This is a genomic window from Microbacterium sp. MPKO10 (assembly GCF_026107415.2).
Taxonomy (GTDB): domain Bacteria; phylum Actinomycetota; class Actinomycetes; order Actinomycetales; family Microbacteriaceae; genus Paramicrobacterium.
Window position 1 is genome coordinate 1 of record NZ_JAPCHX010000005.1, and the last position, 230686, is coordinate 230686.

Genomic DNA, 230686 nt, shown 5'->3' on the forward strand with positions numbered 1-230686 from the left:
GTTGTCGTTTCTAGATGTCCAGCTTCGGAAGTTGGTGAGCCGATGAGCACGCCTGACGAACAGCGCACGCACCAGCCCGACATCCGTGTGATCGCAGCTGGGCGGCGGCACTCCGTCGGCGTTCGCCACGACGGCAGGGTGCTCGCCGCCGGGAGGCTTGACGCACCGGAATGCGCTGTGAGCGATTGGAGCAACCTCGTCGCTGTGGCGGCCGGCAACGTTCACGTCGCACGGAACACTGGGCGCTCACACACTGTCGGGCTGCGCGCCGATGGAACAGTTGTGGCGACCGGATGGAACGGCGACGGGCAGTGCGACGTAACCGATTGGAACACCGTGGTGACCATCGCTGCCGGGTGGCGTCGCAGCCTCGGGGTGCTGGCAGACGGGACCGTGAACGCCGTCGGGCGGCGCAGCGAAGGAGCAGGCGAGATCGGCCAGTGGCGCGACATCATCGCCGTGGCTGCCGGGGACTGGCACTCCGTCGGCCTTCATGACGACGGAACCGTGGTGGCGACGGGGAACAACCGTCGCGGTCAATGCGATGTCGCGCACTGGCGACACGTCCGAGGCATCGCCGCAGGCTACCTGCACACCGCCGCCGTTACTCACGACGGAGAGGTGCTCACCGCTGGCGACGCCCGTGGCGGGCTCGCCGAAGCATCCCAATGGCAGGACATCCTCGCTATTGCCGCTGGTAGCCGACACACCCTCGGCGTCGACGCGCGCGGCCGAGTCTGGGCTGCGGGAGATAACAGCCAAGGACAATGCGACGTTTCGTCCTGGTACGAGGTAGTCGCTGTTGCCGCCGGAGCTGAACACAGCCTTGGCCTACGAGCAGATGGAACGGTTCTGTCGACGGGCAGCAACAACGATGGCCAGTGTTCGGTTGAGGAATGGCAACTCGAGACCAGCGGTGTCGCCTGATGCACCCGAACGCAGCACTTACGCCACGTCTTCGCCTCAAAGTCGCTCGCTTGGTCGTAGACGACGGCTGGGCGATCAGCGAGGTCGCTGCTCGCTTCCAGGTTTCCTTGCCCACAGTGAAGCGGTGGGTAGACCGCTACGCCAATGGCGAGTCGATGCACAATCGGTCTTCGCGGCTCAAGACCTCACCGAACAGGACGATTAAGGCGACGACGAAGCGGTGCGTGAGCCTGCGCCTACGACTTCGCGAAGGACCGGTTCGGCTCGCGAGCAGGCCCGGCTGCACCAGTACAACCAGCATTGTCTGCACACGGCCTTCGGTAATCAGCCGCCCTTCTCGCAATTGATCAACGTCCCCGGTCAGTACACCTAGATAACGGTGAATCAGGCAATGATCATCACACCGGACAAGGGTGAGCGCATCAGGTCTTGTATCCCGGGTGCACGTTCGGTGTGAGACCAAGATCAGCCGCGATCTTGCCGAGCAGGCGCCCCAGCTCGTGGTGTTCATCAGGAGTCAGTGCTGCGGTAACCTCGGCTTCGTGGGCGGAGCCGATCTCTCGCATCTCACGCATGACCCCTCGGCCCTCATTGGTCAGCCGGAGCACATAGGTGCGGCGATCACGAGCGCTGCGCTCTCGTGCCACGAGCCCCTTCTTCTCCAGGGCGTCGATGAGGACGACGACGCGGCTCGGAACGACGCCGAGCTTCCCAGCGAGCCCCTGTTGACTCAGGGTCTTCTCAGTGGCAATCAGTCTGAGGATGCCGACATCGCTCGGCTGCAGGGCCAGAGGCTCGAGACGCTGCGCGAACCGCGCTCCCGCGAGGGTACCGACCTGGGCAAGGAGGAACGCGGCACGAGGGAAGGGGTCGTGGCGCTCTGGCTGTTTCGAGTCGTCAATCACGAACCTTATGGTAGCGCAAGTGAATCATTCTCTGCTATGAATGATTCATGGCAATTACTTCAAATCTCGCCGAGCAGGTGGCTCTCGTCACTGGCGCGTCCGGCTCCATCGGCGCCGAAGTGAGTCGGAAACTAGCTCACCTTGGGGCTGCCGTAGCCGTCCATGGAAGGACCCAGAGTGTCCTCAACAAGCTCTCTGCGGAGATCCACCGCAATGGAGGCAACAGCGAGGTGTACGTCGGTGATGCTCGCGACCCGGAGCACATGATCACCGTGGCCACCGATGTCACGCGAGCGCTCGGACCTATCAACGTTCTGGTCGCTCTGGCCGGTGGGGAGGGTGCCCCGAGCCCCACCGATTCTTTCGATCCCGAGCGCTGGTTGGACGTCATCGACACCGACCTCAACTCCGTGTTCTACGCACTCCGCGCCGTCCTGCCGAGCATGATCGAACATGGCGGCGGCCGGATCGTCACCATCGCCTCCAGTGCCGGACGGCGACCGTCCAAGGCAAACGCGGCCTACGCCGCGGCGAAAGCCGGCGTCGTCATGCTCACCGAGCACATCGCCAAGGAATACGCCCACGCCCACATCCGCGCCAACTGCGTCGCCCCTTCCATTGCCGAAACTACCAAGCTCCGCGACCGGCTGAGCGCCCAGACCCGAGACGCGATCGCCACCAGCATCCCGCTAGGCCGGATCGGGCAACCCTCCGACATCGCAGAGGCGATCGCCTTTCTAGCCACCGACCGATCCTCATGGATCACCGGCACCACCGTCGACATCACTGGAGGAATGACACTATGACCACCATCAGCGCCGCACGGCATCTCCCGGCCGGTCCGCCGCTTCCACCCATCGCGATCGCGACCGTCGCGCTCTTCATGGCCTCACTGATCCTGCCGATCATCCTCACCTCCGGTGATACGTTCCCCTCGCCCTACTCTGACGAGGCTCCGATCATCGGGTATTTCCGGGACCACCCTGGCCCGGTGCTCCTCACAGCGCTCCTGCAGTTCGCCGCGTCGCTACCTCTGGGCATCTTCGCCGCAACCGCTTCAGTCCGGCTCAACCACCTCGGTGTCCGAGCACCCGGACCGACCATCGGCCTCGTCGGCGGCATCCTCGCCTCAGCGTCGATGGCTCTGTCCGGGTTGCTGACTTGGACTCTCACCCGGCCCGAGATCCTCGACCACGCCGAACTGATCCGGCTCATACACGATCTTGCATTCATTACAGGTGGACCCGGATTCGCCGTGCCCACCGGTCTGCTCCTTGCCGGCATCGCCGTCCCAGGACTACTTGCCCGGCTCCTGCCGCGCTGGCTCGCCTGGCCAGGACTCGCCATCGCAGCACTCGGCATCATTGCCACTCTCACCGTTGCGATCCCCGCTCTGGCGATCCTTCTACCCATCGTCCGCTTCCCCGCCCTGGCCTGGATCGTTATCACTGCGTTCCTGCTGCCCAGACAGCGCTCCTCCATCCGAAAGGAAAACCGATGACGAATCAGATACTCGAGAAACTCGTCCGCTCCCAACGCCTCGAGAATTCCCTACCGTTCGCACGGAATCTCGACATACAGACTCTGGCCGGCGTCTTCGGCGCCGAGGAAACCGAGTACCGCTCCGTCATCGAGGACCTCGACCGTCGGCGCGTCGAGGCTGCAGCTCGGATCGCTGACGCACCAGCAACTCAGGCATACCTCCAGGCTTTGCCCTTCGAAGAGAACGCTCACCTGATCGCGATCGGCGAAAGTACCACCGCTGATCGGCTCTCCTGGTTCGAGACCCTACGCACCCTCCTCAACACGCACCGCCCCGATCTTCGCCTGCGCATGACTAACCTCGCTATCTCCGGTGCCACCACGACCCAGACCCTCGCGATACTGCCGGCAATCCGACGCCTGGCACCCAACCTGGTGTTCTGCATGCTCGGCACCAACGACTCACAACGACTCGCTGCCCCCGACGGGCCGCTCCTCGTCAGTCCCGAGGAAACCAAGCGCAACCTCACGGAACTGCGTACACGAGCAGTCCCGAACGGCGACGCCAGATGGGTGTGGCTGACGCCAACTCCGGTCGATGAAGAGCGCATCGCCCGGTTCCCATTCTTCGCTGGCTCCGGCATCAGCTGGAACAACGACGACCTGAACGAACTCACCCGCACACTGCCCACAGTCGACGATTTGGTCATCGACAGCTCGATGGTCGTGGATACGGCCGATCCAGACGCTCTCGCCGACGACGGGCTGCATCCCAGCGCCACGGCACACGAGGCCCTTGCGGCGACGGTCCTGGAAGCACTAGCTGGGGGGAAGCAATGAAACTCCTCATGCTCGGAGCTACGGGCGGCACCGGAGCAGCATTGCTAGATCAAGCCGTTGCTGCCGGATATGACGTTACGGTGATCGCTCGCACACCAGCGAACGTTCACGCCTCGGACGATGCCGTGACTCTCGTCCAAGGCGACGTCCTCGAACCCGGCCCCTGGCAGGACATCGCAGCCGAACACGACACTCTGCTGTCCTGCCTCGGAAGCACGGACAGGCGCCACCCCACCACGGTCTATTCCCGAGGAACCGTCAACGCTCTCACCGCAATGGGCACCAAACCCGAACGCAGACTAGTGTGCCTGTCATCAGCCGGCCTCGACGCCCCGGCAGACATGCCGTTGCCGCAGAAGCTCGTCACCCGCCTGATCATTCAGAGGCTCTACCGGCATGGTTACGCCGACATGAGACGCATGGAAGCTGCGTTGCGTGATGAAGAGGCCCGTTGGACGATCGTACGACCGCCCATGCTGACCAATGCGCCCGGCACGGGCCGATATCGAACGGCGATCGACGGTTCCCTGCCGAACATGAGGTCCGTCCCTCGAGCCGACCTCGCCCACTACATGCTCACTGCCATCGACAACCCGTCCACATGGAGGGCGATTGTCGAGATTACTGGAGAGGGTGAAGCGAACTAGCGTGGAGGTCAAGGGAGCGTGACTATGAAATGATAATCGCGGTGACTAGAGGCGCCGAAATAGTCGGCAGACATGCTCTTGATGCTTCCCGAAAGGCTGACCACTATACGGTCATCCTGAGCCGTTAACGAGGGTCCGACGGCGCCATCACCTGAGGCCTGGATAACGCCCTCAACGGCGCCAGTGCTGTCATTGACCTGACCAACGTATCGCCACTCACAGCGAAGACGGCCATCTCCTTCCTCATGCAATCAAGCTCGAATTTCGTCGCCGCCACACAACGTAGAGGACCCGCACCACTCGTGACCCTCTCGATCGTCGGCCGACCGACATTCGATGATTGGTGTGGATACGGCTTTCGCATGAGGACTCAGCGCGATTCGTCCGCAAGGCCTTCGAACGCGATGAGTCTCTGACTTGTATGTTCGTCCACCGTGACATGAGCTTCGAGCGCCGAGCCGCTTGTCGCCGGAATCCAGATGCGCTTGTCCCGGCCGTCGTGAACCTGTTGGGCGTCCCAAGCTCGGCGGAACTCGGAGCTTCGTTCAAAAAGGTCTTCCACGAACCTGCGACCTCGGGCGTCACCGGCAAGCTGCCGTCGCGCGATGGCCACGCGAAGCTCACCCGCCTGAGCCTCTGAGTATGCGGCTCGGTGTCCCTCGGGAAACTCGGCACGCACCTCCTCGTGGCAGAACCAGTGCTCGTAAACATTCGCGCGCTGTAGCCCATGCTCCACGACCCATGGGAAAATGGCATCGGCAGCATCGTTTTGCGCAAGTACAGCACCGAGGTCGCTCATGACCTGCGCGGGCGTGTCCTCTAGGCGCTCCAAGAAGAACAAGAGCGCAGAGGAAGCATCTTCGCTTCCGGTCGGTTCAGGTGCGGCGCGTCCGGTGAGCCGGTGCAGGTGGGCGCGCTCCGTCTCGTTGAGTTCGAGCGTCTGGGCGAGAGAATCGACGACGCCGGCGGAGGGCATGGATGCTGCTCTGCCCTGTTCGAGGCGGGTGTAGTAGTCGACAGAGATGTTGCTCGCCACCGCGACATCTTCTCTGCGAAGACCCGGCGTCCTGATTTGGGTTCTCACGGTTCCGGGGAGACGCTCACGATACGCGCGCAAGAAGGTACCTAGCTGGTCAGCTCGGCCCGATCCCCCTGTTCTCATGAAACCAGCCTATCCGCGTTGCCCTCTCCCACTGCAGTCGTCGGCGCGAGAGCTGGATCGGGCCTGCAGAGGACGCAGCGTCCCGGAGTTTTGTATGAAGGATCTCGACAATTGCGAATGGGCCGGGCTCACGGTCTTTTCTCGTCCGCGGCTCTACCCTCACGAGATCAGTTCGGGTTGCTGAGCGACAGCTCTGACCGGGTGTATGCATTTGCGGGGGCCGCGATATAAGCTTCCAATCTTAAGAGTTGCTCAAGCTGCATTGTCGCAAAGACCGCACCGATCCGCACGCAAATCCGGTCTAGTTCGTGCTCCAATCCCGTGGGAAGCGCACCTGTGTGCTCGATGAGCGCGCGAGTAAGAGTCCGATTAGCGTGAGCGAAAGATTGACCCACATTACCCCGCGCCAGCCTCTGAGGTCAGTCACGGCACCAATGAGCTGCGTCCCCGCGATCAGTCCGCCTGAGCCAGCAGCCCAGATCGAAAGCACACGGCGCTTCTCGACACTTCCCGGATGCATCTGAGGCAGAAGCTCCAAGACCGAAGGGAGGAGCGCGTCAACGCTGAGGCCTTGCCTCACGCGACTAGCTAAGAGCACAGCTAGTAGATGGCGTAATGATTTTGAATGCGGAACTTGCGCCTACCAGCCTACGATGAAATAGCGACGCGGCCCCGATAAGCAGATAGCTTCCATACGCGACAGCGTGAGTTGTGGCCCCTTTGCGTATCGGCGAGCGTGGAGCCGAAGGCAGTTTGGACCCAGAGGAAGGTAGATGATCGTGAAGTTGAGCGTCGCGATCGCTGATGACAGCGTAAGGACAACGATCGGCGGCACCCGACGATCGCTCACCTCGGGTCAGACCGCCCCGATGTGAACCTCGTGACGAGGCGCGCAAACTCCTGGGGCCTCTCGAACGTCATCACGTGCCCGCTGTCGAGCGTTTCCAAGCAGCTGCCGTCGATGGCATCTGCCAGCCGCTCGACAGCATGACGAGGAATAGTGGCGTCGTGCGAACCGACGATGGCGAGCGTCGGTGAAGAGACGACGGCCGCGTACGAAGAGACATCGATTCGGGCACCGAGAGCGATCTGGCGCATCAAGTCCGGATTCGGCGCGAGGTTCGGGACCAGCACCTCAACCTCCTTGGGAGAGAGCGAGGCGAGGTGAGACGGGCTGAAACCGGTCAGCGTCGAGAATCTACCGAATGTGTCCGGGTCGGACGCTGTCTGTTGCCACACATCGTAAAGCAGCGACAAATAGGGATCGTCAGCGGTCCGCAACCAGCCGGCAGCAGCGACCAGGGCGCTGACGCGTTCTGGCGTACGCGCCGCGGTCGCCACAGCCACGGGCCCACCCAACGAGAATCCGACCACAGTGAACTCGGCGAGACCCGCCGCGTCCGCCACGCTTACCACTTGGTCCGACAGCAGCTCGACTGTCAACGCGACGCCACTATCGTCAACCGTCGGTGAACCCGACAAATCTGGCACCACCACCCGAAAGGACTCGGCGAACACGTCGAGCAAATGACCGAAAACCATGCCACCACCCGGCCCGGTACCGTGTACCAGGATCAAACCCGGACCAGCCCCAGCTATTTCGTAAGGGATCCGGACGCCGTCAATTTCTGCAAAATCAGTCATCTGGTCTATTGCCTCCTCATAAGTGTCTTCCGACAGATTGCGGGAGTGAACGAGTTCTACCCAGGGCAGAACGAGCCACGGACAGGTTGGACCTGGTTACGTCACGACAAGAAGCGCGGTGAGTGGTTCAGCGCAATAGTCAATCGCACTTATGCCAACGAACGTGGCGCTCGCTCCCGTGATCGCAGCTGCGCAGACGCGAACTTCACAGTCGTACGACGGTTACTCGGACACGCGTCAGCAAACATGACCCTCGACGTCTGCGCCGAACCGTTCGACGAGGTCCTCGACGCCGTCGGGCAGGCCCTCGATCAAGCATGCGCCAATTCACTTATGTGCACCTCGCTAGCGCAAGGCCAACCCGGGCAAAAGTGAAACCCCCACGATTCCGGTAACGAGAAGGGATCGCGGGGGCTTTCGATTTGGCGGTGACGGTGGGATTTGAACCCACATCGTGCGCGAGGCCAGCATTGGGCAGAGCCCGGAATTCCGCGTAATCACGCCGACCTGGGCACATCTGCTCACACCTGGAAACAGCCCCTCGCAGGTATTCCGTTACCGCTGCGTTACCGCTGGAGCTGCTCAGTCCGAGCGGCGTCGAGCGCGTCGGCCACCGTGTCGAGGTCGTCGTCGAACAGGTCGGTGTAGGTGTCGAGGGTCATCGCAGCGGAGGCATGCCCGAGCATCCGTTGCACTGCCTTGACGTTGGCCCCGGCGCTGATCGCAAGCGACGCCGCGGTGTGGCGGAGGTCGTGGGGCGTGACCTTCGGCATGACGGGCGGCTCGGGCTGCTTCTTGGCCTTCGCCTCGGCGACTGCCTTCGCGTCCTCAGCCCTCACTCGCTTGACCGCGCCAGTGAACCATCCCGACTGAGCGTTGCCGGGCCGGAGATAGCCGCCCTCGTCCGCGGGCCAGAGGATCGCGTCGCCGCTCTTGCCCTTGGTCGCGCTCTTGATGGCGTCATCGAGGAAGGCCGGGTAGGGCACCGCGCGCCGCTCGTGCGTCTTCGGCGTGCCGACCTGGAACCGCCCATTGACGATGACGGCGTTCTCCTCGACCTGGACGCGGCGGCGCTTGACGTCCACGTGCTTCACTCGCAATCCCGCGGCCTCGCCCCATCGCAGACCCGTATAGGAGAGGAACCGGATGAAGTCGGGGTATCGAGAAGCCAGCGCCAGGCGCTCGACCTGCCGGTGCGTCAGGTAGGCCCTCGGCTTCGAGGTCTTCCGTGGGGTTTTCACGTCGCGAGCCGGATTCGCCGAGATGCGCCGGTCGCGCACCGCGCCGTCAAGAATGGACGCGAGCACGCCATGTACGCGCTTGACCGTAGTGGGAGACTTCGAATCGCTCAGCTCAGCGACCCAGGCGCTGATCTCGGTGTGCCGGATCGACCCTACCCGGCGCTCTCCCCACTTCGGCTCGACGTGAATGCGCCATGCGCTCTCGTCCGAGTGGTAGGTCGAGGGCTTAACCGCCGTCTTGTGCGCAGCGAGCCAGTCAGCCCCGAGCGCGCCGATGGTCGCCTGGGCATCGCTCGGCGCGATGTAGGACCCCTGGAGCTTTGAGACCTCGACGCTGGCGATGTAAGCCTCGGCGTCGCGTTTGCGTGCGAACCCTCCCTTGCGAGCCGTCTTGCCGTCGGGCTTGCGGTAACGGGCCTCCCAGCGCTTCCCGCTCTTGGTGTCGTAGCTGTACGCGCTGCCCATGATGCTCCGCTTCCGCTCGTATACGAGTCGAATCTGTGGGTCGATTCAACCGTGTGCAAATGTGAGTTTACCGTGGTACGCTGGTCACAGACAACTGGACGCCCCGAAGACAATGACAAGGGGAAGTGGTGGAACCTCCACCGCGACGAGGATGATGTGAGCCGCTGGTCGGCGGCTCGTGGCGTCACGTGCTGAGATGCACAAGGCGACGGTCTCCCCGCAGAGATGGACGGCTCATGCCGTCTGGACTGCGAGGAGGTATCGCACATGTCCGCCAAGACCACCGCCCCCGTCAGCTCGTCGCTGCTCGACTCGCTCATCACCGCCGACACCCTCGCTGAGCGCCTCGGCACCAAGCGTCGCACCGTCGATGAATGGCGGATCACGGGTAAGGGCCCGAAGTTCATTCGTGTCGGTCGTTCGGTTCGCTACCGCCCCGAGGCCGTCGAGGCCTGGCTGCTGAGCCAGGAGCGCCGCAGCACCTCCGAGGAGGTGCGCTGATGGATGCTCTTCACGATCCCCCGACTTCCCTCCCCCTGACCCCAAGCGGGCGAAGCCCGCGCGGAGCCTTCGACGTGTGCACCTGTGCGCATTGCGGCGTGTCGCACCCGGTTCAGAGTTCCTCCACTTCTGCCACCAAATGGCGCGCAGCATGTATTCCAACGCGCGGGGGGCTCAAGCTTGCCGATAGCCCCCCGCGCTACAACATGCCTGGTCAGCAGTGGTTTCAGAGCCGTTCCGCGAGGCGTTCTGACGCCCGTCTCAGCGGCCTCAGCAGGGCTTCCGACGCGCGCCATTACGCGCGCCATTTGATGCGCCGCCCTCGTAATGGCGCGCACTCCGAGCGGTGGTCGCGATGAACGCCGCAACGAAGAAGACGAGCGGCCCCAGTGGTCGGAAGCCTCCCGCCTACGTGACGTTCACGCAGCAGCTGAAGCCGGAGTTCTGGCCGGGCTGGGACGTGGCACTGATTCTCCTCGGCGACGTGCGAGCGATCGGCGAGGAGGCCTTGCGCCGGTACGAGGCTGCTGGCGGTGACTGCCAAGGGCTCTGGATCGTCAAGCACGGCAAGGACGTCCTGGCGGACGGGTGCCCGAAGGACGATCACGTGCACGGGGTGCTCCAGCAGAGCGCCGGGCGCAAGGTCGAGGGCAAGCTGCAGTGCGCCGCGATGGATCAGGTCTTCGGCTGGGACAAGAGCGTCGTGAAGGGCCCGCCTCGTGGCGGCCGGATCGAGAACGCGCAGGCGTACCTGATCCACGCGAAGGACCCGGACAAGTACCAGTACGGCGTCGAGGAGGTCGTCACGCTTCGCGGGAAGGCATACGCCGAGATCGAGGCCGAGCACCGCGACGCCTGGGCTCGCCGTGCCGTGATTGGTCGCAAGGCTGCGATCCCGATGAAGGAGTGGGCCGAGCTGGGCGACGCGCTCGTGCAGAAGGTGCTTGACGGCGAGGTCGACGAACTGGACCTCCTGCGGGACAAGACGCTCATGGACGTGTACACGCGGAACGAGACGAAGGTCAATCTGGCGTTCAAGGTCCGCGCGAAGCGGGACATGATGCTGGAGGTTGAGAAGCTCCGGGCCGGGGTCTTTCAGAAGACGGTCATCTGGGCGATGGGCGCGAGCGATCAGGGTAAGAGCTACCTGGTCGAGTCGGTTGCTGCCGAGCTGTCGGCTCGTCTCGGGTGGGCGGTGTTCCGCGCCACTGCGAAGAACGGGCCGGACGCATACAACGGCGAGCCGATCTTCATGATGAACGAGCCCAGCTCGCGGGTCATGGAGTGGTCTGACTTCCTCCAGCTGCTCGACCCTCGGCAGGGTGGGCCGATCTCGGCCCGCTACTACAACAAGCCGGATGCGGCCCCGCGGCTGATCCTCATCGCCGTGGCCGTCGATCCGGTCGAGTTCGGCTTCTTCATCCCAGGGAAGCGCTCGACGGATGACTCCCTCGATCAGCTCGTGCGCCGGATCACTCTCATGATCGAGGCGCGGAAGATCGACGGCGAGCCGCACTACTCGATCAGCAATGTCGGGGAGGTCGCGCCCTATCAGCGCTGCATCCGCGTTCCTGGTCGCGACGGCACCGTGTCGCGGCCCGAATGGATGATGCTCGGCTACGACAAGACCGAGACCGAGGTCGAGCTGACGCACGCCGAGGCACTCGACACGGTGCTCGATGTCGTCGCGGTGCGGTCGCCGGACGCCGGGCTCGTGACCTCGGCGCAGCGTCATCTCGACGACAGCACCGCGGCCCTGGCCGCGCGCGGCATCGTCTTCAACGAGCCGCCGATGCTGGTCGCAGGAGGTGCGGCATGAGCGTGCCTGATCTGAGCAGGTTGAACCAAGGGGGCGGGGCCCACGGAGCGAGCGTAGCGAGTGGAGTGGGTGCCCCCGTCCCTGACGGCAACGGGAACGAGCGGAGCGAGTTTCCGGGGCCGGAAGGGTTGGTTCGTTACGTTGCTGACCGGGACCATACAGCTGCGAGGCAGACCCCTACGGCGAAGCCGTTGGGGCGGCCGAAGCAGTTCTCCGGGAAGCTCCGCGTGCCGATGACCGACGAGCAGCGCGAGAAGGTCGAGGCGCTGCGGGAGGCCTCCGGCTGCTCTGCTGCCGAGGCCGTGCGACGGCTGATCGACGGTGCGCCGGTGCCTGCGCCGGTCGTCCACGCAGCGGTCGATCCGGACGCCTACCGGGCGCTGCTCGCCGCCCTCGGTGGCATCCGCGCGGAGCTGAATCGAGGTGTCGGGAACCTGTACCGGCTGACCCGCGACGCCTACCAGTCCTGGCAGGTGCCGGAGCCCGATCAGCTCGACGAGCTGCGCGCCGATCTGGCTCGCGGGCTCGACGACCTCGGGGCGCTCGCGGAGCGCGTGCGGGAGGTGTCGCCGTGGTAGCCGCGCCACCGCCTCGCAGCTCGCGGAACGCCTCCGGCGGCATCCGCTACCTCACCACGGGGACGGCGCACGACGGCTCCGACAAGCCGCGCTCGTGGTACTTGGATGGCATCGACTGCGCGCCCGAAACCGCCGCCGCGGAGTGGCGGTCCGTGCGCCAGCGCTTCGGCAAGGACGGCACGCGGTCACGGCTCGACGAGAGCGGCCGAGAGGCTACCGAGGGCGCGTATGTGCAGGCCGTGCACATCGTGCTCTCGTACGACCCGAACGATCCCGAGGCGATCCGCAGGGCGCACGAGCAGTCCCGGGAGGTTGCCGAGCTGATCCGCGACGGCCATCAGGTCGTCATGGCGACGCAGAACGACGGCTTGGGTTCCGATGGGGTCGGCAAGGTGCACACGCACATCTACATCAACGCCGTGCACCCGGAGACCGGGCGCAGCGCGAACGGGCGGCACACAGCGCGAAGAACATCAACACGCTGCGCCGCACGGTCGATGCGGTCTCGCTGGAGCACGGCCGCGACAACGCGGCGCTCATGGCCGAGCGGGACCGCTCGATCCGGCGCACGCCGGAGGAGATCAGGCAGAGGGCCGGCGGCGAGTACGTCTGGAAGGACGACCTCGCCGAGCGTCTGGACCGCTCTCTGAGCGACTCGACCAGCCGCGAGGACTGGAAGGCCCGGGCCGACGCCGAGGGCGTCGAGATCGTCTACCGCGGTCGCACTGGTGTGTCGTACCGATTCACCGACGAGCAGGGCGAGGAGCGCAAGGCCAGGGCTCGCGACCTGGGCTCCCGGTGGACGGCGAAGAGCATCGACGCCGATCTCGCGGCGAACCTCCAACGCGTCCAGGCGCAGCAGCTCCCGGTCGCGGAAGCCGAGGACGAGTGGGATTTCGAGGTCATCGAGCCCACGTACAACACGACGATAGAGAGTCAGGAGACTGAGCATGTCGAGCACGAAGAGCCCCGCCGAGGCCATGCTGGAGCTGAGCGGGAGGGTCGCGACCCTGATCGCCGAGCAGCAGAGCACGAGGCAGGCAGTCAGGGACGCGCTGGAGCGGATCGAGCGGGTATCGACCTCGCGGCCGTCCGAGAGCACGTCGCCGCAGACCGCGAGCGTCGAGAGCAGACTGAGCGAGATCGAGAGCACGCTCAGCGAGTTCGCGCAGAGTCTCGACGGGAAGCGCTTGAACGCCGCGTCGCAGAGCTTGGTCGCGGAGGCGCAGAGGAATCACGCGGCTACGGCCTCGGCGATTGAGGGGCTCAAGGCGCAGGCCGCGGCGAACCAGAAGCTCGTGAGCCAGGTCGGCGGCGCGGTGCAGCGGATCGGGAAGCGCACCGAGGAACGGGTCGAGAAGGCCGTCGAGCAGGTCGCCGGGGAGGCCTCGGCCACGATGACCGCGAACCTCGATGCGTCGAACGAACGGGCCGAGCGGATCATCGCGGCGACGGCGAAGCTGGAAGCGCGTCAGCTCTGGTCGGCGGCCGCGGCGATGTGCCTCGCCCTCCTGCCGGTGGTCGTGGTCGTCGCCGGGCTTTGGATGGGTATCGCTGGGCTCATCGTGGGCGCTCAGTGGGCGCTGGACGTGGACGGGAGCGTGTGGCTCGGCGTCGGGCGCTGGCTCGTGGTCGCCGTGGGCCTCGCCGGGGCGGGCTACGGGCTCTTCGCGTCCGTCCGCTGGGTCGCTGGCCTTGTGGGGACGTGGAGGGTCTCTGGGATGCCGAAGTGGCCGAGCTGGCGCAAGCGGTGACCACGCCTCCCGAGGGCAAGGGCGCGGAGCGCGTGCGGCAGCCCGCACCACTGGACGATTGGTCAGCTGACACTGTATAGTCATCGTATGCTGACTATTGCTTCACGCCTCGACGTCATGAACCGGCTCGGCCGCGCCATGGCCGACCCGACGCGCTCCAAGATCCTCATGACCCTGCTCGACGGCCCGAGCTACCCGGCCGTGCTCTCGCGCGAGCTGGAGCTCACCCGCTCGAACGTGTCCAACCACCTGACCTGCCTGCGCGACTGCGGGATCGTCGTCGCCGAGCCCGAGGGCCGCCAGACGCGCTACGAGATCGCCGACCCGCACCTCGCGGCGGCACTGACGGCCCTGATCGACGTCACGCTCGCGGTGGACGAGGACGCGCCGTGCATCGACCCTGCGTGCTCGGTGCCAGGCTGCTGCGGAACGGAGGTGGAGGCGTGAACGAGGCTCCGACCACCGCGCGCCGCGCGACCCTGCACCGACGCGTCCGCTTCATCGTCGGCTTCACGATCACCTACAACGTCATCGAGGCCATCGTCGCCGTCTGGGCGGGCGTCCTCGCCTCGTCCGCGGCGCTCATCGGCTTCGGGCTCGACTCGGTGGTCGAGGTGCTCTCGGCCGCGGCCATCGCCTGGCAGTTCACGAGGAAGGACCCAGAGCGTTGGGAGAAGGTCACTGTCAAGGCCATCGGCATCGCCTTCTTCGCTCTGGCGGCCTATGTCTCGGTCGATGCGGTGCTGGCCTTGATCGGCCAAGAAGGCCCTGACCGTAGCCCTCTGGGCCTCGGCATCACCGGGCTGAGCCTGGTCGTCATGCCGCTGCTGGCCTGGTTCGAGGTCCGCACCGGGCGAGAGTTGAGCTCCAAGAGCGTGATGGCCGACGCCAAGCAGCTCATCCTGTGCATCTACCTCTCCGGTGCGGTGTTCGTCGGTCTGGTCCTCAATAGCCTGTTCGGCTGGTGGTGGGCGGACTCGGTCGCGGCGCTGGTCGTGGCGGTGCTCGCCGTGCGCGAGGGCCTGGAGGCCTGGCGTGGCGACGTCGAGTCGCCGTTCGAGGTGCTGGAGGACCTCGAAAACGAGGACGACGACTGACGGCTTGCGTGGCTTCTGTTACCGCTGCGTTACTGCTGGACCTGGCGGAAACATGACAAAGGCCCCGAAATCCTTGATTTCTCAGGAATCTCGGGGCCTTCTATCTGGCGGTGACGGTGGGATTTGAACCCACGGTGGAGGGTCACTCCACACGACTTTTCGAGAGTCGCACCTTCGGCCGCTCGGACACGTCACCGCGGACAAGTGTAGATGATTCCCACGCCACAGCGTTAATCGACGCATCTTCGCCATCCTGCACACGACGGCGTGCAGAGGCGGGACGCCAGCTCTACCAGCATCCCGCCTCTCTCCATCGACAAACCGCGCTATGACACAGCCGCGTCTCGCCGTGCATCCAAGGTCTCATCGACACGCCGCACGTCACGTGGATACGTCACATACAACGCCGTAATCACGATGCCGTTCACAATCATCAGAATCACGAGAACCCACAGAAACACCGTCTGGATGCTGAATGCGTCGGCCAGAACGCCCGCCGAGAGCGTGAAGATCGCCCACCCGATCGCTTCAAAGATCGTGATGAAGATGGCAAACGCCTGGCCACGCAGCTCCGGAAGCGTGACAGACATGACGATAGGCCGGTTGACGCCCGGATTGAGCCCCTGCGCCAGCCCCATCAGGCCCCAGAAGACCCCATAGATGCCGATGTTGCCGTAGTCGAACTGTGTGCCGAAGAACGCGATGACCGCAAACAGGATCTGCGCGACCTGCAGAAACGCTACACGTCCGCGCGCCGGAAACACCCGATCGAGCCAACTCGTCGCGAACCCACCACCGAACGTGCCCAGAAAGTACCCGACTCCGAAGGGGAACAGCACGAGCGACGCGACGGCGTTCGAGAAACCGCGCTCGGTGACCAGGAACTGCAGGCCGAACACCACGATCAGCAGGTGGCCGGAAAGCAGCCGAGATACCAGCATGATCGCAAAGCTCGGCACCGTGAAAAGAGCGAGAACCGACCGGATGCTGGGACGCGCTTTGTCCCGCTCAGCGGCACTCATGTCCACGAGCTGCGTCTCAGATGCTCCCACGCCAGGATCCCTGAAGAACACCAAGACGCCGACGGCTGCCAGCATGCAGATGCCGCCGAGCGACCACATCCCCCACCGCCAGCCGTCGGAGAAGTTCGACAGTTGCGCGATCAGTGGCCCGAGCACCGCGGTCAGAAGCGACATTGAGCCGTAGAACATCCCGACGGCCTTGCCCCGGCTGCGATCGTCGAATGAGTCGGAGATGACAGCGTTCGAGATGGGCTGCCCGCCGATGAGCGCTGCAGCCATGAGCGTGTTGAAGATCAGCAGAACGGTGAAGTTCTGCGCGAACCCAGCGGCGATCCCGAAGGCACCGGCGAACACAGTTGTCAGCACGAGTGCGAAGCGGCGCGATGTCTTCGATGCCACCCACACCCACGCGGGCCCGAACGGGACCGAAACAAGGCGGCCGACGGCGGCGAGGATGCCGAGGTGCCCGTTGTCGAGGCCGAGTGCTCGAGCAATAGTGGGAAACAGCGTTGAGGTGAGTCCTGCTTCGGCGTTGTCCACCACGGTGACACCGGTCAGCGTCGCCAGATTTCTCCAGCGGTGCGGAACGCGGGCCGCCAACTGGGAGCGGTCCGCCGTCGTCTGTGCGTCGCTCGGCGCTGGCGTGGGTGAGTGTGACATGGGTTCTCCAGTAATCGACGGTGATTGGGAGCCCGGAGATCGGTGGTATCGACCGGACGGGAAATGACGTATGCGTAGCGGGATGGATGGGGTGAGGATGCTGCCGGGGCGCTGCCCGGCAGCATCCGGGCGTCAGAGCCGGGCGAGATGCTCGGCGATCTGACGAAGGACGGGCGCGGGCAAAGCGGTGGTGGCCGCGAGCTCGTAAAGCGTCGTCGACCCGAGCATGCCGAGCAGCTCGCTCTGGGTGAGCGCGGGGACATACGTGTCGAGGATCGTGCGCGCCCGCTGGTCGGCCAGCAGTTCGGCGACCGGGGTGGCCAGGCTCCGCTCACCGGCGGGGAACGATGCCAGCGGCGGCAGGGGTGCGGCGGCTGCGGCGGCGAGAGCGCTCTGCTCTGCGACGAGGAGGTGTTCCGGCCCAGGCTCGCCGTCGATCGGGACGCCGAGGCGCTCGAACTGACTCGCCGGCGCATCGTTCTCGCGCAAGAGCCGAGCGAGCAGTCGCAGCATCCTCAGCTCTTCGTCCGGGTCGTCGAGCGGATGCTCCTGCGCCGGGTCGTCCTGCAGGTCGAAGAGCAGTGTGCCAAAGATGTATGGATTGAGCTGCGAGCGCCCGGTGAGCCGGAGTGTGCGGATGCCCTTGGTGAAGCTGAAGGGCTCCGCGAGTTCCATATCGGCGAACTCGTTCGGGGCGAATCTGCCGCGCATGTGCGTCGGCATCAGCGTGAACTCCTCAAGCGGTTCGTTCGCGGGGGTGGCACACGCGCGCATGTAGACGAAGCGACCATCCGTGACGTTGACGTGGCCGCCGTGAATCCCGAAGAGCGCGCCCTCGCGAACGTTTGGACGCGGTGTCCGATCTCGATCGGGGTCAGGCTCAGAGGCAGCCGTGCGACCCGCAGCATCCGCATTGCCTGCAGCATCCGTGCTGTTCACAGCATCCGTGGGGTTCGGGATGCTGGTGCCCGACGTGGGGTTTGGGATGCTGGCACGCGACGTGCTGATCGGAGTGCCGAGCATGTCGGGAGTGCGGTCGACCGCGAAGAACTCGAGAAGCGTCGGTGCGATGTCGATCGTCTGCACGAGCGCGTCGTCGCGGGTGCCGGCAGCGCGCGTGCGCGGATCCCAGATGAACGCGGGCAGGTGCACGAGCTCGTTGAACCAGGGCTGCACCGACTTCGCCCACCAGCCGTGTTCGCCGAGCAGGAAGCCGTGATCGGTGTTGACGATCAGCAGGGTGTCGTCCCAGAGATTGTTCTCATCCATCATGTCGAGAACACGCCCGAGGGAGCGGTCGCACATCGACACGAGCGCCTTGTACTCGGCACGTGCGTGCTCCTGCTGCGCCTCAGACTCCGTAACCTTCGCGTACGGCGGCCAGTCAAACTCCGGGCCGTCATACGTGTGCGGATACAGCTTCTTGTATTCGTCGTAGCTGAAGAACGGCTCGTGCGGGTCGAAGCACTCGATCTGCACGAACCACTGGTCGGCGTCGAGATTCGACTCGATGAAGTGCAGGCCCGCGTCGAACGTCTGCGTCTGCGGATGGTGGGCCTCGCGCTGAAGGTAGCCACGGTTGATCGCATCCTGACGCATGATGGCGCCCTTGAACCCGTCAACCGGTGCCGCATCGACGACGCCCTTCCACGGGTCGCCCTCTTGACCACGGAAGAACTCCCACGTGGAATACCGCGGGTGGTAGGTGGCGCCGCCGTCCTCCCAGTAGTGCGGATGGTCGCTGGCGAGATGCGTATGCACACCGGCCTGCTTCAGAAGCTCAGGCATCGAGTCATCGAAGGGTTCGAGCGGGCCCCAGCTGCGGTGCAGAAAGTTGTAGCGCCCGGTGTGGATCTCACGCCGCGCCGGCATGCAGGGCATCGAGCCTGCATAGAAGTTCTCGAGGGCGACGGTGCGCTCGGCGAGCCGGGTGAAGTTGGGAGCGATGATCTCGTCTGAGCCGTACGGCGGCAGCATGTGCCGATTGAGGCTGTCGAACATCACCATGATGGCGCGCATTATCGGTTCGCCTCCTCGAGGCTCGTCCCGCTGACAGCATCCGGCGTAATGATCTTGTCGTCGAGAATGTCGGCGCGCAGGGCATCAAGCGTCTCGATGTAGTCGTCAATCTGGCGCGCTCCCCACTGGTGCAGGCGCTCTCCAAGTGCAGACGCGAACTCCCTGTCGAAGTCGACGGCCGGGTCGACGTTGAGCGTGCGGTCGCGGAATCGGTAGCGGGCGACCTGGTCGCGGCGCGCGGTGATCTCGACGTCGATGAGGTCGATGAGCTGCTCGCGCGTCATGAACCCGGCGAAGCTGAGGCGCGCCGTGAACTCGGGTTCCTGAAACCGCGACGGCGGCACGTAGGGTCCGGTAAGCCAGTCGAGGAAGACGGTCATGCCCTCGGGCGTCGCCCGATAGATCTTCGCGTCTTGCGCCCCGGGGCGCGTGTCGACGGTAAACGCGACCCAACCGCGCTCGGTCATGGTGGACAGGCTGCGGTACACCTGGCTCATCGTGGTGTTCGAGCGCAGAAAGCGCCCGTGCACATCAAGAAACTTCTTGATGTCGTACCCGGTTGCCGGATGCTCCCCGATGAGGCCCAGCAGAAGATGCTCCAGTTTCATCACTGTCTCCCGTCGTCTCCTCTTGTGGCCTCATGGGTTCGAGCCCAGTTATGACACAAGTGGAATGGTTGAACGGAAATATCATGACACAAGTGGAATACATCCGTCAATAACAGGACGCGCATAGCCCTCCGCCACGGCGGTCGGGACGTGAACGGTCCCGCTCACGGCAGGCGGCACAGAACGCTGGCCGACCGCACGATGACAGTGCGATCGGCCAGCGTTTCTTCGTGGACGATTTCGGGCGCGCGATCTCAGACGCGCGCCCTCAGATGTGCAGTATCAGCCCTGCTTGGGACCGACCCAGACCTGCTGGGCGTTCACGAATTCATGGATGCCGTGAGGGCCCAGCTCCCGGCCGTACCCCGAACGCTTGATCCCGCCGCTGGGCAGGCGAGGATCCGTCTTCACGATTCCGTTGACGGAGACCTGTCCCGCATGGATGCGCGCGGCCAGCTCTTCCCCCCGCTCGCGCGTCGACCACACACTCGCGGCGAGCCCGTACTCGGTGTCATTCGCCTTCGCGAGGGCATCCTCAGCATCCGTCGCCGTCATCGTGACCATGATGGGCCCGAATGTCTCTTCGCACCCGGCGACCATGTCGTTGGTGACATCCGCCAGCAGCGTGACCGGGTAGAAGAAGCCGTCTCCCTCCGGCATCTCGCCGCCGAGGAGGCACCGGGCACCCGCAGCCACGGTCTCCGTCACCTGACGGTGCAGGTTCTGCCTGAGGTCATCGCGGGCGATCGGCCCCACATCGGTACTCAGCTCACGCGGATCGCCGACTGTCAGCGCGGCAAGACGTTCACGCAGCTTCTCGACGAACGTGTCGTAGACAGCATCCTCAATGATGATGCGCTTCGCCGCGATGCACGACTGCCCCGCGTTGATAATGCGGGAGAGCGTAATTGTGTCGGCCGCTGCATCGAGGTCGGCGTCGGCGAGGACGATGCTCGGGTCGGATCCGCCAAGCTCCAGGACGGCCGGCTTGATCTCGCTCGCGGCGATGCTTGCGACCGCCGATCCACCCCTGTCCGAGCCGGTGAATGACACGGCGTGAACGCGGCGGTCGCGGATCACGGCGGCGACATCGGGAGTCTCGACGTAAAGACATTGGAAGACCCCGCGCGGGGCTCCAGCCTGCACGAAGACCTCCTCGATCGCCTGCGCACAGCCGGGCACGTGCGGGTCGGGCTTCATGATCGCCGTATTGCCCGCCATGAGCGCCGGGGCGGCAAACCGCAGCGCCAGCCAGAACGGTGCGTTCCAGGGCAGGATGCCGAGGACGGTGCCGAGCGGCAAATGCTGCACGTAGCTCTGCGTGGCATCCGAGGCGATGGTCTGCGGCGCAAGGTAGCTTTCCGCGTTGTCGGCGTAGTGCTCCGCACACCACGCCGCTTTCTCGACCTCCCCGAGAGCTTCCTTCTTGGGCTTGCCCATCTCTTCGGTCATGAGCGGCGCCAGCTCGTCGACGTGCTCGCGCAAGTACGCCGCGACAGCGTGCAGCACCCGTGCCCGCCCGTCATAGCCGAGCGCCTGCCAGTCGGGCTGCGCCTCGGCAGCAGCCGAGAGGATGCCGTCGATCTGCGCGGCATCGTTGGTCGGAACCTCGCGGACAGTGCTGCCCGTCCGTGGATCGATCACTGCAAGCATCTCTTCTCCTCTCAGGCGACGCCGGGTCGGATGGGCGTCGGGGCGGGCTCGTCATCGGCGAGCTGAACAGCCGTCTCATCCGGCTTGACGACAAAGTCCTTGTCGAGCGTGAAGAACGACTGGCATCCACGCTCGGTGACCATGATGGTGTCGGAGATCCCCATCGTCTTGTCGCCGTCGACGCCCCACATCCACGGAATGATGTGGAAGGTCATTCCCTCGCGCAGTACCGTGGGATCGCCCTGGTTGAGGCTCGCGATGTAGCCCTCATCCCAGCTGGGCGGGAACGCGATGCCGATGGAGTATCCCGACCGCGTGACGAGCCGTCCACCAACGGCGTTGTCCGTGATGATGCTGCGCACGATGTTGTCGGCGTCAGACACCGTGAGCCCCGGCCGGATCGCGTCTTCCACCTCGGCGAGCGCGAGCTTCATGCGCTCTTGCGCGCGGAACAGCGACTTCGACAGGTCGCCCAGCACGACGGTGCGCATCATCGCCGTGTGGTAGCGGCGGAAGCATCCGGCCACCTCGAGGAAGACGTGCTCCCCGGGCTGCACGACGCGCCCTTCCCACGTTGCGTGCCCGATCATTGTGCGCGGACCGGAGGTGACGTACGGCATGACGGCGGGAAACTCACCACCCGCGCGGAACATCGCTGAACTGATCTCGGCGGCGATGTCATTTTCGCTCACGCCCGCTGCGACAGCATCCATTCCCGCTTGCATTCCTACCTCGGTGGCGTGCGCGGCCTTACGCATCACCTCGATCTCAACCGCAGACTTCGTGATGCGCCCCTGCTCGACGATGCCGAAGCAGTCGAGCAGCCGCCCCTCGGTGATGGCGGAATGGATGTAGTCCTGGTGATAGGCGGGGAAGTAGTAGCTGTTGCGCTCATACCCCACGTCTTTCGTGTGCAGCCCGAACTCGCGCAGCGCCTGCACGAGACTCTGGATCGCGTCTCCCGTGTCAGGATACGGCCGTGTCAGCTCGACCCAGGTGCGCGCGTGCACGTTGGACTCCTCCATGCTGCGCGTGATCATGAACGGCTCGCCATCCAACGGCACCACCAGCGCCTGGAAGAACGAATACCCGGTCGTCTGATAGTCGGTGAGGTACATCAGATTCTCGGGGTCACTGATGACCACCGCATCGAGAAGTCGTTCCGCCATACGCGCGCGCAACTCACTGAGACGGCGCTCGTATTCGTCAAAGGGGAACGTCATGTCATCGCGCTGCCTCATGTCAGGCTCCTTCTGTTAGTCAGACCACCTCATGTCTGGTTCGTATCGGGTGCATTTCTCGTGTGTTCAGTTGTCGTGTGTGAATCAGGTCAGACGGATGCTCGTACGGCGCTCGCGAGCGTGTCGAGACCTTCTGCCAGATCATCGTCTGGTGTCGTGAGCGGCGGAATGAGCTTCAGCACGCGTCCCCCGCTGCCGCAGGCGCCGATCAGCATGTTGTTCTCGAAGCAATGGGCGACGGCCTTCTTCGCGATCGCGCCGTCTCCGACGTCGAGGCCCTGGATCATGCCGCGTCCGCGGACGTCGAAGTCGCGGTCGGGGAACTCATCGGCGAGGCCCTGGAGGGCAACGCGCATGATGTCGCCCTTGCGTGCCACCTCGTTCATGAGCTCGTCATCGTCGAAGTAGCTGAGCGCCACCGTTCCTGCGACGAACGAGAGACCCTGCCCGCGGAACGTGCCGGTGTGCTCCCCCGGTGCCCAGTGCGCGTCGTGCTCCGGCTTGACGAGGTTCATCGCCAGCGGCGTCCCGTATCCACCGATGCCCTTAGCCAGACACACGATGTCGGGGTCGAGCCCCAGCCCGTCGAAGCCGAAGTAACTGCCAGTTCGACCGCATCCGACCTGGATGTCGTCGATGATGAACAGCGCTCCGACATCGTGCGCGAGCTGCTGCACGGCCTGCAGCCATTCGGCGCTCGCGACGTGGACTCCGCCTTCGGCTTGGATCACCTCGACGATGAAAGCGGCGGGCGGGATGCGTCCGCTCGACGGGTCCTCCAGCTGGGCACGGTAGTCGGCGATCGCCTGGATGCCGCCACCGGGCGCTGTGTCGAACGGTTCGCGCTCCACGTAGTCGAGCGGCACTCCCGCGGCCTGACGGAAGAAGTCGTTAGCCGTGCAGGCGAGCGACCCAAGCGTCATGCCGTGGAACCCGTGCGAGAACGCCACCACATTGCGGCGGCCGGTCACACGTCGTGCGAGCTTGAGCGCTGCCTCGACCGCGTTCGACCCCGTCGGGCCCATGAACTGCATCTTGTGCGTCATGCCGCGCGGCTCGAGGATCGTGCGCCCGAACCTCTCGAGGAAGTCGCGCTTGGTCGTGGTCGCCATGTCGAGGCTGTGGGCGACGCCATCAGCTTCGAGGAACTCGATCATCGCGCGCTTCATGCGCTCGTTGTTATGGCCAAAATTGAGGACGCCAGCGCCCCCGAAGAAGTCAACGTAGCTGCGACCAGCCTCGTCGACCTGCCGCGCGTTCGATGCCGAAGCAAAGACCGTCGGATACGTGCGGCTATAGCCGCGGATCTCAGATTCCCACTTCTCGAATGCCTCCATGACTAAGCTCTACCTCCTTTGAGATGGGGGTGTCAAGGATTCCGATGTCCCCCGTTTGGCCGCACCGTTTGGCGGGTCGATGTCCGGAGGTTCCCACGGGTGGTCACGGGGGCGTCTTTCGCCCGTGATTCCGGGGGAAGACGCGGTGCTTGATAGCATCCTGAACCGGCGTTGTCTGACCCTCCGGGTACGCTCATTTCATGGCGAAAACCGTATCGGCGTACACGTGCACAGAGTGCGGCTGGCAGACCGCGAAATGGGTCGGACGCTGCGGCGAATGCCAACAGTGGGGCACGGTCGTCGAGGCCGGTCAATCGAGCGGCATCCAGAAGCGCGTGACAGCCGCATCCGTTGCGACGGACAGAGTGGCGCGCCCGATCACCGACGTCGCCACCTCATCGATCTCGCACTGGCCGAGCGGCATCGCCGAATTCGACCGCGTGCTGGGCGGAGGGCTCGTGCCGGGTGCCGCGATTCTGGTGTCGGGTGAGCCCGGCGTCGGCAAATCAACGCTGCTGCTCGAGGTCGCCGCCCGTACGGCGCGGGCCAAGTCGCGTGTGCTGTACGTCAGCGCAGAAGAGTCCGTCAGCCAGGTGCGACTGAGGGCCGAGCGCACGGGCGCGCTCGACGAGAATCTGTTCCTCGCGGCCGAGACCGATTTGGCGACCGTGCTGGGGCAGATCGAATCGGTTGACCCCGACCTGCTGATCGTCGATTCGGTGCAGACGGTGGCGAGCAGTTCGGTCGACGGGCTCCCGGGCCAGCCCAGCCAGGTTCGCGAAGTCGCCGCCGCACTCATTCGGGTGGCGAAAGAACGCTCGTTGCCGCTGCTGCTTGTCGGGCACGTCACGAAAGACGGCACGATCGCCGGGCCTCGGCTTCTCGAGCACCTCGTCGACGTCGTCTGCCAGTTCGAGGGTGACCGCCAGACGGCTCTGCGGTTCATTCGCGCGCTCAAGAACAGGTTCGGCCCGACGGACGAAGTGGGCTGCTTCGAGATGACCGGTGCCGGCATCGCCGAGGTGCCCGACCCATCGAAACTCTTCCTCAGCCGTGGAGCCTCCGTCTCTGGCACCTGTGTCACCGTCGCGATGGAGGGCAGGCGCGCTCTTCCCGTCGAAGTCCAGGCTCTCGTCGTGCCGACACCGGCGCCGAACGCGCGGCGTGTCACCAGCGGTGTCGACGGCAGCCGGGTCTCCATGCTTCTGGCCGTGCTCGAAAAGCGGGCGGGGGTGAAGCTCTCCGACTTTGACGTGTATGTGTCGACAGTGGGCGGCGTCCGGCTGACCGAACCGTCGGCAGACCTGGCAATCGCCATCGCGATCGCTTCCGCCCGCAAAGACTGGCCGGTGTCGCACACGCTTGCCGCTTTCGGCGAGATCAGTCTCGCCGGTGAGATCCGCCCGGTCGTCGCGGGCAAGCAGCGTCGCTCTGAGGCGCGCCGTCTCGGCTACACCACGCTCGTCGATTCGGAAGCGGGCGGCATCCAGAATGCTCTCGCCCTCGCAAAGCGCTCGGGCGGATCGCAGCGCGACCACGAGATCGATACGGCGTTCTGAGCAGACACAGTTCACGGCATCGCGAAGCGTTCACACGTGAGTGCCGAGAGCACCTGCCCTCGTGGGCCTGCGGCACTCCCCCATACCCGGCACCACCCTCTCCCGGGGCGGCCCATGAAGACTGATCAGGATCAGCGGCCGGCTCACTCGATTTCGAGGTCGAGCACCTTCATGATCTCGTCCGGCGCGGCCTGCATCGGGTGCGGTCCGGCGATATCGAAGAACACGGTCTCGATCGCCTCGCCGTGCGTGCGCAAGAAGGTATGCAGCCAGAGTCCGTTTTGCAGCCCGACGAACGGCGGAAGCGATGCCGGCTTGTTCTTCGCGTCGGAGAACAGCAGCAGCGCCAGTCTTCCGGTCTCCGGCTGCCGGAACGTCCACACCTCGCCAGCATCCGTTGGCTTGTCTGGCTGACCGGGCTTCATGAGCGGAACGACCATGTGATCGTTGCGCAGCGCAAAGGCGACAGCAGCCATGTCCTGCTTCTCGAGGGCATCGGCGAGCACCTGGGAACGGAACGCCGGCTGATTCTTCTTCGGGGGCTTCTTGGCCATGCTTCTAGTGTCTCAGGTCGGTCAGCGTCGCAGGTTGGTCAGCGTCGCAGGTCGGTCAGCGTCTCAGATGGGCGCCTGCCTCACAGGAGTAAGCGCCACAGTTGGGAACGCACGTCAGACCCAAGGTTCCCACCGATCAATAGAGTGCGAACTGCGCGGTCTTGTCAGATTCGATGCCGGCGACGGATGTCGTCAGGTGATACGAGGCACCGTCTGCGGGAACCGGATCGCGCTTCTCCGCATCACACGTGTCGGGGTTGCTGCGCGTGCGGTCCCACTCGATCGCCGGCTCCGAAGTCAGCGACTTTCCGGCCTCGATCGTGGTCTCGGCGTTGGTCGGCTCAACCTGGCAATCGGTTGAGGTCCAGTAGGTGTCTTTGCCGCTCGTGATGGTGAACACCTGTTGCGAGGTTCCGACGTCGATGGTGCAGGGCACATCGCCCACGTTCGTGATGGTCAGGCTTAGCTTCGGCAGCTCCCCAGAGGCGTAAGACTTTTTGTCCGTCTCTGCGGTGACCTCGACGTTGTCTTCCGTGCATTCGACGGGCTCGTCCGATTTCTTGGAGTCATCCGCCGCTTCCGTCGCCTTCGGCTTCGTCGTCTCTGACTGTGATGTGCCTGACTTCTGTTCATCGGCACCAGACGAAGAGCCGGGGCGCCAGACCAAAAGCACAATGATGGCAATGACCGCGATCAGCCCGGCGAGCACCCACAGGCGCCGCTTGATGTAGACGCTGCGGGGCAGACGACCGTGAGGACCCTGATTCGTCGACATGCCCTCATGGTAGGTGCGATAATCCCGGATGCTGTCGCGCCACGCGCGCGTCGAGAAGCCTTTCAGGCACCAGATCAGCCGTTCTGCGCGCACTGACGCGCGGAGGGAGCGCGTCTCCCTCCGCGCATCAGTGTTTGGCGACCCGTTACGAGCGGTCGGCCGTTCTGCGTGCGCGGTTCTGCCTGCGCCCGAGCGATCTCACACATCGGCGCTCAGCGCGCCGCCTGATTCCGTTCCGTGGAGACTTCCCGTTCAATTTTGACAAGGACACTTGACAACCCTGTTAGCTGTTTCCATACTTAGAGAGACAAGGAAACTTGACAGATACGCAGACGCACACAAGACGGAGAAGACTCGGACGTGACCAGATGCTGACCAAAGCGACGGCTTCCCGTAGACGGCAACGAAGACGGTCAGCGTTTGTAGCTTTGTCCGTAATCAGCGCACGAGACCTTATTCGGAATCCGCAGACGGGATTCGCGCTGCTCTTCATGTTCGGCTTCTATCTCCTAGTCATCGTCGCAATCGAAGCGAGCTTCACGATGAACAGGCCGGAACCTGTCGTAGCCGTCGTTGCGGTGCCCGGAGCCGAGGCGTCGTCTTTCCTCGATATCCTTGAAAACAACGGGATCGACGCGTCGATGAGCGAGTCAGAAAGACCGCTGACCGGTGGCGTGAACGCTGTCGTGACCATGAACGCAGACAAGGCATCAGTGATTCTTGAGGCCGAAAAGTCGCCAGGGTGGCAAGACATCTGGCACAGCTTGCGCGTTTCGGGCTACATGGGGTCCGAGATCACAGTTGTGGACACTGTCGGCGACCATAAGACAGATTTCCTTCGCCATAACCTCGGCACTGCCCTCGCTCTAGGATTCATGGCAATCGCTTTTATTGGCACCGCCGTTCCCCTGGTGTCGATGCGAGAGCGAGGGATCCTTCGCCTCTTTGGCACCACCCCATTGCCGCGCGCAAGTCTGCTCGCTTCTCAGCTGCCCATTAAAATGGTACTCGGGCTGGCCGAGGCGGCACTTGTCATTGGAATCGCACTTTCGCTCAATTACGTCGACGCCATTCATACGGGCCGGTTGTTCCTGACGATGCTGCTGAGCCTCACGATGTTGCTCGCGTTCGGCTTGCTCTTTGCAACGCGCTCGCGAAGTGCTGAGGCAACACAGCAGACAATGGCTATGCTCCCGATCTTGCTGATCGCACCCGCGGGCGGAGTATTCCCCCTCGATGATCTCCCGACCTTCCTCATCGTCATCTGCAATATGTTTCCAACGACGTGGGTCGTCGCTGCGATCAGCGCTGACATTGCAGATATTGAGGCCTTCACGAGCCTCCCGATTCTCTGGCTGCTCATGCTCGCCGTTTCGGCAGTCGTATTCTTCGTCGCGAGTCGACGATTCCAGTGGGACCAAGGCGATATCAGATGATCACAATTCAGTTTTCCGAGACAGTATCCGTTCCCCTCGCAATCACGACTGGAGAAGAAAATGGGTAAGGCTCATCAACGAGAACAGGCTCAGGGAGATCGCGCGGTTACGCGCCGTTACCTGCTTGAACTCGCGCCTGGAATCGTCGGATTTCTCGCTCTCTTCCTGGCGATCACAACCTGGGGGGACCTCGAGAGCGGAAAACCGTGGAACTTCATCTTGGCGGTGTCCCCGATCGTTCCCATTCTCTGGATGATCGTCGCAGTCGTCAGGCATGTGCGCAGAATTGACGAATTCCAACAGATTCTCATACTGCAGAGTTTTGCACTCGGATTCGGCGTGGCAATGCTCACAGCGCTGGCAATCGCGTTGATCGGAATGACCGGCATCGTTGTCATCGGCACCGAGTGGTACGTCTTCATCCTCGGGATGACGGCGTGGCTTACGGGCAGCATATGGGCCAACAGACGATGAAGAACCACCTCCGCCAAATTCGAGAGTCACGGGGATGGACTCAGGGGGCGCTCGCGGATCTCCTCGGAGTGTCCCGGCAGACGGTCAATGCTCTGGAGACGGGAAAGTACGATCCCTCCCTTCCGCTTGCATTTCGTATTTCACACGTCTTCGAGCAGCCCATTGAGTCGATCTTCCTTCCGTCCCCGGAGGATCTGCCGCCGAATGGAGGACGTCGATGATCGACAATGGCAAAGACCAGGGGAACGTCGAAGATCACGTGGCGGGCGCTCACGCGGACACCACCGTCATCACAGTTGACAAGCTCGTCAAGAGTTACAACGGTACGGATGTGCTCTCAGGAATAGACCTCAATGTTCAACGCGGCGAGATCTTTGGGCTTCTTGGTCCCAACGGAGCGGGCAAGACTACCACTCTGGAATGCGTCGTTGGCCTACGGGCGCCGACTTCAGGCACTGTCAGAGTTTTCGGGCTCAATCCGGCGAAGGCCCGCGCCGAAATAACGTCCCGAGTGTCCGTTCAGCCACAATCAGCAAGTCTGTTTGAGACTCTCACTGTGGGTGAGACTCTTCGCCTTTTCGCCTCTTTTTACGCGAACCCGCGCGACTGGAGAGAGGTCATCGATGAAGTCGGCCTTAGCCATCAAGGTGCAGTCCGGACGAAACACCTCTCCGGCGGCCAGAATCGACGTCTCCTCATCGGAATCGCGCTCATGTCCCAACCCGAGGTCGTTGTGTTAGATGAACCGTCAGCTGGACTCGACCCCGCCGCGCGCCAAAACCTTTGGGGGACAATCACTGGTCTCAGTGCCGCAGGAACAACCATCGTTCTTTCCACGCATCATATGGATGAAGCGACATCGCTGTGTCACCGCGTGGGGATTCTTGTATCGGGAAAGATCGTTGCCCTCGGCACCCCGGAGGAACTCATCCGGCAGCGCAACGCAGACACGACAGTCTCTTTCACAGTTCCGGCAAGGACAGATCAAAAGATCTTAAAGGGCCTCGGCCCTGATGGAGCCGTTCGCATTGACGAGACCAGCGGTGAGTGGCGGGTCCATGTCCGAACTGAAACTCCCGATGACCTGGTGCGATCGATAGCCTTCAACCTCGCAATCGAGGCCAGTGATTACGACATTCGGAGGGGGAGCCTCGAGGATCTCTTCATCGAGCTCGCAGATGAAGGCTCGCCGACCAACGCAGACTCTGATTCTCCTGAACCAGTATGAACGCGATCGATCGGCTTTTGGGGCGACAGCGGCGCTTACTCTCTACCCGAGGTCAGTTTTACGAAGTGAGCGCCGCGAGCGCGAAGGAATTGCTTCGAAGCAGTCGGTCCGTGTTCACCATGATTGTCATGTTTGCCGTCATTCTCGTCATCACTCTGAGTCTGACTGGCCTTGTGAGCAGCACTTCATCAGGTCCAGGACCCGCTCTGAACGGTGGTCTGAGTCTGTCACTCACGATGGGGTTTATGGCGATAGCTTTCGTCGGCACGACTGTGCCACTCGTGTCGTACCGTGGCCGAGGCACCTTGCGGCTCTTAGGCACGACGCCATTGCGACGTCTCCTGTTCGTCCTCGCCCAAGCGCCTGTCAGGTTCGGCATTGCCGCGGGAGAGTTCTTTATCGTCGCCGCTTGCGCAGTCGCATTCGGTCACGTCGGGGCCCCGGCTTTCGCGCGTCTCGCGGTCACCGCGACGATTGGATTCGCGATGTTGATGAGCTTCGCGTTCCTTCTTGCGTCACGGATGAGCGATTCAGATTTCGTCTCTATCGTCAGCAGCCTTCTCCCGCTGATCGCCATCCTCAGTTCTGGGTCTTTCATTCACGACATTGTGCCCAGAGCCGTACAAATTCTTGTGAACTATGTACCGACAACGTGGTTCATTCGCGCGCTTGATGCCGATTTGAATGGCACCCATTCGCCACTGAGTGTTCCGGTTCTGTGGAGTCTGATGGCAGGAACCGCCGCCCTCACGATCGTGCTCACGTCGGTGATCTTCAACTGGGATCAAGGAGACCGCGACTGACAGACACCTCAGCTTCGCCACGCCGACAGCTCGACTGCTCAGACTGTGAGCCGACAGAAATCAAAAAGTGTGGCGCGGAGAGAATTCAATCCGCTCCGCGCCACACATCCTGACCTACGAGCGGTCGGCCGTTCTGCGTGCGCGATAGCGGCTGACGCCGAACGCCGCGCCACCTAGCGTCATCAGGCCAAGCGCGATCAGCGCGAACGGCAGCAGCTCTGACGCTTCTGCTCCCGTGCGCGGCAGATCATCCGACGCGTTGGCCGCGCCGTCACCACCGCCCGCACCTTCTGCCGCGGTGATCGTGATGTCCTGCCACCCGATCACGTCGCCGTTCGCGTCGAGCACCACGATGCGGTGCTCGCCCGCAGGAACGTCATCGGGGATCGTGACCTCAACATTCCCGTCTGCATCGACCTGCACCCAGCCGTCGGACAGCTGGATCGGCGTCGAGTACAGCCACACCGAGACCCACTCGCCCGCGCGGTCGGCGCCGACGTTGATCGTGATGGTGTCACCCGCTTGCGCCTCGTCGACGGTCTCGATGCCACCTGCGGCAGCATCCGGTATGTCGGTCTCATCGACCGGAGCGGGCTCCTCGCCCGGCTTCTCGGTGCCTGGGCCCTCTCCGCCGCTGCCGGCGGCCACGGTCACCGGAATCGTGACGACGGTCCCGGTCTCCGTCCCCGTCAGTGTGAGCGTGTAGTCGCCCTCAGCATCGGACGGAACATCCACCTGCACAGCAGCAGCACCATCGGACACCGTTGCTGTGCCGATCTCGTCACCGTCGAGCGCAATCGTCAGCTCAGTCTCCGTGGGGACGCCGCGGGACGTGAGGTTGAGCTTCGACAGCTGCAGCTCGAATGACGAGCCCGCTTCGACCGGCTCGGTCGGGAAACCCTCCACGGCAACAGCACGGCGGTCGTAGCTCGGCGAGACCGGGCTGTTCGCCTCGATGTAATCCATCCATGCGTCGCGGTCGACGAGGCCGGAGTCCTTCGTGTCCGTGCCCTCGGTGAAGACGTGGAAGTTGTCTCCGCCGTCGAGCAGGAAGCTGAAGGAGCCGATGCGGTAGTCGCGGTCCATGTCGAGCGGTTCACCGTTGACCGTCACCGATGTGATGTGGTTGTCCATCTCGGCTGTCGGGTCGTAGGTGTAGGTCACGTTGTTCGACAGGCCGAGCTGCAGATACGGGCGGCTTGGGATGTCGCCGTTCTCATCACGCTGCCACTGCTGTTCGAGCATCGTCCTGACCTGTTCACCCGTGAGGGTTGTGGTCCAGAGGTTGTTGACGAACGGCAGAATCGCGTTCGCCTCGGCGACCGTGACCTCGCCCGCGAACATCTCGGCGCGCAGACCGCCGGGGTTCACGACGCCGATCTCGGCCCCACCCAGCTCGTCCGACTTCAGTGTGTCGAGCATCGCGTCAGCGACGAAATTGCCGAGTGTTGACTCGCTGGAACGGTCATCGCGCACGCTCTCGCCCTTGTCGTCTTCGTAGTACGCGGTGGTGATGTCGGCTGTGGCTTCGCCAAGCACGACGCTGCCGGTCTTCTCAGCCTGAGCGAGCGCCGCCTTGGTTGTGGCGTCGACTGCCTTGACACGGTCGTAGGTATTGATCAGCTCATCGCGCAGCGCCTTCTTGTTCGCAGCCGTCTCTTCATCAGTCGCACCCTCTTCGGCTTCTTTACGCGGCGTGTTCCCGTATTTTTCAACTGTCACATCATGCGTCGCATGGTCGTAGGTGAGCACGATCTGGCCGATATTCTCGCCGTAGCTTCCAGTCTGCACGATGGGCCGGCCTTCATACGACCACGCGTACTCCTTGTGCGTGTGCCCCGTGAAGATCGCGTCGACCGCGGCATCCGTCTTCTCCACGATGTCGGCAAACGCACCGCCTGCGTCGATCTCCTCTTGCAGAGTCGCGCCCTCCGGCGTTCCCGCCGACGCGCCCTCGTGGTACTCGGCCACGATCACATCGGCTTCACCGTTCGCCTCGTCACCGTCACTCAGCTGCTCCGCCACGCGGTTCACCGCTTTGACGGGATCACCGAACTCGAGTCCCTCGATGCCGGACTTCGACACCAGCGACGGAACTTCCTGCGTGACAGCACCGATGATGCCGACGGAGATCCCGTCAACCTCGATGATCGTGTACTCGTCGAGCACAGGGTTCTCGGTGCCCTCCTCGTACACATTCGCACCGAGGTACGGGAAGTTGGCCTCGTCGCTGACGCGCCCCGTGAGGTCGTCGATTCCTTTGTCGAGCTCGTGGTTTCCGACAGCGGATGCGGCGAGCTCCAGATTGTTCAGTACGTCGATCGTGGGTTGGTCGTCGGCAGACGACGACGCATAGTTCGACGCACCGATGTTGTCACCGGCCGAGAGGAAGATCGGGTTGGCGGCGCTCTCGCGCAACTCCTCGATCGTTCCCGCGAACGTGACGGTGTTGTCGTCGATGCGACCGTGGAAATCGTTGATGTTGATGAGGTTGATCGTCGTCGATCCTTCATCTGCTGCGGTGGCCGAGATCGCGGTGAGTGGGGCCAAGGCAAGCCCCATCAACGCACCGACCGCGGTCAGACGCCTTGTTCGGCGTGTGAGTGGCATCTTTACTCTCCTGGTTTCTTGATGGTGTGCCCGGGGCGGGCGGGGCAGCGGCGGGCATGCGCAGCACGCCCGCCGCAACGGGTCAGAGGTGTCGGCGTCGGCGTGCGATAAGCGCGGCCCCTCCCAACGCCATCAGCAGCAGAGCGACAACGAGCGCGGGCAGAGCCTCGGTGCCGGTCCACGGCAAGTCACCGGATGCTGCATCAGAAGCGTCAGTGACGGTCACGGCCTGCCAGCCGATGACGTCGCCGGATTCCGTGACGACAGCCACCTGGTGTTCGCCGAGCGGCGCGTCAGCAGGGACGCTGATGGAAACCGTTCCGTCGTCGGCCACCACGACGTAGCCGTCGCTCAGCAGCACCGGGTCGGAGTGCAGCCACACGGCGACAGGCCCCGAGACCTCCCCCTCGACCGTCACGGAATACGTCTCGCCGCGCGCGAGGGTGCTGGGGAGGTTGATCCCGCCCTCAAGCTCGGCTGTGAGATCGGAATCATCAACGGGCGTCGGCTCACCAGCATCCTGATCGCCACCGGGGTTGTCACCGTCGCCCGGTTCTTCGCCCTCACCGTCACCGGCGCTCGTGGCGATGCCGACGAGCATCGGGTCGTGGTCGCTCGCGCGGTACACGTCGTCGGCGTAAAGGTTTGTGACGTTGTAGTTGTACCGCGAGTATTCCAGTGCCACCGACTCGACCGAGTTGATGTTCCAGATGTCCTGACCGGTCACCGCGGCGTCGGCGGCAGGCGAAGCGAAGATGTAGTCGAGCGAACCGACGGCACCTCCGTAGTTGTAGGTGTATTCGCCCGTCTTCGCACCCTGGTCGACGTAGCCGGCGTTCAGGATCGTCGTGATCGGGTCCTCGGCCGCATACGAGTTGAAGTCACCGACGAGGAACACCTTGTCGGTGTCGTGGCTCGCGGCGAATTCGTCGGCGAAGTCCACGAGCGCCTCGGCCTGGCGCGTACGGTCGCCGTTGAAGCCGCCGATGCCGTCGCCCGCGTCGCAGTTGTCATCCCCCGGCTCGGCCTTCTCACACTCGTCGGCGCTTCCCTTGGACTTCAGGTGGTTCGAGATCACGACGAACGTGTCGTCGGCATCCCCACCCACGGGTGTGAATGCCTGCGCGTCTGGCTCGCGAGCGTTGTCGAAGGCGTCCGAGCCGATGAGGATCTGCGCCTCGCCCACGAGTTCGACGGTCGCCGGCTTGTAAATGAACGCTGTGCGGATGACGTCTTCGTTCTCTGGCAGCTCGGCGGGCGAGGGCACAAACGCCCACACATCGCTTCCCGCCGCCTCGTTCAGGGCGTCGACAAGCACGCTCAGCGCGTAGTCACGGTCGTCCTTGCCCGCCGCGAGCGAGTTCTCGATCTCCTCGAGCGAGACCACGTCGGCGTCGAGAGCGTTGATCGCCGCGACGATCTTCGCCTGCTGGCGTTCGAGGTTCTCGGCATCCGCGGCCCCGCGCACCTGGCAGTCCGCGGGGCTCGAATCGCGCACCGTGATGGGGTTGCCGTCGCGGTCTGTGTAGAAGGAGGTGCATCCGGGCCGCTGGTCACCCGTGGTCGCGAAGTAATTCAGAACGTTGAACGTGCCAAGCTTCACATCCCCACCCACGTCCTGCGGCGCGGCCTCGCGGGTGTTCTCGAAGGTGACCGGCTGGTCAGTGTCGCCGGTCACCACGTGCGTGGGCTGGAATTTCCACGTGCTGAACCGGTAGTCGAGCACGACCGGGTCGGTGAACGTCACAGCGGCGCCGACACGCACCGGGTTCTCGAGCGAGAGGTACGGCAGCGGTGTGTCGGAGTTCGCGGGATTCGTGTAGTCGGCGGTCGACGCGTCATCGAGCGTTACGCCCTCTGCCTCGGCACGATCGACCTCCGCCTGGTAGGCCGGGGTTCCCGGCAGGCCGCTGACTGTCGGGTTCACAAGGGGTGAATCGGATGCTGCCAGGGCGATCTCGCCGTAGCGGTTCGCCTCGTAGACCTCCGTCACCGTGTAGTCACCCTGCGGGGCCACGAGCATCCCCTCGAAGAGCTCGCGCTCAGCGTCGGTTGCGGGGAATGCCACCTGCGCGGGCTCCGGCGCGACAGCATCCGCGTTCTCGTCGACGGTGATGTCGCTCGCGTCGGTGATGCTGATCTGCGTCAACCCGTAGAACTCGTCGGCGATGCCGTTGATGGTCACCGCATCTCCCACTTCGACGGTGAGGGGGATGTCGTCGGTGTAGACGAAGATGCCATCACTCGCGGTGTGCGTTGCGGCATCGATCTCTCCCCCGGTGCCTGCCGTCTGCAGGCAGAAGCCGTCGAATCCGCCCTCGGGATACGCGGCGGTGACCATGCCGGTCGTGGTGACGGGCTCGCCCTTGTATTCGGTGCTCCACCCCGTACCCTGGATCTCCGCGATCGTGAGCTTCTGGCTCGGTCCGATGGGCCCGGGCGGCTCTTCTTCTTCATCGTCGTCGCCCACCGTCATGCTGCCGGTGCCCTGAGGCGTAATGTCGGCGGTCAGCGTGAAGTCGTCGGCGTTATTGTCGGTGTCGGCCCCATCGGTGCGGGCGTTCGAGCGAACGTCCTGGTTGCTTTCGGGAGACACGGCAGCTGCGCCCTCGAAGGTGTTCGATGTGCCGTATCCCAGGGCGTCGACGATGCCGTCAGTCCCCGCGATGTCGCCGACCGCGGGCGAGATCTTCTCTGTGCCGTCAACGAGTAGGATCGTGCCGTTCGTTCCGCTCGGGTTGAGGGATCCGTCTGCCTTGACGTTGACGTTTGTCAGGGCGTCGCCGTCGTCTCCGTTGCTCCCGCCCGAGATCAGGTAGTAGCCCCCGGCACCGATCTCGCCGGTCAGCTCAACCACGTTGCTCGTTGAGCCCACGTTGGCCGCTGGTCGATACTGCAGTGTCATGCCGTCGAGCGCGATGGCAGCATCCGTCGGGTTGTAAAGCTCGACGAATTTGTTCTCAAACGCCGCTCCCGCGCTGCCGCCCGACAGATATGCCTCGTTGATCACCACCCCAGTCGCATCGGGTGCTGCCGCGGCTGGGAGCGCGGCAAGTGGAGCACAAGCAAGCCCGAGAAGGGCGGATGCTGTCACGATCACACGTGGCCGCACGGTGGTTGTTGTCACAGAGGTGTCTCCTCGCCAAATGTCGTGGCGCACCTCGCTCGGGCGCGCCGATGCGCCATGGTGCCCGCACTGCCGGGTGACGCCGTCGTCACGCTAGGAGGTACGGGTGTCGTTCACACAGCAGGCTGGTAAACAACTGACTACAAGCTACGGGTCGGCACCGACATTGCGGCAGGTTCAGGCACATGCGCAAAGCTTTGCGGTGCTCGTGCTCACATGAGCACCGCTACCCACGAACGTCTGGCCGCACGGGTGAATGGGACGGCTCAGTGACGGTGCGATCGACGGCGATCCTGCTCTGACAGAGCCGGTGTGATGCCCTGAAGACACGGCGCAGGAAGACGAACCGGGCCCTCGGCCGCGCGGCGTGCCCGGCGCGCGTCAGAGTATGCGCAGCATCCGGGTGTTGCCGAGTGTGTTGGGCTTCACCCGTGCGAGGTCGAGGAACTCCGCGACACCTTCATCAGATGAGCGAACGAGCTCGGCATAGACATCCGGATTGACGATGTCTTCGCCGATCGGGGCGTACCCGTGGCGCGTGAAGAAGTCCACTTCGAACGTCAGGCAGAACAGCCGTTTGAGGCCGAGCGTCCGTGCGTCTTCCTGAAGCGTGTCGAGCAGTGCGTGGCCAACGCCTGTGCCCAGCCATGGTTCGGCCACGGCGAGTGTGCGGACTTCGCCGAGGTCTTCCCACATCACGTGCAGCGCGCCGCAGCCGATGACCTCGCCGTCGCTGGTCTCGGCGATGCGGAACTCCTGAACGGCCTCATAGAAGACGACGCGATCTTTGCCGAGCAGAATGCGCTCTTGCACGAGGGGCTCGATGAGCTGCTGGATGCGCGGCACATCGGCCGTACGCGCCCACCGCACGTTGATCTGGGCCATCAGCTGCGCTCTCCACTCCCCGGGAGCCACACACCCGGTCGGCCAAAAGCATAGCCCCGGCTCTCTGCGAGGCGCATGAGCGGCACGCCTTGGCGACCAAGTCACGCTATCGTTCTTGTATGCGCCTCGGGGTTCTCGACGTCGGTTCCAACACCGTTCACCTGCTGATCGTCGACGCCCATCCCGGTGCGCACCCGCAGCCGATGGCGAGTCACAAATCCGTGCTGCGTCTCATGCGCTATCTCGCGCCCGACGGGGCGATCACAGACGAGGGGGTCGACGCGATCGTCTCGGCAGTGTCGGGGGCGGTCGAGCTGGCCGAGCGAAGCACCCTCGACGGGTTCCTCCCGATGGCAACGTCGGCGATCCGCGAGGCGAAGAACGGCCCCGAGGTGCTGAGCCTTGTCACCGAGCGGACCGGCGTCGAACTGCAGGTGCTGTCGGGCGAAGACGAGGCGAAGCTCACGTTCCTTGCGGTGCGCCGCTGGTACGGGTGGTCGGCGGGCAACATCCTCCTTTTCGATATCGGGGGCGGCTCGCTCGAGATCTCCATGGGTGAAGACGAGTACCCCACGGTCGGTCTCAGTGTTCCGCTCGGTGCGGGCCGGTCGACTATCGCCTTCCTTCCCGACGATCCGCCTCTGCCCGAGCAGCAGGACGAACTGCGCCAGCACGCCCGCGGCATCCTGGAACATGCGCGCGAGGACTTCGCCGAGCTGCCTCCCCCGTCACACATCGTCGGATCGTCGAAGACCATCCGGTCCCTCGCCCGCCTGGCGGGATCCGTGCGCGATGGGGTCGGCGACAGCGACCGGATGCTGCTGCGTCGCAGCCAGCTCGACGACTGGGTTCCCCGGCTCGCACGTCTGCCCGCAGCATCCCGGCCCGAGCTTCCGGGCATCACACTCGATCGCACGTTCCAGATCGTGGCGGGCGGCATCGTTCTCTCTGAGACGATGCGAGCTTTCAACGTGAAGGAGCTCGATGTCTCGCCGTGGGCGATGCGCGAGGGTGTGCTGTTGCGCTATCTCGACCACCTGGACTGAGCTGCGTCCACACGCACGCACGTCGTGGAGAGCCCGGCCACGCCTGCGCAACACACACGTCGAGGATGCCGGTTTCCGCGGCATCCTCGACGTCCCCGTGTGAGCGGGGCTGAACAGTGCTGCGATCTCAGCGGCACGACACTCAGCTCGCCCGCGTCGCCGCTGTCACCGCCTTGACAATCGTTGCCTCGACGGTCGGCGTCCAGTCGGGGATCGCCCACGAGACCGGCCAGATCTCACCATCGTCGAGCTGCGCGGCGTCCTGAAACTCGAGCGTCGCGTAACGGGTCTTGAACTTACCCGCGTGCTTGAACGTGACGACGACCTTGCCCGCATCGTTCGCATACGCGGGCATTCCGTACCAGGTCTTCGGCGAAAGCCCGGGCGTAGTCTCGATGATCGTCGCGTGCACGCGTTCGGCGAGCTCGCGATCGTGCTGCGGCATCGCCGCAATCGCGTCGAGCACCGCCTGCAGGTCGTCTGCCTTCTTCGCACCCTTCTTGCCTTCGGCGCGCAGCTCCGCAGCTCGTGTCTTCATCGCTGCTCGCTCGGCTGCGGTGAATCCCCCGGCGGACGCCGCTGTGTTCGTTGCCATGATGTCTCTCCAGTTTTTCTGTGTTGGGTTATGAGTGTTGTCGGTGGTGCGGCGACTCTGTGCTTCGGTGAGCGCCTGCTGCCAGAGTGGATGGCACATGAGAGCTGCGCACTATACCCAGTGGAAGCCGTCGGGATCGGTGAAAGATCCGCCGTCGCCTTCGAGAATAATCCGGTGTGAGCCGCTGCCCGAGGCCGCAACACCGGCATCCTTAGCCAACGCCTGGCGCTTGTAGAGAGCGAGCTTGATCGAACCGGGGCGCGTGTCGAACTCGACATAGCTTCCGAAGCTCTTCCCCGGGGCAAAGCCGTGCTCGATATAGAAGCGCTTGCTTGCACGAACATCGGATGCTGCAAGCAGCACGACAATATCGTCGATGCGTCGACTCGCCGGCTCGGTGTTCTTCTTCTGTGAAGTCGCCACTTTGATGATGCTTCCATCGGGAGCCTGCAGCGTTCCGCCGAAGCCCCACAAGCTCTTCGCCGCGGGTTTGATCACCGTGGCGCCCGCGGCGATCGCGGCGTCAAGAATCAGTTCGGCGTTGGCAGGCTGCGAGACGATGAGCGAGATCGTGAAGCCGCGGAAGCCGTCACTGGGTTCCGTCGCCTGCTGCAGTGTGACGCGGTCACCGAGCCCGAGTGCGGTGTAGAAGGCATCGGATGCCGCTCTGTCGGCGGTCTCGATTGTGAGGGACGTGAGTGCTCTCGTTGTCGTTGTTGTGTTCATGGTTCCAATTTAGGAACACGGCGAACGCGGTACTTCTTGATTCCTGATCGATCGTCAGCGGGCACCGCGGCGACCAGTAGTGCGACCATCCGCCACGATGGGCACGCAGACCCCAGCAACGCACGACGCAGGGCCGCTGACGGTGTCAGCGGCCCCGCGTGGTGAGGAGATGCTGTTACTCTCCCGGGTTTTCGGTGATCGCCAGGTCCGGCGTCACCCCGCCCGTTCCGAGTGAGGCACCGGAGTTGATTCCGGCTCCGACGGACTCCTCGCGCTGCGTCGTCGTGATGACGAACGCGCCGTCAGCGAAGTCGACGTGCACGTGGTCGCCGGGGTTGAGCTCGCCATGAAGGATCTTCTCGCTGAGCTCGTCCTCGACCTCGCTCTGCATCGCCCGACGCAGCGGCCGCGCACCGAGTGCCGGGTCGAACCCGACGTCGATGAGACGCTCCTTCGCCGGAACGGTGAGCTCGACGGTCATGTCGCGATCCAGCATCCGCTCGGCCAGGCGCTTCGTGAACAGATCGACGATCTGCAGAAGCTCCGGCTTCGACAGCTGCGGGAACACGATCGTGTCATCGACACGGTTGAGGAACTCAGGCTTGAAGTGCTTCTTGAGCTCTTCGTTGACCTTGGCCTTCATGGTCTCGTAGTTGGTGGCGGTGTCGCCCTCCACCTGGAAGCCGACGGGACCACCCGCGATGCCCTTCGAGCCGAGGTTGGTCGTCATGATGATGACCGTGTTCTTGAAGTCGACGATGCGCCCCTGGCCATCCGTCAGACGTCCCTCCTCCAGCACCTGGAGCAGTGAGTTGAAGATGTCCGGGTGCGCCTTCTCGATCTCGTCGAAAAGAACAACGCTGAACGGCTTGCGACGCACCTTCTCGGTGAGCTGGCCGCCCTCTTCGAACCCGACGAACCCGGGAGGGGCACCGAACAGCCGTGAGACCGTGTGCTTCTCGCCGTACTCACTCATGTCGAGCGAGATCAGGGCGTCTTCGTCGTCGAACAAGAACTCGGCGAGCGCCTTGGCGAGCTCGGTCTTGCCGACACCGGTTGGCCCGGCGAAGATGAACGAACCGCTGGGGCGCTTCGGGTCCTTGAGGCCGGCGCGGGTGCGCCGGATCGTGCGGGACAGCGCCGAGATGGCTTCGTCTTGCCCGATGACGCGCTCGTGCAGTGCCTTCTCCATGAAGACGAGCCGGCTCGACTCCTCCTCGGTGAGCTTGAAGACCGGGATGCCGGTGGCCTGAGCAAGCACCTCGGCGATGAGTCCTTCATCGACCGTGGCTGTTGCCTTGACCTCGCCGCTTCTCCACTGCTTCTCCAGGCGCAGGCGCTCGGCGAGCAGGTTCTTCTCTTCGTCGCGCAGGCTCGCTGCCTTCTCGAAGTCCTGGTCGTCGATCGCGGCTTCCTTGTTGTGGCGAACCGTCGAGATCTTCTCGTCGAATTCGCGCAGCTCGGGCGGGCTCGACAGGATCGAGAGGCGCAGGCGTGCACCGGCCTCGTCAATAAGGTCGATCGCCTTGTCCGGCAGGAACCGGTCAGAGACGTAGCGGTCAGAGAGGTTGGCCGCCGCGACGAGTGCGCCGTCGGTGATGGACACCTTGTGGTGTGCCTCGTAGCGGTCGCGCAATCCCTTGAGGATGTTGATCGTGTGCGGCAACGACGGCTGGTCAACCTGAATCGGCTGGAAGCGACGTTCGAGCGCAGCATCCTTCTCGAAGTGCTTGCGGTACTCGTCGATCGTGGTGGCGCCGATGGTCTGCAGCTCGCCGCGTGCAAGCAGAGGCTTCAGGATGCTGGCGGCGTCGATCGCGCCTTCAGCGGCTCCGGCTCCGACGAGCGTGTGGATCTCGTCGATGAAGACGATGATGTCACCGCGCGTGCGGATCTCTTTCGTTACCTTCTTGAGGCGCTCTTCGAAGTCACCGCGGTAGCGGCTTCCGGCGATGAGCGACCCGAGGTCGAGCGAGTAGACCTGCTTGTCCTTGAGCGTCTCGGGCACCTCGCCCTTGACGATCGACTGCGCGAGGCCTTCGACGACCGCGGTCTTGCCGACGCCGGGCTCGCCGATCAGCACGGGGTTGTTCTTCGAGCGGCGCGACAGGATCTGCATGACCCGCTCGATTTCCTTCTCGCGCCCGATCACCGGGTCAAGCTTGTTGTCGCGCGCAGCCTGGGTGAGGTTGCGACCGAACTGGTCGAGCACCTGCGAGCCGCCCTGCGGAGCCGCCTCGTTGGCACCGGCTCCAACGGATGCAGCTTCTTTACCCTGGTAGCCCGAAAGCAGCTGGATGACCTGCTGGCGAACACGGTTGAGGTCGGCGCCGAGCTTCACGAGCACCTGTGCGGCAACGCCCTCACCTTCGCGGATGAGACCGAGCAGAATGTGCTCGGTTCCGATGTAGTTGTGGCCGAGCTGCAGCGCTTCGCGCAGGCTCAGCTCAAGAACCTTTTTGGCACGGGGCGTGAACGGGATGTGTCCCGTGGGCGGCTGCTGGCCGGTTCCGATGATGTCGGTCACCTGCTCGCGCACGGCGTCGAGCGAGATTCCCATAGACTCAAGCGCCTTTGCGGCGACGCCCTCGCCCTCGTGGATGAGACCGAGCAGAATGTGCTCGGTTCCGATGTAGTTGTGGTTCAGCATCTTGGCCTCTTCTTGGGCCAGGACGACGACGCGGCGGGCGCGGTCGGTGAATCTCTCGAACATCTTCACTCCTTTCGACACCTCGGGCTTAAGTGGTGTCGATAAAGACAGCGTAACGAGCATTTGCCGTGTCTCAGCCCCCTGTTCGCCCACGGCGTGACAGTCACTGCCCTGCGCACATCGGACTCACTCCGGGCCATCAAACGCTTGACACGCATAACGACAAACGATAACTTATCGTTTATCGCTAATAACGACTATCGATAAGGAATGATCATGACGGATGCTGCGTCGCAGCCCACTGCGAAGACATCGCGCTCCCGAATCGAACGCGTCGAGCGCTACCTCCTGCAGGTGATCGCCACCGGTGCCGTGATGTTCAGCGTCATCGGCGTCTGGGCAGCTGTCACCCGCGCTCGCTACCTCCTCACCTTCCCGTCGGTGCGCGTTGACGGCATGGCGACAGCCGCAGACCGCAGCGACCTCGTCGCCGACTTCGAAGCGGTGACGGGAGCGTCATCCACAACTGCAGATGTGACGGTCTCGGGGCTCCCGTCGGGGACACGCTGGTGGCTTGTCGCCGCGGATTCCCTTCCCACGCTGGCCGGTGTCGGCATCGCCGCGGTCATCGTGATCATCGTCGTCGCCGTGCTGCGCGGCAAGCCGTTCGGGCGTATGACGTTGTGGGGCCTTGTCGCGTACGCCGCGCTGACGCTGGTGGGTGACTGGGGGCACGGCGTGCTCACGGCGATCGCGCACGACGAGGTAGCCACGTATCTGGGTGGCTCAGCAGCATCCGGAATCTCTGCCGACTCGGTCTTCAACCTGTCGCTCGAGATCAGCCTCACGCCGTTCGTCTGGGCGATCGCTCTCGCGGTCATTGCTGCGGCGTTCGAGCTCGGGCGGCGAATGCAGCGCGACACAGAAGGGCTTGTCTGATGGCGCCACGAGAACCTGAAGACGGGCCGAGCGGCATCCACTGCCGGCTCGATGAGCTGCTCGCTGATCGCGGCATGACGCTCACGCAGCTGAGCGAGACTGTGGGTGTCAGCATCGTGAACCTTTCGGTGCTGAAGAACGACCGTGCGAAGGCGATTCGCTTTACGACACTCGTTGCCATCTGCGATGCCCTGCAGTGCTCCCCCGGCGACCTGCTCGTGCGTGCGTGACTCGCCCTGACGCGGTTTCCTGTCCTTTGCGGATTTGCTGTAACTCCGCGGAGTTACAGCAAATCCGCAACTGACAGATTTTCTGGTCAGCCACGGCGAAGCAGAGCGCAACGTGAGCGGAGGTCTCCTAAGTCCCCAGGTTGCCCCGGCAACATCAGCCGCCAGAAGTCGGGCAGGTGCTTGTTCAGCCATTCAGCCGGACGGAGCGAAAGGTGTCATAGTACGGACGAGTTGTCTTGGCACGGACGAATGGTATGGACATGGCAGGGACGAGTTGTGATGGTGTGCGCCCAGATCATGTCCGCTGCTCCACACCATTGCACCCTGCATATGTAACCCCTACACGCAGAACTCTCGCGGAATCCTCTCTGACGACCGCCGTGTGCTCGAAACGACTCATCTCTCGTTTGCGACGGTTCCCACAGCGTTCAGAGACAGTTCTCACACCTGCGACCGATCACTGCAGCGCCGGGAAACGGGAAGCGGGGCACCGCAGCATCCTGCGACAGGCGTCGGGTCACTGCAACGGCGGGCGACAAGCGCAGGGACGCTGCGGCAACGGGAAACGAGTCACTGCAGCGCTGAACTGAGACGCGCAAGATTGTCGAGCACCGTCGAGCGCAGCGGCTGCTTCATCCACTCGTCGAGCGTCAGCTCGCGACTGCGCCTGCGGTAGTGGTCTTCGATCGCCCGCATGTCCCTCACGAACGACTCCCCGCGCACCAGCATCGAGATCTCGAGGTTCAGACCGAACGAGCGCATATCCATGTTGCTCGAGCCGAGCACCGCCACGTCATCGTCGATCGTGAAGTGCTTGGAGTGCAGAATGTACGGCTTGGGGTAGAGAAAGATCCGCACACCGGCGCGAAGCAGAGCCTCATAGTACGAACGCTGCGCGTGGTAGACCATCGCCTGGTCGCCGATCTCTGAGACGAACAAGTCGACGGGAACGCCGCGCTGCACCGCCGTGGTCACCGCGAACAGCAGCGATTCGTCTGGCACGAAGTACGGGCTCGTGATCACAATGCGCTTCTGCGCCGCCCACAGGAGGCCGAGGAAGAGTCGCAGGTTGTTCTCGCCCTCGAAGCCCGGCCCCGAGGGGACCACCTGACAGGCCAGTTCGCCAGGACGCTCGTCTTGCGTCACATCGCCCTCGCCACGCGGATCCGTGCCATCCGACAGCAGATCGTCGGTCTCGCTGTACCAGTCGGTGAGGAAGATCGCGTTGATGGCGCCGACGACCGGTCCCTGAACCCGCGCCTGCAGCTCCTGCCACTGCAGACCGCGCTCGATGTTCTTGCGCTTGTTGTAACTGCGATCGATGATGTTCTGCGAGCCAATCCACGCGGTTTCGCCATCGACGACGAGCAGCTTGCGGTGGTTGCGCAGATCGGGGCGCTGCCACTTCCATTTCAGCGGGTCGAGCGGCAGCATCCGGTGCCAGTCGACACCAATGTCGGTGAGTCGTCGCGTCATCTCCCGATAGCCGGGCGTGCGCAGCGACGCCACGTGGTCGAAGAGAACGCGAACCGGGACGCCGCGGGCCACCGCGCGTTCCAGGGCGTCGAAGAATGGGCGCGTCGTGTCGTCTTGGCACAGAATGTAGAACTCGACGTGCACCCATGACGTCGCTGCTTCAATGTCGTCGATCATCCCGTGCAGGCTCGAGGTGTAGCCATGGTCGAGCTCAGCCGTGTTGCCGCCCAGCATCGGAAAGCCACCGAGGTTCTGATTGAGATACGCGAGTGACGGAAGCCACGGCGGCTGCGCCACAAGGCTCTCATCGTGCGGAAGCTCGGCGACGACCGTTGCGATGTACGAGTTGATATCGTCTTGGCGCTTGCGGCGCTGGCGGGGCAGCTTTGGGTTTCCGATGAGGAGGAAGAGCAGGATCCCAAGGAATGGGATAAAGAAGATGGCGAGCAGCCACGCCATACCGGCCGTGGGCAGGCGATTGCGCGGCACGTAGATCACGGCGAAGATGCGCACCATGAGGTCGATGACGAAGACGACGATCGCCCATAGCCCGACGGCGATGCCGAAGACTTCGAATATCGGCTCGTCGATCATGCGACCCGCTCGCAAGGCGCACTGCAGCGCTCACCCATGTCAGCGATGATATCGGTCAGTCACTCTCCGCCGGGAGCGGCGTGCCGTCAGTGACCGGAGGGAGAGTGCGGCTTCGGCGGCAGCCCACGACGCAGGCGCTCTTCCGACTCGATGTCGGCATACACACGGCGCTCGTTGCGGTCGGCACGGAAAATCGCCCGCAGAACGAAGTAGAACAGCCCGAACAAGATCAGCGTCGGTGTGATCGACCAGATCGCGTTCAGCCAGAAGTCCTCAATCATGATGCCTCCATGATACCCCGCAGAAGGCTGTGACTGAGCCCGACGTCACTCACCCGCCCGTGATGATGCCCCAGATGCCGCTGCCGAGTAGATAGACGCCAACAGCCGCCCCGACGATCCACAACACGATGCGGTTGCGCGACGGCCCGCCAGACTTCTTCGGATCGAGCTCGTCGTTCGGCAGGTTGTCGTTCACGGCAGCTACTTCACCAGCGGGAACAGGATCGTCTCGCGGATGCCGAGCCCCGTGATCGCCATGAGCAGACGGTCGATGCCCATTCCCATGCCGCCCGTCGGCGGCATCCCGAATTCCAGAGCACGCAGGAACTCCTCATCAAGCTGCATCGCCTCGAGGTCGCCGCCCGCCGCGAGCTTCGCCTGCTCGACGAACCTCTCGCGCTGGATGACCGGGTCGACGAGCTCGGAGTAGCCGGTCGCCAGCTCGAAGCCGCGCACGTAAAGGTCCCACTTCTCGACGACGCCCGCGATGCTGCGGTGGTGACGCACAAGAGGGCTCGTGTCGACGGGGAAGTCCATGACGAACGTGGGCCGCTCGAGGCCGCCCTTGACGAAGTGCTCCCACAGCTCTTCCACGTACTTTCCGTGGATGGGGTGCGGCACTTCGATGCCTTCAGCATCCGCGAGCTGCTTGAGCTCGGCAAGCGGCGTCTCAGGCGTGATGGTGCGGCCAGCAGCATCCGAGAGGCTCTCGAACATCGAGATGCGGTCCCAGTCGCCGCCCAGGTCGTACTCGGTGCCGTCCGCCCAGGTGACGACGTGCGACCCGGCGATGTCGTGCGCGGCGTTCTGAATGAGCTTCTGCGTGAGGTCGGCGATGGTGTTGTAGTCGCCATACGCCTGATATGCCTCGAGCATCGCGAATTCGGGGCTGTGCGTGGAGTCGGCACCCTCGTTGCGGAAGTTGCGGTTGATCTCGAACACGTGGTCGATGCCGCCGACGATCGCGCGCTTGAGGTAGAGCTCGGGAGCGATGCGCAGGAAGAGCTCGGTGTCGAACGCGTTCGAGTGCGTGACGAACGGCCGGGCCGAAGCTCCGCCGTGCATCACCTGCAGCATCGGAGTCTCGATCTCAATGAAGCCGTCGTCGGTGAAGGTGCGGCGCAGGCTCGCGACTGCCGTGGCCCGCTTGACAACGTTCTCGCGTGCCTGCTCGCGCACAATGAGATCGAGGTAGCGGTTGCGCACTCGCGTCTCTTCACCCAACTCGTTGTGCAGGTTCGGCAGGGGCAGGACCGCCTTTGAGGCGATCTGCCACGACTCGGTCATGATCGACAGCTCGCCGCGGCGACTCGAGATGACCTCGCCCGAGACGAACACGTGGTCGCCGAGGTCGACGAGTTCCTTCCACTGCGCGAGACTGTCTTCGCCGACGGAGGCGAGGCTCACCATCGCCTGCACACGAGTGCCGTCACCAGACTGCAGGCTGGCAAAGCACAGCTTGCCGGTGTTGCGCAGGTGGACGACGCGACCCGCGACACCGACCGTGACGCCGGTCGCCGAGTCGATTTCGATGTCGCCCCACGTGGCGCGCACCTCGGGGATCGTGTGCGTGATGGGAACGCTGACCGGGTAGGCGCCCGCGCCGGGGTTGTCGGCCTCGGCGATCAGCCGCTCGCGCTTTTCGAGTCGCACCTGCTTCTGCTGGGAGATCTCCTCGGCGGTGGGCTCGTCAGTGCGGTTCTCGGTCATGCATCAACCTTTGCGGATCGTGGGCTTTCGTGCTGCGGCTGTCGGCCGAGTCAAGTTTACCCGGCGGATGCTGGTGCCCCACCGTACCGCCAATGCGCCGTCAGCGCTCGGCAGAAAGCGCGTCGTCGACGGCACTGCGCACAAGTGACGACAGGTATGCTCCCGGCTGCTCGACGCCGATGCCGTTCAGGATCCCCGACGCCTGTTCAACGATGGAGCGCGAGAACACCCGTGCCGTTTCGATGGCCTCACCGTACGCCTCGCGATCGTCCTCGGCGATCACGACGGGCTCGCCGCCCATCTCGACAACCAACGCCTGCCCGATCGGCAGCACCGGTGCCGGCCCGGTCACCGCGAAGAACGTTTCGGCAAGCCGCGCGAGGTCAAGCGAGGTGCCGGTGAACGACATCGCCGGATGGATGGCGAGAGGGATGCTGCCCGCGCGCTGCACCGGCTCAAGCACGCCGATGCCGAGCCCTGGTGCCGTGTGCACGACGATCTGCCCCGGACGCCAGGTGCCTGTCGCGGCGAGGCCCGCCACGAGTGCCTCGAGCTCAGCATCCGGAATCGCGATCAGCACGAGCTCGCTGCGTTCGACGATCGTCGGAATTTCGAGAATGGGAACGCCGGGGAGCATCGCCTCCGCGCGTTCTCGGCTGGCCTCCGACACAGCCGAGACACCGACGAGGGCATGCCCGGCCCCGGCGAGCGCCGAGGCGAGCACGGGCCCGACGTGGCCCGCCCCGATCACGCCGATGCCGAGCCGTCCGGCACGCTGATCATTCATTCGGGTGCCGCCGCCCAACGCTGTGTGGCATCGGCTCGTGCTGCGTTCGTCGCCGCGTCGTTTACCCGAGAGAAAAATCCGAGGGCGTTGTTCCGTGACAGCTGGCTGACCGACGCCGTCACGGGCCCGGCAACGGTGTGCACCTGTCCGGAGGCGAGGAGTCGCCGCCGCTGCCACGGCCCCTGCGAGATCTTGACAGACTGGATGCGCGCAAGCGGAACAATCACGAGTCGCCGATGGGCGAAGCCCTGTCGCGTGATGAGTACGTCGCCGAGCAGCGCGTAGCCAACGCGCCTCCAGGTGAGCGGGTTGAAGATCCACGAAGCTCGCGGGGCCGTGATGAAGTCGTCGTCAGGACCGGTACCGAGCAACCCGCGCGCCACCAGATCAGCAGACTCCTCGGGTGTGATGCCGGGCAGGACAAGGGCGAGCACTCGCTCAACGTCGTCGATCGTACCGACCGGCATGAGGATCGCCCGCTGCTGCGCCTGGTTCTGGTTAGACCCGGCGGCATCCTGCACCGCCGTATTAATGCGGATTTCCCACCATCCGAACGGCCGCCACAGCAGCGGCTGACGCACCTCGATGCCGTGCAGGCGCCCCGGCGGGATCGTTTCGTTCGACGTCGACAGCAGCCCATAGCCCACACGGATGCCGTGCTGCGTTGCCGCGATCGAGTACTGCATCGATTTCGTGATGCGCGACCAGTAGTAGGTGAGAAAACCGAAGATGGCCGGAATGATGCTGAACAAGACCCACGGTGTGCCGTAGACCGCCGCAAAGATGAGCCCGACGATCATCAGAATGAGAAACACCGTCGTATTGCTGATGACGACGCTGCCGGCGATGCGCAACGGCGGAATGCGCACGACCGATTCGGGTTCGGCGAGGTCCGGGTCAAGTTCAGGCGAGAGAAACTCGTTCACACGATCGGTGACGACGCCTTCGAGGCCCGGAGCACGCGTCGGTTGGGCGGATGCTGCAGGGGCCTCCCCCTTCGCTCCCGACGCGAGCCGCAGAATATCGCGCCGAAGGTTGTCTGTGCGGGCTGACCCGAGGTAGGCGAGTTCGACGCTCGCTCCCTGGCCAGCGACAGAGACCTGCAGCTTCGCGGCACCCACGAGTCGCGGAATGAACGAGCGCGTGATGTTGATGCCCTGGATGCGGTCAAGAGCCGCGCGCCTGTGCCGACGAAACAGGATGCCGCTGCGCACCTCGACGGCCTCGTGGGTGACACGAAATGTGTGCATGCGCCACGAGAAGTAGAAGCCGAGGATCAGCACGATGAGTACTCCGGCGAGCGCGAGCAGCGCCCACCCCACAAGGTTCTCGCGGAATATCCAGTCGAGAGGGTCACCGTTGTACTCGCGCATCTCGTCGCTGCCGACGAACAGCGACACGAGGCGCTCACGCATGTTCGCGACCACGTATCCGAGCACCACGAGGAGGATGATTCCGCCGCGGAGCAAGGGCGTGGCCGGATGCAGTCGATGCCACTCACCATCGGCAAGCGTGTCATTCGCAAGCGTCTCAGCGACGGCGGCAACGGCAGATCCCGGATGCTGCGAGGCAGCGGTTCCGCTCGAATCCGCGTCGCCCACCGCACCATCGGCGATCGGTGTCCCGCCGTCGTGAGCCTGTGCCCCGCCGGCATGAGTCGGGGACTCGGGCGTGACGGAATCTGGATGCTGCGGGGCAGCCTCGCGCGGCAGCTCGCCGTCGCGCGTACCCTCCGACGGCGGCAACGCGTTAGGACCCGGAGCGCCCGCCGGGTGCTCCTCGCCGCTCATAGGCCCGCCCTGCGGGTCTCGGCCACCTCAACGAGGTGGTCGCGGAGCTTCTCGGCCTCGTCGTTCGGGATGCCGGGGATCGACACTCCCGTCGCTGCCGCCGCCGTCACGAGCTTGACCTCGGCGAGTCCGAGCCCGCGGGCCAGAGGACCACGCGTGATGTCGACGAGCTGCATGCGGCCGTAGGGCACCGCGACGATGCGCTGCCACATGATGCCGCGGCGGAACACGAGGTCGTCGTCGCGCAGCTGGTAGCCGATGGCCTTCGCCTGGCGCGGCGTGATCACGAGTTCGATGATCGCCCCGATCACAGCGACGCCGAAGACGATCCAGGCCCACGTCTGTCCGGTGAAACCGAGCCAGCCGAAGACGACGAGTGCAATGACGAAGAAGATGATGGTTCCGATGATCTGCACCACGATGTACTTGGGTGAAACGCGCCGCCACTCGCGGAACTCCAGTTGCAGCCGCTGATCGCTGCGCGGTTCCTTGAGGTTCGACGCGTGCGCGTTGAGCGGTGCGTCGGAGTCTCCTCCGGCACCAGCATCCGGTTCCGCGCGAGCATCCAGAGGCACGCCAGCGTCGTGGGCTGGACCAGCATTCGGTGTTGCACGCTGAGGCGCGGCAGGCCTCTCTGCGGCACCCGCGCCCTGTGCCGCTTCTGCGTCCTGGTGCCCATCGGGGGTCTCTGCCCCGCTCGCGTTCTGTGGAGCGCCCTCGTTCTGAGGCACGCCGGCGTTCTCGGGAAAGTCAGGATTCGGCGGAGTCTGGGTCATCGTCCTCATCTTTCGGCAGTCGGCAGAGGTGCTCAGCGATGAGGCCCGCTGCGACGAGCAACGCCGAGCCCAATGCCATGGCGGCGGTGAGCCACACCGATGTTACCCCGGGCCACACCGTTCGCGTGATCATGAATGTCACAGCCCCGATCGCGAGCCCGAACAGCAGCGATCCGGACCAGCTCGATGCCCGCGCAAGCGAGACGATGCGCATCGACTGAAATGGGTCGATGCGACGCTTCGACGCGCCCGTCACCGAGCGACGGATCGGGATCGCGAACCCCACGACGATACCGCCGACAACGACGAGTGTGAACGGCAGCGTGATCGAGGGCACAACGACGGCCATTCCGGACGACGTGAGTGCCATCTCGATGAGGAATCCCGCGACGAGCCCAAGTGCGCCCAAACTGACGAGCGGTGTGGCTGTGGTGCGCTTCATCCGGCACCGCCCACAAGGACGCGGCGAAGCTCAGCGACGGGCCCGCGGCCGGGCAGAACCGCTGCCGGATCAACCTCGAGCCACGGGTCGAGCACGAACAGCCGTTCGGCGGCCCGAGGGTGTGGAAGCGTGAGGTGCGGGTCGTCGCTCTGCGTGTCGCCGAAGGCGATGATGTCGATGTCGAGCGTGCGACTCCCCCAGCGTTCAGCGCGCACTCGACCGTGCGCGTCTTCGATGCGCTGGGTGGCCGCGAGAAGGGACTTCGCATCGAGCACGGTGCGCGCGAGGACGACGCCGTTCAGGTAGCGCGGTGCCGTCTCGTCAGCGCCGTCGAGGGTCACGGCAACGGACTCGATCAGCGTCGAGACAGCATCCACGATCGTTCCCGGTGTGCGCCGCAGATCGTCGACTGCTGCCTCAAGCGTCGCCCGGCGGTCGCCCAGATTGGCGCCGATCGCCAGCACAACAGACGTCGAGCGGAGCGGCCTGACCGGGTCACGAACGATCATGAGGCTGTCCTCGACCGCGTGATGGTCACGGAGACATCGTCGAAGGGCACCGGAATGGGCGCCTGCGGTTTGTGCAGCGTCACCCTCGTGGTGTGCACTCCGGTGAAACCAAGAGCGGTTCTGGCGACGCGTTCGGCCACGGTCTCGATGAGGTCGACGGGCGCCGTGGCGACAGCATCCGCGACGGCCTGCGCCAGATCGCCATAGTGCACGGTCTGCCCGAGATCGTCGCTGGTTCCCGCCCCACGCAGGTCGGTGAATACCGTGACGTCGACGATGAACTCCTGCCCGTTCTCGCGCTCGAAGTCGAAGACGCCATGGTTGGCGTGCACGCGTATACCGGTGACGGTGATGGCGTCGCCGGCGAGGCTGCCGCTCTCGGTGTCTTTCACGAGTACCACTCTGCCACGGCCGGATGTGCTCACTCGACCCCGCGCGCAGCGAGCGCGTCGGCCGTGTCGTCTGCGTGCCGCAGAGATTGCACCAGGAGCGGCACGACGAACGCCTTGACGCTCAATCGGCCCGTGCGCGCTCGCTGCGCATCGCGCAGTTCGCCGGCCAGCCCCGCGATGACCGGCACCGTCCTGATCGTGAGTGCGAGCATGAGGCCGATGCGATCGGGGTTGACGCCGAACCGACGCAGCGGCCGCAGGGCACGCTCGACGGCGTCGAGGATCTCCGTCGTACGGGTGGTGAGTGTGACGATCGCGGCCAGAAGGAGGACGATCACGACGCGGGCGGCCGTCGCCAAGACGGTCGGGATCGGCAGGAAGATCAGCGGAACCACCACGATGAAGACGATGAGCCAGCGCACGGCGAGAATCTGCCGCCAGAGTTCTGCCAGGCCGAGCCTGCCCACCAGATACCCCGCGATCACGACAACGGCCCCGGCTCCCAGGCCCCACCAGGTAGGCGGCGGCACGACGACGGCGACGATGACCACGACGAGGCCGATCAGCTTCGCCCCGGCGGGCAGCCGGTGCAGGATGCTGTCACGCGCGCGGTACTGCCCGAGCATCGTCATGGGCGGGCCACGATCTCGCTGAGGTACCGGTCGATCACGTCGCGCGGGTTCCCCTGCGTGATCAATCGGGCGTTGTCGAAGAGGAGTGCCTCATCGCAGCGCGCCGCCAGCTCGAGGTCGTGCGTGACGATGACGCACTGCTGCGGCAGGCCGAGCAGGAGGTCGGCGATACGCCGCGCATTGCGGGCATCGAGCAGCGTCGTCGGTTCGTCAGCGACGATCAGCGACGGCTCCGCGACCAGAACGGATTGGATCGCGAGCATCTGCTTCTGGCCGCCCGACAGATCGTGAGCGGGCAGATCCGCGTGCCCCGCCAGACCGTTCTCGGCCAGCACCGCCGCCACGCGCTCGGCGATCTGCCCGGTGCTCAGCCCCCGGCCGCGCAGTGAGAACGCGAGGTCTTCGGCAACTGTGGGCATCACAATCTGTGCGTCGGGATTCGTGAACACGAAGCCGACCTTTCGGCGCAGCATCCTCACGTCTGTCACCGTGTCGAGTCCGCCGACCGACACGCTCCCCTGGGTGGGCGTCCGCAACCCGTTCAGCAGTCGGGCAAACGTCGATTTTCCCGAACCGTTGAGCCCGATGACGGCGAGATTGTGGGCGCAGGTCTCGAGCGAGATGTCGTCGAGCGCGGTCACCTCGCCCGCCGCAGTTGGGTGCCGAACCGTGACGCGGGTGAGCGCGATGTCGCTGTCGCGGGCGCTGTCGTGCTGGCCTGACAGCATCCGCTTATCGCACCGAGACGGGCGTCGGTTCGACGCGGGGCTGCCGTGGCGTGACGAACGCGCGCGGGTAGGCCTTCCACACCGCCATCGTGAGGGCAACGGTGAGCGCTGCCTTGATGGCATCGCCGGGCACGAAGGCAAAGTTCGCAATGGTGGCCTCACCGAGCGACAAACCGAGCATCGCTGCCATGACGGGGATGCCGACGGCGTAGATCGCGAGCATGCCGCCGACGACAGTGCCGAGGGCGACGCGCCACCAGACGGGACGCGTTGCTCCCGCGTGAACGATTACCCCGACGACGGCGGCTCCGAGCACCCAGCCGATGAGGTAGCCGGACGACGGGACGAAGAAGACGCCGATGCCGCCGCGACCGCCCGAGAGAAGCGGAAGACCCGCCGCCGTGAGAACGAGAAGAACCAGAACGGATGCTGCTCCGCGCCACCAGCCGAGGATCGCTCCGGCCAGCATCACCCCGAGCGTCTGCAGGGTGATGGGCACGGCCATCCCGAACGGGCTGACGGCGCCGGGGATGCCGAGGACGGCGATGATCGCGGCGAATGTGGCAATGCGGGTGATGTCGTTGAGTGTTGTCTTCACGATTACCTAGCGTGTCAGGCGGAGCGTCACTGTCATTGTGGAGTATCGCACATGGTTTCCCGAAAAGTGTTGTTGAAGTTCGCCAACGACAGCGGCGGCCGGGGCGATCGACCGCCGGGGCGAACGGTCGGGGAAGCGACCTGAGTAGGTGGTCAGGACAATCGGCGTGAGCGGGCGGTCACGGTGTGTCGCGGTGCGCGTCGACGGCGTCGAGCACGTTGAGGGCGATGCGGGTGCCCCGAACGTTGTGCACCCGCACAGCCCAGATGCCGGACTGCGCGCACAACAGGCTGATCGCGGCGGTCGCAGGGTCTCGCTCGGGCGGTTGCGCGCCAACCGGTGACACGGTTGACAGGAATCGTTTGCGGCTCGCTCCCACAAGCATCCGGTCCGCCAGTGCCGCGAAGCGGTCGAGGTGGGCGATGATGGCCCAGTTGTGCTCGGGGTTCTTCGAGAATCCGAGGCCCGGGTCCACGATGAGGCGCTCGGGGGCGATGCCCGCCAGCGTCAGGGCGTCGAGGCGTCGCGCGAGCTCACCGTGCACGTCGGAGAGTACGTCGTCGTAGTGCACGCGCTCGTGGGGATCGGTGAGGTAGCCGCGCCAGTGCATCGCGACAAAGTCACGGCCGCTCTCGGCGGCGACGCGGGGCATGTCGGGGTCCACCAGGCCGCCGGAGACATCGTTGATGATCTCGGCACCCACCTCAACACTCGCGGCGGCGGTCGCCGCGTGCATGGTGTCGACGCTCACCGGCACACCTTCGGCGGCAAGGGTCTCGATGACGGGCAGAACGCGTCGTTGCTCTTCGGCGGGATCGACAAGTTCGGCTCCGGGGCGCGTCGACTCTCCCCCGACGTCAATGAGGTCAGCGCCCTCGCGGCGCAGCTCAAGCGCATGCTCGATCGCCGTGTCGTGACTGAAGTAGCGTCCGCCGTCGCTGAATGAATCCGGTGTGACGTTCACGACACCCATGATGAGCGTCATGTGGCATCACCGCGCGCAATCAGGGCGACGGTCTCTGCCCGCTCGACGGGGTCAGCGAGCGTCCCCCGGCTGGCGAGAGTCACCGTCGTCGAGCGGTTCTGCTGCGTACCGCGCGCCGTCACGCACGAGTGGGCTGCATCGATGATGACCAGCACGCCCGCAGCATCCAACCCCGTACCGATGGCGTCGGCGATCTGCTCGCCGAGGCGCTCCTGCACCTGCGGTCGCGCCGCGAGCACCTCAATAACACGAGGGATGCGGCCGAGGCCGACGACCCGCTCGCGCGGAACGTAGGCGACGTGCGCCGTGCCGAGAAACGGGAGCAGGTGATGCTCGCACATGGAGCGGAACGCGATGTCACGCACGATCACGACTTCACCCGACTCGCTCTTCTCGAGGGGGATGCCCTCGCCCAGAAGCGTGAGCGGGTCGGCGCCGACACCGTGGAAGAACTCGGCGTACGACTCCGCCACGCGCTGCGGTGTGCTCACGAGTCCCGCGCGATCGACGTCCTCGCCGATCGCCGCGAGAAGCTCTCGCGTCGCCGCCTCGATGCGCTCCCGGTCAACGCCCGTCATGGTCTATGCGTTTGCCGTGCTGGTGCCCGGGTTGGGGTCGGAATCGGTCGCGTCAGCAGATGCCTCATCGGCAGCATCCGTCGGCTGAGACTCCTGAGACGTCACGTTGCCATCGGTCACGTCCGGCTCGATGGGCGAGGAAGCGGGGATCTCAACGGGCGGCAGATCGCTCACCGGGCGACCCTCGCTCGAGAGCCACACCGGGCGCTCATCCAGCTTGCGGACGGGAGCGAAGATGTCGGCCAGCTGGTTGTGGTCGAGGGTCTCTTTCTCGAGCAGCTCGCGGGCGAGGGAATCGAGAACGTCACGGTTGTTGTTGATCACCGACCACGCCTCGTTGTGCGCCTGTTCGATGAGCTCTCGCACCTGCTTGTCGACCTGCTGCGCCAGTTCTTCCGAGTAGTCGCGCTGGTGGCCCATGTCGCGGCCGAGGAACATCTCCCCCGACGCCTGACCGAGCTTCACGGGGCCGACATCGATGGTCATGCCGTACTCGGTGACCATCTTGCGGGCGATTCCCGTCGCCTTCTCAATGTCATTCGACGCACCGGTCGTGGGGTCGTGGAACACGATCTCCTCGGCGACGCGGCCGCCCATCGCGTAGGTGAGCTGGTCGAGGAGCTCATTGCGGGTGACTGAGTACTTGTCTTCGAGGGGGAGCACCATCGTGTACCCGAGGGCGCGACCGCGAGGAAGGATCGTGATCTTCGTCACCGGGTCGGTGTGGTTCATCGCCGCGGCGGCGAGCGCGTGGCCGCCCTCGTGGTAGGCGGTGATGAGCTTCTCTTTCTCATTCATCACGCGTGTGCGGCGCTGCGGGCCGGCAATGACGCGGTCGATGGCTTCGTCGAGCGCCCGGTTGTCGATCAGCTGCGCGTTGGAGCGCGCGGTGAGCAGCGCTGCCTCGTTGAGAACGTTCGCGAGGTCCGCGCCGGTGAAACCGGGGGTCTTGCGGGCGACGACCTCGAGGTCGACGCCTTCAGCGAGCGGCTTGCCGCGGCCGTGCACCTCGAGGATTTGCAGGCGCCCCTGCATGTCGGGTGCGTCGACGCCGATCTGACGGTCGAAACGGCCGGGCCGCAGGAGGGCGGGGTCGAGGATGTCGGGACGGTTCGTCGCCGCGATCAGGATGACGTTCGTCTTGGGGTCGAAGCCGTCCATCTCGACGAGCAGCTGGTTCAGCGTCTGCTCGCGCTCGTCGTGGCCGCCTCCCATGCCGGCGCCACGGTGCCGACCGACGGCGTCGATCTCGTCGACGAAGATGATCGCCGGTGAGTTCTCTTTCGCCTGCTGGAACAGGTCGCGCACACGGCTTGCGCCGACACCGACGAACATCTCGACGAAGTCGGAACCCGAGATCGAGTAGAACGGCACGGCGGCTTCGCCCGCAACGGCACGGGCGAGCAGCGTCTTACCCGTTCCGGGTGGGCCATACAGCAGCACACCCTTCGGAATGCGCGCACCGACGGCCTGGAACTTGGCCGGATCCTTGAGGAAGTCCTTGATCTCCTCGAGCTCTTCGATGGCCTCCTCGGCTCCGGCGACGTCGGTGAAGGTGACCTTTGGCGACTCCTTCGACACCATCTTCGCCTTGGACTTGCCGAACTGCATCACCTTGCTGCCGCCGCCCTGCATGCTCGAGAGCATGAACCAGAAGAACAATCCGATGAGCAGAAGAGGCAGAAGGATGCTGGCCATGGACAGCCACCAGTTGCCCTGCGGGACCTCGTCGTTGAACCCGTTCTTCGGAGCTGCGGAGTCGACTGTCTTCACGACGGTGTCGGCACGAGCGTCGATGAAGTAGAACTGCACCATCTTCCCGTTGTCGCCCGCATCTTTGCTGAGGGTGAGGTCGACGCGGTTGTCGCCCTGGGTGATCACGGCCTCAGTGACTGTGTCGCCCTTCAGGAGCTCGAGGCCCTGCTGGGTTGAGATCTCTTTGTATCCACCGAGGTTCAGCAGGCTCGACCCGATCCAGAAGGCCAGAATGGCGATGAGGATGTAGGGAATGGGGCCTTTGAAGATGCGCTTCAGGTTCATGGGAGTGGGAGCGAGAGGCTCAGCACCTTTCCGGTGAGTTCGACGGGGCAGACCAGCCCCGTGGCATTAGCGTAACGTGCGGCTGCTGTGCGCGTCCTCGGTGTTCCCCGAGGGCGTACAGGGTGTTCAGGTCGTTCAATCCTCCCGGTAGATGTGCGGCGCGAGCACCGCCACATCCCTCAGGTTGCGGTAGCGTTCGGCGAAGTCGAGACCGTAGCCCACGACGAAATCACTGGGGATGTCGAAGCCCACGTACTGGCAGTCGATCGTCACCTTCGCAGCATCCGGCTTGCGCAGCAGTGCGCATACGTTGACGGAGGCGGCACCGCGTGAGGCGAAGTTATCGAGCAGCCACGAGAGGGTGAGCCCGGAATCGATGATGTCCTCGACAATGAGCACGTGCCGCCCGGCCATGTCGGTGTCGAGGTCTTTGCGGATCTGCACGACACCGCTCGATTTCGTGCCGGCACCGTAGCTCGACACCGCCATCCAGTCCATCTGAACGTTGTGGCTGAGGTGCCGTGACAGGTCGGCCATGACCATCACAGCGCCCTTCAGAACTCCGACAAGTAGCAAGTCTTTCCCGGCGTAATCTGTGTCGATCTGCGCGGCGAGTTCCGCCAGCTTTGCGTCGATCTGCTCTTCCGTGACGAGGATCTTCGTGAGGTCGCTCTCAATTTCACTCGCGTGCATGGATCGAGTCTACGTGCCCTGCCGAGGTGGCGTCTTTCCGGCGGCTGTGAAGACGATTCGCCCGCCCGTACGGCTGACCGCGATGCCAGGCACATCGATCGGGCCCTGGCCGCGCCAGTCGGTGACGAGCGCGGCGATCGCGAGCGTGTGGCTCCGCGAGAGCGAGGCCCCGAACTCGGCGTGCGCGATGTACCGGATCAGGCGATGGCGCAGCGCCGCCGGGTTGTGCTCGAGTGCGCTCACTTCGACGGCGATGCCAGCCTCCGCCGGCTCGCAGACCTCCTCGATGAACTCCTCGATCATCTGCTCGAAGGCATCCTCGTCTTCACGCGACTGCTCGGCAGTGCGGGCCAGCGCCTCGGCGATGCCGGGCCCGAGTTCCTGCTCAAGCACCGGCAGCACACGGTTTCTGACACGCACGCGAGTGAAGACAGCATCCCCGTTCTGTGGGTCATCCCACACCTCGATCCCCCGCGCCACACACGACGCACGCGTCTGCTCACGCCGCACGCCCAGCAGCGGCCGAGCGTAGCGGCCGGTTAGCGGTGCCATTCCCTTCAGGCTTCCCGCGCCCGAACCGCGTGCGAGCCCGAGAAGCACGGTCTCCGCCTGGTCATCGAGCGTGTGCCCGAGCAGCACGAGGTCCGCGCCAATGCGCTCCGCTTCCTCGTCGATCGCCCGGTAGCGCGCGTCGCGAGCTGCGGCTTCCGGCCCGCCGCCCTCCGTCACGTGAACGCGCGTGATCTGCGCGTCGATGCCCCAGCTCGTGAGCGTGTCGGCAGTGCGGTGGGCGACAGCATCCGAGCCTGTCTGCAATCCGTGATCGACAGTGATCGAGTGCACCCGGATGCTGAGCGGCGACGCCTCGAAGGCGAGCGCCGCCGCGAGCGCCATCGAATCAGCGCCACCGCTCACGCAGGCGAGCACCGCGCTGCCGTCTGCACAGTTCTCGAGGCTGCGCCGCACGCCGAGCCGCACCGCGGCGGTCGCCGCGTCGAGCCGCGGGCGCCGGGCAGAGTGCAAGTGGGAAGTCATGGAGGGCATCAAGTAACGTTAGTTCAGGTTTTTCGATCAACACGATCATAAGGAGAAAGCACATGGCCGCGTACGACGTCGTCGTAGAGATCCCCAAGGGCAGCCGCAACAAATACGAAGTCGATCATGAGACCGGACGCGTCTACCTTGACCGGGTTCTCTTCACGAACTTCGTGTATCCGGTCGACTACGGCTACTTCGAGAACACGCTCGGTCTTGACGGCGACCCCGTTGACGCGCTCGTGCTGCTGGAGTACCCACTGTTCCCCGGTGTCGGCGTGAAGGTGCGCCCGATCGGCGTGCTCAATATGAGCGACGAGGCCGGCTCGGATGCCAAGGTCGTGTGCGTGCAGCACAAAGACCCACGTTGGCAGCACATTCAGGACATCACCGATGTGCCCGAGCAGCAGCGTGCCGAGATCGAGCACTTCTTCATGCGCTATAAGGACCTCGAGCCGAACAAGTGGGTGAAAGTCGAGGGCTGGGGCGACGTGGCGGAAGCCGAGCGCATCGTTCAGGACGGCCTGGCGAAGCTTGCCGCGGAGGGCAGCCACTGAGCTAACCTCCCAGACAGAGAAGTGCCCCCGCAGAGTATTCTGCGGGGGCACTTCTCTGTCGGATGCTGTCCGGCTTAGACGTAGTTGAGCGGATTAACCGGGTTCCACCGCCCGTTGCGCACTTCGAAGTGAACGTGGACGCCCGTGGAGCTCCCTGTGCTCCCCATCGCCCCAATAGCGGTGCCAGCGTTCACCCAGCCACTCCAGCGGTAGATCGAACTCATGTGGCCATATCCGGTAAACATTCCCCCGCCGTGATCAATGAGAACGTAGTTGCCGTAGCCCCCGTACCAGCCGGCATAGCTGATCGTGCCGCCCCTCGCAGCCCAAATCGCCTCACCGAAGCTTCCAGAGATGTCGATTCCTTCGTGGAACTTGCGTGTGCCCGAGATCGGGTGGGTCCGCCACCCAAATGGAGACGTGATGTACCCGCCGCTGCACGGCCAGCGCCATCCCGTGGAGGAGCCTCCTCCTCCACCGCCGCCGCCTCCGCCGCCACCGCCGCTGGAGCTGCCGCCACCGCCGCCGTTATTTTTGGCTGCCTCTTTTGCAGCCTTTGCCGCGGCAGCCTCGCGAGCTTTGCGGGCAGCTTCGGCCGCCTTACGCCGCGCTTCGACGCCCTTTTTGTACTCTTCAATCGTTTTAGACGTTTTATCCTGCAGAGCCTCAAGCTGTGCTTCGAGCGTTTCTTCCTTGGACTCTTGCTCAGCCAACGCGTTCCTGGCTGCTTCGGCAGCTGCCTGTGCTGCCTCGTAGGCCTCTTCGGCTTCCTTCTTCAGGCGATCACGCTCGTCGCGTGCAACGACCGCCTGGTCGCTGAGCGATTGCGCCGTGTTCTTTGCGGTCAGCGCACTCTGGTAAATCGACTGGTTGTGCTCGACGAGCTTGGTCATGCTGCCCAGCGCGGCGAGAAGATCGTCGGTTCCGGATGCTGTCGCGTCGAAGATCAGGCCGAGACTAGCGTTGTCGCCTCCTGAACGGTAGAGCTCCGCAGCGAGCTGACCGGCTTTCGTGACGGCCTCGTCTGCTTCAGCTTCTTTGTCGTCTGCTTGCTGCTGCAGCTGCTCTGCGCGAGCTGTTGCCTCAGTGAGTGCGATTCCGGCATCGTAAAGCTTTTGGCCCGCGGCTTCTTCTGCCGCTTTCGTATCCGCGACGCGCTGCTCAAGCGACGCGATCAAGTTCTTGATCTTCTTGATCTCTTCGGCTTTCGCCGACTGATTCTGCTTGGCCTTCTTAACGTCGTCCCAGCTCGGGTACTTATCGGCCCAGGCCGGCGCCACACCAGCAACACCGGCGACGGCGCTGACAAAACCGAAAACTCCGATTGAGATCACTTGGCGCCGCGTCGTCCCTGATCGACTATCGCCGTTCAGGGAGCGCGAAAAAATGCCCACGCGGGGCTCGCGCTCTCGCTTCGACATCTCAGTGCACCGGCCTTTTCACATTTATAACAATCGTCACAGTGTTAACACTATTCTCAAGAATCCATCACACCGCGCGGGAAATCAAGCGTCTAGCCGCACGACACAGACGAAATCTAACCGTCGCCGGCCCCATTTCGGGAGACATTCTGGGCTCGTCGCAAGATCGGCGCGCCCGGGCACACGTGAAATTTGTGTATCTGCGAGGTTCCTCATATGCTTTTACGTCGGTAGTCAAAGCAACTCTTCGGGGTAGTTTTGGGCCCCATCGTTTAGCGGCCTAGGACGCCGCCCTTTCACGGCGGTAGCACGGGTTCGAATCCCGTTGGGGTCACGAGCACTGCTGAACGTGCTCTACAATTGAAAAGCGAGAAACAAGTTTGGCCCTGTGGCGCAGTTGGTTAGCGCGCCGCCCTGTCACGGCGGAGGTCGCCGGTTCAAGTCCGGTCAGGGTCGCTGGTGGAAAACCCCTTCGAAAGGAGGGGTTTTTCTCCCTAAATGCGACATTTTTGTCGCATTGGCTCTGTAGCTCAGTTGGTAGAGCGTTCGACTGAAAATCGAAAGGTCACCGGATCGACGCCGGTCGGAGCCACAAGATCAAACCCCTGGGCCGCCGGGGGTTTTCTTGTTTCTGATCCGCGATCGCTCACGGCGCTCACACTTCGTGTGCCGGACGCTGCACGATATTGGGCTACCTGACCTGACGGGGGCCGGATCAGACCGACCCAAACGGGTCATCAGCGACAATCACGAGCCAGCGGCCGCCCCGACGGCGGACGGATCGACAATCTGATGGGCGCCGCGTTCCAGCACATCGAAAATGGCGTCGAGCGCGGCCCGCGGATCGTCTTCGTCACTCACGATCTCCGGGATCTCCAACACAAACCTCGCCAGCGCACGGATAGCCGGATCACGGGGCGCACGGCCCAGTTCTGCCGCGATCGCCTCGGCCAGCGGAGCCTCGCATCGCACCCAGAGAATGCGTGTGAAGTCGCGCAGGGCGGGTGTGGCCAAGATCAGTTCTGTACGCCGCCGAAATCCTGGGGATGGGTTTGTCATGAAAGGACCCCGACTCCCCATGAAGTCTCGCAGTGCACCCATGACGGACTGGCCAGCGGGGCGGTCGTGAACAGCCGCAAGCAGACCTTCGAGACGCTCAACTCCGTCATCGAACATCAACGCTTCCTTCCCATCAGGAACGTGCGAGAACACCGTCGGCACAGAGATATCCACCGCATCCGCGATCTCTTTGACGCTGACCTGGTCGTAACCCTTCTCCAGAAACAGGCTCAACGCTGCCTCGGCGAGCGCACGCCGAGTCTGCAGTTTTTTGCGTTCGCGGCGCCCCAGTGGCTCATCAGTCATGAACCCAGCATATCAATATCCTAAGTCATTCATTTTCTTTATTGACTTGTGTTTTTTAGTGACTTGTGTTTTTGTGAGAAGCATGCACCCTGAACTCGTACATGGAGGATTCTGATGACGACAACCGACAGAACGCCGGTGTTGATCGTGGGCGGCAGCCTCGTCGGCCTCTCTGCCGCCGTCTTTCTCGCCTGGCACGGCGTGCACGTCGTGGTCGTTGACAAGCACAGGGCCAGCTCGCCCCACCCGCGCGCCATTGGCTTCACCACTCGCACAATCGAACACTTCCGCCAAGTTGGAATAGAGGTACCACCCTCGCTACAGCTCTCTAAGCCTCCGCGCCGAGCGCGGGTGACAAGTCTGGCCGGCGAGTGGCTCGAGGAATACCCGTGGTCGCCCGGCGGCGGTGGCTCATACGGCGCAGAGTCATCGCCCGTCAGCGCAAAAGCCATCACTCAGGATCACCTCGAACCGGTCCTGCGCGCCCGGGCCGTTGCGCTGGGAGCGGACCTGCGGCTCGGCACAGAGCTGCTCGGTCTCGACCAAGATGCCGACGGCGTGACGGCAACACTGCGTCGCCGCGACGATGGACACGACTATCAACTGAGCGCCCAATACGTCGTGGCTGCAGACGGGGCAGACAGCCCCATCAGGGAAGCATCGGGGATCGGCAGACACGGTCACGGTCAGCTCTCCGTTCAGCGCAGCATCCTGTTTCGTGCACCGCTCGACGAGTACCTCGATCAGGGTGTCGTCCAGTTCGAAATCGAACAGCCCGACTTCCAAGCGTTCCTCACGACTTACTCCGATGGCAGATGGGTGCTCATGCTCAGCGATGACATCGAGCGTGATGAAGACGAGCAGATTGCCGCGGTTCAGCGCGCGATCGGCCGCACTGATGTTCCGATCGAATTGATCACAACGGGCCGGTGGGAGCTCGCCGCCGCGATTGCTGACGGCTTCTCATCGGGCAGGGTGTTCCTTGCGGGAGATGCGGCGCACCAGCTCCCACCCAACCGCGGTGGATTCGGTGCGAACACGGGCATTGACGACGCACACAATGTGGCGTGGAAGCTGGCTGAGGTTCTCGCGGGTCGATCGAGGCCGCAACTTTTGGACACATATGACGCTGAGCGGCGCCCCATTGCCGACCTTCGGCATGACCAGCTCTTTGCGCGCGCCGACTATAAGGCATACCTGACGACGCCGAAGTCCGACGTTGCTGTACTTGACGACTCTGCGATCGAGCTCGGTCAGCTCTACCGATCGGCGGCGAGCACCGCGGCGACCGTTGGGGCTCATGCAGCGGACCGAGCCGATACGCAAGACGATTTGCCAGACGCGCAGCTTCCCGCTCAATGGGCGGGCCAGCCTGGCACTCGTGCGCCACACCTGTGGCTTCGAGCGAATGGAGCGGACATCTCCACGCTTGATCTGTTCGGAAGGGGGTGGACGCTCCTGGCCGACGATGATGCCTGGGACGACGCCGCCTCAGAGGTCGCGGACGCTCTCGCGACCCCGATCGCGTTCGTCCACGTTGGCACTGCGGTAGTACCCCACGAGCCCGAATCGTTCCGCTCCGCGTATGGTCTCGAGCAAGGCGGTGCGTCGCTGGTTCGGCCTGACGGCTATATCGCCTGGCGTTCCGTATCCACCCCGGCAAACCGGACTACGGCGCTCTCCGAGGCAATCAGGGCAACGGCCCTGCCCGTCCATGAGACTCGTCTCGCCGTGCCTTAAGCGCGCCACACCGTGAACGTCCTTTGACGTCCCGCGAACGATCAGCGTGCTCCCACAGTTCGGCCGCGACGACCGCCGAACCGTCAGCCGGTGAGCCCCCGCTCATCGCACGAGAACCAGATCGACGCTGTCGCCAAGCTCGACACCCAGCCGGCGTCGGAACGGCGCGCGGAGCGGAAGCATATGGACTCCGCCGCCAATCGGCAGCATGGTTGCCTCGTACGGCTGATCATTCACACGCGCAGCCACGCGAACCGCCTTTCCTGTTCCGAGGAGCGCGGCGGAGTCGGGCACCTGCACGCAGGCCCAGCCGCTGTTTGGGTCCGCGACGATTGTCAGGGCAAACTCTCCAATGATCGTCTCGGACTCCTCGGGCGTCTTCCCGTCACGCGTCATCAGCAGATCCCTTCGCGTCAAGGCCGCGAGCGCCCTGCAGCATCCGTTGGGCACCTGGCCCGCCCAGAAGATCTGGATTAACGCGGCGGCCAGAAACCACGAGAAGCAGATCCACTGCCCTGCCTGTCACCTCCGGCCCGTCGCCCCAGCTCACTCCGCTGTCGGTATCAGTCAGACGAAACTGGTCGGCTCGTTCGCGGCCCCCATCGAATTTGACAGACGTGCGGATCTGATAGGCGAGAGCGTCATGCACCCCGATCCGAGGATAGCTGCCTGTCAGACCCAACGGTCGGCGGATATCTTCGCCATGCACGATTGCCTCAACAAGGCGGGTCGCGCGGTGCGCGGGTGGGGTTCTCCTCAATTCCTGAACCTGTCGAAAAGCCTCGAGTGTCTGGCGTGGATCATCACGCTTGACCTTGTCCACGCCGTTCTGATTGGCGCGATGAAAGTCACCTCGCGCCCGCAGCATGCTTACGACGAATGCAGCCCTGCCCGTTTCGGCAGAGTCAAGCAGATGAGCCACGACATCGTGAACCGCCCACCCCCGACACAACGACGGAGTTTCCCACAATGAGCCGTCGAGCGATTGAAGGTCGTCGACGAGCCGCTGACGCTCATCGTGTACAAGCTTCCACACGTCTGCCCACGACAGACCCATCATTCCCACTTTCCTTGCTTTATCAAAGTTAAAGATACAGTATTAGTAGTGATTACTATCTGTCAAGTAGTTGCGAGGTACGATGGGGACATGGCTTCACGACGCTCCTACAGCTCCTACAACGACGGATGTGCTGCCGCTCACGCTCTCGATCTCATCGGCGAACGATGGACCTTGATTGTCGTCCGCGAGCTTCTTCTGGGGCCGAAGAGGTTCGCAGACCTCCAGCGTGACGTCCTCGGCATCAGCCCGACCGTGCTGTCACAGCGCCTCCGCGACCTCGAATCGCGGGGAATCGTTGAGCGCCACACACTCCCGGCTCCTGCCCGTGTCGATGTCTATGAGCTCACCGAGTGGGGCTCGCGTCTCGAGGCAGTCAATGCCGCGCTCTCGCTGTGGGCGGTCGCCTCGCCAGACCTGCCATGGGATGCCGATATGAGTCCCGACACTCTGGTGCTCGCCATGCGCGCGCATGCTCGCGGTGACGTCGAACTCACCCAGCCCGCTCGCATCAATCTCCGCCTCACAGACTCCCGGCTGCCAAACGCAGAACCGGTCTCTTACGTTGCATCCGTGACGCCCGAGCTCACCACAATCGAGAAGGCTCCGTCGCCGGGCCCTGTAGACGCCGAGGTTGTCGCCACGACCGCGAGCTGGAAAGCCTGCATCCTCGGTGGCGTCTCCCTTGACGACCAAGCGGATGCGACGGCAACGGGCTCGGATGCTGCAATCGAGGCGCTGATCCGGGCGACGCGCCTAGAAGCAGCACCCGAAGCGCCCTCATCCCGCTCCATGGTGGGCAACGGCTGAAGCTACCGGCTGGCAACAACGGTCGACTCGGCCTCGCCCACGCCTCTTTTGCACTATCCATTTCTCCCTCATTGATAAGTTGAGCAATGCTCACGTCACCACAATGGGGGAAGCGACAGCGGACGGCGCCCTCATTAGGCTGTGAAGCATCCCAACCTCACAGTACGGAGCCCCCACCATGCCCTCCCTCGAGCCTCTCAAGCCACATCCCACCTGGCGTGATCGTTGGTCCGGTGATGCCGACGGAACGATCGTGCTCGACCTCGGTGAACAACCGGCATCCGATCTCTTCCCGCACCCCACAGACGACGCTCCCGACCCGCGATACCGCATGCGCATGGTGTTCAGCCCAACAAGCGGCCTCCTGCAGCTCGAAGAGGATCCGACGACACCAGAGGAGGTCATGGGAGTCGAGCCCGCCGCACTCGTACGCCAAGCAGATCTGTGCGTCGCCGATGCCATCTCGGCAGGGCTGATACGCCCACACTCTCGCGTGCTTCACTACCCCAGCCCGCACGGCGGCTCGTGGCGGCCCCAGCTCGAGCCATTCGAACTGACCGAGGTCACAGACGGCGAAGCTGATCTCATCATCGACGTCCACGGCATGATGCACGCGGCGGATCAAAAAGCAGCGTTTACCGAGCGACTCAGACACCTCGCAGACGACGGGGTCCTTCTCTTCATGATTCACAATGCATCAGCGATCGTGCGTGAGGGCATGTGGAATGCCCTCAAGAACGGCCATTTCGCCTATTACACGACGCCCGCTCTCGTACGCATGGCGGAGGAGATCGGCTTGGTCGCCATTGGAGCCTGGTCGTACTCCCTTTACAACAACGGCACGACCATGCTCGCCTTTGCTAAGCCGAGTGGACACCATGGCAACGCCCAGGCCGCATCGGTGACGGAGCTGATCGTCGAAGAGACCGCGCTCGGCGTTCTCGACCCCGATCGTCTCACCGCGTCACTGCAGACCTCACTTGTCGAGTCGGTGGCCGCCATCCGGGGTTACCTTGATCAGGCAGCCCGAGAGGGTCTCTCTGTTGCGGGGTATGGTGCCGCGTCCCGAACCGCGGCGCTCCTGTCGTCAGCCGCTGTGACTGCAGACGACGTCACGATGATTGCGGATGCCTCTGAGGCCAAGCACGGCCGCGCGATGCCCGGATCTCGCATCCCCATCGTCTCGCCCGACGATCTTGTCGCTTCGGGCCCCGACCGCGTGCTGCTCTTCATTTCCGACCTGCTTCCGGAAGTTCGTGCGGCGATGCCGGGCATCGAGAAGAGCGGCGGGCGATGGGTCGTCGTCGACCCGGTACCCACAGAGGTTGACCCATTCTGAGAAGAGACCTGCACGGCGGCTACTCAGCACCGACCCGTTTTTTGTAGTCGTGCCATGAGATTCCGTGCCGATCACGCTCACTCACGATCGTGATCGGAGCCGGCCAGACAACCGCAAGGTCAGGGTCATCAAATGAGATCGTGATGTCCTCGTCGGGGCCGTAAAAGTCGTCGATGCGATAGCAGAAGTCGGTGTCCGATGTAAGCGCCTGATACCCGTGGAGAAATCCCCGTGGAATGTACACTTGTCGGTTCACCTGGTCGTCGAGAAGAAACGTGCGTACTTCTCCGAACGTCGGCGAGCCAGGGCGAGCGTCAATGGCAATGTCGAGCACGGCTCCGTGCGCACACCTCACGAGCTTTGCCTCCCCCTTGTTCATGCGCCCGTGCAGTCCGCGAACCACCCCTTGATATGAGCGAGACTGGTTCTCCTGCTTGAAGCTCGCCGGATCGATGCCCGCATCGGCAAGAATGGACACGTCGAGGATGCGCGTGAAGTAGCCTCGCTCGTCTCGATGGACCGTCGGCTCGAAAACGACGAGTCCCTCAATATCCGTGGGAATGATCTTCATGATGCCCTTCTGTCTCTGATGAATCGAAATGCGGATGCTGTTACTCAGCGCGACAGGCCGATACCCGCGGCGGCGCGACGCCCCGCCACCGCAAGATAGTCGTCAATCTGTCGCTCCGTGACGCTGCGCGTCGAGGCCCCTCCGTCGACGGACTTCTCCCAGTCGACCGTGTACTCGAGCGCTTCGCGCACGCTGAACGTGGGGGCCCAATTCAGATGGTGCCGCGCGCGTGCCGAGTCCACCATGAGCAGGCCGGCCTCATGCGGGCCCTCGTCGGCAACTGCCGACCATGACGCTCCGGCACCCCACAGCCTCGCCATCTCGTCGGCGACTGTACCGACAGTTACAGCGTGGTCTGTCGAGGGCCCAAAGTTCCACGCCGAATCGTGCCACGATGGGTTAAGCACCTCTGCGAGCCTGAGGTATCCAGTGAGGGGCTCGAGGACGTGCTGCCACGGTCGCGTAGCGTTCGGATGACGGAGCAATGCCGAACGACCGCTGCGGAAGGCATCGATCAGCTCGGGCACCAGCGCGTCGGGTGTCGCGTCGCCACCTCCGATGACGTTTCCCGCCCGAGCTGTTGCAATCGACAATCCTTCTCGGGGAAATGAAACGGCAAACGAGTGCGTTGCCAGCTCCGCCGCCGCTTTGCTCGCGCTGTACGGGTCATCTCCGCCCAGCATGTCCTGCTCCCGATACCCCCACTGCCACTCATTGTTTCGGTACACCTTGTCTGTCGTCACCACGACCACCGTGCGCACAGACTCGACGCGGCGTGCTGCATCAAGAACGGCCAGAGTGCCGTCGACATTGACGGAGAATGTCTCGCGGGGTGTCGCGTATGATTCGCGGACGCCCGACTGCGCGGCGAGATGCAACACGATCTCAGCGCCCGATCGCTTTATGCTCGCCGTGAGCTGCTCGACGTCGCGAATGTCGCCGCGCTCATCATGCTCAAGAATCGATGAGACCCCGGCACGATGAAAGAGAAAGTCATTCGAGGTCTGCTGAGCGTACCCGTGCACACGAGACCCGAGGCGGTCGAGCAGCAGACAAAGCCAGGCACCCTTGAAGCCTGTATTCCCAGTCACAAAAACTGAGCGTTCCTCAAAATATCCTGCCATCTTGCAACCGTACGACATTCTCGCGTGCAGGGACCCCTGCCGTACCCGCAATTGGGGGCAGAAAACATCCCAGCCAAGAGACAGAATTCACGTGCACCTAACTGTTATATCTGAGGAATCCTCATAGTATGCTGAAATTCTTTCGTCACCACGTGGCACGTCTTCCGCGCCGCACAGAACTTCGTACCCGAAGATGGGGCAATCATGAACGCACGGTTAGTCGTCCACCATCGACCGGATGGTGAGCCTGATGTCCCCACAGAGCTGAGCCGATGACCACCGTCACCCGTGTCGGTCTGTGGGGCGTCTTCGGGCACGGAAATTATGGCAACGAGGCGACGCTCACGGCGTTCCTCAATCAACTCGACTCGGTTCGATTCGAGCCGCTCATCCTCACGAATAACCCGCACGAAGCCTCTCGCCTCCACGGACTCCCCGCGTCGTCCATCGGGCCTCCCGCATATGCGGCGCACGGGGCTGCCAAACTGTCACAGTCGATCTCGATCGCGAAGAACCGCGCGTCGTATCTGTGCGGGGCGCTTCGTCGCGTTCGTGCACTGGATAGCGTCGTCATCGTCGGCACGGGCGGTCTCGAGCACGCCGGAGCGTTCGGCACACCGTTCGAAATATGGTCACTCGGCCTCGCCTGCCGCACTCTTCGGCGCCCGTTCGTATTGCTCAACATCGGCGTCGACCGTGCACACAGCAGAGTGACGCGGATGTTTGTCCGCGAGAGCGGGCGCCTCGCCGCATACCGCTCCTACCGGGATGAGCGCTCGCGATTGAATATGGTCGCGACCGGGCTGCACGCAGGAGCAGGCGACCCCGTTGTGACCGATATGGCTCTGTCGCTCGAACCGCCGCGCGCTCCGGTCCGAGACCCTCGTCACGTCGTAGTCGGGGTCCTGGATTACGACGGCGTCTACGGCGATGACCCGAGCGCACGCGATGGATACCTGCGACGGTGCGTACGCCTCGTCGATGGCCTATGCGCCGAGGGCTACCACGTGACCATCGTCGCCGGTGACGATGATGATGTTCCCACAGCCCAATGTATTGCAACCCACTTCCCCTCCGATGCCGTGACCCTCAGCAAGGCCAAGACCCCGCACGAGCTCACAGTCGTCATGTCTGAAGCGAGTACGGTCATCGCTGCGCGCTACCACACGCTGATCATGGGCCTGCTGGCGGGCACCCCCATCGTGTCGATCGGGTACAGCGAGAAACACCGCCACATACTCAGACAGTTCTCACTGCCCGAGGTTCATCGGGATTCGTCGGAATTTGATCCCGCTGACGTCGTCGCACTCGTCTCCGAATCGATAGCGCACCAGCGACACCTCAGCGCTCGAATCGAGGAAGGCCTGGCACGGGCTCGTCGACAACTCGACCGGAACTGGGAAGACGCGCTTGTCACGATCTCGCGTCGCTCGCACACATTGGGCTAGCCTTCTGCACTGTAGCTTGCCTCGCCGTGCGCGACCGAAATGCGATGACCGCCCCAAACCGAACGCCGGGAAGACAGGCTCAGGACCCCGCGGTCCCGCACAGCACTGACACTCCAGCTGGTGCCGAGCGAGCCCGATCGCTCACGTCGACCGCATTCGCTGAGGAGATACAGAACGCCGTCTGGCCTGCTGAGCCCTCAGCCGCCCGGTGCCAGGATCGATTCCCACCGCATTCGCAATGTCACGAGCGACGGCTCGCCACCGTGGGAAAACCCACGAAGGGCCGAGCACAGACCAGCACCGTACTTTCTCACACGCCCCGAGAGTGCTGTGCGCGATTCCGCCGTAGAGCTCGATATTCGTTCGCGTCTCGGCAAACGAACGATTAGCCTTCGTTCCCGGCGCGAACCACGACGTCGACGCCACGCCGTGGACAGACACTTGAGCATCGTGGCGACGTTGCCAAAAAAGCTGCTGCGGAGCGAGAGCCATCGTCCCCTGACAGAGAAGCTCGACAAGCAGCACGACATCGTCGCCAAGACTCGAGCGAATTCCCCGCGTCTTGCGCAATGCCTCAAGCCGCATGACACCGTACATCGGGTGCGACGCTTGAGCGCGAAGCAGGTTGCGGATTCGTTCGTGAGGAGCGGCAGCATCGAGCCCCATGGACAGATCATTGAGATCCTCGAAAACCACACCGTCTGCATCGATGATCTGTGTGCGCGGGCACGCAAAAACGGCGTCGCGACCGGCTCGATCAAGCGCCTCGATCGTGTGGCGCGCAAAACCCGGGAGCTTGATGTCGTCCGCCGCCATCCAGCTGAACAGCTCTGTCTTCGCCAGCGCAAGTACATTGCCGAAGTTCCAAATGCCGCCGCTGTTCTCGTCGTACCGGTGATACTCGATGCGGTCATCCTCGCCAGCGGCAGCCCGACAATACTCTTGCGTTCCGTCGGTGGAGCCGTTATCAGAAATCACGACACGAATGTCATCGATGTCCTGGGCACGCACCGAATCGAGTGCAGCCGGGAGGAACCGTTCGCCGTTATAAACCGGGATTCCGAAAGTCAAGCGCGTCATGAGTACTCCAGGTGCAGCCTTGTGGTCGTGAATGCCTCGACACGGATTGAACAGCGACCAGGTCCCAGAGTGGCACCCCCTGGTGGGTCGCGGAGCGCCCCGCCAGCCGCGGCACATTTCGCCTCCTACCCATAGGCTAATACGTGAGGTGTCCTCATGTATACGCGTGACCGCGATATGCCCCGTGAAGTGGTTACAGCGCCACGCGAAAGCCGCCCGCAACACCCCACAACTCACCTAAGCTAAAACATGAGGATCCCTCACCCTCACATTGGGGGCATGCCCTTCCCTCGAATCAAACGTAATCTCGAATTACCATACATGAGCATTTCTCATGTTCGAGTTTCACTCGGTTCGCCGAATTCGAGAGGACTACCCGTGGCTAACATTGCCCTTGCACATGACTATGTGACGCAACGCGGAGGAGCCGAACGCGTGGCCCTCACGCTCACACGCGCATACCCCCAGCTCCCCCTGCACACCACTCTCTACAACCCAAGTGGCACATTCCCGGAGTTCGGCGCGATCGATGTGAAGCCGATGCCGATCAACCGATGGAAGATGCTCCGACAGCATCACCGTCTCGCGCTGCCCTTTCTCAAGGACGCCGTCTCACGCTGCCGCGTCGATGCCGACGTGCTCGTCGCCAGCTCAAGCGGGTGGGCCCACGGCATCCAGTCGACCGGCCGGAAGATCGTGTATTGCCATGCCCCGGCGCGCTGGCTTTACCAGGCGGACCGTTACGCAGGGTCGAACAGCAGCCGTAGCCTGCGCTCACGTACGATCGAAGCCGTCGCGGACATCGTCGGGCCCGAGCTGCGAGCCTGGGACCAGCAGGCGGCGCGCTCCGCTGACCGCTACGTGGTGAATTCGACGATCATTCAGCGCGCTGTCGCCGAGGTGTACGGCATCGAAGCCGAGGTGCTTCCCCCTCCCCCGGCAATGTCGGCACTCGCCGCTGCGTCGCAGCCGATCCCGCACGTCCGACAGCCGTTCATTCTCTGCGTCGCGCGACTGCTGCCGTACAAAAACGTCGACAGGGTGATCGAGGCGGTGTCCCGCGTGCCCAATCTCAACCTCGTCGTCGTCGGTGAGGGGCCGGGGCGCAGACACCTCGAATCGGTCGCAGCGCGCGCCGAACGAACTCATCTGCTCGGCCGTGTGAGCGACGGCGAGTTGCGCTGGCTGTACGAAAACTGCTCTGGACTCGTTGCCGCCTCGTACGAGGACTTCGGGCTCACGCCTCTCGAAGCCGCGGGGTTCGGGCGACCGACAGCGGCACTGCGTGACGGCGGCTATCTCGATACCGTCGTGGAGAACGTCACCGGAGTCTTCTTTGAAGCTCCTACCGTCGACTCGATTGCAAGGGCTGTGGAAGATATGGTTCGGCTTCCGTGGTCAGCCCGCAGGATCATCGCCCACTCAGAGTCCTTCTCAGAAGACCGTTTCGTGGCTCGAATACACGAGATTGTCGATGAGGAGCTTGCGCGCTGTTGACCGCCAGAGCGATCGGCGGCGCCTCCTGAGGCGAGCGGGAGGATGGAGCTTCGGCTTCACTGTCGCTTTGGCGGTGGTCTTTGTCGCAGCGGTCCTCACTCCTGCTGGCCAATTGGCTGATTCTTACGGGCTCGGCGTTTTCGCGTGGCTCCCGCCATGGGCCGATGCACAACTTCGCTGGGTGCGTGGGGCCGCGCCATATCTCCTCGGTTTCGTGGCAGTCACGCTCGGCCTCTTCGAAATTCGGAAAGGCCTCTGGAGAGACGCCCTTGCTGGCGTTGGCGGCATTGTCTGCGCGTACGCGGCCAGCGGTCTGCTGAAAAACCTCATGCTCGACAGGCCGTATTTCGGCGAATTCGGCTACACGTTCAATACCTACCCGAGCGGCCACGTGGCGGTGAGCATGTTAGCGGGAATCATGGTCGTGCGGATGCTGCCTGGCAGCCATACGCGCATCGTGGCCGCGTACGGCCTCACGGCCTGCGTCACGCTGGTGGGCATCTCATCGGTGACTTCGTTGGCTCATCGCCCCAGCGACGTGCTTGGCGGGCTCGCTCTGTCAGGCATTATCGCCCCGTGGGCTGTCCGTGCGCGTCTTCCCTCACTGCGCCGCTTCAGCGCACATCTTCACGGCCCGTTCGGCGCTGCCGCTGCAGGTCTGATCAGCCTGGCAGCGTTGGCTCCCTTCGCGGGCGTCAGCGTGGGCACGATCGCCTACTTCACGACGGCCACGCTGGTGACGACGGCACTCCTGGTCTGGGTGTCCACCTCGGAGTGCGTCAGGCCACCTCCTCACTGTCATCCGAGAGGTAGGCGGAGGCCTGAAGCCTGAAGAGCTCGGCATATCGTCCCCCCAGGCGCATGAGTTCGTCGTGCGTGCCCTGCTCCGTAACATGGCCCTCATCGAGAACATAAATTCGGTCGGCGTTTCGCACCGTCGAGAATCGGTGGGAGATGACGAGCGCCGAGCGGCCGCGCAAAACCGTGCGCAATGAAGAGTACAGCTCGTATTCTGCCCGCGGGTCGAGGGCCGACGACGGTTCGTCCAAGACGACGAGCGGGGCGTCACGGTAAAACGCGCGCGCGATCGCCATCCGCTGCCACTGCCCACCGGACAGATCTCGACCGCCCTCAAAGATGCGCGTCAGCGGAGTGTCAAGGCCGTCGGGAAGGTCGCTCAGAAACCCCGAGGCTCCGGATGCTGCAGCCGCAGCCCATACGGCATCGATGTCGGGCGCAGCATCCGGTTTTCCGAAGGCAATGTTTGTCGACGCGCTCATGGCATAGCGAACGAAATCCTGAAATATCACCGCTGTGCTCGCGCGGAGTGTGCCCGCTGGAAGGGTATCGACATCCTGCCCGTCCCAGAAAACACCCCCACGGTCAACCGGATACAGGCCCGCGACGACCTTTGCCAACGTCGTCTTTCCTGACCCGTTCTCACCAACGAGGGCAACGACCTCACCCTTGCCGATGCGAATGCTGACCCCGTCGACGGCGGGGTCGTCGCGCCCCGGGTAAGTGAATGACGCATCCGAGACGTCAATGCGAGAGAATTCGCGCGCCTCAGCAGCGGTGTTCCCGTGCGGATCGTCGGCATTCATCGAGATGAACTCCCGCAGGTCGTCAATGAAAAGGCCCGATTCAAAGATGGTCTGGACACCCCCGGCCAGCGCCTGCACCTGCGAAGAGAGCATTCGCACGGCAACGAGAGCCGCTCCAGCGGCTGCGATGCTTATCTGACCAAGAGTGATCAGCCAGACGAGCACGAGCAATGTTGCACCCAGCACCAGGGCCGCAGTAAACTGCCCGATCACGCTGTACATTGCACGTCGGCGAAGGTGCCGACCCAAGTCAACGAGATACCTCCCGTAGATGTGGTCGAACCTCGCGCGAAGTGTCCGGGCGAGCCCGAATGCCCGAATTTCCTTCGCCTCGTCCCGTCCGGTGAGCAGGAGCGACGTGTACGCTCTCTGGCGCATCGGCTGCGTCTGGTCGACGCTGAAACGGAACTCCAACCGACTCTCTCGGCGGCTTGTGAAGAGCACGGGGATCCCACTGATCATTAGCAGTGGAAGAAGGACAGGGTGGAACGCGACGAGTGTGGCGGCGAGCCCGATTCCAGCCGCCGTCGCACCAATGACGGAAATCACGCCGTTTGTCACAAGAAACGGGCGCGTCAAAGCGCTGGTGCGCACGCGATCGAGTCGGTCAAAGAACTCCGGTGATTCGAATGTCTTCAACCCGACGCCCGTCGAGACATCCAACAGGCGATGCCACATCGACCGCGCGACCGACTCGCCGACGAAACGACTGAGTGACCCCTGGACAGAGCCGACAACGGCTCCCAGCGCCGTCAGCGTGGCCAGTGCCACAACCGCAAGCACAAGAGCGCTGACCGAGGCCGACTCACTCCCCAGATCAAGGATGCCCGCCAGCACCCATTGCACGGCAAGCACCTGGCCGGCCAGCACGGCCGCTCCGGCAAGCTGCAAGACGACGAGCCAGACGAACGAGCTTCGCGACGCGGTCCACACAAGCGACAGGCTGAACGACACCAGCCGGTACAACCGACGAGGGCTCTTGGATGACGCGGGAACCTCTGCTATCGCCACATGGCGAGCATAACCACGAGATTGTCACCAGGCCGAGGCCCCGGGCCACATCCATCACCCCCAATTCGAGGGTTCTTCACGTTTTGCCTGGAGTTTTTATTGTGAGGCTTACTCATGTTTGCTAGCGTTTGAGCACCTCGTGGGAACTCTCGGCGAGGCACAACCTTGGAACAGAGGAGAGAATCATGGCATACGAAGCACCGACGATCACGGAGGTCGGCCGGTTTTCCGACATCACGCTCGGCGCGATTGCGCCGCTCGACTGGGACGACAGCACCTATTTCTGGGGCGCATCGTCATCACCAGCAGGTTCGCGCTAACGAGCGGAGGCTGCGGCGAGTGGCGCTCGCGCCTCTCGCCGCTGTCGTATCATGGCTCAGTTCATCAGACTCACGGCGGAAGAGCAGACCTATGCCTTCCCCTGGACCGATCACGCGATTGCAACGCCGCACACGCGTAAGGTTCGCGATTCGCCCCGGACCGTCCTCGAGCGCGTCGTCGCTTCGGCGTTCTCCGATCGGCCCGTCTACGTCTTGTTCTCTGGTGGACGAGACTCGTCAGCGGTTCTCGCTCTCGCCATTCGAGAAGCACGGCGGCTGGGCGCGGATGACCCGGTCCCAGTCATCATCCGGCACCGTAACGCCCCCCGGAGTGAAGAGCGCGAATGGCAAGAGCTTGTGCTGGATCATCTCGCTGTGTCGTCGCCACGTGTCGTCAACTTTCACGGTGAACAGTCGCTCCTCAGTGAGGCGGCGACCGAAAGTCTTCGCCAGCACGGACTGCTCTGGCCCCCCGCGCTCCATCTGCACCGCGCGATCTACCGCACACTCGAGCCAGGAACCATCCTCACCGGAGAAGGCGGCGATCTGATCATCGAAGGGCGACGCATCACGCCGTTGGCTGACGCCCTGCGCCAGGGTCGACTACGGACATCACTCCGCGCCGCCCGGCAACTGATGCGCGAGACAAAAGTTCGCTCACAACTGGCAGAACGATTGACCGAGGCTTCGCCATGGCTGACGCCCCAAGCCCGACGTCACCTCTACTCCGCCGTCGACTCGCCTCCCGAGCCTCTGCGGTGGAACCGTTCGCTAAAGTCTGACACGAGCACACGGCCCGCCGTTCTCGCTCGTTCGAACTTCGAGTCCGTCGTGCGTGCCCATGGACACATTCCCCTCAACCCCCTCGAGAACGCCGAGTTCGTGCGCTCGCTCGAACACGCTGGAGGCATGTTCGGACTCGGTAGTCGCACACAGATGATGCGTTATCTCTTTCATGATCTCCTTCCGGATGCTGTACTGAGTCGCACGTCAAAGGCCGCGTTCAATGAAACACGGTGGCTTGAATTGGAACACTCCTTCGCTCGTGATTGGCGAGGCGAGGGCATCGACCACGATCTCATCGATGCGGAGGCCCTGCGGCACGCGTGGCTCAGTCCGATGCCGTCGCCGCTGGCCGCTGTGCACCTGCACGCGGCGTGGCTTGATAAGAACAATGTACCGGTGGTGTCCGATGTCGCTTAGCCGCCGCATTCGCACGGTGCTCGCTCTCCCCCCGCGACGCTGGGCAGACATCGTCGTTATCACGATCATGGCTGCGCGCGTCGAAGTCGCTCTCCGAAAAGGCGGAGTGCACCGAGCTGCACGCATCGGCGCTGTGCACGTCGACATGGACGGCACGGCCTCTGCGCCGGGGACGCCCGCGGAGGCCGGGCTCACGCCGCGCGAGCTCGAGAAGCTCGACACCGCATGGCGGGTGCTGCGACACGGCCCTTTCAACGGAACGTGCCTTCGCCGCGCTCTCGTCGGAGGCTACGTTCTCCGGCATCACCGCCCCTTGCTTCGCATCGGCGTCAGTAAAGCAGACGGAACCGTCGCAGCCCACGCATGGGTAGACGTGCACGGCGTCAGCCTGGATCCAGACGGCTCCGGACAGTACTCACCTCTCACCTCACCGACGGCGGTAACGACATGACAAGCACAACCTTGTACGGGCTGGCACTCGATGCAGATTTTGAGCTGCACGACGCGGCCGAGCCCTCAGACTCGCCATCCGACGTGACGGTGCGAACGGGCCTCCCCATCGAGCAGTGGGCGGCCCAGCCCGAGGGCGAGACGCTGCTGCACTTCGAGACGGACGAGCCCTGGTACACGCTCGTTCGTGATGCGACCGGACGCCTGCACTTCCGCGTGCACTCGGTATGCGACTACCTCATCTCTTCGGATCTGACAGAGATCGAGCTCCGCATGCACAGCGCCTCCCGCCCGGGCATGGACGGAATCATGACCACGGGGACCCTGCTGTCACTTCTCCTGTATCTTCGCGGCTGTCCTGTCCTGCACGGCAGCGCGGTGGACGTCGAGGGAAGTGCCATCGCGTTTGTCGGCCACTCCGGCCAAGGAAAAACCACGATGGCGACGCTCCTCTGCACCGAAGGAGCCCGCGCCGTCACCGATGATGTGCTCGTCGTCGACGATTCTGACGGGTTCCCGGTCGTGCGACGCGGCTCCCGCGAGCTTCGCTTGCGCACGGGCACTGGCACTGACGAGCTCATCGCTCAGATCAGCAATACCCGCTTCCGACTCAGCGCCGACGAACGCCGAGTAATCGCTCCCACGCATTCCGCCGCCGAGCACCTCCCCTTGCGAGCAATTGTGATTCCGCGACCGACGCGAGATGGATCGCCGCTGCGATTCGAGCGGCTCGCGGGAAAGGCCGCCGCCTTCGCACTGCTGTCGTACCCCCGCCTGATGGGGTGGCGCGCACCGGAAGTGCTGACACGAACCTTTGAGCGTGCTTCGTCGTTGGCGACGCAGGTTCCCGTGCTCATCGGACATATCCCCTGGGGGCCACCATTCCCCACAGGCGTGACGAGTGCTCTTCTTGCGGAAGCAGACGCGTGACGCCCGAACGTCGCCCGCTCGCCTCGCTGCTCATCGACAGTGCTGCAGGCACCAACAGCGGCGCTCCTCTTCCGCCGGATATTGACGGACACCCCCTCATGAATGCCGGCCGCATGCACCGTGTCCTTCCCGCTCTCAGGCGTCGGGTGAACGGCCGCACCGAAGCCGATCCCTGGATGACCGCCCTCAACACGCTGCGGCACCAGCAGCTGCTTCGGCACATGCAGGCTGGGCACGAACTGGGATCCGTCTCGCGCGCATTCGCCGACGCGACGATACGCTGGGCCGTCTCAAAGGGCCCGGTTCTCAGCGACATCGTCTGGCCGTACCCCGATATGCGGGAATACACGGACGTCGACGTATTCGTGCATCCTGCGGACTTTGCCCGGGCGCTGGCCGTGCTCGAAGCATCCGGTTTCTCGTTGGTTGACCGCAACTGGCCCGAGATGCGCCGCCTCTCACGTGCTGAAGTGGCGATGACCGGCCCCACCGGAATTGCCTTCGACGTTCACTGGGATATCGCTGTCACTCCACGAGCGCGCTCGACGTTTCGCATCAACCTGCCGACGATGCTGTCGCGTGTGCGGCACGTGACCCTGGGAACCGGCGTCACTGTTCCCGTTTTCGACCCAACAGATCTGCTGCTGCACGTCGCCTTCCATGCCGCGCAGAACGGGGCCAACCGGCTGGTATGGGTCGCCGATGTTCTGCACTGCACCCAGCACGCGTCGATCCACTGGCAGCGGCTGACCTCAGACGCGATACATGCGCGCATCGCTACCCCCGTCGCGATGGTGCTCGAACGCGTCGAGCGAACGTTCGGCGTCTCACTCCCCCTACCCGCCACGCTGCGCTCCTATTCCGTCACAACGTTCTCGGGCCGAACCGCACGGCTGCGCGATGCGTCGCGCCCTTTTCCGGGCCTTCCCGACGATCCTGCGCTTTCCGGGCTGGAGTTCTCGAGCGCCCGTGACACCGCACTCGGCTCGCTCGGCTCTGCCCTGTGGCAGTGGGCAGACGTACGCCGCATTGAAGCGCGAGTGCGCCGAAACGGAGCTGATGCCAATCCGCTCGATGACGACGTTCCTGACGCCGCCGCTCGCCGCGACTATCTGCGCGACGTGCTCTCGGCTACCCCCTCTGCGTAGTGAGCTGAGCGACTGAGGGCCACGCACTCTCGAACGTGTCCGCGAGCTGCGCCAGGGCTCACAACGAGATCGTCAGTTTGGAGACGGCAAAAGCCTCGGCATACCGCGTCGATGCTTCCGCACCGCGAATCCGCATGATGCTGAGGAAGAATTCTTCATCCCACCACGCACGCGCGTGCTGACTGGGGAATGCCTCACACAAGTGCGCGACCTTCTCAGCGGCAACATCATCCGCGATCGGCAGGTAGGTGTTGGGGCGCCCCAGATCGCCGTCCCATTTGGGAATCTCATAGTGCAACAAGAGCGGCCCGCGCCAGACGGACGGCGCAAGTGCACCAATGAGTGCGTGGTCTTGATGCGCGTCGTCCGCGCGAGGAACGAAAACAACGTCGGGCACGGGCGAGCGGTCGCGAAAGTCGTGCAGGGCGTCCTTCACGGCAGCCCAATGAGCGGGAAGTCGGGCATCGGGGAATCCGGGAAGAGTCGGCTCCTGCGAGACGCCAAAAAGCTGTGCCCCATGACAAGCCTCTGCGCGTCGCTCCTCAGTTCCCGTCAACACCAACGTGCGAACATCAGCGTCACCACGTCCGCGCAGACTGAGCAGCGCGCCACCGCATCCAATTTCGATGTCGTCTGGGTGGGCCCCGACAGCGAGCACAGTGACCGGGCCCGAATCCAAGTTCAGATGCGCACTCACGATGCCACGGCTATGAGACGAGCTGCATACTGGCAGCACTACGCTTCTTCCAGACTTCCCAGGGTGCCTCACCGCTTGCGTGCAGCTCTTCCAGGTACGCGCGCTCCTTGAGGGTGTCCATGCACGCCCAGAAGCCCGTGTACCGGTTCGCTGTGAATCGGCCATCTGCAGCGGCCCGCGTGCACGCGTTCATCACGAGATCGTCTCCCGGCTCGAGATAGTCAAAAATTCCCTGCCGCAGCACGAAGAAGCCTCCGTTGATCCACATGTCCATTCCGGCGACGGCTTCGATGCCCGTCATCTGCCCTTCGGTCCCGAAGCCAAGCACGTGGAAGGAGTCCTGAGGCGGCACCGCGAGAAGGCTGCCAACGCTTGACTCGGGGAGCGAACGGATGAGGCTGTTCATATCGACGTCCGACAGTCCGTCACCATAGTTGGCGAGAAACACGTCGTCGGACACCACGTACGGACGGACACGCCGCAGCCGCTCGCCGATTGCTGTCGATTGCCCGGTGTCGACGAATGTGATCGTCCAGTCCGAGATATCCGTGTCGAACATCTCAATCGTGCGGCCGCCATCCGAAAGGCGAAAATCGTTCGACCCCGTCTCTCGATATGAGAGAAAGTAGTCCTTGATCGCTGCGGCCCCGTACCCGAGACAGAGGATGAAATCCGTGTGCCCGTGTGAGGCATACCAGCGCATAATATGCCAGAGCATGGGCCGATCGCCGATCATGGTCATCGGCTTGGGCAACGAGTCGTTGTCGGCGCGGATTCGCATTCCCATGCCACCGCAGAACAATACGACCTTCATCTCAGACCTCCAGTTTGCGCGGAGCAGCGAACTCGCGGATCGCCGGCGCTACAGGCCGCCCGACGAGGAGCCCCTCCGTCGTCCCCGACTCGATCGCACGCGCATATACCTCGGAGGCACGTCGAAACGCCTCCACCGTGACGCCGATGTCGTCGTCAGTATGCGCGGCAGAAATCACCAGTGATTGGCAGAGCACTCCGTGACGGAGAAGTTCCTGCAGCAGAAGCGCGCGATATGCCTGCGACGGTGCGCCCGCAGCATCCCTCGTACCGAAGACGAGAGCAGAGGCCCGCCCGAATACGCTAATGAAGTCGCTCATGCCCGCCGCCGCGATCGCGTCGAGCAACGCAATCTGCAGCTTCGCACCCGCTGCTTCCATCTCCGCCACGACGTCGCGCTCGGAATACGAATCCGCGACCGCGAGATACGCGGCAAGGCCGGTCGTTTCAGCGCCGTGCGTATTGGACAGGAGAAAAACCCGGGATTTGTCGGTGTTGAGTCCTCCGAGCTCCATGATCTCGCGTGCGCCCGCGAGGGCAGAGACGCTGAACCCGTTCCCGAGAGCCTTTCCCCACGTGGAGAGATCGGGGGTGACCCCGTACACCGATTGCGCGCCAGCGGATGACCACCGCATGCCGGTGATCATCTCGTCGAAGATGAGCACAGCTCCATCGCGGTCTGCCAACTCGCGCACTCCCTCGAGGAAGCCAGCCTGCGGCTCACGCGTCCCCGTCGCGGGCTCGAGCACGATTCCGGCGATCTGGCCGGGATGCTTCACCAGCAAAGTTCTCAGCGACTCAAGGTCGTTGAAGTCGAACGACACGGTCAGGTCTCCGACAGCACGCGGGATCCCACTGGACATGGCGGTCGTCGTCATGAACCAGTCGTCAACGGAGAAGAACGGCTGGGTCCGACAGACCGCGACCAGGTCTCTCCCGGTAGCGGCTCGTGCCAGCTTCACCGCCGCGGTCGTGACATCAGAGCCATTCTTTGCGAACTTGACCATGTCAACCGTGGGAACCATGTCGAGAAATCTTTCGGCGGCCTGCACCTCCCACACGGACGGTCGCGTGAAATTCACGCCGGAACGTGCCGCTTCGCAGACCCGCTGCACAACGGGTGCGTACCCATGGCCGAGCGTGACCGATTTCAGGCCAGCTCCATACTCAACAAACCAGTTCCCGTCGACATCGTACACACGTGCGCCCTCGCCACGGACGATGATGGGAGCAATTCCGTCTGGGAACTGATCGGAGCCTCGGGCGTTCGTGTGAGCTCCACCGGGAACCATCTCATGAAGGCGAGTCTGGGCTCGACTCGATTGGGCGAAATTCCGCTCGCGTTCGGGCATTTCCACTCCCCTCATCTGCTGATTCACCGGATAGCCGAAACATTACCCGGGCCAGCAAACATGAGCTACCCTCACTTAGGGGGACAGCAGAGTACCCCCTGCGTGACGGTGTCAGTTCTCGTACAAGAGCTTCTTGTCACGAAGCTGCTGCACGAAGGTGCTCGTGTCCTGCTCGGCGGTAGCCGCATCGACGCCGAACTTCTCCGTGAGTGCACCGACGAGATCTTCCATCGAGCGGTCCTCTCTCAGCTCCTTTGCGAGCACAGCTCCCGTGACGTTCGTCGTCAGATACACGGAAGACTCCATGTCTAGGATGACGAGCTCTCCGTCGATCTCCTGCCAGGTGACTCCCTCAGTTCGCAGCTTCATATCGTCTCCTCTTCGTTGGCGTCCTACCCCGCGCTTCTGCCCAGGCTTCCTCCACCACATCGGCTGTTCGTGTTATTGCAAACCGCTCACGCACGAGTGCGCGAGCGGTTTGCGCACGCTGCTGCGCGGCCGTTGGATCGTCAAGCACGGCACCAATCGCCTCTGCCAGCACCGCGGGATCGTTGGGGCGCACAAGCACACCCAGGTCAGTCGAACGCCATCCAGTGGGCGGCGGCACCACCGTTCCAGCGGCGGGATCGAGAATCTCCACGACGCCACCGGATTCGGTGGCAACGACGGGGACAGACGCGGCAAGTGCTTCAATGACGACCTGACCAAATGGCTCCGGAACCGGAGATGCATGCACCAGAACGCTCAAATGGCCGATCTGATCGGACACGTCGCGCGCCCACCCCGTGAAGTCCACGAGATCTGTCAGTTCGAGCCGTTCGACAAGGTTGCGCACACTGTCTTCGTAGTCCACCTCGCCAAAAAGGGCGCTCCCCACCACCCGGTACCGCACGCCGGATCGGGTCCGCGAGACGGCGTGGGCCGCTTCAACGAACAGCCCCTGCCCTTTGGTCGGGCTGATGCGCCCGACGATCCCGACGACGCGCGGATATTCCGGCGCTCGCTGGATAAAAGCCTCGTCGGCGAGCCCTGGATAGGCGACAACCGTCCGGCGTCGAGCGCGCACGGGGAGAGTCTCGCGAGTCGCGTTCGAATTGGCCACGATCACGCGTGGCCCGATGAGCGCAACCGTGCGCATCACTGCACGGAGCCGCTGAGGAAGATAGTCACGGGCAAGTCGATCGTGCAGGTGCCACGCCCAGCGCTGCCCGGCAAGAGGGGACGCAATTGCCGCAAAAACAGCCGCCTTGAGCGTGTTCGCGACGACGAGATCCGCCCCGCTTTCGCGGATGACAGCTCGAAGCCGGATGATGAAGCCCAACGCAGCGCCCAGGTACGACACTGTTCGAACGCCTCTGCCGATCTCGTCGCGGGATGCCGTTGCCACTCGAGCATCAACGCGACACACCGCTGTCGGAACGTCGGCTTCAGCGAGCGCAACCTCAAGCGGTCCGTGTGCAAAGAGCAGCACTCGAACGTCGTTGCCGCGTTCGCGAAGCACACGCACGAGACGGACGAGGGCGAGCTCAGCACCGCCTTCCTGCGCCGTGTGACTCAGCACAAGTGTGCACCGTTGGCTCATGTGCCCTCCTTGTGGGCTCACATTAGCAACGGACTTCGAACTATGGTTGTCCCCGTTCGGGGCGCACGCCTCGTCTTCGGGAAGGCATCCTCCATGAAAATCGCACTGGCGACGAGTTCCTACGCACCGCACGTGGGCGGAGTCGAGGAGCACGTACGGAACGTCGCCACGGTTTTGCATCGCAGAGGCCACGACGTCGCCGTGTGGACAATCGACCGTGACGGATCCTTCGCTGTCGATGTGCTCGATGGTATTCCGGTGTGGAGGCTGCCTGCCCCCTTGCCCTCACGATCCGTCCGCGACATCGCGCGATTCGTCAGAGCAGCACCGGGGGCATGGCGAGTGTGGAATCGCGCGTTCGACACGCTCCGTCCCGACCTCATTCACGTACACTGCTTCGGCCCGAACGGAACATTCGCGAATGCGCTTGCCGCAAGACGCCGCACGCCGCTCGTCGTGACCTCACACGGCGAGACGCTTGCCGACGACGCCGGCGTGTTCGAGCATTCCCAGCTGGCGCGTACGAGCCTGCGGTCCGCCATACGCCGAGCAGCCGCCGTGACCGGGTGTTCGAGCGTCGCCCTGAGCGACCTTGAAGAGCATTTTGGCCTCCCCCGTGGCGACGGCACCGTCGTCTTCAATGGCATCGATCTCGAGGAGCACGCGACACAGGCCCCCCGCCCGATTACAGGCATCTCCGGCAGATATGTTGCCGCTGTCGGGCGCCTTCAGCAGGTGAAGGGATTCGACCTGCTCGTCCGGGCTTTCGCCCGGGCGCGGCTCGGCCCCGAGGTGAGCCTCGTGATCGGCGGTGACGGGCCGGAGTCCGCCGTGCTGAGCGAACTTGCCGTGGACCTGGGAATCGCCGACCGAGTGGTCTTGCCCGGCCGACTCGACCGTGCACAGGTGGCGGGTCTGATGCGCGATGCTGCGATCGTAGCCGTTCCCAGCCGGTTCGAAGCATTCGGAATCGCCACACTTGAAGCGTGGCGCGCCGGAACACCGGTCGTCGCGACAACTCGTGGCGGGCCTCGGGAATTCGTCACGCATGGTGTGGACGGGTTGCTGTGCGATCCCACTGACACCGAGGTGTTCGCTGCGACACTGGCCGATGTTCTCGCCGACCCCGTGCACGCAGCATCCCTCGCCGAGAGCGGCCGCCGACGCGTCGATGCGTTCACGTGGGAACATACGACTCATGCCTATGAGGCGCTCTACTCCGCCATCTGTTGATTCAGCGTCGAGTAAGCAGCGCGATGAGGGGACGCGCAACCGGCACAAGCGCTCGAGGCATTCCATCGAGGATTGCCCGCGCGTCTCCCGGGTCGATCCCGGTGCCGAACACCCGCAGCAGAATCACGACGACGCCGACGCCGACGATGCCGCAGATGAACGCCTCGACAACCGCTGGCAGCTGCGCCAGAACCGCCACACCCCACGAGAGCCACGCGGCAGCGATTCCGCAGGCAACAGGCATCAGCATTCGCAGCACCGTGCTCAGGTGAATCTTGAGCGCGCGCGCCTCACCTTCCAGCAAGATGACCATCCGCGTCAGCACACCGGCAATGTTCGCGAACACGGCTCCCCACACCCCCAGCGGAGGGATCAGGAGAAGAGCTGCTGCGACATTGACGACAAGGGCAACAACGTTGACGACCAAGAGATGACGCGCCGACAATCGCGCAAGCGTGAAGGCCATGACCGGGGTTGACGCCACAGCGATTCCTCCCGCGCAGCCAAGTACGACGACAGGAAGTGCGGCACCCGCAAAATCAGTGCCGTAGAGCACCGGAACCAGTACGGCGATTGCGGGGATGCCGCCCGCAATGAGGATGCCGCTGACCGTGGACGATGCCCGCAGCGTTCGCGCGAAAGCTCGACCCATCGTGGTGCTGTCTGTCGTCTCAGACAAGCTCGACAACGCGGGGATGAGCGGCCCGGTAAACGCACGAGCCGGGGCGAAGACGTTGCCCGCGACACCGAACGCCAGTGCGAAGACGCCGACAGCCTCGGGGGTGCTCATCGCTTCGAGAATCACGACCTCGGTGCGAGACATGACCAGCTGCGCAACGAGCAATGAGACGCCCGTCGGAATCGCGAAGGACCAGAATCCCGTGGGGAATCGACGGGGCAGCTTCGGGCGAAGCACGGCACGTCGATAGCTCGCACGCAGCGGGATCAGAGCGAGCACCGCGGCGAGGCCTGCGGCTGCAATGCGCGTTGCCCAGACAGCATCCGCCTGACCGACGATCAGCACGGCGGCGACGACGGCTGCCTGAGTCACGAGGTTGCTCACCATCGCGAGCTTTGCATCGGCCGCCGTCTTATTCTCGATGGCCAAGCCAGACGAAGCCTCGCCGAAGTAGTTGGGCAGCAGAATGCCGAACACGATCGCGATCAGCATAAGAGGCGGAGGGACATCAACGACCAGCACAACGGCGATGATCAGCAAGGGAGCGAAGATGATGAGTCGAAAGCCCTGCGAAATGGCCAGGAGGTGCTCGACCTCGCCATAACGCGATGTGGAGTGCCGCCGGGCTCCGAATTGCACTAGCGCCGTACCGAGCCCCGCAGAGAGCACGGCACCGACAATTTCCATGAGCGTCGTCAGGTACGCCAGACGACCGAAGTCGACAACTCCGAGCACGCGGGCAACGATCAGTGTGCCAATGAAAGCCACAGGAATTGAAACCACGGTGTGGATGAGGGTCCAGCTCACCCCTTGCACAGCCCGGCGCTGAATGTCACCGCGATTAATGGGTGTGTTCTCGTCCACCGATTCTCCCGTCCGCAGATGCCTTAGCATACAGATGAGGATTCCTCAGGTCACTGGTTCGCGGGCCCCACCTTAGAGGCACATGTCTCCACTCACCCACAGAAGTCGCGCATCAACCTCGACGAGATGCGCGAATTGACCCCGAACTGGGGCATGTGAGTAATGCTCATTTTCCCCGTAGCATGATTCTATGTCTGCCACTCTGTCCCGTGATCGCACCGTGTGCCCCATTTATCACGTGATCACGCCCGGGGACCACTTCTCACCACTCACCGGATCAGCGATCCCGACCGTCGTCCATGGTCTCGCTACGGGGGCACGGTTGGCCGGCGATACCGCGAAATTTCCGCAGAACGTCGTCGTGCGAGTCGGCACGTTCACTCCGCGGTACCGATCGGCGAATGCCATCGAATTCAGGGGCCCTGACTACCCCTCGTTCGCGCATCGCGCCGCTGACACGGCTCGCGCACGTCTCGGCCTCTCACGCACCGCCGCGCGCCGCTACTACGCACCCGCCATCACCAGAATCCAGACTGCCCGTCCCGGAATCATCGTCGGACACAACGCCCCCATCGTCGCCGACTTCGCCGGTTCGCACCATCACGAAACCGTGCTTTACGCTCACAACGACGTCTTCCGCACGTATTCCCACGCTGAGGCCGAACGCATCGCCTCCGGCGCCTCGCACATCCTGTGCGTCAGCGAATCACTTGCGGGCGAGATCCGCTCCCACATTCCGCCCTCGTTGCACTACCGCATCCGTGTCGTTCCCAACGGTGTAGACACCGCCCAGTTCTCCCCGCCACCCGCCTCGGAAACCTCAGCGCCCGCCCTCCTCCGCGTTCTCTTCCTCGGCCGCACCATACCTGAGAAGGGCGCGGACACCCTTGTCGACGCGGTGGCGCTTCTGCCCCGCGACGACTTAGACACCCGCATCGTCGGCAGCCACGGCTTCGACGCACACGCGCCACTCTCCGCTTACGAACGTCGGCTGCGCGAACGAGCCGCCGACGCCCGGAGTTCCATCCGGTTCATACCGTTCGTCGACCGCATCCGTCTGCCCAGACTTCTGCAGACGGCAGATGTTCTGGTTGTGCCCTCCCGATGGAGCGAACCATCGACACTGACGATCGGCGAGGGGCTCGCCACGGGACTCGTCGTCATCGCGGCGCGCGTCGGTGGCATTCCCGAGGTCATCGGTGATGCCGGTCTGCTTGTCTCGCCCGACGACCCGATGGAACTGTGCAGCGCCCTCGCCCGCGTCGCCAGCGACCGCACGCTACGCGCAGACCTTCGCCATAGGGCGCTGACTCGCAGCCACAAGCGTGACTGGGAATGGGCATGGAACCGGTTTGCCGATGTGTTGACGGACATCCGGGTATCACGATGAAGGTACTCAGAATTGCCCACCATGGTGTGGTGACCGCGTGGCGCGAACGGGAGCGGCAGTTGAGACGACTCGGGCTCAACGTGACAATGCTTTCCGCACGCCGCTGGGACGAAGGCGGTCGGAACGTCACGTTCGACACGGCAGGCGACACGTTCGCGGCCGGGGTGAGAACGTTCGGACGACATCCCAATGCCTTCCTCTACAATCCGATACCCCTCTGGCGAGCTCTCGGGGAGCGTCCGGACATCATCGATCTCCACGAAGAGCCATTCTCGCTGGCGAGCGCCGAGGTTCTCTTACTGCGCGCCCTCCGGAGAATGCGAACGCCGTTCATCTTCTACTCCGCGCAGAACATCGAGAAGCGCTACCCCATACCGTTCCGCTGGTTCGAGGCCTATGCATTGAAGCACGCAAGCGGCGCATACGTGTGCAATAGCGATGCGGGTGCCATTCTGAGCCGAAAAGGCATGCGCGGCACGTGCCATGTGATCCCCCTTGGCGTTGACACCGAGCAGTTCACCCCGGTCGACCGAAGCACTCCATCGAATCGCCCCGTCGTCGGATACGTGGGCCGGCTGGAAACGCACAAGGGCTGCGACGTGCTGCTGCGAGCGGCGAGCATGAATCCCGCGTGGGACGTGCGCATTACGGGTGAAGGTGATGCCTACTCCGACCTGGTGGCGCTGTGCGACATGCTGGGTATCGCTGACCGGGTCTCATTTCTCGGCTTCGCCGAGGATGCCGAACTCGCTCAGAGGTACCAGGAGCTTGATGTGCTCGCCGTTCCCTCTCAGAATACCCCGCGGTGGCTTGAGCAATTCTGCCGCGTGGCCGTCGAGGCAATGGCGTCCGGCGTTCCGGTGGTTGCGAGCCGGAGCGGGGCACTGCCCGATGTGCTCGGGGACGTCGGCGTTCTCGCGACTCCGGGCGATCCGCGAGCGCTGAGCGAGGGAGTCGCCCGGGCGCTGGCCGTCGACACGTGGACCGACCTCAGGGCCCGAGGTCTCAACCGTGCGAAATCGTTCAACTGGCCGCACCTCGCCCAGGAACACAGGGAGCTGTACGCCGAAACCATGAGCGAAAACAGCCTCGGCCGAGACAGCGGACCCCACGTCGTCGTGGTCGCCTATGGCTCTCCCGACTTGCTTGACGGGGCACTGCACAGCCTTGATGGCCGGCTCTCCGTCACAATCGTCGACAATTCATCTTCGCCCGCAACCCGCAAGGTCGCGGACCGCCATCACGCGCACTATCTCGATCCAGGCCGAAACCTTGGTTTCGGTGCGGGCGTCAACGTCGCATTGCGCTGGCTCGCGGACAACGGATTGAGCTCCCGCGATGTCCTCCTGCTGAACCCGGATGCCCGGATCAGCGCTGAGCATGTGGCCGTCATGCACGAACTGTTGCATTCACGACCACGCATCGCCGCGGTCGGCGCTACCCAAGCAGATCCATCAAACGGTCAATCCACCCGCGTGTGGTGGCCGTTCCCGCATCCCGTTCGCGCCTGGCTCGAGGCACTCGGGTTGGGAAAGCTCAACCGAGCGCACGGATTTGCCATCGGCTCGGTGCTGCTGCTTCGATCTGAGGCGGTCGCTCACGTTGGGTACTTTGATGAGCGGTTCTTCCTCTACGCGGAGGAGACGGACTGGCAGAAGCGCGCCGTCGACAGCGACTGGTCGATTGCCGTCGCCCCCGTCGACGCCACCCACATCGGAGGAGCAACAAGTAACGATGGCTCACTTCGCGAACGGCACTTCCACGCGAGTGGCGAGCTGTACCAGCGAAAACACTATGGGGCGTTGGGCTGGCAGATCTACAGAGGCGGGGTCATCGCCGGCTCCCTTGTGCGCTCGCTCGTCCTGCCTCATGGCAGAAGACAGTCTGCCGCGGCGCGACTCCGGCTCTATTTGCGCGGTCCCGCACGGGCGGTGCAGACATCGTGATTCAGATGGCCGCAGTGACCAGGGTTACCGGGCAGCGATGGCTGAGCCCGCGCCGTGACGCACTTGTGTACGTGCTGGCTGTTGCACTCCCGATCGCCATCGTGGCAGCAGTCATCGGGGTGCTCGCCACTGATGAACCCACCTGGGCGATTATCGGCGCTGTAGCCGTGCTCGCCGGTGGAATCATCATCTGCGATCCCATGGTGATCGTGTCGCTCGCCGTGCCCGCGACGCTCGTCCTCGCACGCATCGGCGGCGTTCTGAGCGTGTCGGACCTAGTTCTTGCCGCCAGCACGGCCGTTGCCATCGTGATGATTCGACCTCGCGACCTCACGGCGATGCAGACTCTCCTCTGGGCTGGCGCTGCCTACGCGGCCGCGTCAGTGCCGACTCTGATTCTGAATGTCTACAGCGAAAACGTCATTGAATGGGGACACGAGCTGGTTTTGGTGTTGGGCAGCATGATTGTGGGGTTTGCCATCGGCCGTACCGGCCGCACCGGCTTGGCGATTGGCAGCTACGTGGCGGGCTGCCTTGCGATCGCGTTCTGGGCGATCGGTACATTTCTCATCGCCTATGCGACGACGGGACAGCTGATCGAGGTCTACCTCCCGAACCTTCACAAGAACACAATCGGGGGCATGCTCAGCGCCGCGATCGTGATGATCTATGCGCGCCCGCCGTGGCTCCGGCTGAATCCTGTTCCCTACTGGACCGTGCTCGCCATCCTCTCTGCGGGCGTCGCTGTCTCGCAGTCGCGTCAGGCGATGATCGCCGCGATCGCTGGGCTGATCGTCGTCAGTCTGCGCCGTCGCCCGGAAACGGGCCGCCGCCCGACATTCATCTGGATTGCCGCCGCCCCCGTTCTGATCTATGCACTCTCGATGCTCGCGAGTCAGCTTGAGAGCGACAATCGGTTCAACTCCGCCTACCAACGTCTCACCTGGTACGGGGATTCCATTGATATTTGGTTGACCTCGCCCATCTTCGGCGTCGGTTTACGCTGGTGGTACACATCGCGTTTTGGCGACGGCTTTCAGCCCCCCAATGCGGAGCTGGAAGTGCTGACATCGGTAGGCATTGTCGGGCTCCTTGCCTTCCTCGCACTGTTCATCGTCGCCTTCTTCGCGCTCTGGCGTCTCGATCCCGTATACGGAACCGTCGGCGCCGCCGTCGTTATCACGCGCCTCACGCAATCGCAGTTCGACCTCTACTGGGTCGCGGGGCAGGCCTCATTGCTCTGGATTGTCGCCGGCATTTCCTACGGCGCTCTTTGTCATCACCGCGACTCTTCTTACGCTCTCCCGCCGGAGCCCGTTGTCGGCCACGTTCTTCGACCCGCTGTGGGCGGGGCTCGTCACCGTCGAGCGGAGGCGGAATGATCAACACCACGGGTAGAAACGCCAAGCACGTCGTCCATCTCACCTGCTCTGACGCCTTTGCGGGGGTCGAGCGGTATGTGAGCCTGCTTGCACCGTGCCAGGTCGAGCGGGGTTGGCGTGTCACGGTCATCGGCGGCGCCCCCGAGCCGATGTCCCGCGCGCTCGAGGGCACGGGCGCACGTTTCATCCCTGCTGCATCACTCCGATCAGGCCGCGCCGCTCTGCGGTCGATATCCCCGGCCGACATCGTGAATACGCACATGTCACAAGCCGACCTTGCGGGGATCATGGCCACGCCAACGAGCCCGGCACGTCTCGTAAGCACTCGCCACTTTGCCGCGCCGCGTGGACGCTCGCCAGCGGTACGAGCAGCATTCAGCGTGGCGCGCAGCCGCTTCGCCGCTCAGATCGCCATCTCGCACTTCGTTGCCGGCAACATTGGCGAGCCCAGCAGCGTCGTCCACACGGGAGTCACGAATGCGCCGGCTGGAGAGTGCGCCCGCCCGATCGTCCTGATGGCGCAGCGCCTTGAACCCGAGAAGGCGACCCACGTCGCCATCGCCGCCTGGGCCGCCTCTCGCGCCCCCGCCGACGGCTGGGAGTTGCACATCGCGGGCGATGGCCGCGAGCGCGAACGGCTGGAGCAGCAGGCACAGACCCTCGGAGTGGGCCGCTCCGTGCGGTTCCTCGGCCATCAGGATCATGTCCGAGCACTCATGCCGGAAGCCGGTCTCTTTCTCGCCCCCACGGCACGGGAGGGCCTTGGCCTCTCCGTGCTCGAGGCGATGGCCTGCGCGCTCCCGGTTGTTGCGTCGGCCTCGGGTGGCCATGCCGAAACGATCGGAAGCGTCACGGGCGCCTTGCTGTTTCGCCCCGGTGATGTCGAGGAAGCCGCGCGGCAGATCGACTTTGCTGTCGCTCACGCCGACGCACGCCGGCAGTACGGCCTCCGAGCCAGGAACGTTCAGCGTGAGCGCTTCACCGTGCGCTCGCAAGCAGAGGCCACCCTGGCCGTCTACGAAGGGTGCTTGACGTGAGTGCATACACGAGCGCACAGCGCACACCCGGGGTCGAGAACGAGGTCGAACGCGCGTCAGCCCCCTCCACGGATGTGAGACCGGCGCGGAGCATCCTGCTGTTTTCTCTTGAACCCTGGGACAGAGTCTGGCGCAGAAACCAGTACATCGTCGACGGGCTGCTCCGCGATGACGACAGGCTCCACGTGGTCTTCGTCGAACCGCCGAGTGATGTTCTGCACGATGTCTTCTCGGGGCGGCGTCCTCGTCTCGGAGCCGGTGCCCGCGTCGCAGTGGGCTTCGACGGCCGCCTCACCCTCATGCAGCCCACGAAATGGCTGCCGCGATTTCTCGGGTCTGCCGCAGACCGGATGCTTCGAGCGAGCGTCAGGCGGATGGTGAAGCGCAGCGGCAGAACACCGGACGTTCTCTGGCTCAACGATCCTCGGTGGGCGGAGATGCTTCGCGCGTTTGCTGCGCCCGCACTGTATGACATGACGGACGACTGGCTCGCTGCCCGCCGCACCATTCGTGAGCACGAGAGGCTTGTGCGCGACGAGCACACGCTCATGCGCAGGTGCGAAGCGGTTGTGGTGTGCTCCGTTGGGCTCGCGACGAGCAGGCGTGACGCCCGGCCAGATCTCATCACGATCCCGAATGCCGTCGACGTCGAACGGTATCAGAAGCCAGCGTCACGCCCGGCTGACCTCCCCAACCGCGCCTGCGCGATCTACGTCGGGACTCTTCACGAAGATCGAATTGACGTGGACCTCGTCGCGCGAACAGGCGCTGCCCTCAGCATCCTCGGCGGTGTATGCGTGCTGGTGGGGCCGAACGCGCTGACACCCCAGAACACGCAAAAACTGGCGCTCAGCCCCGGTGTGCTGATGCTCGGCACTCGCCCGTATGAGGCGATTCCCGCCTATCTGCAACATGCCAACGCACTTATCGTTCCGCATGTTGTATCGCCATTCACCGAGAGCCTCGATCCGATTAAATTCTACGAATATCGGGCCGTCGCCCGCCCAATCGTGAGCACTCCGGTCGCTGGCTTCAGAGAGAATGAGCGCCCAGGAGCGCTCGACATCGCCGACGCCCACGATTTCCCCGCGCACGTCGCCGAGGCGATCACGCGGCCCGTTGCACCGCCCGATCCCGAAGACATTCCCAATTGGCACTGTCGCGTCCGACAGTTCGCCGATGTGCTCGGCACCCTAGTCCAGGCTCACGCGGCAAACGAAGCAACTCCCTTACCCGCAATCACAGGAGATTGGACGACACATCGTGACGATCACTGACATCCTTACCGTTATTTGGCGACGCAAGTGGATCATCATCGCCGTGACGATCCTGGCATCAGCAACTGCTGTTGCCTACCTCCAGCGTGTTACCCCGAACTTCGAGTCGTCCACGACCGTTCGCATCAGTCCGCAAATGACGGAAGCGGTGAATACCGGAATGCTGACAGGCGTCGCCGTCGATATCGACCCCTCTGTGATCTCGACCCCCGTCGTTCTCGAAGCCGCAGAAAAGACGCTCAACGTCCCAGAAGGGTCGCTCGCCGGAACGATCACGCAGACCGTGATCGAGAGCCCAACAGCAACGACGACCTCGTTCCAGATCACCGCGACGGCCGGTGATCCGCGCACGTCGCAAAAGCGGGCCGCGGCAGTAGCTGCCGCGTACACCGACTATCTCGATTCAGTGACGGCATCCGCACAGAAGACGCTCACCGAACAGCTGACAGAGATCTCAGAGAAGGCGAAAACCTATCAAGCGCAGGTCGATAAGGATCTCACGGACCAGCTCGCCCAGACAAACCTGACCGCGGCCCTTGCGCAGGTGAACGCGCTCAATACGTCGATTACGGCGCTTCAGACCGCTGGGCCACCGGCAACTGTCACGACGGCAGCAAGCATCGGCGAATCCACAAATCCGACGACGTTCACCGTTGCCGGCGCTGCGATCGTGTCAGGTCTTCTCGCCGGATTGGGGCTCGCACTCGCACGAGAACGGCTCGACACCCGCATTCGCCGCACGACAGAGATCGAGCAGGCCACAAGCGCGCCCGTTCTTGCCCAGCTCCCGAGCGACAGGAGCGCTACTCGAAAACTCGGGTATCTTCCCGCGGAAGGCGGGGAGTCGTCGCCTTTGAGCGAAGGTCTGCGTTCCCTTCGCACGACGCTGCAGATCGCGCTTCCGCGCGAATCGGGCGTGCTTGTCGTGACCAGCGTCGAACCTGGCGACGGCAAGACATTCGTCTCGGCGAACCTCGCGACATCGTGGGCACGCACAGGGCGACGTGTCGTGCTCGTCGTCGGCGACCTTCGGCGCCCGAGCCTTGACGCATATTTTCCGGAGAGCGTGGGGGGCCTGGGCCTCGGAGGCCTTCTCTCGACGTCGCACACCGACGAGGGGTTTCCAAGTGCAGCCGACGTCGAGAATGCACTTCAGCCCACGTCAATCGATGGTCTGCGCGTGCTGCCCGCTGGCCACGTCACCGATGACCCTGCCGATACACTTGCTTCTGCGCGGATGAGCGACATTCTGCGCACGTTGAGTGCTTCGGCCGACATCGTGATCGTCGATACGCCCCCGGCGCTCGCTCTTGCCGATGCCTCCATGGTGGCTTCCCTCGCCGACGGAACGATCGTGCTGGCCGCGATGAATCGCACGAAGCAGCACCTGCTCGCACATGTTTTCACCACGCTCACGGCAAACGGCGCCGTCGTGCTCGGAACCGTTGCCAATAAATCCCGGCAAAAACTCCCTCGCAGCTATACCGCGTACTACATCGCCGACCAGAATTCGTCCTCGAGAATCCCCGAGAACACACGCCAAACGTCCGCCCTCGACGCGAGTCAACGCGAGCACGTCCGCCGCGATGACCAAGGCGGAATCCGTGCGCAGCGCGACCGGGTTCTCATTGTCTGCACCGCGAACGAAAGCCGCTCCCCTTTTGCCGCCGCGCTGCTGCGTGCTACGACACGCAGGAACGCCGTCGATATCGACTCTGCCGGCACCGAAGCAACAGGCCGTAGCGCATCACACGCGGCGATCGTGCAAGCCGCCGCAGTGGGCCTCGACCTGAGCACCCACACGAGTACGCAATTCGACCCGTTGGCCCTGAACGACTACGACCTCATTCTCCCTGTTACGCGTGAACACGCCAGGATGCTGCTTGCCGCAGCCCCCGACATTGCGCCACGATTGTTCACGGTCAGACAGTTCGCGCGGTGGGTCGCTGAGCACGAACGCCCCGAGGGAATCTCACTCGGATTGTGGCTGGACCAGGAATCGGACCAGTCAGCGCTCGATTTCCTCGGCGACAATCCAGACGATGACATCGACGATCCCACGGGACGAACCACCACACGGTGGAAGACGTTGGTCGCACACCTCGACGAGACGATGACGGCCATATCGTCCGGTCTCTATCCGAGATCCGCGTCCCGCCTACCCGTCCCCGCACAGCGCACCCGACGACCGTGACCGCACGAGAGAGCGACCTCACGCGAGGCAAGACGGCGGCATATTCAGAGCGAAACCGCGGGGAGGCACGGGTGCGGAAGTTCATCGATCGCAATTATTCACGTGCATCATGGCGGCGAACGCGAAGCGCCCTATCAATTGCACTGTCGATGTGCGACTCGACGCTGTATCCGCGTGCGCCACTCATCGAGGCGTATTGGTGGGACGGACACCCAAATTTCGGCGACGCGCTCACACCGTGGCTGCTGCGCCGTCGAGGAATTATCCCCGTGCATGCGGAGTTCCCGCGGGCCAAGGTCGTCGGCGTGGGCAGCCTGATCCAGTTCATTCCCGCGGCGTTCACGGGACTCATCTGGGGTTCCGGACTCATCTCTGACGCTCCCGTCGACCTTCCCCGCACCGAAGTTCTCGCCGTTCGCGGTCCGCTGACCCGAGAGGCGATCGGCGCAGTCGACAGCGTCGTCCTCGGCGATCCCGGGCTTCTGGCCTCGCGTATGCTGCCGCGTCCACGCGTGCGCTATCGTCTCGGGATCGTTCCGCATGGCAGTCATTTTGAGAATTCTGCAATCGCAGATTTCGCCGCCCAGCATCCCGCCGAGGTCACGGTCATCGACGTCGCCCGCAGCCCGACATCCGTCATACGCGAGATTGCCTCGTGCGCCGCGATCGTGTCGACGTCGCTTCACGGTGTGATCATCGCGGATTCATACGGCATACCGGCATGCTGGACGATGGTCAACCCGTTGCTCATCGGAGGGGACTTCAAGTTCCTCGATCACGAAGCCGTCGTCAATCCTCCCGGCCGAACGCGTCGGTTCACCTTCGCACCAGACATGACCGTCGATCAGCTGATGCACAACGCTACACGAGCAGATCCCGATCGCGTCTCCGCCGCGATTCGCGATCTCGAGAGGTCGGTTGCCGAGCTGCGTCTGCGGTTCGCCAGCAACAGCACAAGCCCGCTGAGGTCGTGGGAGGCCCTCGTCGCCCGCAAGGTATAGCTCGGTCTCGTTCCCCGACTATCGGGCGGCTTCAGCCCACACCTGCGCAAGAGCGCGGACGCTCTCGTCCCAGGTGAACGACAGCGCCCGCCGTGCGCCTTTCTCTCGGAGTTCCGAAACAGCACTTCCCCCGCGAAGCACACTCTCAATACCCTCTGCGATCGACGCCGCTCCGGTCTCCACCAGTACGGCAGCATCTCCCGCCGCCTCAGGCAATGAACTCGTTCGTGCGGCGATCACAGGAACCCCGGCTGCCATTGCTTCGATGACGGGCAGCCCGAATCCCTCATAGTGGGATGGCACGACAACCGCCTCAGCAGAGGCCAGAAGGCGGGGAACGACATCGTCATCGACCCGGCCGAGTCTCACAACACGAGGAAGGTCAGCGAACAGCGCGTCACGACGCTCATGCGGCGGACCGGACATGGCGAGGGAGACATCGGGAAATGCGCTCTGGACGAGTTCCCAGGCTTCGGCAAGCCCCTCAAGGTTCTTGCGTGCGCTCGCGCCTCCCGCATGCAACACGTACGGCTGCGACAGTCCGAGATCCGCTCGCTGAATGGTCGTGAGCGGTGGCGGCGAGAAGAACCGGCCATCGACACCGGGCGACACAACTTTCAAGTCGGAACGGCCCGTGAGGTCGAACACGTCGCCTGCCGTGTTGGTCGAGACGCAGACAACCGCTCGTGCCCGCCTGATTTCGTCGACGACCGCCGGGTTCGGGATCCCCTCATCTGGATACGTCCACGCGACAGTGTCGTGAATGGTCACCACCTCGTTCGGTGCCGGCGGAAGAGTGAGGTCCATGCGATGCACGAGTGCATCTCGCGAGTACAGCAGCCGCCCCGCGAACCGGCGGCTCGTGGGCCCGATGCGCGAGAGCGCGCCGACCGGAATCCGCCTCGTGCCTTCGAGTTCCGAACGCAGGGAGCGCGCAATAACCCGGGAGACAGCCCACGGCACATCGGTCACGGACGAGAGCGCCTCTGCCGCACGGGAGCTGACGGCCTCCTGATACACCTGGGCGCCCATCGGAACGGATGTCGCGATCGTCGCGATCTCCAGCTGCATCGTTCGTCGCTGAGAAATTGTCTGTGTCATCGCTCGCTCCTTGTCGGTTGTCATCGGCATCGTTGCCCCGGTCATCGTTCGCCCATCACTCGGGGGCCCATGCCGATATCGCTGCAATAGAAACGGCCTCGTCCGACGCCGTCTGCACGCCCATGAACGGCGGCGGAAGCCCTCCGACGATGCCCGAATAGTTAACGTCGAGCATCCGCGTGTCACGGATGGTCGTCCAAGGGATCGTGATGCGCACAGCGGTGACCGCGACCGCGTCGAACTCAACGAAGCGCACGCGGTGCCAGAACTGGTCTTCCACAGACGCCACCGTCTGCCACTCACCGCTCTCCGTGCGCACCGCGACCTCGTATGTGCGCAGTGCGGTCTCGCAGCATTCCATGCTCCCGCTTGCGATCGATATGCGGTTGATCGGCGTCGCCTCATCGAGCGTTACAGTCACGGATGGATTCTCGTCGAGCTCACCGTCCACGACGCCAGACCGCCAGGGCAGATAGGGATTGACCGTGCCCGACGTGATGATCTGCGCGTCGCTTCCCTCCGCCGTCGACGTGGCCGTCACATCAGCTCCGACAAGGACATCGCTACCGAATGTCTCCACCGGAGTGATCGACACCGGCTCGCCCTCGGCAGACGCGAAGAATTGCGGGCTTCCGGTGATCGTCACCTCCGAGCGTCCGCCATCAAGCTCGATCGGGCGCGACGCACCGTACTGGTCGGTCACGGTGACGGTAGCAGCGTCGCTGGAGAGAATCGCGTGGACGCTCGCTTCATCGGTCCATGCCGCGGTGACGCCGGCATCGTCCGCGAAGCGGAAAGCGTAGGTGAAGGGGATGCCGGTGTCGACGACGCGTGGCTCGCCCAAGGTCGCCAGTTCCTGCGAAACAGCGGCGAATGCCAGCGCACCGGGCTTCACGTACGACTGATACTGGATAAGCGACCAGCTGAGATTGTTCTCGCCCCAACCACCTTCGCTGAAGAAGTACGTCCAGCCCGCAATTCCCTTGTTCTGATACCAGAGCAGTTTTCGCGCAACCTTGGATCCCTGTGTCCAGTACGGGAGTGTGCCGTCTGAGGTCCACCCGCTCTCGGTATCCCAGATCGGAAGCTCGGCGCACTCGGCGCCGATCACATCTCTGAAGGAGTCGTATCCCGCTCCGGGAGCGGCAAATCCCTCTTCCTCCCAGGAACGATTCCATCCTGTGTATGGGTGGACCGCAATCGCGTCGACAACATCGCACAACGTCGTTGACACAGCATCCGACCACCAGTCCTCCGCAAAGCCGAGGGTGTTTCCAGCAATCACCCGGGCATCAGGATTCGCATCGTGCGCGGCGTGTGCAAAGGGAATGTCGACCTTCTCTGAAAAGTCGGCACCCGAGTCAAAGCTCGCGTTCGGCTCGTTCCACGGCGACCAGAGTGTGATTGCGGGAGCCTGACGCGCGAACTCGCCGACGATGTCGCGCACCCATCCGGCCCAGGTGCCCGCTTCGACGGCGGCACGCTCCGCATCGCCGTTCTGGCCCACCTGAACGATCACGCTTACGTGATGCTGGCTGGCATACTCTGCGGCGGCACGCACTTCTGCGAAGGCCTCGGCCGTTGACGGGTCTCCGTCGGGTGCCCCGGGAAGACCTGACCAGTCGATCGCGTCGCTGTGTGGTTCGCTGCGGGGGTCTGCAATGAGCTTCGAAACGTCGAGCTGCAGTCGGAAGCTGCCGATTCCCAGTCGATCAGCGAGCTGCACTCCGCGCAACGGTTCCGGCCCTCCCCAGCCCGCTCCCGGCTCAAGCTCATCGAGGTTCAGGTCTGTGCCCTCGGCCCCGATACTGTACCGAAAGCATGCTGCTGCGAGCGTCTCGCCGCTGCCGCTGTCGACAAGTCTCACGCTCACTTCGTAGGGGCCGGGAACACTCGTCGGAACGTCCAATGTCGTCTCGCCGCCCCCGATCGCCGGTTCGGCCGAACGCTCTGTCTGCTGAAGAGGATCGGCAAGAAGCGGATCACCACGGACGGCGTAGCGCACACTCACGCTCTCTGCCGCATGTTCGCCGTCGAGCAGTCCCCAGCCCGGTTCAAATCGCAGGTGCGCGCCCAGACTCTCGCCCTCGTCCGCGTGATTGAGCGCCGCGTCACTCACTACCCCTACGCCGATGCCGAGCCGTGCAATCACAGGATCATTCAGCGCCTTGTAGCTGGTCGGCTGGGCCAGCAGCGATACCATCTCGTCTTCCGTGAGCTTTCTCACGTGTTCCTCGCCCTCAACCGAGACCGAGAGCCAGTAGCTGCCGTCGTGATGGACGATCCCACCGACCATGCTGGGCGACGCGTGGCTGTCACCGAGCCAGACACCGTGTTGAACGCCGATCTGGTCGAGCCAGGTCAGCTGCTCACCGGCCTCGTACACGAGGAAGCCATCGCCTCCCGGTGCCGCAACCACGGTGCTCGGGCGCGTGAGCGCCGGCGTGTGAGCCGCGCTGTCGGCGTTGTCGTCGGCTACGACATACGGCACGCTCATCACCGTCTTTTGCGTCGCAACATCGTCGACAGTCAGCCTGACCGTTGCGTCGTCAATCGGCTCCAGCCCCGTCACAAGGCTTCCGGATGCTCCGAGAATCACGCTCGGCAGCTCACGATCCACTCCGAGCGAAGTGCCGTCCTCACGAAAGACGTGCGTCACCGATCCACGCTCGCCGACCAGCAGTGCGGGCGCTCCGTCGAAATCGGGAACCCATGTGACGCCGTGAAGGTCCAGGGGATGCCCCTGCGTCACCGAGCTCTCGGGCACAGGAAAGCTCGATATCTGCGTCCCCTCGGCATCGAAGACCGCGACCTCCCGTCGTTGCTTGTACGAGTCGATCGCGTAGATCAGCCCGTCGGGAGACACGGCAACGGTGCCGTTGTTGTGCGGCTCGCGCGTCGCACGGTCAAAGTCGACGACAAACTCGCCGCGCCTGTCACCGTTCTCGCTCAATCGCGTGAAAACATGTGTGCCATCCTGCCTCTGCGACTCGACGAGCACGCCACCGTCGGTGGCATGCAGTCCGACGGGATACGTCGACTCCGGCATTGGAGCGCGCACGTCGATGCCGATCGCAACGGGCGAATCGGATGCCGGACGATCGGCCACAACGGCGGCCAGCTTGTGCCCTGGCAAGCCACACACGTCAACGGCCGGATCCACATCCATCGAGGCGATCGCGGGCGTCCCCGACTGTTCGTCGCCGACGAAACCGACGGCGACAGCGCCGGTCACGGCAAGCGCCAGGGCACTGGCGATGACGATATACATCATGCGCGTGCGCCGTGGCATCCGCTGGCGTTTCTGCGTCAGTCTCATGACACGAGAATCAGTACGCGCCGACAGGACGGAACAACACTCGAATCGTTCGCCAGACAATGGACAGGTCTGTGTACAGCGTCCAGTTCTCGACGTAATAGAGATCCAGCCGAACGCTCTCGTCCCAATCGAGATCGGAACGCCCGTTCACCTGCCACATGCCGGTGATCCCGGGGCGAATATAGAGCCGACGATGAACGTGCGTCTCGTACTTCTGCACCTCTCGCTGCAGCGGGGGTCGTGGCCCGACAACGCTCATCTCACCGCGCAGGACGTTGATGAACTGCGGTAGCTCGTCGAGGGAGTGCGCACGAAGAAACGCGCCGACGCGCGTCACCCGCGGATCGTTTTTCAGCTTGAACAACACGCCGTTTCCCTCACTCTGTGGGAGCAGGGTTTCGAGATCGTCCTCGGCGGTGCTCACCATCGAGCGAAATTTGAGCATTGAGAATGTGCGACCGTCTTTGCCGACACGCTCCTGCCGGAAGAATGCTGAGCCGGGGCTGTCCAGGCGCACGGCGAGGACGATGGCGAGCATCACAGGCGCGAGAACGGCGAGAGCAAGCGCCGAGACGGCGATGTCGAATGCCCGCTTCATGATGAACCGTGCTCCCGCGTAGCGGGCAGGATCGACGTGGAGAAGGGGAAGCCCGTCAACCGCACGAAATTGGATGCGACCGCCAGCGACGTTCGTCAGTCGTGGGGCGACGACAAGCGATGTACCCTGCGCCTCCAGCTTCCAGCTCAGATCCCGCATGAATTCGGTGTCGTCTCTGCTCGTGCTCGCGACGATGACTGAGTCGGCTTCAAGGCGCCCAACCGCGTCTGCAACGCGATCGGGGTGCGCAACGATCGGCACGGTTCTGCTGAGACCGGACACCGGGCTCTCTGGGTCGTCGAACACGGCGGCACCAACCACGTTGAACGCTGCACTGCTCGTGCGCTCCAGCTCTCGCGCGACATACGAAACATCGCCATGGTCGCCGATAACAATTGCGCGCGAGAGGTAGTTGCCATGCATGCGCTGGCGATTGAGCCAGCGCCTCCAGCTCCATCGGGTGACGAGCAGACCGGCGGTTCCGGCCGGCAGCGCGATCACGAACATCGTGCGCGGCGCGGTGCCCGACACGAGAACGAATCCGGTTGCGACGGCACCGAAATACATGACCGATGCGTACAGAACGCGCTTGTACTCGCGCGTTCCGATTCCCAGCAGCGGCGTGCTTCGTGTGCGGAAGGCCGCGAGAACGAGAATCCAGCCCACGAGCATGAGTGCCGGTCCAGTGATGCCTCTCTCGACCAGCTGTGCTGTGCCGATGCCGGCCTCGGTCGCGACGGCCGCCGCCATCGCAATGGCGAGGACGAGTGTGTCGGTCACGAGCAGTCGAATCTTGAGGCGCCGCGTCCACGAGACGGCGGGAGCAACGGCGCGTGTGAACTCGGATCTGACGTCGAACGTCGGGCGAAATACTGATGTCGGAGAGGCTAGCCTGGCGTCAATTCGACTCATCGCCCGTCCTCCGTCTCAGCAGCATGTCGGAGCTCAGCGGCGTGGCGCAATGCGCACAGGCAAGACGTGCACATGTGAAGTCACATGAATCTGAGCATTCCTCAAGTTCTTCAATACTAGAGGGATCCTCACGTTTTACCGTTACCCCAGTTTAGGGGAGATCTGGTCGTAGAAAGTCAGTCGGCGAAGCGGTCCGTCGCCTCAATCAGCGCCGACAGAATGCCAGGCTCGTCGAAAGCATGACCAGCATCCGGAATGATCTGGAGATCGGCCTCAGGCCACACCTCGTGCAGGTCCCACGCCGTCATGACAGGCGTGCAGACGTCGTAGCGCCCCTGCACAATGACGCCCGGGATGTCGCGCAGCCTGACAGCATCCCGAATCAACTGGCCCTCGTCAAACCAGCCCTTGTTCATGAAGTAGTGATTCTCGATGCGCGCAAAGGCCGTCGCGAACGCAGGCTCAGTGAACGAGGCGATCTTCGATTCGTCACGCGTCAGCGTAATCGTCGATGACTCCCACTCCGACCACGCTCGCGCCGCAGGCACGTGCACCTCGGGGTCGGGGTCAGCCAGCAGCTCGGCATAGGCCCGCACCATGTGGTTTCGATCCTGCAGGGCGACCGGCTCGATGAACTTCTGCCAGAGGTCAGGGAACAGCGCAGCGGCACCGCCCTCATAAAACCAGTCGATCTCCTGCTGCCGCAGCGTGAAGATGCCACGCAGCACGAGCTCGCTGACTCGATCCGGATGCTTTTCGGCATACGCAAGAGCGAGGGCGCTCCCCCACGAGCCGCCGAAGACCTGCCACCGGTCGATGTTCAGCGTTTCGCGCAGCTCCTCCATGTCGGAGACGAGCTTCCAGGTGGTGTTGTGTGTGAGGTCGGCCTCGGGCTCGCTCACATGCGGTGTGCTCTTGCCGCATCCGCGCTGGTCGAACAGCACGATGTTGTACTTTTCGGGGTTGAAAAGGCGGCGGTGCTCAGGGTTCGTCGCGCCGCCAGGGCCACCATGCACAAAGACGACTGGCTTTCCGTCTGGATTGCCGCTCGTCTCCCAATAGACTCGCTGGCCGTCCCCCACGTCAAGCATCCCCGTCATGTGCGGTTCGATGTTCGGGTACATCTCTCGCATGAGGCGACGATACCGTGAAACCCGGTGCAAGGCGACGGGGAGCACTCCCCATCGCACCGAAACATGCGTTCCGTCGCACCGCAGATCCGCGTAACGTAAAGGCATGGCCTATCGATACCTCGGACGCAGCGGACTCCAAATCTCAGACATCACCTACGGCAACTGGCTGACGCACGGCGGTCAGATCGAGAACGACACGGCGACGACGTGCGTGCACGCGGCCCTCGATCACGGCATCACCACATTCGACACGGCCGACGTCTACGCGAATACCGTTGCCGAGCAGGTGCTCGGGGATGCTCTCGCGGGGCAGCGTCGCGAATCGCTCGAGATCTTCACCAAAGTGTGGGGCCCGACCGGCCCGAAAGGTCCTAACGATTCAGGGCTCAGCCGCAAGCACATCCTCGAATCCATCAACGGATCTCTGAAACGGCTCGGCACGGACTACGTCGACCTGTACCAGGCGCACCGATACGACCCCGAAACGCCTCTTGAAGAGACCATGCTCGCCTTCGCCGACGTCGTCCGGCAGGGCAAAGCGCTGTACATCGGCGTGAGCGAGTGGACGGCCGAGCAGCTGCGCGCCGGTCATGCTCTCGCGGACGAACTCGGCATCCACCTCATCTCGAACCAGCCGCAGTACAACATGCTGTGGCGCGTGATCGAAGAAGAGGTCGTTCCCGCATCTGAAGATCTCGGGGTGTCTCAAATCGTCTGGTCACCACTCGCGCAGGGCGTGCTGACCGGAAAGTATGAGCCAGGGAAGCCCGCGCCCGCGGGCAGCCGTGCCACAGATGAGGCCGGGTCGAAGACCGTCGCCCGATACCTGGGCGACGACGTACTGACCGCGGTGCAGAAGCTGAAGCCAATCGCGGCGGACGCAGGCCTGACGATGCCGCAGCTGGCGATCGCGTGGGTGCTGAGCAACCCCAACGTCGCGTCGGCAATCGTGGGGGCCTCGCGGCCCGAGCAGCTGGCCGACAACGTGGTGGCATCGGGGACGACCCTCGACCAGGAGATTCTCGATCGCGTTGACGAGGCCGTTGGCACCGTTGTCGAGCGTGATCCGTCGAAGACGGACACACCGACCGAGCGTCCTTCCTAACCAGCTGAGCGCGTCAGTCGTTCGTGGGGCCAGAAGGAAGTGCTGACCAGCGGGTCGCGCTGCCCAGCGGTGTCGCGCGATCCCGCGCATAACACAGCCCCGAGCGAACTGCTGCCCCGTTGGACGGCGCACACCGTCGAGCACCGCTGATCAGCGGGAACGGTCTGTCGCACGCGAGTGAGGGCGGATGCTGCGCGTCGCAGCATCCGCCCCCATCACGTGTCGACAGGCGTCGTTACCGCGCCTGTCGCTTGGCCGCGGCCTTCTCGCGTGCCCGCAGCACCTTCTCGTCGACGGGAGCCGTGCCCGACTCGCGCTGCGCCGCAAAATACGCACGCGCTTCGTCCTGGCGCTGCCGTTCGCCATCCGTGGCGATCGGTGCGCGCAGGTGCTCCTCGTCGAAGCCGAACGCGTCGACGAGCTGCACCGCATACGGGCGCAGGCGTGCCACGAGCCGGTTGATGTACGCACTGACCGCCTCGGCACGCTGCGACGAGAGGCGCCCGTTGATGAGGTACCAGGCGAGGTGCTTCTCGATGAGGCTGAGCCCGAACAGGTCGCGCAGCCAGGTGAGCACCTTGCGCGTCGACGCGTCGCGGATCTTCTCGACGCCCGCCGTGAATGCCTCCCACTGCAACAGCTCGCCGTGTGCACGGGCTGCCTCGATGAGCTCCGCCTGCTGGCTGTTGAACAGCTCAGCAGCATCCGCCTTCGACATCTTGGACGAGGCACGCAGCTCGCCGCCGATCTTCTCGATCATCGTCTCGACGCGGTCCGTGAGCAGCTCGCGCTGCACCGCCGTCTCGCGCAGCTGCCCCACGGAACGCGCGGTTGATCCGAAGTCGCCGAGCGTCTGGCCCAGCGTGCGCAGCCCGCTCCCGTGGTAGGCGCGATCGGCCGCCTGCGTGACGACGTATCGCGCGAGAGCGCCGGCATCCGCCTTGCGGAACTTGCTCGAGAAATCGGTGAGCAGACGCTTCGCGACCAGCTGCAGCAGCACGTTGTTGTCGCCCTCGAACGTGACGTAGACGTCGAGGTCGGCGTGCAGGCTCGTGAAGCGGTTGGCGTTCATGAACCCGGCGCCGCCGCACGCCTCACGGCACTCCTGCAGCGTGTCGAGCGCATGCCAGGTCGAGAGCGGCTTGAGCGCCGCGGCAAGCGTCTCGAGGTCCTGCCGGTCATCATCCGAGTCGGCACGACCGCTGAACACCTTGTCGAACGTGGTCAGCAGGGTGTCATGAGCGAACATCTGCGCGTATGTCTGCGCGAGACGCGGCAGCAGGCGACGCTGGTGCTTCTGGTAGTCGAGAAGCACCTCTTCGTCGGTCTCGGACGCCGCGTTGAACTGGCGGCGCTGGTCGCCATAGCGAATGGCGATGGTGAGGCCGAGGGCGGATGCTGTCGTCGCGGCGCCGTCGAGCGAGACACGTCCCTGCACGAGCGTTCCCAGCATCGTGAAGAAGCGCCGGCCCGGGCTCGCGATCGACGATGAATACGTGCCGTCCTCGGCAACGTCACCGTACCGGTTCAGGAGGTTGTCGCGCGGGATCCGCACGTCGGTGAAGTGCAGCCGGCCGTTGTCGATGCCGTTGAGGCCGCCCTTGAGACCGTCGTCTTCGCCGCCGATGCCCGGCAGGAACTCGCCGTTCTCATCGCGGATCGGAACGTAGAAGCAGTGCACGCCGTGGTTGACGCCCTTCGTGATGAGTTGCGCGAACACCGTCGCCGCCACTCCGTCACGCGCCGCGTTGCCGAGGAATTCCTTCCACGCGCCCTTGAACGGCGTGTTGATCACGAACTCCTGCGTCGCCTCGTCATATGTTGCCGTCGTTCCGAGGGACGCGACGTCTGAGCCGTGGCCGATCTCCGTCATCGCAAAGGCACCGGGCACGTCTAGCGACATGATTCCGGGAAGGAACTTATCGTGGTGCTTCTCGGTGCCGAGGTGAAGCACGGCGGCGCCGAAGAGCCCCCACTGCACGCCCGATTTGATCTGCAGCGACGGGTCGGCCAGTACAAGCTCTTCGAACCCGGCGATGTTCCCGCCGGCGTCCTCATCGCCTCCCAGACGCTTCGGGAACGCCCGCAGCACCTGGCCGTCCTCGACGAGTAGGTGCAGCTGCTCGAGAACCCGGGCCCGATGCTCGTCCATCGGCTGGCCCTCGATGCGCTGCATCTCGGGTCGCGCCGCGAGCTGTCGCGACTTCTTCCTGATGTCCGCCCAGGTTCCGAGGAGCGCGCTCTGCAGTTCATCCGTGTCGATGCTCGACGCACCGGGAAGCCGCACGGGCCCGGTGTCAACGTTCTCGTGGACGTTCGCCACCTCGGTCACGTCATCAGGAGTCTTCAGATCTCGCGCCACTGCTCTACCTCACTTCTGTCACAGGTTCTCTGTCACAATCGTTCGTCTGGCCAGGTTAGAACCCCGCGGGCTTCCGGCAGAACGCACCGTCCGTGGGCTACAAACACCGGGGCGCAGTGACGCGAGCGGTTGTGCCTGCCCCACAGCATCCCAGACTATTCACTGCTTTCTCTCACAAAATCTCCCCCGGACGGGGACTTACCGAACGTAGGGTAAAAAGGTGAACTAGTGGAGTGGGGGGAACTCTCATCAGGGTTCTCATGAAAGGGATGTGCCTGTATGGCCAGCATTCTCGTTGTCGGGGGCACGGGGCTTGTCGGAAGTGTCGTGGTGCGCGCCGCGCGTGCACGTGGGCATGAGGTCCGGTCGATCTCCCGCGAGATTCCAGCGTCGTCTTCACCACGTTTTGTGCCCGATGTCGACTACCGCGCCTGCGATCTCTACCATGCGACGCAACACCAGCTTGGCGAGAATCTGCAGGGCGTCGATATCGTCATTGACTGTCTGAATGGCGTTTCGCATGTCGCGCAAGCGGTCTTCCGTGTCGGCGCCGCCCAGATCACGGATGCTGCCGCCCAATCGAGCGTCAGCCGCATCGTGGTGGTGTCTGACGTGGGCTGTGATCAGAGCGACTTCGCCTATTACGAAGCGAAGACCGACCAGGAGGCGGTGTATCTCGATTCAGCGGTGCCCACCACCGTCGTGCGATTCACCGTGGTGTTCGAGCAGCTGTGGAGCATCGCACAGTCCGCGGCGCGGTTCCGGGTCATTCCGACGTCGGAGCGCGCACAGCTGCAGCCGATCGATGTGGCCGAGATCGCCGAGGTGATCGTCGATGCCGTGGGCGATGCCGGGCCAGACGAGATCCGGTCGTATGGCGGTCCAGAGATCGCGTCGGTTCGGGCGCTGTCGCAGCAGTGGCTCGCGCACACCGGGCGTCGTGCGGTGCTCGTGCCGGTTCCTCTCGTCTTCGCGATCGGGCGATATCTGCGCTCGGGCGTCAATATCGTTCCCGAGTCTCGTCGCGGCAGAACGACGTGGCAGGAGTGGATGAACCGCACAGCACCGCCGCAGGTGCCGACGTCGACGTGCGGGCCGTCGCCAGCCCCGAACGGTCACGAGCCGAGCGCTGCGTAACTCTGTACGACGTCGATGACGGCTTCGCCGTAGCGCGCGAGCTTGGTGTCGCCGACACCGCTGATCGCACCGAGCGCTGCCGTGTCGGCGGGCCGAGCCACGGCGATGTCGCGCAACGTGGCGTCTGAGAACACGATGTAGGCGGGTGCCCCCTGCTCGCGGGCCGTTGCGGCTCGCCACTCGCGCAGCTTCTCGAACAGCTCGGCGGCGGCCGGTTCAAGTTCATGAGCAGCCGCGCGGCGTGCCGATCGTGCACGCGGTGCCCGCTCGGGTTCGTCACGCAGCTGCACGGTGCGATCGCCGCGAAGCACCTCGCCGCTGGTCTCCGTGAGCCCGAGTACGCCGTACTCACCGCGCGTGGCCAGCAGCCCCTGCGCCAGAAGCTGCCGGACGATGCCGCGCCAGCGCTGATCCGAGATGTCGTCGCCGATGCCCCAGGTGCTCAGCGTGTCGTGCCCGTGCTGCCGGGTGCGTGCCGTCTCTTTACCGCGCAGGATGTCGATGATCTGACCGGCACCGAACCGCTGGTGGCGTTCGCGGTCGAGCCGCACGATGGTCGACAGCAGCTTTTGAGCCGCGACGGTTCCGTCGACGACAGCGGGCGGATCGAGGCACGTGTCGCAGTTGCCGCACGGTGTGCTCTCTTGCCCGAAGTATCGCAGCAGGTTCACGCGGCGGCACTGCACCGTCTCGCAGAGCGCGAGCATGGCGTCGAGGTGGTGCATCGCCTGCCTCTTGTGCGCCGTATCGGCTGTGGAGTCGTCGATCATGCGTCGCTGCTGCACGACGTCCTGCAGCCCGTACGCGAGCCAGGCCACCGACGGTTCACCGTCACGCCCGGCTCGCCCCGTCTCTTGGTAATACCCCTCGACGGATTTCGGAAGGTCGATGTGCGCGACGAACCGTACGTCGGGCTTGTCGATACCCATGCCGAACGCGATCGTGGCCACGATGACGACACCGTCGTCACGCAGGAAGCGCGATTGTGCCTCGGCGCGCACGCTCGCGTCGAGCCCCGCGTGGTACGGCAGTGCGTTGATGCCGCGCTGCACGAGGTACTCGGCCGTACGCTCGACGGATGCTCGGCTGAGCGCGTACACGATTCCGGCGGCGTCCTCGCCCGCAGCATCCCGCCCTTCGGCGCGAATGAACTCGACGAGTTGCGCGCGTGGATCCCGCTTCGGCACGATGCGGTACTGGATGTTCGGGCGATCGAAGCTCGCCACGAAATGCCGTGCGCTGCCGAGGCTGAGCCGCTGGGTGATCTCGCGGTGCGTGGCCTCTGTCGCTGTCGCGGTGAGCGCGATGCGCGGAACGTCAGGCCACAACTCGGCGAGATCGGAGAGCGCGAGGTAATCGGGGCGGAAGTCGTGGCCCCACTGAGAGACGCAGTGCGCCTCATCGATGGCGAACAGTGCGATCGTGCCCCGCGCGAGTAAGGAGCGTGTCGAGTCGGTATTCAACCGCTCCGGGGCGACATACAGGATGTCGAGGTCGCCGGAGAGATAGGCACGCTCGACACGCGAACGTTCGTCTGGCGTCTGGGTCGAGTTGAGAAAATCGGCGCGCACACCGACCGCCTTCAACGCCTGAACCTGGTCGTGCATCAGCGCAATCAGCGGAGACACGACGACGCCCGTCCCCTCACGCAGCAGTGCGGGGATCTGATAACAGAGGCTCTTGCCCCCGCCCGTCGGCATGAGCACGACGGCGTCGCCTCCCGCGGTGACGTGGTCGACAATGTCGGCCTGGTCGCCGCGGAAGGCGTCGTATCCGAAGACGTGGCTGAGCACGTCGAGTGCGGTGCCACCGGCAGGAGAAGTCATTGCTTCCACCGTAGCCGGTGGCACCGTCACCGTCGTGCTGTCACTGCTGCTGACACGGGCACTCGCACCGAGCCGACACCGGCCCATGCTCGCGGTGACGCTGCCGCCGAGGCCGTGTCACCGCGGCTCTGCTGGCATCACGACGATGGTGGTGACTCCGGCCCGGATGACGATCCGTCAGAGGTGGACGAGCCATCCGGGCCCGAGGAGTCATCTCGGCCAGACGCGCCAGCTGGGCCAGATGAGCTATTCGGACCCGACGTTGCCCCGGTGCCGGGGTCGTCATCGTCGGGGTCGTCATTGTCGGGGTCGTCATCGTCCTGCAGCATCCGGCGGCGCACCGCGATCATCACCACGATTGCCGTCGCGATGAAGATGATGCCTGCGGCACCGATCAGCCATGCGAGATCGGACACGTCGGCGTCAGACGAATCGGCTCCCGGCGCACCGGCTTCTTCCCCGGATTCCTCCCCTGCTCCGTCTGACGCCTCGGAGTCGTCTGCACCAGACTCGTCGGTGCCGGGCTCGTCGGTTCCCGCGTCCGCTGAGTCCTCACCGCAGGTGGGAACCGTGTCTGAGCCGGTGGCCGTCTCTTCGCCGGCTTCGGGCTCCCAGGTGAAGGTGAATGGTGCGAAGTCGTTGGAGCTCTGCGTGTGGCCGTCTTCTGCCACGAGCGTCCAGATCACCGTGTACTCTCCGGGCTCGCCCAACGTCACCTCGGCGCTGAGCGTCGTCTCGCCGTTCGTCACCTCGGTGCAGCCGTCACCAAAATACTGCTCGGTGCCGCCTGGCCCCTCGACGACGATGCTCTTCTGGCCGCTGGCGAGAATAGGATCCGTCGTCGTGAGAGCCACAGTCACAGGGCCCGAGGTGACGGTCGAGCCGGGTTTCGGCGACGCCGGAGCAACTTGAGTGTGCGCTACGGCTGACGGTGCTCCGGCCACCGAGGCCACGGCACCCAGGCTCACGGCGATCCCAGCCGCGAGCGCGAACCCCAGCATCCGTCGTGTTCGACGTCGACGTGATCCGTCTGTCATCTGTTCTCCTTCTCACGGGGACGACGAGCCAGCACGGCCAGAACGACTCCGACAGCACCGACGAAGAGCCCCGCGATCCCGATCACACGAGCAATCAGGTCATCACTATTATCGCTCTCCGCCGCCGCGGCATCCGTTGACTCGTCATCCGCCTGGCCCGATTGGTCGCCGTGACCATGACCGGAGTCGTCGACATCGCCGACGGCGACGACGGGCGCCGGGTGCTCGGGCTCTTCTCCGGAGGCATCCGGAATCTCGTCCCACGCGACCGAGCCGGACTCGCAGGTCTGCGTCACCGGGAACGCGAGCGTGGAACCCGCCGTGTCTTCCGGCAGCGACACCTGCACAGACAGCGTGTCGATCTGGGAGTCGTCGAGCGGCGTCTTCGCCGTGAAGTCGACGGAACTGACACGTTCGCCCACGGGGTCGCCGTTCTGGTCGGTGACGCCCTCGACAGGCTCCGTCTGCGACTCGGCCGTCCACCCCGCGTTGACAACAGGCTTTGCCGTGACGATCTCGTCTGGCATCTGGATGCTGACCGCCGTGGTGGGCGAGCCGTCGCAGCCGTGCCCGATGGTGAAGGTGAGCACGGTGCTCGACCCGGCAGCGGCGTCCGCCGGGTCCACATGAACGTGAGCGCTGGCCGCGAGCGGTGCGGCGAGTGCAAGCGCGGCTCCGGCTGCCAGGCCGAGTCCGGCTCGTGTGATTGTCGATTTCTTCATCTCGTGATGGTTCTTTCATGTCGTTGTTCGCATGCGGGCGCGGCGGAGTGTCCGCGTTCTGGCCCGCTGTCAGCGCGCCGCCGTGCGACCGCTGACAAAGGAGGGAAACGTTGCGGGGCAGCGCGCAGCAGTTCCCCGTCGCGCGCTATGCCCAGGCGAATGACGGCGGGCCACGCTGCGAGCGTGACGGCAGCACGACTGCTGCACGGCGAGGTGCGGCAGCACTCGGAGTCACCGACACCAGCGCCGGAATCGCGACGGGCGCCGGCGCCTCGAACAGCGCACTCACCGCGATGCGCAGGGTGGTGAACAGTCCGCGCACGATCCGCTCGCCGTGTGCCAGAACAAGCGTCGTGACGACAGCGGCGAGCACGTGAGCAAACCACATCGTCGGATGGTGGCTGTGCACGGCGACCCCCGCCTGCACGTCGACGGCACCGAGCGCATGCTGCGCGTGCACGCCGAGGCTCGTCTGCTCAACGCTTCCGCCCGAGGGCGCGAAGGCGAACATGCCGTGATAGGCGAGCTGACTGAGCACGACGGAGACGGCGAGGCGCGAGCGCGACAGGGTCTTCCCCGCGAGGGCGATGCAGACGAAGACGGATGCTGTGAGGGCGACGCTCAGCGCAAAGACGCTCGGCGCGCGGCCGTCGGCAAGACCGTGAGAGGTGGCGGCGATCACCGTCGAGACGGCAGCCGCGATCGTGCCGCGCAGTGCGCGAATGGCGCGTTCACCCATACCGTGCCCTCCCACGCCCCAGCATAATCTGTCGCTCGCCTCCGGCGGGCTTCCCGGGTACCGTGGGGGCAAGCGAGGAGCCGGGGGTTCACGTGGCAGACACAGACAGCACACCCAACACACCGCGCGTAACGCGCAACGACGCCGACGAGCGCTACGAGCTCTGGATCGGCGATGAGCTCGTCGGTCGTGCTGAGTACCGGCGCGAAGACAGCGGGACAGCGTTCGTGCACACGGAGATCGATGATGCGCACGGCGGGCAGGGGCTCGGCAGCATCCTCGCCAAGGCCGCCCTCGACGACGCCGTCGAGCGTGACGAGATCATCATCCCGTACTGCCCCTTCATTCAGGCGTACCTCAAGCGGCATCACGAATACGACCCGCATGTCGCCTGGCCGCAGCCCAAGCACGCGAGGAAATGAGCCGCGGTGACTCGGTTCGATGAGCCTCATGAAGAGCTGCTGACGCGCGAGGGGGCGCCTCCCGGCCCGACGACCATACTGCTTGAGTCCCGCCAGGTTCCGCTCGGCGGAATCCGCGGCATCACCGTGCATCGATCTTTGCCGCAACGCGTCCTGCCCACGGTGGGCGCGTGGTGCTTTCTCGACCACTTCGACGAGGCCGGGGTCCCCATGCGTGTGCTGCCGCACCCGCACATCGGGCTGCAGACGGTGACGTGGCCGTTGGACGGCGAGATCAGACACCGCGACACCCTGCAGAACGACGTGATGATCCGCCCAGGTCAGCTGAACATCATGACGAGCGGCAAAGGTATCGCGCACTCCGAGTTCTCCACGCTCGCCGATGACAATTCGTCGCTTCACGGCGTCCAGCTGTGGGTGGCTCTGCCCCCGGATGCTGCCGGAGGGGAGTCTGCTTTCGAGCAGCACGCCGACCTGCCGATCTGGCAGCACGGCGGGGTGCGGGCGCGCGTCTTCGTCGGCACGCTGGGCGACGCGACATCCCCCGCCACCGTGTACACACCGCTGGTCGGCGCCGATCTCGAACTTGAGGCGAACACGCACGAGCAGTTCCCCGTCGACAGCGCGTTCGAGCACGCCGTGTACGTCATTGCGGGAGAGATGACCGTCGACGACGTCCGCGTGCGCGCGCGGCAGCTTCTCTACATCGGTGAGGGCTGCACCTCCATCGAGATGAGTGCGGATGCTGGGGCACGCGCGATGCTCATCGGCGGCGAGCCGTTCGGCGAAGATCTTGTGATGTGGTGGAACTTCGTCGGCCGTTCGCACGCCGATATCGTGGCTGCGCGCGATGACTGGGAAGCGGGTTCCGAGCGCTTCGGCTCCGTGCCAGGGCACGGCGCCGATCGCATCCCCGCCCCGCCGCTCCCCGGCGTGAGACTGACACCGCGCCGTCGCCGCTGACACCATTTTCACGACATCCACGCGTTGCCAGGATAGGCAAGGCTCGGCTAAGTTTGAGAGACTGGAATCTCCTCCACACCCCGAGCCCTCAAGGGATACCGATGTTCAGCACCCGCCTTCTCATGACGTGCGCCGCGATCGGCGTGGGAAGCGGGATCGTCTTCACCGTCGCTGGGTTCGTCAACGGAATCGTCGCCGCGGCAGCGCCCATCGTCTACGGGCTCTCGATCGGCGTGTACTTCCTGCCCGGCGTCATCGCCCAGTCGCTGTTGCGCCGTCCAGGCGTCGCCCTCATCACAAGCCTGATCGCCGGGCTTGTCGGCTCCGCCGTGAATCCAGCATTCATCATGCGCTACCTCGCCACGGGCCTCGCCATCGGTCTGCTTCAGGAGCTGCCATTCGCGGTGTCGAAATATCGCTACTGGCGCGCCTGGGTCTTTTATGTCTCCGCGGCGGTCATGGGAGTTGTGTTCGGCGGCGGCGTCTTCATCGCCGTGGGAATGGAGCATTTCGTCGGCTGGGCGAACCTTGTCTACTTCGGGTTGTTCGCCGTGAGCCCCGTGCTCTTCACCTGGCTCGGCCGAGTGATCGCAGCCGGTCTCAACAAGACCGGAGTCGCCCGCGGCATCCAGCACGACGTTGATCGCCGGTCACATTCCTCGGGGTCTCGTCGCGCGCACCCGCTGCCGATGACGGCCGCCTGACGCCGCGATGCCGGCGACCGCCCTCACCCTCGACCAGGTCCGCATCCGCCACGCGGATCGCTCAGCCCACACACCAGATGGCGTGACGCTGCACGTTGATTCTGGCGAGGTTGTGCTGCTTCTGGGACCGAGCGGTTGCGGAAAATCCACGGCGGCGCTCGCCATGAACGGGCTCGTTCCGCATGCGATACCCGCCGACCTTGAGGGCAGCGTCACCGTGTGCGGCGTCGATGCCGCGCGGTCCACGACGGCGCAGCTCGCCGAACACGTGGCGATGGTCTTCCAGGACCCTGACGCGCAGATCGTCACCGAGAGCGTGCTCGACGACGTGTGCTTCGCGCTCGAGAACATGCTTCTTCCCGTCGACGAGGTCCTCGCCCGCGCCGAGAGCGCACTGCGCACCGTGGGGCTGTGGCACCGCAGAGACGACTCTCCGGACGTCCTGTCGGGCGGTGCCCGGCAGCGGCTCGCCATTGCGTGCGCTCTCGCCATGCGCACGGCAGTGCTCGTGCTCGACGAGCCGACGGCAAACCTTGACCCGAGTGGAAGCGCTGACGTCTACGCGGTGCTGCGCCGCGTCGTCGCCGACGGCACCCGCTCCGTCGTCCTCATCGAACACGACGTCGACGCCGCCCTCCCGATCGTCGATCGCGTCGTCGTCCTCGACCGTGAGGGCCGCACAGCATTCTCGGGCACCCCACGTGACGTCATCGCCGGCCACGCCGACGAGATCGCCTCGCTCGGTGTGTGGCTGCCCACCGCGACAGCCGTCGCCCAGCGTCTTGCCTCCGCCGGCATTGACCTCGGCACTGTTCCGCTGACGATGCCCGAGCTCACCGAGGCGATGAGGAACACCGACCTGCCGGAGCCTTCCGTCGATGTCACGGAGCGTCCGCACGGAGAGCGGCTCATCAGCATCCGGGATCTGACGGTCAGCCGAGGCGAGCGCACCCTGCTCGACCGCGTCAGCCTCGACGTGCACACCGGTGATTTTCTCGCGATCATCGGCGCCAACGGGGCAGGAAAGACGACGCTCATCCAGGCGATGACGGGCATCGCTCGGCCACCGAAGCGGCACGTCGAGCTGGCCGGAATCGATGCGGCGACCCGAGACACACGGGCGCTCGCGCAGCGCGCCGGCTTCGTCTTTCAGAATCCCGAGCACCAGTTCGTCGCGAACTCGGTCGCCGACGAACTCGCCTACGGGCTGCACGTGCACGGCGCCTCGTCCGGCAGACGCCTCGATGATGCCGAGATCGCCGAACGCGTCGAGCGGATGCTGGCGCGCCTCGGTCTTTCGGAGCACCGCGACGTGCACCCTTTCCTGCTCTCAGGCGGTCAGAAGCGGCGCCTCTCCGTCGGCACGGCGCTCATTGTCGGTGCGCCGATCCTCGCACTCGACGAGCCCACGTTCGGGCAGGATCGTGAGCGGGCAGACGAGCTCATGGCGATGCTCAGCGATCTGCGCGACGCAGGCTCGACGATCATCGTGGTCTCCCACGACATGCAGCTCGTCGCCGAGTACGCCTCACGCGTGGTCGTGCTCGCAGACGGCGCGATCGCGGCGGACGGGCCCACCGGCAGCATCCTCTCGGACAACACCCTGCTGCAGCGCAACAGTCTGCGTCAGCCCCCTCTCGCCCGCGCGATGAGTGAGCTCGCTGACCCCGCCTGGCACCGCGTCACTCGACTCGCCGATCTTCCGGAGCCGCTCCGATGACGGGCACGGATGCTGCGCAGACACGTCCGGCCGCGACACGCCCCGCGGCCCGCCGCTCCCTGCAGACGCTGAATCCTCTGGCGACGATCGCGGCAACGCTACCGGTCATCGTCGTTCTCGTGTTCACACGCGACATCCTCACTCCTGCTGTCTTCATCGGCATCGCCTACCTGCTTCTGCTCACCGGCACCCGGATGACCTCCCGGCGGCTGATCCTGCTTCTCGTCGCGCTCCCTGTCGCCGCCGCGGTGCTGACCGTCGGGTTCGGCCTCTGGACGGATTCGAGTGACCTCGACCACAGTGTCGAGCTGTTGCGCATCGGCGACTACCGTCTCTTCCTCAGCGCTTTCGAGGTGGGCGCGGCGACCGCGCTGCGGCTCGTCAGCATCCTGTCTCTCGCGCTTCTCACGGGTCTCACATCGAGCGGGCCGGACATGGTCCGCTCCGCTGTCGCACACCTGCGTGTGCCCTACCGGGTGGGGTATGCGGCGCTCGCGTCGTATCGCTTTGTTCCGCGCTTCCGGTACGAGCTCGATGTGATTCGCAAGGCGCACCGAGCGCGCGGGGCGAGGGGCGGACGCGGCCCGATCGCCGCGCTCAGGCGCACGATCGGCTACATTGTGCCGCTGCTGGCCAGTGCCATCCGACATGCAGAACGTGTCTCGCTCTCGATGGATGCACGCGCGTTCGGCGCTCACCCCACACGCACCGAGCGATACGAGGTTCCGCTTCGCGTACGCGATGTCGTGTTCGTCGTGGTCTTATGGGTCGTTGCTGCCGTGACGATCATCGGGATTCGAATCCTCTAGCTCTGCAGCGCTGTCCACCGTCGCGGCCTCGCCCACATGGCGGTACGGCGGTGCCGAGACGTTGAAGCGCTGTGACAGTGGTGCGCTGAAGCACCGTCGCCACCGTCGCCACCGAGTTCATATATATTCGATTCTTACTGGTGCTCTGTTCCGTTAAGTGCGAATTTCTGTTCTACTTAACTCATGCGGTGGGATTCACAGAAGCTGTCCACGGACGACGCCAATGCTCTCCCGGGGCTCGGCCGCCCTGCCGGTCTTGTGCGGTCGGTGCGCACACCCGGCTTCGCGGACATGACGTTCCATGAAGTCCTGGCAAAATCGGCGCTCAATCAGGTTCCGGCCAGCTCCGAGATGCCGTTTCACTGGACGATCAATCCCTACCGCGGCTGTTCGCACGCCTGCACCTACTGTTTCGCCCGGCCCACGCACACCTATCTCGAGCTCAATGCCGGTGAGGACTTCGACAAGCAGGTCGTCGTGAAGACGAATGTCGCCGAGGTGTTGGAGCGCGAACTGACGCGTCCGTCGTGGAATCGCGAGCTTGTCGCGCTCGGAACCAACACCGATCCGTATCAGAGAGCCGAGGGACGCTACCGCCTGATGCCCGGAATCATCGATGCTCTGGCGCGATCCCACACACCGTTCTCGGTGCTCACGAAGGGAACGCTGCTGCGTCGTGACATTCCGGCGCTTGCGGATGCGGCACGTGAGGTCAGTGTTGACGTGGCGATGTCGATCGCCGTCTACGATGACGAGCTGCAGTCCACTGTCGAACCGGGAACACCGACGGCCACGGCGCGCTTGGCCACGGTGGCGGCCGCCCGCGAAGCCGGGCTTGAGTGCGGGGTGTTTCTGATGCCGATCCTGCCGTACCTCACCGACTCGACGGAACAGCTCGATGACGCTCTGCGGCGCATTTCTGAGGCCGGGGCGAGCTATGCGCTGTTCTCCACGCTGTATCTGAAGCCCGGCGTCAAGCCGTGGTTCATGCTGTGGCTTCAGCGGCAGCATCCTGAGCTTCTGCCTGCGTACGAACGTCTGTATTCACGGGGAGCGTACGCGCCGAAGGAGTATCAGGCTGATCTGGCTGCGCGGGTGCGACCGCTGTTGCGCGCCCATGGGCTCGAGCGTCGCCGCGCCGTGCGGTTTGAGGAGCAGTCGCGTGCTGCTGCGCCCACCGCGAATGCGCACTCGCGGGGTGTCGCGGCAGGCGCTTCGTCATCGCCGGATGCCGCTCCCATGCTGTTCTGAGCCAGCGCGCCACGTCGCACCCCGGTCAGCGCGCCCGCGACCGCTCCCCCGCGCGCCGCGTCTGCTCCGGAGTCTCGGCCAGAATCGCCGCGTAGCGCCGAGAGAAGTGTGCGTAGTCGACGAATCCGAGCTCAGCTGCCAACATCGAGAGTTCTGTTGCCGTCCCCGAGTAGAGCTGTGTCGCCGCATTCTGCATGCGCCGACATTCGATGAGCCATTTGGGTGAGACTCCCAGACGCTCGCGCGTCAGCCTTTCGAGCGTCCGCACCGACATTCCGACGGATGCTGCCAGGTCGGCCACCCGCACGATGTCCTCATCGTTCTCGGCACTGTCGCACACGCGATTGAGCGCCAAGCCGCGCTCATCGATCAACTCCGCACGTGGCCGCAGCCAGGAGCGCAGTACGCCGACGAGGTGTGTCCTGTCGCCGGGCGCTAGGTTGTCGCTGACGCGTCTCGCGGGAGCATCGCTAACCGGTTCGCCGTCCGGAGCCCGGCGCACAAGCTCGCGGGCGTCCGTTCGCGTCAGGACGCTGCCTGCCGCGGGGCGAAACAGAATACCGACAGCCCAGCCAGTACCACGGAGTTCACGGGTGTCCACGCGCGAATCCGGTCCGTAGAGCGCGACGGAGTCGGGCTCTAACACGATGTTCACTGCCGGGTAGCTGAGTACGCGCTGCGCCCGAGCGACGCCTGGCGGCAGCTCCCAGGTCACGAGCCAGACGTGCCTCACGAGATCCTGCATCCCCGGCCCGAGGTGGAATCGATCGAAGCGCACTCCCGCAGCACCCGGGTTGAGATGCCCGCGAGATCGTGGAACAGCATCCGTCATGTCGCAAAAATACAAGACGCGTCCGACATCCGCTTTCTACGCTGAGCTTATGAATACACACACGTCATCCACCGCGGCAAACGGCACCCACACGACGCGCGGCATTCCGCACGGCAGCACCTCACTAACCCCGCACATCGTCGTTTCACCGGCAGAGAAGGCAATCGAGTTCTACTCGGCGACCTTTGACGCCCGAGTCGTCGACGTCACGCGTTTCGGCGATGTTGTCGCGCATGCCGTCCTCGATTTCGGGACCGGGATGCTGACACTCAGCGATCCTCTGCCCAGCAACCAGCTCATTACGCCAGATCCCGAGGCCGGGCATGACTACTCGATGGCACTCTATTGCGACGACGTCGATGGTGTGACGAAGCGCGCACGCGCGGGTGGCGCAACAATCCGCGAAGACGTCGAGGCGTTCGTCTCCGGCGACCGCTTCAGCTCAATCCTCGACCCGTTCGGCATCAGGTGGTCCATCATGACGCGCGTCGAAGATCTCTCTCCTGAGGAGTCGGCACGGCGCGTCGCCGAGTGGGCGAAGACGCAGAGCGCATAGCGGCACACGCCGCGCGGCGAGTACGTGTTCGTGCGGTCAAGTGGCAGGTCGACCGGCAGAACCGCCGGTCGTCTCGTAGTGAGACACCAGATCGGCCATCATCCGAAGAGCAGCGCGAAGCTGCTCTCCCGAGACCGGCCCAACGTGCTCTGCCGCCTGCATCAGCCCCAGCGTGGTACTCGAGAGCACGAGCGCAAGCGCCTCCCCGTCGACAGCCGCGCTGATGGCTCCTCCACGCTGCAGGTCGGAGATCCAGGCGACGACGGCGCGGTGCCGACGACGGTACCGGTCGTCGCCGACCGTATCGATGTAGCTTCCGAGCACACCGCGATCGTCGAGGAATGCGGCGGTCATGAGCGGGTCATCAAGCAGCACGCGAGCGCTCGCCTCGTAGGCTGCGCTGAGCGTCGGCTTGTCGTGCCCTTCGAGCAGCCGGTCGCTCTGCGCCTTCATGCGCTCCATCGAGCGTGTCAGAAGCGCGTCAAGGATCGCCGTCTTGCTGTCGAACTCGCGATAGACAGACCCTTTCGCGATTCCAACATGTTCCGCGATGCTGTGGACGCTCATGGCATCGAAACCGCGCTCGAGAATGAGCGCCTCGGCTGTGTCGAGGATCAGTTTGCGGCGGTCGGGAATGAGCGGGCGCGGCATGCATCTACCATGTCAGATCGTCAAGGAACGTGGTCATCGCGGGGACGGCGATGCGCGGTGCGTCGCGTTGAACCCAGTGCCCCGCCCCGGCGACCTCGACGAGCGTGGCATTCGGGATGGTCTGCGCGGCATGGCGTGCCCGCTGGACGGGCACTCCGGAATCCCGTTCACCGTGAATAACGAGGGCTGGGCAGACGATCGACCCGAGTCGGGGTGAGTAGTCTGACCGCAGCGTGCTCCAGGCGATCTGATCGCGCTGCCACTGCTCGAAGACTTCGAGCGACTCCTCTCGTTTCGTGGCGTTCAACACGTCGGCCACGAGTTCCGGGGTGCGCCGAGCTGGATCCCGAACCAGGGAGGTCAGGCCCTGTTCCATGCGTTCCGGTGACCGTGTGTAAGAGCGCATCATTGTTGCCATCAGGCCGGTGCGCAGCAGCATCCATGTGGCCGGATGCGAGAGCCACGCAAACGGTCCGTCCGAAAGTCTCGGCATAATCCCGTAGCTGCCCAGCAGCATGGCCCCCACCACACGATCTGGTCGATCGAGGACGTGCCCGATCGACATGCCGCCGCCGAGCGAGAGTCCGCCGATCGCGTAGCGCTCTACACCCAGCGCGTCGATGAGGTCACCGACATACGCGACGAGGTTCTCCTGCGTGAGCGACCATGCTGCGCGCGGAGAGTCCCCGAAACCTGGATGGTCGGGAGCGATCACACGGTAGCCGGCCTCGGCGAGCGCTGGACCTGTCTCTCCCCATGACAGAGTGGCGTTATCGACACCTCCACCGTGCAACAGGATGACGGTGCGCTGCTGGACTTCTTCAGACGCAGACCATTCGCGCACAGACACGTGCGTGTTTCCTAACCGGATGCTGTAACGACGATCCATCGTGCACTCCTGACGTTATGACCAATAATGCGTCATTGGTCATAACGTATCAGAATTCCGCACGCTCACACACCCCCGCGCCCATCACAGAGCGCACTCAGGACCGAGATTCTGCGGATATGCAATGCCGTCGAACCTGGTTTTCTACACGTTGTAGAACTATGATGGGGTCATGGGACGCATCGTGCCAGAGCACTACCGGGTTCTCGCCTCACCGAGCCGCATCGAGCTGCTGTATCTGCTGCAGACGCGCGGCGCACAGAGCGTCGAGCAGCTGGCCGAGGCCTCCGGTCTGCACACGAACACCGCCCGAGAACATCTGCATCTGCTCATCGAGGCAGGGTTCGTCCATTCTCAACCAATCCGCCGCTCGGGGCGAGGTCGCCCGCGCATCCGGTACAGCGTGGCCGATTCACTGTCCGACCCGGCAACGGCCAGGCGCGTGCGCGACGCCTACGACCGTGCCGACCTCGTGCGCCGCATCGTCGCCCCGCATGCGGCGACCCGGTGCCCGACTCCCGCTGACCGCCAACTCGACATCCTCGAAGATCAGCTGGACACCTGCGGGTTCGAGGCCACGATCGACGAAACAGACAGCAGCAGCGACGCCCACGCGAGCACTGACTCCACCCGCAGCTCCAGCGGCGGCATCCCCGACAAAGACGACGCATCTGACTCCACGCGCATCACCCTCCACCACTGCCCGTACTACGACCTCGCGGGTCAACACCCACACGTCTGCGACGTGCACTTCGGTCTGCTGGGAACCGCGCTGGGTCTCACTGATGGCCCGCTCGAAGCATCCGACCTCCACGCACGCGACCCAGAAAAAGGTTGCTGGGTCACACTCACGCGCCGGCAGCGCACCGAAGACATCGCCTGAACAGACCCGCTTTCGAATGCGCCGTCTGGGCACGCCGCCCCACAGCGCCATCGCCTAAAGACAGGCCGGCAGACTGAATCCGCTCAGAACCAGCGGGACAGCGGCCCGAGCATCCGTACGGCGACGGCCTGCACCCTGTCGGGCCACCGGTTCGTCACTGGTGACGCGATCACCCACAGAACGGCGAGCACGACGACGCCGACCCCGAACAGCACCAGCCCTGCTGGCCCGGTTCCGCTCTGCCCAATCGTGATGTGGTTGAGGTTCTCTGCAGCCCCGGTCGACAGCACGAGCGCCACATGCACGATCGTGAAGACGATGAACCACCCAAGCACAATCGCGTGCACCGATCGCGCGGCTTCAGCGTTGAACAGCCGTGACTGGGCGGCACCGACGGCCCTGCTGATCCGTGGCGATTGCAGCATCCCCGTGATCACGGCAAGAGGTGCGGCGATGAACACCGTCACGAAGTAGGTCAACAGCTGAATGCCGTTGTACGCGACCCACGAACGCTGGTCGGGAAAGTCGAGCGACGCATACTGCAGCACGGCACTGAGTGCGTTCGGAAACACGTCGAGGCTCGTCGGCACGACGCGCACCCATTGCCCCGTTGCAAACAGCACGATGTAGAAGACGACGCCGTTCAGCAGCCACAGCATCGTGATCGTCAAATGCCACCAGCGAGCGGATGCTGTCGAGCGACGCGTGCCCGGCAGCCCCAGCTGCGTGGGCAGCGCCACCGCATCGTGCCTCGGGGAGACGCGTGTGCCCGGTTCGACGGGAGCATTCATGCGCAGCCATTCGCTGCCCGGCCGCTGCCCCAGCCTCCAGAACAGTCGCGGTCGCCCGGCGAGAATCTGCAGCCCCGAGCGCATGATCGGCAACAGGAACACGATGTTGAGAAAGTGCTGCCAGCGCAGCCACCAGGGGAAGCCCTGCGGCTCGGCGCGTTCCCCTGTGCCCGGGTAGCGGGCGATGAAGTCCTCGACTCCGGGAATCTGGCGCAACCCGACGCCGATGCCGACAACGACGAGAAGCAGAATGGCGACGGCGGGAATCGTCCAGATGAGGTTCAGCCACCGACGTCCGGTTCGCAGCCGCGGAAAGTGCGCGCGCTTGTCTTCGGCCTCGGGCCGGCCGGCGGTCTCAGGGGTCGTCACAGTATCTCCACTGTATCGAGACTGTCTCGAGAACAACCGTTACTCGGGTCACGGCCTTGTCAGCGCGTGCCATGCTTCAATGGGCCTATGGCGCTCCGGGAATTAGCACACGCAACCGTCACAATCGTCGGGGCCGGGCGCATGGGAACGGCACTCGCGTCTGCCTTGCGCGTGGCAGGCATCATGGTTCAGGGCCCCCTCGAGCACGCGCAGGCGGATGCCGTCGCCGACGGCGCCCTCGGGGAGACAGCCGACATCGTGCTGCTCGCGGTGCCTGACGCCGCCATCGCGAACGTCGCCGGCCGTGTTGCCACTGGCCGACTCGTGGGTCACCTGTCGGGCGCGACGACACTCGATTCTCTGGCACCGCACGAGGCATTCAACATGCACCCGCTGCTCACCGTGACCGGCTCCGGCGATTCATTCGCCGGAGCGAGCGCGGCGATCGCGGGGTCGACGGCAGGGGCGATGCGCACGGCCGAGGCCCTTGCCATGACGCTCGGAATGACGCCCTTCGCGATCGCGGAGACCGACCGTGCCGCCTATCACGCGGCGGCCTCCATTGCGGCGAACTTCGTGGTGACGATCGAGGGTTTTGCCACAGATATGGCCGCAACCGTCGGAGTGGATCGGCGCGCTCTCGCGCCCCTTGTACGAGCTGCTGTCGAGAAATGGGCCGAGCGGGGAGCAGAGGCTGCGCTCACGGGGCCCGTCGCCCGAGGCGATGACGCCACTGTGCTCGCGCAACGGGATGCTGTCGCCGCGGCGCTCCCCCATCGACTCCCGCTGTTCGACGCGCTCGTCGCGGCGACGCGTGACCTCGCCGCGTCAGACAAGCCGACAGGCACACGCGGCGATACGTGATTCTTTCTCTCGACCGCAGGACCGGTCGGCAGCGGGCCTTCGCAACGCGCGTGCGATCATGCCTCGCTGATTCAGGCACCGTGACGTCAGGCCCGTCAAGACAGGCCCCCGAAGCGGGCCCTATGAGTCACGCATTGTTGAGCTCCACGGAGCCATGCTGGCTCTCACCCTGCAGTGCTGGGTCTCATCGACTCTTGCGGGGTCTCGCGAGGCCGCGTTCCGACGCGTCAGGAACGAACTGCGAGCGCCGCATCGAGAATCGCGTCTGCCACCTCGTGCTTGGTGCCTGAGGCGCGAGCACGGACAGCTCCCGCAGCATCCACAACGATGACCTCGTTGTCTGAGGTTCCGAATCCGCGACCCTCATCCACACGGTTTACGGCGACGAGCTCGGCATTCTTACGTGCGGCCTTGCCCGCGCCCAGGGCGATGAGCTCCTCAGCATCCGACTCGGTTTCGGCGGCAAAGCCCACGAGAACAGGTCTCGGATGCTCGCGCGCGCCCAGCTCTGCAAGGATGTCCGGATTCTGCGTGAGCTCGATCGTGACGTCGTCGCCCACGGCGTCCTTCTTCATCTTCGTCTCGGCAACGGTCCGCGGCCGGTAGTCCGAGACGGCGGCGGCCATCACCACAATGTCGGCATCGTCCGCACGTGCGCTCACGGCGTCGCGCAACTCCGCCACCGTGGACACCGCGACCGTCTCGATGCCAACGGGCGGTGCGACCTCGAGATTCGCTCCGATCAGCACGACCTCAGCGCCGCGGTCGCGCGCGCTCTCGGCGAGCGCGACGCCCTGCCTGCCGCTCGAGCGATTGCCGATAAAGCGCACGGGGTCGATGGGTTCACGTGTTCCTCCAGCCGTCACGACGACGGACATGCCGGCCAGGTCGCGCGGGCCTGTCGCCGCCGACACCGCGGCAACGATGCTCTCGGGGTCGGCGAGCCGACCAACGCCGACATCGCTTCCGGTGAGCTGCCCCGATTCGGGCCAGACGATGTGTGCGCCACGATCGGCAAGCGTCGCAATGTTGTGCTGGGTCGCCGGGTTCTGCCACATCTCTGTATGCATCGCGGGGGCGATCACGAGCGGCGCGGTCGAGGCGAGCACGCTGTTGGTGAGCAGATTGTCGCTGAGGCCGCCCGCGAGCTTGGCGATCGTGTTTGCCGTGGCCGGGGCGATGAGGATCACGTCGGCGCTCTGGCCGAGAGCGACGTGCTTCACGTCGGCAACGTCGTCGAACAGGTCTGTGGCGATCGGCGTGCGGCTGATGGCCTCAAGCGTGGGCGCGCCAATGAACTTCAGAGCCTCTGGGGTGGGGATCACCTGCACGTCGTGGCCTTGCAGCACGAGCGTGCGGATCACTCCCACAACCTTGTAGGCGGCGATCCCGCCGCATACTCCCACGACGATTCTCATGTGGTTCATCCTACGCACTGCACGCGCATCTCCAGGCGTCCCGCTGGCGCCCATGCACACCACACGTTGTCGTGCGTGCTCGGGAAGTCAGAGTCGCAGCCCCGGCCCACGGAGACCATGACACAGAATAGGGGCGCAGAAAATACACGGGATACTCCGCCCTGGGCTGAACGTCACTCTCGGCAGCATCCCGGAAACCCTCGGTACCATGGCAGACATGCTTCGAACAGTGCTCACCTCGAAGATCCATCGCGCCACCGTCACCGCGGCCGACCTCGACTACGTCGGGTCGATCACGATCGACAGCGAGCTCATGGATGCTTCAGGACTCGCCGACGGCGAAAAGGTCGCCGTTCTCGACATCACGAACGGCGCGCGCCTCGAGACCTATGTGATCACGGGGCGTCCCGGCGGAGGCGACATCGAGATCAACGGTGCCGCCGCGCACCTCGTGCACCCGGGCGACCTCGTGATCATCGTCGCCTATGGCCTCGTGAACGAGGAGGAGCTGCAGACGCACCGACCGCGCATCGTCCATGTCGACGCGCTCAATCGCATCACCGGGATCGGCTCGGATGCCTCGGAACCCGCTCCGGGAAGCGTGCGGTCGGAGGCAGCGGCACATGCCTGATTCCGCCCCGCGCCCCGCGCGCCGCGTCCGCACACTTGACCTGCAGAAGGCCAAGCGCGAGGGGCGCCGGTGGGCCATGCTCACCAGCTACGACCAGTACACGGCAGCGCTCTTCGAGCAGTCGGGCGTCGACGCCCTGCTCGTCGGCGACTCCGCGTCGAACAATGTCTACGGGCACTCGACGACCCTGCCAGTCACTGTTGACGAGCTGATCCCACTCGCCCGCGCCGTGGCGACATCGGCCTCGCGCGCGCTAGTCGTCGCCGACCTGCCGTTCGGAAGCTATGAGGTGTCCGCCGAGCAGGCGGTGACCACGGCGATCCGCTTCATGAAGGAGGCGGGCGTCCACGCCGTCAAGCTCGAAGGCGGTGCACGCATGGCCGATCGGGTGAAGGCCGTCGTCGACGCCGGCATCCCCGTGATGGCGCACGTCGGGTTCACGCCGCAGAGCGAGCACGCACTCGGCGGGTACAAAGTGCAGGGCAGAGGCGACGCGGCACAGCAGCTGCTCGACGACGCCCGTGCAGTGACCGAGGCCGGCGCGTTCGCGGTTGTGCTCGAGATGGTGCCGGCCGAGATCGCCGCCGAGGTCACGCGCGAACTACCGATCCCCACCGTCGGCATCGGAGCAGGTGCCGGGTGCGACGCTCAGGTTCTGGTGTGGCAAGACATGGCCGGGCTGCGCACTGGCCCCGTCCCCCGATTCGTCAAGCGCTACGCGGATCTCAACCAGGTGCTCGGGGACGCCGTGCGCGCCTACGTCGACGACGTGGCGTCCGGGGCCTTCCCCGAATCTGAGCGCGATTTCTCGTGACCCGCGTCGTCGACACGGCTGGCCTTGCCCGCTGGCGTGAGTCGGTGACCGGCTCCGTTGCGCTGGTGCCGACCATGGGCGCCCTGCACGACGGACACCGCCGCCTAATCGCCCGTGCGCACGAGATCGCGGATGCTGTCGCCATGAGCATCTTCGTCAACCCGCTGCAGTTCGGGCCGGGCGAGGACTTCGAGCGCTACCCGCGCGATCTCGACGCCGACCTCGAGATCTGCCGTGCCGACGGTGTCGACGTCGTCTTCGCGCCGGACCAGAGCGAGATGTACCCGCGCGAGCCCGAAGTCACGGTGAGCGCCGGGCGCATGGGAACGGTCTTCGAGGGCGCTGCCCGCCCGGGCCACTTCGACGGCGTCCTCACAGTCGTGGCGAAGCTGTTTCAGAGGGTGCGCCCCGATGTCGCGGTCTTCGGCCAGAAGGATGCCCAGCAGCTCGCGCTGGTCGAGCGCCTGGTCACCGATCTCGATCTCGGTGTGCGCATTGACAGCGTTCCGATCGTGCGCGATGCCGACGGTCTCGCGCTGTCCAGTCGCAATCGATACCTCAGCGCCCGTGAACGCGAAACAGCGCTGGCTCTTCCCCGCGCGATCGAGGCTGCGCGATCAGCGTCCGGAGCGCAAGCTGCGCAGGATGCTGCACGTGCGACGCTCGCGGACGCCGAGCGACAGCATCCGGAGTTTTCCCTCGATTACGCCACGCTGGTTGACCGCGCAACCTTCACCGAGTGCCCGCCCGATTTCCGTGGAGACGCCGTTCTCGTGCTTGCCGCCCGCGTCGGGGCGACGCGCCTCATCGACAACGCGTCGCTCCATTTCGTGGGACAGAGTTTGCTCTGAGCGGGGCATCTCAGAGCATTCTTCGTCCTACGAACCGTTCTCAAAACGCCTGTGGCACCCCACCAGACGGAGTGGTGCCACAGGCGTTCGCGCAGTGACTACGCTGTGAGGTCAGCGATCGTCGGGCGGCCCGCTACCTCGTCGACGATGTCGTCGCCGGGAAACGCGTCCACGATCTCGGCGTCAATCTCCGCGCGCTCGAGCATCTCAGCCATGCGGCGGCGACGGTTACGCGGGATCACGGTGACAACGCGCCCTGTCTTGCCCGCGCGGCCCGTACGACCCGAACGGTGCAGGTAGGTCTTGTACTCGTCGGGCATGTCGGCCTGGATCACGAGGGTGATGTCATCGACATGGATGCCGCGCGCGGCCACGTCCGTGGCAACGAGCACCTTCACTCGCCCCGAGGTCAGTCGCTCGAGGTTGCGCTGGCGACGGCCCTGGCTCAGGTCCCCGTGCAGAGCGACAGCTCGCACTCCAGCATCCTCGAGGTCATCGACGAGCTGTTCGGCGTAGGCACGAGTGCGGGTGAAGATCAGCGTCTTCTCATCGCGATCGGCCAGTTCTGTGAGCAGCTGCACCTTGTCTTCGCGCAGGACGACGAGGACCCGGTGGTCGATGGTTCCCGAGTCTTGATCTTCGCCAGCGACTTCGTGAACGGCCGGCGAGACGAGAAACTCTTTCACCAGTGCGGCCACGCCCGTGTCGAGCGTCGCCGAGAACAGCAGCTTCTGGCCCTTCGGTGCGGTCTGGCGCAGGATGCGCTGAACGGGTTCGAGGAACCCGAGGTCGCACATGTGGTCGGCCTCGTCCAGAACCGACACCTTCACGTCGGACAGGTCGAGACGCCCCTGCTCGATCAGGTCTTCGATGCGTCCCGGGGTTCCGATGACGATGTCGACGCCGCGCTTGAGCGCGCCGACCTGTCTGGCCTGCGGCACGCCGCCGTAGATCTGAGTCGTGAACAGCCCGACGCTGCGTGCGATGGGCTGCACGGTGCGGTCGATCTGGAGTGCGAGCTCACGAGTCGGAGCGAGAATGAGCGCGCGAGGTTTGCGCCCCATTTCGCGCTTCGTCCCGCCCTTGTTCTCCATCAGCCGCTCCACGAGCGGAGCACCAAACGCGATGGTTTTGCCGCTGCCCGTGCGACCACGGCCGAGAACGTCTTTGCCGGCGAGAACGTCTGGGATCGTGGCTGCCTGAATCGGGAATGGGGATGCTGCGCCCAGCTCGCCCAGCGTACGCACGATGTTTCCGCCGAGACCCAGATCGCTGAATGTCACACCCTCAACGTCTTCCGCCTGAATGGCTTCGGCTTCGAGCCGCTCGAGCACGACGTCGTCCTGGGGCGTGAAACCGTGCTTCCTGTCGCTTCCTGTGAAGGAGTCCCGGCGTGGGGGACGGTGATCGTCACCGTCGAAACGGCGCTGCGGCCGGTCGGCCCGCTCGTATCGTGACGCGCGATCATGACGATCGAACTGCCCCCGAGCGCGCTCGTCGCGATGGGTGCGCTGCTGACTGCCAGCGCGGTCCGCGCGATCGAATCGCGGGCGTCGATCATCACGATCGTTGCGCGGAGCACGGTCATCACGGTCAAAACGCGGCGCGCCATCCTCGCGACGCGGACGGTCGCTGTCAATCCGACGTGTCGAGCGAGCGTCACGATCAGACCGAGAGGGACGGCCTTCACCGCGGGTGCGGTCGTTGTCGAAGCGATGTTGGGGACGATCGGCGCGGTCGAACCGCGGCTGACGCTCTTCTCGATCGAAGCGCGGTGCGCGGTTGTCGCGGTCGCTGCGCGGGCGACGTTCATCGCGGTCGAACGAACGGCGCGGGCGCTCATGGCGATCATCGTTCCGACGCTGCGGACGATCATCCCGACCAAATCGCGACGTATGCCCATCTGCGCCAGACCGGTCGTCGTCAAAGCGACGGTTCGAACGGTCAGCTCGTTCATACCGCGGCGTGCGGTCGTGACGCGCATCGTTGTGCCGACGGTCGTCACGGCCCGGGCGGTCGTCATCGAAGCGACGATGATTCGCGCCTCCGCGGTCGAAGCGCGGTGCACGTGCGTCGCGTCGTCCACGCTCGTCGTCAAACCGACGCCGCTGCGGGCGATCGTCGTACTGCGGGCGGTGGGCACCGTCACGGCGTTCTGCCGCGCGTTCGGCGCGCTCAGCAGCATCCCACCGGTTTTTCTTCGGTCGCTCTTCGGGAGCGCGGTACCCGCGATGACCCGGGCTGCGACTCCCGGGCTTCGGGCCGCCCTTCTTCGCCTGGTGCTCGCGACGCTTCGCGATGTAGTCGGGATCGAAATTGCGGGCGGGGCGTCCGCCTTGAGGCTTCTTGTTTTTCGGCATGGGCGTGCTTTCCGGGTTGTTCTTATGCATGAATCAGCAGAACCGCACGCCTTCTCGCGGCGGGATTCTTCACCCGGGCGTTCAGTGGCCGGGACCGTTCACATCGTGTGTGTTCGCTTCTCGTTCTCGAGAGGAAACCGGCCCAGCAGACTTACAAACCCATCCGCGCCACAAGCGCGGTGTCTAGAGCCGACCTCTCTACTTTAGCCGTGTGCGGCTGAGAACAGGCATAGAGAAATATTTCCCCTCCGAGGATCCCCCATATCACCGTGCCGCGGCGTATGGTGACAAACACGTAGTCCCCTACGGGCGGTCACAAGCCGCCCCAGAGAGAAGGGCAACACAATGAATTTCATCGCATTTCTCATTCTCGGACTCATTGCCGGAGCGATCGCCAAGATGATCCTTCCGGGCAAGCAGGGCGGCGGCTGGATCATGACGCTGATTCTCGGCGTCATCGGCGCCATGCTCGGCGGATGGCTCGGCAATGCGATCTTCGGCGTCGGAGTCGACGAGTTCTGGAGTCTCTCGAGCTGGCTGCTCGCCATCGGAGGCGCCATCATCGTGCTCCTGATCTGGGGGCTCATCTTCGGGCGCAAGAAGCGTGCCGAGGCATAACATTCTCTGAACGCGGTCGGCCCCGAGATCCGTATGGTTCCCGGGGCCGACGTCTGCCTACCCGTGGCTCGAGCCGGCGGGCCGCACCGATCGTTCGTCTGTCTCAGTCGAGCACCGCGTACGCTTCGACTTCGATGAGAACGTCCGGTTCGAAGAGGTAATCAACGCCGATCATCGAGATCGGGGGCAGCGGGGTCGACAGATCGAGCTCACGCGTCGCACGCTCGAGTCCCTCCATGAACGCGGCATTCTTGTCGACGCTCCAGTCCACGACGAAGAAGCGCAGCCGCACGACGTCAGCAAAGCTCGCTCCCGCTCCGGCGAGTCCGCGAGCCGTGTTGCTCATTGCCTGCAGCATCTGGCCGATGAGGTCTCCGGTCGCGATGTGCCCGCCGTCAGCATCCCTCGCGATCTGACCGGCCACATGGACCTGGCGCGATCCCGTGGCAACCGAGACATGGTGATACGGAACGGGCTGGAACATTCCATCCGGGCTGAATGTGTGTACGGTCATGACGACTCCTGACGAGTTATGGGAACCTGGTATCTCATGTGTACGTGAGAGCAAAAGAGCACTTCAACGAGACCAGGTGTCATGACCGAAACTGCCCGCACCCCGGCGCCCACTCCACAGGTCACCCCTGAGCACCGCGAACTGCTCGACCAGGTGCTCGATAAATGGTCGCTGCAGATTCTCGACGTCTTGTGCGAGAGCCCTCGACGTTTCAATGAGCTGCGTCGAGCGATCCCCGCTGTGACCCAGAAGTCACTCACGAGCGCGTTGCGTCGCCTTGAGCGCAACGGAATGGTCGATCGCGTCATCGTAAGTACGCGCCCCGTCGCCGTTGAGTATCGCATCGCCGCGCTCGGCACGACCCTGCAGGATTTGATCGATGCGCTCTTGAGCTGGAGTGCGACGAACCTGGCTGCCGTCAATGACGCACGTGAACGATTTGACGACCAGGCGGATTCTGGCGGAACACCACCGTGATCAGCACCCCAGGCATGAGACAGGCTGGCCTGTTTCAGACCACGGGGTGATGCCCGAAAGGCACGCGCCGTGACAGGATGCTGGCATGTCTTCACCACGCCTCCACCCACTGTGGCTGTGGATCACCGTGGGCAGCGTCTCCCTGGCTCTTTACGTCGTTGCCGTCCCGGTCAGTTCTGCGCTCTATCACGTGCCCGTTGCCGTCGCCTTTGTTCTGTCAGCGTTTACAGCCGGTTCGCTGCCGCTCTCGCTTCTGCGGCCACGTACGGCCATCGCCCTGTTCGTCATTGGGCTGCTCGGCAACGGCATCCTCGCCAGCGCCGTCCGCGACCCCTTCTGGCCGTGGCCCGTCCCCGTCACCGAGATCATCACACTGGCACTTTTGATCGGTCTCATCCAGTACCGCCGCGGTTGGCCTCTCGCTGCCGCTACCTGGCTCGCCGCACTTGTCGCTGCCCTCGCAATACCGCCACTCTCCGGACGCGACAACGTCCTGATGGTGACGGGAACCGAGATGGCGGATCTGATCGTCACGTTCTCGATCGGAGCTGTCGCGTTCGTCATCGCCCTGCTGGTCTCGGGGCGTAACGATATTCGTGAGGAGCTCGCCCGAGAGAAGGAGGTCTCGGCCGAAGAGCAGTCGAGACGACAGCTCATCGAGGAGCGTTCGCGCATCGCGCGCGAACTGCACGATGTTGTGGCCCACAGCATGTCGATCATTCAGGTGCAGGCATCGACGGCTCAGTATCGACTGAGCGATCTGAACGAACCCGCGATCGCGGAGTTCGATGACATCGCAGCATCCGCCCGCTCGGCACTCGCAGAGATGCGTCGACTGCTCGGTACTTTGCGCCCGGACGGCCAGGAAGCCGAGAGGATGCCGCAGCGCACGATCGGAGACATCCCGGGGCTCATCGAAACCGCCCGTCGCTCGGGGGTACCGATCGACATGAGCATCGACGACGAGCTGCGCGGTGCGCCGCTCTCGGTTCAGGTGGCGACGTTCCGCATTGTGCAGGAGGCCATCAGCAATGCGCTGCGACACGCCCCCGGGTCACGGGTGAGTGTCGGGGTGACCCGCAGCAACACGTCGGGTGCCGTCGTCTCGGTGATCAACTCGGCACCTGGTGCTGTCCCTGAGGACGCTGCCGGCGGCGGCCACGGGCTCATCGGCATGCGTGAGCGCACAACAGCCCTCGGGGGCGTTCTCGAAACACATGCGACGCCCGACGGCGGCTGGCTCGTCCATGCCGTGCTACCGTTCGACGCGGACGCTCTGACCGATGAGACCCCCGAGGACGACGCATGACCATCTCCGTTGCCATTGCCGATGACCAGACGATGGTGCGTGCGGGCTTCGCTGCGCTTTTGGACGCACAGACCGGTATTCAGGTTGTCGGGCAAGCGTCCAATGGGCTCGAGGCCGTCGATCTCGTGCGCCGCGAGAAGCCGGATGTCGTGCTGATGGACGTGCGGATGCCGGAACTCGACGGACTCGAAGCGACGAGGCGCATCCTCTCGCCGCAGCATCCGCTCCCCCACGTTCCTCGCGTCATCATGCTCACGACGTTCGACATCGATGACTATGTGTACGAGGCCCTGCAGGCCGGGGCCAGCGGATTTCTGCTGAAGGACTCGCTGCCGGCCGAGCTCGTGCAGGCCGTGCGCGTCGTCGCCGCAGGAGATGCGCTGCTCGCACCGAGCATCACCCGACGCCTCATCGAGCAGTTCGGGCAGAGCCGGCCCACGACGCCGCGGGCCAACCTTGAGCTGAACGCGCTGACCGATCGAGAGCGCGAGGTGCTCATGCTCATCGGGTCGGGACGCTCCAACGGCGAGATCGCTGGGGACCTGTTCATCTCAGAGCAGACCGTCAAGACGCACGTCGGCAAGATTCTGCAGAAGCTGCAGCTGCGCGACAGGGTGCATGCCGTAATCTTCGCGTACGACGCAGGACTCGTCACCCCCGCAAGCTGAGCGCTCGGCACCCCACACTCCGGGCGCAGCACACACCCTGTCACGGACGCGATCGGTGCCCTCGTCCCGGTGCTGAGTGTGAATGGCCTGACAATGGCTGAACACGGCTTGAACTGCGCAGCGCCCTGAGGAATCGTGGCACGGACATACCCGCAACCGGAAGGAGAGCTTGTGCTCACCCTCACCGACAATGCACGCACCATCGTCAAGACGATCGCTTCCCAGGCGACCGGCGAAGACGATGCCGGACTGCGCATCAGCAGCCAGACGGAGCAGGGCAGCGGCGATTTCGCCGTCGATGTCGCGACGTCTCCCGAAGCCGACGATCAGGTGGTCGAAGCAGGCGAGGCGAGGGTCTTCCTCGAAGAGGGCGCAGCCGTCGCCCTCGACGACAAGGTGCTCGACGCCGAGGTCAATGCCGAAGGAGCAGTGAGCTTCTCGATCGGCAATCAGCAGACCGTCTGACATCCCGAACGTCGCGCTGCCTCACTCCCTCGTAGGGGGTGAGGCAGCGTCTTTTTCACCCCAGTGGTCGATGTGGCCGGCAGCATCCGGTTTCTAGTCTTCAGGAAGATCAGCTTCAAGGAGACGAATCATGACCACCGTTACCCCCGCTGTCGGCCGCACAGGTCACACACGGCCAACGCGCGACACCAGCATCGATCTGGTGCGTGCCGCGTGCCTCGCCGTCGTCGTCGCACTGCACTCGCTCATGGTGGGCATCAGCATCGGCGCGGCCGGCCCGGTTTTTGAGAACGCGGCCGAGGGTCACGACTGGTTCATCCCGGTCTCGTGGGTGGTGCAGGTCATGCCGCTCTTCTTTATCGTCGGCGGCTTTTCCACGCGCAGGGCGTACCGTTCGGCGCGTGGCCGTGGAAATACGCCTGCGGAGTTCGTCGCCGGGCGTGTGCAGCGACTTCTCGGGCCCGCCATTGTCATGGTGGCCGTCGTCGGTGCGGCCCTGCTGATCATGACGCTCACGGGTGTCCCGGCCGATATGATCGCTGAAGCCGGGTTCCGCATCAGCCAGCCTCTGTGGTTCCTCGGCGTGTACGTGCTCTGCCAGGCGCTTGCTCCGGCGATGATCGCCGCGCATGAGCGGGCTCGGCGCACGACCCTCGCGCTCCTCGGCGCCGCCGTCATCGGGGTGGATGTTGCCTCGTCACTCGGCGGAGTCGGAGCGATCGCCTTCCTCAACCTCGCGTTCGTGTGGCTGCTCGTGCAGCAGCTCGGGTTCTGGCTCGCTGATGGAACAGTCGACGCGCTGACGGTTCGCGCTCGCGTCATGATCGGCGTTGGTGCCCTCGCTGCCCTGTTCGCCGTCACACTGCTCGGCATCTACCCGGGCAACATGTACGCCGCTCTCAACCCGCCGTCCGCGGCCCTTGTGCTCCTCGGCATCGTGCAGCTGGCCGGCCTATCGCTCGCGCGCCCCTGGCTGAAGCGCGTCGCCGCACGCGAGCCGGTGCATGCAGTGACCGCGTGGATCAACTCTCGTTCGATGACGATCTATCTCTGGCACATGCCGGTGCTCATCGCCCTCGCCGCCATCGCTCTCGTCGGCGCATGGGGCGGCATCGTGCCCCTGCCCGAGCCTGGCAGCGGTGCCTGGTGGGCCACGCGTCCGTTCTGGATCGCCCTCGCGATGGCGACGACCGCTCTCGTTGCGCTCGCCACGAGTCGCTGGGAGCGCCGGACGATGCCGACACCGACAGCATCCGCTCGCCGTGCCGCTCTGGCGGGCGTCGCGGGCGTGCTCAGCGCCGTCGTCTTGCTGATCGGCGGCATCACCGTCCTCACCGCGATCGCGAGCGTGATCCTCATGCGCGTGGCACTCACCGCCTCGGCACACCCTCCTCTGGGTGGACGAACGCAATACCAGAGAGTGATGCCCCGCGCCGTACCGACTGCATAGCTTTGTGGAGTGGACATCGTGAACGAACTCATCATGCAGGCGATCGCCTCACCGTGGCTGTACGCCGTGATGTTCGCCGTCGCCATCATCGACGGCTTCTTTCCGCCGATTCCCAGTGAAACGGTTCTCGTGGCTGCCGCGGCCGTCGCCGCCTCCACGAACAGCACCAACCTGATTCTCCTGTGTGCCATTGCAGCGATCGGAGCAGCGATCGGCGACAACATCGCCTTTTCGATCGGCCGAGGTGTCGGCACTCGCCGCTTCCGGTGGATGCGCCGCCCACGTGTCGCCGCCTCCTTCGACTGGGCCGGCCGGACGCTCGACCGCTCAGGGGCCGGCCTCATCCTCGGTGCACGCTACATCCCCGTCGGTCGTGTCGCCGTCAATATGACAGCCGGAGCGCTGCGTTACCCGCGCCGACGCTTCATTCCTCTCAGCGTCATCGCCGGGGCGATGTGGGCCGTGTACTCGGTCTTCATCGGACTCGTCGCAGGCAACCTGGTGAAGGACCAGCCGCTGCTCGGCGCGGTAATCGGCATCGTCCTTGCGCTCGTCATCGGCTTCGTGATCGACCGGATCGTCACAGCCCGCCGCCGTCGCCTTGAGGCCGCCGGGCTGTCAGCCGAGCTCGACGCGACCAGCGAGCCGTCGCGGATGTCCGCTGATGCGCCGTGAGAGCTCAGATGCCACACGGGCCAGCCGAGTCACCAGCCCTTCGGACCCGACGCTGTCGATATCGCCTCGTGCTGTCTCGAAGGTGACGGCGATGGATGCTGCGGGCCAGCCCACATGGTCGGTCACAGCCACGCCGATCGACGCGAGACCGCGCGTGATCTCACCGTCTTCTGAGGCGAAGCCGCTGCGCCGCGTCTCGTCGAGCAGGCGACGCAGCTCAGAGTAGCTCCTCGGGCCCAGCCCAGTGCGGTCGACGAATGCCTCTCGGTCGGGGAAGAGCGCGCGGACCTGGTACTTGGGCAGCTGAGCGAGCATGGCTCTGCCGGTTGCCGCGAGCTGTGCGGGCAGACGCACGCCGACGTCGCTCACGAGGTGGGGCCTGCGCGGAGCCCGCTCTTCGACGATGTACAGCACATCGCGCCCGTGCAGCACGGCCAGGTGCGCGCTTTCGCCCAACTCGTCGACGAGGCCCGCGAGCAGAGGCCGTCCGAGCCGGCTGAGCGGCTCGTGCCGTGCGTATCCGCTCGACAGCTCGAACGCGGCGACGCCGATGCCCCACCTCCGCTCTTCAGGCAGGTGCACGACGTAGCCCTGCCTCTGCATCTCGCTCAGCAGCTGGTACACGGTGGATCGCGGCAGCTCGAGGGCCCCGGCGATGCGCGCGGCGGCGACCGGGCCGCGCTGCCGGGCGAGGAAGGTCAGGATGCGCAGTGTCTGGTCGGCCGCCGGTGATCTGCTCATGCAGCATCCTCCATCTGCTCGTGAGATGTCCGAAATCCCGGACACACGTGTCATTATGCCCGTTCTCACCGTGCCCGGTATGCGATGGAATCGACGTATGAGCACCACTCTGACAGAACAGGGCACCGTCACACTCGGCGCCGATCTCACTGCAGCCACGCTTCTCTCCCCGGCCGACGTCGTTCGCGTCGCCCGTGATGGCGCCCGCGTCGAGCTCTCGCCCGACGTCGCCCAGGCGATCTCTGCGTCACGGCGCACGATTAAGGGCCTTGCCGAGACCGGCGACCCGCACTACGGCATTTCGACGGGATTCGGTGCGCTCGCGACGACGTTCATCGACCCCGCGCAGCGCACGCAGTTGCAGCAGAGCCTCATCCGCTCGCACGCCGCCGGGTCGGGTCCCGAGGTCGAGCGGGAGGTCATCCGCGCGCTCATGCTTCTGCGCCTCAAGACCCTGGCGACCGGTCGTACGGGTGTGCGCCTCGAAACCGCGCAGACCTACGCCGATCTGCTGAACGCCGGCATCACGCCCGTCGTGCGCGAGTACGGCTCACTCGGCTGCTCGGGCGACCTCGCCCCGCTCTCGCACTGCGCTCTCGCGGCGATGGGCGAAGGCCAGGTGCGTGACAAGACCGGCACGCTGCGCGACTCCGCAGACGCACTCGCTGACGCCGGCATCGAACCCCTCGTGCTCGTCGAGAAGGAAGGGCTCGCGCTCATCAACGGCACCGATGGAATGCTCGGGATGCTGCTGCTTGCGCTCCACGACATCCGGATGCTGCTGCGCACCGCAGACATCGCGGCAGCGCTCAGCGTCGAGTCGCTGCTCGGCACGGACCGTGTCTTCGCTGCTGATCTGCAGAGTCTGCGGCCGCAGATCGGACAAGCGCGCTCCGCCGCCAATCTGCGTGCGCTGCTCAACGGCTCCCCCATCGTCGCATCGCACCGCGGGCCGGAAGACCCGAGCGTACAGGACTCGTACTCGCTGCGCTGCACGCCGCAGGTGCACGGCGCTGCCCGAGACACCGCTGCGCATGCAGCATCCGTCGCCGACGCCGAGCTCGCGAGCGCCGTCGACAACCCCGTCGTCACGCCTGACGGTCGCGTCGAATCGAACGGAAATTTTCACGGAGCTCCGGTCGGCTATGTGCTCGACTTCCTCGCGATCGCGGCGGCTGACGTCGCGTCGATGTCTGAGAGACGCACCGACAGGCATCTGGATCCCTCGCGCAACAAGGGCCTTTCCGCGTTCCTCGCTCACGACGCCGGCGTCGACTCCGGGCTGATGATCGCGCAGTACACCGCCGCCGGAATCGTGAGCGAGCTGAAGCGCCTCGCCGTGCCCGCATCCGTCGATTCGATTCCGTCGTCGGCGATGCAGGAAGACCATGTGTCGATGGGCTGGTCGGCCGCCCGCAAACTACGCCGCGCTGTCGACGGGCTCACCCGCGTGCTCGCCATCGAGGTGATGACGGCCTGCCGCTCGCTCGACCTGCGGGCACCGCTGCAGCCGGGAGCGGCAACGGGAGCTGTGCTCGCCCGTGTGCGCGAGAGCGTCGACGGGCCGGGCAGCGACCGCATCGTCGCAGACGAGATCGAGGCCGTGGTCGAGCTGGTGCGCTCCGGGCGCATTGTGAACGCAGCCGAGACAGAGACAGGAGAATTGCAATGACGCAACAGAGCCAGACAGCGGGCAGCCAGGCACACGGCAGCCAGGCACACAGCAGCCAGGCACAGCGCAGCCAAACAGCGGGCAGCCGACCGGTCAGCGCGGCCCGCGGCACCGCACTCAGCGCCAAGAGCTGGCAGACCGAGGCGCCGCTGCGCATGCTGATGAACAACCTCGACCCCGACGTCGCCGAGCGCCCAGACGACCTCGTCGTCTATGGCGGCACCGGGCGAGCGGCACGCAGTTGGGACGCATTCGACGCGATCCGCCGCACGCTCGAAGACCTCGAGGCCGACGAGACGCTTCTCGTACAGTCGGGCAAACCCGTCGGCGTCTTCCGCACCCACGAATGGGCACCGCGCGTGCTCATCGCCAATTCGAACCTCGTTCCCGATTGGGCGACGTGGCCAGAGTTCCGCAAGCTCGAGGCCGAAGGCCTCACCATGTACGGGCAGATGACGGCGGGCAGCTGGATCTACATCGGCACGCAGGGCATTCTTCAGGGTACGTATGAGACGTTCGCCGCCGTCGCCCGCTCGCTCAACGCACGGGGGCGCGGCGATGGCACGCTCGCGGGAACCCTGACGCTCACCGCGGGCTGCGGCGGCATGGGCGGCGCACAACCGCTCGCCGTCACCATGAACGGCGGCGTCTGCCTCATCGTCGACGTGGATGCTGCCCGGCTGCAGCGTCGCCTCGACCACGGCTACCTCGACGAGATCGCGCCCGATCTGGACGCCGCGCTCGACCGCGCTCAGCAGGCGAAGCGCGACAGCGAGGCCGTGTCGATCGGGGTCGCCGGCAACGCAGCATCCGTGTTCCCCGAGATCTTGACGCGCGGCGTGGATGTCGATGTGGTCACCGACCAGACCAGCGCGCACGACCCGCTCAGCTACCTCCCGGAGGGCGTCACCGTTGCCGCGTGGCACGAGCTGGCAGCATCCGATCCCGATAACTTCACCGCTCGAGCTCGCGCGTCAATGGCCAAGCACTGTCAGGCGATGGTGGAGTTTCAGGATGCTGGTGCCGAGGTGTTCGACTACGGCAACTCGCTGCGTGCCGAGGCCCGCGAAGGAGGCTGTGAGCGCGCTTTCGAGTATCCGGGCTTCGTGCCCGCGTACATCCGGCCGCTGTTCTGCGAGGGCAAAGGACCGTTCCGCTGGGCAGCTCTGTCGGGCGACCCCGCCGATATCGCGGCGACGGACCGCGCGATCCTCGAGCTGTTCCCCGACGATGAGCCGCTGCGCCGGTGGATCACGGGCGCACAAGAGAAAGTGCATTTCGAGGGGCTGCCCGCCCGAATCTGCTGGCTCGGATACGGTGAGCGGCACCGGGCGGGGCTGAAGTTCAACGAGATGGTCGCCTCTGGGGAGCTGTCGGCTCCCGTCGTGATCGGGCGCGACCACCTGGACTCGGGGTCGGTCGCGTCGCCGTATCGCGAGACCGAGGCGATGGCCGACGGCTCTGACGCGATTGCGGACTGGCCGCTGCTGAACGCACTGCTCAACACGGCATCCGGAGCCACCTGGGTATCACTGCACCACGGAGGCGGCGTCGGCATCGGTCGCTCGATTCATGCGGGGCAGGTCATCGCCGCCGACGGCACCGATCTCGCCGCTCAGAAGATCGAACGTGTGCTCACGAACGATCCCGGCACGGGTGTGATGCGGCACGTCGATGCCGGTTACGACCGCGCTGCCGAGGTGGCCCGCGAGCGCGGGGTGCGCATTCCCCTACTCGATGCGGACGCGCCCGAACACAGCGCGCCAACCGGCCCGACTGACGCGCCCGCGGATGCTTCACCCGCCGCCTGCTCGGGAGCATAACGATGCGCACCCTCATGACGAATATCGGTGAGCTGGTCACGAACGAGAAGCGCGACACCGATCCGCTCGGCATCCGCCATGATGCAGCAGTGCTGCTGGACGGCGACCGCATCGCGTGGGTGGGTGACGCGCGCTCGGCCCTCGCCGTCGCGGGCGACGAGGGGCTCGAGGTCGTGGATGCTGCGGGGCAGGCGGTCATCCCGGGCTTCGTCGACAGCCACACCCACGTGGTCTTCGGCGGTGACCGTTCGGCGGAGTTCGCCGCACGCATGGCCGGCGAGGCGTATACAGCGGGCGGCATCCGGTCGACGGTGGCTGCGACGCGTGCAGCGACCGATGACGAGCTGCGGGCACGGCTCGCGGGCTTCGTGTCTGAGCTTCATGCGCAGGGGACGACGACGTTCGAGGTGAAGACGGGTTACGGGCTGAGCGTTCACGATGAGGAGCGCCTCGCCCGTCTGGCGCGGGAAGTCACTGACGAGGTCACGTTCCTCGGCGCTCATGTGGTTCCTCCCGAATACGATGACTCAACGGGCAGTGCGGGCGATGCCGACGACTACGTCGATCTCGTCGTCGGTGCCATGCTCGACGCTTGCGCCCCGCACGTGCGCTGGGTCGATGTCTTCTGCGAGCGCGGTGCCTTCACGCCGGAGCAGTCACGACGTGTGCTTGAGGCGGGAGCGTCTCGTGGGCTCGGTGTCCGCGTGCACGGCAACCAGTTGGGGCACGGCGACGGCGTACGGCTTGCCGTGGAGCTCGGCGCGGCCAGCGTGGACCACTGCACCTACCTCAGCGATGAGGACGTGGCGCTGCTGGCAGCATCCGGAACTGTCTGCACGTTGCTTCCGGGCGTCGAGTTCTCAACCAGGCAGCCCTACCCCGACGCACGCAGACTTCTGGATGCTGGTGCCCGCGTGGCGCTGGCGAGTGACTGTAATCCCGGGTCGAGCTTCACGTCGAGTATGGCATTCTGCATCGCCGTTGCCGTGCGTGACATGGGATTCACGGCGGCAGAGGCGCTGTGGGCGGCAACGGCCGGGGGCGCGGCGGCACTCGCACGTGACGACGTGGGTCGCATCGTGCCCGGGGCACGTGCCGACCTCGTGCTGCTCGGTGCGCCAAGCCACGTGCATCTGGCGTACCGCCCCGGTGTCCCTCTGGTCGCGCAGACCTGGGTGGCTGGCCAGAGAATCTGAGCTGCTCTCCCTCAGACTCAGGTGGCACAGTTTGCATATGCGGACGCCCTGAATTGCAAACTTTGCCAGATGAACGGTCCGTCCGGCCTGCCCTACCTGCCCTGGCTGGTCAGCCGCGCCATCCGCGTGAGCGCAGAGCGTCCCGAACACGGTGAACGAGTGTGTCCGGCTCGTTGAACAGCTCCGATGACACCTGCACGACGATCCATCCGTCAGCGCGCAGCCGTTCGACACGTTCGATGTCCTGAGAATATTGCACACCGTGAACGCGACCTTGGTACTCGACGGCAACCTTGTACTCGGGGTAAGCCATGTCGATGCACGCAAGATGACACCCGTGCGAATCGTAGAAGTCGGTGTTGAGCACCGGCTCAGGTAGTCCGTGCGTGACGAGAAGATATCGGGTGAGCGATTCTCGAGGCGACCACGAATCGCAGCGTACGTAGCACAGTGCGTCCCGCAGCTTTGCCGCGCCAACCCGGCGGCAGCTGTTCAGCGCATCTGCGAGCTGCGACGGAGTAGCCAGAGGCACTCTGCCCACATGCGGCCGACCGTAACCTTCGCGCCACGCGCGGCAGAAATAGTCCCCGACCGCGACAAGCCATGGCACATCAAAGCTCTCGCCGAGCATGACCCACGTCGCGGCAGGGTCCGAGACTCGGATCCCGTCCACGGTCACAGTCGGCACCGACCGCGAGGCGCTGTGCCCGATGACCCCGCGCGTGCGCGGGGCGCGTGCCGGTTTGAACGTCGACACATGGATCATGGCATCCGTATTCATCGGCAGCGGTGCGTGATGCAATGCGGCCGCCGTGCTGTGGCTGAGAAAGTCCACATCACGGGCGCGCGGGGCATACGCATGCGCCAGGCGACGAATCGTCTCCTCGGAGCCGGGCTCGTCACTCTCGGCGCCCACGAGCGCTCTCACGCCGTAAAAGGGAGAACTGAGGTCGTCTGCACGCAATCTGCTCCGGGGGATTCCTCGGCGGGTGGCCGCTGCCACCGAAAAGTGCGTACCAAGCGCCGTGGGAAGCCGGTTGCGCGAGCGAGCCATAACCGACACTCTGCCAAAGCCGCTGATGGGCCGCTGTCATTATCCACAGTGCCCGAGTCTGGCCCTGCTCAGATGTCAATATTGGTGGAAATCTGCGTGTTTTCACGCCAACTTCGCCACTTGAACGCAGAGGGGGTCAGCGTCAGCGTGCGGCGAGGCCCGCGGCAGCCTCCAGCACGCAGAGCGCCGCCAAGCGCACCGTTCGCTCGTCCGCGACATCTGCCAGAGCGTCGATCTCGGTGATGTCGATCGATGAGACCTGAGGATGCTGCGCCACGACGCGCGCCACACGGCGCAGTTCATGCGCGGCGATGCCTCCGGGCGTCGACGCCGGGCATGCGGGCGCCACTGCCCTGTCGCACACGTCCACGTCGAGGTCGACGTGAATCGGGCCGCCCGCACCGCCGGCGACCGCGAGCGCCTCGGCCAAGACGTCGTCGAGCGGCAGCCGCAGCAGGTCGTCGCGCGTGATCACGGTGATGCCCAATTCGCGGGCGCGCTCGGCGTAGGCGCGCGAGTTCGCGAAGTCCTGGATGCCGATCTGCACCACGCGGTGCCCGTCCAGACCAGTTTCAATCAGGCGGCGCACGGGCGATCCGTTCGAGCGGCCGTCGCGCAGATCGTAGTGGGCGTCCAGCGTGATGAGCCCCGCTGTCGCGATATCGCCGCCCCACGCGCCGAGCGCGGCGGGCACGGTCGCGGCGTTGTCGCCTCCCAGAGCCACGGTGAGTCGGCTGCGCGTGGCCACGTCGGCGACGCGCTGCCGCGCAGCATCCTCATCTCTGTCGGGGTCGATGATGTCGCCGGCGTCGGCCAGTGTCAGAACGTCGAGGTCCGCGTCACGGTCGTGTGCGAAGGGACTGTAGCGGCGCAGTGCCTCGCGCACGGCTGCGGGCGTCGCGTCCGCCCGTGTCGGCGACAGGGAGGTGCGTGCGGTCGGTATCCCGATGAGCGTGAGATCGAGGTCTCCGTTGATTCGGCCCGCGGGAGTCCAGTCACCGGCCCGCGGCCAGAGGTCATCGTGCGAAAGCGAAGCGGAACCGTCTGCCATGATTCGACGCTAGCACCGCGCATGGCTGTGCCGGGTGGGCTTCGACCCGACGCCGCTCTGCGCCGCGGGGAAGCCTTCGCTCCGGCGCTATCCTGCCCAGCACCCTTCGCCCCGGCATTGTTCCGCTCGGCACCCTTCGCCCCGGCGCTGTTCTGCTCAGCGTCCTTCGCCCCGACATTGTTCTGCCCAGCACCCTTCGCCCCAGCGCTGGTCTGCTCGGCACCCTTCACGCCGACGCCGCTCCGAGGGGCAGCCTTCGCCCTGACGCTGCTCTGCTTGGCAGCCTTCGCGCCCGCACATGCCCGAGCACTAAGATCGGTTCATGGCAGTGATGCAGCGAACCGCAGCTCACGGGCAGGTCCTGTGAACGAACCGAGCGACGCGACGGGCCCGATCAGCGTCTCGCGCACCCGACTTCCGCGAGCCGTTCTGTGGCGCTACGGGATCGGCTCGCTCGGAACCGGCGGCTTCGCCACGCTCCCCGGCCTTGTACTGGTCTACTACCTCACTGACACCCTCGGTGTGACCGCGCTCGTCGCGGGGTTGATCCTCACCATCTCGAAGATCTGGGACGTCGTGATCGACCCGATCATCGGCGACCGCAGCGACGTCAGTCTCGTGCGCAGCGGATCCCGCAGACGCTTCATGACAATCGGCAGCCTCGCGCTTCCCGTCTTCTTCGTGCTGACGTTCGCCGTCGCTCCCGGGCTGCCGCCGGCAGCATCCGCCGTCTGGGTCACGCTCGCGTTCATTCTCTGCGCCACCTCGTTCAGCATGTACCAGGTGCCGTATATCGCGCTCCCGGCCGAGCTGACGCGCCGATACAACGAGCGCACGCGGCTGCTCACCTGGCGCGTCGTGGTACTGACCGTTGCGATCCTGCTGTTCGGCGCGGGCGGGCCGCTGCTGCGCGACCTCTACCCATACGACCCCTACCTCGGGTATCTCGTGATGGCCATCGTCGCCGGAGTCGTCCTCGGCATCGGGATGCTGCTGTCGACAACGGTCGCCCCGCGCAACGTTCCCGAACCCGAGGTGCGGCCCACAGCATCCCTCGTGCAGAACTATCGGGGCGGCATCCGCGCCCTCGTGCGCAGCCAGCCGTTCCGCGCCCTGCTCGCGACGTATATGCTGCAGGGCCTCGCCACCGGGATGATGCTCGCGGGTGCCCAGTACGTCGCGACGTGGGTGCTGCATTCTGAGACCGCCGTGACTCTGCTATTCGTCGCACTCATCGCCCCGGCACTGCTGCTCACGCCGGCGTGGGGCGGCATCGCGAAGCGCATCGGCAAGGAACGCGGCTTCTGGTTCGCCAGCATCATCTTCCTCATCGCCTCGGCCTCGCTCATCATGCTGCTGTGGTCGCCGGGCTGGTGGGTCTTCATTTCGGTCGCCGTCGCCGGAGCCGCGTATGCCGGCATGCAGGCGTTGCCCATGGCGATGCTGCCCGACGTGATCTCGCACGACGCAGAACGCCACGGCGAGGGCCGCGCGGGCGTCTTCGGTGGTCTCTGGACGGCGGGCGAGACCGCCGGTATGGCGTTCGGGGCGACAGCGCTGACGGTCGTGCTGGCGATCACCGGATACCAGGAGTCGGTCGGCGTCAGCGCCGTCAGCCAATCGGATGCTGCAGTGACCGGCATCGTGCTGAGCTTCAGCGTTGTTCCTGCCGCGGCCATGCTTCTGAGCCTTCTCACGCTGAGCCGGTACCGTTTGCGGCGGTCCGACATCGATCACGAGGGAGCATGACGTGCCCGAACCGCTGAGCGGTGCCTCCCGGGAGGTCCTCGACCGGTTGCGCCTCCTGCGTGAGGCGGATGCTGCCAGCCACGGCGGCCGCGTGCTGTCGTATGTCTACGACTCAGGGTTAGCCGAGCTCGACGAACTGGCAGCCGAGGCAATGCGGCTCGTGCAATCGGTGAATGGCCTTGATCCGACGGTCTTCCCGTCGGTGGCCGCGCTGGAGAGCGACCTTGTCGGCTTTGCCAAGCGGATGCTGCACGGCGACGATGACACGGTCGGAACGGTGACGAGCGGTGGCACCGAGAGCTGCATGTTGGCCGTGAAGACGGCGCGCGATGTGTGGGCGGCCGCGCAAATCTCCGGAGATCCTGCGACCCAGCGAATGATCGCCCTGCGACCGCGCATTGTTGCACCGACGACCGTGCACGCTGCATTTCACAAGGCCGCGCACTATTTCGGGCTCGACCTCGATCTTGTGCCCGTCGATGACGAGGGGCGTGTGCCCGTCGACGACCTTGTCGCCCGGTTCGGCCCCGACGTCGCGCTTGTCGTGGTGTCGGCACCGAGCTACCCATTTGGCGTTCTCGACCCGATTGCGGAGGTCGCGGCCGCTGCGGCGCGCTACAGCATCCCGTGTCATGTCGACGCGTGCATCGGCGGATTCGCGCTGGCTTGGTGGGGCGATCTGCCGCCCTGGGACTTCTCGGTCGACGGTGTGACGAGCATCTCGGCAGATCTGCATAAGTACGGGTATGCGCCCAAGGGCGCCTCGGTGCTGTTGCAGCGCGATCGCGACAGGCAGCGGCATCAGTTCTTCGCGATGGCGCGGTGGCCGGGGTATCCGGTGGTGAATCCGACGCTGTTGGGCTCGAAGTCGGCGACGGCTCTCGCTGCCGCGTGGGCGATTGTGCAGCGGTTGGGCACCGAGGGGTTTGCTGAGCTTGTCGCGTCGTGCCGGCGGTCGACGGAGCAGCTGCGTGCGCTCATCGATGGCACGACCGGGCTGCGCATCGTGGGCGACCCAACGGGGCCTCTGCTCGCGGTTGCGTCAGATGTGACGGTCTCGAAGCGGCTGCGTGTGGATCCGCATCATTGGGCCGATCGCGTGGCGGAGCTCGGTTTCACATTGCAGATGCAGCCCGGCTTCATGCAGGCGAACGGTCGTGCCCTTCCCCGCACGACACATCTCACGATCACGCCGGTGACCGAGCGGATGCTGCCAGAGCTCAGCGACGTGATGACGCGTGCTGCCGACGATGTGCGAGGAAAGACGCCGGCCAACCCGAAGCTTGCGGTACAAGCGCTGCGAATGTCTGGGGCACTCGGGCGTGAGCTGACGGCTGACAAGGCGCAGGCGCTGCTGTTGCGTTTCGGGGTCGGTGGCAGTCAGCGACGTTCTGGTGGTGCGACATCGCCGTTGCCGTCAAAAATGGCGCCGCTGATTGCGTTGATCGAGCAGCTTCCGGCGGAGTTTGCGGAACGCCTCCTCATTGAGGTCTTGGCGCGACAGTCGGAGCCGCCCGGCGACAGGTGATGTCCGGCTGTGTGCTGATCGTTGATACCCAACAGCGCGGCTCCCTGCGTCGTGCCGCTGCCGGTCGCCCATAATGGTTCGCAACCGCACAACCGCGCAGGTCCAGTCATCTCTCGCTAACGGCTGCCTGTCGGCCATAAAGTGGCCTGTCCTGATGTCCGAACCGGGCCGCCTACCCCTCAAGTAAGCTCACCGATCAGCATCCTGGACCATCGGGATTTTTGGTGCACTCCTTTTTGACGATGACGGAGTTCGCAGTGGTGGCGATGGCGGTGACGCCGGATGCTGCCTTCGACAGCGTTCCTTCGACGGGAAACCAGCCCTCTCCCGGCGTCCTGATCTCGACGGAGTAGTCGACAGTGAGACTGACCTTGTAGGTGCCCTTTTCGGTAAACGTGTGGCTCGTTGCTGTGGCGGTGAACTCGGGGACATCGAGGTCGTCCCAGGGGCTTCCACGGGTGGATGTCGTCGATGACGTGCCGTCGCCCCACGACCAGGAGTATCTGGTCGGCGTGAATCGTACGTTGATGGGGATGTCGAACAGCTCGCCGCTGGCAGTATTGACGGCGGCGTCGGCATAAAAGTTTGCGGGCAATCCGACGATCATCCACCCATCGGGTTCCATCGCCACTGACACTTGTTCGGGCGTGAAGGATGCGAGGTCGTGGATGGTGATGGGGTCGCTGCCTTCTTCGGGGCAGGTTCCGAGGAGTCGGCATGCGATGTCGGCTTCATGTTCTTCAGCACTGTCACGGTAGCTGTCGTCGGAGTCGTCGCGCGGGCCTCCGCCGTTGTTGTTGCCGCCGCCGGACCCGCCGCGTCCGTCGGACCCACCGTCGCCGGGCTTTGTCTTGTCAGCACCCGTGTCGACAGTCCCATCATTTACATCCCCGCATACGCTTCCGAGCACATCCGTGTTCGTACAATCCGCAGGTAGGATCCCAACCGGAGCAGCGGCCGCGAGGACGCTGACTGCGAGAGAAATCAACAGACTTGTGATTCGTCCCATAGACCTGTCTCGCTAATCAAAAGTGCGGAAGATTCGTCGTCCCAGATCATCGTCACGGATAGGGGAATCAAGGCCGATGTGCGATTCTCGTCGGTTACGTCATTCCCATTTTCATCAATGATTCTTTGGTTAGACACGTCTCGGCAGAGAGCAATTTGAACTTTCGCAGATTTGCCATCCTGGTTAAGGCTTGCCAATTCCGCATTTCGGAAGCTAGAGCTCCCTTCGGTATGCCAACCGCGATCAGCAAATGATTCTTCCGACGTCTGCTCCGTAAAGTACTCGTCTGTAACGACCTCCGAAAGCTCGTCTTCCGCGGCTTCACCTTCCGCAGTGACCTGGTCAAATGCCGCGTTGAACTGCTGGTAGACGTCGACGGCGGCCTGCAACGCCTCCTCTTCACTCGCGAAGATCGCCGTCTTCGTCGGCGTCGGCGTTTTTGTGGGCTTCGGATCAGCGGGCGCACACCCTGCAGCTGTCAGCGCAATCGCACTTGCACACACGAGAGCCAGCACCGCACGCAGAGCCCTCGAGAATCGCATACGGTTCAGCGTAGAAAAAACAGCGACTGCACGTGAAAGTTATCCACAGGTTCGCGATGCCGCCTTTCCGAGACTCGACAAATACAGAATCGATGGAGCGGTCTGCCGTCAATGATCACGTGGGATTCCCCTCAGCGGGCGTGCTGCTGGGAATGAAGATGTCGTGAAGCGGACAAGGTCGTGTGGCATAACCGCCAAAGATGTCCGCACAGTACTACTACTGATCACGGCAGCACACAGGCCGAGTGACGTACGCAAGTTCAGGCGTAAGGAGGCGCGTCCTGACCCAGAAAGGTGCGACGTTGCCGACGTGACAGCGGACAGTTTGCTGTCATGTGCGGAGAATGGGTTTCTGTCATGTGCGGACGAGATTGCCTGCCGCGGAGTGACAGATTTTCCGTAAAGTTCAGCAACCGCCGGGCGCGTCAGGGCGTCGCCCCACCACGCTCGAACTTCGCCGCCGCATTGCCGCCCAGCACCACATCGATGCGCTCCAACTGCGTCAGCGCCATACGTGGCATGTCACCCAGTGCAAACCAGCGTGCCTCCGTGTTCTCGCCGTCGGCCGGGTGAGCCTCGCCCGAGACATAGCGGCAGGCGAAGACCAGGTCGAGAAACTGAGCTTTGTCACCATTGGGCCACTGCACCGGCGGATGTGTGTGCACCCACGCGAGGCGCTCGGCGACAGCGACAGTGCCGGCCTCTTCGAGAACTTCGCGCTCCGCAGCATCCGCCGGCTGTTCGCCCGGGTCGATGATGCCCGTGACGTTCGTCCACTGGTCGTTGTCTGCGCGCCTTACGAGCAGTATCTCAGTGCCATCAGCACCCCGCCGCATCACCACAGCAGTGACTCCGCTCAGCCACAGCTCATCGTGCCCGATCTTACGTCGAAGCGCCGTGATGAAGTCTGGCGTTGCCATGCCTCACCGTACCCCGGCAGTCTCGGCTTCCGTCGGTGACGCGTCGGCCTCAGCTCGCTTCGCTTTGTCAGCATCCTTACGGGCACGCTTGGCCGCCCGGCGTTCCTTCGCACCCTCGACCAAGTTGTACAGCGTCGGCAGCACGACCAAAGTCAGCACCGTCGACGACACGAGCCCGCCGATCACGACGATCGCGAGAGGCTGCGAGATGAAGCCTCCGTGACCGGTGATGCCCAACGCCATCGGAGTGAGGGCGAAGATCGTCGCAAGCGCCGTCATGAGAATCGGGCGCAGACGTCTGACGGCGCCGTGCTCGACAGCATCCGCCACGCTCAGTCCCTTATCTCGATACTGGTTCACGAGGTCGACAAGCACGATGGCGTTCGTCACGACGATGCCGATCAGCATCAGGACGCCGATGAGCGACGGAACCCCGAGCGGGACCCCGGTCGCCAGCTGCAGCCCGATCGCGCCCGTGGCCGCGAACGGCACAGAAACCAAAAGCAGCAGCGGCTGACGCAGCGACCGGAACGTCGCCACCATCACGATGTACACGATGAGGATCGCCGCGAGCATCGCAATGCCAAGCTGCTGGAACGCGGTGTCCTGGTCGGCGCTGACGCCGCCGATCTCGGCTGTAGCGCCCGACGGCAGGTCCACCGTGTCGAGTGCTTCGAGCACCTCGGCACTCGCGCCACCGATGTTGTCGCCAGCAGGCGTCGCGCTCACAGTTGCCGACCGGTCGCCGCCCACCGTGGTCACGCTCTGGGGGCCGTCCGTGATCTCCACTGTCGCCAGTGTCGACAGCGCCACCATGCCGGTCGGCGTCGGGATTTCGAGATCCTTGAGTTCATCGATCGTGGTGGGTTCGTCGCCAGCCTCCATGTAGATGGTGAGCGTCGACCCGTCGATCACGATCGTGCCAGCCTGTTGCGGTTGCGTCGCACTTGAGACATACGAGCTCAGCGCGATCTCGCTGTACCCCGCCTCAGCGGCATCCTGCCGGTCAACGGCGACCTCGATGAACGGTCGCGTCTCGGCGAGGTTGTCGCTGACTTCGGCGACGGCATCGAGCCCGCTCACGGCGTCATGCACAGCATCCGTCGCCTTCTGCAGGTCATCGGCGGACGTGGCCGTGATGTCAACCTCGATGTCCGTCGATGCGCCGAAGCCGCTCGATGCGGCAACTTCGATCGTTCCCGCATCGTCGATCATCGACAGCTTGTCGCGCACCGTCTGCTGCAGCGCCGTCTGATCGGCATCGACGTCTGTGGTGATCGAGAACGTGATCGCGCCTTCGCCCCCACCGAGGAATGCATCGCTCAGCGAGCTTCCGCTGGAGCCGATCGATACCTGCACGGTTTCGATGCCGTCGATATCGAGCAGAGTGTCTTCGACCTTCTGCGCAGCCTTGTCCTGCGCGTCTAGGCTCGTGCCCGGGTCAAGGGTCTGGGTGACCGACAGCGTGTTCTGCCCGCTGTCGCCCAGGAAGTTCGTCTTCATGAACGGGGCCGCGGCCAGGGTGACGCCCATGACAAGCAGGGACAGAATGATCGTCGTCGCTGAGTGCTTGAGCGTCCAGCGAATGATCGGCAGGTAGCTGCGCTGCAAGAGCGTCGGATGCTTCAGTTCGTCTTCGTGGTCGGTCTGTGCGCGGCGGCGCGAACGACGTGACAATCCGGATGCTGTCGAGGCGACACCTGCCGGCTCAGCGGTCTCCGGTGCGACGGACTCTGGCACGACAGTCTCTGGCTCGTCCGCTTCCGGCGAGTCGCTCGGAGAATCAGACTCCGGAGAGGCTGTCGGCTCTCCGTCCACAGGTGAACCGGCAGGCTCGTCCTCTGCGGCGGCTGTCTGATCGCCAGCGTCGGCAGATGTCGTCTGTTCGACAGAGCGTATCTGGTCGGTGGGGCTCGGCTGGCCGGCGGGTGCCGGGTGCTCGGCTGCTCCCGTCGTCGCCGCGTCAGCGGCTTCGGCGCTCTCGCTCGAGGCAGCAGGCGACTTCGCTGTGCGAATGTACGAAGCGGACACGATCGGAGGCATCGCCGCGATGGACGGCTTGTCCGCGGCTTCCGAATCCGCAGCTCCCTCGGGAGCGACAGCGTCCTCAGAATTCGCAGCGCCCTCAGAATCTGCAGCGGCGGTCGGCTGCGATGTGCTCGCGGGCTGAGTCTCGGTGGCCGGACGCGATGAGGCATCGGATGCTGTCACGGCGGCATCTGCCTCAGCTGCCGCTGCCGAGACGCCCTGTCCGTCGGATGTCGAGCTGACGCCCGATTCGGGTGCAGTGGCTGAAGCATCCGGTTCAGCGGGCGTTGCGGTTAGGTTCTGCTGGTCTGCCGTCTGCGCGGCATCCGACGCGGATGCTGCTGTTGCAGCGTCCGGCTCGGCGGGCGCTGTTGCAGCATCCGGTGTTGCCGACGTCGCCGTGCCACCACGACGTTTGCTCTTCGCTGCCGCTTTCGCTTCGCGCTTGGCGACGCGTGCAGCCTCGGCCTCGGCGCGGGCGCGATCTTTGGCTTCGACTGCTTCTGCCTGCTTCTGCTGCCTGGCGTCGATCTTCGCCTGCTGCTTCTCTGACAGTGCGCGCAGGAACCAGTACGCGAGCACGGGAACGATCGTCAGCGACACCAGCAGTGACGCGAGTAGGGCGATCGTCACGGTGAGGGCGAAGGGGCGGAACAGTTCACCTGTCATGTCGCCGACAAGTGCGAGCGGTAGGAACACAGCGACCGTCGTGATCGTGGAGGCAGTGATTGCGCCAGCCACTTCGCGGACAGCCGTTCCAATCGACTGCAGGCGGCCACCTCCGCTGCGGTCGGAGCTCAAGCCGAGGTGCCGCTTGATGTTCTCAATCACCACGATCGAGTCGTCGACCACGCGCCCAATCGCGATAGTCAGAGCACCGAGCGTCAAAATGTTCAGCGTGTAGTCCGACACCTGCAGGCCGATGAATGTGATCAGCACAGATGTGGGTATCGAGATCGCTGTGACGAGCGTCGCCCGCACATCGAGCAGGAACAGCAGAATCACCAAGACGGCGAAGACGAGGCCCAGCAGTCCTTCGGTCGAGAGGGACTCGATCGACTGCTCGATATACGGGGCTTGATCAAAGACGACCGTGAGGGTGACGTCGCTGCCCAGAGCGTCCTCGAGCTCGGGAAGTGCGTCGGTGACACCGTGCGAGACGTCGACGGTATTGGCGTCAGGAAGTTTGGTGATCGACAGCGTGAGAGCTTCTTCGCCGTTCACACGTGACCGCGTCGTCTGTGGGTTCTCGGTCAGCTCGACAGAGGCAACATCACCGACGGTGACCTGGTCGCCTTCCGGTGAAACGACGCCGGTGAGCGGAAGTGCCGTCAGATCGTCGACGGACTCTAGCTTGGTCCCCGACTGCACGGAGTAGGTACTGCCGTCTTCGGTGATCTCCCCCGCTCCGACCAGGTTTCCGTTCTGCTGCAGAGCGTCCTGAATGTTCTGTGTGGTCGCACCGGATGCTGCGAGCTCATCCACGTCTGGTGTGATCGTGACGCGTTGGCCGGCGGCGCCGACAATTGCTGCCTCGCGCACCCCCTCGACGTCCTCAAGCGTGGGAACGGCGACACGTTCAAGCAGGTCGTTGAGCGACTCGTTGTCGCCGCCGGTCACGGCGAGCTGGATGATCGGGAGGTCGTCGAGGCTTCCCGTCATCACCTGTGGATCAACGTCTTCAGGCAGTGTCGACGAGATGCGTTCGATTGCCTGGTTGATCTTCTGCTCGGCTGTGTTCAGGTCAGTGCCATACGTGAACGTCGCCGATACGAGGCTCAGGTTCGTGCTCGAGGTCGCACTTGTCGACTCGAGACCGGGCACGCCGCTGATCGCCTTCTCGACCGGCGTCGACACATCGTCATTGACGACGTTGGGAGAAGCACCCGGATAGTTCGTGACGATCGCCAGCTGCGGGAACGTGATGTTCGGGGCGAGCTCTTGCTTGAGGCCCGTCAGAGAAATCACACCGAACACGGCGACGACGATGGTGACAAGCGCGATGAGCGCGCGGTTCTTCAGGCTGGCGACGCTGAGAAGATGCACAATTCTCCTGCGAAAAGTTCGGGGTGGAGCGGATGCGTGCGCAGATCACTTCGCACACGCCAGGAATCCGCCTGTGCATTCTTTCACAGAAGGCTATGAGTACTGTCTGCGGGAGTGCTCTGGGTTTGCTGAGAACATCAGTATGTAGCGGCCGATAACAACTTGGACCAACCAACCACGAGACAACGACTCGGCGCGGGAGGCGTTACAACACGAGTGGGGCGGATGCTGTGACAGCATCCGCCCCATTCGTGTGTGCGTGAGCCTCGGCACGCCAGCACCTTATGCAACAGCGCTCTGCACGTCAGTACCCCCACGCTCCACAAGTTGGCACTAACCGCGATCAGCGCTGTCACACCTCAAGGCCGACGCTTACATGCTGCGGCTTTTCAACGCGGCAGCGATTCCGCACCACCACTACTCAGGGCGGCCGTTCTCGACAAAGGTGCGCAGCGCGTCGCGGACGAACGTCGCACCGTCGTTGCCACCGTAGTTCGCGGCGAAACGCGGGTCAGCGACATACATCTCGCCGAGCCCAAGCAGGTACTCGTCCGTCGCACGACCCTTCTCGCTTCCGGGTGTACCGGGGATTCCCGAGAGCCACGCCGCGTGACGACGGGCCAGGTTCTGCGCCTCGTCGCTGCCTGGCGCGATGCCGCGCTGGGCAGCATCCGCCCAGTCGTCTGCGAGCGACTTCTGCCGCTGCATCCATTCGGAGCGCTCAGCCTCACTCATGCCGCGCCACCACTCGTCTGAGCGCGCATAGGCATTCTTGCCCCAGCGCTGCTCGACCTCGTCCTTGTATTGGGTGTGGTCAAATCCGTCGAACATGGTCTCTGCCATGACACCCTCTCCTTTCTCTAATGTGCTGATGGTGGTCTCGACCGACGCGATCTGCCGGGAAATGCGCTCGCTCTCGCGGCGCAGCCACGTCAGATGCGTACGCAACGCAGCCGGAGCATCCGCCTCGCGATCGATGACCTCCGCGATTGCCGGGAGGCCGAGACCGAGTTCGCGCAGCAGAAGGATGCGCTGCAGGCGCACAAGGGCCGCGTCGTCGTAGTACCTGTACCCGTTTGCTCCCACGTCGCTGGGCTGCAGCAGACCGATGTGGTCATAATGCCGCAGCGTTCGCGTCGTGGTGCCCGCGTGTTTCGCGATCTCGTGTATCGACCAGCGCATCATGCTCTCCTTTCGTCGTGCGATGTGAACAACGATAGAAGTTGACGTTGCGTCAATGTCAAGCGCAACTTCCCGATCAGTCTTGCCGAATCCATAAACGCGATATATCGTGTTTCTATCACTCGCGATATATCGCGTTATTCTTGTGAGGGAGTTAGACGACCATGAGCAGAGAGAAATGGTTCATTCAACCGGGCGAGTCCCGCGTGATCGACACTGGCATCATCCGCTCGCTGAAGGTGGCACTGATCGGCGGTGCAATCGACGTCATCGGGCACGATGAAGACACCGCGCGCATCGAGGTTCACGATGTCTCAGGGCGCGAGCTCAAGGTGGCGATCGACGGGGACTTCCTCGAGATCGATCATCCTCAGTTGCGCTGGGAGAACTTCATCGACACATTCAGAGCGTTTGGCCCTGACAAGGCGACAGCGGCGGTGAGTTTGCTCGTCCCCCGCGACATCGACCTGTCGTTCGGCGTCGTCAGCGCACAGGCTCTGCTCTCAGGGCTGGAGACCGACGCTCGGCTCAGCACCGTGAGCGGTGAAATCGGAGCAGACAGCCTCACCGGCGACATTGAGCTGAACGCCGTCTCCGGTGTCCTGAACGTCAGCGACCACACCGGCTCCATCGCAGTGCACACGGTCTCCGGCGACGTGACAGCTGCCGGCGAGATCGAGAAGTTCACCGGGAACACGGTGTCGGGCGACGTCTTCATTGACGCACGCGGCGCGTGCGACCGCATCCGTCTCAACTCGATGTCTGGAAATCTCACGGCCCGCGTCGACGGTGATCTCGGTGCCCGCTGCGCCATCAACACCGTCAGCGGGCGCGTGCACGTCGACGGCAAGAGCGTTGAGGGCACACTCGGCCGCGGCTACTCGACAACAGTGACCGGCACGGGCAACTCCGTCGTCGAGGTCGCCGCCAATACCGTCTCCGGCGATATCTCGGTGATCCGACGTGTCGAACACACATCGACGTTCAGCGTCGACGCAGACGGAGCAGTGCGATGACCCCGGTTTTCGCGCACGGCAGCCTGCGCCTCTATCTGCTGAAACTGCTGGCCGATCGCCCGCGCAATGGTTACGAGATCATTCAGGCGCTCAGCGAACGCTTCGGCGGCACCTACAGCCCAAGTGCCGGAACCGTGTATCCCCGGCTGGCGAAGCTCGCCGACGAAGGGCTCGTCGTCAAGACCAGCGACGGCTCCAAGAACGTCTACGAAATCACGGATGCTGGCAGAGCCGAGCTTGAGCGCCGAGCCGATGAGCTCGATGCCATCGAAGACGAGGTGAGCGACTCAGTGCGGCGCCTTGCCGACGAGGTGCGCACGGGAGTGAACGATGCCATGCGCTCGCTTCGCGCCGAGCTGGCTTCCGCCGCGCGCGATGCACGAACGGCCCCGACGGAAGAACCCGTGACGACTCCGCACGAGACGGACTCGCGCACAGAGAGCCGCGTCGCCCTCTACGAAATCGAAACCGCGGTTGCGCAGTTCCGAAAGGACCTGCGCAGCGACCTGCGCACAGCGATCTCCGCCGGCAAAGTCGTCGATCGCGATCTCGTCACGACGGCACGGTCGGAGCTGGCGCGGGTGCGCGAACTACTGCGACCGTCATGACTCACCGTGGGAGTGCGGGTCAGGACTCGGGCTCCCACGGAACGCGCTCACCCTTATCGGCGGGCAGCAGCGGCACCACGACAACCGGGCGCGACTGCGTATGCGCCAGATGCGCCGCGACGGAGCCGCCGAGGAACTCCTGCAGCCCGGCGATGAACCCGGGCTCCCGCGTGCCGACGACGATCATGCTGGCGCCGATCTCATCGGCAATCGCGCCCAGGACTGCTGATGGCTGTCCGGCACCGACACGGGTCGACCACGACACGCCCTCGGCATCAGCGGCAACGCGCGCCCGCTCCTGCAGCCACGTGCTGTCTGACTCGTGATCGGCCGTCGGATCGGGGTCAAATGTGGTGAAGGCGACGGTGCCGTCCGACATGAACCCAGACGTGTACTGGGTGGTATCAACCCAGGCGAACACGACGTCTCTGCCAAACGCCTTCGCGAAGGCGACGCCCCTCTGCGGGACACTTTCCGGCTGCTCTCCGGTGACTCCGACAAGGACCGGACCGTTCTCGGGGTTCTGCATGATCTCGAACTCCTCTCGCCATTGCGAACAAGGCTTCTTTGCCTCCCTCTCAGCGTATCGCTCCTTCGCGGATTCTCCGCATATTCCACCGTCTGCATGTACCGATGCGCCGGAGTCCTCCGAGTGGTGCCGCAGGAGTCTCACAGGAGAGATCAAGATGGCTACATGCTAAACTCGGGGTTAGTCTTATCGTTCCCTGGTTAGTGCAACCGCGGACAGTTGACCTACTGTCCGAATACTGATTTTGTGAGGGGGTCTCGCATGGGGCGCGGCCGTCAAAAGGCAAAGCACACGAAGATCGCTCGTGAGCTCAAATCGTTCAGCCCAGAAGTTGATTACGACCAGCTCGAACGCGAGCTCGGTGGCAAAACTCACGACCCGTACGAAGACGAGGTCTCGAAGTGGTCAGAGTACGTCGATGACGTCCCGGAGGACCACAAGAAGCGGGCCTGACTCGGCGAGTCGCTCTGCCCCGTCGGGGCGTTGGTTTCTCGCGCGCCCGTTTCACGTTGCGCTCACGCCGCACTGCCGAGCAGGCTGACGTTCCCGTGAGGTACTCGACCGTCGCCGGGACCTCGCGGCCGAGCGACTCAGCTCCGCAGAGCCGAGCAGGTCGCAGCGGGACGCGCTGCGTGGTTGGGCTGCGCTGAGAGGTCAGGCTGAAGCGTCAGTCCGCTCCCCGTCATGACAGCTGTGTGCGCTCGATCCACTCGAGATACTCCGGTGTGACGCTGCCGGTGACATAGTCGCCGGTGAAGCAGCTCATCTCGAGGTCGGTGACGTCCGATCCCTCGATGATGGCTTCTTTCATATCGCTGACCTCTTGGTAGATCATGTGGTCTGCTCCGAGCACCTCACCGATCTCGGGGATCTTGCGATCGTGCGCGATCAGCTCGGCGCGGGTCGGCATGTTGATTCCATAGACATGCGGATGCCGCACCGGCGGCGCGGCTGAGGTGAAGGTCACCTTGTTTGCTCCAGCGGCTCGGGCCATCTCGATGATCTCCCGCGATGTCGTGCCGCGCACGATCGAGTCGTCGACGATCAGGATGTTCTTGCCCTTGAACTCGCTGCCCATGGCATTGAGCTTCTGTCTCACGCTCTTCTTGCGCTGCGCCTGGCCCGGCATGATGAAGGTTCTGCCGACGTACCGGTTCTTGTAGAACCCCTCGCGGTATTCGATGCCGAGCTTCTGCGCCACCTGCATGGCCGCGGGGCGCGACGAGTCCGGGATCGGCATCACCACATCGACATCGCCAAGCGGCATGTGCGTCGTGATGGTGTCGGCGAGCCGGTTGCCGAGCCGCAGCCGGGCGTCGTAGACCGAGATGCCGTTCATGATCGAGTCTGGGCGGGCCAGATACACGTACTCGAACGAGCACGGAACGAGGCGCGGCGCCTTCGCGCACTGGCGCGAATGCAGTTCGCCATTCGGGGTGATGAAGACGGCTTCTCCGGGTGCGATGTCGCGCACGACTTCGTACCCCGCGGCCTCAAGCACGAGCGATTCCGAGGCGACAACCCAGTCGTCTCCCACCATGCCGGTGGGGCGCCGGCCCAGCACGAGCGGGCGGATGCCGTACGGGTCACGGAACGCGAGCAGCCCGTGCCCGGCGATCATCGCGATTGCCGCATACGAACCGTCGACGCGCTCGTGCACCTGCTCGACGGCAGTGAAGATCTGATCGGGGTCGAGCTCCAGCCCGGAGATCTGGCTCTGCAGCTCGTTGGCGAGCACGTTGAGCAGCATCTCGGTGTCGCTCGTCGAGTTCACGTGCCGCCGGTCGACGTGGAAGAGGTCTTTGGCTAGCTCGCGGGTATTCGTGAGGTTTCCGTTGTGTACGAGAATGATCCCGTACGGCGCGTTCACGTAGAACGGCTGGGCCTCCTGCTCATTCGCCGCGTCACCCTTGGTGACGTAGCGCACGTGGCCGAGCCCGATGTTGCCGACGAGAGATCGCATGTCGCGCGTGCGGAATGCCTCACGCACCTGCCCACTCGCTTTCGAGATATGAAAACGTGCGCCTTCGGCCGTGGCGATCCCCGTGGAATCCTGCCCGCGGTGCTGCAGGAGGAGCAGGGCGTCGTAGATCTGCTGGTTGACGGGCTCCTGTGAGACCATTCCAACGATTCCGCACATGTCAGGAAGCTCCCGGTTGAGTCAAGTGTTCGGGGGTGGGTGTGTCAGTTCGCATAGTCTCCGACGAGACGCACGGCGCCGCCGTCCACGCCCTTCGCGCCCTTGTCGAAGCCGGTCAGATCCCGTTCGTTCGTATGCACCTCGCCGACCTGCCACGAGGCAATTCCTGCGGCGTCAAGATGCGAGATGACGGATGCTGCCTGAGCAGCATCGACGACGGCGAAGAAGCCGATGCCGAGGTTCCACGTTCCTTCGCTGTCTGTGAGCGCAGAGCCGGCCATGTCGCTGAGCACACGGAACACCGGAGCGGGTGACCACGTCGATCTGTCAACCTCGGCCCACGAGCCGCTCGGGAGTACACGCGCGAGATTCGCGGCGATTCCGCCGCCCGTCACGTGCGACAACGCGTGAATCGCGCCGGGAACCGCGTCGATGACGTCGAGAACGGGTGTCGTGTACAGCCGGGTGGGTTCGAGCAGGACGTCCCCGACCACTCCGCCGAGTTCGGCGGAGGTATCGGTATAGCTGATGTTCTGCTGCGCGAGGATGTGCCGCACGAGTGAGAAGCCATTCGAGTGCAGCCCGCTTGAGGCGAGTGCGATGATGGCGTCGCCGTCTTTCACCAGGTGTTCGCCAAGAACAGCATCCGCTTCGACGGCCCCCGTGGCCGCGCCCGCAACGTCATACTCGTCTGCGGCGATCAGACCCGGATGCTCGGCGGTCTCACCGCCGACGAGGGCGGTTCCCGTGGCCGAGCACGCCTCGGCGATACCCCGCACGATGTCGGCGATGCGCTCGGGAACGACCTTGCCGCAGGCGATGTAGTCGGTCATGAACAGCGGTTTCGCGCCCACGACGACGATGTCGTCGACGACCATGCCGACGAGGTCCTGCCCGATCGTGTCGTGCTTGTCGATCGCCTGCGCGATCGCGACCTTCGTGCCGACGCCATCCGTCGACGTCGCGAGAAGTGGTTTGCGAAACTCGGTGAGATACGAGACGTCGAAGAGCCCGGCGAAACCGCCGAAGCCGCCCTGCACCTGGGGGCCGTGTGTGGCCGAGACAGCTGATTTCATCAGGCTGACCGCGAGATCTCCTGCAGCGGTGTCGACTCCGGCTTCGCGATATGTCGCGGAACTGCTCACAGATTGTCCTCTTGCTCTGGTTTCGGGGATTCTGCCGACCCGGTTTCGGCCGACGGGGATGCTGCAGGGGTCGCTGCCTGCGGCTCACTGACACGCACATCAACCTTATCGACCTGGACGGTGTGCGTCTTCTTCCGGTTGCTGATATCGATGACCCAGGCGAGCAGCCCGAAGATCGCGATGCCGAGCGGAATGCAGATGAGGAGCAGGAATCCAAAGACTGTGCTCGGCGAGAAGTACACCTCGCCTGCGGCGGGATCGATCTCTTCTGGGGAACGCTGGAAGGCGAACGTGAGAATCATGGCGGCGATGAGGCCGGCGATGACTCCGATGAGCAGAAACGTTTGGTATTTGGGGGCGCGGCGCACGGCGACGGAGTGCGAAGAGGCCGTCTCGGTGGGTGCGGCGGCCTCTGCAGACACTGCTGCTTCTGCAGGCTCAGCAGCGTCTGCGGGCGCGGCTGCCTCCGCAGACTCAGGTGGTGTCGCTGACGCGACACGCTCGGCCTGCGGCTCGCTGGATTGAGAAGATTCGGGGCGCTCGGACGCATCGCCCGGAGTGGTGCTCATGCCTTCTATTGTCGCGCATGAAGCTGTGTGCGTTTCACACGGCCAGTGCGCGAATCGGCACGACGTGTATCCGACCGTCGCGCTCGAACACATCGATCGGGGTGCCGTACACGGCAGACAGCAGTCCGCGTGCGCAGACGTTGTGCACCGGGCCGGCGGCCTCGACCCGCCCGCGGTGCATCAGCACGAGGTCGTCAGCGTAGGCGGCAGCGGCGTCGATATCGTGCACGACGATTCCCACGGCGGCGCCCGCGTCGGCCAGAGACCGTGCGAGTGTGAGCGTTGCCTCAGCGTGTGCGATGTCCATCGCCGCCGTCGGCTCGTCAAGTAGCAGGATGCTGCCCGGCCCCACGGGCGTCGCCTGCGCCATGGTTCGCGCGAAGGCCACGAGCTGCCGTTCGCCGCCGGACAGCGTTGTGACTTCACGATCGGCGAGCGGCAGAAGCCCCGTGGGCTCCAGTACGTCCCGTGCAATGCGTTCGGAGCGCGCCGGACTGTCGCCCCACGCCGTGCGTCCCATCATGACGACTTCACGCACGGTGAACGCGAAGGCCACAGCCGTGTCCTGAGGCATGACGGCGCGCTGCCGAGCGGCGCGTCGCGGTGAGATGCGGCGAAGGTCGCGCCCGGCGATCGTGACCGCACCAGCATCCGGTTTCACCGTTCCCGCGGCAACGCCCAGGAGTGTCGACTTCCCTGCTCCGTTGGGCCCGATGATCGCCGTGACACGACCGGGGTTCAGCGTGAGCGAGACGCCGTCGAGAATCGTCTGCTTCTCGATCGTGACGTGTACATCGCTGATCTGAAGTGTCGCGGTCATGCGCGTGCCCCCTGACCGCGCAGCGTGCGCCGCAGAAGAATGAGGAACAGCGGCCCGCCGACGACCGCCGTGAAGATGCCGATCGGAAGGTCGGCGAACGGCACGATCGTGCGCGCAGCGATATCGGCGGCGCCCAGCAGAACGGCGCCGCCGAGCGCTGATAGTGGCACAAGAGCGCGGTGCGATGGCCCCACGGCCAGCCGGATGGCGTGGGGGACGATCAGGCCGACAAATGCGATAACACCGCCGAAGGCGACGGCCGTTCCGGTGAGCAGGCACGAGAGCAGAATCGCTCCCACGCGCAGCCATTCCACGCGAACACCGCTTGACGCCGCTGAAGAATCTCCGAGTGCCAAGACGTCCAGCTGCGTGCGAATCAGCAGGCAGCCGGTGAATCCAACGGCGAAGACCCCCGCGGTCACGGCGACGCTCCCCCACGAGGCTCCCGAGAGCGTGCCGAGCTGCCAGAAGATCACCTGCTCGCGGGACGACGCGTCACCGAGAAAAATGAGGAAGCTCGTCACAGCGCTTGCGACGGCGTTGATCGCGATACCGGCGAGCACGAGCGTGAGAACTGCAGCTTTTCCACCCGCGCGCGAGAGCGACCAGACGAGAAGTGTGACGACAAGCGCACCAGCGAATGCGGCGACGGGCAGAGCCCAGGATGCTGTGAGAGTCACGCCCGTCACGATGACGAGCGTTGCGCCGACAGACGCTCCCGAGTTGACGCCGACGATGCTCGGCTCGGCGAGCGGATTGGCGAAGACCCCTTGCATGACGGCGCCGGCGACGGCCAGGCAGGCTCCGGCGATGAGCGCCAGAAGCGCCCGGGGGAAGCGGATCGACCAGAGCACGGCATCGAGCTGCACCGTTGCGTCGTCTGTACGGCCGAGCACTCCACGCACCAGGGACCCGACAACGTCGCCCGGACCAGCAGCATACTGTCCGGTGCCCGCGGTCAGCAGTGCGACGGTGCCGGCTGCGATCGAGAGGATGATCGTGGTGACGATGATGCGTGCCGCTCGCCGGTTCCGGCCGACTGCTCGAGAACCGGTGGCCGAACTGTCGACCGTTGAGACATCGGTCGGCGGCACAGCGGGTGACGTCGTTCTGGGAGTCAGTGCCCCCGATCTCGTGGGCTCAAGACGTGTCATGCCGCTGCTGTATAGATCGCACGGGCCAGGGCGATCAGGCTCTGCGGAGTCCGCGGCCCGTACGACAGCAACTGGCTGTCCGGCGCTGTGACGATGCGTTCGTGAGACCCCGCCGTCGTCTCGGACACTCCCGCGCGGTCCAGCAACCCGTCGATGCCGCCCGTCGACTCGACGCCCTGTTTCATCGCGAGGATGATCTCGGGGTCCAGCGTGACGAGTGCTTCAGCGTTCGCCGGCTTCAGGTCGGTGATGCCGTTCTCCAACGCCACATCTTCGAGGCCGAGCGCCGCGAGGATGTCTGCGGCCCCGTAGTCCTCTCCGAGGATGAAGAAGATGCCGGCGGTCCCCCGCACATACAGTACGGCAGCTCGCGGCGGACGCGGTGTCTCTGCACGGAGAGCATCGATCTCGTCCTGAGCGGCCGCCAGTTCTTCCGTCGTGTGCTCAGCGAGCTGTTCGGCGGCATCGGGAACGCCCAGCGCCGCCCCTACGTCGGCGATCGCACCCGCGATCGCGTCGATGTGCGGCACCTGCTCGAAACGCACGACGGTGACGCCCGCATCTTCGAGCTGTGCGTAGTTCTTGTCGCTTCCGATCGTCGTGTTGGTGAGCACGAGATCGGGATTCAGGTTCAGGACGGCTTCGACGTTGAGGTCGTGGCCGTTCTTTGTGACGACGGGCAGGTCGCTGAGGAGAGCCTGAAGATCTGAGTTGGCGCGTCCCACCAGGCGGTCGTGGAGTCCCAGACCGATCACGGTATCCGTGAGTGTTCCGTAGAGGTCAAGCGCGAGTACACGGTCGGCGCTCGAGACAGTCACCTCTGTGCCGTTCACATCGGTGACCGTGGCGGGCAGCGACGGATCGGCGTCCGTCACGACGGGCTCCATGTCGGCAATGACGGGCGCCCCACGGGGCCCTGTCAGCTCGAGCGCGTTGACAGCATCCGGAGACGCCGTCTGGGTCGACGATGTCGGTGACCCGGTTTTTGGTGCTGCTGCTCCGGGTTGTGCTGAGCATGCGGCCGTGAGGACGGTCACCGCAGCAAGGACAACGGCGAGCGCTGCGCGGCTCTTCCTGTATTTCACCTGGTTCCTACCTTCGTGAACGGGGAGGGAGGTGGGCCGGGGCGGGCGTCATCGTGACGTCCGCCCCGGCCGCAGATTCCCCCTGCGTCAGCATCCTGATGCGTCAGCATTCTGTGGGTCAGCGCTGTCAGCGCCGGGCGACGAGGAGGCGTCGAGCGACGAACAGAGTCAGCAGGAAGCCGAATCCGAGCACGCCCCACCCGGCGCCGGCCGGAACCTCGGTGTCAGCTGCCGCCATGACGCCGCCCGTGTTCACCGCGGGGCCGCCCGTGTACGGTGTGCCGTCCGGGTTGACCCGGTTGCCGTTCTCGTCGTAGCAGACCTGCTCGGTCGACGAATTACGCGCGCCAGAGAACGATACGGTCAGCGAATCCATGGCTTGACCGGCGTCGTAGAAGCCGGCGAACGCCTTGGCTCCAGCAGCGGTCAGGGTCGTCGAGGCCGTGCCTCCGCTGGCAGAGAGTGACGAGAAGCTCAGGTTTGCGAACGTGATTCCGCTGCCGCCGACGTTGTTGCCGTCCATATCCTTCGACGCCACGTCAGCGATGAGGGTACCCGCGTTCGAACCGGTCGCCGTGACGCGCAGATTTGAGATCGTCGTATTCAGGATCCCGTCGTGTCCCGTGAAGTGCACAGAGCCGGGGAAGCTCACGGTGCCCTGTCCCGCGTCGCTGATCGAGCCCGAGCCGGAACCCCAGAGGAATCCGCCACCGGTGCGAGACGCGCCGTTCGACGTCGATACCGAGCCGTTGGCAATGCCACCCTCGATGTAGCTGACGAATGACGACTTCACGCCCCATGACAGCTGCGGAGTGCCGGCACGACCGGCGACGTTCTCGACGGTGCAGGTGATCTGCGGCTTCTTCTGAGCCGCCGGGGTCTCCGTGCCCGGTGTGCTGGTGCCCGGCGCGCCCTGGCTCTGATCGCCTGACGAGTCATCCGAGGCTCCGTCATCGCCCGGCTTCTCGTCACCGGGCTGCTCGCCACCGGTCTCGCCGCCGCTCTCATCCGAGAAGAGCGCGTTGCGCTGGTCTGCGGTGAGTGCGACGGGGATCGTGTCGATGAGCGTCTCATCGGTGATCGTCCCGTGGGCGGACCAGATGACCACCTCGTACTCGGCATCCGCGTCGAGAGCGTCGGGCTCAACAGTCAGGCTCTGCGAGAACTCGCCGTCGGTGAGCGTGACGAATTCGGATGCTGCCGGGCTGGACGGGTCCGCGTTGATGTCGTCATTGCTCACTGTGGTCGCATCGCGGATCGCCACGTAGATGCCTGCGGCCCGCCCGGAGGTGGGAAGCGGCAGATCAACGTATCCCGTGCCGGTCACGTTGACCGTCAGGCCGGCGTCGGCCGAGACATCGGTGACCGCCACGTCGGTGGTCAGCTCAGCACCGGGATCTGGCTCCTCCGGTGCCGGCTTCTCGGGCACGACCTCGATGGGCAGTGTAAACGTGACGGGGTCGAGGACTTCACCCGGATTGTAGAAGCCGCCGAACGCTGCCGCGCCCTCGTCCGTCAGCGTGGCGGGCGCTCCCGTCCAGGTCAGCGAGTCCTCGTCGAACGTTGTGCTCGCGGCGGACAGATCGAGATTCGCCACCGTCACGTCATCGAGGTGATACTCGGGTCCAACGGTTGTGGTGTCGACGAACTCGCGCCCGGTGACGTCGAGTCGCAGCTCTGCCGTCGTCGCAGACGTCACGACGATATGCGGGTCGAGAAACTGCAGGTCGAGGGCATAGCCGGCGTCCATCGGGTGCGATTGAAAGTGGATGCCGTTGCCCGTACCGAACTCGACATCGGCCGTCGTGCCGTCTGGCGCTGCCGTGCCGCTCCCCCCGTTCCACGTGATTGCGCCAGTATCGCCTTCCTGCGTCGCCGTGCCGAGAAGCGTGCTCTTTCCCTCGAACATCTCGAAGTTATAGATGTAGTTCCGGAATGAGGCTTTCACCCCCCACGTGAGACTCGCGTTCGAGACGGTCGCGTCTTCTGCGGCGCTGGCGGCATCGGTCGGGGCGAAGAACGTCCCACCGACGACAAGACCAGCGGCGGTCAGAGCTGACGCTGTCAGCAGTGCGGCGCCACGCCGCAGCCGACCGGAGAGCTGTGATTCCACGGTTGTGCTCCTGTATTGAGGTGTAAAAGGAAGATGATCACTAATTAAGCACAGCCTTACCTTATTAAGGCTAGGCTTGCTTTAATGAGGCTAGCCTCACCAACACAGATTTCACAAGAGCTTTTTCCGGAGGATCCTCGTGCCCGACTCGTCACGAAGAACGCCGAACACGTGGCGCCGGTGGCTGACCACGTCGCTCGTCGCCGTCGCCGCCGCGGCCTTGATCATCACCGGAACCACGATGGTGACGACCTCCCCGGAAGGCGCAACAGATCTGGAGGGCAACGCCGTCGAACTCGATCCGGGCACGACACCTGACCCCGCGATTCTCGAGAAGATGAACCCCGTTGATGACGTCGGCGACCGTTTCGTCGTTCCTTCGGTGGGGCTGAATGTGCCGCTCGGGTCGCTCACGATGGTGGACGGGGACATCACCCCACCGGGCTTCACCTCCGCCTACACCGTGCGCAACCTCGGTGTCTCCCCCGACGACGCGTCAGAGGGCACGGTCTTTGTCGTCATGCACTCCCTGCGGGGTGGCGGCGTCGGCCCGGGAAACGCCCTCATCGATGTCGATGCCGAGCGCGCCAGCGTCGAACCCGGAGCTCAGGTCAGCATTGGCGAGCTGACCTACACGATCACGGGAGACATGGCGATCACGAAAGCCGCAATCCAGAGTGAGGCGTCCGTCTGGAAGAACACCTCGGGCCGCCTCATCATTGTGACGTGCCTTCAGCGTCCGGAGGGCGGACCTTCCCACGAGAACATCGTGATCACCGCACAGCTGAATCCCTGAGTCGCCCGCCCCTCAGCGGTGCCCAGTCAACCATCGCTGCACGATCCAACTGCGGCAACAACCGCGACTCTGGAGCACACCGGCAATACCCGTCCGTCGCTCCATCGCGCGCGAGCAGACAGCCTCCGCTCAGCTGCGCACGCGCAGCACGGGCAGACGACCGGTGAGGTCGGCACGGCTCCCGGATGCTGTCACGGATGCGGTGTCGACAGCATCCGCCCACGCCAGTGACCCTGTCGCGAGAGCGAGCCATGTCTCGGCGTCGGTCTCGATCACGTTGGGAGGCGTCCCGCGCGTGTGCTTCGGCCCCTCGATGCACTGGGTCGCGCCGAACGGTGGAACCCGCACTTCGACCGTGTTGCCGGGAAAGCGTTCGGCGAGCAGCTGAAGCGTGAATCGCACGGCCGTCGCGATGTCGTCGCGCGATGCGGCCTCGCGAACAGCACTGTCAACGGCAGGAATTCCGATGTCATCGGCGATGCGTGCTCGAGCCATACCCATAGGCTAGTACTCGTGAAGATTCTTGTGCTGGGGTCTGGCGCCCGCGAACACGCCATCATCCTGTCGCTTCTGGCCGAGGACGCTGGCCACGACATCATCGCTGCGCCTGGCAATGCCGGCATCGCACGGGATGTCGCGACAGCATCCTTCGACATCAACGACCCCGTGATCGTGGCGAATGTCGCGATCGAGCAGGCTGTTGACCTCGTCGTGATCGGGCCAGAGGCCCCGCTTGTCGCCGGTGTCGCCGATGAGCTCCGCGAGCAGGGTATTCCCGTTTTCGGGCCGGGTAAGGCCGCCGCGCAGCTTGAAGGCTCCAAGACCTTTGCTAAGCGCGTGATGGATGCTGCCGGGGTGCCCACCGGCCGCGCACAGCGTGCAGCGACCATCGCCGAGGCCGAAGCAGCGCTCGACGCGTTCGGGGCACCGTACGTGGTGAAGGCGGATGGACTCGCCGCGGGCAAGGGCGTACTCGTCACGACGGATCGGGATGCTGCCCTCGATCATGTGCGCACGTATCTGCCCCGTGGCAGCATCCTTGTCGAGGAGTTCCTCGACGGTCACGAGGTTTCGTTGTTCCTCCTCAGCGATGGGCATCGTGTGCTTCCGCTCTCTCCCGCGCAGGACTACAAGCGGCTGGGCGATGGTGATGCGGGACCCAATACCGGCGGAATGGGCGCGTATTCGCCACTTCCGTGGCTCGACGAGACGTTTGGCACTGAGGATGCGTTTGTCGACGAGGTGATCCGCACGATCGCGCAGCCGGTCATCAGTCAGCTTGCCGAGGACCAGACGCCGTTCATCGGTCTGCTGTACGCGGGGCTGATCCTGACCGACAAGCGAGAAAGCGCCGACGATTCGGGAATCCGCGTCATCGAGTTCAATGCGCGGTTCGGCGACCCTGAGACCCAGGTGGTCCTCCCCCGACTGGCAACGCCGCTCTCGTCCCTGCTCTACGCAGCGGCGACCGGCACGCTTGACGAGGCCGACCGACCGGAGTTCGGCATGACGACGGCAGTGACCGTCGTCATCGCGAGTGAGAACTATCCGGCAACGCCGATCACCGGCCGTGAGATCACCGGCCTTGACGAGGCTGGAGACGTTGAGGGGGTCCACATCGCTCATGCGGCAACGGCCACGACCGACGGTGTGCGGCTGACAGCATCCGGTGGTCGTGTGCTCAATGTTGTGGCGCTCGGCACCACCGCAGCTGAGGCGAGGGAACGCGCTTACGATGCGATCGGCCGGATCGGACTCGAGGGAATGCAGTACCGGTCGGACATCGCGGAGCGTGTCGCCACGAACTGAGCTCACGTGGCAACGCGCTGAGCGGGAGCGTCACCACACGCAGAGACTCGGGTCAGTTCGTGGACTCTGGTGCGGGTGCGGGCGCCGGTGCGGGTTCGCCCCATTCCGCGATCAGCGGTTTCGGCTTTGCGAAGAACAGCGTGACGATCGCTCCCACAAGCGAGAGCGCGGCGGGCAGCAACAGCGACTGCCCCATCGCCGCGCTGAAACCATCGTGCAGGAATTCCGGAAGGCTGCCGGCGAGGCCGACTTCTGTTCCGGCCGGGGCCCCGTCTGCCGTGGGCAATTCGGCAGCCAGACGTGTCTGCATGAGCATGGCGATCGATGCACTTCCGAGCACCGCACCCACCTGACGCGTGGTGTTGTAGACGCCTGAGCCCGCACCGGCGAGTGCCGGCGAGAGATTGCGCGTCGTCATTGTCGCGAGCGGCCCCCACATGGCGGCGTTCGCGAGGCCGAGGACGGCGCTGGGGAGCAGAAGCGTGACAACCGACTGGTCGGGGGTGAGGACGGCCGCGTACCAGGAGAGGCCGAGTGCGCAGCAGGTCATGCCGGCTGTCGCGACGAGGCGGGGGTTGATGCGGTCGATGAGCCTGCCGACGAAGGGGGCGAGGACGCCGGAGATCACGGCCATAGGCACCATCATGAGCGCCGATTCCGTGGGGGTGAAGCCGAGCACGATCTGCAGGTAGAAGATGAGCGGAATCGCCATGCTCGTCACCGCGAAGCCGACGGTGGCGATGACAGCGTTGCCCAGTGAGAAGTTGCGGTCACGAAAGACCCGCAGAGGAACGAGAGGCTCCGTCTTCGTCACACGTTGCCAGATGACGAAGGCGACGAGAACGACAACACCGGTGATGATGAGCGACCACACAGAGATTGGCCCCCAGATGACACCCCAGTCATAACTCTGGCCCTCTTGGATTCCGAAGACGAGCAGAAACATCCCGACAGCGCTCAAAATGACGCCGACGATGTCGAAGCGGTGCGTATGCGTCGTCAGCCGCGGCACGTAGCGAACGGCAGCGACGAAGGCGATCACGCCGACGGGGACGTTGATGAAGAAGATCCATTCCCACCCCAGAGCGTCGACGAGAACGCCGCCGAGGATCGGGCCCACGAGTGAGGCGACGCCAGCTGTCGCACCCCAAAGTCCCATGGCGGCACCTCGCTTGTCTGGCGCGAAGATGCGGGTGATCACGGCCATGGTCTGGGGCGTCATCATCGAGGCGCCGAAGCCCTGTGCGACGCGGGCGACGATCAGCATGGTGATGTCGGTCGAGAGTCCGCAGGCGGCCGATGCGAGAGTGAAGAGGGCCAGCCCGGTCAGGTACAGGCGCTTGGGGCCGAAGCGATCGCCGAGTCGTCCGGTGATGAGCAGTGGCACTGCGTAGGCGAGAAGGTAAGCGCTTGTCACCCACAGAACTTCGTCGATGCTGGTGTCGAGGCCATCGATGATTGCTGGGTTTGCCACGGACACGATCGTCGTGTCGACAAGGATCATGAAGAATCCGATGACGAGCGCCCAGAGTGCTGGCCAGGGGCGGATAGTGCGGTCCATGAGTGTTCCTGCCTCGATCTTTCCGTGCGGGGGAACGCCTTCATTCACCGCATGTACTTTCAGGAGACTACTCCAGTGAACCGACATGACGTTGTCGCCGGCACGGGGCGACACCACTCGCTGAAGCACGGTTCGTCGTGTGAGCAGGGTTCAACGCCAGGGGCGTGCGTGCGCTCAGGTCAACCCGGAGCGCGGGGACCGGCATTCGTCGTTTTCTGCAGATCCTGTCGCGGGACGCCGTCGGTCATCGTGTCTTTCTCGGTGTCGACCCGGACATACTGGTATCCCGCAGCGAAGCGGCGAAGATCTCGTCCACTGTTATCCGCCGTGTGGAGAGGCCTTGCTCCCAGTGATAGCGGAGGAAAGTGTCGATCGTGGTGCGATTCGCTTCGATGCCGTATGCCCATGGGTCGGGACCGAGCACGTCGGTGCCAAGTTCGACGAGTTCGTTCAGCCACGGGAGCATGGATTCGACGAAGTTGGTGACTCGTCCAGCGCGGTAATCGTTCAGTGCTATTGCTCGGGACGCCTCCAAGGCGCGGTAGATCCGCGACGCCAGAGTGGGGTCAGCGGCAACTGCCTCGCGCTTCATCACCATCACGTGCGCAATGGGGAAGATACCGGTGCGTGCGAAGTATTCCCGTTCGACTCGGCCGTAGTTGGGGAAGAGTCGTCTGACCTTCGGCGAACCGTTGAGCACAGCCTGGGGAACGTTTCCGGAGATGAGCGCGTCAATCTCACCGGCTTCCAGCATGGTTCCGAGGTCGGCCCCGGGCCGTGCGAGGCTCACATCGGTCTGCGGCGGATGCAGGAAGGGGATGTAGTCGATCGGGGCGATCGCTCGGTCCAGTCCGCCGACAACCCAACTGCTTGCAGTGGGATCGACGCCGAAGTCGTCGGCGAGGGCGCCTTTTGCCCACACTCCAGCGTCGTGTCCGTAGGTGGCAAACTCTCCGATCCTGCGCCCCTCAAGGTCCTTGGGCCGCCTGATCCCGCTGTCGGCGTTGACGAAGATCGCCGAGTGTCGAAATACTCTGGCGGGGAAGACCGGCAATGCGATAAACGGAGGATCGTCGAACTCGAGCGTGCGCAGGTAGTACGTCATCCCCATCTCGGCGAGGTCGAAGTCGTGGTCACGGATCATCCTTTCGAAGACCTCGGTCACGATCCTCGGATGCTCGATCTCAAGCTCGGCCCCTTCGACACCGACTGTCCTGTCGTCCAGCGCGCGGAACTGGTCATACTCGAGGGATGCCATCTTCAGGCGTTGGACGCTCAACGCCGGATCCCCTCTCGCAGCCGCTGCCACGTGCCCGAGGCGATCTGTTCGCGCTCATGTTCATCGAGCGGAGCCTGCTCGAGGAACCGGCGGGCACCCGACTGGGACGATGCTTCGAACGGGTAGTCGGTGGCGAACATGATCCGATCGACTCCGATCACCTCCGAAGCCCACGCGAGGTAGCGTCGACTGAGAATTCCACTGGGCGTCACGAAGAGGTTGTTCCGCACGTAGTCCGTGAGCGGCCTAGGCAGCGCTGCTGCCGTGGCGAGCTGCTGGATGCGGTCGAGATAGAAGAGCACGAGTTCGCCCCAGTGCCCGATCACCAGTTGCAGCCCGGGGAATCGGTCGAAGACGCCGCTGAGCACAAGACGAAGGAACTGCACCCCCGCGTCGTAGTGCCAACCGATGCCGTGCGTGGCAAACCCGGCAGACACAGCGGGTGGATATCCGGAGTAGTAGTGCTCGCGGACGGCCAGTGGCGGGGACTGCGGATGCAGATGGAGCGGCACATGTAGCTGCTGCGCCATCTCGAACATGGGCCAGAACGAGGGGTCATCTAGATTCCGCTCGCCGGTTCGCCCGTACAGCATCGCCCCGTCCAGATTGAGTTCAGTGACCGCGCGTCGCAGCTCTTCTGCGGCGGCCGGCGGCGACGTGGTCGCCAGAGCGGCAAGTCCTTGAAAATGCTCTGGATCGCTGCGGACTGTGTCTGCCAGAGCATTGTTGGTTTCGACCTGCAGGCGCAGCGCGTCGGACTCCGGGAGGTTCTACAGGCCGGGGGTCGTCAACGACAGCACATGCACATCTACTCCGGTGCGTGCCATCGCGGTGCGCCGGAGGTCGCCGAGTTCGAGAAGCCGCCTGCTGGTGTCCCCTTCGGCTGATGGCGCAAAGGCAAGGTCACGGTCGGCTGAGTCAAGCCGTCGCCACCCGTCGAGCACGGCGCCGGTCACGAAATGCTCCTCAAGAGCAACGATTTTCATCAGTTCCACCGTCCCTCGTTCAGAATCATGACCCGAGCAGCTCGGGGACGAAGATGTCTTGGCTGGTCAGCAGAGTCCGCGACAGGCCCTGCTCATGGTGATAGCGCAGGAAGGTGTCGACCGCGTGGCGGTTCTTCTCGACCCCGTAGGGCCACCAGTCATCCGACATCAGCCGTCGGTTCTGCGCAAACAGTTCGCTGAACCACGGGGTGATTACGCCCATGTGCTGCTTGGCCGCCTGGCCCAGGTAGTACTGCTGGGTCTGGTCTTTCGCGGTCAGGAACGCGTCATATACGGCCCGCGCAACGCCAGGGTTCTCGGCGTGGAAGTCTTTGCGGATCGCGACGACGTGCATCATCGGGAAGATGCCGGTCCTGGCATAGAAGTCTCGCTCGACCGACTCATAGTCGGGGAAGAGCCGACGGATCTTCCCCGTGCCCGTCAAGAAGGACTGCGGGACATCCACCGACAGGAGCGCGTCGATCTCACCCGCCTCCAGCATGGTTGCAAGGGTCTCGCCGTCACCGGCGTGGCGCACGCTCACGCCCTCTGGAACCGGCTGGGGCAGCCAGTCAAACGACGGAATCGGATGATCCGTGCCACCAATGACCCAGTTCATCTGATCGGGTGTCACGCCGTACTCATCGGCGAGGATGCCCTTGACCCAGACCCCCGGATCACTGCCCCAGAGAGCGAACTCACCGACCGTTTTACCGATCAGGTCCTCGGGTCGTTGGATCCCGCTGTCGGCGTTGACGAAGACCGAGGAGTGGCGGAAGTTGCGAGCCGGGAAAATCGGCAGCGCGATGAAAGGCGATTCCTCGGTGTCCCACATCCGCAGGAAATACGTCAATCCCAATTCTGCGACGTCGTACTGTCCCTGGATCATTCCCTGAAAGACGTCCGAGACCAAGGGCTTGGGGTGAGCAACGACATCCACCCCGTTGATCGGCACCCTTCCATCGAAAACCGCCGAAGCGTGCTCGTAGTAGTCAGCTCCACCGAGCCGCATGCTCACGTCAGTCATCATCAGCCTCCATCTCTCCAAAATCCATTTCCGTGAATGCTCATTCATTTATATGGTAGAAGCAGCCTCGTGTATCGTCAAGGCGAATGGTCATTCATTTTTGAGTTTTTGAAAGAGAGATCCCATGCCCCGGATCACTGATGAGCAGCGGTCCTCGAACCGCGACCAGATCATCGCGGCCGCCGGCCGCTGCTTCGCCCGCCAAGGCTTCCACAACACGTCGATGCCAGACATCGCGGCAGAAGCAGGCCTATCCACCGGCGCGCCCTACCGCTACTGCACTGGAAAACAGGAGCTGATCGTCGAGGTCGCGACGCGCGCCTTTGCAGCTGTCTTCGACCCGGTTCTGCGGACCATCGAGGAAACCGAGACCATCACGATCGGCGACCTGGTGGCCACAGCCATCCACTCCCACCCGACAACCGGGTCCCCCGATTCGGCGGACGATCGCGAAGCCGACGAAGAATTGCTGCGCTGCGGCGTCGCAGCGTGGGCAGAGCTCCTCCACAACGCCGATCTGCACGAACACGCGGTGAGCGGCTTCAACCGCGTCGTCGACGACATCGCCAAGGCTCTGCACCGCACACACGATGCCGAGCGATCCACGCGCCTCGCCGAAGACAAGGCAAACGCCCGCGTCATCGTCGCCCTGCTCCACGGGTTCATGATCCAAAAAGTCGCATTCGGACTCACCGACCTTGACCCACTCGACCCCAACATCCACGCGGCCATGAAGCGAGGCGGCATCACCAGTGACAAGACGTTATAGCGCGCCCGCAGTCACGGAGCACACGTCCCCCACGGCTTGTCGGCGTCACCGCCAGTAGTAGCGTTCGGCACCGTCACTGTCACGACAGGAAGAGCTGGGGAGCGGCCCCTGAATGCCCGAGGGAGGCTGCACTTCTGCAGGAGCGAGAAGCACCTTCCCCGGGAAGGGAGTTGAGCCCCCTCTTCGCGCCCGCCTGAAATGCCCCGATAATAGAGGGGTGAGCACAAACCTGACACCCGCCGGCTGGAACCACCTCTATTCGGGAAAGGTGCGTGATCTCTTCGAGCCCGCCTCGCCGTCGACCGATGTCGCCGGCGCAGGTGACGCGATGCTTCTCGTCGCCAGCGACAGAGTGAGCGCCTATGACTACGTCCTCTCCCCCGGCATCCCCGGAAAAGGCGAAGTCCTCACACGCCTGAGCCTGTGGTGGTTCGATCAGCTCAATGTGCCGAACCACCTTGTCGCCAGCCACGCCCCCGGTGGAGCCGGCCTCGCTGCGCTGCCTCCCGAGGTCGCCGACCGGGCCATGCTCGTGAAGAAGCTCGACATGTTCCCCGTGGAAGCCGTGGTGCGCGGATACCTGACCGGATCCGGCTGGAAGGAGTATCAGCAGAACGGAACTGTCTGCGAGATCCCCCTCCCCGCCGGACTCCAGAACGGCGACAAACTGCCCGAGCCGATCTACACTCCCGCGTGGAAAGCTCCACTTGGCGAGCACGACGAGAACATCTCGTTTGACCGCACAGTCGAACTGATTGGTGAAGAGGATGCTGTCGCGGTCCGCGACCTCGCACTCGCGATCTACACCACCGCGGCACAGACGGCCGAGTCCCGGGGACTGATCCTGGCTGATACGAAGTTCGAGTTCGGGCGCGACCCTGACTCAGGCGACATCGCCCTCGCCGACGAAGTGCTCACGCCCGACTCGTCACGCTATTGGGATGCCGAATCGTGGGCGACTGAGCAGATTCCGGACGCACGCATGGCGAGCTTCGACAAGCAGATCGTCCGCAACTGGCTGACCGAGAACTGGAACATGTCCGGCACCCCTCCCGAGCTGCCAGCCGATGTCATCGAGCGGACAGCCAACCGTTATCGCGAGCTGCTGGAACGTATGACGGGCGCTTAGCCCTCACCGTCGTCACCGGCGAGGCGCTTCTGCTCGGCGGTCCGTCTGCCCATCTCGACGGCAGCGAACGATGATCCGATGCCGAGGGCGAGCGCAAACAGTCCGGCGCCCCTCCCCCAGCGCGCCTTACCGAACGCCGCGTCAATTGATGCGCGCCCCGGGCCCTCACTGGCGAGAGCCGTAAGCGTCGCGATGAGCACAGCGTTGTATTCGAAGCCGCCGTTGGAATTCCAGACGCCATTCTTCGCATGCACCTTCCGTATGGCTGTCGTCATGGTGCCGATCAGCCCCGCGGCGGCAAGCGGAGTCGCCGCGCCGAGCGCGATCGCCGCGCCAGCCCCGGTCTCGGTGGCACCGGCGAGAAGGGCATTCTCTCGGGCCGGCTCCATCTCGAGGCCCTCCATCATCTTCTCGGTTCCGTCAAGCCCAGGCCCGCCGAACGAGCCCTTCAGCTTCTGCAGACCGTGCCCGACGAACAGGCCCCCGACGACGACTCTGACCAATACACGACCCCAGCTCATACAGCATCCCCTTCGACAGTGCCCGTGTGCCTCTTTGTGAAGCGTACGGCGGAAATCACCGTGTGCCTAGATGTTCTTCCCATTGACGTTGTGTACGCGGTCGATGGGTGATTTGCCGCCGATGCCGGTATGGGGTCTGTGGTGATTGTACTCATGCAGCCAGGCTGGGTAGGTGGCAGCGCGTTCGGTCTCTGAGTCGTAGTGTTTGGCGTAGGCCCATTCGAAGGCGAGGGTGCGGTGGAAACGCTCGATCTTCCCGTTCGTCTGCGGCCGGTAGGGGCGGGTGTATTTGTGGGTGATGCTCTCGCCCAGGGCAGCATTGAACAGGTGTGACCGGTAGCAGGAGCCGTTATCTGTGATCACACGGGAGACGGTGATGCCGTGGCTGTTGTAGAACGCGTTCGCGCGTTCCCAGAACCCGGTAGCGGTCTCCTTTCTCTCATCGTCGAGGATCTCCGAATACGCCAGCCGGGAGTGATCATCGATCGACGAGTGCAGGTAGGCATATCCGGTACCCGATTTGTTCCTGACTCCGTGTGTGCGGCCGAGACTGCGGTGCCCGCCGCCGTCGGGAATCCGGCCGAGTTTCTTCACGTCTACGTGCACCAGATCCCCGGGCTTTTCGCGCTCGTAGCGCACCGGCTTGGGTTTCCGGATGCGGACGCCGGTGTTCAGATCAATATGCCCGAGAAGCGGCACCCGGTAACGGGCAAGCACTTTCGACACCGTCGACTGAGACAAATGCAGGTGATGCGCGATCCGGTGCGGACCCCACCGCCGGTTCGCCCGCAGAGCGACGATCCGGCGCTCTGCGCGTTCCGAGGTGCGATTCGGCGAATGATGCGGCTTCGAAGACCGATCCTCGAGCCCGGCGACGCCGTCAGCTTTGTACCGGGCCACCCACTTCGATACCGTCCCCCGAGCGACTTGGAAACGTTCGGCGACGCGCGCCTGCTGCCATTTCTCGTCAAGGACGAGCCGGACCAATTTCAGTCGCCCCTTGGGTGTCAGCGAAGCGCGAGCATGGGTAACGTAAGACACGAGGACCTCCGTGTGACTCGAAATGAGTGTGGTTACCCATATCGATACCGGAGGTCCTCACCTCTTGTCACATCACGCGCCGCAGCCCACAACCTCCATGGGAAGAACACCTAGAGCCCCCGTGACGGCATAATCTGGTCGAGGAGGTAACCCGTGCCGCTCGATCCCTACTTCGCCGCCCAGCACCGCGCTCACATCCGCGACCTCGCCGGTCAATATCGCCAGCGGATGCTGCACTCAGCACGCCTGCTCTGGGCGAACCTCGGTCGCCGGCCCGCCAGGCAGAAGGCGCACGCGGAGCGCCGCACACGAGCGGCTCGAGCAGCAAAGCAGTCCACCTCCGAGTGGAAACGCAAGAATGCACGCGCCTGGGATGCAAAGCTCGCCGCCCGCGTCGGCATCCCCGGCCCCGACGTTCCGACGGAGGACCACATTGTCAGTGTCACCGGCTTTCCCGATGTTCGCGTTCGCGTATATCGTCCGACGGCGGATGCTGCGGGGCCCACACCTGCCGTCATCGCGTTCTTCGGCGGTTCATTTCAATTGGGTGGTGTCGACTGGGCGAGCGAAGACGCACAGTTTCGGTCACGGACAGCGGATGCCGCAGTCGTCACTATCGCCGTCGACTACGCGCTCGCCCCCGAGCATCGGTTCCCCACTCCCGTGGAGCAGGGGTATGCAGTTCTCGCGTGGGCACATGAGAACGCAGAAGAGCTCGGCATCGACCCGGCGCGGATCGCGCTCAACGGCGTCTCATCTGGCGGCAACATCGCCGCAGCGGTTGCGCTGGCGAACCGTCGTCGCAGACAGCATCCGGTCTGCCTGCAGGTTCTGGAGGTTCCCACCCTCGATCTCACAGGGCGGCATCTCGATCTGCGCCCGCTGCGCATGATGCGCGTGCCGTATGTCTTCGCGCGGCGAGAGCTCGTCAGCGTCGTCACCGCCTACCTCGGCGATCGGTCGCGAGCGCGGGACGAACTGGCATCACCACTGCGCTCACGGTCTCTGCGGGGCCTGCCGCCAGCCGTGATCCTCACCGCTGAGTACGACGTGCTGCGCGGGGACGGCGTCGCCTTCGCCCAGGCCCTGCGAGAAGCCGGTGTCGATGCCAGCGCCGTGGAGTACAAGGGAGCCGTGCACGACACGCTCGACTATCGCGCGGTCGTCCCGCTCGCCGAACGATGGCACCGAGACGTTGTGACAGCGCTCCGCACACTCCACGAGTAGCCCACGGCGGGAGCCGGCGGGCGCTAGCTCACGACTCCGCGCTGATCCCGAGCAGCGCGGGGAGCATCTCGAGTGAGGTCAGCACTTCGTCCGCCCCGGCCTGATGCAGTTGCTCCGCCGTGTGCCCACCCGCGAGCACACCCACGACGAGCCCCGCTCCCGCGGAGAGGCCGCCGCGCACATGAGCCACGCCGGCACCGACGACGATCATCCCGTCGACCGACCGAGCGCCGGTGCGCATCACCGCCGTCAGCGGCAGATCCGGAAACGGCAGACCACGGCCGACATCATCAGAGCTCAGCACCGCGTCGACGAGGTCGCGCCAGCCCAGCTGATCGACCACCTCGATCGTCGTGTCGCGAGAGTACGGCGATGTGAGCACGATAGCGGTGCCCGACTCACGCAGCAGCCGAAGCGTCCGCTCCGCCCCCACAGCCGGCGTGATGGAGCTCACCTGCGCCCGATACGCCACGTCGAACGCGCGCTGGGCAGCCTGAGCTGTCGACTCGTCCTCGACAACGGCTCGGAACACATCGATCGTTGGCTGCCCCATCGCACCGCGCACATGCTGCAGCATCCGGTCACGATCATCGTCGCTCTGCACGAGACCGACCTCGACGGATGCTGTCAGGAACGCCGCCTCGGAAGCCCCCGCGTCGTCGGTCATTCCCGTCACATCGAGAACGATGAGCTCGACGGGGACGTCGTAGAACTCCACGTCGTCATCGCTCTGCCTGGCCGGCTCGACAGTCAGTGTTCCTCCGTCGATCGTCATGGTGGCGTGCCCCTCTCTGTGGTGTCACTCGTGACCGTACGGGCGCGGCCCGAACCGCGAGAAGCAGGCAGATTGCGCGCGGATGAACAGCGCCTGCCCGGCAGATGAAGCCGAGCGCTATTGAGAGCGGATCAGCCCGCGTTCCCTGGCCGCCGCGACAGCCTGCGTCCGGCTCGAAACCCCGAGCTTTGTGAAGATGTGCACGAGGTGCGACTTCACCGTGGCCTCCGAGAGGAACAGCTGCTTGGCGATGGTGCGGTTCGACTGTCCGTTCGCCACGAGGTCGAGCACTTCCGCCTCACGAAGACTGAGAGACACGGATGCTGCGCCACGACGCGCGTCGAGTCGCCCCGCGACGCTGGGCGCCAGTGCAGTCTCACCCGCAGCGGCAGCGCGCACGGCAGCGAGCAGCTCCGCGGGCGGCGCGTCTTTCAGCAGGTAGCCGGCGGCGCCCGCCTCGACGGCACCGAGAATGTCAGCATCCGTGTCGTAGTTGGTGAGCACGAGCACGCGCGGTCCGCCTGTCTCCCTGATGTGGCGCGTGGCGTCGACGCCCTGGGTGCCGCCCCCGAACTGCAGGTCCATCAGAACCAGGTCGATGCCGGATGCTGCCAGTCGCACCGCGTCTTCGCCGGTCGATGCTTCGACGACGACCTCCATGTCCGGCTCCGTGTCGAACAGGGCGCGCAGCCCCGCGCGCACAACCGGGTGGTCGTCGGCAATCAACAGGCGGATCATGCGGCCTCCTCCGTCACCGGGATTGTGGCGGCGAGCGCCGTCCCTTCCCCGGGTGCTGACTCGATCGACAGCGTACCGCCCAGTTCCATCACACGACGGCGAATGGCCGTGAGCCCGAATGAAGCGTTGGAACGCCGTTCAATCGGCGTCGTGTCGAAGCCACGGCCGTCGTCGACCACGTCGAGCGTGACGGCGTCCTCGTCAAGGGTCAGCGTGACGTCGAGCACTGATGCGTCAGCGTGCTGCTGCACGTTGGCGATGCCGCTCTGAGCAACCCGCAGCAGCGTCGTCTCGACGGCCATCGGAAGCGGGTGGGTCTCGCCGACGAGGTGAAACCGCACCGCCGTGGAGCGTCCGCTTGCGCGCATCGTGTGCTCGGCAGAGGCCGAAAGTCTCCGCAGCGCCCCGGCGAGTGTCTGTTCGTCGAGCGCGGGCGGTGTGAGCTCGCGGATGATGCGGCGCGCATCGCCGAGGGCGTCGGCCGCGGTCTCGCGCGCGAGCTGCAGCTGCTCAAGCCCGGGCCGGTCGGGGTCGGACCGCTCTGCGGCGTGCAGCAGCAGTTGGATGCTCGAGAGCCCCTGCGCCACGGTGTCGTGGATCTCGCGGGCGAGCCGCTCGCGTTCGGCCAGAACACCGGCCTCGCGCTCGGCCACGGCCAGTTCGCCGCGCGTCGTCGTCAGTTCGTCGATGAGCTTCTCGCGCTCCCGTGCCTCCCGATACAGGGCGCTGTACCCGCCCGAGATCGCCAGCGCGACAGTCGCACCGATCACGGGCCCGATCACGCCGCCCACACTGATTCCCGAGTGATACCCGAGCATCGCGATCGTCAGGGTCGTCGACACCACGACGGCGACGGTGCCCGCGGTCACCGGCAGCAGGTGAAGGAACAGGAAGAAGAGGGGGAACACGATGTAAGCGGCATCCACGGTCACCATGAGCATGGCGAGCCAGACGAGGCAGAGCACACTGAGCCAGACGACGGAGAAGAGGGATACCCGGTTTCTGACCCAGCGCAGATGCGCTGCGCCCGCCCCGCCCAGGTAGACGACGAGCAGGGCGGCGCCGAGCACCTGCACGGCGAGCGCGTGCTGCGACTGCACGACATCGGCGTGAACGATCGCGAAGATGATGAGACCGATGAGCAGCGCATGCAGCGCCCAGCGCAGTCCCGTGAACACGGGGGTCAGCGCAGAATGTCTCATACAACTGAGCCTAGACGCGCGGTGCCTCCGCAGCATCCGTCAAAAGTTGGGCGGGGCGCGGGCGCCACTGTTGGCACTGATGCGGCCACGGCGGCACGGCGCGGCCTGCTGCGGCACAGTGCTGCTGTGGCAGCACAGTAGACTGGCAGCATCCTTGTCGCCGCGTTGTCGTTTCGGAGTCACACGTGCCCATTCTTGTTGTAGATGTCATGCCCAAGGCCGAGCTGCTCGACCCGCAGGGGAAGGCCGTGCACGGTGCCCTGTCGCGCCTGGGCCACACAGCAGTCTCGGGCGTACGCGTCGGTAAGCGCTTCGAGATCACCGTCGACGAGGTCACAGACGAGGTGATCGCCGATGTCACGACAGTGGCGGGCGAGATCCTCTCGAACTCCGTCATCGAAGACGTCGTCTCGGTGCGTGAGGCGGACGCCCGATGAGAATCGGCGTCGTCACCTTCCCCGGCTCCCTCGATGACCGTGACGCGCAGCGCGCCGTGCGATTCGCGGATGCTGAGCCCGTCGCGCTCTGGCACGGCGACCACGATCTCGCCGGCGTCGACGCGATCGTGCTGCCCGGCGGCTTCAGCTACGGCGACTACCTGCGCGCCGGCGCGATCGCCTCGGTCTCGCCGATCATGGCCGAGGTCATTGATGCCGCCAACAGGGGTACACCCGTGCTCGGCATCTGCAACGGCTTCCAGATGCTCACCGAAGCGCACTTGCTGCCTGGCGGCCTCATCCGCAATGAACGCGGCACATTCGTGCGCCGCGACCAGACGCTCCGCGTCGAGAACGCTGACACGGCATGGACGAACGACTTCTCGGCCGGCGACGAAATCGTGATCCCCCTCAAGAACGGCGAAGGCGGATTCATCGCGAGCGATGACGACCTCGACCGCCTCGAGGGCGAGGGGCGCGTCGCCTTCCGCTACGTCGGCGTCAACCCCAACGGATCACTGCGCGACATCGCCGGCGTCACCAATGAGCGCGGCAACGTCGTGGGACTCATGCCGCACCCCGAACACGCGATCGAGCCCGGATTCGGGCCAGACACGGATGCTGCGATGCGCAGCGGCGTCGACGGACTGCGCTTCTTCACCTCGGCGCTGCGGGCCCTCCAGGCCGTCTGAGGTTCCGCACGCAGCCCGAGACGCACACCCGATGACCCGTCTGCGGGCGCCGCGGCAGCGCAACGCTCGGGCACGCCTCCTCCACAACACCAGCGACGCACGACCACTCCGCGACACCAGAGGTGCACCGGGCAGCAGCAGACCGGACGTTGACGGCTCAGAAGCAATCAGCCGACAGAGTCCATCTTTCGGACGATGATTCGCCTCGGTGAATGAGGGAGGATCGAGAACATGGCCCCCTCTGAGACTTCACGCCCGACAGCATCCACGTCGACGAAAGCGCTGACACCTCGCCGCCTCTACGGCATCCTCGCGGTCGCCGAGACGATCACGTGGACGCTGCTGATTATCGGCATGCTCCTCAAGTACGTCGCGCAGATCGGCGACTGGCCCGTCACCATCGGTGGCGGAACGCACGGCGTCATTTTCGTCGCCTACGCCTTCACGGCCGGTCTCGTCGGCGTCAACCAGCGGTGGACTCCCCTGCAGATCGTGGGCGCCGTGGCCACAGCGGTCGTCCCGTACGCGACGATTCCGTTCGACCGCAGCCTCGAACGCCGCGGCATGCTTGAGGGCGGCTGGCGCCGTGAGAAGACAGACGATCCGCGCGACGCGACGTGGGTGAGCGCGTGGCTCCGGTTTTTTCTCCGGCACCCCGCCTTGCTCAGCATCCTCCTCGTGGTAGCCGTCGGCGTCGTCTTCGGCACCCTTCTCACGCTCGGCCCGCCCACCGAGTGGGGCGCGTAACGGCACCGAGGTCAGCCGGAACCGTCACCGTCTTGCACTCAGCGCGCCCCGCTTCGGCAGCGGGCAGGTGCGCTCTCGCCTGATGCGCATCACAAGAGCGATGGCGAGCAGGGCAATGGCTGAACCCGCGAGATAGGGCTGCAGAGGCTCGAAGAACTGCAGGGCGCCCGCGTACCCGAGGGCGAGCAGAACGAGCTTGTTGCACACGGGGCACCCGACCGCGAAGAACGTCACGAGCCCACCCGCAACGCCCCAGGTTCCGCCGCTGCGCTTCGCCGTGTCTTTGCGCGCGACGTAGGTGGCGCCCACCATTCCCGCGAGCACCGCGTTGGCGATGAGCACCGGCCACGCCCACCACGTAGGCGGAACGTCTCGCACAAACCAGGGAGTATCGATGAGATCGGTCGGCACCGCGACGAGCACAACGGTGGCCAGAGCTCCGAGCAGGGCCACTGCCCAGCGCCGCGGTGGCCAGGTGCGCAACTCTGCCAGCACGGTGCGGCGCACCGTCTGCTTAGTCTGGTCGGAGTTGTCTGTTTGGTCGGACCGGTCGGCCTGGTCGAACTCTTCGACTTCGTCTGGCTGATTGATGTTCATCGCGATTCCTCCGTCGCGCGGTCGGAGGGCGTCTCAGCGCTACGTGCCGAAGAACGACGATGCCGCGTGGCCGCCATGACTCCGAGAGCGACGACACCCGCAACAGCAACCGCGCCGAGAACGAACCAGATGTTTGAGATGCCGTCTGTCACCTCAGTGACCCAGGACTCCGCCTGGTACTGGGTGTCGACGGTGACGATTCCGCCGAGGTTGGCTGTGCCGTTCGTGATCAGCAGGAGAACGCCGATTGCGATGGTCAAGCTGCCCGAGACGATGAGGCTCCATGCATTCTGCCACCGGCCGATCGTCAGCATCCGCGGCCGAATCAGGCGTGAGACGCGCGCCCCGAATCGCTTCCAAAGCAGGGCGAGAATGACGAGCGGCACGACCATGCCGAGTCCGTAGAACGCCAGCATGATGCCGCCATACACCGGGTTCCCGCCCAGTGCGGCCACCGCGAGAACGGAGCCGAGGATCGGCCCCGCGCACACGCCAGCAACCGCGTACACCGCACCGAGAAGGAACACCGAGACGGCTGATGTGCGTTCCGTCGATCCCGACGTGGTTCGTGAAAGACCGGGTACGGGGATGCCGAGAAGCTGCACCAGCCCTGCGATGATGACGACCACTGCAGCACCCCCGACCAGCACTGTGCGGTTCTCGGTGACGAGAGAGCCGAGCGCGGCAGAAAAGACGCCCAGAGGCACCAGAGTGACCAGAAGCCCGGCGAAAAACTGCGCCGTGCGCACGAGTATCGCCAGAGGGGCAGCGAATGCGTAGGCGAAAAACGCCGGAAGAAGCATAACCGAGCAGGGGCTCAGAAGAGCGAGGATGCCGCCGAGAAACGCTCCGGCGTACCCGATGTCCATCTACTGTTCCGCCTTCGCGAGTTCGCTCTCGATGACCTCGACGAATGCTTCATACGGCTGTGCCCCGACGACCGGGGTGTTTCCGACGACAAAGATGGGCGTGCTCGATACGCCGATATACGATGCTTCCTCCGCGTCAGCGTTCACGGCATCGAGAAGCTCTTGATTGTCGAGATCGGCCGTGAACTTCTCGATGTCGGGAACCCCAACCTGTTCGGCGAACTCGATCAGGCGTTCTCGGGGAAGATCGATGTGGGAGCGCGCGGGCGCTTCGGCATAGATCGCCTCGTTGTACTCCCAGAAGAGCCCCTGCTCGCCGGCGGCACGACCCGCGACGGCCGCATCGACCGATTGCTCGCCGAAGATAGGGAAGTCACGCCATTCGAAGCGCACCTTCCCCGTCTCGACGTACTCGTCAATGATCTTCGGCAACGTGTCACGCGAGACGACGGCACAGAAGGGGCATCGGTAATCCGAGTACTCCACGATCACAACGGGTGCATCCACGTCGCCAATCGCCGTGACGTCGCCGTCCACACGCCGCGCGACGTCGAATCGAATGTCGTCGTCACCGCTCTGGCCGCCCTGACTCTGCTGACCTCCGTGCTCGTCAGACGGCGAGCCAGCTCCTGTCGTCCGCGGCTGGCTTCCCACGACGACCGCGACGATGATCAGCGCGAGACTGCCCACGATCACCGCCCACACCCACAGGGGAACACGGGACTCTGCGAAGGCCGACGAGCGATTCGCCGCTCTGCGCGCGGGCCGAGCCATGAAGTCTCCTGACGTGTCTAAGCTGAACTCGTCCCACCGTACGATAATGTATATACATTTGCAATGCAGGGGTGCCCATGCCGAAGAACCCATCTGATGCCGGCCGACCGCGCTGGCTCGTCATCGAAGAGCAGCTGCATCAGCGCATCCTCTCGGGGGACTACGCCGAGGGCTTTCCCGGCGAACTCGAGCTGGCTGACGAGTTCGACGTCAGCCGAGGAACCATGCGCACGGCACTGAGACGGCTGCGTGAGAGCGGGCTCATTGTCGCCGAGCGTGGCCGCCGCCCGCGCATCAACATGTCGAACCCCGCATCCAGCTACGGAGCCATCTATAGCCTCCACGAGATCGTGACGGCATCCGGGGCAACGCAGCACAGCACCGTTCTCGACCAGACGATCGTCGAGGCTCCCGAGATTTCTGACCGACTCGCCACAAGCGAGACCCGTCTCTTCTACCTCAAGCGAGTGCGCTGGGCAGACTCATCCCCCATCGCCATCGATGAAATCTGGGTTCCGGCGAGCATTGCTGCCCCGCTGTGCGAGACGGACTTCACGAATACCGCCTTCTACAAAGAGCTGCGCGACACATGCGGAACAGTCATCGCCGGCGGCGACGAGAAACTCACGGCCACGGTCGCCACCACGACACAAGCCGATCTGCTGCAAACGTCCGCACAGGCTCCGCTGCTGCACATCGAACGTGTCGCGCATGACGGTGTGCGCCTCATCGAATTCCGGCGCACCTGCATCCTCGGCTCACGTTTCACCGCGACCCGTCCGTTCGGCACCCCGCTCACGTCGTCGCCTTGAGACGACGTGAACATCACAGCCCGCCGCGTGTCGGATCGCGGGAGATCCGAGAACGCCGCGCACTCCACAGCGCATATGCGATTGTCTGATTCAGATGCGAACGTAGGCCGCCCCGTGCAGCTGGGCTTCCACCAGGGCGACGACCGCAGAGCCCACTGTGTGAACTGCCGGCTGGAGCGCCTCCCTGGGGATGCTTCGCCGTTGCATTCCCTGGTCACAGGCCTCGATTGTCGTCCGTGGCCCGGGCGCGAGGAGACGAGCGGATGTGGTGACGCCAGCCAACGCCGGACCGTTTACAACGATCCGCACCGCGAGCGAGCCATTCGCCTCCACGAGAGTTTCTGCTGCCGAGACAGCTCGACTCACGTCATCCGCATTGTCTGAGACATGCAGAACTGCTGTCGTTGCTTCCTCTGGCATGAGTCACCCTTTCTACTCGTGCGCACCACGTGCGCCCACAATCTCCGGCCTGAGCGTCAGGCTCTGAACTGCCGTACAGACGCGTCAAGGCGCCTCCAGGCGAACGAGCTCGTACACTCTCGAATCATCGGTCGGCACGAGCCCGTAACCACTCGAGGTCACCGCGATCGGGGCGGCGAACGGTCCACGAGCACGTTCGGAGCCATTGTCGCTCGCCAACACAATGCTCGTACCGTCGGATGCTCGCGTGGGCGCCCACCCGGCGCACGATGGGTTCGTCGACAGGGACCAGCGCGTTCCCACGTCGTCGAATGCGACGAACGCAAGATCTGACCGGTCGTCTCGGGGAAAGAGCGTTCCCACGAATAGATCGTCAACGGCCCGAGGAGTCCCGTCCACTGCGATCACCGAGACGCTCTGCGCCCCGGGCGGGAGCACAGCTCTCGCCACGGCACGATCGGTTGTGACGTCGATTTCAGCAACGCGTTCCGGCCCGCCGTCGAGATCGGCGAAACACGCTGCCAACGTCACGACAACAAGTGCACTGCCCAGTGCGATCTGCATGCAGCGCCGAATCATCGGCCAGCGCTCGTGCACCGCGCCAGAGGTATCGACCACACGCCCATCTCCACAAATGTCTATACATTCAACGTGCATGACTATACAGCCGGTGAGCTTGTATGTCAGCCGCTCCTGCGCCTTCCACCGGAAACGAGGAGTTCCTCCGGTTGCCACCGCACGGTCGCGGCCCCAGAATAAGGCTATGAACCTCGGGTCACGCTACTGATGGAGCAGCCGCTTCTCTTGCTCGTCCTCGACCTCACGGGGACGTTCGCTTTTGCTCTCAACGGCGCACTCACGGCCGTGCGTGCGGTACGCGTCGACATCGTTGGCGTCATCGCTCTCGGCATGGTCACGGCGATGGGCGGCGGCATCATCCGCGACGTGATGCTCGTGCAGCCGCCCGCGACGTTCCAGGACTGGCGCTATCTCGCAGTCGCCGCGGTCGGCGCCCTCATTGCGTTCGCCTTCGGCCACAATATGAGCCGTCTGTCGACCCCGATCGAGGTTCTGGATGCTGTCGGGCTGAGCTTCTTCGCCGTCACCGGTGCGATGAAAGCCGTTGACTTCGGCCTCGGCCCCGTCCAGGCGATCATCCTCGGCACCATTACCGCTGTCGGGGGCGGCACAATTCGCGATGCGCTGCTCGGCCGTGTGCCGTCTGTGCTGCGCGATGGGCTCTATGCCGTTCCCGCTTTCATCGGAGCAGGCATCGCCGTCCTCTCGTCACTGTTCGGGCTCTACGGCGCCGTCGCCGCGGTCATCGCCGCTGCCGTGTGCTTTTTCATTCGCGTCCTCGGGCTGCGCTTCGGATGGAACGCACCCGTTCCGCGCGCGTGGAAGCGCCGCGACCCACCCGCAACGCGCCGGTGATCACGGCTGCCTCTCGGCCTTTCCACCGCGGATGCGCCCGAATACGCAAGAATCAACGTGTGGACCTCAGCCGCCCTTCACGTCAGCCTTCGCGACGCGTCAGCAGTCGCAGCCTACTCATCGTCGCAGCGCTGGGCGCGATCGACGCCATCCTGACGGTCGCCCTGACGCCCGTGACGACATCCATCGCTCTTGCGTCCCCCGTCGGTTATGCGCTCGTTGGCGGCGTTCACCTCGTCCTCCCTGCAGCTGCTGGTCTGCTTCTCCGCTCATGGACCGCTCTGCCGCTCACCTCGTTTGTCACCGCCGCTCTCGCTTTCCCCTTCTCCGTTCTCGGCATCCTCCTCTTTCCCGCGCTCATCCTCCCGTCACTTGCCATCGGGCTGACGATCAGAGCAACAGGATGCCGGTGGGCATCGCGCGGTCGATGGGTGCTCGCCGCACTGTCGGGCGCTGTCACGAGTTATCTGATCTCGCTCCCCGTGATCAGTCCAGATCTCTTCTCAACGTCCCTGCTGCTTGCGGTTCTCACTGCGCGAGTCGTCTCCACGGGCGCTGCTGCGGCGATTGCTCACGCTCTTGTCGCGGCCCTCACGACCGCGGGGATTCGTCCCCGCGGCTGATCACTGCATGCGCGGAAGGGCCCCGTTCCTTCGGGGGAATGGAACGGGGCCCTGGTCATCGAGCTGGGGGCTTACTCGATATCACCTGACTCACGGCGTCGGCGCATGATGATGAGCGCCGTCCCGCCAGAGATCAGGAGCAGCAGCGCAGCGAACAGCGCGGGAACGGCTCCCTCGACACCGGTCCACGGAAGTGCGGATGGCCCAGGATCACGTGCCTCGTGAGTCGTGCACAGATCTGAATCCGGTGCACACACCGGGTCTTCACCCGTGACGGCCACGACATTTCCGAGCACGTGATTGCCCTGATCGTCGTAGTCCTTCACCCTGACCGCGTAAGTCACTGTAACCGTCTCTCCGGTTGCCACAGCGCCCGTCATTTCGATGGTGTCGCCCGACGTCTCCGCCCTGACATCCCCGTGTGAAGCCGACGGACCACCGGTGAGAGTCGCGTCATCGAGCACGTCCGACATGTGATCCGTGTAATCGACGGCCACGTCCGCGGCATCCGTGTTTGTCGAGACATTCGTGAACGTGATCGTGTACGTGACCACCTGGCCGTCATTCACGTGACCGCTCTCGGGGTCGGCCGTCTTTGAGACGACGACGTTCGAGACATGGTTGATCGTGCACGTTGCGCGCTCCCCGTCTTCCGGTTCGCACGTCGCCGGAGGCTCGCCGCCCGTCTCGACCACGAAGTTGCCGAGACGATCATCTCCGCGCTCCCCATCGGCCTTGACCGTGACCGTGTATGTCACCGTCTCGGTCTGGCCGGCGTCAAGGGTGCCGGTCACGCTGAATCGCGCATCGGCAATCTCAGTCGCCGTGAGGGCACGGTCTGACACTGAGGGCTGCGCTGTCACGTCAGCATCATCAAGTACCTGTGTCAGAACATCATCACGTGCGACGTCTACATCTGCCGTACCGCTGTTTTCGAAATGAAGCGTGTACGTCACCACCTGTCCGGGCTGAACCGTGGCACCAGAAGCCGGATCAACAGTCTTCCACACGGTCAGCTCGCCCATGTTGTGCGTCGTGCTCGGCGGAGTGAACGGGTCGCACTCAGCATCCCCGTCAGCGCAGACGTACGGCGGAATATCCGGCGTGAGCACGTTCTTCGCGATGTTGTCACCGCGCTCCCCATCCGGCCGGATCGTCACGACATACGTCACGGTGACCGTCTCGCCTGGCTGAATCTCTCCGGTGACGCGGATGCTGTCGCCGTTGACCGTCGCCTGAACGGACTCCGAGCTCGCCTCCGGATCTCCCGTCAACTCAGCGTCATCGAGAACGCCACCCAGATCGTCGGTCGCGTCGACGATTCCCGCCGCCTGACCGTCGTTCGTGAACAGCAGAGTGTAGGTGACGTCCTGCCCGGCCACGACGTCTTCACCCGTTGCCGGGTCAGACGACTTCTCCGGCGTGACATGCGGCAACGGCATGTCAACCGTCACCTCGCACGGAGCGTCCGCATCGTCACACAGATCACCTGGAAGAGACGCTGTGTTCAGCAGCTGGTGGTCGCCTGCGTTCGTGACAGTCACCGTGTATGTGAACGATGCTGATTCTCCAGCCGCAAGCTCTCCGGTCCACACGATCGTCGGGTCTGCGAATGCCACGTCACCCGAGGACGGTTCGACATCGTCGTTGTACTCGGCGTCGTCAAGCGCCCCAGTGAGATCGTCGCCCGCACTCGCGGGCGCGTCAGCCGTGAAGTCTGACGCACCGTCGTTCGTCACCGTCACCTCATAGGCGACCGTGTCACCCGCGGCGACTCCCTCGACAGCATCCGATGTCTTCTCGATACTCAAGTGCTGAATGGGGTTGCTCGTCTCACATGCGTCGGGTGCACATGCTGTTCCGTCAATGTCCACGAGATGATTGCCGACGACGTGATCGCCCTGCTCGTCATAATTGTTAACGACGACGGTGTACGTCACTGTCACCGACTCCCCTGCGGGAATCGAGCCAGCGATGTCGATACGACTGCCATTCACCACCGCAGTCAGCCCTGTTCCAGTGACCATAGGCTCGCCGACAAGCGTCGCGTCATCAAGCAGATTTGACAGATCATCGTAAGTCTCAACAGATGCCGCCGACTCTCCGACGCTGTCGAACGTCAGCGTGTAGGTCAGTTCTTGACCCGCGCGTACCGTCGTGCCTGACGACGGGTCGACGCTCTTCGACTGGTTTACCGCTCCCGTGGGAACAGAGAAGGTCGCGCATGTCGCAGCATCCTGCGCCCGCTCGTCCTCAGGCACGCACGCAGCGTTTCGCAGGACGTTGTCACCGCCTCCGGTGTACGTGAACGTGTAGGTCACAGTCGCCTCAGCGCCCGATTCAAGTGCGCCGTTCCAGCTGAGTTCAGGATCGTCAAACGACCACTCACCGGTTGAGGCTTCGACGGAATCTTCGTCAAACGTCGCATCGTCGAGGACCTCAGAGAAATCATCGACGAATGACGCCGGCGCGTCAGCCGTGTAGTCGCCAGGGCCCTCGTTGATAACGGTCACCGTGTAGGTCACTGTCTCTCCGATACCCGGCAGATCTGTGCGGTCGGCGACCTTCGAGATGCTCAGCTTCGGCAGCGGGTTATCGGCCTCAGCACACGGCACTCCCGTGTCCGGATCTGTGCCGTCTCCGGTGGGAGGATCGCAGTCGGGTGTGTCACCATCGCCAGCAAATGCGACGTTGCGCACCGACCCGTCTCCGCCTCCTGTGAGGGTCACCGTATAGCTGATCGTCACCGATTCGCCGACGGCAAGCGGTCCGGACCATCCGATGAGCGGTTCGGCGTACGACGGAGCGTCGACGCGACCTTGTTCAGAGGCCACGGCAGCGGCGTCGTGGTTGTACGTGGCGTCGTCGAGCACACTGGCGAGATCATCCGTGACAACAGCCGGGTTGTCAGCGGTATACGGGAATTCACCGTTGTTCGTCGCGGTCACATCATAGGTGATGGTGTCACCGACTCGAGATTCGGTGGTCGCGTCAGACGTCTTCTCAATCGACAGGCAACGCCCAGCAATCACGAGATCGGCCGCTGTCTGGTCGATCGGAAGATACGACCAGTCGTCGATGACTCGTTCGTTGCCCCACGAGTTGATGTCGTAGGCCCAGCCGTGCACGCCGCCTACGCTTTCAACCCCGGCGCGGCCGTCGATCTGAGGCGTCGAGTTCGCGCGGCCCTCAGTGAGCCCCGTATCGTCCCAGTACAGCCTGGCATCTGGCGATCCGGCACCGTTGAGCCGGGTCACCTCGAGTGTGCGCGCCTCGACGTCATTGTGCCGAAGATGAATCTCGCCGAGACGGTCGAAGTGCACACGCACATTGATCGGAGTACACGCATCGATCAGGGTTCCCGCGGCATCGCGACCATCGAACTCGAAGCCTGTTTGGGACCCACTGCCGTCGGCTCCCATGCGTATCGTGCGGTCGACGTCATCGTCGTATAGTCCGTTGCCATTCGTGTCGATATCCAGCGAATACGCACCCGAGTACCGGGCCGGAGCTGTCCAGGTCAGCGTGCCTGACGATGTGGCGACAGACCCGGACGGCGCAAACTCCAGATCCGAAATGATCAGATCATCCGCCTCAAGAAGTGCCGGTTTCACAGGCACGACGCCTGCGGCCGATTGTGCGCTTTCTGGCAATTCGCCGTCCGGTTCTTCAAAGAACAGCCGATAGCTCTCTCCGCATGACGAACCGGTAACGTCCTCCAGCTCGATCGAGGCGTAAAGAGGAGTTGCGCAGTCCTCTCCCGAGACCGCGTTTCCAACGGAATCCGCCTCGATGACAGAATTGATTCCGTTGAAATCACGCAGGATAACTGAGTACACATAGCCGGAGTTGTTCACCATCCAGATGGGAAGCTCGCCGAGTGTCTCATCCGCGAACTGATTCATCGTGTACCGCTCTACCCAGATGCGCCCGGTCTGCTCGGTTCCACCAGCAGACACCGTGATCTCCCAGCGCGATCCCTCGTTGAATTGTCCGCCTGAGTTTGTCGCAACCGTGAAAATGCCATCGCTCGAAGCGGTATACGTTCCATTTCCGCCGAGTGAAGCGCCCTCAGGAGAAGTGACGGCAACCGTAGGATCCACACCTGTGACTGTCGGCTCGATGTCGACGGCCAGGCTTTCACCCGCTTTCATATACGCAAAGAACGTGTTGCTCGAGTGAATCTGACTCTGGCCAGGCGTACTCGCTGCATGGGCAGGAGACGCGGTCATGAATGCAGCGATAAATGAGAGCAACGCCGCGAGGAGGGCAACGATCACGCCCATCGCCACACCGCGGGGAGCCCGCAATACCCCTCTGGTATTCGATGGTCCTTCCCTGCTGTCAATCATCCACCTCATGTGAGATCTCTGCACGTTCCCCTCCTGCATGTTTGTGATTGCTCGTGTGAGTCTGCGAGCACCATGTGCCCAGCGGGAGTCAAGCAGCGGCATGTGCGCGGGAACACGGGAATCGACAAAATCACCCGCAGTTTTCACCCCTTCCTTCCAGCGCGCAGGCAAACCTGGATAGGGTGTTGATCGCCAGCGAAAGAGATGATCCGCAACTGTGATTCAAGACAACGACGACGTGTCGATTGGGCAACGACTCCTGCCACCGCATGCGAGACCGTCCGTCGGGGTCCCCCGCGTCTCGCGTCTGGCCATCGAGCGTGTTGACGCACTCGCACGCCTCGACAGTGCAGCGTCCGAACCTATCTGCGTCGTCCATGCGCCAGCGGGTTACGGGAAAACAACATTGCTCGCACAGTGGGCGGAGAAGCGGACGACACGGCCGCGCTCCGAAGTGATCGTGTGGGTGACCGTGGACGACAGCTGCAACTCACGGATGACGTTCTGGCGCCGGACAACACAACTCATCGAGGAAGCCGCGGCCATAGTCGACATCGATATCCCGTCGGTCGATGCCGACGGCGACATTGCAACGTCGCTTCTCTCTCTCGTTCAGAATTGCATAGATGAACTTGACGCGCCCATCATGTTGATCGTCGATGCGTGGGAGAACATCGCGGACCCGACAATTTGTGATGATCTGCTCAGGCTGGTGCGCGGCTCTCTTCAACTATCCCTTGTCTGTGCGACACGACGCATCGATGCCGAATGGCTGACCACCGCTGCGCCACTCGGGTTGGGTGTGCTACGACGCGAGGACCTTGAATTCACTCAAGACGAGTATGCGAGGCTCGCCCGTCGCGCAGACGTTCCGCTCGAACCGAGAGAGGTCCGTTCAGCCGTCGCGACCAGTGCGGGATGGATCTTTGCCCTCAGGATCATGCTTGAAGAGAGCCGCGATCACCTCCACTTCGAATTGAGAGGCGATGAGACGTTCACCTCCGTACGCGATCGGCTTGTGCGCGAGATTGGCAGAATCCCGGGGCACGATTACCTTCTCAAAACCTCGGTTGCCGATTCGTTCACACCGGAGTTGGCGAAGTGGTTGGGCGCGGACCCTCAGGACGACCATATTCTGGATGTTGTCGAGAACCGCGGACTCGGGTCCTGGGAAGCGAGTGCCTCACCGGTGTTCCGGCTCCAGCCTGTACTCCGAGAGGGCCTGCTCGCTCGGCTGGACGACACCGAAACCAAGCGAGGATTCGGCCGACTCGCTCGCTGGTATGAGCAGAATGGTCGGCTCACACAAGCTTTCTTCAGTGCCCTTGACGCTGAAGATGCCGACCTCGCTGTGTCTCTCGCCCAACGAGCGTTCATCCCGATTACCGTCGCGCTCAATCGATCGCCCGAGAAGCTCACGACACAGCATCGGTCGTTCTTTGCTCGCGAGCCACTACTCAGCCTGCTCAACGGGATCTCGCACAACATCGTGGGGCATACGGCACGTGCTGTCCATTTGTTCTTAACCACCATCGCTCTCAGCGAGGCACGGCTCGTCGGCCATTACCGTAATCCAACTCCTCATCACGTGTGGATACAGGCAGCGCTCACTGCCGGGCTGCGCCTCGTCGGGCGATATGAACTCGTCGAACCCGCGTACCGCCGGTTCCGCCGCATGCTCGAGCGCGTCGCCGATCCCGCCGGAATTCTAGCTATATCTGACACGCTTTTCGCCTCCGAGAGCGCCATGACTCTCATCTATCTGGGTCGGCTTCGTGAAGCACGCCATGTGCTCGCAAGCGAGATACGCCCTCCAGGCGGAAAACAGACTCGCGCCATGTACTCACCAATCTGCATTGCCGCTTACGTGGATGCCGCTTCCGGAGAGATCTCGAATGCCGAAGCACTGATCGCTGAGCTGGAAAACGAAGGATTACCTCGCCACTTTGATCCGAGTTTCTACTCCGTTCCCCTCCACCTTGCGAAATCGCTTGCGCTTCTCGAAGAGGGATCTTTTGACGACGCCGCTGTCGAGCTCGATTTCTGTATGGTGCATTGGCAGACCATCGAGATGTGGCCGCTGCTACTCGACATCCGCGCCCGCATCGAATGGCAGCGGAGGGATCACCAGCACGCCCTCAAGACGCTCGATGACGGGATAGCGGACAAGCAGAATCATCCGCCCATCAGCCCCGACATGACAGCATTGCTCGACGGACTGCGCGCACGGCTCCTCGTCGCTCAGGGGAGCCTCTCGTCTGTCCGCTCGCTGATCTCTGCGCGGCGCGCGCGGTTGCGTCCCCAGCTCGCGATTCCTCGGGCTCTGGCGTTCCTAATCGGCGGCCAGCCAGACCGTGCGCTGGCCACGGTGAACTCGGTCTCTGATTCTGAACGTCTCACCGTCAAAGATCGAGCAGAACTTGGGCTGCTCGCAGCATCCGCTCATTTGCGCCTCGCACGCTCCGAGCGCGCCCAGCGCGCATTCAACGAGGTAGCAGAACTCGCACTCAACGCGGGTCTCCGGTCCGTCTTCACCCTCGTGCCGCACCGTGACGTGCGGTTACTCTCCGACGGGCATTCTCGCTCTGACCTGATCCAAGCGATCCTCGACGAATCGCACGAACTCTACCCGCCGCCGGGAACACCAGCGGACCTCACGGAGCGCGAGTATGTCGTCCTCCACCGCCTCGAGACCGAGGCCACGTTCATGGAAATCTCACGATCGCTGAACGTCTCCGTCAATACCATCAAGACACAGTCACGTGCGATCTACCGCAAACTTGCCGTTGCGAATCGCGCTGAAGCTGTCGCAGAGGGGCGACGTCGCGGCATCCTGTGACGAGCGTGAAGCACCGGCCTGCCCGATAGGATGGTGATGATCCGTCCGTCTGACGGATTCAACCCGCATACCCCTGGAGCAAGGTACCTGTGAGCACTCCTGAATCCATCGGCGCCGACACCGTTGAGAACGCCATCGCGACTCCGGACAAGGAGCAGCCCTACGCGACGCTGGGCTTGAAGTCCGATGAATACGCCGCGATCCGCGAGATCCTCGGTCGCCGCCCCACGTCAGGCGAGCTCGCCATGTACTCCGTCATGTGGAGCGAGCACTGCTCGTACAAGAGCTCGAAGAAGTACCTGCGCCAGTTCGGCCAGAAAGTGTCACCCGAGATGACGAAGAACCTCATGGTCGGCATGGGTGAGAACGCCGGCGTCGTCGACATCGGCGAGGGCTGGGCCGTCACATTCAAGGTCGAGAGCCACAACCACCCCAGCTACGTCGAGCCGTTCCAGGGCGCGGCGACCGGCGTCGGCGGCATCGTGCGCGACATCATCTCCATGGGCGCACGCCCCGTCGCCGTCATGGACCAGCTGCGGTTCGGCGCGCCAGACGACGCCGACACCGCGCGCGTGGTGCACGGCGTCACGAGCGGCATCTCGTTCTACGGCAACTGCCTCGGCCTGCCCAACATCGGCGGTGAAACCTACTTCGACCCGGTGTATCAGGGCAACCCGCTCGTCAACGCCCTCTCGGTCGGCGTGCTCCGCCACGAGGATCTGCACCTGGCCAACGCCACGGGAGTCGGCAACAAGGTCGTACTCTTCGGCGCTCGCACGGGAGGCGACGGCATCGGCGGAGCATCCATTCTGGCCTCCGATTCCTTCGACGACGGTGGACCGACCAAGCGACCCGCTGTGCAGGTCGGCGACCCGTTCGCCGAGAAGGTGCTCATAGAGTGCTGCCTCGAGATGTTCCGCGACGAACTTGTCGAGGGAATTCAGGATCTGGGTGCCGCCGGCATCTCGTGTGCCACGAGCGAGCTGGCTGCAAACGGTGATGGTGGCATGTTCATCGAACTCGACGGCGTGCTGCTTCGCGACCCGACGCTCACGGCCGAAGAGATTCTCATGTCGGAGTCTCAAGAGCGCATGATGGCCGTCGTGGCCCCCGAGAAGCTCGATGCGTTCCTCGCCGTCGCAGCCAAGTGGGACGTCGAGACGAGCGTCCTCGGCGAGGTCACAGACACCGGGCGTCTCGTGATCAACTGGCACGGTCACGAGATCGTCAACGTGGACCCGTCGACCGTCGCTGTCGACGGTCCCGTGTACGATCGGCCCGTCGCCTACCCGACCTGGATCGATTCCCTGCAGGCCGACACGGCGAGCGCGCTCGAGCGCAGCTCTGACCCGGCGGTCCTGCGCGAGCAGACTCTTGCCCTTCTCGGCTCAGCAAACCTCGCCGACAAGAGCTGGATCACCGATCAATACGACTATTACGTTCTCGGCAACACCGCGCTGTCATTCCCCGATGATGCGGGAATGATTCGCGTCGACGAAGAGTCCGGTCTCGGATTCTCCATCGCCACGGATGCGAACGGCCGGTACTGCCAGCTCGACCCGCGGGCGGGCGCACAGCTCGCACTCGCCGAGGCATACCGCAACGTCGCCGTCAGCGGCTCCATTCCCGCCGCCGTCACCGACTGCCTCAACTTCGGCAGTCCCGAGAACCCCGAGGTGATGTGGCAGTTCTCTGAGGCCATCGAAGGGCTCTCCGATGCCTGCCTGGAGCTCGGGATCCCCGTCACAGGCGGCAACGTGTCGTTCTACAACCAGACGGGCGACACCCCGATCTTCCCGACGCCCGTCGTCGGCGTGCTCGGCGTGATCGACGACGTCGCCAAGCGCGTGCCGAGCGGCTGGCAAGACGAAGGCGACAACATCTACCTGCTCGGCACCACGCGCACGGAGCTCTCCGGTTCCGCGTGGGCGGGCACCGTGCACGGTCACCTCGGCGGACGCCCGCCCAAGGTCGACCTGCAGCGCGAGAGAGATCTCGCCGCGCTTCTGCACGCGGGATCACAGCAGTCGCTGCTCGCCTCCGCCCACGACCTCTCTGACGGCGGCCTCGCCCAAGCGCTCGCCGAATCGGTTCTGCGCTTCGGCGTCGGAGCACGCGTGTGGCTCGGCGAGATCATGGAGCGAGACGGTGTGGATGCCGCATCCGCGCTGTTCTCAGAGTCGACGGGACGGGTGCTCGTCTCGGTGCCGCGCGAAGACGACGTGAAGTTCCGGGGCCTGTGCGAAGGTCGTGGCTACCCGGTGCTGCGCATCGGCGTCACGGATGGCACCGGCGAGAGCGCCGCGCTTGAGGTGCAGGACTACTTCACGGCCTCGGTCGCCGAGCTGCGCGAGACGCACGAGACACCGCTGCGCTCACGCTTCGCCTAAGTCAGGTAGGGCCCGGCCACACTGCCGGGCACAGCAGAAAACGATCAGTCTGAGTCGGAGTCGACGCTGTAGCAGAGGTGCACAAAGTTGCCGTACCGCTTGACCTCGACGAGCTCGAGGTCGCCCGGATCGGTGTCACGCGGGAAGAGAGGCGCCCCGCCGGCGAGAAGTGACGGCGCGATCGACACCTGGATCTCATCAAGAGCTCCGATGTCGAAGAACTGACCGACGAGATCACCACCACCAACAAGCCAGACGTCACGACCGGATGCTGCCCGCACAATGTCATCCAGATGATCGTCGACGTCGCCGGCCACGAGTCGCACATCGGCGCCCTCGGGGATGGGGAGGTCACGGCTCGTGAACACGTATGTGGGGTGGTCGCCGAAGAACGAAGACCACTTTTCCGGATGCTCGAGAAGCTGCGTCGACTCCAACACCCACTCGTACGTCGTGGCTCCCTCGACGATCACCCCGACGTCGTTCATGAAAGCGCCGTGGTCCGGAGCCTCACCCGATTCGACGGCGAAGAGCCATTCGAGAGAGTTCTCCTCGTCGGCGATGAAGCCGTTCAGCGACGTCGCCGTGTTGTAGACAATGCGTGTCATGTCCCTCACGGTATTGCAGCAATTCCATTCGTGGCGGAGACACGCGTCTGATCACAGCATCCTGGCTCGTTTGCTTGCTTTCTCGCCCGGGAGCGGATGTAGGCTCGGGGAATCGGACGGCGCACGCCGCCCATCGAACCGGAGGGGGAACGGTTTCGAATCGCTCCCCGAAAGGAGCGATACCGATGTCACCACAGTCAACGCCGTATACGAAGAAGGCGTACGGACTCTCCATCGCCGCCGCGGTCGGAGGATTCCTCTTCGGGTTCGATTCCTCTGTGATCAACGGTGCCGTTGACGCCGTCGATCACACATTCTCTCTCGGCCCCGCACTCACCGGCGTCATCGTCGCTGTCGCCCTGCTCGGCTGCGCACTCGGCGCGTGGATCGGCGGAGGGATCGCCGACCGGTACGGACGCCTGCGTGTCATCTTCATCGGCGGCATCCTGTTTCTGGTCAGCTCGGTGGGGGCCGGTCTCACAATCGGTCCCTGGGATCTGCTTCTCTGGCGCGTCCTCGGCGGCATCGGCATCGGCATCGCCTCGGTCGTGACTCCGGCGTATATCGCCGAGATCTCGCCGCGCCAGATTCGCGGCACGCTCGCCTCGTATCAGCAGCTCGCCATCACGCTCGGCATTTTCGCCGCACTGCTGAGCGATGCCATGCTCGCAACGTCGGCAGGCGGCGCGTCTGAGCAGCTGTGGGTCGGACTCGCGGCCTGGCGGTGGATGTTCCTCGTCGGCGCTGTGCCCGCGCTCGTGTACATCGTGCTGTCGTTCACACTTCCCGAGTCTCCCCGCTATCTTCTGGCGAAGAAGCGCGTCGATGAAGCGCGCGCCATCTTCAAGACCCTCGTCATCGAGTCCGAAGTCGAACGCAACATCAACGACATCAACAAAGCGATCGAGGCAGACGAGAAGAACACCGGTGCCTCCTTGCGCGGCTCCGTTCTGGGCCTCCAGGGAGTCGTCTGGGTGGGGATCATCCTCTCCGTCTTCCAGCAGTTCGTCGGCATCAACGTGATCTTCTACTACTCGACGAGCCTGTGGAAGGCCGTGGGCTTCACGGAGGAGTCGTCGCTGCTCGTCAGCGTCATCACCTCGGTCACGAACGTCGTACTCACGTTCGTCGCGATCTTCCTCGTCGACCGCGTCGGCCGGCGCCCGATCCTGCTGAGCGGCTCGATCCTGATGACGATCGCACTCGGCACGATGGCCCTCGCCTTCAGCTTCGCATCGAAGAGCGGCGACGATGTCAGCCTTCCGGGAGCCTGGGGCCCGATCGCGCTCATCGCGGCGAACCTCTTCGTCATCGGCTTCGCCGCCTCGTGGGGTCCGCTCGTCTGGGTGCTTCTCGGCGAGATCTTCCCGCCGAAGATCCGCGGAAAGGCCCTGGGGGTCGCGGCCGCCGCGCAGTGGCTCGCGAACTTCGCGATCACCGTGACGTTCCCGTCAATGTCTGCCTGGTCGCTGCCGCTCACCTACGGAATGTACGCGGTCTTCGCTGCACTGTCGTTTGTGTTCGTGCTGGCCAAGGTGCCCGAGACCAAGGGAATGGAGCTGGAGCAGGCCGAGACTCTGTTCACGAAGTAGCTGGCGTCCACGCGGTACCGCCGAGGCTCAGGACGAGCCCACGGATCACGTAGCTGCGTCAGGCGACGTCGGCTCCGAGAAGAGCGCTACGACGCTCGCGATCACAGTGTGCAGCTCTGAGTCAGACTCAGCCGGAACATCCGACCCGGCCAGCAGGCCACGCACCGTGACGTCCTTGTACGCTGTCGTGATGATGCGGACGGCGACGATCGGGTCAACGATGAACCTCTGCCCGAAGCCGAGAAGGGTCCGTTCGAGCACCTCGGCGAGCTGGGTCTGCATCGCCGTCTCGTGCTCGACGAGATAGCGGCCGAACTCGACGTTTCGCAGCGCATACGCGCGGAACTCAGCCTCTATCACACACCACTGCCGGTCGTCGCCCTGGAGCGCCAGAAAGTCGGCGACGATGCCGGTGATCACGTCCACGCGGTCCGTCGTGGAGAGAGCGGCCAGCTTCTGTCCGTCAAAGGAGGGAAGGACCGTGTCGAGCCCCACCTGCACCTGTTCCATACGACGATCGTTCTCGCGTTCGGCGAGTGCGACAAAGAGCTCACTTTTGCTCTCGAAGTTCGAATAGAACGCGCCGCGCGTGAACCCGGCGCGCTCGGCGATGAGCTCGACGGGCGCCGCATCGACGCCGACGTCCGCGAAGACATCGTAGGCAGCGTCGAGTAGACGATCTCGCGTCTTCTGCCGCCGGGCTGACGCCGCTTCAACCGGTGGATTCGCCATCCTGATACCTTCCTGAATTCACTTTGCAATACACGAGTGTATCGAATACATTCGTGTATCGGATACATTCCTGTATCGATTTCTGGAGAACCGTGTCTTCCTTCCTCTATTCCCTGGGCCGTGCCATGCACGGTGCCCGCAAAACCGTCATCGGCGTCTGGGTTCTTCTGCTTGCACTGCTCGGTGCTGGTGCTCTGCTGTTCAGCCAGGATATGGACAACAGCATCTCAATTCCAGGCACCGAATCGCAGGAGGCGCTCGACTCCCTGAGCGCCACATTCCCGCAGGTGAGCGGATCCAGCGCGCAGATCATCGTTGTCGCTCCCGACGGCGGATCGGTAACGGATGCCGGTGTCGAAGACCCGGTCGAGTCCGCGGTCGATGCGCTCGGCGACATCGACCACGTCGACACGGTGACCTCTCCTTTCGACGACACGGTCTCCGGCAGCATCAACGACGACGGAAACGCCGCGTTGATCCAGGTTCAACTGGACGGCAGCACGTTCGAGATTCCCGAATCCACAAAAACTAGCCTTGAGGATGCTGTCAGCGACCTGCAGTCCGATCTGCCCAGTGGTGCTGTCGCCTCGCTCGGCGGTGAGCTGTTCAGCCAGGAGATGCCGACGCTCAGCATCGTCGAAGGCCTCGGTGTGGCCGTCGCGCTCGTCGTGCTGATCGTGACCTTCGGCTCGTTCCTGGCCGCCGGGATGCCGCTGATTACGGCGATCGTCGGCGTCGGAGCATCCATGTCTCTGATCCTCGGCGCCACAGCGTTCACCTCGATCACCTCCACGACGCCCATGCTGGCGCTCATGCTGGGGCTCGCCGTCGGCATCGACTATGCCCTGTTCATCATTTCCCGCCACCGAGATCAGCTGCGCGACGGCCTCGATGTCGCGGAGTCCATCTCCCGCGCGGTCGCGACGGCGGGCTCCGCTGTCGTGTTCGCGGGCCTCACGGTCATCATCGCACTGCTCGGCCTCGGCGTGGCGGGCATCCCGTTCCTCACGGTCATGGGTGTCGCTGCGGCGCTCGGCGTCGGCATCGCCGTCATCGTCTCTCTCACGCTGCTGCCTGCCCTCCTCGCCGTCTCCGGTGAACGACTGCGCCCGAAGCGCAAGAAGTCCGCACGCGATGACGGTCCCGCCACGGCTCGGCCCAACAGATTCTTCCTCGGCTGGGTGCGCACCGTCACGAAACGTCCGCTCATCACGATCATCGCCGTCGTCGGCATCCTGGGCGTTGCATCGGTTCCCGCGCTCGGACTCAAGCTGGCCCTGCCCGACGCTGGCGGTCTGCCGGAAGACAACTCGGCACGCCAGACGTACGACCTGGTGTCTGAGAACTTCGGCGAGGGCTACAACGGGATGCTGATCGTCACCGGCCCGATCATCACGAGCACGGATCCGCTGGGGCTCATGGAAGACATCGGCGACGAGATTTCTGAGCTCGATGGCGTCGCCTCCGTTCCGCTCGCCACGCCCAACGAGACGGCCGATACGGGAATCGTGCAGGTCGTCCCCGAGCACGGCCCCGACTCGGACGAGACGAAGGCGCTCGTTCACGAGATCCGAGCGCTGCACGATCACTTCCTCGACGAATACGACGTCGACCTGTCGGTGACCGGATTCACCGCCGTCGGCATCGATGTCTCGGCAAAGCTCGGCCAGGCGCTGCTGCCGTTCGGCCTGCTCGTCGTCGGCCTCTCGCTCGTACTGCTCACGATGGTCTTCCGCTCGGTTGCCGTGCCCATCAAGGCGACGCTCGGGTACCTCCTCTCCGTCGGCGCGTCCTTCGGCGCCGTGACACTGGTGTTCGGTGACGGCGTGTTCGCCGAGGCTCTCGGCGTCGCCCGGACGGGGCCGGTCATCAGCTTCCTCCCGATCATCCTCATGGGCGTGCTCTTCGGGCTCGCGATGGACTACGAGGTGTTCCTCGTCTCGCGCATCCGTGAGGACTACGTGCATGGCAAGAGCGCCCGCCGGGCGATCGAGACGGGCTTCACCTCGTCGGCGAAGGTCGTCACGGCGGCGGGTGTCATCATGATCGCCGTGTTCGCGGCATTCGTGCCCAGTGAAGACGTCAATCTGAAGCCGATCGCCCTGGGGCTAGCCGTCGGTGTCTTCGTCGACGCGTTCATCGTGCGCATGACGCTTGTGCCCGCCGTGCTCGCACTTCTGGGCGACAAGGCGTGGTGGATGCCTCGGTGGCTCGACCGCGTACTGCCGTCGTTCGACGTCGAAGGCGAAGGGCTCGCGCGTGAGCTCGAGCTTGCCGAGTGGCCGGCTCCCGACGCCGACCTCGCTGTCGCGGCAGACGATCTTTCGCTCACCGTCAAGGGCGAAGAGATTCTGCGGCCCACCAGCATGCGCATCGCCTCCGGCACGGTTCACGCCGTCCGCGGCGACAGCGCACGTGCCGTCACGGCAACGCTGCTCGCGATCACCGGTCGCCTGCCAAACGCGTCCGGAACGATCAAGGTGAACAGCCTCGTGATCCCGTCACGTGCATCGGCGGTGCGCCGCACGGCCGGATACATCTCTCTCAGCGCCTCGGCGCAGCCGATCACCGATGTGCAGACCGCCCTGGCCGAGAAGCCGCGGCTGATCGCCATCGACGGTTTCGACCACGTGACCGAGCCTGCCCAACGCGAACGGCTTATCGCACAGATCGCGAACGCACGGTCGGGCCGAGATGCGCCGACCATCGTGCTGGGCTGCGGCGCAGCATCCGATCTCGATTTCATCGACGACGACACCTGCGTCGACGACCTTTCCTCTCGCTCTCTCGTCTCGGAGGCATCCGTATGAGCAACCCCTTCTCGACAATCGAACGCACTGACGGATCGAAACGTGTGCGGCCCCTGACGCTTGTGGGTCTGCTGCTCGTGCCGTTCATGATCGCCGGTCTTCTCGTCTGGGCGCTGTGGAACCCGAGCGACCGCCTCGACTCGGTCAAGGCGGCGATCGTCAACAACGATGAGCCTGTCGAGGTGAACGGTCAGACCGTTCCGCTGGGGCGTCAGTTGGGTGCCGGCCTCGTCGGAAGCGACGATGAAGACACCAACTACACGTGGGAGGTCACGGACGCCGATGGCGCGAGTGACGGCCTGAAGGACGGGACGTACGCGGCGGTCGTCACGATTCCCGAGAACTTCTCTGAGGCGGCGACGTCAACAGCGGGGGATGCTGACAAAGCTGAGCAGGCCGTGATCGATGTCACGACGAGCGACAAAGCGCGACTCATCGACGATGCGATCAGCCAGGCTGTCACGACGACGGCAGCAGATGTTCTCGGCACGAACCTGACGACGAACTATCTCGACAACGTCTTCCTTGGCTTCAACACGCTGCACGACCAGCTGGGAACGGCGGCCGATGGTGCCAGTGACCTTGCCGACGGGACGACGGAGCTGTCGGACGGCATGAGTCAGGCGGCGGACGGCGCGAGTGAGCTTGCAGACAACTCGGACGATCTCGTGACGGGGGCCGAGGGCCTTGCCGATGGCGCATCGGGGATCGCGGATGGCGCGAGCGATCTGTCCTCGGGGGCCAGTGATCTTGCCGACGGCGCAGCTCAGTCTGCGGAGGGCGCGGCGGGACTTGCCAACGGTGCGAGCGGTCTGAGTGCCGGCTTGCAAGGCCTCGTTGATGGACTCAACGCGCTGAAGGCACAGAGCGCTGAGCTCCCCGGACAGACACAAGACCTGGCCGATGGCGCCAATGCTATGTCGGCTGGAGTCAACGAAGTCACATCGATGCTGACCGATCAAATGGCTCCCCTCGCTACGAAATGTACAGACGGGGATGCTGAGGCATGCCAGACGCTTGCAGCGACGGTCACCGCCACGGCGACCGCGGACGAAGACGGAAGCGGCACCGCTGATGTGACAGAACTCGGTTCTGCCGCCACTCAGATCTCTGGTGGCCTGACGAAGTTCAACGACAACATCGGAGATCTCACCGGTGGAATTACGAAGCTGGCAGACGGCGCCGCCGCCTCGCAGTCGGGCGCCAGCAAGCTCTCGTCCGGTGCCACGAGCCTGTCTGCCGGCCTTGAGAAACTCTCGGGCGGCGCCTCACAACTTGCGGGCGGTGCCGGCCAGCTCGGCTCCGGCGCAGAACAGCTCTCGACCGGTGCCACCCAGTACGCGACGGGTATCGAGCAGTACACCGGCGGCGTCGTCTCACTGAGCGAGGCGATGACGAAGCTCGGCGACGGCACGGCCGAACTGAGCGATGGCGCGGGCTCCCTCGCCGACGGGCTTGACCAAGCCGTCGATCAGATCCCCAACTACAGCGACTCAGAACGCAGCTCGCTCGCCGACGTGGTTGCCGACCCGGTCTCCACAGACGACAGCGAGAACGCCGGATTCTCCTTCGGCTCCGGCGGCGTTCCGCTCTACGCGGTGATCGCCCTGTGGCTCGGTGCTCTCGCCACGTTCTTCCTGCTGCGCGCAACTCCGCGCTCGGCCCTCGGATCCACGCGCTCGTCGTTCGCCCTCATGCTGCGCTCGGCACTGCCGGGACTCATCCTCGGTGTCGTACAGGGCGTCCTCGTCTCGATCGTCGTCAGCATCGCACAGGGATTGAGCGTCACCGAGGGTCTCGGCTTCGCCGGCATAGCCGCACTCATCGGAGCATCCTTTGCCGCCGTCAACCAGTCGCTGGTCGCCGTACTCGGCGGAACCGGACGCTTCCTCTCGATGATCGTCGGCGTACTCGCCCTCGCCACGGGGGTCATCTCGACAGTTCCCGGCATGCTCGATCAGATATTCGGGATGCTGCCGGTCAGCCCAGCACGAGATGCACTGAGCGCCATGCTCATCGGCACTCCGGGAATGGGCGCGGCGATCGTGGCCCTCGCGGTCTGGCTGCTCGGCAGCGTCGCGATCACGACGCTCAGCATCGCACTGAAACGCACAGTCTCGGCCCGAAGGCTCGTGGCCGCTGCACCGGCCTGATGGCAGCGCCACGCCCACACTCGGCTGTGATTCCGTGTGGCATCAGGCATGACAAAGGGCCCGGCTCCGGTAAACAATACCGGGCCGGGCCCTGGCAGTTCAGGTTTCGGCTGAACCGAGGATTCGACTAATGCCGAATCAAATTCCGGTGGCGTCGAAGTCGCCGACGCTGCTGGACTTCTGACGCAGCGACGTCCCCATCTCATTGATGCCGTTGATCGCCTGGTCAATACCGGAGTTCAGCTCACGGTAGCCCTCACCGAAACGCTCCGATGCGACCTCGGTGACGAAGCCCTCTCCGAGAAGGTCCTCGACCTTGCCCAGAAGCGTCGTCAGCTCACCTCGGAGGTTCTCTGCGCCCGTGTCGAGTGCGCCGGCCGTAGCCTCAACCTGTTCGTGACTAAAGTGAAAAGCCATTCTGGCAACTCCTTCTCGTTATTTTCAACGTCTGGCACCCAGTTAACCGTGCGGGCGCAATCCTGCCAATGGGGAGGAGTCCCCACATGCGGCCTAATCTAAGGGTCTGACGATCTCGCGCAGCATCGAAACTGCCGCTTCGGTCGTAATTTGTCCGCTGTCATGCAGCTGTCTCACGCCCTCGCTCGTGCGGCGGCGAAGATCGTCTACATCGAGGCTGTCTCGCTTACTCAAAATCTTCACAATGTGCTCGCCGAGCGCGGCATCGAATTCCCGACCTTCAGGCGTATCACCGTGTAACGCCTGGATCAGAGTCTGTCGTTTCCTCGTCCACAAGAAAAGGGCGATGTATCCCACAGCGGTGACTGCAGCGCAGACAACTCCAACGGTTGCTCCAGGCACGAACCAGTAACCGTAGTTCGAAACATGAATGCTCAGCATCACAGCACCAAGCGCGTACAGCAGCCCGTAGACGATGAACAAACCCGCTGCGTAGGGAAGGGAGCGAGGCGCGCTCCGCTTTTCGACAACACCGTTCGCGAGCAGCGATGCAATACCGAGAAGTCCGATGATCACCGTCGGCACTCCGATGTCGAGAAAATAGTCGTCGAGATCGCTCACGGAGCTCGGAAGGAAAAACACCCCGACGGCGACTGTGAACAGGATCATGACGGTCACCAAGGCGATCTTCTTCGGCCTATTCGCGTCTTTGCGCGCAATCGACATTCGACGATCGAGGTCGCCCTGAAGAACGTTGATAATTTTGCGCTCCGACTTGCCAGCAACGGGTGCCCGAAGCGCTGTGAGAAGTTGGGTTGGAGATGACCACGACGGCATGGCCTGCGCGTATCCGAGGGCGATTCCGTCGCTATCCAACGTCGACGCAACGTTCGCGGACCCCGGAACCTGCCGAAGAATCTCCTGCCAATCTGAACGGACGTCGTTCATAAGCTCCTTCTAATCGGCGGCCAGACTACCAGCTAGCGCTACGGCGTCGTCGAAAACCACACCAATCATGTGAGCACGCAGATCAACGATATCCACGATAACCAGCACATCATCTTCGACTCGTGCGAGTCGCAGGCTTCCAGCGACTTTCGCCTCGTCCCCCTCAACCTTGAGGGGGATCGTGTGAGCCACGCTCACAATACGTTTGTCTGAGACTGACTCGTGTTCGACAACCTGGGGCGCAGAGTACTCACGAGCATCACCGATCAACAGTTCCTCGACAGACGAGACCCCGTCATATTCCATGACGTAGCTGTGCGCGACCGTCTCCGTCCCGAACTCGCGGGGAAAGTACCAGAACTTGCGCGAGGCCAGCCGATGGCCGACCTGCACGACGACACGTGCCGCTCGCTCTGTATGATCGCGCAACTCGTCTTCCCCAGGAAGCCCGTCAGTCGCTTGAAACGTAATCCCGTTCACCCATTGTTCGGCTGTACGAAATGGGCCGAAAGGAAACTGCACGGGGACTTCGATCCACGCGTCGTCATCAAAGTCGCTGAGAGATTCGCTCTCGGTCGTCATGATCTCTGTACCCATCTGAACGTACCGGCAATGGCATCGAAAAGTTCGCTGACGATGCCAATAAGCTCGCTCTTCTCTTCTCCAGGCGGCACGAGCAAGGTCGCACTCAGCATCAGCGGCGCACGCCCTGTAGCCTTTGGTGCTTCAAAGAGGTGGTGAATAGTCAGAGCACCGACCCCGAAATCACCCTCGGACGACGTCGACTGCTGCTCCTCCCACCGCCAGATGGCAAGTCCGTTCTCTGAACTCTCCTCAAGCTCAAAGCGCTTTGTCAATCGATTTCGAAAATCGTCAAGTTGATGCGCACCGCTGATCGGTGCGGGCAGGACCACCATGGACGCCGGAAGGAAAGTGCCCTCGACTGGTTTGATCGGAAGATGAATCGAGGAGGCGCGACGCTTTTTCATATCCACGAACAGCCGGTGCGTCAGCGCCCGGTAATACATGTAGTCTTTTGCCTGTCCGCGCGGCTGAAACACCTGCTTGAGGCTGTCGACGAATGTCCTCTCCGCTTCCGCGTCGACGGCAAAGCGCTTCCAACCCGGCGGAAAGAGCAGCGAGTACGTTATAGTCGAGCGACGTTTCTCGGGGACGTCGTTCTTCAGTTCGGTTCTCAGGTCAGTGTCTGCGCCGCCCTCACGGTGCGCCGCATGCCCATCAGTATCCGGCATTGGCTTCGTTATACGGTCTGTTGGTCACATAATTTTCGACGGTGTCTCTGGTGGTGTTGTAGTAGCCGTTTATCGTCGAGGCATTGTCGATCGCTTCCCCTACGTTTTGCGGGTTGGTCAAGTTGTATACGTGATCGGTCAAGCGGTTCATGGGCGTGGGCGCTACAGGCACACGGCTTCCCTCGTCTATCACCCCTGTGAGAGGGTTTCGCGTGGGCAACGATCGCGGGCTCGGACCTGCCAGGGTACTGCGCCACGCGCCGCTAGCCTCTTGAACCGTCTGCCGACCAGAACCTCTGCCGAATGCGCGCATTCCTCCGGTGAAACTCTCACGGCCTGCTCCCCGAGCAGCCGAGTAAGCACTGCGTCCTCGTCCAAGAACACGGGTCATTCGTCCGAACGGAAGGATTCCGACGGCGCCGACAATGACATCTCCCCATGACCCTTCCCCTTGAGAAAGGTCGTAGATATCGCTGGCCAACTGGACGACCGCGACAACAGTCGTGATAATCAGAATCGCGCCGGCGATCGGGCCTGAGACGAAGAGCGCAACGACAGCCAGGACGATGCAGATCGCATTCAAGATCTTCATCAGGTCAGCAAACCAGCCGTCGTTGTTGTCGGCCTCGGTGATCGCCGTCTCAATACCGTTGACAGCCTCGTCGTAACCTTCTTCCCACGTGGCGAAGTGAGCATCATACTCCGCCCACAATCCGTCAAGCGTCGACCGCGCAGTGCTGAGGGTTGATTCGGCGTCATCGAGGTCACTCTGCGCCGCGGCTTTCTCAGCATCCGTGGCTTCTTCCTCCCAGAACCACGTCGTGTTGTTGTCAGAGACTGCGCTCTGAGCGTCGCTCTGAGTCTCGACAGCCGTCGACACGCTCGTCTGAGCGGTCTGGATTTCTTCGATGAGCGGATCCATGTTGCGTTTCGCGGCTCGCAGAACGTCTGCGTACGCAACAAGCGCGTTGCCCGTCCCGCTGTATCGCGTAGCCGCCTGGCTGAGCTCGCCATGAATCTCGGACGCAGACTCGCGGATCTTATCGACCGCTTCACTAATCTGTGTCGTTCCCTGGCCAATCTGCTCCAGATAACCCGCCGTCTTCTCCATGCTCTCGCCTAGATCACGCAGATACGCGCCACGCACATCAATCGTGTCAGCGTCGCCCTCCGAAGGCATGAGCTCATTACCCTTCGGAGAGAGGTTGCCCAAGTAATCCATGGGGTGAAATCACTTCCTTCGTTCGAGATCAGACTAAATACTGGCCGGGTGGAAGACTATTGTCCGGCGCGGGATTCGAGAGGGCCTGACGCTCTTGCGTATCGAGCTGGGAGCCCAGGTTCCCGTCGTAGTCGTAATACGCCTCGATGATGCCGTGCAGATGCTCTCTCAACTTGCCGAGGGCATCAGAGAGCTCTTGCCGATTGTCATTCCAATCCTTCTCGAAGTCCCGCACTTTGTCTGCCAGGGCTCTTCGGTTATACGGCGTCCCCACCTCGTCAGCGACATCTTTGTTCCTGTCCGCTACCTCAGCAAAGTCGGTAATCGCAATTCTCAAGCCGTTATCAACGACCTCGAGATCCTGCATGTTAAGCCATATCTTGCCAACCATTAATGCGTCACCCCTCCGCAAGCTTGTGGTCGAACTCGCCAGATTTCTCAGCAATTGTGCGAAGCCCCGTCGCCATGTCAGCGAGACCGCCTAGCGCCTGAACGAGGCCAGACGACAGGTTCCGGTATCCCTCTCCGAATCGTTCGGACGCGACTTCCGTCACGAACCCCACGCCGAGGAGCTCTTCGACCTCGCGCAGCAGATCATCGACCGTGGTCACCATCGACTCGCCCCCGTCTTCGAGCACCTTGGCGGTGGCGTCCATCTCGCCGAAGTCCATGTGAAATAGCCCCATGACGTGAGCGCTCCCCTCTCAGTTCTCGCACGCGGTTCTGTCTATACGGTAGCCAAGTTGAAGCTCTGTAGCGATGGGGACTACTCCCCGAACGTTATTGATCACGGCACGACAAGCGGGACCTGCACCCGCAGGACCTGACCGTTCTGAACCATGAACCCGCGACCTTCCGGCGACTCATGACGCGCTACGCGCGGGAACGGCGCCTTAAAAATCGTGTCGCCGTCGTGTGTGTCCGGTTTCAGAATAATTCCGGCACGACCTGCCTTCATCTCCCCGATGAGACCAATTCCCGACGACAAGTTAGCGACGTCCGCCTCGGTGATCAGCACATGATCGCTGCGGTTGACCTTCTTCGCGAGCTCCGCGAGCGGTTTATCAGCTGCCGATCCGCTGAACTGCGTAAGATTCTCGACAACGATGACCAATGTGTCCGTGATCTCTTCGTCACTGACGATCTCCGTGAGCTCTTTCACAAGCTCGACGACATCGTCCGAGCGCACAGCGCTCCGCGTCCACTCCATGTCATCGGCGAGCTTTGCGCGCCGACCGGCGATGTGGAAAAGCTTTGCGCTCGGATCCCACGCCTTGATCGTTCGCGATAGCGCTCGAAGCGTGTTCGTTTTGCCGCTTCGTGGGGGCCCACCGATGAGGAATGTTCCGATCGGCTCGAATCCACACGGAGCCAGCGTCTCCTCCGAAACTCCCGCGACCGGGAGATCATTGACAGCTTCCGGCATGTCGCCAATCGGCGCTTCCTTCGGCAGCGCGCCGACCTCAGGAGCCTTGCTGACTCCTCGAGCCTCCAGATCCGTGGCCAGCGATTCGGTCGCCCGAGTCTGCTCAGACACGTTCGCTGTCCCGCCGATCACGGCCAGTTGCGTCTCGTAGCCGTCGATGACGGCACGTCCCGGAGGCGAGCTTTCGTCGAGCACGTCTTTCGGCGCGCCCAGGAGCTGATACGAGGCCGGGTCGGGCAGCCGCAGAACGGTGCGGCGCTGAATCGCCGCCGTCACGGCACTCGGGACGCTCCCGCTCCGATCGGCCGTCAGCACGACGTGCATCCCCAGCGGGCGGCCTTCGCCGAGAAGCCGGATGAATGCGTTATAGAGCGGCGCACGTGCGAGCGTGGTCTCGTACTCCGACCGGAAACCACCGAAGCCGTCGAGCAGCACGAGGATTCGGGGCTCACCGGGGACGCCCGCGAGTTCTCGGTATTCGGAGATGCTGCCGGCGTTAACGTTCGAGAACTCCTCTGACCGGCGATTGAGTTCACCGCGCAGCATCTTCAGGAGGCGGGAGATGCGCTCGTAATCGTCTCCCGGCACAACGGATCCGACATGCGGCAGCGCCTCGATCGAGCGCAGCGCCCCGGTGCCGAAATCCATACCGTACACATGGACGGGTCCGCCTTGATCGCCGAGTACCGAGCTGATGGCGAACGTACGCAGCAGGGCTGTCTTGCCCGTTCCCCCCGTGCCATAGATCGCCATATGCCCATCGCGGTCGGGGTAGAAGTAGCTCGGCTCCTGTGCCTGCTTCTCCGGTCGATCACTGACCCCTAAGACGAGCGCCTCATCGGAACGATGAGAGAGCTCCAGCAGATCATAGGTTGCCGGCAGATCGTCGAGCCACGGTCGGCGCGGGGCCGGTATGTTCTGGTCCTTTGCCGCTGATACAAACGTCGCGACCATTCGTGCCTGATCGTTGGGGCCCAAATCCTCCTCTTCTTCATGCGCGTCGTTCTCGACGTCCGATTCCCACGGGGTGAGCGTTCCGAAGTGGAATTCGGCGACATCCACGACACTTTGTTCCGGCTCGTCTGACGTCCATCCGCCGGCATAGCCCGATTGGAAGGGGATCAGCCGGCCCGGTCCAGTCTTGGCGATCCCACGCCCCGGAATGGTCGGGTCGAACGTTCCCGCGATGGGGTCGCCGACGACGTCTTTCGAGTCGCTCTCATCGGCCATGCGCAGGGCAACACGCAGGTTCGTGTTGGCGCGAAGGTTGTCTTTGATGACGCCAGCGGGTCGCTGGGTCGCCATGATCAGATGGATGCCGAGGGAACGGCCCCGCTGCGCAATGTCGACGACTCCGTCGACGAACTCGGGAACTTCTCCGGCCAGTGCGGCGAACTCATCGATCACCAGCACGAGGGCGGGTGGGCACTCGGGGTCACCCCGCTTCTCGAGTTCCAGGAGGTCCTTAGCCTTCTTCCGATTCAGCACATGCTCGCGATAGTGCAATTCAGCACGCAGGCTCGTCAACGCTCGACGCACAAGGTGCGGGCTGAGGTCGGTGACCAGTCCCACGCAGTGGGGCAGGTTGACGCATTCTGCGAACGCGGAACCGCCCTTGTAATCGACGAAGAGAAACGTCACGCGGTCGGGGCTGTATTCCGCAGCCATCCCCAGCACCCAGGCCTGCAGGAACTCTGACTTACCCGATCCAGTCGTTCCGCCCACCAGGGCGTGCGGACCCTGAACGCGAAGATCAAGGTGCATGGCGTCCGGAGACCCCTGCCCGATGAGGGCACGCAACGTGCCCGCTCGCTTCCGCCGAACGGGGGCAGAGCCACTGCGATCGATGATCGACGCGTTCTGACTCCAGCGCTCGATGGCCGCCTGCGGGTCGTCGGCCAAGTCGGTTCCTGTCAGGCTCAGCAGTGACACGCTGCGCGGCAGATCGCTCGAATCGGCGATCACCGCACCCGCATCGACAACAGGAGCCAGTCTCCGTGCCAGCACCGTCGCATAGTGCTGAGAGACGCCCTCGACATCCACGTCGTCGACTGTGCGCCCCTGCCGAACGAAGCTGACCTGCGCGTGGTGAAGACCGCTCGCCACGTCCACGACCGTGCGACAGGCCGCGGGGAGAGCCTCAATGGTCGGGGCCATCCAGATCGCGTAGATTCTCGCTTCCGCAGCCCTCTCGATCAGCTGCACGAGACGCGCGCGGTCGACGTCGACATCGTTATCGATGAACATGATGAGAACCGGAGTCTCGGGCTCGAAATCCGACGCCAGCTTGTCGTCGCCGACCATCGTGCCGCGATGCGCGGCCGATTCTTCATCCGCGTGAGCACCACGGGCGACATCGCTGCTTCGCATGTCGCCAATCCTCTCCGCAACGAGCCCCTCGAGCGCGTTGAGCAGCGCCGTTCCCGTTGCCGGGTTGTCCGCAAGAGGAAAGTCCCCCAGCGGATTGTGCGGAGACGTCGTATGCGGCATCCATTTGAGCCATTCGAACTCACTCGCAATCCCCGTGCTCGTCAGCGCGGCGAACGTCACTTCAGAGGGAGAATGCAGGCCCGCGAGCTGCACACCGAGTGCCCGCACGGTGTCGCAGACGGCGTTTGTCGCTCCGCAGATGCCCAGGGCACCAGCGACGTGGGGATTCTCAACGACCGGCACATGCGCAATCTGCTCAAATCGTGATTGAAGAGTCTTCAGACGAACCCGGTAGTCCTCGATGCCGCCCTCTTTCTCGAGGTCCCCAACGGTCAATCGTCTCGGCATGGGCCCGATTCCGAGCCGCAGGTCAAGAAAGTTCCAGTGCTCCGGCCGACGCGTCCACAGCATCGGGCCAAGCTGCTGCGCCTCGTCGAAGATCTCGGCGACCGATGGGCTCTCTCGCAGTCGGGTCAGGCGTTCCTGAGGCTCTTCGTCCACCAGCCGATCTTCCATGGCTTCGAGCTGAAGTTCGAAGTCGAAGATCTCTTTCTGCTGCTTCTTCGATGTGCGGGAACTCTGCATCAAGAAGTTCCCCATCATCATCATGGGTGCCATGGCGATGAACCCGAGAGTCATGGGATTTTTTGTCATCGCAAACATGAATCCGCCCATGAGCACGGGTGCGATCATCATGATCCAGGGGAATGGGCGGGGTTCCTTTTCCTTCGGCACCTCAGGCGCCGGCATCTCCTCGCCGAGATAACGCACTTCCACTCTCGGCGAGCGGTTGAAGGCAAGAAGCCCGCCGCGCTCGATGATCGCACGCTCACCAGCATCCGTGTCGTTGAGCGGGGTTACGGAGATCACGGTGTCTCCGAGCGTCGCTTGACGGCCCTCGGTCATGCGCAGACGTGGAACGAGCCCGCCATCGACAAGGATGCCGTTTGCGGAGTTGAGATCGACGATCTCGGTTCCGGCCGCCGTGATCTCAATGCGCGCGTGCTTCTTTGACACCATCGGATCGTTGATTGTGACCGTGGCGTCTGGATCTCGCCCGATCGTCCCGCTGCCTTCAGCAAGGAGAGTCTCGCGACCAGCATCCGGCCCGCTCAGAATCGTGAGAACGGCCGCCGCAGTTTCGTCCGTGCGCGTTGCGGAATCGACGATGGCGACGTCGAATCCCGAGCCCAGCGCGGCCTCGCCGATCGGGCTGCCGGGATCAAGAGTCACGCGCTGACTGCCGTCGGGCGACGACGCAGCCAACGTCACGTCTTCGCCCGCCCAGGGGGCCAACGCGAGGTTGGGGTCATCGTGGAGGAACGTGCGCGCGACGTCACCGACGGTCGCCGTTGAATCTGCTGTGACGACAACGTCTGACGTTGAGCCGTTCTCGCGGCGAAGGACGAGCTTCAGCTTCATGACCGCACTCCCTTCACGAGAACTCGGAATTCACAGTCGCCGCACTTGACCACGCTGCCGCTCAACCACGTCGGCACGAACGGTGCGACGGGGTGCTCGCTGCCATCCGGATGCACGACGACTGTTCCGTTCGACGAGCCGCGGTCCTCCACCCAGACGCCACCGTCTGCGGCGCCGAAGAGGGCGTGTGTCTTCGACATCGAATGCGACGGGTCATTCACAGCGACAAGGTTCACGCGTTCGCCCTCCTGCGCCTCGGGATTGCGCCCGACAATCGCCGGTGCCTCGGTGATGCCGATCGAGACGCCCGCCCCTTCAACGACATATTCGAGTGCCTCAGTCTGGGGCACCGGTCCATCAGACGCTTCTTCGTGTGCGGGTGCGGGCGTGGGTTCCGGAATCGGAGCAGGAGCAGGCGCTGAGGCGGAGACCGTCGCTTCTGAAATCGAGGATGCTGGCGGAGCGGACTCCGCCACGGCGGGCGCTGGAACGCTGGGCACCGGAGGCTCGGGCGCCGGACGAGCGCCGGGAGCCCACTCTTCGCGGCTGTCACCGGGCGGGAGGATCGGGTTCTCGCCGACGACGCTTAGGCGTGAGCGCTCGCCCGGAGCAAAGTGGCTGTCGGCAGCTGCGGAGTCCAGGGCCGGCAGATCGGTCTCCACGACGCGCTCGGGGCGGGCGATCCGACGTTCCGCTCGGCGCAGGGCCTTGAGATCCATGGGGTTAAGCCCGAGACGGATATCGATGACTCGGCTCTTCGACACTCTGTCGAGCCAGCCGATGCCTCGGTCGCTCCACAGCGATGAGCTGAGAAACACCGCCGGTCCGAGCAGCGGAAGCACGACGTTGGCCGCCTGCAGAATGAGTGTGCGCAGCACGATGCGCCAGAACCCGGGCTTGCGCATCTTCACGACGCTCACTGACCGGATGCCAGCGAGCGCCCTGCCGATCGTGACCCCTTTCAGCCCGTGGAGTCCAACCTCGACGAGGATGAAGATCCAGCCGAGAAGCATGCCGCCGAGCATGACGATGCTCAGGAGCAGGAAGTTCGGCTGCTTCGTGAGCACCTCGATGCCGGGCCGCGCCCAGTTCGCATCGGCGATCAAGAACCACGCGGCGGTGAACCCGGGCGACGCAACGATCAGATAGCAGACGATGTCCATGAGGTAAGCCATGGAGCGTCGACCGGCCGATGCTGCGACGACGCCGAGTTGGTCAGCACTGAGCAGAGCCTCGGCATACTCCTCACGACGACGCGCGCGTTCCGCCGCTTTCTCTGCTACCGGATCCCTCAATGTCTGCACTCGCTGCTCGGCCTCGCGCCGAGCGCGCCGTCCATCCGCAACCGTCACTCATTCCTCCCCGGCACCGCACACGGACCCATCATGCGTCGCCCGCAGACAGCATAACGGCGACGCTCGTGCTCAGCACGGTGGAGGACTGCCCATGCGCTCACAGCGCGAAGATCACGCCGGTTGCCCGCTCGGCCTCGGCCCAGACGGCAAACGCGACGCTGCGATCCGTCGTGATCGGGACGGGCACAGCCCGCACGGGAGCGCCCTTCAGCAACCCTTTCGGGCCGTAAAACGCGGGCGACGGGGGCGGCGATGGGTCGTCTGCAGCGGCCACAACCGGCAACGCTCCACGGTGTTTTCCCTGAGCGACGGCGGCCTGCAGGTTATCGCGGAAGCGTTTGGCACGCCCCGGTTCGTTGACGTTCGGCACACGCGGCGTCCGCCCCGAGTTCGAGTAGCCCGGATGCGCCACGAGGGAGCGCACAAGAGCACCGGATGCTGCGAGCCGACGATCCAGCTCGAATCCGAACGACTGCAGCATCACCTTCGAGCGCGCATATGCGAGGAGCCCGTTGTAGAAGCGCTCGGACTGCGGGTCGTCGAGGCCGGGCCAGGGCCACAGCGTCGTGAGGCTGCCGAGCGTGATGACACGCGATCCGGGCGTGTGCAGAAGTGTGGGCAGCACGGCGGCGGTCAGCGCGACATGACCGAAGACGTTGGTGGCGGCCACGAGTTCGAGGCCATCGACGGTCTGCTGCCGCCGCGCCGGTGTGTGCACGATACCGGCGTTCTCGATGAGCACCTCGATGCGCTCCAGCTGGTTCAGCTGCTCGGCGGCGCGCTCGACCGAGGCCAGGTCAGCCGTGTCGAGCTCGACGAACGGCAGTTCGGCGTCGGGGGCCCGCGCGCGGATCGCTGCCGCCGCGGCATCCGCCCGCTGCTTGCTGCGGCAGGCCATGACGACGCGGTCGCCCGATCGTGCGAGGCTCAGCGTCGTCCAGAACCCCAGGCCGGCATTCGCACCCGTCACCACGACTGTGCGCCTGCCTCGGGTGGGGGTCACGACGCTATTCGCCTCGCGCGATCTTCACGTGATGGTGGATCACTTCGGACACCACGAAGGTGAACCACTTTTCGGCGAATTCGGGATCGAGATCGGAGTCGGCAGCGAGTTCCCGCAGCCGTGCAATCTGCCGCGACTCCCGCGCGGGATCCGCGGGGGCCATGTCGTACTTGGCCTTGAGTGCACCAACCTCTTGCGTGCATTTGAAGCGCTCGGCCAGCAGATGCACGAGCGCCGCATCGATGTTGTCAATGCTCTTGCGCAGTCGGTCGAGTTCGGCTGTGGCGTCGGTGTCTGACATGCCCCAAGCCTAGCCGTCACACACGCTCCGGCTGTGCGAGCACGCGCGACAGCACCGGTCTTGTCGAGGCCACGGCCGCACCGACAAGCGCAAAACCGGCGACGAAGCACACAGCGATCACGAGCAGCGACACGGGAGCGAGAATGAGCGAGATGCCGAGAAGCGGGAACACAAGCACACCGCCGACGACCGCCGACAGCAGCGCCACGAACACGAGCGGCACGAAGACCTGCCGTGTGCGGGTGGCCTCCATCGTCGAGCGCGGCATTCCGACCCGGTCAAGGTTGACCCAGGTTTCACGGCGGTCGAGCACCTCGGCCGCCTGGTTGACGCCGGCCGAGCAGGCGACCATGAGGAACGACGCGATGAGGGTGATCAGGATGCCGGTGCGGATGTCGAGCAACAACACGGCGTCTTGCGGGTTGGCCGAAGCGGATGCTGTCACGGCCAGCGCCGTGCCCGCCCCACCCACGACCGCGACGAAGCTCGTCATCGCGACGCCGGAGACCTGACGCCAGGCGGCCTTTGGGTTGTCGAGGATGCCACGGGCAGCGATGAGCTTCTGCGGCGTCTTCGCGGAGCGCAGCTGCACCCGGGCGAGAACGCTCACCGCCCAGGGGCCGATGAGGCCGAGAACGGCGACGCCTCCCCCGAACGCGACGGCGATGACGACGACAACCGCTGTCATGTCACCGAGAACGCCCAGGCCCTGCAGAAGGCTGAAGCCGCCGATGATGGCAACGGCTCCGATCAGGATGCGCACCCAGTGCACGCGTTGCGGCTGCTGCCGTGTGCGGACTCCGAGGGGCGAGATGACCACCTGGCGCAGACCGATCACGCTGCTGAGTGCTGCGATCACGGCGACACCCGCGATCACGGCCAGGATCATCGGAACGCCGACCCATAAGGAAGCCGCGCCGATCGGCTCTCCGCCGAACGGGATGAGACCGACGAGCGGCATGGCCGCGACATAGAGGACGACGCCGGCGAGCGCACCGGTGACGGCGACGGCCGTCGATTCAAGGACCGTCATGCGCATCACGGCGCTCGGCGTCGCCCCGAGCAGGCGCAGGGTGGCAAGGCGGTCATCGCGACGGCGGGCGGAAAGCCTCGCGGCAGCCCCTCCGAGCGACGCGAGTGGAACGACGAGGAGCGCGAGCGCGAGCACGCTGAGCACCTTGTAGAGCTCGGCATCCGGGCTCGTCCAGCCCCAGAACATCGTCACTCCGCCCGAGACGATCAGCAGCAGGGCCGTCGTCACGGCGAACGCGATGGTGGGGAGCACGATCGTGGCCGGGCTCTGCGCACCGGGGCGGGCGAGCATCCAGGTGAGCCGTGCCACAGGCATGCGGCCCTGACGGGCGGCGGATGCTGCGGGAGGCGTAGCGACGGCGGTCATTGCTGGCTCCATCCTGCACCGAGAAACTGGGCGCCGTTCTGCGGGGCCGCCTGCACGGGCGCTGCGGGAGGCTGCTGTGCTGCGGGCCACTGCGCAGGAGGCTGCTGTGCTCCGGGCCACTGCGCGGAAGACTGCGGTGCAGCGTATGGCTGCGCCGCGTGCGGAACTGCCTGGGGTGCCGCTTGGGATGCTGCCTGCTGCAGCATCCCGTCTCGCATGCGTATGGTGCGCGAGCAGCGCGCGGCCACAGTTTCATCGTGCGTGACGACGACAAGTGTGTTGCCCTGCCCGACAGTGGAGTCGAGAAGCGCCGACATGACGTCGTCGCCTGTCGCCGAATCGAGAGCCCCGGTCGGCTCATCGGCGAAGATCACCGTCGCGCCCGTCACCTGGGCTCGAGCGATCGCCACGCGCTGTGCTTGGCCGCCGGAGAGTTCGCCGATGCGGCGCGCTTCGAAGCCGGCCAGGCCCATCAGGTGCAGCCAGTGCATCGCGCGACCCTCGGCCTCACGGCGCGGGTAGCCGACCATCATGAGCGGCAGCGCAACATTCTCGAGCGCTGTGAGCTCGGGCAGCAGCAGCCCCTGCTGAAAGACGAAGCCGAATGACTCGCGACGCAGGCGCGACCGCTCCTTCTCACTGAGTTCGTCGACGCGCACCGGCCCCGCGATCGACCGGAATGTCACGGCGCCGGCGTCTGGCCGGATGATCCCGGCGAGCGCGTGCAGAAGCGTCGTCTTTCCGGAGCCGGACGCTCCCATGATGGCGACGGACTCCCCCGCCGCGACGGCAAGGCTGACGCCGCCAAGGGCCCGGGCCGGACCGTAGTTCTTGTGCAGGTTCTCTGCCGCCAGAACGGGCGCCACAGCTGCGGGTGAAACGCCGTTGGCAGGATCATTGTGAATGCTCATGATTCAATGCTCGTCATCCGCGAGCGTGAGCACATCGCGCGCTGGAGTGATCTGCGTCATCCTCCGGTTGCAGATCACGCCAGACGTGAGGTTCAGCACACGATCACGCAGAATCCTGTCGCCGCCGCATGCTGCATCGGGTTTCCCTCATCCAGTCGGGTCGTGAGTTCCCGTCAGGCTGTCGCCCGGGGTCAGTCGTGCGTGAGCTGAGGCGGCGTCGCTTTCTCCAGCCGCTGCTGCAGCCCCGCGCGCACCTCGGGCCACTCGTCGGCGAGGACGGAGTACACGGCGGTATCGCGCCATGTACCGTCGGCGCGCAGGCGGTGGTGCCGCAGGACACCCTCGAACGCCGCCCCCAGCTTCGCAATAGCGGCCCGGGACCGCGCGTTGACAGCATCCGTCTGAATTTTCACCCGTTCGAACCCCGAATCGAAGGCGAGCGACAGCAGGAGCAGCTTGCACTCGGGGTTCACTCCGGTGCCCCACACGGCTGGATCATAGGCGGTCCACCCGATGTGGGCGCCGCGATTCGTCGTGTCGATGTCGCCGAGCGATGTCGTTCCCACAATTCGCCCGGCATCCGGTCCGGCGACAAGGCGTACGGTGAACGGGATGCCGGTGGAGAACGGATAGTGGCTGCTCAGCTCGTCCGCGAACGCCGCTGCGTCCCGCGGCATCCCGGCGATCCCGCCGCCGTAGCCGAACTCATACACGTCGGGGCGCACGATGGCGGCGAAGAGCTCCTCCGCGTCGGAATCGACGAGCGGGTCGAGTCGCACGAGGCTCCCGATCAGAGAGCGCCGTTCGGGAAAGGTAACTGTCATACTCCGGCGCTCCTCTGCGCGGGCGCCAGGCACGTGGCGCTTCCCGTTTCCACCGTGCCGACGAGCGTCTGCGGGATCCCCGTGCGCTCGTCAAGGCGATGTGTGGCGACGTCGCCGGAGAACTGGTGGGCGACATGCAGCAGCTGACCGTCGACGATGTGGTGGCGCGGCCAATTGCCACCCGATTCGACATCGCCGATCGCCCGGAGCTCACTTCCGTCACCGCGCACCTCGAGCGTCGCCACCCGGTTCGTTCCGCGGATGCCCGCGTACAGGCGGTCCCGGCGGTCGCCGATCGCGATCTCGGCCCCGGTGTCGCCGTCTTCGAGCGAGTCCGCCGTCGCCCGCGCGGCCGTCAGCACCTTCAGCGCACCCGACTCGTCAAAGCGCAGCGTGAAGATCTCTGCCGAATACTCCGTGAGCACGTGCAGGTGGCCGCTCTCGTGCCAGAGCGTGTGCCGCGGGCCGACGCCGCGCGGCAGCGAGACATCCTGCAGGTGCACCAGACCGGATGCGCTCGGGCGCCACACCCGCACGAGGTCAAAGCCGAGGTCGGTCGACACAACGAGTCCGTTCGGCAGCCAACGCGTCTGGTGGGCGTGCGGATCGCGGGCTGACGCATCCGGTGCCGACAGCGTGGCCAGCCCCGTGTCAGCATCCGCGGTGTATCCGTACGGGTCGCGGGGTGCGGGCTCGCTCACGACGGCAGCCCCGGCAAATCCTCCGTCGTCGCTGAGCGGGACGCGTGAGACCTCGCCCGTGCCGTAGTTGGCCGTGAGCAGCGCCGCGCCGTTCGGTGCGACAGACACGTGGCACACCCCGGGATTCACCGTGATTTCGTCGAGCGCGCCGAGACGCGTGCCGTCAGGGCGCAGAGCGAGAAGGCGTCCTGTGAACTCTTCAGAGGCATATACGACCGGATGCTGCGGGTGCACCGTCAGCCACGACGGTGACTGCGCCTCGCACGCGAACGACGGGCGCAGCGTCCCGCTGTCCTCCGCCGTCAGCGCGACGATCCCTGCCGCGGTGCCGTCGCCGTCCGCCGTATACGTGCCAAGCCAGAAAGTGGGATCCGTGTGCGCCATGCTCTTCAGTCTGCCAGCAGCCATGCCATTTCGCCGACGGCAAGACTGTGCCACGATGAAGCATGGCGCGAACAGATCGATACGAGATGGCCTGCCGCACGTTCATTGACGTCGTGGCGGGAATCAGCAACGACCAGTGGGATGCTCCGGGGCTGGGCGTCTGGGATGTCCGCTCTCTGACGGGGCACACGGCCCGCGCTGTCATCACCGTGATCGATTACCTCGACCTCGACCCGGCGGCGCAGATCGACATGCCGACCGCGGGCGACTATTACGGCCAGATCTACCTCGCCTATACGAATCCCGAGGCGATCGCCAAGCGCGGCGTCGAGGCCGGCGTCGCGCTCGGCGACGACCCGGTTGCGGCAATCACCGGGCTCGTCGAGCGCGCTCTCGCGCTGCTCGCCGAGCAGCCGGACGACCGCCTGGTGTCGCTCGGCGGGATGGGCATCCCCATCAACGAGTACCTCAAGACCCGTGTCTTCGAACTCGTCGTGCACACCATGGACCTCGCGCGTGCAACGGGCCAGACCGCGCACTTTGCGCCCGAGCTCATTGAATCCGCGGCCTCGCTGGCCGCGGGAATCGCCGCGCGCACGGGTGACGGCGAGCAGGTGATCATGGCGCTGACGGGCCGTGGGGCGCTGCCGCCCGGCTTCAGTGTTGTGTGACGGGGTCCGCCTCGGCGCTGGAAACCTTCGAGATCGCATCGGCCGCGCGCAACAGCGTCAGGTGCGAGAATGCCTGCGGTGTGTTCCCCACGTGATGCCCCGTGCGCGGATCGATCTCTTCGCTCAGCATCCCGACGTCATTGGCATAGCCGACGAGACGGTCCATGAGTTCCCGCGCATCGTCGAGTCTGCCACTGTACGCATACTGCTCGACGAGCCAGAACGAGCACGCGAGAAAGGGATTCTCGCCGGGCGGCAGGCCATCGACGTTGTGCTCGGTGCGGTACCGCAGCAGCATCCCGTCTGCCATGAGCTCCCGCTCGATCACGGCGACGGTCGACAGCATCCGTGGGTCGTCATAGGCGCAGTACCCCACCTGCGCAAGCTGCAGGAGCGACGCGTCGACGGTGCCTGACCCGTAGTACTGCGTGTACGAGCCGAGGGCGTCATCGAAGCCCTTCTCTTCGATCTCATCCCGGATCCTGTCACGCAGGACCTCCCATTCGTCGGCCGGTCCGTCGAGCCCGTCGTCTCGCACGGCGCTGATCGCGCGATCGAGCGCCGCCCACACCATGACCCGCGAGTGCGTGAAGTAGTGTGCCGGCCCACGGATCTCCCAAATGCCCTGATCGGGCTTCTCCCACGTCTGCTGCACGAACTGCATGAGCGCGCGCTGCAGGGGCCACGAGAAGTCGGTCTCGGCCAGCCCCGCCTTGCGAGCCTTGTCAAGGGCGACCATGACCTCACCGACGACGTCGGACTGAAACTGGTCGACAGCACCATTGCCCACGCGCACCGGGCTCGCCCCGCGGTATCCGGGTAGCGACGTGATGTCTTTCTCGGCGAGGTCGCGCTCACCGGCGATGCCGTACATGATCTGCACATCAGCCGGATCCCCCGCAATGGCCCGCAGCAGCCAGGCACGCCACCCCGCGGCCTCGTCTGTGTAGCTGTGCAGCAGAAGAGACTCGAGCGTCAGTGCCGCGTCGCGCAGCCACACGTATCGGTAGTCCCAGTTGCGCTCGCCTCCGAACTGCTCGGGCAGCGACGTCGTCGCGGCGGCGACGATCCCGCCAGTCTCTTCATGCGTCAGCGCACGCAGCACGAGCAGCGACCGGATCACCTCGTCGTAATACACTCCCTCGTGTGTCACGCGCGACGCCCAGTCCGTCCACCACTGCGTCGTCCGTTGCAGGCCGCGCTCGACGTCCGGCGGCTGCGGGGCTCTCTGATGCGACGGGTACCAGGTCATCGTCAGATCGACGGTTTCCCCCTCGCTGACCGTGAACGTGCCCGTGTGGGCGTGATCGGATGCCGCAAGGGCCATGCCGCGCATCACGATGGCGTCCGGCCCCGCAACGGCCTTGATGCCGTGTCCCGATTCGTCGAAGACCTGGCGGACCCAGGGAACCGCCGTCGCGTATCCGAAGCGGAAGCGCACGTCGGCTTCCATCTCGACGGTTCCGCGCACGCCGCGCACCCGTCGCACGAGGTCGGCGCGGCCATCACGCAGCGGCATGAACTCGGTCACCTCGACCTCGCCATCGTGCGTCACCCATCGGGTGACCAGAACGAAGCTGTGGTTCAGGTAGCGCCGTGAGGCGACGGCGCCGTCATCGGTCGGTGCCAGCTTCCAGCGTCCGTGACTCTCGTCCCCGAGCAGCGCCCCGAACACGGAGGGCGAGTCATACCGCGGGAGGCAGAGCCAATCGATGCTCCCGTCCTTCGCGACAAGTGCCGCCGTCTGGCAATCGCTGATCAGTGCGTAGTCTTCGATGTTCTGGGGCATACGTCCAGTCTCGCGCAGTGACGCGCGAATATCGAGGATGCCGCGAGCTCACACAGCCCTCGGAGGTAGGCTCGTGACGCTGCACTCCTGGTGCGGAATCAGCTGCGATGACGGCTCGCGGTATGACAGCATCCTGCTGAGGAAACATCACGGGAGGCGCTGCCTCCAGAGCACAACAGGGATGCGGCGACAGCATCCGTGTGTCGCCTGCCACCGTGCGCAACCCGCATCCGCACACCGACAGAGAACAGGTTCTTGCCAATGTCACCGAAAAGACGGTCCGCTTCTGCACTGCGCGTCACGACGCGGAACGCGACGTTCCAGTATTGGCAGACGCTCATCAGTAACCGCACGAAGCGCAATCGCGCGGGCGAGATGGTCGTCCAGGGAGTCCGCCCCATCACTCTCGCTCTCGGCTCAGCGCACGAGATTCGCGCTGTTCTGCATGTCGACGGTGCGACGCCCTCACGCTGGGCAGCAGACACGATCGTGGCGGCGGAGAAAAGCGGCGCCACGTCGTTCCACGTCGCAGCCGAGCTGATGCGCGAACTCGGTGAGAAAGACGACGATGCACCCGAGGTCCTTCTGATCGTCGGCATCCCCGCCGATGACCCGACGCGTATACCCGTCCCGGACGACGCGCTCCTTGTCGCGCTGGATCGTCCGTCGTCTCCCGGCAACATCGGGTCGGTCGTGCGCTCCGTCGACGCGCTCGGCGGCCATGGGGTGATCGTCACGGGGCACGCTGCCGACCCCTACGACACGAAGGCGCTGCGCGCGTCAACGGGTTCGACGCTCGTGACGCCGATCGTCCGGATGCCGAGCGCCGCCCAGGTTCTCGACTGGGCTGACCACATGCGGTCATCCGGCAGCGCCCTGCAGATCGTCGGCACCGATGAGCAGGGAACCCACGATGTATGGGACGTCGACCTCACCGTGCCGACCGTGATCGTCACGGGCAACGAACATTCCGGAATGTCAGCAGCTTGGCGCGATGCGTGCGATCTGCTCGTCCGCATTCCGATGGGCGGCCACGCCTCGTCGCTCAACGCCGCCAATGCCACGTCGATTCTGCTGTACGAGGCCGCTCGGCAGCGCGCGCAACGCTGAGGCAGGCAGTCAGCCCGTCAGCCCGTCAGCCCGTCAGCCCGTCAGCCCGTCAGCCAACGAGGCTGTCAGTCAGTCAACAAGGCAGTCAACCAACGAGCCTGTCAGTCGACGAGGTCGTGACGCACCACAATCGCGTCGCGCCCGGGGCCGACGCCGATCGCCGAGATGCGTGATCCAGACATCGCCTCGAGGGCGAGCACGTAGTCTTGCGCGTTCTTCGGCAGATCGTCGAACGAGCGGCATCCGGTGATGTCCTGCTTCCAGCCCGGGAACTCCTCGTAGATCGGCTTCGCGTGGTGGAAGTCCGACTGGTTGACGGGCATCTCGTCAAAGCGCACGCCGTCGACATCGTAGGCGACGCACACGGGGATCGTGTCGAGATCGTCCAGGACATCGAGCTTGGTCAACACGAAGTCGGTGACACCATTGATGCGCGACGCGTAGCGTGCGACCGGCGCGTCATACCAGCCGACACGGCGCTGCCGCCCCGTCGTCGTGCCGAATTCGAAGCCCGTCTCGCGGAGGTAGTCGCCCCACTCGTCGAAGAGTTCCGTGGGGAAGGGGCCGGCGCCGACGCGCGTCGTGTACGCCTTGACGATGGCGATGACGCGGTCGATGCGGTTCGGTGCGACGCCCGAGCCGGTGGCCGCGCCGCCCGATGTCGCGTTCGACGAGGTGACGAACGGGTACGTGCCGTGATCCACGTCGAGCATCGTCGCCTGGCCGCCCTCGAACAGGACGATCTTCTCGTCCGTGAGCGCCTCATGCAGTTCGAGCGCAGTGTCAGCGACCATGGGCCGCAGCCGCTCGGCATACGAGAGCAGTTCGTCGACGATTTCGTCTGCTTCGATGGCACGGCGATTGTAGATCTTCACCAGCTGATGGTTCTTGACGTCGAGGGCACCCTCCACCTTCTGGCGCAGGATGTTCTCGTCGTACAGATCCTGAATCCGGATGCCGACGCGATTGATCTTGTCGGCATACGCCGGACCGATGCCCCGCCCCGTCGTGCCGATCTGCCGCTTGCCGAGGAACCGCTCGGTCACCTTGTCGAGCGTGCGGTGGTAGTGCGTGATCACGTGGGCGTTGGCGCTGACGCGGAGCTTCGACACGTCCACGCCCCGGGCGATGAGCGCGTCGAGTTCGTCAAAGAGCACCTCGAGGTCGACGACGACGCCGTTGCCGATCACCGGCGTGACACCCTCGGTCAGGATGCCGCTCGGCAGCAGGTGGAGGGCGTACTTCTCGTCGCCGATGACGACGGTGTGGCCGGCGTTGTTGCCGCCGTTGAACTTGACGACGTAGTCGATGCGGCTTCCGAGCAGATCGGTGGCCTTGCCTTTGCCCTCGTCGCCCCACTGGGCGCCGACGATCACGATTCCTGGCATAGTGGATGCCTCTCTATGGGGTGGTGGTGCGTTGCGTGCCGGCTGTTCAGTCTTCGCCGCGAATCACAAACGCTTCTGTCGACGGCGCGGGCTCCCGCTTTGTTCCGAGAAGCTCGATGCGCGCGCCAGCCGTGTCGTCGGCACCGCGCAGAAACTCGTCGAGTCGTGTGACCTCGTCGCTCTCGCCGATGAGGTCGGCGGCCTTCCGCAGAATATAGAGTGCCCGCAGCACTCCGCGGTTCGGCTCGTGCGACCAGGGAATCGGACCCTGCCCGCGCCACCCTGCCTTGCGAAGCGCGTCGAGGCCGCGGTGATACGCGACTCGAGCCGCCGCATAGCCCTCGAGCGGGTGTGCCGGGTGAAGAACGTGTTCGGCGTAGACCGCCCAGGCGAGCGCAGACGACGGGTGCTTCTGCACCACCTCCGCGATGGCGTCGACGGTGTCCGCACCCTCGAGAGCTGCCTCAACCTCGGGCTCTGCAGGCAGGTGCGTCTCTGGAACCCCAAGCAGATTGTTTTCGGTCACAGCCCAATCGTACCAACCGGGTCGCGCACGTCCTCTGAGAAGCGCCGTGCGCGCCGATTGACAAGTGACTAACCACATGGTTAGTGTACAAACCACGTGGTAACCATCCTCGGCGATCGGAGCATGATGCGCGGACTCGAGATCACGTTCGATAGCGTCTCGAAATCATACGGAACACACGTCGCGGTGCGAGACGTCACCGCGACGATACGCCCCGGCGCGATCACCGGATTCCTCGGCCCGAACGGGGCGGGCAAGTCCACGACCATGCGCATTCTGCTCGGGATCGATAAGCCGAGCAGCGGATCCGCGCTCGTCGGAGGTCGCCCCATGTCGGCTCTGGACGCGCCAGGCCGCACCGTGGGCGCCATGCTCAACGCGAGCGCTGTCCACCCGCGACGCACGGCGCGCGATCACCTCGCCTGGGTTGCAGCGGCAAACGGGCTCCCCCGCTCAAGCATCTCCCCTGCGCTCGAGCGCGTGGGCCTTGCCGACTCAGGCCACGTCAGAGCGTCCCGGCTGTCTCTGGGCATGCGACAGAGACTCGGGCTTGCCGCTGCACTCCTCGGCGACCCATCTGTGCTCGTCCTCGACGAGCCGCTCAACGGACTCGATCCCGAGGGAATCGTCTGGCTGCGTGATGCGCTTCGCGCGTTCGCGGCAGACGGCGGAAACGTCCTCTTGTCGAGTCACCTGATGAACGAGATGCAGGCAACCGCCGACCGCGTCATCGTGCTGCACCGCGGAGTCCTCGTCGCCGACATGGCGGCATCCGACTTCTCCGCGCGGACAACCGGCGCAATACGCGCCGCATCCCCCGATGTACACCGCCTCCGCGAGCGGCTTGAACGTGCTGGCGGAACGACTCGAGCTGTGAGGGACCGGCCGGATGCCATTGACATCACCGAACTCGACACGCACACCGTCGGCGTACAGGCTCTCGAAGCCGGTGTTCCGCTGACCGAGCTCTGGACGCATGAGGGCACGTTGGAATCAGCGTTTCTCGAGCTCACGGCGACAGGAGAATCACGATGAAGACCGCCCTGCTCTCTGAGCTGCTGAAGCTCAGAATTTTCATGCCCTTGGCACTGATTGCCGTGGGAGCCGGTCCGGCCGTTGCAGTGATCATCTGCGCGACACTGCCGGTCACGCAGAACAGCGGTCTCGCTGACCTGTCAGCAGAGAACATCGTGAGCGCGAGCGCGCTCGGACTTGACGCCTGCGCCGTCGCGACAATCGTGCTCGCCAGTGTGGCCGTCGGCTCCGAGTTCTCCACGGGGCAGATTACCCAGAGCCTCTGGCTCACGCCCCGCCGTCGCACATTGTTCGGAGCCAAACTGGGCTCCGTCGGAATCATCAGCATCGGCATCACAATCGTCGCGCTGGCTGGCACGTCAGTGGTGGCCGCGATCGCGCTCGCGATCGGAGGTCATGACCCGTTCGCTGTCGTCGCGGGCAACAGCATCCGCACGCTCTTCGGCAGTGCACTCATGCCCGTCTTCTACGGCCTCGTCGCGGCGTGCGCGGCCATGGTGTTTCGGTCAACGGGCGGCGCGATTATGACAGCTCTCACCCTCGTGCTGGTTGCCGGGATCACACCGTGGTTCGGCGATCGAGTGGCCGAAGCGCTGGCACCCGTCAGCCCCTCGGCGGCGATACACAGCGTCGCCGGTCTTGCCTCGCACGTCGAAGAGCTCGGGGCGCTGGGCGGAACCGTGACATTAGTATGCTGGATCGTGGCCGCGTCTGTCATCGCGGTTACTCTGTTCGCACGGAGAGACGGCGGCTCGTGACCTCAGGATCCAGAGACTCCACACCAACGTTCACCGAAAGCGCTCGCCGAACGCAACTCGTCACGGCAGCGATCGAGCAGGTTTCTCAGCACGGGCTCGCGGGAACCTCACTTCAGAAGATCGCCGATGCGGCGGGGCTTACGAAAGCCGGCGTCATCTACTACTTCTCGACGAAGGATGCCGTGCTCGCTGCCGCCGTCGAGCAGGTCACGAATGGCATCGTCACGAAGGTCGGAGCCGACATGGAGTCAGCCCCGACCGCCGCAACTGCGATTGAGACGTACATCCGTTCAATGCTCGCGTATATGCGTGACAACCCGACGCACGTCGCCCTGTTGTCCGAGTCCCTGAGACACGGAGACGGTGTCGACACACGGTCACGCTGGCATGACTTCGCCGGACTCGTCGAGCAGGCGAAAAAGGAAGGCGATTTCCGCGCAGATCTTGACGCATTCACCTGTGCCGTCTGCATCGGCGGGTCGATCGACGCTCTCGTCGATCAGTGGACGCGCAACGAGCTCGACCTCACGCGTGCTGGAGAGCAGCTCATCGAGATGGTGCGCCGAATGGCCGAAGCGTAGCCAGAGGCGGCATCCGTTT

General features: G+C 64.4%; 210 protein-coding genes, 4 tRNA genes and 1 pseudogene. 95 read left to right on the forward strand and 120 right to left on the reverse strand.

Annotated features, from left to right (window positions below; all coding sequences use genetic code 11):
* Positions 1-42 precede the first annotated feature (42 nt).
* Positions 43-927, forward strand: a complete 885-nt coding sequence (locus tag OK352_RS11015; protein WP_265141535.1) for an RCC1 domain-containing protein — start codon at positions 43-45, stop codon at positions 925-927.
* Positions 927-1202 (forward strand): annotated as a pseudogene (locus tag OK352_RS11020) (helix-turn-helix domain-containing protein); the annotation flags it as partial. The gene OK352_RS11015 and the pseudogene OK352_RS11020, both read left to right, overlap by 1 nt.
* Before the next feature lie 147 nt (positions 1203-1349).
* On the opposite strand, the gene OK352_RS11025 reads toward OK352_RS11020, so the two are convergent.
* The gene (locus OK352_RS11025) at positions 1350-1832 is read right to left on the reverse strand and encodes a MarR family winged helix-turn-helix transcriptional regulator (protein ID WP_265141536.1); all 483 of its coding nucleotides are present in this window, start codon (positions 1830-1832) and stop codon (positions 1350-1352) included.
* Between the two features lie 47 nt (positions 1833-1879).
* On the opposite strand from OK352_RS11025, the gene OK352_RS11030 reads away from it, so the two are divergent.
* The 4 genes from OK352_RS11030 to OK352_RS11045 are packed head-to-tail and all read left to right on the forward strand — an operon-like array spanning position 1880 to position 4801.
* Positions 1880-2638: an SDR family NAD(P)-dependent oxidoreductase gene (locus tag OK352_RS11030; protein WP_265141537.1), complete on the forward strand. Its 759-nt coding sequence runs from the start codon at positions 1880-1882 to the stop codon at positions 2636-2638.
* Positions 2635-3333 carry a hypothetical protein gene (locus tag OK352_RS11035; RefSeq protein WP_265141538.1) on the forward strand — a complete coding sequence of 233 codons (699 nt, stop codon included), beginning with the start codon at positions 2635-2637 and terminating at the stop codon, positions 3331-3333. Before OK352_RS11030 ends, OK352_RS11035 begins: the two co-directional genes overlap by 4 nt.
* Positions 3330-4154: an SGNH/GDSL hydrolase family protein gene (locus tag OK352_RS11040; RefSeq protein ID WP_265141539.1), complete on the forward strand. Its 825-nt coding sequence runs from the start codon at positions 3330-3332 to the stop codon at positions 4152-4154. The genes OK352_RS11035 and OK352_RS11040 overlap by 4 nt, the downstream gene beginning before the upstream one ends.
* Positions 4151-4801 carry an NAD(P)-dependent oxidoreductase gene (locus OK352_RS11045; protein ID WP_265141540.1) on the forward strand — a complete coding sequence of 217 codons (651 nt, stop codon included), beginning with the start codon at positions 4151-4153 and terminating at the stop codon, positions 4799-4801. The genes OK352_RS11040 and OK352_RS11045 overlap by 4 nt, the downstream gene beginning before the upstream one ends.
* Before the next feature lie 370 nt (positions 4802-5171).
* Here the strand turns inward: OK352_RS11045 and OK352_RS11050 are convergent, their stop codons facing one another.
* The 3 genes from OK352_RS11050 to OK352_RS11060 form a co-directional block, all read right to left on the reverse strand.
* A complete protein-coding gene (locus OK352_RS11050) occupies positions 5172-5963 on the reverse strand; it encodes a helix-turn-helix transcriptional regulator (RefSeq protein ID WP_265141541.1) in 792 nt (263 codons plus the stop codon).
* 846 nt (positions 5964-6809) lie between these two features.
* Complete coding sequence (locus tag OK352_RS11055) at positions 6810-7607, reverse strand: alpha/beta fold hydrolase (RefSeq protein ID WP_265141542.1); 798 nt, start codon at positions 7605-7607, stop codon at positions 6810-6812.
* A gap of 566 nt (positions 7608-8173) precedes the next feature.
* Positions 8174-9313, reverse strand: a complete 1140-nt coding sequence (locus OK352_RS11060) for a tyrosine-type recombinase/integrase (RefSeq protein ID WP_265141543.1) — start codon at positions 9311-9313, stop codon at positions 8174-8176.
* Positions 9314-9580: 267 nt separating this feature from the next.
* Here OK352_RS11060 and OK352_RS11065 point away from each other — a divergent pair, with 267 nt between their 5' ends.
* The 7 genes from OK352_RS11065 (at position 9581) to OK352_RS11100 (ending at position 15062) form a co-directional block, all read left to right on the forward strand.
* Entirely contained in the window at positions 9581-9814 is a 234-nt protein-coding gene (locus OK352_RS11065; RefSeq protein WP_265141544.1) for a helix-turn-helix transcriptional regulator, read from the forward strand.
* A 355-nt stretch (positions 9815-10169) separates the two neighbouring features.
* The gene (locus tag OK352_RS11070; protein ID WP_265141545.1) at positions 10170-11633 is read left to right on the forward strand and encodes a replication protein; all 1464 of its coding nucleotides are present in this window, start codon (positions 10170-10172) and stop codon (positions 11631-11633) included.
* A gap of 233 nt (positions 11634-11866) precedes the next feature.
* Complete coding sequence (locus OK352_RS11075; RefSeq protein ID WP_265141546.1) at positions 11867-12211, forward strand: hypothetical protein; 345 nt, start codon at positions 11867-11869, stop codon at positions 12209-12211.
* Positions 12205-12861: a relaxase/mobilization nuclease domain-containing protein gene (locus OK352_RS17705; protein ID WP_372338101.1), complete on the forward strand. Its 657-nt coding sequence runs from the start codon at positions 12205-12207 to the stop codon at positions 12859-12861. The genes OK352_RS11075 and OK352_RS17705 overlap by 7 nt, the downstream gene beginning before the upstream one ends.
* Positions 12862-13161: 300 nt before the next feature.
* Positions 13162-13965 carry a hypothetical protein gene (locus OK352_RS11090; RefSeq protein ID WP_265141549.1) on the forward strand — a complete coding sequence of 268 codons (804 nt, stop codon included), beginning with the start codon at positions 13162-13164 and terminating at the stop codon, positions 13963-13965.
* Between the two features lie 87 nt (positions 13966-14052).
* Positions 14053-14412 carry a Cd(II)/Pb(II)-sensing metalloregulatory transcriptional regulator CmtR gene (locus tag OK352_RS11095; RefSeq protein WP_265141550.1) on the forward strand — a complete coding sequence of 120 codons (360 nt, stop codon included), beginning with the start codon at positions 14053-14055 and terminating at the stop codon, positions 14410-14412.
* Positions 14409-15062 carry a cation diffusion facilitator family transporter gene (locus tag OK352_RS11100; RefSeq protein WP_265141551.1) on the forward strand — a complete coding sequence of 218 codons (654 nt, stop codon included), beginning with the start codon at positions 14409-14411 and terminating at the stop codon, positions 15060-15062. The genes OK352_RS11095 and OK352_RS11100 overlap by 4 nt, the downstream gene beginning before the upstream one ends.
* A 105-nt stretch (positions 15063-15167) precedes the next feature.
* Here the strand turns inward: OK352_RS11100 and OK352_RS11105 are convergent.
* From OK352_RS11105 to OK352_RS11135, 7 genes are all read right to left on the reverse strand, one after another.
* Positions 15168-15258: transfer RNA gene (locus OK352_RS11105), tRNA-Ser, on the reverse strand.
* 130 nt (positions 15259-15388) lie between these two features.
* A complete protein-coding gene (locus OK352_RS11110; protein ID WP_265141552.1) occupies positions 15389-16744 on the reverse strand; it encodes an MFS transporter in 1356 nt (451 codons plus the stop codon).
* A gap of 132 nt (positions 16745-16876) precedes the next feature.
* Entirely contained in the window at positions 16877-18763 is a 1887-nt protein-coding gene (locus OK352_RS11115; protein ID WP_265141553.1) for a sulfatase, read from the reverse strand.
* Positions 18763-19371, reverse strand: a complete 609-nt coding sequence (locus tag OK352_RS11120) for a PadR family transcriptional regulator (RefSeq protein ID WP_265141554.1) — start codon at positions 19369-19371, stop codon at positions 18763-18765. The genes OK352_RS11115 and OK352_RS11120 overlap by 1 nt, the downstream gene beginning before the upstream one ends.
* A 282-nt stretch (positions 19372-19653) precedes the next feature.
* Positions 19654-21024 carry an NAD-dependent succinate-semialdehyde dehydrogenase gene (locus OK352_RS11125; RefSeq protein ID WP_265141555.1) on the reverse strand — a complete coding sequence of 457 codons (1371 nt, stop codon included), beginning with the start codon at positions 21022-21024 and terminating at the stop codon, positions 19654-19656.
* Positions 21025-21035: 11 nt separating this feature from the next.
* Positions 21036-22265, reverse strand: coding sequence for an ectoine hydrolase (gene doeA / locus OK352_RS11130; RefSeq protein WP_265141556.1), 1230 nt, complete (start codon positions 22263-22265; stop codon positions 21036-21038).
* Between the two features lie 89 nt (positions 22266-22354).
* Complete coding sequence (locus tag OK352_RS11135) at positions 22355-23602, reverse strand: aspartate aminotransferase family protein (protein ID WP_265141557.1); 1248 nt, start codon at positions 23600-23602, stop codon at positions 22355-22357.
* A gap of 200 nt (positions 23603-23802) precedes the next feature.
* Between OK352_RS11135 and radA the strand changes: the two genes are divergently transcribed.
* Positions 23803-25161 carry a DNA repair protein RadA gene (gene radA, locus OK352_RS11140; protein WP_265141558.1) on the forward strand — a complete coding sequence of 453 codons (1359 nt, stop codon included), beginning with the start codon at positions 23803-23805 and terminating at the stop codon, positions 25159-25161.
* A gap of 143 nt (positions 25162-25304) precedes the next feature.
* Here radA and OK352_RS11145 read toward each other — a convergent pair whose 3' ends face one another.
* Together OK352_RS11145 and OK352_RS11150 are read right to left on the reverse strand one after the other, a co-directional pair.
* Positions 25305-25715: an SseB family protein gene (locus OK352_RS11145; RefSeq protein ID WP_265141559.1), complete on the reverse strand. Its 411-nt coding sequence runs from the start codon at positions 25713-25715 to the stop codon at positions 25305-25307.
* A 136-nt stretch (positions 25716-25851) separates the two neighbouring features.
* Positions 25852-26490, reverse strand: a complete 639-nt coding sequence (locus OK352_RS11150; protein ID WP_265141560.1) for a hypothetical protein — start codon at positions 26488-26490, stop codon at positions 25852-25854.
* Between the two features lie 428 nt (positions 26491-26918).
* Between OK352_RS11150 and OK352_RS11155 the strand changes: the two genes are divergently transcribed.
* Genes OK352_RS11155 through OK352_RS11175 form a run of 5 tightly spaced genes read left to right on the forward strand, consistent with a single transcriptional unit; the run spans position 26919 to position 30431 of the window.
* Complete coding sequence (locus tag OK352_RS11155) at positions 26919-27926, forward strand: ABC transporter permease (RefSeq protein ID WP_265141561.1); 1008 nt, start codon at positions 26919-26921, stop codon at positions 27924-27926.
* A 60-nt stretch (positions 27927-27986) separates the two neighbouring features.
* A complete protein-coding gene (locus OK352_RS11160) occupies positions 27987-28400 on the forward strand; it encodes a hypothetical protein (protein WP_265141562.1) in 414 nt (137 codons plus the stop codon).
* On the forward strand, positions 28397-28621 hold the full coding sequence (locus tag OK352_RS11165) for a helix-turn-helix transcriptional regulator (RefSeq protein ID WP_265141563.1): 225 nt from the start codon (positions 28397-28399) through the stop codon (positions 28619-28621). The genes OK352_RS11160 and OK352_RS11165 overlap by 4 nt, the downstream gene beginning before the upstream one ends.
* Positions 28618-29628, forward strand: a complete 1011-nt coding sequence (locus OK352_RS11170; RefSeq protein WP_265141564.1) for an ABC transporter ATP-binding protein — start codon at positions 28618-28620, stop codon at positions 29626-29628. The genes OK352_RS11165 and OK352_RS11170 overlap by 4 nt, the downstream gene beginning before the upstream one ends.
* A complete protein-coding gene (locus tag OK352_RS11175) occupies positions 29625-30431 on the forward strand; it encodes an ABC transporter permease (RefSeq protein WP_265141565.1) in 807 nt (268 codons plus the stop codon). Before OK352_RS11170 ends, OK352_RS11175 begins: the two co-directional genes overlap by 4 nt.
* A gap of 114 nt (positions 30432-30545) precedes the next feature.
* On the opposite strand, the gene OK352_RS11180 is transcribed toward OK352_RS11175, so the two are convergent.
* The 3 genes from OK352_RS11180 to OK352_RS11190 form a co-directional block, all read right to left on the reverse strand.
* Positions 30546-33041 carry a bifunctional metallophosphatase/5'-nucleotidase gene (locus OK352_RS11180; RefSeq protein ID WP_265141566.1) on the reverse strand — a complete coding sequence of 832 codons (2496 nt, stop codon included), beginning with the start codon at positions 33039-33041 and terminating at the stop codon, positions 30546-30548.
* Positions 33042-33123: 82 nt separating this feature from the next.
* On the reverse strand, positions 33124-36168 hold the full coding sequence (locus OK352_RS11185; RefSeq protein WP_265141567.1) for an ExeM/NucH family extracellular endonuclease: 3045 nt from the start codon (positions 36166-36168) through the stop codon (positions 33124-33126).
* 381 nt (positions 36169-36549) lie between these two features.
* Positions 36550-37053 carry an amino-acid N-acetyltransferase gene (locus tag OK352_RS11190; protein ID WP_265141568.1) on the reverse strand — a complete coding sequence of 168 codons (504 nt, stop codon included), beginning with the start codon at positions 37051-37053 and terminating at the stop codon, positions 36550-36552.
* Between the two features lie 119 nt (positions 37054-37172).
* Here OK352_RS11190 and OK352_RS11195 point away from each other — a divergent pair, with 119 nt between their 5' ends.
* Entirely contained in the window at positions 37173-38099 is a 927-nt protein-coding gene (locus OK352_RS11195) for a Ppx/GppA family phosphatase (RefSeq protein ID WP_265141569.1), read from the forward strand.
* A 142-nt stretch (positions 38100-38241) separates the two neighbouring features.
* Here OK352_RS11195 and OK352_RS11200 read toward each other — a convergent pair whose 3' ends face one another.
* From OK352_RS11200 to OK352_RS11210, 3 genes are all read right to left on the reverse strand, one after another.
* Positions 38242-38694, reverse strand: coding sequence for an iron chaperone (locus OK352_RS11200; protein ID WP_265141570.1), 453 nt, complete (start codon positions 38692-38694; stop codon positions 38242-38244).
* Positions 38695-38805: 111 nt separating this feature from the next.
* A complete protein-coding gene (locus OK352_RS11205) occupies positions 38806-39420 on the reverse strand; it encodes a VOC family protein (protein ID WP_265141571.1) in 615 nt (204 codons plus the stop codon).
* A 175-nt stretch (positions 39421-39595) separates the two neighbouring features.
* The gene (locus OK352_RS11210; RefSeq protein ID WP_265141572.1) at positions 39596-42133 is read right to left on the reverse strand and encodes an ATP-dependent Clp protease ATP-binding subunit; all 2538 of its coding nucleotides are present in this window, start codon (positions 42131-42133) and stop codon (positions 39596-39598) included.
* Between the two features lie 213 nt (positions 42134-42346).
* On the opposite strand from OK352_RS11210, the gene OK352_RS11215 reads away from it, so the two are divergent.
* Together OK352_RS11215 and OK352_RS11220 are read left to right on the forward strand one after the other, a co-directional pair.
* Positions 42347-43009, forward strand: a complete 663-nt coding sequence (locus OK352_RS11215) for a hypothetical protein (RefSeq protein WP_265141573.1) — start codon at positions 42347-42349, stop codon at positions 43007-43009.
* The gene (locus OK352_RS11220) at positions 43009-43239 is read left to right on the forward strand and encodes a helix-turn-helix domain-containing protein (protein ID WP_265141574.1); all 231 of its coding nucleotides are present in this window, start codon (positions 43009-43011) and stop codon (positions 43237-43239) included. Before OK352_RS11215 ends, OK352_RS11220 begins: the two co-directional genes overlap by 1 nt.
* A 570-nt stretch (positions 43240-43809) precedes the next feature.
* Here OK352_RS11220 and cls read toward each other — a convergent pair.
* From cls to tilS, 18 genes are all read right to left on the reverse strand, one after another.
* Positions 43810-45309, reverse strand: coding sequence for a cardiolipin synthase (cls, locus tag OK352_RS11225; RefSeq protein ID WP_265141575.1), 1500 nt, complete (start codon positions 45307-45309; stop codon positions 43810-43812).
* 86 nt (positions 45310-45395) lie between these two features.
* Entirely contained in the window at positions 45396-45590 is a 195-nt protein-coding gene (locus OK352_RS11230; RefSeq protein ID WP_306387794.1) for a hypothetical protein, read from the reverse strand.
* Positions 45591-45639: 49 nt separating this feature from the next.
* Entirely contained in the window at positions 45640-45786 is a 147-nt protein-coding gene (locus tag OK352_RS11235; RefSeq protein WP_265141576.1) for a hypothetical protein, read from the reverse strand.
* Between the two features lie 5 nt (positions 45787-45791).
* Positions 45792-47300 carry a lysine--tRNA ligase gene (lysS, locus tag OK352_RS11240; RefSeq protein ID WP_265141577.1) on the reverse strand — a complete coding sequence of 503 codons (1509 nt, stop codon included), beginning with the start codon at positions 47298-47300 and terminating at the stop codon, positions 45792-45794.
* Between the two features lie 100 nt (positions 47301-47400).
* Positions 47401-48087: a Rossmann-like and DUF2520 domain-containing protein gene (locus OK352_RS11245; RefSeq protein ID WP_265141578.1), complete on the reverse strand. Its 687-nt coding sequence runs from the start codon at positions 48085-48087 to the stop codon at positions 47401-47403.
* Positions 48084-49877, reverse strand: coding sequence for a PH domain-containing protein (locus OK352_RS11250; RefSeq protein WP_265141579.1), 1794 nt, complete (start codon positions 49875-49877; stop codon positions 48084-48086). Before OK352_RS11250 ends, OK352_RS11245 begins: the two co-directional genes overlap by 4 nt.
* Positions 49874-50653, reverse strand: a complete 780-nt coding sequence (locus OK352_RS11255) for a PH domain-containing protein (RefSeq protein ID WP_265141580.1) — start codon at positions 50651-50653, stop codon at positions 49874-49876. Before OK352_RS11255 ends, OK352_RS11250 begins: the two co-directional genes overlap by 4 nt.
* Positions 50628-51095 carry a DUF3180 domain-containing protein gene (locus OK352_RS11260; RefSeq protein ID WP_265141581.1) on the reverse strand — a complete coding sequence of 156 codons (468 nt, stop codon included), beginning with the start codon at positions 51093-51095 and terminating at the stop codon, positions 50628-50630. The genes OK352_RS11255 and OK352_RS11260 overlap by 26 nt, the downstream gene beginning before the upstream one ends.
* Positions 51092-51604 (reverse strand): 2-amino-4-hydroxy-6-hydroxymethyldihydropteridine diphosphokinase, encoded by a 513-nt coding sequence (folK, locus tag OK352_RS11265; protein ID WP_265141582.1) that lies wholly within the window; start codon positions 51602-51604, stop codon positions 51092-51094. Before folK ends, OK352_RS11260 begins: the two co-directional genes overlap by 4 nt.
* On the reverse strand, positions 51601-51996 hold the full coding sequence (folB, locus tag OK352_RS11270) for a dihydroneopterin aldolase (RefSeq protein WP_265141583.1): 396 nt from the start codon (positions 51994-51996) through the stop codon (positions 51601-51603). Before folB ends, folK begins: the two co-directional genes overlap by 4 nt.
* Before the next feature lie 29 nt (positions 51997-52025).
* The gene (locus OK352_RS11275; RefSeq protein WP_265141584.1) at positions 52026-52628 is read right to left on the reverse strand and encodes an energy-coupling factor transporter transmembrane component T family protein; all 603 of its coding nucleotides are present in this window, start codon (positions 52626-52628) and stop codon (positions 52026-52028) included.
* Complete coding sequence (locus OK352_RS11280) at positions 52625-53356, reverse strand: energy-coupling factor ABC transporter ATP-binding protein (RefSeq protein WP_265141585.1); 732 nt, start codon at positions 53354-53356, stop codon at positions 52625-52627. The genes OK352_RS11275 and OK352_RS11280 overlap by 4 nt, the downstream gene beginning before the upstream one ends.
* Before the next feature lie 4 nt (positions 53357-53360).
* Complete coding sequence (locus OK352_RS11285; protein ID WP_265141586.1) at positions 53361-53954, reverse strand: biotin transporter BioY; 594 nt, start codon at positions 53952-53954, stop codon at positions 53361-53363.
* A gap of 178 nt (positions 53955-54132) precedes the next feature.
* Complete coding sequence (gene folP, locus OK352_RS11290; protein ID WP_265141587.1) at positions 54133-54939, reverse strand: dihydropteroate synthase; 807 nt, start codon at positions 54937-54939, stop codon at positions 54133-54135.
* Positions 54936-55517: a GTP cyclohydrolase I FolE gene (folE, locus tag OK352_RS11295; RefSeq protein ID WP_265141588.1), complete on the reverse strand. Its 582-nt coding sequence runs from the start codon at positions 55515-55517 to the stop codon at positions 54936-54938. Before folE ends, folP begins: the two co-directional genes overlap by 4 nt.
* A 3-nt stretch (positions 55518-55520) precedes the next feature.
* Positions 55521-57557, reverse strand: a complete 2037-nt coding sequence (gene ftsH / locus OK352_RS11300; protein WP_265141589.1) for an ATP-dependent zinc metalloprotease FtsH — start codon at positions 57555-57557, stop codon at positions 55521-55523.
* Positions 57558-57692: 135 nt separating this feature from the next.
* A complete protein-coding gene (hpt, locus tag OK352_RS11305) occupies positions 57693-58250 on the reverse strand; it encodes a hypoxanthine phosphoribosyltransferase (RefSeq protein ID WP_265141590.1) in 558 nt (185 codons plus the stop codon).
* Positions 58251-58259: 9 nt separating this feature from the next.
* Positions 58260-59285, reverse strand: a complete 1026-nt coding sequence (gene tilS / locus OK352_RS11310; protein ID WP_265141591.1) for a tRNA lysidine(34) synthetase TilS — start codon at positions 59283-59285, stop codon at positions 58260-58262.
* Between the two features lie 62 nt (positions 59286-59347).
* Between tilS and OK352_RS11315 the strand changes: the two genes are divergently transcribed.
* Positions 59348-59842 carry an inorganic diphosphatase gene (locus tag OK352_RS11315; protein ID WP_265141592.1) on the forward strand — a complete coding sequence of 165 codons (495 nt, stop codon included), beginning with the start codon at positions 59348-59350 and terminating at the stop codon, positions 59840-59842.
* Between the two features lie 74 nt (positions 59843-59916).
* Here the strand turns inward: OK352_RS11315 and OK352_RS11320 are convergent, their stop codons facing one another.
* Positions 59917-61176 (reverse strand): M23 family metallopeptidase, encoded by a 1260-nt coding sequence (locus OK352_RS11320; protein WP_265141593.1) that lies wholly within the window; start codon positions 61174-61176, stop codon positions 59917-59919.
* Between the two features lie 348 nt (positions 61177-61524).
* Between OK352_RS11320 and OK352_RS11325 the strand changes: the two genes are divergently transcribed.
* The 3 genes from OK352_RS11325 (at position 61525) to OK352_RS11335 (ending at position 61855) form a co-directional block, all read left to right on the forward strand.
* Positions 61525-61597, forward strand: a tRNA-Glu gene (locus tag OK352_RS11325).
* 48 nt (positions 61598-61645) lie between these two features.
* Positions 61646-61719, forward strand: a tRNA-Asp gene (locus OK352_RS11330).
* Positions 61720-61782: 63 nt separating this feature from the next.
* A tRNA-Phe gene (locus tag OK352_RS11335) sits at positions 61783-61855 on the forward strand.
* A 155-nt stretch (positions 61856-62010) separates the two neighbouring features.
* Here the strand turns inward: OK352_RS11335 and OK352_RS11340 are convergent.
* A complete protein-coding gene (locus OK352_RS11340) occupies positions 62011-62628 on the reverse strand; it encodes a TetR/AcrR family transcriptional regulator (protein ID WP_265141594.1) in 618 nt (205 codons plus the stop codon).
* Positions 62629-62742: 114 nt separating this feature from the next.
* Between OK352_RS11340 and OK352_RS11345 the strand changes: the two genes are divergently transcribed.
* A complete protein-coding gene (locus OK352_RS11345; RefSeq protein ID WP_265141595.1) occupies positions 62743-64368 on the forward strand; it encodes an FAD-dependent monooxygenase in 1626 nt (541 codons plus the stop codon).
* A 102-nt stretch (positions 64369-64470) separates the two neighbouring features.
* Here the strand turns inward: OK352_RS11345 and OK352_RS11350 are convergent, their stop codons facing one another.
* Positions 64471-64764: a DUF1905 domain-containing protein gene (locus OK352_RS11350; protein WP_265141596.1), complete on the reverse strand. Its 294-nt coding sequence runs from the start codon at positions 64762-64764 to the stop codon at positions 64471-64473.
* Positions 64754-65428: a maleylpyruvate isomerase family mycothiol-dependent enzyme gene (locus OK352_RS11355; protein ID WP_306387795.1), complete on the reverse strand. Its 675-nt coding sequence runs from the start codon at positions 65426-65428 to the stop codon at positions 64754-64756. Before OK352_RS11355 ends, OK352_RS11350 begins: the two co-directional genes overlap by 11 nt.
* A gap of 87 nt (positions 65429-65515) precedes the next feature.
* Here OK352_RS11355 and OK352_RS11360 point away from each other — a divergent pair, with 87 nt between their 5' ends.
* Complete coding sequence (locus OK352_RS11360) at positions 65516-66235, forward strand: winged helix-turn-helix transcriptional regulator (RefSeq protein WP_265141597.1); 720 nt, start codon at positions 65516-65518, stop codon at positions 66233-66235.
* 178 nt (positions 66236-66413) lie between these two features.
* On the forward strand, positions 66414-67574 hold the full coding sequence (locus OK352_RS11365) for a class I SAM-dependent methyltransferase (RefSeq protein WP_265141598.1): 1161 nt from the start codon (positions 66414-66416) through the stop codon (positions 67572-67574).
* A gap of 19 nt (positions 67575-67593) precedes the next feature.
* Here OK352_RS11365 and rfbC read toward each other — a convergent pair whose 3' ends face one another.
* Both rfbC and rfbG read right to left on the reverse strand, forming a co-directional pair.
* On the reverse strand, positions 67594-68145 hold the full coding sequence (gene rfbC / locus OK352_RS11370; protein WP_265141599.1) for a dTDP-4-dehydrorhamnose 3,5-epimerase: 552 nt from the start codon (positions 68143-68145) through the stop codon (positions 67594-67596).
* 44 nt (positions 68146-68189) lie between these two features.
* The gene (rfbG, locus tag OK352_RS11375) at positions 68190-69287 is read right to left on the reverse strand and encodes a CDP-glucose 4,6-dehydratase (RefSeq protein ID WP_306387796.1); all 1098 of its coding nucleotides are present in this window, start codon (positions 69285-69287) and stop codon (positions 68190-68192) included.
* Between the two features lie 254 nt (positions 69288-69541).
* Here rfbG and OK352_RS11380 point away from each other — a divergent pair, with 254 nt between their 5' ends.
* Positions 69542-70717, forward strand: a complete 1176-nt coding sequence (locus OK352_RS11380; protein ID WP_265141601.1) for a polysaccharide pyruvyl transferase family protein — start codon at positions 69542-69544, stop codon at positions 70715-70717.
* Positions 70718-70858: 141 nt separating this feature from the next.
* On the opposite strand, the gene OK352_RS11385 is transcribed toward OK352_RS11380, so the two are convergent.
* Positions 70859-71797: a glycosyltransferase family 2 protein gene (locus OK352_RS11385; RefSeq protein WP_265141602.1), complete on the reverse strand. Its 939-nt coding sequence runs from the start codon at positions 71795-71797 to the stop codon at positions 70859-70861.
* 378 nt (positions 71798-72175) lie between these two features.
* On the opposite strand from OK352_RS11385, the gene OK352_RS11390 reads away from it, so the two are divergent.
* Together OK352_RS11390 and OK352_RS11395 are read left to right on the forward strand one after the other, a co-directional pair.
* Complete coding sequence (locus tag OK352_RS11390; protein ID WP_265141603.1) at positions 72176-73294, forward strand: glycosyltransferase; 1119 nt, start codon at positions 72176-72178, stop codon at positions 73292-73294.
* A 214-nt stretch (positions 73295-73508) separates the two neighbouring features.
* On the forward strand, positions 73509-74126 hold the full coding sequence (locus tag OK352_RS11395; protein WP_265141604.1) for a phosphatase PAP2 family protein: 618 nt from the start codon (positions 73509-73511) through the stop codon (positions 74124-74126).
* On the opposite strand, the gene OK352_RS11400 is transcribed toward OK352_RS11395, so the two are convergent.
* Complete coding sequence (locus OK352_RS11400) at positions 74074-75909, reverse strand: ABC transporter ATP-binding protein (RefSeq protein WP_265141605.1); 1836 nt, start codon at positions 75907-75909, stop codon at positions 74074-74076. The genes OK352_RS11395 and OK352_RS11400 overlap by 53 nt on opposite strands.
* Before the next feature lie 185 nt (positions 75910-76094).
* Here OK352_RS11400 and OK352_RS11405 point away from each other — a divergent pair, with 185 nt between their 5' ends.
* From OK352_RS11405 to OK352_RS11425, 5 genes are read left to right on the forward strand one after another with little or no spacing between them, the layout of a single operon-like run.
* The gene (locus OK352_RS11405; RefSeq protein ID WP_265141606.1) at positions 76095-76229 is read left to right on the forward strand and encodes a lasso RiPP family leader peptide-containing protein; all 135 of its coding nucleotides are present in this window, start codon (positions 76095-76097) and stop codon (positions 76227-76229) included.
* A 51-nt stretch (positions 76230-76280) separates the two neighbouring features.
* Positions 76281-77432 (forward strand): asparagine synthase-related protein, encoded by a 1152-nt coding sequence (locus tag OK352_RS11410; RefSeq protein ID WP_265141607.1) that lies wholly within the window; start codon positions 76281-76283, stop codon positions 77430-77432.
* A complete protein-coding gene (locus tag OK352_RS11415; protein ID WP_265141608.1) occupies positions 77422-77883 on the forward strand; it encodes a lasso peptide biosynthesis B2 protein in 462 nt (153 codons plus the stop codon). Before OK352_RS11410 ends, OK352_RS11415 begins: the two co-directional genes overlap by 11 nt.
* Entirely contained in the window at positions 77880-78812 is a 933-nt protein-coding gene (locus OK352_RS11420) for a P-loop NTPase family protein (protein WP_265141609.1), read from the forward strand. The genes OK352_RS11415 and OK352_RS11420 overlap by 4 nt, the downstream gene beginning before the upstream one ends.
* The gene (locus OK352_RS11425; protein ID WP_265141610.1) at positions 78809-79960 is read left to right on the forward strand and encodes a nucleotidyltransferase family protein; all 1152 of its coding nucleotides are present in this window, start codon (positions 78809-78811) and stop codon (positions 79958-79960) included. The genes OK352_RS11420 and OK352_RS11425 overlap by 4 nt, the downstream gene beginning before the upstream one ends.
* A 58-nt stretch (positions 79961-80018) precedes the next feature.
* Here the strand turns inward: OK352_RS11425 and OK352_RS11430 are convergent, their stop codons facing one another.
* From OK352_RS11430 to OK352_RS11450, 5 genes are all read right to left on the reverse strand, one after another.
* Entirely contained in the window at positions 80019-80657 is a 639-nt protein-coding gene (locus OK352_RS11430; RefSeq protein WP_265141611.1) for a PIG-L deacetylase family protein, read from the reverse strand.
* Positions 80658-80667: 10 nt separating this feature from the next.
* On the reverse strand, positions 80668-81444 hold the full coding sequence (locus OK352_RS11435; protein WP_265141612.1) for a glycosyltransferase family protein: 777 nt from the start codon (positions 81442-81444) through the stop codon (positions 80668-80670).
* Between the two features lie 28 nt (positions 81445-81472).
* Positions 81473-82822 (reverse strand): glutamate-1-semialdehyde 2,1-aminomutase, encoded by a 1350-nt coding sequence (locus OK352_RS11440; RefSeq protein WP_265141613.1) that lies wholly within the window; start codon positions 82820-82822, stop codon positions 81473-81475.
* A 111-nt stretch (positions 82823-82933) separates the two neighbouring features.
* Positions 82934-83191 carry a PqqD family protein gene (locus tag OK352_RS11445; RefSeq protein WP_265141614.1) on the reverse strand — a complete coding sequence of 86 codons (258 nt, stop codon included), beginning with the start codon at positions 83189-83191 and terminating at the stop codon, positions 82934-82936.
* A complete protein-coding gene (locus OK352_RS11450; protein ID WP_265141615.1) occupies positions 83175-84404 on the reverse strand; it encodes a glycosyltransferase family 4 protein in 1230 nt (409 codons plus the stop codon). The genes OK352_RS11445 and OK352_RS11450 overlap by 17 nt, the downstream gene beginning before the upstream one ends.
* Positions 84405-84497: 93 nt before the next feature.
* Here OK352_RS11450 and OK352_RS11455 point away from each other — a divergent pair, with 93 nt between their 5' ends.
* Positions 84498-85637 (forward strand): glycosyltransferase family 4 protein, encoded by a 1140-nt coding sequence (locus OK352_RS11455; protein WP_265141616.1) that lies wholly within the window; start codon positions 84498-84500, stop codon positions 85635-85637.
* 1 nt (position 85638) lies between these two features.
* Here the strand turns inward: OK352_RS11455 and OK352_RS11460 are convergent, their stop codons facing one another.
* Positions 85639-87180 carry a lipopolysaccharide biosynthesis protein gene (locus tag OK352_RS11460; RefSeq protein ID WP_265141617.1) on the reverse strand — a complete coding sequence of 514 codons (1542 nt, stop codon included), beginning with the start codon at positions 87178-87180 and terminating at the stop codon, positions 85639-85641.
* Positions 87181-87370: 190 nt separating this feature from the next.
* Here OK352_RS11460 and OK352_RS11465 point away from each other — a divergent pair, with 190 nt between their 5' ends.
* The 7 genes from OK352_RS11465 to OK352_RS11495 all read left to right on the forward strand — a co-directional run bounded on the left by OK352_RS11465 (position 87371) and on the right by OK352_RS11495 (position 97407).
* A complete protein-coding gene (locus OK352_RS11465) occupies positions 87371-88570 on the forward strand; it encodes a glycosyltransferase family 4 protein (RefSeq protein WP_265141618.1) in 1200 nt (399 codons plus the stop codon).
* On the forward strand, positions 88567-90516 hold the full coding sequence (locus OK352_RS11470; RefSeq protein WP_265141619.1) for a glycosyltransferase: 1950 nt from the start codon (positions 88567-88569) through the stop codon (positions 90514-90516). Before OK352_RS11465 ends, OK352_RS11470 begins: the two co-directional genes overlap by 4 nt.
* Positions 90517-90521: 5 nt before the next feature.
* Entirely contained in the window at positions 90522-91898 is a 1377-nt protein-coding gene (locus OK352_RS11475) for an O-antigen ligase family protein (protein ID WP_265141620.1), read from the forward strand.
* Complete coding sequence (locus tag OK352_RS11480; RefSeq protein WP_265141621.1) at positions 91895-92935, forward strand: glycosyltransferase family 4 protein; 1041 nt, start codon at positions 91895-91897, stop codon at positions 92933-92935. Before OK352_RS11475 ends, OK352_RS11480 begins: the two co-directional genes overlap by 4 nt.
* The gene (locus OK352_RS11485) at positions 92932-94212 is read left to right on the forward strand and encodes a glycosyltransferase (protein WP_265141622.1); all 1281 of its coding nucleotides are present in this window, start codon (positions 92932-92934) and stop codon (positions 94210-94212) included. Before OK352_RS11480 ends, OK352_RS11485 begins: the two co-directional genes overlap by 4 nt.
* The gene (locus OK352_RS11490) at positions 94199-96406 is read left to right on the forward strand and encodes a polysaccharide biosynthesis tyrosine autokinase (protein WP_265141623.1); all 2208 of its coding nucleotides are present in this window, start codon (positions 94199-94201) and stop codon (positions 96404-96406) included. The genes OK352_RS11485 and OK352_RS11490 overlap by 14 nt, the downstream gene beginning before the upstream one ends.
* Positions 96407-96555: 149 nt before the next feature.
* Positions 96556-97407, forward strand: a complete 852-nt coding sequence (locus tag OK352_RS11495; RefSeq protein ID WP_265141624.1) for a polysaccharide pyruvyl transferase family protein — start codon at positions 96556-96558, stop codon at positions 97405-97407.
* Between the two features lie 18 nt (positions 97408-97425).
* Here the strand turns inward: OK352_RS11495 and OK352_RS11500 are convergent, their stop codons facing one another.
* From OK352_RS11500 to pip, 4 genes are all read right to left on the reverse strand, one after another.
* Positions 97426-98508, reverse strand: a complete 1083-nt coding sequence (locus OK352_RS11500; protein WP_265141625.1) for a glycosyltransferase family 4 protein — start codon at positions 98506-98508, stop codon at positions 97426-97428.
* A gap of 55 nt (positions 98509-98563) precedes the next feature.
* A complete protein-coding gene (locus tag OK352_RS11505; RefSeq protein ID WP_265141626.1) occupies positions 98564-101827 on the reverse strand; it encodes a galactose-binding domain-containing protein in 3264 nt (1087 codons plus the stop codon).
* A gap of 10 nt (positions 101828-101837) precedes the next feature.
* Complete coding sequence (locus OK352_RS11510; protein ID WP_265141627.1) at positions 101838-103337, reverse strand: sugar transferase; 1500 nt, start codon at positions 103335-103337, stop codon at positions 101838-101840.
* Between the two features lie 176 nt (positions 103338-103513).
* Positions 103514-104470: a prolyl aminopeptidase gene (gene pip / locus OK352_RS11515; protein ID WP_265141628.1), complete on the reverse strand. Its 957-nt coding sequence runs from the start codon at positions 104468-104470 to the stop codon at positions 103514-103516.
* Between the two features lie 103 nt (positions 104471-104573).
* On the opposite strand from pip, the gene OK352_RS11520 reads away from it, so the two are divergent.
* The gene (locus OK352_RS11520) at positions 104574-105575 is read left to right on the forward strand and encodes an aldo/keto reductase family protein (protein WP_265141629.1); all 1002 of its coding nucleotides are present in this window, start codon (positions 104574-104576) and stop codon (positions 105573-105575) included.
* 235 nt (positions 105576-105810) lie between these two features.
* On the opposite strand, the gene OK352_RS11525 is transcribed toward OK352_RS11520, so the two are convergent.
* On the reverse strand, positions 105811-107862 hold the full coding sequence (locus OK352_RS11525) for an acyl-CoA dehydrogenase family protein (protein ID WP_265142022.1): 2052 nt from the start codon (positions 107860-107862) through the stop codon (positions 105811-105813).
* A 354-nt stretch (positions 107863-108216) separates the two neighbouring features.
* Between OK352_RS11525 and OK352_RS11530 the strand changes: the two genes are divergently transcribed.
* Positions 108217-109074: an SDR family oxidoreductase gene (locus tag OK352_RS11530; protein WP_265141630.1), complete on the forward strand. Its 858-nt coding sequence runs from the start codon at positions 108217-108219 to the stop codon at positions 109072-109074.
* On the opposite strand, the gene recQ is transcribed toward OK352_RS11530, so the two are convergent.
* From recQ to OK352_RS11550, 4 genes are all read right to left on the reverse strand, one after another.
* Complete coding sequence (gene recQ / locus OK352_RS11535) at positions 109053-110987, reverse strand: DNA helicase RecQ (RefSeq protein ID WP_372338102.1); 1935 nt, start codon at positions 110985-110987, stop codon at positions 109053-109055. The genes OK352_RS11530 and recQ overlap by 22 nt on opposite strands.
* A gap of 50 nt (positions 110988-111037) precedes the next feature.
* Positions 111038-111937, reverse strand: coding sequence for a copper resistance CopC family protein (locus tag OK352_RS11540; protein ID WP_265141632.1), 900 nt, complete (start codon positions 111935-111937; stop codon positions 111038-111040).
* Complete coding sequence (locus OK352_RS11545; protein WP_265141633.1) at positions 111934-112659, reverse strand: YcnI family copper-binding membrane protein; 726 nt, start codon at positions 112657-112659, stop codon at positions 111934-111936. The genes OK352_RS11540 and OK352_RS11545 overlap by 4 nt, the downstream gene beginning before the upstream one ends.
* 145 nt (positions 112660-112804) lie before the next feature.
* A complete protein-coding gene (locus tag OK352_RS11550; RefSeq protein ID WP_265141634.1) occupies positions 112805-113398 on the reverse strand; it encodes a hypothetical protein in 594 nt (197 codons plus the stop codon).
* A gap of 92 nt (positions 113399-113490) precedes the next feature.
* On the opposite strand from OK352_RS11550, the gene OK352_RS11555 reads away from it, so the two are divergent.
* From OK352_RS11555 to OK352_RS11580, 6 genes are all read left to right on the forward strand, one after another.
* Positions 113491-113820 (forward strand): GNAT family N-acetyltransferase, encoded by a 330-nt coding sequence (locus tag OK352_RS11555; protein WP_265141635.1) that lies wholly within the window; start codon positions 113491-113493, stop codon positions 113818-113820.
* Between the two features lie 6 nt (positions 113821-113826).
* The gene (locus OK352_RS11560; RefSeq protein ID WP_265141636.1) at positions 113827-114783 is read left to right on the forward strand and encodes a pirin family protein; all 957 of its coding nucleotides are present in this window, start codon (positions 113827-113829) and stop codon (positions 114781-114783) included.
* Between the two features lie 101 nt (positions 114784-114884).
* Entirely contained in the window at positions 114885-115487 is a 603-nt protein-coding gene (locus OK352_RS11565) for an ECF transporter S component (protein ID WP_265141637.1), read from the forward strand.
* Positions 115488-115494: 7 nt separating this feature from the next.
* Positions 115495-117207, forward strand: coding sequence for an ABC transporter ATP-binding protein (locus OK352_RS11570; RefSeq protein ID WP_265141638.1), 1713 nt, complete (start codon positions 115495-115497; stop codon positions 117205-117207).
* Positions 117204-118016 carry an energy-coupling factor transporter transmembrane component T gene (locus tag OK352_RS11575; protein WP_265141639.1) on the forward strand — a complete coding sequence of 271 codons (813 nt, stop codon included), beginning with the start codon at positions 117204-117206 and terminating at the stop codon, positions 118014-118016. The genes OK352_RS11570 and OK352_RS11575 overlap by 4 nt, the downstream gene beginning before the upstream one ends.
* Positions 118017-118199: 183 nt before the next feature.
* Positions 118200-119267 (forward strand): Rv2578c family radical SAM protein, encoded by a 1068-nt coding sequence (locus tag OK352_RS11580; RefSeq protein ID WP_265141640.1) that lies wholly within the window; start codon positions 118200-118202, stop codon positions 119265-119267.
* A 25-nt stretch (positions 119268-119292) separates the two neighbouring features.
* Here the strand turns inward: OK352_RS11580 and OK352_RS11585 are convergent, their stop codons facing one another.
* Complete coding sequence (locus tag OK352_RS11585; RefSeq protein WP_265141641.1) at positions 119293-120099, reverse strand: AraC family transcriptional regulator; 807 nt, start codon at positions 120097-120099, stop codon at positions 119293-119295.
* A gap of 49 nt (positions 120100-120148) precedes the next feature.
* On the opposite strand from OK352_RS11585, the gene OK352_RS11590 reads away from it, so the two are divergent.
* Positions 120149-120655: a VOC family protein gene (locus OK352_RS11590; RefSeq protein ID WP_265141642.1), complete on the forward strand. Its 507-nt coding sequence runs from the start codon at positions 120149-120151 to the stop codon at positions 120653-120655.
* A gap of 36 nt (positions 120656-120691) precedes the next feature.
* Here the strand turns inward: OK352_RS11590 and OK352_RS11595 are convergent, their stop codons facing one another.
* Positions 120692-121306, reverse strand: a complete 615-nt coding sequence (locus tag OK352_RS11595; protein ID WP_265141643.1) for a TetR/AcrR family transcriptional regulator — start codon at positions 121304-121306, stop codon at positions 120692-120694.
* A 4-nt stretch (positions 121307-121310) separates the two neighbouring features.
* A complete protein-coding gene (locus OK352_RS11600) occupies positions 121311-122195 on the reverse strand; it encodes an alpha/beta fold hydrolase (protein ID WP_265141644.1) in 885 nt (294 codons plus the stop codon).
* A 172-nt stretch (positions 122196-122367) separates the two neighbouring features.
* Between OK352_RS11600 and OK352_RS11605 the strand changes: the two genes are divergently transcribed.
* A complete protein-coding gene (locus OK352_RS11605) occupies positions 122368-123078 on the forward strand; it encodes a helix-turn-helix transcriptional regulator (protein ID WP_265141645.1) in 711 nt (236 codons plus the stop codon).
* A gap of 83 nt (positions 123079-123161) precedes the next feature.
* Here the strand turns inward: OK352_RS11605 and OK352_RS11610 are convergent, their stop codons facing one another.
* Positions 123162-124238 carry a cytochrome b/b6 domain-containing protein gene (locus OK352_RS11610; RefSeq protein WP_265141646.1) on the reverse strand — a complete coding sequence of 359 codons (1077 nt, stop codon included), beginning with the start codon at positions 124236-124238 and terminating at the stop codon, positions 123162-123164.
* Positions 124239-124325: 87 nt separating this feature from the next.
* On the opposite strand from OK352_RS11610, the gene OK352_RS11615 reads away from it, so the two are divergent.
* A complete protein-coding gene (locus OK352_RS11615; protein ID WP_265141647.1) occupies positions 124326-125102 on the forward strand; it encodes a Rossmann-like and DUF2520 domain-containing protein in 777 nt (258 codons plus the stop codon).
* Positions 125103-125329: 227 nt separating this feature from the next.
* Here OK352_RS11615 and coaBC read toward each other — a convergent pair whose 3' ends face one another.
* Positions 125330-126520 (reverse strand): bifunctional phosphopantothenoylcysteine decarboxylase/phosphopantothenate--cysteine ligase CoaBC, encoded by a 1191-nt coding sequence (gene coaBC / locus OK352_RS11620; RefSeq protein WP_265141648.1) that lies wholly within the window; start codon positions 126518-126520, stop codon positions 125330-125332.
* Positions 126521-126737: 217 nt separating this feature from the next.
* Between coaBC and panD the strand changes: the two genes are divergently transcribed.
* The 3 genes from panD to panC are packed head-to-tail and all read left to right on the forward strand — an operon-like array spanning position 126738 to position 128816.
* On the forward strand, positions 126738-127151 hold the full coding sequence (gene panD, locus OK352_RS11625; protein ID WP_265141649.1) for an aspartate 1-decarboxylase: 414 nt from the start codon (positions 126738-126740) through the stop codon (positions 127149-127151).
* Positions 127096-127965 (forward strand): 3-methyl-2-oxobutanoate hydroxymethyltransferase, encoded by an 870-nt coding sequence (panB, locus tag OK352_RS11630; RefSeq protein ID WP_372338103.1) that lies wholly within the window; start codon positions 127096-127098, stop codon positions 127963-127965. Before panD ends, panB begins: the two co-directional genes overlap by 56 nt.
* Positions 127962-128816: a pantoate--beta-alanine ligase gene (gene panC, locus OK352_RS11635; protein ID WP_265141651.1), complete on the forward strand. Its 855-nt coding sequence runs from the start codon at positions 127962-127964 to the stop codon at positions 128814-128816. The genes panB and panC overlap by 4 nt, the downstream gene beginning before the upstream one ends.
* Positions 128817-128914: 98 nt before the next feature.
* On the opposite strand, the gene OK352_RS11640 is transcribed toward panC, so the two are convergent.
* Positions 128915-131176, reverse strand: coding sequence for a DEAD/DEAH box helicase (locus tag OK352_RS11640; protein ID WP_265141652.1), 2262 nt, complete (start codon positions 131174-131176; stop codon positions 128915-128917).
* Positions 131177-131521: 345 nt separating this feature from the next.
* Between OK352_RS11640 and OK352_RS11645 the strand changes: the two genes are divergently transcribed.
* A complete protein-coding gene (locus OK352_RS11645) occupies positions 131522-131794 on the forward strand; it encodes a GlsB/YeaQ/YmgE family stress response membrane protein (protein ID WP_265141653.1) in 273 nt (90 codons plus the stop codon).
* 103 nt (positions 131795-131897) lie between these two features.
* Here OK352_RS11645 and OK352_RS11650 read toward each other — a convergent pair whose 3' ends face one another.
* On the reverse strand, positions 131898-132308 hold the full coding sequence (locus OK352_RS11650) for a RidA family protein (protein WP_265141654.1): 411 nt from the start codon (positions 132306-132308) through the stop codon (positions 131898-131900).
* An 81-nt stretch (positions 132309-132389) separates the two neighbouring features.
* On the opposite strand from OK352_RS11650, the gene OK352_RS11655 reads away from it, so the two are divergent.
* The 6 genes from OK352_RS11655 (at position 132390) to OK352_RS11680 (ending at position 137352) form a co-directional block, all read left to right on the forward strand.
* Positions 132390-132785: a winged helix-turn-helix transcriptional regulator gene (locus tag OK352_RS11655; RefSeq protein ID WP_265141655.1), complete on the forward strand. Its 396-nt coding sequence runs from the start codon at positions 132390-132392 to the stop codon at positions 132783-132785.
* Positions 132786-132870: 85 nt separating this feature from the next.
* A complete protein-coding gene (locus OK352_RS11660) occupies positions 132871-134094 on the forward strand; it encodes a sensor histidine kinase (protein WP_265141656.1) in 1224 nt (407 codons plus the stop codon).
* A complete protein-coding gene (locus OK352_RS11665; RefSeq protein ID WP_265141657.1) occupies positions 134091-134762 on the forward strand; it encodes a response regulator in 672 nt (223 codons plus the stop codon). The genes OK352_RS11660 and OK352_RS11665 overlap by 4 nt, the downstream gene beginning before the upstream one ends.
* 135 nt (positions 134763-134897) lie before the next feature.
* Complete coding sequence (locus OK352_RS11670) at positions 134898-135227, forward strand: Fe-S cluster assembly protein HesB (RefSeq protein ID WP_265141658.1); 330 nt, start codon at positions 134898-134900, stop codon at positions 135225-135227.
* A gap of 130 nt (positions 135228-135357) precedes the next feature.
* Entirely contained in the window at positions 135358-136677 is a 1320-nt protein-coding gene (locus OK352_RS11675) for an acyltransferase family protein (protein ID WP_265141659.1), read from the forward strand.
* A 9-nt stretch (positions 136678-136686) separates the two neighbouring features.
* Positions 136687-137352: a DedA family protein gene (locus OK352_RS11680; RefSeq protein ID WP_265141660.1), complete on the forward strand. Its 666-nt coding sequence runs from the start codon at positions 136687-136689 to the stop codon at positions 137350-137352.
* On the opposite strand, the gene OK352_RS11685 is transcribed toward OK352_RS11680, so the two are convergent.
* Positions 137296-138093 (reverse strand): IclR family transcriptional regulator, encoded by a 798-nt coding sequence (locus OK352_RS11685; protein ID WP_265141661.1) that lies wholly within the window; start codon positions 138091-138093, stop codon positions 137296-137298. The two genes, OK352_RS11680 and OK352_RS11685, sit on opposite strands and share 57 nt — an antisense overlap.
* A 97-nt stretch (positions 138094-138190) precedes the next feature.
* On the opposite strand from OK352_RS11685, the gene hutH reads away from it, so the two are divergent.
* From hutH to hutI, 3 genes are read left to right on the forward strand one after another with little or no spacing between them, the layout of a single operon-like run.
* Positions 138191-139765 carry a histidine ammonia-lyase gene (gene hutH, locus OK352_RS11690; protein WP_265141662.1) on the forward strand — a complete coding sequence of 525 codons (1575 nt, stop codon included), beginning with the start codon at positions 138191-138193 and terminating at the stop codon, positions 139763-139765.
* Positions 139762-141588 carry a urocanate hydratase gene (hutU, locus tag OK352_RS11695; protein WP_265141663.1) on the forward strand — a complete coding sequence of 609 codons (1827 nt, stop codon included), beginning with the start codon at positions 139762-139764 and terminating at the stop codon, positions 141586-141588. Before hutH ends, hutU begins: the two co-directional genes overlap by 4 nt.
* Positions 141589-141590: 2 nt before the next feature.
* Positions 141591-142784 carry an imidazolonepropionase gene (gene hutI / locus OK352_RS11700; protein ID WP_265141664.1) on the forward strand — a complete coding sequence of 398 codons (1194 nt, stop codon included), beginning with the start codon at positions 141591-141593 and terminating at the stop codon, positions 142782-142784.
* Positions 142785-142893: 109 nt separating this feature from the next.
* Here hutI and OK352_RS11705 read toward each other — a convergent pair whose 3' ends face one another.
* Positions 142894-143838, reverse strand: coding sequence for a hypothetical protein (locus OK352_RS11705; RefSeq protein WP_265141665.1), 945 nt, complete (start codon positions 143836-143838; stop codon positions 142894-142896).
* Between the two features lie 142 nt (positions 143839-143980).
* Positions 143981-144889 (reverse strand): arginase family protein, encoded by a 909-nt coding sequence (locus OK352_RS11710; protein WP_265141666.1) that lies wholly within the window; start codon positions 144887-144889, stop codon positions 143981-143983.
* A gap of 393 nt (positions 144890-145282) precedes the next feature.
* Between OK352_RS11710 and OK352_RS11715 the strand changes: the two genes are divergently transcribed.
* Both OK352_RS11715 and OK352_RS11720 read left to right on the forward strand, forming a co-directional pair.
* Positions 145283-146638 carry an MFS transporter gene (locus tag OK352_RS11715; protein WP_372338110.1) on the forward strand — a complete coding sequence of 452 codons (1356 nt, stop codon included), beginning with the start codon at positions 145283-145285 and terminating at the stop codon, positions 146636-146638.
* Position 146639: 1 nt separating this feature from the next.
* Entirely contained in the window at positions 146640-148166 is a 1527-nt protein-coding gene (locus tag OK352_RS11720) for a pyridoxal phosphate-dependent decarboxylase family protein (RefSeq protein ID WP_265141668.1), read from the forward strand.
* A gap of 196 nt (positions 148167-148362) precedes the next feature.
* Here the strand turns inward: OK352_RS11720 and OK352_RS11725 are convergent, their stop codons facing one another.
* The 5 genes from OK352_RS11725 to OK352_RS11745 form a co-directional block, all read right to left on the reverse strand.
* On the reverse strand, positions 148363-149076 hold the full coding sequence (locus OK352_RS11725) for a PKD domain-containing protein (protein WP_265141669.1): 714 nt from the start codon (positions 149074-149076) through the stop codon (positions 148363-148365).
* A gap of 74 nt (positions 149077-149150) precedes the next feature.
* Positions 149151-149717 carry a hypothetical protein gene (locus OK352_RS11730; RefSeq protein WP_265141670.1) on the reverse strand — a complete coding sequence of 189 codons (567 nt, stop codon included), beginning with the start codon at positions 149715-149717 and terminating at the stop codon, positions 149151-149153.
* 425 nt (positions 149718-150142) lie between these two features.
* On the reverse strand, positions 150143-150637 hold the full coding sequence (locus tag OK352_RS11735) for an NUDIX hydrolase (protein ID WP_265141671.1): 495 nt from the start codon (positions 150635-150637) through the stop codon (positions 150143-150145).
* Between the two features lie 3 nt (positions 150638-150640).
* A complete protein-coding gene (locus tag OK352_RS11740) occupies positions 150641-154711 on the reverse strand; it encodes an efflux RND transporter permease subunit (protein WP_265141672.1) in 4071 nt (1356 codons plus the stop codon).
* Between the two features lie 417 nt (positions 154712-155128).
* Complete coding sequence (locus OK352_RS11745) at positions 155129-155893, reverse strand: MerR family transcriptional regulator (protein ID WP_265142023.1); 765 nt, start codon at positions 155891-155893, stop codon at positions 155129-155131.
* Positions 155894-156057: 164 nt separating this feature from the next.
* On the opposite strand from OK352_RS11745, the gene OK352_RS11750 reads away from it, so the two are divergent.
* Positions 156058-156909, forward strand: coding sequence for a DUF4097 family beta strand repeat-containing protein (locus OK352_RS11750; RefSeq protein ID WP_265141673.1), 852 nt, complete (start codon positions 156058-156060; stop codon positions 156907-156909).
* Positions 156906-157517, forward strand: a complete 612-nt coding sequence (locus OK352_RS11755) for a PadR family transcriptional regulator (protein ID WP_265141674.1) — start codon at positions 156906-156908, stop codon at positions 157515-157517. Before OK352_RS11750 ends, OK352_RS11755 begins: the two co-directional genes overlap by 4 nt.
* Positions 157518-157536: 19 nt before the next feature.
* Here the strand turns inward: OK352_RS11755 and OK352_RS11760 are convergent, their stop codons facing one another.
* Positions 157537-158046 carry a universal stress protein gene (locus OK352_RS11760; RefSeq protein WP_265141675.1) on the reverse strand — a complete coding sequence of 170 codons (510 nt, stop codon included), beginning with the start codon at positions 158044-158046 and terminating at the stop codon, positions 157537-157539.
* Positions 158047-158307: 261 nt separating this feature from the next.
* Between OK352_RS11760 and OK352_RS11765 the strand changes: the two genes are divergently transcribed.
* Positions 158308-158499 carry a DUF3073 domain-containing protein gene (locus tag OK352_RS11765; protein ID WP_265141676.1) on the forward strand — a complete coding sequence of 64 codons (192 nt, stop codon included), beginning with the start codon at positions 158308-158310 and terminating at the stop codon, positions 158497-158499.
* Positions 158500-158728: 229 nt separating this feature from the next.
* Here the strand turns inward: OK352_RS11765 and purF are convergent, their stop codons facing one another.
* The 7 genes from purF to OK352_RS11800 all read right to left on the reverse strand — a co-directional run bounded on the left by purF (position 158729) and on the right by OK352_RS11800 (position 167072).
* Entirely contained in the window at positions 158729-160186 is a 1458-nt protein-coding gene (purF, locus tag OK352_RS11770; RefSeq protein ID WP_265141677.1) for an amidophosphoribosyltransferase, read from the reverse strand.
* A 44-nt stretch (positions 160187-160230) separates the two neighbouring features.
* The gene (gene purM, locus OK352_RS11775; protein WP_265141678.1) at positions 160231-161331 is read right to left on the reverse strand and encodes a phosphoribosylformylglycinamidine cyclo-ligase; all 1101 of its coding nucleotides are present in this window, start codon (positions 161329-161331) and stop codon (positions 160231-160233) included.
* Positions 161328-161900, reverse strand: a complete 573-nt coding sequence (locus OK352_RS11780) for a cell division FtsX domain-containing protein (RefSeq protein ID WP_265141679.1) — start codon at positions 161898-161900, stop codon at positions 161328-161330. Before OK352_RS11780 ends, purM begins: the two co-directional genes overlap by 4 nt.
* 34 nt (positions 161901-161934) lie before the next feature.
* Positions 161935-162720, reverse strand: a complete 786-nt coding sequence (locus tag OK352_RS11785; protein ID WP_265141680.1) for a heme ABC transporter ATP-binding protein — start codon at positions 162718-162720, stop codon at positions 161935-161937.
* Positions 162717-163874 (reverse strand): FecCD family ABC transporter permease, encoded by a 1158-nt coding sequence (locus OK352_RS11790; RefSeq protein WP_265141681.1) that lies wholly within the window; start codon positions 163872-163874, stop codon positions 162717-162719. The genes OK352_RS11785 and OK352_RS11790 overlap by 4 nt, the downstream gene beginning before the upstream one ends.
* Positions 163871-164959, reverse strand: a complete 1089-nt coding sequence (locus OK352_RS11795) for an ABC transporter substrate-binding protein (RefSeq protein WP_265141682.1) — start codon at positions 164957-164959, stop codon at positions 163871-163873. Before OK352_RS11795 ends, OK352_RS11790 begins: the two co-directional genes overlap by 4 nt.
* Before the next feature lie 127 nt (positions 164960-165086).
* Positions 165087-167072, reverse strand: coding sequence for an HtaA domain-containing protein (locus OK352_RS11800; RefSeq protein WP_265141683.1), 1986 nt, complete (start codon positions 167070-167072; stop codon positions 165087-165089).
* 139 nt (positions 167073-167211) lie between these two features.
* Between OK352_RS11800 and OK352_RS11805 the strand changes: the two genes are divergently transcribed.
* On the forward strand, positions 167212-167868 hold the full coding sequence (locus OK352_RS11805) for a sortase family protein (RefSeq protein ID WP_265141684.1): 657 nt from the start codon (positions 167212-167214) through the stop codon (positions 167866-167868).
* A gap of 129 nt (positions 167869-167997) precedes the next feature.
* Here OK352_RS11805 and OK352_RS11810 read toward each other — a convergent pair whose 3' ends face one another.
* Positions 167998-168363 (reverse strand): sterol carrier family protein, encoded by a 366-nt coding sequence (locus OK352_RS11810; protein WP_265141685.1) that lies wholly within the window; start codon positions 168361-168363, stop codon positions 167998-168000.
* A gap of 18 nt (positions 168364-168381) precedes the next feature.
* Between OK352_RS11810 and purD the strand changes: the two genes are divergently transcribed.
* Positions 168382-169677, forward strand: coding sequence for a phosphoribosylamine--glycine ligase (gene purD, locus OK352_RS11815; protein ID WP_265141686.1), 1296 nt, complete (start codon positions 168382-168384; stop codon positions 169675-169677).
* 52 nt (positions 169678-169729) lie between these two features.
* On the opposite strand, the gene OK352_RS11820 is transcribed toward purD, so the two are convergent.
* The 5 genes from OK352_RS11820 to OK352_RS11840 form a co-directional block, all read right to left on the reverse strand.
* Positions 169730-171238, reverse strand: a complete 1509-nt coding sequence (locus tag OK352_RS11820) for a DHA2 family efflux MFS transporter permease subunit (protein WP_265141687.1) — start codon at positions 171236-171238, stop codon at positions 169730-169732.
* Between the two features lie 244 nt (positions 171239-171482).
* On the reverse strand, positions 171483-172517 hold the full coding sequence (locus OK352_RS11825; RefSeq protein WP_265141688.1) for a hypothetical protein: 1035 nt from the start codon (positions 172515-172517) through the stop codon (positions 171483-171485).
* On the reverse strand, positions 172514-173266 hold the full coding sequence (locus OK352_RS11830; RefSeq protein WP_306387803.1) for an amidohydrolase family protein: 753 nt from the start codon (positions 173264-173266) through the stop codon (positions 172514-172516). The genes OK352_RS11825 and OK352_RS11830 overlap by 4 nt, the downstream gene beginning before the upstream one ends.
* 21 nt (positions 173267-173287) lie before the next feature.
* Positions 173288-173503, reverse strand: a complete 216-nt coding sequence (locus OK352_RS11835) for a hypothetical protein (protein ID WP_265141689.1) — start codon at positions 173501-173503, stop codon at positions 173288-173290.
* Between the two features lie 25 nt (positions 173504-173528).
* Positions 173529-174530 (reverse strand): ABC transporter substrate-binding protein, encoded by a 1002-nt coding sequence (locus OK352_RS11840; protein ID WP_265141690.1) that lies wholly within the window; start codon positions 174528-174530, stop codon positions 173529-173531.
* A gap of 124 nt (positions 174531-174654) precedes the next feature.
* Between OK352_RS11840 and OK352_RS11845 the strand changes: the two genes are divergently transcribed.
* Both OK352_RS11845 and OK352_RS11850 read left to right on the forward strand, forming a co-directional pair.
* Positions 174655-175299: a TetR/AcrR family transcriptional regulator gene (locus OK352_RS11845; protein WP_265141691.1), complete on the forward strand. Its 645-nt coding sequence runs from the start codon at positions 174655-174657 to the stop codon at positions 175297-175299.
* Positions 175300-175516: 217 nt separating this feature from the next.
* Positions 175517-176428: a phosphoribosylaminoimidazolesuccinocarboxamide synthase gene (locus tag OK352_RS11850; protein WP_265141692.1), complete on the forward strand. Its 912-nt coding sequence runs from the start codon at positions 175517-175519 to the stop codon at positions 176426-176428.
* Here the strand turns inward: OK352_RS11850 and OK352_RS11855 are convergent.
* Complete coding sequence (locus tag OK352_RS11855; RefSeq protein WP_265141693.1) at positions 176425-176949, reverse strand: DoxX family protein; 525 nt, start codon at positions 176947-176949, stop codon at positions 176425-176427. The genes OK352_RS11850 and OK352_RS11855 overlap by 4 nt on opposite strands.
* 66 nt (positions 176950-177015) lie before the next feature.
* Positions 177016-177990 (reverse strand): IS481 family transposase, encoded by a 975-nt coding sequence (locus OK352_RS11860; RefSeq protein ID WP_265141694.1) that lies wholly within the window; start codon positions 177988-177990, stop codon positions 177016-177018.
* A gap of 153 nt (positions 177991-178143) precedes the next feature.
* On the opposite strand from OK352_RS11860, the gene OK352_RS11865 reads away from it, so the two are divergent.
* Complete coding sequence (locus OK352_RS11865; RefSeq protein WP_265141695.1) at positions 178144-179217, forward strand: alpha/beta hydrolase; 1074 nt, start codon at positions 178144-178146, stop codon at positions 179215-179217.
* A gap of 28 nt (positions 179218-179245) precedes the next feature.
* Here the strand turns inward: OK352_RS11865 and OK352_RS11870 are convergent, their stop codons facing one another.
* From OK352_RS11870 to OK352_RS11880, 3 genes are all read right to left on the reverse strand, one after another.
* Positions 179246-179992: an HAD family hydrolase gene (locus tag OK352_RS11870; RefSeq protein WP_265141696.1), complete on the reverse strand. Its 747-nt coding sequence runs from the start codon at positions 179990-179992 to the stop codon at positions 179246-179248.
* 117 nt (positions 179993-180109) lie between these two features.
* Complete coding sequence (locus OK352_RS11875) at positions 180110-180730, reverse strand: response regulator transcription factor (protein WP_265141697.1); 621 nt, start codon at positions 180728-180730, stop codon at positions 180110-180112.
* Positions 180727-181932 carry a sensor histidine kinase gene (locus tag OK352_RS11880; RefSeq protein WP_265141698.1) on the reverse strand — a complete coding sequence of 402 codons (1206 nt, stop codon included), beginning with the start codon at positions 181930-181932 and terminating at the stop codon, positions 180727-180729. Before OK352_RS11880 ends, OK352_RS11875 begins: the two co-directional genes overlap by 4 nt.
* Before the next feature lie 185 nt (positions 181933-182117).
* Between OK352_RS11880 and purS the strand changes: the two genes are divergently transcribed.
* The 3 genes from purS to OK352_RS11895 all read left to right on the forward strand — a co-directional run bounded on the left by purS (position 182118) and on the right by OK352_RS11895 (position 183808).
* Positions 182118-182369 (forward strand): phosphoribosylformylglycinamidine synthase subunit PurS, encoded by a 252-nt coding sequence (purS, locus tag OK352_RS11885; RefSeq protein WP_265141699.1) that lies wholly within the window; start codon positions 182118-182120, stop codon positions 182367-182369.
* Positions 182366-183061: a phosphoribosylformylglycinamidine synthase subunit PurQ gene (gene purQ / locus OK352_RS11890; protein ID WP_265141700.1), complete on the forward strand. Its 696-nt coding sequence runs from the start codon at positions 182366-182368 to the stop codon at positions 183059-183061. Before purS ends, purQ begins: the two co-directional genes overlap by 4 nt.
* 231 nt (positions 183062-183292) lie before the next feature.
* Positions 183293-183808 (forward strand): DUF3817 domain-containing protein, encoded by a 516-nt coding sequence (locus OK352_RS11895; RefSeq protein ID WP_265141701.1) that lies wholly within the window; start codon positions 183293-183295, stop codon positions 183806-183808.
* Between the two features lie 24 nt (positions 183809-183832).
* Here OK352_RS11895 and OK352_RS11900 read toward each other — a convergent pair whose 3' ends face one another.
* Genes OK352_RS11900 through OK352_RS11910 form a run of 3 tightly spaced genes read right to left on the reverse strand, consistent with a single transcriptional unit; the run spans position 183833 to position 186048 of the window.
* Positions 183833-184405, reverse strand: a complete 573-nt coding sequence (locus OK352_RS11900; RefSeq protein WP_265141702.1) for a hypothetical protein — start codon at positions 184403-184405, stop codon at positions 183833-183835.
* Entirely contained in the window at positions 184402-185274 is an 873-nt protein-coding gene (locus OK352_RS11905; RefSeq protein ID WP_265141703.1) for a cytochrome c biogenesis CcdA family protein, read from the reverse strand. The genes OK352_RS11900 and OK352_RS11905 overlap by 4 nt, the downstream gene beginning before the upstream one ends.
* Positions 185275-186048, reverse strand: a complete 774-nt coding sequence (locus OK352_RS11910; protein ID WP_265141704.1) for a DsbA family protein — start codon at positions 186046-186048, stop codon at positions 185275-185277.
* 77 nt (positions 186049-186125) lie between these two features.
* Here OK352_RS11910 and OK352_RS11915 point away from each other — a divergent pair, with 77 nt between their 5' ends.
* Positions 186126-186860 (forward strand): GntR family transcriptional regulator, encoded by a 735-nt coding sequence (locus OK352_RS11915; RefSeq protein ID WP_265141705.1) that lies wholly within the window; start codon positions 186126-186128, stop codon positions 186858-186860.
* Between the two features lie 90 nt (positions 186861-186950).
* On the opposite strand, the gene OK352_RS11920 is transcribed toward OK352_RS11915, so the two are convergent.
* A complete protein-coding gene (locus tag OK352_RS11920; RefSeq protein WP_265141706.1) occupies positions 186951-187280 on the reverse strand; it encodes a DsrE family protein in 330 nt (109 codons plus the stop codon).
* Between the two features lie 84 nt (positions 187281-187364).
* Positions 187365-187898 carry a hypothetical protein gene (locus OK352_RS11925; RefSeq protein ID WP_265141707.1) on the reverse strand — a complete coding sequence of 178 codons (534 nt, stop codon included), beginning with the start codon at positions 187896-187898 and terminating at the stop codon, positions 187365-187367.
* A gap of 168 nt (positions 187899-188066) precedes the next feature.
* Here OK352_RS11925 and OK352_RS11930 point away from each other — a divergent pair, with 168 nt between their 5' ends.
* The gene (locus tag OK352_RS11930; RefSeq protein ID WP_265141708.1) at positions 188067-188714 is read left to right on the forward strand and encodes a trimeric intracellular cation channel family protein; all 648 of its coding nucleotides are present in this window, start codon (positions 188067-188069) and stop codon (positions 188712-188714) included.
* A gap of 59 nt (positions 188715-188773) precedes the next feature.
* Positions 188774-189337 (forward strand): hypothetical protein, encoded by a 564-nt coding sequence (locus OK352_RS11935; protein ID WP_265141709.1) that lies wholly within the window; start codon positions 188774-188776, stop codon positions 189335-189337.
* Positions 189338-189408: 71 nt separating this feature from the next.
* On the opposite strand, the gene OK352_RS11940 is transcribed toward OK352_RS11935, so the two are convergent.
* Entirely contained in the window at positions 189409-193623 is a 4215-nt protein-coding gene (locus OK352_RS11940) for a DUF7927 domain-containing protein (RefSeq protein ID WP_265141710.1), read from the reverse strand.
* Positions 193624-193906: 283 nt separating this feature from the next.
* Between OK352_RS11940 and OK352_RS11945 the strand changes: the two genes are divergently transcribed.
* On the forward strand, positions 193907-196528 hold the full coding sequence (locus OK352_RS11945; RefSeq protein WP_265141711.1) for a LuxR C-terminal-related transcriptional regulator: 2622 nt from the start codon (positions 193907-193909) through the stop codon (positions 196526-196528).
* Positions 196529-196617: 89 nt separating this feature from the next.
* Positions 196618-198918 (forward strand): phosphoribosylformylglycinamidine synthase subunit PurL, encoded by a 2301-nt coding sequence (gene purL, locus OK352_RS11950; protein ID WP_265141712.1) that lies wholly within the window; start codon positions 196618-196620, stop codon positions 198916-198918.
* Positions 198919-198962: 44 nt separating this feature from the next.
* Here purL and OK352_RS11955 read toward each other — a convergent pair whose 3' ends face one another.
* A complete protein-coding gene (locus OK352_RS11955) occupies positions 198963-199526 on the reverse strand; it encodes a dihydrofolate reductase family protein (protein ID WP_265141713.1) in 564 nt (187 codons plus the stop codon).
* A 74-nt stretch (positions 199527-199600) separates the two neighbouring features.
* On the opposite strand from OK352_RS11955, the gene OK352_RS11960 reads away from it, so the two are divergent.
* Positions 199601-201118 carry a sugar porter family MFS transporter gene (locus OK352_RS11960; RefSeq protein WP_372338104.1) on the forward strand — a complete coding sequence of 506 codons (1518 nt, stop codon included), beginning with the start codon at positions 199601-199603 and terminating at the stop codon, positions 201116-201118.
* Positions 201119-201163: 45 nt separating this feature from the next.
* Here OK352_RS11960 and OK352_RS11965 read toward each other — a convergent pair whose 3' ends face one another.
* Positions 201164-201850 carry a TetR/AcrR family transcriptional regulator gene (locus tag OK352_RS11965; protein ID WP_265141714.1) on the reverse strand — a complete coding sequence of 229 codons (687 nt, stop codon included), beginning with the start codon at positions 201848-201850 and terminating at the stop codon, positions 201164-201166.
* A gap of 92 nt (positions 201851-201942) precedes the next feature.
* Between OK352_RS11965 and OK352_RS11970 the strand changes: the two genes are divergently transcribed.
* Together OK352_RS11970 and OK352_RS11975 are read left to right on the forward strand one after the other, a co-directional pair.
* Positions 201943-204660, forward strand: a complete 2718-nt coding sequence (locus OK352_RS11970) for an MMPL family transporter (protein WP_265141715.1) — start codon at positions 201943-201945, stop codon at positions 204658-204660.
* Entirely contained in the window at positions 204657-206813 is a 2157-nt protein-coding gene (locus tag OK352_RS11975) for a YhgE/Pip domain-containing protein (RefSeq protein ID WP_265141716.1), read from the forward strand. Before OK352_RS11970 ends, OK352_RS11975 begins: the two co-directional genes overlap by 4 nt.
* 138 nt (positions 206814-206951) lie before the next feature.
* Here OK352_RS11975 and OK352_RS11980 read toward each other — a convergent pair whose 3' ends face one another.
* From OK352_RS11980 to OK352_RS12050, 15 genes are all read right to left on the reverse strand, one after another.
* Positions 206952-207230, reverse strand: a complete 279-nt coding sequence (locus tag OK352_RS11980; RefSeq protein ID WP_265141717.1) for a WXG100 family type VII secretion target — start codon at positions 207228-207230, stop codon at positions 206952-206954.
* Between the two features lie 93 nt (positions 207231-207323).
* Positions 207324-208178, reverse strand: a complete 855-nt coding sequence (locus tag OK352_RS11985; RefSeq protein WP_265141718.1) for a hypothetical protein — start codon at positions 208176-208178, stop codon at positions 207324-207326.
* A gap of 9 nt (positions 208179-208187) precedes the next feature.
* The gene (locus tag OK352_RS11990) at positions 208188-208760 is read right to left on the reverse strand and encodes a hypothetical protein (protein ID WP_265141719.1); all 573 of its coding nucleotides are present in this window, start codon (positions 208758-208760) and stop codon (positions 208188-208190) included.
* Positions 208757-209239, reverse strand: a complete 483-nt coding sequence (locus OK352_RS11995) for a hypothetical protein (RefSeq protein WP_265141720.1) — start codon at positions 209237-209239, stop codon at positions 208757-208759. The genes OK352_RS11990 and OK352_RS11995 overlap by 4 nt, the downstream gene beginning before the upstream one ends.
* 178 nt (positions 209240-209417) lie before the next feature.
* The gene (locus OK352_RS12000) at positions 209418-210611 is read right to left on the reverse strand and encodes a hypothetical protein (RefSeq protein ID WP_265141721.1); all 1194 of its coding nucleotides are present in this window, start codon (positions 210609-210611) and stop codon (positions 209418-209420) included.
* A 70-nt stretch (positions 210612-210681) separates the two neighbouring features.
* Positions 210682-211044 (reverse strand): hypothetical protein, encoded by a 363-nt coding sequence (locus OK352_RS12005; RefSeq protein ID WP_265141722.1) that lies wholly within the window; start codon positions 211042-211044, stop codon positions 210682-210684.
* A 7-nt stretch (positions 211045-211051) separates the two neighbouring features.
* A complete protein-coding gene (locus tag OK352_RS12010; RefSeq protein ID WP_265141723.1) occupies positions 211052-211339 on the reverse strand; it encodes a WXG100 family type VII secretion target in 288 nt (95 codons plus the stop codon).
* A gap of 101 nt (positions 211340-211440) precedes the next feature.
* Positions 211441-215931 (reverse strand): FtsK/SpoIIIE domain-containing protein, encoded by a 4491-nt coding sequence (locus tag OK352_RS12015; RefSeq protein ID WP_265141724.1) that lies wholly within the window; start codon positions 215929-215931, stop codon positions 211441-211443.
* Positions 215928-217283: an RDD family protein gene (locus OK352_RS12020; protein ID WP_265141725.1), complete on the reverse strand. Its 1356-nt coding sequence runs from the start codon at positions 217281-217283 to the stop codon at positions 215928-215930. The genes OK352_RS12015 and OK352_RS12020 overlap by 4 nt, the downstream gene beginning before the upstream one ends.
* A 100-nt stretch (positions 217284-217383) precedes the next feature.
* Positions 217384-218289, reverse strand: coding sequence for an SDR family NAD(P)-dependent oxidoreductase (locus OK352_RS12025; RefSeq protein ID WP_265141727.1), 906 nt, complete (start codon positions 218287-218289; stop codon positions 217384-217386).
* A gap of 4 nt (positions 218290-218293) precedes the next feature.
* On the reverse strand, positions 218294-218590 hold the full coding sequence (locus OK352_RS12030; RefSeq protein WP_265141728.1) for a chorismate mutase: 297 nt from the start codon (positions 218588-218590) through the stop codon (positions 218294-218296).
* 16 nt (positions 218591-218606) lie between these two features.
* On the reverse strand, positions 218607-219989 hold the full coding sequence (locus OK352_RS12035; protein WP_265141729.1) for an FtsX-like permease family protein: 1383 nt from the start codon (positions 219987-219989) through the stop codon (positions 218607-218609).
* The gene (locus tag OK352_RS12040; protein WP_265141730.1) at positions 219986-220900 is read right to left on the reverse strand and encodes an ABC transporter ATP-binding protein; all 915 of its coding nucleotides are present in this window, start codon (positions 220898-220900) and stop codon (positions 219986-219988) included. Before OK352_RS12040 ends, OK352_RS12035 begins: the two co-directional genes overlap by 4 nt.
* Positions 220901-221091: 191 nt before the next feature.
* Complete coding sequence (locus OK352_RS12045) at positions 221092-221724, reverse strand: GNAT family N-acetyltransferase (protein ID WP_265141731.1); 633 nt, start codon at positions 221722-221724, stop codon at positions 221092-221094.
* Positions 221721-222809, reverse strand: a complete 1089-nt coding sequence (locus tag OK352_RS12050) for a lactonase family protein (protein ID WP_265141732.1) — start codon at positions 222807-222809, stop codon at positions 221721-221723. Before OK352_RS12050 ends, OK352_RS12045 begins: the two co-directional genes overlap by 4 nt.
* 62 nt (positions 222810-222871) lie before the next feature.
* Here OK352_RS12050 and OK352_RS12055 point away from each other — a divergent pair, with 62 nt between their 5' ends.
* Complete coding sequence (locus tag OK352_RS12055; protein WP_265141733.1) at positions 222872-223480, forward strand: maleylpyruvate isomerase family mycothiol-dependent enzyme; 609 nt, start codon at positions 222872-222874, stop codon at positions 223478-223480.
* Here OK352_RS12055 and OK352_RS12060 read toward each other — a convergent pair.
* The gene (locus tag OK352_RS12060; RefSeq protein WP_265141734.1) at positions 223467-225269 is read right to left on the reverse strand and encodes a glycoside hydrolase family 15 protein; all 1803 of its coding nucleotides are present in this window, start codon (positions 225267-225269) and stop codon (positions 223467-223469) included. The genes OK352_RS12055 and OK352_RS12060 overlap by 14 nt on opposite strands.
* A 261-nt stretch (positions 225270-225530) precedes the next feature.
* Between OK352_RS12060 and OK352_RS12065 the strand changes: the two genes are divergently transcribed.
* Positions 225531-226379: a TrmH family RNA methyltransferase gene (locus tag OK352_RS12065; RefSeq protein ID WP_265141735.1), complete on the forward strand. Its 849-nt coding sequence runs from the start codon at positions 225531-225533 to the stop codon at positions 226377-226379.
* 101 nt (positions 226380-226480) lie between these two features.
* Here OK352_RS12065 and OK352_RS12070 read toward each other — a convergent pair whose 3' ends face one another.
* Positions 226481-227767: an adenylosuccinate synthase gene (locus OK352_RS12070; protein WP_265141736.1), complete on the reverse strand. Its 1287-nt coding sequence runs from the start codon at positions 227765-227767 to the stop codon at positions 226481-226483.
* A gap of 46 nt (positions 227768-227813) precedes the next feature.
* The gene (locus OK352_RS12075) at positions 227814-228293 is read right to left on the reverse strand and encodes a DUF3151 domain-containing protein (protein WP_265141737.1); all 480 of its coding nucleotides are present in this window, start codon (positions 228291-228293) and stop codon (positions 227814-227816) included.
* A gap of 96 nt (positions 228294-228389) precedes the next feature.
* Here OK352_RS12075 and OK352_RS12080 point away from each other — a divergent pair, with 96 nt between their 5' ends.
* The 3 genes from OK352_RS12080 to OK352_RS12090 are packed head-to-tail and all read left to right on the forward strand — an operon-like array spanning position 228390 to position 230667.
* A complete protein-coding gene (locus tag OK352_RS12080; protein ID WP_265141738.1) occupies positions 228390-229328 on the forward strand; it encodes an ABC transporter ATP-binding protein in 939 nt (312 codons plus the stop codon).
* Positions 229325-230086 (forward strand): hypothetical protein, encoded by a 762-nt coding sequence (locus OK352_RS12085; RefSeq protein WP_265141739.1) that lies wholly within the window; start codon positions 229325-229327, stop codon positions 230084-230086. Before OK352_RS12080 ends, OK352_RS12085 begins: the two co-directional genes overlap by 4 nt.
* Positions 230083-230667 carry a TetR/AcrR family transcriptional regulator gene (locus tag OK352_RS12090; RefSeq protein WP_265141740.1) on the forward strand — a complete coding sequence of 195 codons (585 nt, stop codon included), beginning with the start codon at positions 230083-230085 and terminating at the stop codon, positions 230665-230667. Before OK352_RS12085 ends, OK352_RS12090 begins: the two co-directional genes overlap by 4 nt.
* The last annotated feature ends 19 nt before the right edge of the window (positions 230668-230686 follow it).

Excerpts from the sequence above, each read along its gene's own strand:
- OK352_RS11575 (WP_265141639.1), top strand. The coding sequence starts at position 117,204 with ATGACGGGCACGGATGCTGCGCAGACACGTCCGGCCGCGACACGCCCC.
- OK352_RS11685 (WP_265141661.1), bottom strand. The coding sequence starts at position 138,093 with ATGAGCAGATCACCGGCGGCCGACCAGACACTGCGCATCCTGACCTTC.
- OK352_RS11145 (WP_265141559.1), bottom strand. The coding sequence starts at position 25,715 with ATGGCCAAGAAGCCCCCGAAGAAGAATCAGCCGGCGTTCCGTTCCCAG.
- OK352_RS11170 (WP_265141564.1), top strand. The coding sequence starts at position 28,618 with ATGATCGACAATGGCAAAGACCAGGGGAACGTCGAAGATCACGTGGCG.
- OK352_RS11565 (WP_265141637.1), top strand. The coding sequence starts at position 114,885 with ATGTTCAGCACCCGCCTTCTCATGACGTGCGCCGCGATCGGCGTGGGA.
- OK352_RS11250 (WP_265141579.1), bottom strand. The coding sequence starts at position 49,877 with ATGAGCGGCGAGGAGCACCCGGCGGGCGCTCCGGGTCCTAACGCGTTG.
- OK352_RS11810 (WP_265141685.1), bottom strand. The coding sequence starts at position 168,363 with ATGGCTCGAGCACGCATCGCCGATGACATCGGAATTCCTGCCGTTGAC.
- OK352_RS11705 (WP_265141665.1), bottom strand. The coding sequence starts at position 143,838 with ATGGCTCGCTCGCGCAACCGGCTTCCCACGGCGCTTGGTACGCACTTT.
- tilS (WP_265141591.1), bottom strand. The coding sequence starts at position 59,285 with ATGACTTCCCACTTGCACTCTGCCCGGCGCCCGCGGCTCGACGCGGCG.
- OK352_RS11195 (WP_265141569.1), top strand. The coding sequence starts at position 37,173 with ATGCGCCTCGGGGTTCTCGACGTCGGTTCCAACACCGTTCACCTGCTG.
- OK352_RS11440 (WP_265141613.1), bottom strand. The coding sequence starts at position 82,822 with ATGCCCGAACGCGAGCGGAATTTCGCCCAATCGAGTCGAGCCCAGACT.
- rfbG (WP_306387796.1), bottom strand. The coding sequence starts at position 69,287 with ATGTCGTACGGTTGCAAGATGGCAGGATATTTTGAGGAACGCTCAGTT.
- OK352_RS11190 (WP_265141568.1), bottom strand. The coding sequence starts at position 37,053 with ATGGCCCAGATCAACGTGCGGTGGGCGCGTACGGCCGATGTGCCGCGC.
- cls (WP_265141575.1), bottom strand. The coding sequence starts at position 45,309 with ATGATCGACGAGCCGATATTCGAAGTCTTCGGCATCGCCGTCGGGCTA.
- OK352_RS11180 (WP_265141566.1), bottom strand. The coding sequence starts at position 33,041 with ATGCCACTCACACGCCGAACAAGGCGTCTGACCGCGGTCGGTGCGTTG.
- OK352_RS11930 (WP_265141708.1), top strand. The coding sequence starts at position 188,067 with ATGGAGCAGCCGCTTCTCTTGCTCGTCCTCGACCTCACGGGGACGTTC.
- OK352_RS11905 (WP_265141703.1), bottom strand. The coding sequence starts at position 185,274 with ATGGACATCGGGTACGCCGGAGCGTTTCTCGGCGGCATCCTCGCTCTT.
- OK352_RS11200 (WP_265141570.1), bottom strand. The coding sequence starts at position 38,694 with ATGGCAACGAACACAGCGGCGTCCGCCGGGGGATTCACCGCAGCCGAG.
- OK352_RS11920 (WP_265141706.1), bottom strand. The coding sequence starts at position 187,280 with ATGCCAGAGGAAGCAACGACAGCAGTTCTGCATGTCTCAGACAATGCG.
- OK352_RS11530 (WP_265141630.1), top strand. The coding sequence starts at position 108,217 with ATGGCCAGCATTCTCGTTGTCGGGGGCACGGGGCTTGTCGGAAGTGTC.
- OK352_RS11465 (WP_265141618.1), top strand. The coding sequence starts at position 87,371 with ATGTCTGCCACTCTGTCCCGTGATCGCACCGTGTGCCCCATTTATCAC.
- OK352_RS11750 (WP_265141673.1), top strand. The coding sequence starts at position 156,058 with ATGAGCAGAGAGAAATGGTTCATTCAACCGGGCGAGTCCCGCGTGATC.
- OK352_RS11215 (WP_265141573.1), top strand. The coding sequence starts at position 42,347 with ATGACGGATGCTGCGTCGCAGCCCACTGCGAAGACATCGCGCTCCCGA.
- OK352_RS11340 (WP_265141594.1), bottom strand. The coding sequence starts at position 62,628 with ATGACTGATGAGCCACTGGGGCGCCGCGAACGCAAAAAACTGCAGACT.
- OK352_RS12060 (WP_265141734.1), bottom strand. The coding sequence starts at position 225,269 with ATGCCCCAGAACATCGAAGACTACGCACTGATCAGCGATTGCCAGACG.
- OK352_RS12065 (WP_265141735.1), top strand. The coding sequence starts at position 225,531 with ATGTCACCGAAAAGACGGTCCGCTTCTGCACTGCGCGTCACGACGCGG.
- OK352_RS11470 (WP_265141619.1), top strand. The coding sequence starts at position 88,567 with ATGAAGGTACTCAGAATTGCCCACCATGGTGTGGTGACCGCGTGGCGC.
- OK352_RS11855 (WP_265141693.1), bottom strand. The coding sequence starts at position 176,949 with ATGAGCTGGGGTCGTGTATTGGTCAGAGTCGTCGTCGGGGGCCTGTTC.
- OK352_RS11755 (WP_265141674.1), top strand. The coding sequence starts at position 156,906 with ATGACCCCGGTTTTCGCGCACGGCAGCCTGCGCCTCTATCTGCTGAAA.
- OK352_RS11640 (WP_265141652.1), bottom strand. The coding sequence starts at position 131,176 with ATGCCGAAAAACAAGAAGCCTCAAGGCGGACGCCCCGCCCGCAATTTC.
- OK352_RS11125 (WP_265141555.1), bottom strand. The coding sequence starts at position 21,024 with ATGCTTGCAGTGATCGATCCACGGACGGGCAGCACTGTCCGCGAGGTT.
- recQ (WP_372338102.1), bottom strand. The coding sequence starts at position 110,987 with ATGGGCCGGTGTCGGCTCGGTGCGAGTGCCCGTGTCAGCAGCAGTGAC.
- OK352_RS12040 (WP_265141730.1), bottom strand. The coding sequence starts at position 220,900 with ATGAGCATTCACAATGATCCTGCCAACGGCGTTTCACCCGCAGCTGTG.
- OK352_RS11495 (WP_265141624.1), top strand. The coding sequence starts at position 96,556 with ATGTGCGACTCGACGCTGTATCCGCGTGCGCCACTCATCGAGGCGTAT.
- OK352_RS11405 (WP_265141606.1), top strand. The coding sequence starts at position 76,095 with ATGGCATACGAAGCACCGACGATCACGGAGGTCGGCCGGTTTTCCGAC.
- OK352_RS11165 (WP_265141563.1), top strand. The coding sequence starts at position 28,397 with ATGAAGAACCACCTCCGCCAAATTCGAGAGTCACGGGGATGGACTCAG.
- OK352_RS11030 (WP_265141537.1), top strand. The coding sequence starts at position 1,880 with ATGGCAATTACTTCAAATCTCGCCGAGCAGGTGGCTCTCGTCACTGGC.
- OK352_RS11380 (WP_265141601.1), top strand. The coding sequence starts at position 69,542 with ATGACCACCGTCACCCGTGTCGGTCTGTGGGGCGTCTTCGGGCACGGA.
- OK352_RS11510 (WP_265141627.1), bottom strand. The coding sequence starts at position 103,337 with ATGAGTCGAATTGACGCCAGGCTAGCCTCTCCGACATCAGTATTTCGC.
- OK352_RS11675 (WP_265141659.1), top strand. The coding sequence starts at position 135,358 with ATGACCACCGTTACCCCCGCTGTCGGCCGCACAGGTCACACACGGCCA.
- OK352_RS11415 (WP_265141608.1), top strand. The coding sequence starts at position 77,422 with ATGTCGCTTAGCCGCCGCATTCGCACGGTGCTCGCTCTCCCCCCGCGA.
- OK352_RS11790 (WP_265141681.1), bottom strand. The coding sequence starts at position 163,874 with ATGACACGTCTTGAGCCCACGAGATCGGGGGCACTGACTCCCAGAACG.
- OK352_RS11615 (WP_265141647.1), top strand. The coding sequence starts at position 124,326 with ATGGCGCTCCGGGAATTAGCACACGCAACCGTCACAATCGTCGGGGCC.
- OK352_RS11550 (WP_265141634.1), bottom strand. The coding sequence starts at position 113,398 with ATGGGTGAACGCGCCATTCGCGCACTGCGCGGCACGATCGCGGCTGCC.
- hpt (WP_265141590.1), bottom strand. The coding sequence starts at position 58,250 with ATGCACGCGAGTGAAATTGAGAGCGACCTCACGAAGATCCTCGTCACG.
- OK352_RS11350 (WP_265141596.1), bottom strand. The coding sequence starts at position 64,764 with ATGACGCGTGACGGGAAGACGCCCGAGGAGTCCGAGACGATCATTGGA.
- OK352_RS11110 (WP_265141552.1), bottom strand. The coding sequence starts at position 16,744 with ATGTCACACTCACCCACGCCAGCGCCGAGCGACGCACAGACGACGGCG.
- OK352_RS11445 (WP_265141614.1), bottom strand. The coding sequence starts at position 83,191 with ATGAAGCTGCGAACTGAGGGAGTCACCTGGCAGGAGATCGACGGAGAG.
- OK352_RS11175 (WP_265141565.1), top strand. The coding sequence starts at position 29,625 with ATGAACGCGATCGATCGGCTTTTGGGGCGACAGCGGCGCTTACTCTCT.
- OK352_RS11160 (WP_265141562.1), top strand. The coding sequence starts at position 27,987 with ATGGGTAAGGCTCATCAACGAGAACAGGCTCAGGGAGATCGCGCGGTT.
- OK352_RS11760 (WP_265141675.1), bottom strand. The coding sequence starts at position 158,046 with ATGCAGAACCCCGAGAACGGTCCGGTCCTTGTCGGAGTCACCGGAGAG.
- OK352_RS11035 (WP_265141538.1), top strand. The coding sequence starts at position 2,635 with ATGACCACCATCAGCGCCGCACGGCATCTCCCGGCCGGTCCGCCGCTT.
- OK352_RS11880 (WP_265141698.1), bottom strand. The coding sequence starts at position 181,932 with ATGAGACATTCTGCGCTGACCCCCGTGTTCACGGGACTGCGCTGGGCG.
- OK352_RS11055 (WP_265141542.1), bottom strand. The coding sequence starts at position 7,607 with ATGACTGATTTTGCAGAAATTGACGGCGTCCGGATCCCTTACGAAATA.
- OK352_RS11050 (WP_265141541.1), bottom strand. The coding sequence starts at position 5,963 with ATGAGAACAGGGGGATCGGGCCGAGCTGACCAGCTAGGTACCTTCTTG.
- OK352_RS11135 (WP_265141557.1), bottom strand. The coding sequence starts at position 23,602 with ATGGAGGCATTCGAGAAGTGGGAATCTGAGATCCGCGGCTATAGCCGC.
- OK352_RS11605 (WP_265141645.1), top strand. The coding sequence starts at position 122,368 with ATGGGACGCATCGTGCCAGAGCACTACCGGGTTCTCGCCTCACCGAGC.
- OK352_RS12030 (WP_265141728.1), bottom strand. The coding sequence starts at position 218,590 with ATGTCAGACACCGACGCCACAGCCGAACTCGACCGACTGCGCAAGAGC.
- OK352_RS11710 (WP_265141666.1), bottom strand. The coding sequence starts at position 144,889 with ATGGCAGACGGTTCCGCTTCGCTTTCGCACGATGACCTCTGGCCGCGG.
- OK352_RS11940 (WP_265141710.1), bottom strand. The coding sequence starts at position 193,623 with ATGGGCGTGATCGTTGCCCTCCTCGCGGCGTTGCTCTCATTTATCGCT.
- OK352_RS11345 (WP_265141595.1), top strand. The coding sequence starts at position 62,743 with ATGACGACAACCGACAGAACGCCGGTGTTGATCGTGGGCGGCAGCCTC.
- OK352_RS11245 (WP_265141578.1), bottom strand. The coding sequence starts at position 48,087 with ATGAATGATCAGCGTGCCGGACGGCTCGGCATCGGCGTGATCGGGGCG.
- OK352_RS11765 (WP_265141676.1), top strand. The coding sequence starts at position 158,308 with ATGGGGCGCGGCCGTCAAAAGGCAAAGCACACGAAGATCGCTCGTGAG.
- OK352_RS12035 (WP_265141729.1), bottom strand. The coding sequence starts at position 219,989 with ATGACCGCCGTCGCTACGCCTCCCGCAGCATCCGCCGCCCGTCAGGGC.
- OK352_RS11015 (WP_265141535.1), top strand. The coding sequence starts at position 43 with ATGAGCACGCCTGACGAACAGCGCACGCACCAGCCCGACATCCGTGTG.
- coaBC (WP_265141648.1), bottom strand. The coding sequence starts at position 126,520 with ATGAGAATCGTCGTGGGAGTATGCGGCGGGATCGCCGCCTACAAGGTT.
- OK352_RS11595 (WP_265141643.1), bottom strand. The coding sequence starts at position 121,306 with ATGCCGCGCCCGCTCATTCCCGACCGCCGCAAACTGATCCTCGACACA.
- OK352_RS11965 (WP_265141714.1), bottom strand. The coding sequence starts at position 201,850 with ATGGCGAATCCACCGGTTGAAGCGGCGTCAGCCCGGCGGCAGAAGACG.
- OK352_RS11115 (WP_265141553.1), bottom strand. The coding sequence starts at position 18,763 with ATGCGCGCCATCATGGTGATGTTCGACAGCCTCAATCGGCACATGCTG.
- OK352_RS11090 (WP_265141549.1), top strand. The coding sequence starts at position 13,162 with ATGTCGAGCACGAAGAGCCCCGCCGAGGCCATGCTGGAGCTGAGCGGG.
- OK352_RS11220 (WP_265141574.1), top strand. The coding sequence starts at position 43,009 with ATGGCGCCACGAGAACCTGAAGACGGGCCGAGCGGCATCCACTGCCGG.
- OK352_RS11645 (WP_265141653.1), top strand. The coding sequence starts at position 131,522 with ATGAATTTCATCGCATTTCTCATTCTCGGACTCATTGCCGGAGCGATC.
- OK352_RS11505 (WP_265141626.1), bottom strand. The coding sequence starts at position 101,827 with ATGAGACTGACGCAGAAACGCCAGCGGATGCCACGGCGCACGCGCATG.
- OK352_RS11410 (WP_265141607.1), top strand. The coding sequence starts at position 76,281 with ATGGCTCAGTTCATCAGACTCACGGCGGAAGAGCAGACCTATGCCTTC.
- OK352_RS11065 (WP_265141544.1), top strand. The coding sequence starts at position 9,581 with ATGTCCGCCAAGACCACCGCCCCCGTCAGCTCGTCGCTGCTCGACTCG.
- OK352_RS11275 (WP_265141584.1), bottom strand. The coding sequence starts at position 52,628 with ATGACGATGCTCGGGCAGTACCGCGCGCGTGACAGCATCCTGCACCGG.
- OK352_RS11735 (WP_265141671.1), bottom strand. The coding sequence starts at position 150,637 with ATGGCAACGCCAGACTTCATCACGGCGCTTCGACGTAAGATCGGGCAC.
- OK352_RS11650 (WP_265141654.1), bottom strand. The coding sequence starts at position 132,308 with ATGACCGTACACACATTCAGCCCGGATGGAATGTTCCAGCCCGTTCCG.
- OK352_RS12085 (WP_265141739.1), top strand. The coding sequence starts at position 229,325 with ATGAAGACCGCCCTGCTCTCTGAGCTGCTGAAGCTCAGAATTTTCATG.
- OK352_RS11120 (WP_265141554.1), bottom strand. The coding sequence starts at position 19,371 with ATGAAACTGGAGCATCTTCTGCTGGGCCTCATCGGGGAGCATCCGGCA.
- ftsH (WP_265141589.1), bottom strand. The coding sequence starts at position 57,557 with ATGAACCTGAAGCGCATCTTCAAAGGCCCCATTCCCTACATCCTCATC.
- panB (WP_372338103.1), top strand. The coding sequence starts at position 127,096 with ATGCCTCGGAACCCGCTCCGGGAAGCGTGCGGTCGGAGGCAGCGGCAC.
- radA (WP_265141558.1), top strand. The coding sequence starts at position 23,803 with ATGGCGAAAACCGTATCGGCGTACACGTGCACAGAGTGCGGCTGGCAG.
- purQ (WP_265141700.1), top strand. The coding sequence starts at position 182,366 with ATGAGAATCGGCGTCGTCACCTTCCCCGGCTCCCTCGATGACCGTGAC.
- OK352_RS11315 (WP_265141592.1), top strand. The coding sequence starts at position 59,348 with ATGGCCGCGTACGACGTCGTCGTAGAGATCCCCAAGGGCAGCCGCAAC.
- OK352_RS11045 (WP_265141540.1), top strand. The coding sequence starts at position 4,151 with ATGAAACTCCTCATGCTCGGAGCTACGGGCGGCACCGGAGCAGCATTG.
- OK352_RS11075 (WP_265141546.1), top strand. The coding sequence starts at position 11,867 with ATGACCGACGAGCAGCGCGAGAAGGTCGAGGCGCTGCGGGAGGCCTCC.
- OK352_RS11480 (WP_265141621.1), top strand. The coding sequence starts at position 91,895 with ATGATCAACACCACGGGTAGAAACGCCAAGCACGTCGTCCATCTCACC.
- OK352_RS11280 (WP_265141585.1), bottom strand. The coding sequence starts at position 53,356 with ATGCTGTCAGGCCAGCACGACAGCGCCCGCGACAGCGACATCGCGCTC.
- OK352_RS11785 (WP_265141680.1), bottom strand. The coding sequence starts at position 162,720 with ATGACCGCGACACTTCAGATCAGCGATGTACACGTCACGATCGAGAAG.
- OK352_RS11545 (WP_265141633.1), bottom strand. The coding sequence starts at position 112,659 with ATGAAGAAATCGACAATCACACGAGCCGGACTCGGCCTGGCAGCCGGA.
- OK352_RS11665 (WP_265141657.1), top strand. The coding sequence starts at position 134,091 with ATGACCATCTCCGTTGCCATTGCCGATGACCAGACGATGGTGCGTGCG.
- OK352_RS11260 (WP_265141581.1), bottom strand. The coding sequence starts at position 51,095 with ATGAAGCGCACCACAGCCACACCGCTCGTCAGTTTGGGCGCACTTGGG.
- OK352_RS11875 (WP_265141697.1), bottom strand. The coding sequence starts at position 180,730 with ATGATCCGCCTGTTGATTGCCGACGACCACCCGGTTGTGCGCGCGGGG.
- OK352_RS12070 (WP_265141736.1), bottom strand. The coding sequence starts at position 227,767 with ATGCCAGGAATCGTGATCGTCGGCGCCCAGTGGGGCGACGAGGGCAAA.
- OK352_RS11095 (WP_265141550.1), top strand. The coding sequence starts at position 14,053 with ATGCTGACTATTGCTTCACGCCTCGACGTCATGAACCGGCTCGGCCGC.
- OK352_RS11870 (WP_265141696.1), bottom strand. The coding sequence starts at position 179,992 with ATGACGATCGACGGAGGAACACTGACTGTCGAGCCGGCCAGGCAGAGC.
- OK352_RS11060 (WP_265141543.1), bottom strand. The coding sequence starts at position 9,313 with ATGGGCAGCGCGTACAGCTACGACACCAAGAGCGGGAAGCGCTGGGAG.
- OK352_RS11365 (WP_265141598.1), top strand. The coding sequence starts at position 66,414 with ATGCCCTCCCTCGAGCCTCTCAAGCCACATCCCACCTGGCGTGATCGT.
- OK352_RS11900 (WP_265141702.1), bottom strand. The coding sequence starts at position 184,405 with ATGAACATCAATCAGCCAGACGAAGTCGAAGAGTTCGACCAGGCCGAC.
- panD (WP_265141649.1), top strand. The coding sequence starts at position 126,738 with ATGCTTCGAACAGTGCTCACCTCGAAGATCCATCGCGCCACCGTCACC.
- OK352_RS11955 (WP_265141713.1), bottom strand. The coding sequence starts at position 199,526 with ATGACACGCATTGTCTACAACACGGCGACGTCGCTGAACGGCTTCATC.
- OK352_RS11745 (WP_265142023.1), bottom strand. The coding sequence starts at position 155,893 with ATGCGCTGGTCGATACACGAGATCGCGAAACACGCGGGCACCACGACG.
- OK352_RS11990 (WP_265141719.1), bottom strand. The coding sequence starts at position 208,760 with ATGACGACCGAGAGCGAATCTCTCAGCGACTTTGATGACGACGCGTGG.
- OK352_RS11820 (WP_265141687.1), bottom strand. The coding sequence starts at position 171,238 with ATGGACCGCACTATCCGCCCCTGGCCAGCACTCTGGGCGCTCGTCATC.
- hutH (WP_265141662.1), top strand. The coding sequence starts at position 138,191 with ATGAGCACCACTCTGACAGAACAGGGCACCGTCACACTCGGCGCCGAT.
- OK352_RS11585 (WP_265141641.1), bottom strand. The coding sequence starts at position 120,099 with ATGACGGATGCTGTTCCACGATCTCGCGGGCATCTCAACCCGGGTGCT.
- OK352_RS11360 (WP_265141597.1), top strand. The coding sequence starts at position 65,516 with ATGGCTTCACGACGCTCCTACAGCTCCTACAACGACGGATGTGCTGCC.
- OK352_RS12015 (WP_265141724.1), bottom strand. The coding sequence starts at position 215,931 with ATGAAGCTGAAGCTCGTCCTTCGCCGCGAGAACGGCTCAACGTCAGAC.
- hutI (WP_265141664.1), top strand. The coding sequence starts at position 141,591 with ATGCGCACCCTCATGACGAATATCGGTGAGCTGGTCACGAACGAGAAG.
- OK352_RS11840 (WP_265141690.1), bottom strand. The coding sequence starts at position 174,530 with ATGACTGACGTGAGCATGCGGCTCGGTGGAGCTGACTACTACGAGCAC.
- pip (WP_265141628.1), bottom strand. The coding sequence starts at position 104,470 with ATGCGAGAGATGTACCCGAACATCGAACCGCACATGACGGGGATGCTT.
- OK352_RS11210 (WP_265141572.1), bottom strand. The coding sequence starts at position 42,133 with ATGTTCGAGAGATTCACCGACCGCGCCCGCCGCGTCGTCGTCCTGGCC.
- OK352_RS11655 (WP_265141655.1), top strand. The coding sequence starts at position 132,390 with ATGACCGAAACTGCCCGCACCCCGGCGCCCACTCCACAGGTCACCCCT.
- OK352_RS11450 (WP_265141615.1), bottom strand. The coding sequence starts at position 84,404 with ATGAGCCAACGGTGCACACTTGTGCTGAGTCACACGGCGCAGGAAGGC.
- folP (WP_265141587.1), bottom strand. The coding sequence starts at position 54,939 with ATGACGCTCATCATGGGTGTCGTGAACGTCACACCGGATTCATTCAGC.
- OK352_RS11500 (WP_265141625.1), bottom strand. The coding sequence starts at position 98,508 with ATGACACAGACAATTTCTCAGCGACGAACGATGCAGCTGGAGATCGCG.
- OK352_RS12005 (WP_265141722.1), bottom strand. The coding sequence starts at position 211,044 with ATGGTTGGCAAGATATGGCTTAACATGCAGGATCTCGAGGTCGTTGAT.
- OK352_RS11580 (WP_265141640.1), top strand. The coding sequence starts at position 118,200 with ATGCGGTGGGATTCACAGAAGCTGTCCACGGACGACGCCAATGCTCTC.
- OK352_RS11570 (WP_265141638.1), top strand. The coding sequence starts at position 115,495 with ATGCCGGCGACCGCCCTCACCCTCGACCAGGTCCGCATCCGCCACGCG.
- OK352_RS12000 (WP_265141721.1), bottom strand. The coding sequence starts at position 210,611 with ATGCCTTCGGAGGGCGACGCTGACACGATTGATGTGCGTGGCGCGTAT.
- OK352_RS11835 (WP_265141689.1), bottom strand. The coding sequence starts at position 173,503 with ATGAAAATCGTTGCTCTTGAGGAGCATTTCGTGACCGGCGCCGTGCTC.
- OK352_RS11435 (WP_265141612.1), bottom strand. The coding sequence starts at position 81,444 with ATGGGAATGCGAATCCGCGCCGACAACGACTCGTTGCCCAAGCCGATG.
- OK352_RS11205 (WP_265141571.1), bottom strand. The coding sequence starts at position 39,420 with ATGAACACAACAACGACAACGAGAGCACTCACGTCCCTCACAATCGAG.
- OK352_RS11660 (WP_265141656.1), top strand. The coding sequence starts at position 132,871 with ATGTCTTCACCACGCCTCCACCCACTGTGGCTGTGGATCACCGTGGGC.
- OK352_RS11420 (WP_265141609.1), top strand. The coding sequence starts at position 77,880 with ATGACAAGCACAACCTTGTACGGGCTGGCACTCGATGCAGATTTTGAG.
- lysS (WP_265141577.1), bottom strand. The coding sequence starts at position 47,300 with ATGACCGAGAACCGCACTGACGAGCCCACCGCCGAGGAGATCTCCCAG.
- OK352_RS11895 (WP_265141701.1), top strand. The coding sequence starts at position 183,293 with ATGGCCCCCTCTGAGACTTCACGCCCGACAGCATCCACGTCGACGAAA.
- OK352_RS12050 (WP_265141732.1), bottom strand. The coding sequence starts at position 222,809 with ATGGCGCACACGGATCCCACTTTCTGGCTTGGCACGTATACGGCGGAC.
- OK352_RS11150 (WP_265141560.1), bottom strand. The coding sequence starts at position 26,490 with ATGTCGACGAATCAGGGTCCTCACGGTCGTCTGCCCCGCAGCGTCTAC.
- OK352_RS11475 (WP_265141620.1), top strand. The coding sequence starts at position 90,522 with ATGGCCGCAGTGACCAGGGTTACCGGGCAGCGATGGCTGAGCCCGCGC.
- doeA (WP_265141556.1), bottom strand. The coding sequence starts at position 22,265 with ATGAGGCAGCGCGATGACATGACGTTCCCCTTTGACGAATACGAGCGC.
- OK352_RS12055 (WP_265141733.1), top strand. The coding sequence starts at position 222,872 with ATGGCGCGAACAGATCGATACGAGATGGCCTGCCGCACGTTCATTGAC.
- OK352_RS11255 (WP_265141580.1), bottom strand. The coding sequence starts at position 50,653 with ATGACCCAGACTCCGCCGAATCCTGACTTTCCCGAGAACGCCGGCGTG.
- OK352_RS11590 (WP_265141642.1), top strand. The coding sequence starts at position 120,149 with ATGAATACACACACGTCATCCACCGCGGCAAACGGCACCCACACGACG.
- OK352_RS11975 (WP_265141716.1), top strand. The coding sequence starts at position 204,657 with ATGAGCAACCCCTTCTCGACAATCGAACGCACTGACGGATCGAAACGT.
- hutU (WP_265141663.1), top strand. The coding sequence starts at position 139,762 with ATGACGCAACAGAGCCAGACAGCGGGCAGCCAGGCACACGGCAGCCAG.
- OK352_RS11600 (WP_265141644.1), bottom strand. The coding sequence starts at position 122,195 with ATGGATCGTCGTTACAGCATCCGGTTAGGAAACACGCACGTGTCTGTG.
- OK352_RS11540 (WP_265141632.1), bottom strand. The coding sequence starts at position 111,937 with ATGACAGACGGATCACGTCGACGTCGAACACGACGGATGCTGGGGTTC.
- folK (WP_265141582.1), bottom strand. The coding sequence starts at position 51,604 with ATGATCGTTCGTGACCCGGTCAGGCCGCTCCGCTCGACGTCTGTTGTG.
- OK352_RS11845 (WP_265141691.1), top strand. The coding sequence starts at position 174,655 with ATGCCCCGGATCACTGATGAGCAGCGGTCCTCGAACCGCGACCAGATC.
- OK352_RS11915 (WP_265141705.1), top strand. The coding sequence starts at position 186,126 with ATGCCGAAGAACCCATCTGATGCCGGCCGACCGCGCTGGCTCGTCATC.
- OK352_RS11355 (WP_306387795.1), bottom strand. The coding sequence starts at position 65,428 with ATGATGGGTCTGTCGTGGGCAGACGTGTGGAAGCTTGTACACGATGAG.
- rfbC (WP_265141599.1), bottom strand. The coding sequence starts at position 68,145 with ATGAAGATCATTCCCACGGATATTGAGGGACTCGTCGTTTTCGAGCCG.
- OK352_RS11910 (WP_265141704.1), bottom strand. The coding sequence starts at position 186,048 with ATGGCTCGGCCCGCGCGCAGAGCGGCGAATCGCTCGTCGGCCTTCGCA.
- OK352_RS11070 (WP_265141545.1), top strand. The coding sequence starts at position 10,170 with ATGAACGCCGCAACGAAGAAGACGAGCGGCCCCAGTGGTCGGAAGCCT.
- OK352_RS12010 (WP_265141723.1), bottom strand. The coding sequence starts at position 211,339 with ATGGGGCTATTTCACATGGACTTCGGCGAGATGGACGCCACCGCCAAG.
- OK352_RS11455 (WP_265141616.1), top strand. The coding sequence starts at position 84,498 with ATGAAAATCGCACTGGCGACGAGTTCCTACGCACCGCACGTGGGCGGA.
- folE (WP_265141588.1), bottom strand. The coding sequence starts at position 55,517 with ATGACGGGCGTTGACCGGGAGCGCATCGAGGCGGCGACGCGAGAGCTT.
- OK352_RS11040 (WP_265141539.1), top strand. The coding sequence starts at position 3,330 with ATGACGAATCAGATACTCGAGAAACTCGTCCGCTCCCAACGCCTCGAG.
- OK352_RS11730 (WP_265141670.1), bottom strand. The coding sequence starts at position 149,717 with ATGCGATTCTCGAGGGCTCTGCGTGCGGTGCTGGCTCTCGTGTGTGCA.
- OK352_RS12045 (WP_265141731.1), bottom strand. The coding sequence starts at position 221,724 with ATGACAGTTACCTTTCCCGAACGGCGCTCTCTGATCGGGAGCCTCGTG.
- OK352_RS11985 (WP_265141718.1), bottom strand. The coding sequence starts at position 208,178 with ATGAACGACGTCCGTTCAGATTGGCAGGAGATTCTTCGGCAGGTTCCG.
- OK352_RS11780 (WP_265141679.1), bottom strand. The coding sequence starts at position 161,900 with ATGAGCACCACTCCGGGCGATGCGTCCGAGCGCCCCGAATCTTCTCAA.
- OK352_RS11980 (WP_265141717.1), bottom strand. The coding sequence starts at position 207,230 with ATGGCTTTTCACTTTAGTCACGAACAGGTTGAGGCTACGGCCGGCGCA.
- OK352_RS11520 (WP_265141629.1), top strand. The coding sequence starts at position 104,574 with ATGGCCTATCGATACCTCGGACGCAGCGGACTCCAAATCTCAGACATC.
- purF (WP_265141677.1), bottom strand. The coding sequence starts at position 160,186 with ATGTGCGGAATCGTTGGAATGGTCTCACAGGAGCCCGTCAACCAGCAG.
- OK352_RS11230 (WP_306387794.1), bottom strand. The coding sequence starts at position 45,590 with ATGATTGAGGACTTCTGGCTGAACGCGATCTGGTCGATCACACCGACG.
- OK352_RS11385 (WP_265141602.1), bottom strand. The coding sequence starts at position 71,797 with ATGACGCGCTTGACTTTCGGAATCCCGGTTTATAACGGCGAACGGTTC.